Here is a 230686-nt window from a genome sequence, read left to right on the forward strand (position 1 = left end):
CTGCCTTATGCGTTTTTCTGTTATTTGTCGTTACTATTAACGCTGCTCTTTGGCTTTACGGGAGTGACTATTAGTCGTCGTTTGGATTAGGCATGCCATTATTGAATAAAAATCATTCTCTAAATGAAAGTATTTCATTTCTGGCATTTATCTAATCCTAAGACCAAAATAGAAAGCGCCTCCCAACAATCAGTTGGGTGGCGCTTTTTTTATAGGGGTTGAGATGCTGATATCAAAATTTGAAAAATAAACATGAGTCCTAACTACTACACTTGAAAGATAATATTCAATAAAGTGAATAAATTAAGTAGTCTGATTAAAAGGGGAGTAAAGAAGGAGAATAAGAAAACAAAATCTACTTATAGTCGAATCCATATAAATCCGCTACATATTCATTCTCGCTAACCATAATAATATATAGTCAATCCAAGATAAAAGAAGTACAACCCATATCATGAAACAGTTTAGGTAAATTATTCTCCATCCAACCTTGTCGTAGGAACTTCACTTGAGCCCACTTTCTTTCGATGGGATTCAGATCAGGGCTATAGGGTGGTAGAAATAACAAACGGTGACCATGCCTGTTAAGCAATTTTTGAACGCGTTTGTGAAAGCTAGCATTATCCATCACAATCACGCATTTGGTCTTAAGGCTTGGAATAAGGGTATATTTACACCAGTCATAGAATACATCTCCGTTGATGTTTTTCTCAAAGTAATCAAGGGCAAATAGCATTTTTTCATACAGAGCACCGATGACATTGGTACGTTTGTTAGCTTGCCAATTGTAGCTATCGATACAAGGTTTACCTATCGGTGCATAGCCATAAGGACGAATAGTTTCAGCTTCAAAGCCACTCTCATCCATATAGACAATGGGATAGCCTTGTTGCTTAAAATGCTCAAGCTTATTCTGATATATCGCTCTTTTTATTGGACACGCTTTTGGATGTACTAAGGTCTTTTTTTTGGCTGATATTTAATCTTTTTAAGGCATAGCCAATACCTGATTTACTACAGTTTAAACGACGAGCTCGCTCATACAAATAGTCATCTGGGTATTGATTAACGTCTTTTAGAAGGGCTTTATTGGGTATACTGGTTGGCGCTTTGACTCTAGTCGTTTGGATGCTTGGGTCTATAAGCCAGCGCTGTAGTGTACTCTTGCTGATATTGTAAAGAGTACAGGCCTGACGGATGCTCATGTCTTTTTGCTTAATGTTTTTGATAACTTGTGCTCGAAAATCTGCTGAGTAGGTCATCTTTTATATTTCACTTTGCTTGGTTTAAAAGTATTGTACCTTTTCTATTTTGGACTGACTATATAACTTGGACTCGGTTTCCTTGTATCGAAATTATTTGTATTCAAGTGCACATTAAAAACAAAAAATCATGAGATATTGCAATAACAAAACAATTTTATTATGAATACAATTGTTTAGATAGTAATAGTAATAATGATTACCTTTTATATTTGAAATATTACTTATATTAGACTTTCTACAAAAGCAACACTTTAAGGATTTTTGCTAATAGTCATTATAAAGTTTAGCAATTATTGATCTAAGAGAAATATGAAATACATCGTTATCTTTCCATTTATTGAAGTTAGATAATTAAGTAAATCAAAATATTAATTAAGGTAGTATCGGAATACAAAGGTGTAAGGTCTTTTAAATTTTACTTTTCCTACCCAGTGGCAGTTATTTGGTTATGAGTGGTTAGCTGACTGTGATTTTCTTCCTACCATATAGAGTATAATAGAATCTACCAAGTGATATTAGTTTTCTTAATAAATGCAGTATATTATTTGTAATAAGAAACATACTTAGTTATTGATGTTCTATTGTCATGAACATCTCACGATTTTAGTTTTACTTTACTGAACCATAACCGAATGAATAGGGAAGAATATGTCAAATATTAATGAGTCTTTACAAGAGTTGATGAGCCTTGATGGCGCTATGGGTGGCTGTATTGTCGACTATATGTCAGGCATGGTACTGGGTATGACTGGTGGCGGTGTTGATCTGGAGCTTGCAGCAGCAGGTAACTCTCAAGTGGTAAAAGCGAAAGTCGCTACGATGAAGTCACTTGATATCAAAGGTGAGATTGATGACATATTAATTACATTAGAGTCACAACTACACATTATCCGTCCTGCTGCCAAGCACGAAGATTTGTTTATCTATTTGGTACTAGACAAGTCAAAAGCCAACCTTGCACTCGCACGTCGTAAAGTACAATCAGTAGAAAAAAATCTAGAAATATAATTTGGTTGGTGAAATTTAAGCCAAAGAATAGTTTGCTGAAACACTCTTGTTGCTTTTGTTTTATTAAAAGGCATGAGCAACAAGATTATATTCGTTATGTAATCGTCTTACATAACGAATGTGATCTCTATATACAACGATGATTTCACTGGTCTGGATGTCTTATTAAATGGTGGCAAAATGAAATGTATTGCATACGTCAGTAAAGCGCCAGTTCGTGATTATAGTGTTCGTATGCCTACTGGGTTATCAGAGATTATTAGTGCCTCTCGTGAGCATAACCCAAAGTCGCAAATTACTGGTATCATCTCTTATCGTGAAGGTCAGTATTTTCAAGTGTTAGAAGGCCCGCATCTTGAAGTAGACAAACTAATGGCTAAGATAGCTGCCGATCCTAGACACGAAGATATTTGGGTTTTTTTGAACGTACGCGTTGCTCAGCGTAGTTTTCCCAATTGGGGCGTTAACATATTTGACTTCGTTGACCAAGGCTCCCTTTTTGATGTGTTCGTTGAAAAAAATGGCTTTACTTTAAGCAACTTTGATGAATATCAAAGAAGTCGTATTAAGCCTTTTATCGATATCGAAAAATCTGACACAGTTCCTGATACATACTATCAAGGTAAGAACTTGAGATTATTGGCTTGGCCTGATCTGAATAATGAAAGTAATCCTCAAATGATTATGAGTCTGTGTATCAAGTTGACCAAAAAACATTATCCGTTTGATTTGTTGGTGGATAGTGGCGAATTTGGTACACCTCAGCAAGTCACACAAATTGTCAAAGAGTTTGAACGATCAGGCATATTAAGCGTCACAGAAGCACAACCATTGGTAGAGACAATGGTCAGTGAGAAAAAGCCTAATAAATTTTATGGTGCGATCAAAAAATTCTTAGGAATGAGGTAAAAAATTGAACTATCAGAAGCTAGCTATCATTGGTGAAGTGGGCGCCGGAAAAACTCAATTGGTCAAAACACTAAGTGAGATCAGCCCTATCGAGACAGAAGCGAAGTCTAGTATCGATATCGGTAAAGAGTACACCACAGTTGGCATTGATTACGGACGGATCACTCTGTCGGATGACATGGCTTTAGGTATCTATGGCGTGCCAGGACAAGAGCGTTTTTCCTTTTTATGGGAATTCGTCAACCAGTCATTATGGGGATTACTCATTTTGATTCGGTATGGTGAAACCCCTGATTATGCCAATATGGATAAACTGCTCACCTTCTTCGAACCAGAAAAAAACGAGACCACTTGTATTATTGGTATCACCCATTGTGAAGATGCTGATAAAGAGAGTCTGTTGGCACTGGGTCGAGAAATCAGAATCATGTTGATGCAGCATAATGTGGTGGCTCCCGTGATCAATACTGATCCTAGAAGTAGAGAGTCCGCTGTGTCTCTTTTATCATTATTCAATACTCTTAATAACCAAGACTGATGTTAGGTATGACTATGCCAAATGAAAAATCACCAGCTAAACTAGCGCTGTTAAGCCACATTAAGGCTTTGTGTGACGCTAATAGAGAAATTATATTGGTCAGCCTATGTACCACAGATGGCTTTCCTATCAGCTGCTTCTCAGTCAGCGAGCTTAGTAACCAAGCGGATAAGTTTGCAGCGATGAGCAGCACACTATCCTCACTAAGCGATTCGTCTGCAAAGCAAATGAAGCAAGGTCAATGCAATATTGCGATTGTCGAAGCCACTTCTGGCAATATACTGTTTGTCAAAACAGACTATATTGGTAAGCCTTGTGTATTAACAGTGGTTGCTCATAATAAGATGGCATTAGCTGAAGCACGATATAAGACCAAGAAACTGATTGGGGAAATCTCTGCTATTAGAGAGTAGGGTGCTTTGTCCTTGAAGACAGATGCAGTCGCATAGCTATTATAGCTACTCTGGTGTTTATCGAATCCTAATACCAAAATAAAAAGCGCCACTCAACAATCAGTTGGGTGGCGCTTTTTTTATAGCTTTAGACGTTGAGATTGAAAATTATGAATTGCGCTAGCTATTCTTACGTTGCATCAGACTATTGGCGACCCATGCTGGCCCAATTAATAAAAACTGTAAGTCTTTAAAGAATGATGGCTTCTCTCCTTCGATTTTATGACCGATAAACTGGCCAATCCAAGCGACGATGAAGATACCCGCCCACACTTTAAACCCCCACGGTAAGAACGCCATAACAGACAAGCAAATTAAGATAAATATGCCCATTGCTAAAAATAGCGGCGTGGATAAGCGTATGTAGAACAATAATACCAAGGCACTAAGTACCAAGGTAAACCATACAGATAGCGACATTCCGACGCCTAGCAGACTGACAAATATAGTAGGGACACATAACCAATGGATTTTTTTATTGACCAGATTTTGATGACTAATAGAGTACTCGCTGAGCCACTGCTCAAGTGTGCGTTTCGACATTCTCTGCTGCTTAACACGAGCCATACCAACCTCCTTGTTAGTAATTAATAGGATGAATTGATACTGGCCACCAGTTCAGGTGCCAATAACATTCGTAGTATCAGTTTTAGCACTAATTGTGCCAATCTACCATGCTATCCAATAGACGGCACAGTCAGAAATTATGATGCTATAGTCAAATCTACTATAAATTCGATATGGTGTCAGCCTCGCTTAGTCTACTACTTGTAGAACTTTCATTCACCTTCCTTGTATCCAAATCATATTAAACCGACTCTAGTAACATTGTACCCAACACAGCTGACCATATTCTTTTGCTCTTCATCTTAAATGTCTCAGTGTCAATTCAATGCTGAAAACTAACTTTGTTCGCTACGATGCCATTCATAGAGACCGATAAAGGCATTTATTTGATAGATCATAGTTTGGATAGCAAAAATATAGTTACCAGACATTAAATTCACGATGAGCCAGACGAAATTCACGACAATCCATAGCCACCAATTAAATGAATACCGCAAAATCATCGCGGCTTGTGCCGTAATTGACAGTACGAAGGCAATAACATTAATCCAAAAGAAAGAAATAAACCCTAGAAACAGGCTGCTATCATCTTCTACCACTGCATAACCATAGCTCGCCAATAAGTCATTTACTGTAGGGAACAGTGCAAGCCCAACGATGATGAAAGCAGCGGTAATCAACCAAACGGCTTTGTTAGCAGCCTTTGGTATCATGTCACCATCAGGATCAGTATGCTTTGACCAATAAAAAATACCGTAAACATGAGTGAAAAAGTTAAAGAGCGGCGCAAGCATTAAGCCCACTGCGCCAGACGTCGCTTGTACGATCACTTCGCCAGCGGTCGCTGCCATGCCTAAACCATTACCCATGACGTTTTTTCGGAATGACAGCGAGACGACGCAGACCAAACCAACAAAAGACACGCCTAAATAAAACATATCGAGCGAGGTATGGTCTGTAGTGAGCCAAAAGCCTGTGGATAGGGCAATCACGCCACAAATGAACCAAGTGACAATCCATTGCATTGCCCATTTTCCGGTGATGTTATCTAATAGCTGAATACGCATAAGGTTTCTTTCCTAAAATGAGTGTTGGTCGCCGCATAGTGATTGATGTTTTTATTCTCTATTTTACGGATTTTTACCGTAGATGTATTGATCAATAAATAGCACCGCTTGCTGATAGCGGGCATCATAATCTGGCTCATCAATCGTATATGGCTCGATATGATGGCGCGCAAATATATCAACCAGTCGTTGTTCAAACCGCCCTCGTGCTTCAGGCGTGCCTAATGAGCGCATACCATCATCAATCCATGGCGTATTGTTATCCAACATAATTGTGTGGTCTAAACGAAACTCATCGATACAAGCAGCCACAAACGGGTGCGTGCGATTTTCATATTCTTCACAGAATGCCTGTGTGGTGACAAAGTCTGTGTCAACGATGGTGATAGGGGCGGTAGCATTCGCTGTCGCCTCTCGGATAGCTTGAGCATGGTGTAGAGCAATTGGTCCATAGTCCTTATATTGCAGTCCAACTTCGCTACCACCCAAGTCCGTGCCGACATACAGTCGCCCCATTTCTAATGCAAAACTGGCACCATAATAATTAGCAAGCTTATGTATTAAGGTTGTTTTGCCTGAACTTTCACCACCAACGATAGCAACGGTCTTGGTATAATCGCCACGAGCTTGTGGATGAATGGCTGACCAATGCGCTACCGGATCACGAGCAATTGCATAAGAGTCAAACTCACGCTGTAGCGGGGTAGTGACCACTTGTAAAAGCAGCTGGTCTTGTACATCATTTCGCGTGAGTGGATGGTCGTCAGCCATAAACAATACCGTCTCTGCTGATAGTGATAAGGCATCCATTAAACGTTGCAATTTGGTATTGCTAGCAGGCACATTGATAGTGACATCTTCATTAGCATTGTAGAGGTGCTCATGAAGCGGCAGCTCGATCTCGTGAGTCGTATGGATATGAATAAATGGTAAGTCAGCACAGGCCATCTGTAGCCAACGAGCTTTGTCTTGTAAAGTAATTGTGAAATTTGGATGCGGTGATGGGTGTGCCATAATGACGATATGCAACGTCTTTGCCTGTCCTGCCGCATACAATATACTACGCATCTGTCCCAAATGTAGAGGTTCAAAATGTCCAATCATTAAGCCCGTATCGTACATAGTTATCCTTATTTGTGCCTTATTTGTGCCTTATTTTGGCTTTATATTTATTTTATTTTTTTGACTTGTACCGACTGATATAAGTTTGACTATATAAAGGTTTTAGTCGATTTGCAGGTAGGTTATTGTAAACACAAGTTTGATGCAGAAATTTAGATAGATTACTTGTCTTTCTAGAACATAATTAGTGACCAGTTTTATGCTAACCGAGCTAAATTTTACCGGCTTTATTACTACATAAATAATGCTTATCTATTTGATAATATTAAAAAATCCCAAGTAGATGAATTATTGGCGTAAGGTTTTAGCAATAAACCTAGCTTTGAAACATTTTGAAATAATTATTTAAAATCAGGGGTTTAGGTGCTCTTATGACAGATTAGGGCAAGCTTAGGTAGCATAAACTCACAAAGTACTGCTACATCTTCAACAGATAGGAACTGAATAGTTGATATACTTATTCGTAAGTCAAGAGGGCTAAATAGCATTTTGATTGAATACAGCAAACAAGTATAAAAAATATAAGAAAATACAAATAATAGAGAGGTATATGATTTGGCTAAGTTAGCAAAATTACATCGCTCACAGAACAACCGTATGATAGCAGGAGTGATGGGCGGCGTTGCAGAATATGTCGGTTGGTCACCAACTTGGGTGAGAGTGCTGTTCGTGATTATCTCATCGTTGAGTGCAGCAGTACCAGGCATCTTGATCTATATCATTTTATGGATAATAATGCCCAAAGCAACCAGTGAATCATATCAATAAATTATCTTGAAGATTTAAAGCTACACTTTGAAAATCAAAGTTTAACTAAAAAATAAAAAGCCTGATCAATCAGGATACCAAAGACATACTTTTCCTCCTGCCCAGATGCTCGCGCATCTGGGTATTTTTTTATCTATTGCTTTGATGATGCTTATGGCTTCAGTTTGATTATAAATAAGCCGTATAACAGGATTTTTATCGCTGAGATATAAATTTAGTTAAGGTAAATATGGATAAAATAGTCAATTTTTAGTAAGGTGAGCAGACAAATAGAGTCGTTGCCGAATAGGCTGTACGAGTGCTATCAACGTTTTATTTATTAATACTAATTCCATAGTGATTTTATTATGACATCCCAAGCGAAAAACTCTCAACCGATGACTTTTCAAGATTTGATCTTAACCTTGCAAAACTATTGGGCCGACAAAGGCTGCGTTATCTTACAGCCTTATGATATGGAGGTCGGCGCAGGTACTTTCCATACGGCGACATTTTTGCGTTCGTTAGGTCCTGAGCGTTGGAATGCTGCCTATGTGCAGCCTTCTCGTCGTCCGACTGATGGGCGTTATGGTGACAACCCAAACCGCTTACAGCATTATTATCAATTTCAAGTCGTGCTAAAGCCGAATCCACCTAATATCCAAGAGCTATATTTAGACTCGCTAAGAGCCATTGGTATCGATCCGCTAGTGCATGATGTGCGTTTCGTCGAAGACAACTGGGAGTCGCCAACGCTAGGTGCATGGGGACTTGGTTGGGAGATTTGGCTAAACGGTATGGAAGTGACGCAGTTTACCTACTTCCAGCAAGTCGGCGGCATTGAGTGTTTCCCAGTGACTGGCGAAATCACTTATGGTCTTGAGCGCTTGGCGATGTATGTGCAAGGCGTCGATAGCGTTTATGATTTGGTGTGGGCAGATGGTGAATTTGGTCGTGTTACTTATGGCGATGTCTTCCATCAAAACGAAGTGGAGCAGTCTACCTATAACTTTGAGCACGCCGATGTGCCAATGATGGGTCAGATGTTTGATTTTTATGAGCAGCAAGCTGATAAGTTGGTTGTTGAAGGTTTGCCGCTACCAGCCTATGAGATGGTGCTAAAAGCTTCGCATGCCTTTAACTTACTTGATGCTCGTGGCGCCATTTCAGTGACCGAACGTCAGCGCTTTATCTTACGTGTGCGTACGCTTGCTCGTAAGGTTGCCATTGGTTATGTCGAAGCACGTGCCAAGCTTGGTTTCCCATTAGCGGACGAAGCTCATCGTCAGGCAGCGCTCGATAAATATTTGCCAAAAGAAGATGTGGCAACTGAAAACACAAATGACAGTCAAACTGCTAATAACAACCAAACTACTAATAACAATAAATAGGAGCATCCCATGAGTACTATTCTATTTGAACTGGGGTGTGAAGAGCTACCTCCAAAAAGCCTAAAGCCACTACGTGACGCGCTACAAGCAAGCGTTATTGAGCAATTGAACGAAGCAGAAATCAGCTTCGATAGTATCAAAGCCTTTGCCGCGCCGCGCCGTTTGGCGCTTCAAATTCAAGGCATTGGTGACAAGCAGCCGGATCGCAGTGAGCAAAAACGTGGTCCAGCGATTAAAGCTGCCTTTGATGCCGATGGCAATCCAACGCGTGCAGCGATGGGTTTTGCCAAAGGTTTGGGTATTGAGGCCAGTGAGCTGATAACGATTAATACCGATAAAGGTGACTATGTCGGTTATGAGCAAACTATTCAGGGTCAAGCGACCACTGAATTGCTGCCAGCTATTTTTCAAACGGCGCTTGATAAGTTGCCGATTGCCAAGCGTATGCGCTCAGGCGCTAGCCGTAATGAGTTTGTGCGTCCGGTACAGTGGGCCGTATTGATGCAAGACAGCGCTGTCATCGACGCCACTATCCAAGGTCATCAGACGGGTACGCAAACTCGTGGTCATCGCTTCCACAGCCCTGACTACCATAATATTGCTCATGCCAATGACTATGAAGAATTACTAAGTGGTTTAAAAGTAGTTGCTGATTTTGACAAGCGTCAAATGCTGATCAAAAATCAAGTCAAAGCATTGGCTGATGAAGTCAACTCAGATGCCATCGTACCGCAGGCATTGTTAGATGAAGTCACTGCATTGGTTGATTTCCCTATTGCGCTAAGAGCAAGCTTTGAAGCGCGCTTCTTGCAAGTGCCACAAGAAGCACTTATCTCGACCATGCAAGCAGATCAAAAGTATTTTTGCTTAACGGATAAAGAAGGTAAGCTGCAGCCGTACTTTATTTTTATTACCAATATTGAGTCAAAAGACCCGAACCAAATCATTGAAGGTAATGAGAAGGTTGTGCGTCCACGTTTGGCAGATGCAGAGTTTTTCTTCTTACAAGACCAAAAGCAGCCGTTGTTTGCACTGACTGAGAGTCTCAAAAACCGTGTATTCCAAGATAAATTGGGCACGATTTGGGAGAAGTCTGAGCGTATAGCCAAGCTTGCTGCATTTATCGCTGCCTTGATGCAACAGCAAGGTCAGCAGGTTAGTATCGATGAAACGGTACGTGCTGGCATTTTATCTAAAGCAGATTTGGCAAGTTCATTGGTTGGTGAGTATCCAGAGTTACAAGGTATCGCTGGTACTTATTATGCGCGCCTAAATAATGAGCCTGAAGCAGTAGCGGCCAGTTTAGAAGAGCAGTATTTGCCCAAATTCAGTGGTGATGTATTGCCACAGACGCCGATTGGTATTTGCTTAGCATTAGCGGATCGTTTGGACACGCTGGTTGGTATTTTTGCGATTGACCAAGCACCGACTGGTTCAAAAGACCCATTTAGCTTACGTCGCTCAGCCATTGGTATTTTGCGTATTCTCATTGAAAAACAGTTACCGATTAATTTAGTAGCGCTCGTTGAGCAGGCTATTAAGAACTATACGACAGAAGAAGGCAGCAAGATTGCCAAAATGGGTGATACCTTTACCCAAGTCATGACATTCTTGAACTCGCGCTATCGTGCGATGTATACCGAGCAAGGCGTTAGCGTTGATACGATTCAGGCTGTACAAGCAATTAACCCGCATATGCCGCTTGATTTTGATCAGCGTATTCGTGCAGTGCAAGCATTTAGCAAGTTGTCACAAGCGTCAATGTTGGCTGACTCGAACAAACGCGTTGCTAACATTTTGGCCAAATCAGAAGTGAGCGTGGCTGATAATGTCGATGAGACGCTATTGTCTGAGCCTGCTGAGCAGAGTCTATATGCGAGTGTGCAGCAAGCGCAAACAGCGGTGCAACCATTACTCGAGCAGGCTGACTATACGCAAGTATTGCAAACGCTTGCCAGTCTAGACGAGCCGTTGACGCAATTCTTTGACAATGTGATGGTCAATAGTGAGGATGTTGCGCTAAAGAACAATCGCTTAGCATTGCTCAAGCAAGTTCGCGCCTTGTTCTTAACTGTGGCTGATATCAGCGAGTTGCAGTTATAAGTTCTGCCAACACATAATCGTTAATTTTGATGCAAAAACCTGGCCTATCGTGGCCAGGTTTTTCTGTTATAGAACAGCGTCATTAGTTGACAGGATTGTTTAATGAATTTATTCAGAAATTCAGCGTAATCAGTAATTAAACTGCAAAGGCATTGTGTTATCGCTATTATTGACGGTAAAATTTATATTATTAAAACGTGTTGAATAGTCATTAGCTTATTAGCTCTTTTTATTCCTCGCGTGAAACTATACTCGAAGGAGCACTGCCGTGTTTGCCGTTATTATTGTTATCCTCATTATTTGGGCATCGATGTGGGCTTTTTATAGGTTTATGTACCCACGAGCACCCAAAAGCATGATGCCAAAAAAAGGTGACGTCACCACACCGCGCCAGTGTAATTTTTGTGGTAATAGTTTGGCAGAATATCGCGGTGTACTCGAGACCCTTCAGGCTACGCCGAGTTCAACTGATGATAGCGATAGTGTTATCAAAACCAATCAAGACTTATTTTTTTGCAATTATGAGCACCAAGCAGACTTTCATGCCGGCAAGACTTATGGTGCCGATGACTAAGTAGATAAGTTTTGTTTCAAGCATAAAAAAGCGCTTAGCTTGAGTTGGCTAGGCGCTTATCTTTTTAATAGAGTGCTATTTGCTTATATAGTTGAATTCAAATAATTCCGATACAAGGAAGCCGAGTGCAAGCTATACATTAGTATGGTTAGCGAGGATGACGATGTAGCGGATTTATATGGACTTGACTATAGAATAGACTGCGCGTCTTTCATGATCTTATTCAGCAGAGCTTCAGATTGCTTGTCTTGTTGTAAGCGGTCTTCGCTAGTTCTCTGATTGGCATGAATTTTCTCGTATAAGCTCAGGCAACACAGTACCAGTAGGTTCTCTTGACTAAGGCTTGGTGCATCTCTCTTGAGGTCTAGCGCATAGTTGTTGATATAAGAGACTGCTGAATGTAGCTCTTCTTGCTCATGTACAGGGCAGTAGATTGGATAGTTAACGCCAGCAATAGCAATATCAACCTTTTTGATTTGTGGTTCAGCGACTTTCATATTAGGTTGAGCAGCGGTATTCGGTATAATCGAAGCTGCTGTGGCGACATTTTTTGGTTGTAGTGCAGTATTTTGCGTTTGGATATTTGGCAGCTGTTTTTCTATCGGTTTTTTGTGGTCATCGGTCATGATAAATCCTACAGTATTTGGTCAGTAAGGTGAGTAATATCAAATATTACCGTTATGAGCTTGGCTTAATTCATAAGAAGCAATGAGTTGTTGTTATAAAAAATTGTGCTTAGTCATTAGCCTTCTACTTGGTCAATATGGGTTAAGCGTTTTAGTACTACTTGTGTGCGCTCGGCTGCCAATTGATTCTTTTTCTGTAGTTCACTGTTTTGTTGTTTGATATCGCTGTACTGCTGCTTTAATTCATTATTATGCTGTTGTAGCTCGCTGTTTTGTTGTTGTAATTGGTCGATCTGTTTTTGCAGCTTGTCTTGCTCTTCACCAATCATATGATGCGCTTCTGCAAGGCTTTGGTAGCGTTTGTCGAGATCGCCCAGTTGTTTTTTAGTACCGTCACGTTCTGTATAGCTAGTCTTGAGCTTGGTTCTTAGCACCGTAAGCTCTTGCGGATCAGCAACAGGATGTTGTTTAAGGCTGCTAAGTTCAGCACTGACAAGCTGATACTGTTTTTTGATATCGAGTACCATTTTTTCTAATATTCTAAGTTGATCATACATAGTCAGTTTTTATCCTTCACAAGTAAGCGTAAATGAATTTTGTTCTCTGCGTTTAATAATGCCATAGGTGACCGCATAATATCTATATCAACAAAGTAATTACAAGTATTAGGCTTGGTCTTTTTATTTTCTATGGCCCACCGTCGTATCAATGACGTTGCGCGGGGGCTGTTTTTGTATTTTCAGTAATAATCAATCACTAGGACATCTATTATGAATGACAATATCTCTGGCTGGAACACTTGGCTGACCGCTTTTGATGACTGGACTGACGTGTCTATCAGCGAAGTACATGGCCTGATGACTGGACTCATGACTGCTTGTAATGCGCCTGATGAAGCTGTGTGGGCTCAAGTTTTTGAAGAGTTAAGCTTTGGAGCATTACCAGAGCCTGCGTTGACATTATTAGCCGAAGAAGCAGAAGATACCGTGTTTCAGCTAAAGGATAAAGATGATGCTTACTCTTATATGCCGCTGATACCTGATGATGAACATGACTTGTACGAGCGCGTGATGGCGTTGAAACAGTGGGCCAATGGCTTTATGACTGGTTTTGGTATCACGGATTGTAGCATTAGTGCTGACGAAAACGAGATGCTATCGGATTTGGCAAAGATTGGTGGTATTCGTTTAGAGGAAGACGAAATATTCGAAGGTGGCGAAGAGTCTTATCTGTATATCTATGAGTTTGCCCGTATGGTACCAGTCAGTTTTGCGACCCGTAAGCGTAAAGCAGTCAAAGACATCGCCTTGATTTCTGGACTTGCTATCGATGCCAAGACGACCAAAGAGCTACAGGCAGAAGGTAAATTACCAAAGCCGATGCCACCAGTCATTGATATTATGAACCAAAACAACCCTTCATAAGGCGAGTATTGCGTATCACAATAAGGATATTTTATGATGAGAAATAATAGTACTGATAGTGACAGTCAAGCTAACTCTGATATCGCTTATCCTACACAAAGTCTCGATTGGCTAACGCGTCTGATTGGTTTTAATACTGTCAGTCGTCACTCAAATTTGGCACTCATTGAAGACGTGCAAGCGTATTGTGAGCAATTAGGTCTGACAGTCGAGTTGACCTTTAATGATGCTAAAAACAAAGCTAATTTATTTGTGACAGTACCGGCAGGAGAGAATGCTGACCAAGTGAACCATGGTCTCGTGCTCTCTGGTCATACCGATGTTGTCCCAGTCGATGGTCAGGAGTGGACGTCAGATCCATTTACTGCGACGATACGTGGCGATAAGCTTTATGGACGCGGTGCTTGTGACATGAAAGGCTTTATCGGCTGTGTGTTGACGCTCTTACCACAAGCAGTAAAACTGTCTAACGCAGGTCAGCTACGTCGTCCATTACATTTGGCTGTGTCATTCGATGAAGAGGTGGGATGTTTGGGTGCACCGCTTATATTGGCAGATATAAAGGCACGCGGTATCACACCTGATTATTGTATCGTTGGTGAGCCGACCAATATGGCGATGGTCGTCGCGCACAAAGGTATTTCTATTTATCGCTGCCGCGTGCATGGTAAGTCTGCGCATTCGTCATTGACGGCGCAAGGCGTCAACGCCATTAGCTATGCCAGTCGTTTGATTGGTTATGTCGATGAGCTAGCGGAAGAGATAAGTCATCGCGATGATACTCTTAGCGATGGGGACGCGATGTTTGATGTGCCTTATTCAACCATGTCTGTAGGTACCATACAGGGCGGTACCGCAACTAATATCGTTCCCAATCTGTGTGAGTTTACTTTTGATTATCGTAATCTGCCACACATGACGCAGGATGACATCCTGATACCCATTCAGGCAAAGGTCGCGGAGCTAAGTGCTCAAATGCAGGCACGAGCACCAGAGACCGGAATTGAGCTGATACAAGCAGTAGGCGTACCAGCAATGACTGACAGTGATAGTGCTGAGCTGCAATCATTAATCGCTGCGCTGACAGGTGATGATGAACGTCATAAAGTAGCTTATGCAACAGAAGGCGGGCAGTTTACCAATGCTGGCATTCCAACGATTATTTGTGGCCCTGGTAGTATCGAACAGGCGCACAAGGTAGACGAGTATGTTGAGCTTATCGAAATCGAACGCTGTGATACCTTTTTGCAGAAATTGCTAGACAGCTGCACAATTAAATGATGTATTAAAACACTAGACATAAGTATATAATGTGAGTAAGTATAAATAATACCGCCTAAATGGCGGTATTATTTTTTGGTAATGTAGCGACTCGTGTGAGAGCTACTGATATACACATAGTAGGGGTGGGTTGATGTCTTGGCATCTGTTTGCGGTGTTTTTTGCAAGTACGTTTTTTATATCAGCGACCCCTGGGCCGAACATGCTGCTAGCATTCCAGTATGGTATGAACTATGGCGTAAAACGAACGCTGTGGACGCTAGCAGGGTTAAGTCTGGGTCTGTTTATATTACTCCTCTCGACTCTCCTTGGACTCGATGTGATCAGTCGCCAGTCACCTTGGCTACTGACGATTATCAAAGCGGTAGGTGCGGCATACCTAATCTATTTAGGTATCAGCTCTTGGCGCGATGCGGGTGATGGTAGTTTAATGAAAGACGCTCGCGAAATGAGTGAAGACCTCGCAGCTGAATACTCTGCGTTTGACAGTGACAGTGACAGTGACAGTGACAGTGACAGTGACAGCACGGCTAATACACCGCAGCCGCGTTCGCTCTCTAGCGCGGCAGTCAAAGTCTTTCCAAGTAATACGACTTTATTTCGTACGGGTGTCTGGGTATCTTTATCTAATCCAAAGGCTATCTTGTTCTTCGCGGCATTTTTTCCGAAGTTTATCAATTTTAGTGCGCCACTATGGCCGCAATATGTCTTATTGACCATAGGATTGTTTTTGAGCGAGACAATTTGGCAAATTATTTATACCTTAGGTGGTAAAAATCTAGCAAGTTGGCTAGATATCGGTAGTCGCCTAGCTTGGCTCAATCGTGGTTGCGGAGTGATATTTATAATCATTGCTGCAGCTTTATTAGCTGAAGTATTAAATAGCTTTATGGTTTAAAGGTTTTTTAATACTATATTCAAAGTGACATTCTCAAAGTGATGCTTTTAAAGTAACAGGTTTAATGAAATGCAATTTTTATAGTATTCTTTATTTAAATAAAATTAATTATTGACTTTATTTTTTAAATCGTTATTATTACCACATCGATTTATTGGCTTCTATGTAAGTGATAAGTCATTCCAATAAACCTGCTACTATTGTCTACAATAATTAGCCACAACCTATGGAGGAATCATCGTGTCCTATTTAACTATCAAGACGTTTTTAAAGATTGAATGTGTAAACTACCTGACAGCAATGACGACTTCGAACAGGTTTGGCTGAATCTATATATAAGCTATTAAGTGATATCCTATTGAATGGTATCCACGCATAGCCTTCTATATCTACTTGCGCTATCCCTCTTCTAAGCCTACCGTGCCAAAATCGCTCTGCGATTGTGCTAGGCCATATTGCGCTTGCTGTTATCTGTCTACCTAACATTTTACTTTATCGTTATTGCCAATAGAGCGACTCAGGCTATTATTCAGCTAATGCTTTTTTATGCGTATAGCTTTTACGCTGTGGGCAGCGGTTCTGAACCATGTAAGCTTTCTTTAAAACGTCCATCATAAATTAACCATGCATTTTTATTGATTTTTTAATTAATAAAAATACGGTATTTTATTGTCTTTATTTTATAATTTATTAACTTATGTGCTTATTAAATGTATCGTTTAATTGAGATGGGTAAGTAATGTCTAAAAATTATAATAGTTAAAATAAAAATATTTCGTATGGTTATTAAAATAATAAAATGGAAGTAATAAATAATGAGCATTAAATTAATATTAAACGAAAATCGTAAGCACGGCGTACCAGTCAAGATTTATACCTCGGATGTTGAGCAAGGCGCAATGCAGCAACTACGCAATTTAGCTCAGCTAGAGTTTGTGCACTCGCATATTGCGGTGATGCCCGATGTGCACGTTGGTAAAGGTGCGACGGTCGGCAGTGTGATTCCGACCAAGTCCGCCATTATTCCTGCAGCTGTCGGTGTGGATATCGGCTGCGGTATGAACGCGGTGCGTTTGTCACTGACAGCGAGTGATCTGCCTGACAGTTTAAAGTCGTTGCGGTCGATCGTTGAGCAGCAAGTGCCAGTCGGCTTTAATATGCACAAGCAAATCCAAGCCAAGAACTCAACGCTTGATCCATTAGGCAAACGCCTAAAACCAATTACTGATAAGCATCCAGGTTTACTCAAAATGCTCAAAGGCTTTGAGCGTACGTGGGCGAAGCAGTTGGGAACACTCGGCGGTGGCAATCATTTCATTGAGCTGTGCTTGGATGAAAACAATGATGTCTGGGTGATGCTGCATTCTGGCAGCCGCGGCATTGGTAACTGTATCGGCCAGTACTTTATCAATCTTGCCAAAAAAGAACGTCAATCGCGCTTCGGTCATGTGCCAGATCGTGATTTGTCTTACTTTGCCGAAGGGTCTGATAGCTTTGCTGACTATATCGAAGCAGTAGGCTGGGCGCAGGACTACGCGTTAGAGAACCGCCGCGAGATGATGCGTCTCGTCATTAAGTCACTGCAGTCGCCACAAGCAGGATTGCCACGATTTCAGCTGACCAAAGAAGCCATCAATTGCCATCATAACTATGTCAATGAAGAGGTGCATTTTGGTGAGCAAGTCTATTTGACCCGTAAAGGTGCCATTAGTGCTTATGCTGGTGAGCTTGGGATTATCCCGGGCTCTATGGGCGCAAAGTCCTTTATCGTACGTGGTCTGGGCGAGGCTGAATCGTTTTGCTCATGTTCACATGGGGCAGGGCGACAGATGAGTCGAGGTAAAGCCATGCGAGCGTTCACTATCGATGAGCTAAAGGCGCAGACGGATGGCGTCGAGTGTCGCAAAGATAAAGGCGTCATCGATGAGATACCCGGCGCTTATAAAGACATCGATGAAGTAATGGCCAATCAAGCTGACTTGGTCGAGGTGGTGCATACGCTGAAGCAGGTCATGTGTATTAAAGGCTAATGAGTAAAACCATAGCGAGTCACGATGGTGTCAATCGAGCTAAATGTACTAAGTTAAGTATACTATTTGCGCTCGATTTCCTAATCGTGGTCTCACTATGCTGTCACTCGAATATATAAAATAGATTTAGATAGATTAAAAATATAGGTAAAAATATGAGCTTAAAAGAAACTTTAAAAAAGGCCAAACAGATTGAGCGGCAGTTAGAGCAGCAAGCTGAGACAGGTGTGCAACACTCGCTAGGTACAGTCAAGCCGCGCAACTATTTGGCACTGGATCCACTATTAAGAAAAGGTGGTATTCACGGAAAAGAAGATATCGATATTGTCCGAAAAAAACGTCGCCGCGAGACCAAGCAGCAGTTACGGAAGACAGATTGGTTATCAGAATAGTGATGGTTAACATTCACGCATAAAAAAGCCGTTCGCTATTATAGTGAACGGCTTTTTTATTCTTACTCAAACTTATAACTTAACCATTGTTACCTTAACCACTATGCCAATACTTCGATTAGCTCGCCTTTTACCATGTGCGGGCTGACGAAATCAGTAATACGTACGCTTACGAGTTTACCTAACATTTCATCCATTTTCTCAACATCATGGGGGAACATAACGGTACGGGTATTATCCGCCGTGCCGATTAAGCAATCAGGATGACGGTTGGCAACTTGCTCCACCAACACACGTGTCGTGGTGCCGACCATCTCATGCGTTTTCGCAAGCGTTGAGTCAATGATGACTTTTTGGAATTCAGCCAAGCGTTCTTTTTTAGTTTTGAAACTCACATCATCTGGTAATTCTGCCGCTGGCGTGCCTGGACGCTTCGAATAGATAAAGCTGTAAGAGTGATCGAAGTTCAATTCTTTTGCTAGATTCAAAGTATCTTGGAAATCTTGATCCGTCTCACCAGGGAAGCCAATAATAAAGTCACTCGATAAGTGAATATCAGGACGAATGGCTTTTAGCTTATTAATCTGATTGATATACACATCAATTGTGTGATTGCGCTTCATCGCCGCCAAGATAGTATTTGAGCCACTCTGAACCGGTAGATGTAAGTGTGATACCAGCTCTGGCAATTGTGCATAGGCATCAATGATGTCATCAGTGAACTCTAGCGGATGGCTGGTCGTATAACGAATACGCTCGACACCGTCGACATGTGAGACATAATGCAATAGCTCAGCGAAACGGCAAATGCTGCCATCATCTTTTTCACCGCGATAGCCGTTGACGTTTTGACCCAAGAGATTGATTTCACGCACGCCTTGCGCCGCTAAGCTATCAATTTCAGCCAATACGTCATCGAGTGGACGTGACAATTCTTCACCACGGGTATAAGGCACCACACAAAATGAGCAATATTTTGAGCAACCTTCCATAATAGAGACAAAGGCTTTAAACCCTTCTACTCTTGGCTCTGGCAAAAAGTCAAACTTTTCGATGCTCGGGAATGACACATCAATCGTACCGATACGGTTTTTAGGTGCGATTTCACGTTGTTCGTTTGATTGATCATACAGCTCCGGCAGACGGTGTAAGGTTTGCGGGCCAAACACCATGTCGACGTAAGGCGCACGTTTTTGAATGTTATCGCCTTCTTGCGAGGCCACGCAACCACCGACGCCAATGACGAGGTCAGGGCGTTTTTCTTTTAGTTTGCGCCAGCGACCCAATTCTGAAAATACTTTCTCTTGCGCTTTTTCGCGGATAGAGCAGGTATTCATTAACAATACATCGGCTTCGTCGATATCATGCGTGACTTCCATACCGTGGGAATCACCGAGCACGTCGAGCATTTTGCCAGAGTCATAGACATTCATCTGGCAGCCTTGAGTCGTGACAAAGACTTTTTTGGTAGCTGTTTTGTTTACAGGAGATTGGGCTGAACTTGCTTCATTGAGTGCAGTGATAGCAGGCGCGGCAGCAGTTGCTTCAGTAACAGCAGCGTCTTTGATGCGGGGGTTGAATACAGTAACACTCATAAGGATAAGTCCATGATTGACTAAAAATATAGCGGGGTAGACGATTAACAGGTGGCGTATTTTATCACAACCCTCTACCAATGTGAAAAATTAGCGTGGGTGATCATTGGTCAATATTATAAATTATTCATAACGGTATCAATTGTTTACTAGAGTTAGCAGCGCTTTTGATAAAAAATACGACTCGACATCATTTCTATGTTACACCGTACTGTCCTATTTATTAACAAAAGGTAAAGGCTATGGTTGAAAGTGCAACGAGTATAGTATGATGAATAAAACCACCTTAGCGGTACATTATAAATCGCTGTTTAATTATTTGTAGAGACATAATAAAGAGAGTCAATATGACAGAGTTGCGCGTTGCTCATAGCATCAAGGATAGAGAGTTGGCCAGTCAAAAGCGTAGTTCTGAGCGATCTAGAGCAGGTAGGCTGCGGGTGAGTGCGCTGAGTTTGGCGACGGCAGCGAGTGCGTTAGGGCTATCGCAAGTTGCTTGTGCAGAGCTGACATGGGGTGATAGCGAGAGCTACCAGCAAGAGAATAACTATCAGCAAGACAGTGGTATTGACTCATTTATGTCAGCAGCAAGCGCCGCGGACCGAGGTGATGTCAGCGCCCTTTATGGTTATGAGCAAGCGATGAGTGGTGGTTTGTTTGCGATGTATCCAACGTATTGGCGAATGAATCTGGATCTTAATTCACAAAGTGCGGCTGCGGTGTCACAGTTCGTACGTCAGTATCCTGATACTGTGATGGCTGAGAAATTGGTTGCGGATTTTGCTGAGACCAAAGCAGGATCAAATGATTATGCTTCAGTACGTCAAGTCGCGAATTTAATTACTAATGCCGATGCCAGTGAGCGCTGTGCAGTTGCGCTTGGTTTCAATAATGGTGGCGACACGATGCGTGCGATGGCAGCCAAGTCTGATGTCTGGCTGAATACGCAAAAGCAGCCAGCGTTGTGTGATCAGCTAGCGATGGAGATGAATAATAACGCGTTGATTAGCGATCAGGACCGTGTGTCTCGTCTAAAACGTATGCTACGTAAAGGTAAAACCGGTGACATCATGGCATTGTCATCACGCTTAGGTACGCCCATTGCTTATTCAGCATTGAGTGAGATTCAACTGAGTCCGTCTTCATTCTTTACCAGTTTTGGTAGACAGTCTGCCAGTCAGACCAATCAGTATCTCTACTTGTATGCGTTAGGCCGTGTCGCTGACAAGTCTTATCGCGAGGCCGCGCTACAGTTGGATTTCGATATCAAGCAAGACAATCAGCGTCCGGTGAAGCTGTTGAATGATGATACCCGACGCTATGCTTATCGCATCCTCGGGGTACAGCGTATGAACCATAATACAGATGATGGTTTTAATGCTGAGGCAGTTGAATGGTTCCGTAATAGCTTGGATAACGACTTTAATTTTGAAGAAGCCGAAGACTATGCCATGGCAGCCATTCGCTTTAGCCAATGGGATGATGTGGTCGAAGCTATCTCTAGAATGGAGAGCGAAACTCAAAAAAGTAGCCAGTGGCAATATTGGCTAGCACGCGCATATGAGCAATCGAGCGATTCAAACAAACGTAACACTGCTAAAAAAATGTATAAGAATATCGCAAAAAGTAATGAGTATTACGGTTTGATGGCAAAAGATAAAATTGGTCAACGTTTCGATGCTAGCCAGTTCGGTGGTAATAATCTGCCCAACGTGAGTACCTCGGATCGCGCACGTGTTATGCAAGATGGTAACTTTGCTCGTGCTTTTGCCTTGTATAACTCTGACGCTAGTCGTGCTTATGCCAACCGTGAGTGGAACTGGGCGGTGAAGCAGGCACGCGACAAACGTGATGACAACTTAATCATTGCTGCTGCCCGTCAAGCACATGACATGGGCTGGCTCGATCGTGCGATTTACGCGGTTGATAATACGGATAGAGTCGATAGCTTGGCACTATCTCATCCAATGCCGCACCAGGATGCCGTCGTTCGCTACAGCCAATCTGCTGGCATCGATCCAGAGTGGGCTTATGGCATTATGCGTCAAGAGAGTCGCTTTGTGACTTCTGCACGCTCAAACGTTGGGGCAAGTGGACTGATGCAGGTCATGCCTGATACGGCAAAATATATCGCTCGTAATCTAGGTGAAACTTATAGTGCTAGCCGTGCTAATAGTGGTGATACCAATATTCGTTATGGTACGTGGTATATGGGTGATATCTTGAGCAAGTTGAACCGTCAGCCTGTCGTTGCTACAGCAGGCTACAATGCTGGACCTAACAATGCCAAACGCTGGCAGCCAGTATATGGGTCACTTGCAGCAGATCAATATGTTGAGTCTATCGCATTTCCTGAAACGCGCAATTACGTCAAGCACGTAATGGAGAACGCCACTATCTATAGCAGCTTATTGGGTCGTAGTCAGCCTATTAGCCAGCGCATGGGTACCGTGCCTTCTTCTTTTTAGAGCGCTCATTTACGATTCAAATAAGCCACTGACGAGCAATCGTTAGTGGCTTATTTTTATACATTGATTTTAGTCGTCCTAATCTCATGTTTACGTTTCTGCTATAGATTAAAAAAAACGATTTGTTACCATTGCATTAATCATTGTCTTTAATTGATGTTTATAAATCGCTGTTCATATTTTTTAGCTCTATGTTTAGTGGTATGCGTGTTTGTATGTCAAACGCCATAATCTAAGCGATAGCCTATATTTTATCACTGCTAGATGCCTCCAGCCCTTATGATCAAAAAATACTTTACTCTATGTATGTTATCGAAAGTTAGACGTCAGTCATCTATGCAGGTGTACTCGCCATCTAACCTGACGGCGACCCCGAGTCATTCGAATGTTCATTCAGCGATCAAACCAATCAAAATTTTTAATAAAAGTCACGCAAGTCTAATCAACAAGCATTTCATGAGTAAAATAAATACCACGGTGGGGATTGGTGCATTACTAATATTGCAAGGTATGGTTCTAATGCCAGCACATGCTGCCAGTACCGCGAGGAGTGGCCAACGTGTGTTGATGATCGAAATGACACCTGCCTTATGTAGTATGCAGCCAACCCGTGCCCGTATGCGTCAATGTCTAGAAGGCTATTCGCTCACTGTATCGGGTTTAGATATGGGCTATGGTGAGCGTTGCGGTCGTGGTAGTGAGCCACGTTTAACACCGCTTCAGCTAAAAGTCGTCAACCGTATCATGCCTGATACCACAGTACGCAGCCAAACATGGCAACGTTATGGTGCCTGTAGTCCGTTTAGTGCCAGTAGTTACTTTCGCCAGATTACCAATTACGCTGGCGCATTGAAATTGCCGAAGGAGCTAAATACGGGTAATAGCTATACGGTTTCTAAGTCACGATTTATCAGTCAGATGACTCGCCTTAATAAAGGTATGTCATCGGCTAGTGTCGACCTAATTTGCCAAGCGGGCAGCCGAAAGCAGTCTATCTTGACGGATATTCATGTTTGTTATGAAGGTTCTGAATTTGGCAGTTGTCCTAATGTTGTGGACAGTTGTGGTAGTCGCTTTATCATTTCAGGTGGTGAGTAACTTTCCTCAATGCTATTTGAAAGTCATCATTTAGCATCCTTTTTGATACCCTCTTTGACAGTTTTTAGTCCTAAATTATAGCCTTGTCCTTTTATAATAAGCGTTATATCAAGCGTTATATCAAGCGATATAGTGCTAATCCACGTTATCGTCAGCTCCTTTTAGATCTGTCTTAGTGCTTGATTCATAAGCGCTTTACTTGCTTAAAGCCCCTCTCGTATAAAATGTAACAATATAATAGGTCGTAGGCCTCTTATTGTCTCTAGACGATTCGCCGAACGAAGTGCTACACTAACCCTCGGTTTATGGCTGCTGCTATGCAGCAAACAAGTCGATATCTAAAATGATAATCATTCATTAGAGTCATCAATTAGAATCATGAATTATCTAATAATTAATTAGGGAGTATTCAATGTCAATGAAACAGCCTTTACGTGTTGCCGTCACTGGTGCCGCTGGTAATATCAGCTATGCTATGCTATTTCGTATTGCATCTGGCGAGATGTTAGGTAAAGATCAGCCAGTTATTCTACAATTGCTTGAAATCACGCCAGCACTTGACGCCCTAAAGGGTGTGGTCATGGAATTGGAAGATTGTGCATTCCCATTATTGGCTGGCATCGTCCAAACTGATGATGCTAATGTTGCATTCAAAGACATTGATTATGCTTTACTTGTTGGTGCTCGTCCTCGTGGCCCAGGTATGGAACGCAAAGATTTGCTAGAAGCCAATGCTGCGATTTTCTCAGCACAAGGTAAAGCATTGAATGACGTAGCAAGCCGTGACGTAAAAGTATTGGTAGTGGGTAACCCTGCGAACACCAATGCGCTTATCGCTCAACGCAATGCACCAGATCTTGATCCACGTAACTTCACAGCTATGACTCGTTTGGATCACAACCGTGCCATGGCTCAGTTGGCTGGTAAAACTGACAGCACTGTAAATGACGTGAAAAAAATGATCATCTGGGGTAACCACTCATCAACTCAGTATCCAGATCTAACGGCTTGTACTGTAAACGGTAAGCCAGCGCTAGATCTAGTTGATCGTACTTGGTACGAAGGCACTTATATCCCAGAAGTACAACAACGCGGCGCAGCAATTATTAAAGCTCGCGGTGCTTCATCTGCCGCTTCTGCTGCCAATGCTGCCATTGCACATATGCGCACTTGGGCACTTGGTACTGATGAGAACGACTGGGTATCAATGGGCGTTTACTCAAACGGCGAATACGGTATCGCGGAAGGTTTGATCTACTCATTCCCATGCACGTGTACTAACGGCGACTGGTCTATCGTAGACGGCGTTGATGTATCATCTGATTTCTCAAAAGAGAAAATGGCTGCGACTGAGCAAGAGCTTAGCGAAGAGCGTGATGCAGTAGCACACTTACTACCATAAGTAGATATTTTGCTTAAGTGGTAAGAGCAACGGCAGTATAAAAAGGCCCTCTGAAATATGAGGGCTTTTTTGTGTCTTGGAAAAATAAGCAATGGTTTTAGCTAATTCAAGACACTTAGAGGTAAGTAAGGCAAGCAAAGAAAAATAAGCAAGATACCAAAAATAATAGCCTAACGTCGTATTTGATTTATATAAAATTGGACCGCTGCCATTAATACAATTGATAACGTTAGATAAACGTTGGTTAACAGCTATTAAAATAGAGCCTGCTACAATAAAGTGGTAAACATAAATAATAATCACAGCTAAACCTGCATTATCTAGGGAGAAAAATATGTTGAATGAACCTGAATATAATATAAACGAATTATTTGCGCAGCTAGGACTTGATAGCTCAGATGAGGCAATTGATAGCTTTATTGAAACACATAAACTGGCCAAAGAAGAGAAGCTGATAGAGTCGAGTGTTTGGACTGACAATCAGCGTATGTTTTTGCAAGAGGAATGGGAAAAAGATGCGGAATGGGTAGAAGTTATTGATGATTTGAACGTACGTATGCACCCAGATGCCTAGTTGTAAAAGCAAATTTATAAAAAAGCTGTCTCATAAAAAAACCCACGAACATTCATGCTGTGGGTTTTTTTATGATTTATATATCTGTTCTAACGGATTTGTTGTTTTGCTCGCCACTCAATCAACTCTTTTACATCGTTATGAATGCCAGTCTTTAATGCCTCTAAGCCATCGTAACGTCGTTCACCATGCAGATAATGCAAAAATCGAACCTGTAGAGTCAGGCCATATAAATCAGCTTGCAGCTCTGGGAAATGAACTTCTAGACGCCAATTATGCGCTTTGTCTACCGAAGGTCTAGTACCGACATTGGCTGTACCAAACAAGCTATCAGCACGTAATCCTGCTATACCAGTTTGTCCGTTGACCGCATTTACAGTTAGGCCATTAGGAATTATTTGTCCATTATCATCGAGACTGACCACATCGACACCGAAGATGCCATGCAACGCAGGCTTTAAGCGTTTTAGATCAATATTGGCAGTAGGGAAGTCTATCGTGCGGCCAATTTGATCACCACGGACGACCAGTCCTGTAATGGCATAGTCGCGACCTAGTAAGGTATTGGCGGCATCAATATCACCAGCCAACAGCATATCACGCACACGAGTAGAGCTGATACGTGCCGCATTATCACTACTGTCAGTGACAGTATGTAAGTTGGTCACATCCAGACCATAATCACGCAAAAACTGACTGTCACCAGTACGGTCATGACCAAACTTAAAGTCATCGCCTAGTACTAGAGCTTGTACATTCAAACGCTTGGCCAAAATATCTGCAAATGCTTGTGCGGATAGCGACCGGAAATCTGTATCAAATCCCGCCACAATCAAAGTTTCAACACCATACTCTGCTAGCAAGGCTTGTTTTTCAGCGAGATTGGTTAAGCGAGCAGGCGCAGTGGCTGTCGCAAAAAACTCACGAGGCTGTGGCTCAAATATCATGACAGCAGAGCCAAGATTTTGCGCCTGTGCAATTTCTCTGACTTGTGTAAGCATCGCTTGATGCCCCAAATGTACGCCGTCAAAATTGCCTATAGTGAGCACACAGGGCGCTAAATCTACATGGCTAATATTGGCAGGCAGTGTACTTGGTGACGCAATCAGTTGCTCAAGAAAATAGGTGTTCATAAATTTTCAGCTATGATAGATAAGACCAGATAAAAAAAGAAAAACACACCATACCAAAAATCGATGTGTCTAAAATCAGCCATTATAAAGTAAAATGGCTATACTAACATCCTATAGTCTACTCATTATATAAGTAGGGCGCTGTCAGTTCCGCTATTTTAAAAGAACAGAACCACTTCGCTTATCTTCCTTTGACGACTATCGTTAGCAATCAGCTGTATTTAAAAATTCCTGCGAATCATACGACCAACTAACTATGGAGCTCCTATGTCCGATGTTGCCTTGAATGCTGTGCCATCTACCTTACCCCAACACAATCTCAATGACGATTTTATCGTACAGCGCGCAAGTGAGAGAGACCTGCCAGAGATATTAGCGATTTATAACCAAAGCATTGCAGGTAAGCAAGCAACAGCCAACCTTGTTCCAGTGACCTGTGAAGAGCGTGCAGATTGGTTTGATGAGCATTTAAATAGTGCCACGCGACCTATTTATGTTGTTCGCTCAGTGACAGAAACTACCGAAAGTGGTGAGCAAGCAGAGTCATCATCGATAGTGGCATGGGGCAGTTTTAGTGATCTTTATGCGCGTATGGCATACCATATCAGCACCGAGATTAGTATTTATTTGCACGAAGGGCATCAAGGAAAAGGGCTAGGTAGCTTGCTGACACGCTGGATGCTTACTCAAGCATCAAGCTTAGGGATTCAAAACATCATCGCGCTTATCTTCGCGCACAACCAACCAAGCTTAGGGTTGTTCCGTAAACTTGATTTTGAGCAATGGGGTTATATGCCAAAGGTTTGTGATATGGAGGGTTTTATGGCCGATGTCGTCATGCTTGGAAAAGCGGTGAAAGAAGATTAAAGTCAGTTAGATAAAAAAAGAATCAAACAGCATCATGCTTGATAGTGTGATGCTTTAGCCTAAGATTTTCCATTGACCGTCTATTTCTTGTAGCTCATAAGTCAAGGGTGCAGGCTCACTCTGTCCTTTTAACATCAGTTCACCAGTGATGGTGGCACGAGTTTTGTCATCGTTGTATTGAGTGTCAGTAATAGTGACACCCTCCACGGTTTGCTGAAAGGCAGACTGAGTTTTCGCTAGCTCTTCTTCAAAGTTTGCCATATCTACTTCATAGTATCCAGTGGCTTGTTTCACATCACCGTAGTACAGGCTATCCAATGCTTTCTTGACCGTATCTTCTGGTGTGCCAACTTCAGTAGGATTGGTGACTAGACTTTTTTGCTGAGCAGCCTCTTTATTACTATCAGCTACTTTGTCATCATCAGCTACTTTTTCACTGTCAGCTGTTTTTTCATCATCAGTTGCGCTATGAGAATCGGCCACTTCTACTTTGTGTACCGTTTCTTCTGTATCGACATCATTGCTACAACCACTCAGAAGCAATCCAGTACTCAGTAGACCAGTCGCAAATAAGATTGGCAAGCGTGGAAGTATCAGCTGTTTAGTCATCATAAGACCTCAAAATTTATTTATTAATGCATAAGCTATTATGACAAATATTCGTACCGAACACTGTCAGTTCTCAGGCCAAGCTTGTTTTGGTTTCGTAAGTTAAGGCCTTGTTTGGTATGTTTAGCCATGCTTTAGTTGGCGGGGGCGGAAGCCTGTAGCGAGTAATACCACACCATAAACCAAAGCACCCACGGCACACATAATAATAAGAGCAGCAATACGTCGCCACTGAGCATCATCGGCAGGGAAATAGGGCAACATGAAATACAGCACTGCAATCATCGCGGTTGTAGAAATGGCAAACTGGGCAAATAGTTTTTTCCAATGAGGGCCAAAACGGAAAATATCGCGCTTATGCAAGAAATAATACAATAGCCCTGCGTTTACAAATGCCGCACCTGTAGTTGCCAACGCCAAACCACCGTGTAGTGGAATCTCCAAGAAGTAGAAAATACCAATAAAAATAACACTAAAGACCATATTGGCTATGACGGAGATGATGCCGATTTTTACAGGGGTTCGAGTGTCTTGACGTGCAAAAAATGCAGGGGCAAATATCTTAATCAACATGAATCCTAAAATGCCACCAGCCATACTACGCAATGCCAGCGAGCTCATTTGTGCATCACGTAAGGTAAATTCACCACGTAAAAACAGCGCTTGCATTAATACATCTGCAAGTATAAATAGTGCTGCTGATGCCGGAACACCCACCAATATAATTAAGCGTGCCGCCCAATCAATCGTCTTTTTGAAGCTGACGTCATCTTGCTTTGCTTCACTTTTAGACAAACTTGGCAAAATAACTGTACCAATTGCGACGCCAATCAATCCTAGTGGGAGCTCGCTCATACGCTCAGCCGCATAGAGCCAAGAAACCGACCCACCAATCATTAATGATGCAAAGATGGTGTTTAATAGTAAATTAATCTGAGTGACAGAAACACCAAAAATGGCAGGGAGCATAAGTTTTAAAATACGGCGAACGCCTTCATGCTGAAAGTCAATCTTTGGAGCGACCAGCAGTTTTTGTTGCCATAGCTGTGGCAGCTGTAGCAAAAACTGTAGCAAACCTGCGATAGCGACGGCATAGCCAAGTGCCATGATAGGGGTATCGAACATTGGGGCGAAAATCAGTGCACCACCAATCATGCATAAGTTTAATAACACTGGTGCAAACGCTGGTGCAGCAAATCGTCCGTAGCTTTGCAAAATACCACTGGCAAAAGCCGTCATGGAAATGAATAGCAAATACGGAAAGGTTAGGCGTAGTAATTCAGCAGTGATGGCAAATTTATCGGGTTGATCGGCAAAGCCGGGTGCAAACAACGTCACGACCCAAGGCGCGATTAAGATAACCACGACTGTCAGCATGGATAGAACCATTAACAGAGCACCTGAAGTGCGACTGACTAAAATCTGTACTTGCTGTAGGCTGTACTTTTCTTTGTATTCGGATAGAACAGGTACGAACGCTTGGCTAAAAGCGCCTTCTGCAAATAGACGTCGCAAAAAGTTGGGTATCTTAAAGGCGACCAAAAAGGCATCCATCAGACCACCAGCGCCAAAAACACCTAACAATACGACATCGCGTACTAGGCCTAAAATACGAGACAGCATGGTCATACTGCTGACCACCATGGTTGAACGAAATAACCGACTTTTTGCCATGAGAACCTATCTTGCTAAGTTGTATTGGGTTGTGTGCTGATTTTCTGTGTTGAAAAACTGACGAATTATATCACTTTCATAATCGAGATAAATGGATTGAATGTGGAATATGACATGTGGACAAAATAGGGTGTTTTATTTTAATAGAACGGCAACGTTTTCACGCAGTTTTGTCCATTCAAAATAATCACCAGGATCTGTCTTACGTCCTGGCGCGATATCGCTATGACCTGTCAAGTGACGACGAGTTTTAGGATAAGCTTCATAGATAGCACTGACGACCTGTGCGAGCCTGTCATATTGCATGTCAGTGAAAGGCGTAAAATCTGACCCTTCGAGTTCGATACCAATGCTATAATTGTTACATTCAGGTCGTCCCAAATAGCTTGATCGACCGGCATGCCAAGCACGCTCGTTAAAGTTTACAAACTGAGTGATCGACCCATCACGCTCGATAAATAGATGCGCAGAAACTTCGGCCCCTTCTATGGTTTTAAAGTAGGAATGGGCATTCCAATCTATTTGATTGGTAAACAGCGCCTTAACATAGTGAGTGCCATCAGTGTCGCAAGCGCCGAATTCGTTGGGTGGCAAGCTGATATTATGAATGACGATAGTGTCGATATTCATATCTGCTGGTCGCATATTTTTGTTAGGCGATGCGAGCCATGTGGCTGCAGATAATAAGCCATCTTTAATAGTCATTGAGGATGATTTGGACATAATATTCTCTTTTACTAAAATTTATCAAACACGGCCCAGAGATTTAAACAATCTAGGTCGAAAACGGGTTTTGGATTGTTTTATTTAACATTACATTAGGTATTATTAGTCAGCCCCTAATCACGCTATCAGCGTATGAATAATAACGTGCGAGGTTTTATCTCATGGCTACAAAGCCTATGTCTCTATCAGTCGATAGTACCTTAACAATAACTTGCCAACGAGCCTGTTTGCCACTTGCTATCGCTGGGTTACTACTCTCTGGCCAAGCACAGGCTTTTTTGCCAACGCCAGACTCGCTAGTAACCACAGGTGAATTGGCTAGTGAGCCACAAGCGACGATAGATAGTAATACGGCACATACGGTGGCATATAATATGCCACATGATGGCGTTGCAGAAGAAACTAATAGCACGCAAAGTATGCGAGGCGTACAAGACAGTAGTGCTCAATCGTTATTAGCCACGTGGCGCACACAAGCAAAAACAGAAAATCTGGCACAGCATACAACATGGCGACGATTACTGTATTTCTTTGATGATCAAAAAAACTTAATTGGTAAGAAAAAAAACACCAGTATGGTTGATGACGCTGGCTTCTTTTTAAGTGAAAACGGTCGGAGTGATTCAGGTGCAGAGCTTGATGCATTGCTTGTTGCTCTGGCTGACGAAATGCAGGCCGCTACTAATCAGCAGACCGCTAATAAAAATTCTGCCAAAACAAGCGATGGTCATTCTGTCAGTAGTCGTGCTGTTGATAGTAACTCTGTACTATGCCGTTTTCCAGCGCGAGTACAATGGCTGACTGATACGTTGAATATTGACGACACAGCGCTACAAGTTGATTGTCCAGAGCTGGATGAGTGGATGCAAACGATTGCACCTGAGCAGCTGTCTCTCATATTTGCACAGGAATATTTGGACAATCCTCTTTCAGCGTTCGCTCATACTCTGCTGCGTATCGACTCAAAAGAAAGCGTCGCTGATCCTAGCCAAATTCATCACGCTCATGCGCTGAATTATACGGTAGATGGCAATCCTGAGGATAGCTTTCCGATATACTCCGTCAAGTCAATGATTGGTGCTTATGACAGTCTTATTGAGATTGACCCTTATCCTGAAAAGCTCGTTAATTACCTACAGGGAGATGAGCGCGATACGTGGACCTATCAATTGGATTTGACACCAAGCGAAGTGCAGCAAATCATGTTGCATGTCTGGGAAACCAAAGATTTAAAGTTACCATATTACTTCACCACAGATAATTGCGCGTCTGAGGTGTTGCGTCTAATTGACGTAGTGCGCCCGCAGCAGCATTTATTGAGTAGATTGCCTTATGCGGTCATTCCCTCAGATGTCGTGCAGTTACTCAATAGTGAAGGCTTGCTTGCCAGTAGTATTTACACGCCAGCGGATAGTACTTTACGCCAATCCCAATTAAATAAAATGAAACAGCAGCGTGAGCAACTCGGCTACCAGAACAGTGCCACACAGACGATTGATGAGATTAAATCTGCTCAGCTCAATGCTGTTTCGAGCATGTCAGTTGATAAGCAAACATTACTACCGACTAGTATCGTTGTATCAGACAATAACCCGACTGACAGACATCCACTGACATTGGGGAGTATTGGAATAGGGCAGCGCGGTGACAATAACTATATCGATTTGGGCTTGCGGGCAGGATTCCATGATACGCTTGACCGCTCTTCAGGATATCCACAGTTTTTCAATCTAGAAGGTATTGCGGCGACATTACGTCTATATGATACGGATAATGATAAAGACAATCAGCCAAAAAATGTGGTCTTGCAAAATGCCACGTTAATTCGCGGTCGTTCTTTTAATCCTGTTAACTCTGCCAAAAAAGGTAAAACGTGGGGCGCAAGCATCGAAGCGACGCGCGTCAATGACGGCTCGCAGGAAGATGGTACAGACCATTTAGTGGGGAGCGTAGGCTATGAGACAGGGTGGTCTTGGGCATTTGGAACGCCTAATGCAGGAACTGGTGAGATGCCGCCGCAGTTATGCTACACCTTGTTGTCCGGCACGACTCAAGCAGGTCGCGGTATTAATAAAGGCTTTCGTGTTGGTGCAGGCGTGAATGCAGGTTGTCGTTATCAGATTAACAATCAGTTACGCGCGCAGGCTGAATTGCAACTGCCATATTGGTATCATGGCAGCAGCGATGAGTCGAACGTCCGCGGTCACTATTGGCAACCGATATCGACGCTAGGTCTGCAATACGATATTGATAAAAAACAAGCATTACGTATCAATGCTAACTATGATTGGCAAGATCGTGTTGATAGCAATGAAGATGTACAGCTTTCATACAGACGCTATTTTTAATTTGATACCTTTATCAACTTAGCCTCTTCTGAGACAGGGTTTTCTTAGGGATGGCATTTGAGTATGATGGTTGATGATATCTCCGGATATTGGGCTAAATGAAGGATATATGATGAGTAAGCAAAATTTACTGATTATTGGTCAAGGCGATATTGGATTACCAGTGACCAATAAGCTTGCGCAGGATGGCTTGAATGTCACGGGTCTAGCCCGTGGTGAGCGGTATGATTATGCGTTGGATGATAAAGCAACATTTAAACAAGCCGATGCATTAACGCTGACGGTCCAAGCCTTGCAAGGTTTTACGCATATTGCCATTATCGTGACCCCTGATGAGTATTCAGCCAGTGGCTATCAGAATAGTTACTTAGCGATTTGTCAGTATTTGGCAAATCTTGCAGAAAATCTGACCAGCCTTGAGCGCATTGTCTTTATCTCATCAACTGGTGTCTATGGCCAAGACAATGGCGAGTGGATTGACAAAGATACAACGCCGATGACTCCTGTACGCGCCGCATCAAAGGTTATATTGCAGGCGGAACAGTCTTTGCAGCAGAGTTTCAATGATAAAGCCGTCATCATTCGTCCAAGTGGTATCTATGGGCGTACGCGTCTAATGCGCTTACGTAAGGCCCGCGAGCCGCAAAAAGAGCCAGTGGCCGTGAGCCATTGGAGCAATCGAATTATGGATCGCGATTTGGTCAATATTATTGCCAATGTATTGACTATGGAGTCGCCAGAGCCAATATATTTGGCGACTGACTATGCGCCAGTGACAACATTGGAGTTGGGTGTTTGGTTAAGTGAGCAAATAGATGAGACACCTCCTGGCATTGATAAAGAAAAAACCGCAGTTACGGGGAAACGCTTACACAGCAACATTCCATTAGCTTGGTTAGATTATCCTGATTGGCAAGCAGGTTACTGTGATATTTTGCGTCATCAAGCATAATGCTAGGGCATGTCCTCAATCTGAGCATTAAGCCTCAAATGGGCTAAAAATGGTTAAATATTTGCTAAACTGCATCAAGTAGCTTGCTAGTATCTCGACATTATCTGTACTACTTTCCTTGTTTGGCTGCAATTTATCTCATTTTTATCACCATTTTCAAATTGAGAACACGCCCTACATCAAAAAAGTAAGTGTAGTCGTGACTAAACTCATTCAGTGGATAATGTATAGTACTGGCGTTCGTGTTCCTCACTACTCTAATTTTTGTGAATGGTATAAGATGACCGTTCGATCTGATTTACCTTATTCGTTTTATATTTTATAGTCTATGGAGCTCTCATGACCCAGCCTTCTACTTCTGATAACCGCTTATCCAGTGCTGACATAACAGCAGCAGGTGGCAAGCGTACAGAAGGCAGTGCTGAGCAGTCGCCTGTTTTTGCTGATAGTAAACAACCTGCCATCGTGCATCCCAACTTTGACCCAAAGCAGTCTCCACTTGACCCTGCAAGGCCTTTGACTGATATCCCAGAGCCTGCGCGTCGTCTAAATACTCAGCTACGTCGTTTATATGGTAAAGCTGCCCGTTTTTATCAGCCCAACAAAGACAGCCTATCGAAGTGGGCGTTGATTGCTTCAGAAGACTTGGGTGAGTATCTGTCATTTCTGAATGCAGCAGAGCTCGCAGAGTTTCCGGACAGCTTTTATCATAATAATAGCGAGCAACCGTTGTTGTCAGCATTAACGAATATGACGTTGTTAGATATGTCAGACATTCAGCAAGCGATTCAGGCTTATCCAAAACTACAGCGTTATGGTTTCACACTTGCTGATAGTCCGTTAAGCGCTGGTCTGAATGGTGATGCCAGTAATCGTAATGCCCGTAATAGTAGCGTTAGAGATGATTCAGCATCCCTGCGTGCATTGACCAAACGTTATAATCCTGATGAGCTACTCAGTAGCCTTTATGCCGATGATTGGCAAGTGATTTTGCAGCCGCAGCAGTTTGAGACGGGTGAGGGTAGTCTGGCCACTGATATCATGGCGTGTAGTGTTGCCGTCCATGCGTTGCAGCAGTGCAGTACGCGCAAAAGTATCAATCATAGCTATAGCGCGGCGCAAATTTGTCAGCATGTACGCAGTTATTTGCTCAGTCAGATCATTTGCGAGCCATCACAGCGTCATGCATACCGTCAGGTGCGTCTATTTACGGGACATATTATTGTTGCTGCTTATCACTTGGGTTGGGAGATACAAGTGAGTCATGATGGTCAGTGCTATTTCAATCTCTCATCACGCAGTGGTCTATTGACCCGTTATCCCAATATGCAGGATTACGACATCAATGGTTGGTCAAGCTGATCAATAATGCGTACAATAATGCCAATTTTTTGCCCTCATTTTCGTTAATAGGAATGCCTTCATGTCCAATGCTCATGTACCTAATAATTCAGCATCTAATGCTCAAACTACTTTTTCATCGCATCAATTCATTCAATTGGCTTTAGATAACCAAGTGCTTAAGTTCGGTGAGTTTGTCCTCAAGTCTGGTCGTATTAGCCCATACTTTTTTAATGCAGGTTTGCTGGCGACAGGTGAGATGCTATCGTTGTTAGCACGTGGTTATGCTGACGCCTTAGCTGAGCAGATGGCCGCTACCAATAATGGTACCGATGAGCAAGAGCTGGTTATTTTTGGTGCCGCATATAAAGGCATTCCATTCGTTGCTGCCACCGCACAAGCGCTATGGAACCATCATGGTATCAATGCTAAATGGGGTTACAATCGTAAAGAAGCCAAAACCCACGGTGAAGGTGGTAACTTGGTGGGTGCTGATGTCAATGGCAAGGCAGTTTGGGTGCTAGATGATGTTATTACAGCTGGCACAGCCATGCGTGAAGTGGTTGAGATATTAGAGCAAGCGGGCGCAAGCGTTGCCGGTATTATCGTCGCTCTTGATCGTAAAGAAAAAGGTCAAGCTGAGCATTCTGCTATTCAAGAGCTGGCCTCGACCTTAGAAGTACCAGTGCGTGCACTCATAGATATTGATGATTTAATCAGCTATTTAGCAGATGACAATAGCCAATACAAAGATGCGACTCAGCTTGCAAAAATGCAGCATTATCGCACGCAGTACGGCGTATAATTTGTCTTAGATGGCTTTATGAGCGGACATATTTTATTCTGAATAGATTGTATTTACCTATTTAATCGCTTATATCTGCCTATTAATAATACAACGTAAGTGAGTTTTGTTATGAGTCTAGAAAATCAAAAAAAATCGTTAAACATACTCGTTATTATGGATCCTATCGAGCAGGTTAATTATAAAAAAGACACTACCTTAGCTATGATGTGGTCAGCACAAGATCGCGGGCATAGCCTAGGATACTGTCAGATTCATGACCTTTGGTTGAATCGTGGGCAGTTGATGGTCGATACGCAGCCAGTAACGGTAAAGCGTGATCCAGCAGATTTTTATACATTAGGTGACAAAAGCACTGCACCAGTCAGCGATTATGATGTGATTTTGATGCGTAAAGATCCACCGTTTGATATGCGTTTTATCTATACGACCTATATGCTCGATCATGCAAAAGTAGCAGGCGTACTCGTGGTCAACGATCCGCAAGCCATCCGTGATTGTAATGAGAAACTGTTTGCCACTTGGTTCAGCGATTATATGAGCCCAACGATTGTGACCAGTAAACAGGCGCACATTCGCAATTTCATTGCTGAGCAGCAAGACGTTATTGTCAAACCCCTAGATGGCATGGGCGGTACAGGTATCTTCCGTCTGACTGCTGATAGCCCAAACATTGGTGTCACACTAGAAGTATTGACGGAGCTAGAGACGCTGCCAATTATGGCACAGCGTTATTTACCAGAGATTGTCGAGGGCGATAAACGCGTATTAATCGTCGATGGTGTGGTGGTAGATTATAGTTTGGCTCGTATACCAACCAAAGGCGAGACCCGTGGTAATCTAGCCGCAGGTGGTAGTGGTGTTGCTATGCCGTTGACCGATATCGAACGTCAAGTGGCAGAAGTAGTAGCACCTATCGTGAAAGAAAAAGGTCTCATGTTCGTTGGCCTCGATCTAATTGGTGGTCGTATTACTGAGATTAACGTTACCAGTCCGACTTGTGTACGCGAGATTGATGATCAGTGTGGTACAGACATTGCAACGGATTTCATTATCGCTATCGAAAATAAATTCACGATTTAAGCATCGTAGTAATGATAGAGTGATTTATCATTAAGGTATGTGCACAATGATAAAAAAATAGTTGTGCTAAGCTATAGTCATTCCACTATAAAAGTATGACAGCGTTAACCTCGCTTGAAGTATCACATATACCTCTACACTTGATTGCCTTGTACTACTTTTAAATTGAATCAACTACATCTTGTCGAAACGTAATTGAAGATATCGATTCTATCGATGTTAAAGCGTATTTATTAAAGCCAAGCCGAGGTTGTTCACGGCTTGGATTTTTATTATTAACGACGCATAAAATGCTATATATAAGTCAACGATTTACACTATACTATGCGAGATTTTATAGGGTCGTTATTTGTCGATAACTAAAATCCTGATAGGATGATAAGTCCTTCATATAAATAAAAAGATAGGCAGGCGTTCATGAAAAAACCGCATATATTAATGATGGCTGCTGGTACTGGTGGGCATGTATTTCCAGCATTGGCAGTGGCTGAAGAATTGACTCAGCGCGGTGCGATTATTCATTGGTTAGGAACGCCAAATGGCATGGAAAATGGCCTAGTTAAACCAACGGGTTATAGCTTTCATGCCATTGATATGCAAGGGCTGCGTGGTAAGGGAGTAGGGCGCTTGTTAAAGCTACCTGTAACCCTGCTATCAGCGACGATGGCTGCTATAAAAGTCATTCGCAACAATCAGATTGATATTGTTGTAGGCTTCGGTGGTTATGTAACTGCACCGGGCGGCATTGCAGCACGTATGACTAGCACGCCGCTTATTATTCATGAGCAAAATGCTATTGCTGGCATGAGTAATCGCTATCTGTCTAAAATTGCTACCAAGGTATTACAGGCCTTTGAGCACACTTTTGCAAATAGCGAGCTTGATGCAAAGCTAGAGACGGTTGGTAATCCAGTACGTAATGCCATCACTGGTGTCGTGGAGCCGACAGTACGTTACGATTTGAATGATACGTCACCACTTAAGCTACTGGTAGTTGGTGGCTCTCTTGGTGCACAAGTATTAAATGATACTGTGCCAAAAGCACTGGCATTGATGGACCGTCCTTTTGAAGTCCGTCATCAATGCGGGCGAAACAATGAGGCTGCCACGCAAACTGCTTACGATGAGCAAGAATTGAGCATTCATAAATTTGTAGTACAGCCATTTATTGATGATATGGCCGCTGCTTATAATTGGGCGGACATCATTGTTTGCCGAGCAGGAGCGTTGACCGTTACCGAAATTCAAAACGTCGGTATTGCTGCTATTTTTGTACCACTGCCGCATGCAGTGGATGACCATCAGACGGCTAATGCGCGCACGCTAACCTCACATGATGCAGCGATTTTATTACCTCAATCTGAGTTAACGCCACAGCGTTTGAGCAATGAGCTGGCAGCGCTTGATCGAAGTGCTTGCTTAACCATGGCCAAGAAAGGCCATGCACTTGCTAACCGTAGTGCTAGCAAGCAGGTTGCTGATATTATTTGGCAAACCCTGTAGCTTATATTTCTATCAGCTGCTATTTTTATAACTGATTATTCTGATTCACCACATTTTATTCGCCTTTAACCAAGAGAATTGATTATGCCTACCTCTGCGAAAGCGCTACCTAAACGTTTGATTGAAATACCAGAAATGCGCCGTATCCAGCATTTGCATTTTGTGGGTATTGGCGGCTCAGGGATGTGCGGTATCGCAGAGGTAATGAGCAATCAAGGTTATGAGGTAAGTGGTTCTGATATCGCTGAGAGTTTGGTGACTCGACGGTTACAGCAGATTGGTATCGAAATATCGATTGGTCACGATTCGAAAAACATTGCCAATGCAGATGTCATCGTTGTATCGTCAGCGATTGACCGTAGTAATCCTGAGATTAAAGCAGCACTCGAAGCGCGCCTGCCAGTGGTACGCCGTGCAGATATGCTGGGTGAATTGATGCGTTATCGTCATAGTATTGCTGTTGCGGGTGCTCATGGTAAGACCACAACGACTAGCTTGCTCACTACGATGATGGCAGAAGGTCAGCTCGATCCTACATATGTGATTGGCGGTAAGCTTAATGCCTCTGGAAAAAATGCCGCGCTCGGTAGCAGTCGCTTTCTAGTCGCTGAAGCTGATGAGTCTGATGCATCGTTTTTATCTTTGCATCCGATGGCTGCAATTGTGACAAATATCGATCAAGACCATATGGAAACTTATGAGAATAGCTTTGATAAATTAAAAGCAGCTTATATTCAGTTCCTACAAAATATGCCGTTTTATGGTCTGGCTGTGGTGTGCGGTGATGATCCAGAATTGTATGCGATGATTGATGATATTGGTCGCCCTGTACTGACTTTTGGTCTTGAGCCTTTTAATGATGTGCAAGGTGTTGATTTGGTGACTGAAGGCACTAAAACCCACTTTACGGTATTACGCCGTGACCGTGAGCCTTTACGTTTAACGCTCAACATTCCTGGTACTCACAACGTTTATAATGCGCTCGCCGCTATCACGATGGCGACCGATGAAGGTGTGGATGATGAAGCCATTAAGCGCGCCCTGCAAAAATTCGAAGGTGTTGGCCGTCGTTTTGAGCAGCATGCCTCTGTAGATATCGATGATGGTAATGTCCTATTAATTGATGATTATGGTCATCATCCAAAGGAAGTTGATGCAACTATTAAAGCTGCTCGTCAAAGTTTCCCTGATCGCCGTTTAGTCATGCTATTTCAGCCGCATCGTTATAGCCGTACGCGTGACTGCTATGATGATTTTGTCGAAGTACTGTCAAGTGTAGATGAACTATTATTATTAGACGTATATTCGGCAGGTGAAACCCCGATTACAGGTGCTGATACCAAGTCATTGGCGCGTAGTATTCGTTTGCGCGGCGAAGTTGAACCTACGATTGTCGATAAAGATAATCTAGCGCCTGTGATGCAGCGTTTATTAAAAGCCAATGACATGCTGATCACTCAGGGTGCTGGTAATGTGGGGCAAATATCCGTTGATTTGGCTGCAAACAACCTTTACATCAAGTAAGCTAAAAGAATTCTAGGAGTTATCCTCATGACGACGAACAATGATCAAAAACATGCAAGAAATACAGCCACGGATGCCGCTGAGGATAAGACAGCTATTATTAATCCAGAGCCAGCCCTAGCAGCAGTTGCACAAGCAGAGAAAAACAGTATGGAAAATAACCAGTCAGGCCAAAAAGCCTCATCAAATGTGGCTCCTAGCAAAGTAAAAGAAGCGAGTGAGTTTGGTAAGGTTGCTGTCGTCTATGGCGGTAGTAGTAATGAGCGTAGCGTATCTTTAGACAGTGGCGCGGCTGTATTGCAGGCCCTCCAAAACCAAGGCGTTGATGCCACTCATTTCGATCCTAAACATCAAGACATCACTGAGCTACGCGCGTATGATCGCGTGTTCAATGTGTTGCATGGTCGCGGCGGCGAAGATGGCTTGCTACAAGGCGTATTGCAATGGTTTGAGATTCCGCAGACAGGATCAGGAATTTTGGCATCGGCACTGGGCATGGACAAAGTACGCACTAAGCAATTGTGGCAAGGTTGCGGTGTAGCGACAGCCCCATTTTCATTGTTGACAGCGGATACCGACTGGCAGCAAGTAGTCAACATGCTAGGTCTGCCACTTATCATCAAACCTGTCCATGAAGGTTCAAGTATTGGCATGACGAAGGTCAACAATCTTGATGAGCTTCCGGCTGCCTATGCGACAGCGGTACAGTGTGGTGATGCGGTGATGGCGGAGCGTTGGATTACCGGTCGCGAGTTTACGATTGTTATTATCGATGACGAGGCTTATCCGGTCATTCGTCTTGAGCCCGCAGATATTACTAACTTCTATGATTTTGAAGCCAAGTACAATCGTAATGATACCAGCTACTATATCCCGTGTGGCTTGAGCGATGCTGATGAAAAGCATTTACAGGATTTAAGTCTGGCTGCATTCCGTGCTGTTGATGCAAAAGGTTGGGGACGTATCGATGCCATGCAAGATGAAGCAGGCAATTTCTGGTTGCTTGAAATCAATACTGTACCGGGTATGACCAGTCATAGCTTGGTACCGATGGCAGCCAAGGCTCGAGGCATGGACTTTGATACCTTATGCTGGCATATTTTAGCGCAGACAGTGTAGTTAGCTTTAAGTATTGTTGTACCTATTTATTCACGCAGCGTCATTCAGAGAGCGAGCTGCGTAAGTGAATTGAAAATGTTATCAATGACACTAGTCGATTTTTATTTACAATGAATAGTTTTTCCTGAAAATAATCGAGTTAATGTATCACTAGAGATGCTATATCACAACTTCATGTAAACTTGTGTAAATTCGCTGTTGCCAGTAAGGGTTAGGCTATTGTTTGACTATGAAATACGTTAATATTGCATATTGTGGTTATATCTTGATGATGTTTAAGTTTTTATAAGAAAAAACCATAAGTTATCTATGAATTAAGAAAAATGTTACGTTTAAATATGCGTAATAGCATCATATAAATTGTTTTAGCCAAAGACTTTGATAATATATCGACTTAATAGCTCTCTGCATAATGTATGTAGACTGACATCAATAAATAGCATAAGCCGTTTTATGCAAATATAGGGACACAGGTCGTTATGGCTCAAACTGTCAACGAGGTAACTGACTTGATGAGTGATACAGCCCGTCGCCCAAAATCTAAGCTACAAGTACCAAGTTTAGTCAAATATTTATTTATGGCAATGGTATTGGGGTTGCTTGTACTGATATTGATCATGGGTGGCAAGGCTTTGCGTGATGCGCCTCCAGCTGCGATCCATGTCAATCATAAAGGTTTGACAGGCGTTCAATATCAGTCGTTACAACAAGTCATGGATCAGCAGAAAGTAAGTAGTTTTTTTACCTCTGATTTGCAAGCATTAAGAGACATCACGATAGGTCTGGCTTGGGTGGATCAAGTGAGTGTTTCTCGTGATTGGCAGCGTGGCATCGTGGTGACTGCACTACCTAAACAGGCCGTTGCCAATTTTGGGACAGAACGTTTGGTTGATGCAAAAGGTACGGTTTTTGTCCCTGCTGATACTAAAGATTTGACGCAAGAAAAATTTGCTACTCTGCAAGGTGAGATTACCCAAGCACCAGTTATCATGCAACAGATGCAGCAAGTCAACGATTGGTACGCACCACTAGGTATACAAGTTGAAGATATTATTTTGTCACCAAGAATGACATGGTTGATTCGTTTTAATAATGGACTACGCGTCATCGTTGATAATGAAAACACTGCGCAAAAGCTACTGAACTTGAGTCAGCTACTTGGTAATCAACTAAGCGCGCGTCGAGACCAAATACAATCAGTAGATTTGCGTTATAAAAACGGCTTTACCATTTCTGGAGATATGGTACAGCCAGAGAACGATGAAGCACCATAATGATAGATATAAGCGAAAACTGGTTAATATTTTGACTTCTGGTTTGAGCTGTTTTTTTTGAACGGTTTTAATAGTATTTAGCACTGAATACACAACATTATAGTGTATTGATAGCGATTTTTTAATGATCTAATGGAGACGTCATTTGGTCTCCTGTTTAGCGATAATTTGTCTGGTACCATGAAAAATACTGAAAATCTGGTTGTTGTCCATTTAAGTGCCACGGCAGTCTATGTCGTCATTGGCAATGTTGTCTCTGCAAAAGACATTCGCATCTTGGGCGTTGGGCAAGTTAAAAATAGCGATTTTTATCAAGGTCAAATAAAGCATCGTGAGCGTTTGCAAGGTGCTATCAAGCAAGCCATTCAAGAAGCAGAAGATACTGCCAATTGCCGTGTACATAGTGTTTGGTTGACATTGGCAACGCCCGAACTGTCTAGCAAAAATAGTGCAGGTGACGTGCAAGTGGAAGAAGAGGCTGTACGTGCCAAAGATATGGTGCAAGCGCTGTCTAATGCTAAGTCACATGATTTGCCACCAGACTATTATTTGATGCACTGCTGTCAGCAAGGTATTTACGTCAACGATCAAGACTTTATGGTTGATGATGCTATCGAAACCATGGCGCATAATATCACCGTGATGTATCACATGATGATGATGCCAGTGTCTAGCCGCCAAAATATCCAGAAATTACTGCAAAGCTGCGACGTTGGTATTGACCATATTGTCTTCGATGCAGTGACAAGCGCTGAATATAGCTTGATGAGCGATGAGCGTCAACAAGGTGTATGCTTGGTAGATATTGGTGCGAGTACCACCAGTATTTGTGTTTATAAAGAAAACAAACTGATATTTACCCACTGTATCGCAACGGGAAGCCATGAAGTAACGATGGACATCTCAGCTGACTTTGGCATATCAATGATTGAAGCTGAAAAGCTCAAAAAGACTCATGGTACTGTCGATGTTAATAGTGTCGATCCTAGCTCATTCTTTATCTTTAAACCGCAAGGGTCAGGCGATGAGATTAACATTGGCATTTATAATTTAGCCCGCATTATTGAAGCTCGCTATGTCCAGATATTTACAGAAGTGGCTCGTCAATTATATGACGCAGATTTGATTGGTTATATAGACAAAGGTATCGTTCTCACTGGTGGTGGCAGCGTGGTTAAAGGTATGATACCTTTTGCCAAAAAATTGCTCAAAATGCCTGTGGTACTGACCAATATCCATCCTGCTATCAGTGCTTATAATCATTTTGATAATGATGAATCGTTCAAGCAGCTGAATATTCAAGTAAATGACCGTGCCTACCAGACAGCGTTTGGTACGCTACTCTATAGTCAAAGTGAACAGTTCCGTCGTAGTGAAAAGAGTGAGCCTGAAGCGATTCAAAAAAATCGAGTCACTGGTGTTTTTCAGAGTGCAGGGCAACGTTTTGCTAGTGTACTGAAAAAGATATTGTAGGTTTTTTGGTATAATGTAGAAAGTACTAGCACTCTTATAGCGTACACTAAATTATTTAAGCAGAAAACGAAGTAATATAAAAAGTAATACCCTTTGCGATGATGACCTATTGTTATCTATGCTGAAAGATTTAAGCCATAACCCTATTTTATTTAAATACATTTATATATAGTATGTCGATAGTGCGCCATATGAGTGCGTTACCACGTATCAATCATCACGCTATCTGCAACTGGAGAATCCTTTTTATGTCAAAATACACCATGCCAGATGATAACCAGCTTCAAAACAATGGCCAAGCGAGCTTCACTGTATTCGGTGTGGGCGGCGGCGGCGGTAATGCAGTTGAACATATGGTACAACAAGGGATTAGAGGTGTGACATTTGTTTGTGCTAATACAGATAAACAAGCACTTGATCGTCTAACAGCGCCGCATAAACTACAACTGGGTGCAAAGACGAACCGTGGTCTAGGTGCTGGTGCCAATCCAGAAGTCGGACGTGAAGCAGCAGAAAGCGAAGAAGAAGCTATCCGTGCGCTACTTGAACATGCAGATATGGTATTTATTACTGCTGGTATGGGTGGCGGTACAGGTACTGGCGCAGCACCAGTGGTTGCTCGTATTGCTAAAGAAATGGAAGTGTTGACAGTTGCCGTAGTGACCACACCATTTAAGTTTGAAGGTGGCAAACGTATCAAAGCGGCTAAGGCTGGTATTGAGCAGCTAACCAACTTCGTTGATTCTATCATTACTATTCCAAACGATAAGTTGATGAGTGTCTACGGCAATATCTCTATGCAAGATGCCTTTAAAAAAGCAGATGATGTGTTATTGCATGCGGTTCAAGGTATTGCTGAAACTATCGCTAGCGAAGGCATGATCAATATCGATTTCAACGATATCCGTACTGCTATGACTGCTAAAGGTCATGCGATGATGGGTATTGGCCGTGCAAGTGGTGATGATCGTGCACGTCAAGCGACTGAAAAAGCCATCAGATCTCCGTTACTTGATGATTTACGTTTAGAAAATGCTAAAGGTCTACTGGTCAACGTGATTTCTTCTGAGTCACTATCATTAGATGAGATGAGCAAGATCAGTGTTATCGTTGAAGAAATCACTGATATTGATGATGCTCATATTTTCTATGGTTCAGTTATCGATGAAAAAATGGGTGACGACTTGCATGTGACAGTCATCGCAACGGGTCTAACTCTGGATGAAAATGCTGGTCAAGAACCTGAAGTAGTGGAGCAGCCAGTGCCTTCTGTGAACAGCACTCAGCCTGTTGATCCTAATGTACATACCAGTGCTTTGAACAGCCAAAAGCAGTCAAACGCTCAATTGTATCAAGATACCTCTGCTACGGTACGTTCTAATGCGCCTCAAGAGCAGGCTAAAACCAAAACCAACAGTATTCAAGACTATCTAAAACGCCAACAAAACAAATAGTGTTTTGAGATGTTTTTACATAGAGTAAAAAAAGCCAGCATTCAATTGCTGGCTTTTTTATGGCTGTAAATAAAGTATGTCTGTTTGCAAAGGCATTATTTTATGACTTTTTATTGATAGCAGTATTATTTTAGGAGTCGCTAATCATCACTAAATAATAGTTTGGAATATTTTTCGATGATAAAAATAGACTTGAATATGGCTGTTTATATAGAGACGGTTGTGTCAGTAGCGCATAGAAATAGTTTCAGTTTGGTGCGATAAGTGTTATCAATCAAGGAGATAAGGAAAATAGCGAGTTTTAACTGTGGCGAACTAGGGGTTTGTAATGGTACACTATGGCAATTGTAACAAAATATGTGAGAAGACAGTCATGAACCAAAGAACCATAAAAACTGCGATAGCTATTACAGGTACTGGTCTTCATAGTGGTCAGCCTGTTGACTTAGAATTTCATCCGCAACCGATAAATACAGGTATTGTTTTCGAGCGCTCTGATATCGAAGGCAGTCAACCAATTCCAGCCAGCGCCTTTTTAGTACAAGACACCATGATGTCATCAAATCTAGTATTCGGTGGTACACGAGTAGGTACGGTTGAGCATCTATTGAGTGCGATTGCTGGACTTGGTGTAGATAACCTGTTAATCCGTGTCTCTGCTTCAGAGATTCCTATTATGGATGGTAGTGCGGCACCTTTTGTTGCATTGCTACTTGATGCAGGGTTTTGTGAACAAGACGCTTTGAAAAAGTTTATTAAGATCATAAGACCAGTACGTGTAAAAGTCGACGATAAATGGGCAGAGCTGCGCCCGTATGAAGGGTTTGAATTAAATTTCGAAATTGATTTTGATCATCCTGCTATTGATAAGAATTTTCAGCATGCACAACTGCAGTTTTCAACGCAAAATTTCATTGAGCAGTTGAGCTCAGCACGTACTTTTGGATTTTTACGTGATATTGAGGCATTACGCCAGAATAATTTGGCGCTAGGTGGTAGCATGGACAATGCTATAGTTATAGATGAAGCCAATATTCTTAACGAAGAAGGCTTACGTTTTAGTGATGAGTTTGTTCGTCATAAAATTTTGGATGCGCTAGGTGATTTATATCTGATTGGTTATCCAATTTTAGGTCGTTTTAACGCTTATAAGTCTGGTCATGCATTAAATAACTTGTTAGTACGTGAAATACTGTCTGATCATGATAACTTTGAAATTGTAACTTTTGATGACAATGTAACCTGTCCTATCGAGTATCTTCCTCTGAAAGGGATGGCTGTTGAAGGGTGAAGAGAGGGGTATACACGAAGTATCGAAACATTGACGCAATATTACATAGGTCTACGATAATTACATTCCTATAATATTCTATAATTTAAATATAGAGCCATGACTATTTTAATAATTTTTCTTTAGAGTAGAGAATACAAAAGCTGTAGGTAGTTTTCCAATCATCTGTCGGTGATATTCATATTATGAATAGCGCTGGTAGATGATTTTTTTTGTTGGCATCATTACAAAATCTCAGCGTTGTTGGCCAGTTTTTACGTTTTTATTTACATAACTTTACATGTTAGAGTCAGGTTTTTTAAGAATTTATCAGGCGCAAAAGTGCTTTTTTGAGTTTTTCATCAGTGGTGACATGCTCTGCAGCCTGTGATATAGTCCGCTTTATGTTTTGGCTAAGGGCCTGATTTTCATTGGCTTTCTGAGGCTTTGACAAGACTGCAGATGATGTTGATGATTGTTTAGATGAATAATTATTAGCCGATTTGCTAGCCACCACGACATGGATTTGCTTGAGTTGTTTAAATGTAATGGACTGCTCTGTCAGTACCTGCAAATAAGAACTTTGCAAATACCGTATGTGATTAGCAGCAGTCATCGAGCCAACGCTAATAATTAATTGCTCAGAAGTAAAGCCTACGACCCAACAGGTATTGAGGATTTCCTCAGGTAGACAGTCTACCAATAGCTCTTTTACCTCATTGGTCGTTTCTATATATAGTCTCATGTTGTCAGCAAGTGTTTGGGGTAGTGCGCTACCAGCAAAAGCTTGATGATCAATAAGTTGGGCAAGCCGGTTAGGCTGTTTTTTTGACATCGTAATGACTCATCTAATAGGTGACAAAATCGATATTCATAACAGACATGCTAAAGCGATATATGGCAAACGATTTACATGAGAGTTGACTAAATGAATGCTGATAGCAGCATTAGTCACTACAGAAGAAAGAGCAGGCTGTTGTCATAAGGATTTTATCATGTTTGTTTAATGATAATGTCCACTAAATTAATTGATGCTTCGTCAAGGATGACGAGCTGTCTTGCATTAACAATAGGTAGTAAATTTATGAAACAAGCTTTATTAATTTTGTCAGTATTGGGAATGGGTATAGCACAGGCAAGTGGTGCTGTCGAAACAACCTTTCAACCAAATAATACCTTGAGTCATACCACCACAAATATCTCTACTTCTGCGACCTATGGTTCTAGTCGTAATATCTATAGCACGAACAGTGGTGCTCATGTATATAGTAACGATGAGATCAGCCAAGCCATTGATAATCTAAGCGCACATGCTAAGCAAAAAGAATATCAGCTTGCCTCGCTAACCAGCCGCCTATCTTATGAGCAGCGTCAGCAGCAAGCAAAATCAATTCCAGATCGTTTTTCTGCTCCTGCTATTGCAGCAGCAAACGCATCACGCGTCGCTTTGTCTAGAAGCTCTGGCTACTGTGCTCGTTATGTACGTAAAGCTCTACAATCAGCTGGTTACGAATTTACGCCGAACCCTTCAGCTTATCAATATGCCTCTCGTGGCACACTAGCTAAAGCAGGCTTTACTAAAATTAGTAATGATATGCAGCCACAAGTTGGCGATGTCGTGGTTTATAACCGTACTTCAAGTCGTCCACATGGTCACATTCAGATCTTTGATGGCAATGACTGGGTATCTGATTTCCGTCAAAACAGCATCAGCCCATATAGTGGCAACTATAGCTATACCACATGGCGCGATTCGCAGTATGTTGATGATGCATCGGACCGTGGTATCTATCTTGCGATGGCTGATAAGTAATCAGTTAAGTACACGCAATCATCTGCTAAGCAAACCGTTTTCTCTAGACTCAGTAATGTTCTTTATGACATTACTGGGTTTTTTTATATTTTAAACATCAAGTTTAAGTGAGAGTAACGATTAGAGATTGTTCTATTTATAGTGTTATTCAAGTAATGTTCTGCATGTGATATGGCTAAAGCTCAAATCTTGACCAGTACTGGCGATTATGAAAATCAGGTGGCGAGACATGACTGGTTGCGTAGTATAAAGGCGTCTTGTCCAACCATAAGATAACGCATGGATGTATTTGCTCAATGATAGTGCTATTGATAGCATATTTCAGAGGCGAGTCAGACAGCCGAGTTAATGGTATGTTGAAGCTTCGCTCGTAACTATTAGGTTTGAGTTCAGGTTTAATTAGAGTGTTTGGTTGTCCGAGTAAATCCATGTTTGCGGACGTACTTTGCTGCTTTGGCTTGTTAGTCCACTCAATAGAGGCACGCGTGTGTCCATCGTCTTGGTATAAAGGTGTCGGCGGTAATGTCGCAGGGTTGCGGTAACTCTCAAATTGATAGAGTGCGTAACGGCCATCTGGGTTGGCATTAACCTCAACGTAAGACGTTGTATACTCGGTAACAGTATTAGAGTTAATAGTGCTGCCAGTAACAAAGCACTCAAGGCAGGTCTCTTCCCATAAGTAGTCAGAAAAGCCGACCTGCTCAGGTTGCCATGTAGGCAAGTCCAATTTATCTGCCAGCATTTGGTTTGGCAAAGTAATGTGGTAAGTCAGCTGTAAACATACCTTAGGGTATTGAACAATATGAGCACTTACTTGCACACAGATACGCTTGAGATCATCTACAGTTACGCCAAGTTGTTGTGCATCACTTGCTATCGTTTCGTTTGCTATGCAAAGGTCAAAGGTTTGATTCATCATTTTATAAAACTCAAAAATAATATAGTTGATTCAATTTAAAAGAAAGTCAAGGCAACCGAATGCAGAGGTATACGTGATACTTCAATCGAGGGTAACGCTGTCAATTTTTTATAGAGGATTGACTATAATGAGAAAATTATATTGATTGCGTGATTTAGTACTATAAAACAGGCAAATCGATGAGAGTAGACAATATAAAAGCCGCGAGCAAGTTGCATCGCGGCTTTTAGGCTTTATTGTAAGGATTTAGCTGTGATATAAGATCTTACGGCATGACACTTCTTAAACTAAATGTGCCATCACAAATTACTATGCGTGACGTGCTAGGTTAGATAGTTTTGGATTGGCATTTGGATTTTTGCGTAGTAATAATGCCATACGACCAATAGAATGAACCAAAGACGCATTAGCTGCTTTAGCAAGTTCAGCACCAACGATATCACGCTCTTCTTTCGTGCCAGCAGGCAATTTTACTTTAATGAGTTCATGATCTGTTAGAGCACGATTGATTTCTTCAGTGATGGTTGGGGTAATACCTTTATTGCCAATCATGACAATCGGTTTTAGTTCGTGGCCAATGCCTCTTAGGCGTTTGATTGTAGCGTTATCGAGTTCCATAGAATTCCTAAGTGTTGATAAAAATAAATGATAGTGCTATTGAGAGCAGTTGATGACCATTATAGATAATCTGTGGTCAACTTGCATGAGATCAGCAGGATTTTGCACGATTTTACGTGATGAAAATGTTAAACTGAATGTTTAGCCACATTATAAACGCTACTGTCTTATAAAACAGTGTTTTAACCAATAGAATTTGTTCAGTTCAAGACAAGAGAACAAGTTGATGGTCTGATTGAGTCCATCTTTAAAGCATTTTATAAACGTAGTGGCTATTTCATTAGTATGTATTAGGGTTTTGCAAAGCAATAGGAGCAGGTATTTTGGCCACGCGTATCGAAAATAAAAAATTGTCAAAGAGTAGTAGCGCTTGGATGAAAGAGCATATTGACGATCACTATGTGCAAAAGGCTCATAAAGATGGCTATCGTGCCCGCGCTGCCTATAAACTATTAGAAATCAATGAAAAAACCAACCTGATTAAAAAAGGTATGACGGTTGTAGATTTAGGCAGTGCTCCTGGTAGTTGGTCACAAGTGGCTGGTCAGTTGGTGGGCGAGCAAGGCATTTTGATTGCCTCTGATATCTTGGCTATGGATACTTTGCCTGATGTTACCTTTATCCAAGGTGATTTTCGTGAAGCAGAGGTGTTTGATAGCATCATGGCAGAAGTTGGCGATAGGCAGGTCGATGTGGTGTTATCTGATATGGCGCCCAATACTGCAGGTAATAGCGCGATCGATCAGCCGCGTATGATGTACTTATGTGAACTGGCAGTGGATTTTGCTTTGGCAACCTTACCAGAAGGTGGCGCACTTATTATGAAAGTGTTTCAAGGTGAAGGAACACAAGAATTACGCAAGCAGATGCAGCAGGATTTTAGTAAAATCCGTAGTATCAAACCAGGTGCTTCTAGGCCGCGCTCAAAAGAGATGTTTTGGATAGCAATTAAATAGTTTTAACTTCGATGAGTTATTGCCATTGTAAGCTGGATATTGTGTCACCATTAAGTATATCTATTAGAATATTAAAAACGTTACAATCGTTGATTGAATAATAGCGATACCTGCTTGAATTATGCAGGTTAGTACCACATATCATGGTATATTAACTTTGTTTTAGGCAAAGTCGTCTGACAATAAGCGCTTGATAAGCTCATCTACGATAGATTCATATATCATTGATATTTATAACTTGTTAAACCTGTTTTTAAGACATTTGACATGTATAAGCCCCAATCAGAAAATTCTGACATTGATAGGTTTATGAAAATGAGCGATACGTTTATAGACGTCACGTGTTTAATAAACACACCAATAAGTAAGGGATGGGAATAACTAGTGAGCGACATGGTAAAAAATACCTTATTGTGGCTGGTGGTAATCGGCGTTTTAGTGCTGGTGTTTAGCGGCTTCGATCAATCATCTGAGCCGGATAGCCTTAACTACTCTGAGTTTGTGACCGCTGTGTCAGAAAACCAAGTAGCCAGTGTTGAAATTGACGGCGAAGAGATCACCGGCGAGAAGAAAAATGGCTCAGCTTTTGAGACCATTAGACCTGCTGTATCAGATGACGAGCTGATGCCACTGCTACGTGAAAACCAAGTCGAAGTTCAAGGAACTGCACCAAAGCGCCAAAGCGTATTGATGCAATTATTGATTGCCAGCTTCCCAATTCTATTGATTATTGGTCTGTTCTTATTCTTCATGCGTAATATGCAAGGCGGCGCAGGCGGAAAAGGCGGCGGCCCTATGAGCTTTGGTAAATCAAAAGCTAAAATGCTAACCGAAGATCAAATCAACGTCAACTTTGAAGACGTGGCTGGTTGTGAAGAAGCCAAAGAAGAAGTCGTGGAGGTGGTTGAGTTTTTACGTGCTCCAGATAAATTCACGAAGCTAGGCGCGACCATCCCACGTGGTATCTTGATGGTAGGCCCTCCGGGTACTGGTAAGACGCTACTAGCAAGAGCCATTGCTGGTGAAGCTAAAGTACCGTTCTTCTCTATCTCAGGTTCTGATTTCGTTGAGATGTTCGTCGGTGTCGGTGCATCACGTGTACGTGATATGTTCGAACAAGCGAAGAAAAGTGCTCCATGTATTATCTTTATTGATGAGATTGATGCAGTCGGTCGTCATCGTGGCTCCGGTATGGGCGGTGGTAATGATGAACGTGAGCAGACATTGAACCAGCTATTGGTTGAGATGGATGGCTTTGAAGGCAATGAAGGCGTTATCGTTATTGCTGCGACTAACCGTGCTGATGTTCTTGATAAGGCGCTATTGCGTCCAGGTCGTTTTGACCGTCAAGTACAAGTAGGTTTGCCAGATATCAAAGGCCGTGAGCAAATCTTAAAAGTTCATTTGAAGAAATTGCCAAACACGATTAGTGTAGACGCAAGTTCTCTTGCTCGCGGTACACCTGGATTCAGTGGTGCACAGCTTGCTAACCTTGTAAACGAAGCCGCATTATTTGCAGCACGTCGTAACAAGACCAGCGTCGATATGAATGACTTTGAAGATGCGAAAGACAAGTTATATATGGGTCCAGAACGCAAGTCCATGGTGATACGCGAAGAAGAGCGCCGTGCGACTGCCTATCATGAAGCAGGTCATGCGTTAGTAGCTGAACTATTACCGGGTACAGATCCTGTGCATAAAGTCACTATTATGCCTCGTGGTTTTGCCCTTGGTGTGACTTGGCAGTTGCCTGAGCACGATCAGACCAGTATGTATAAATCGAAAATGTTGAGCGACATTGCTATTTTGTTCGGTGGTCGTATCGCCGAAGAAGTGTTTATCAATCAAATGTCGACGGGTGCTTCGAACGACTTTGAACGCGCCACCAAAATGGCACGTGCGATGGTGACGAAGTATGGTATGTCTGATGCACTTGGTATCATGGTGTACGAAGATGATGACAACTCACAAGGATACTTCGGCGGTGGTGGTCGTACGATCTCTGAAGCCACTCAGCAGAAGGTTGATGAAGAAGTACGCCGTATGCTAGAAGAGCAATATGATATCGCTCGTGAATTGATTGAAGCCAATCAAGACAAAATGCATGCCATGGTTGAGGCTCTCATGAACTGGGAAACTATTGATCGTGACCAACTGCAAGATATCCTAGCAGGTGAAGCGCCGCGTCCACCGAGAGTCTATCAGCATAACGAAGTCAATCTGTCAAAGAATGACATTAAAACAACGGGCACAACACCGCCACCATTACCAGCGATGTAGCGTTTGGTTTATAAACTCTCAATAAGAAAGCCCTTTATATAAAGGGCTTTTTTATTGTCATTGTTTTATGAAGGATTTAGGGCCGAGTAAGATTTACTGGTATCATGAGCATAGGCAGTAATAATTAAAATTGTTCTTATGAGAGATAAATAGGTTATGTCATTATTCCAAGCCTTACCTGACTACAAGATATCTAGTCGTGATAAAACTTTAGATTTATCAATACCTCATATTATGGGTATACTTAATGTCACGCCAGACTCGTTCTCCGATGGTGGGCAGTTTAACGGAGTAGATACGGCCGTTGCTCATTGCCAGAAAATGATTAATGAAGGCGCGACTATTATTGATATTGGCGGGGAGTCTACTCGCCCAAATGCAGATGCTGTCGCTACGAGTGATGAGATGCATCGCGTTGTACCTATTGTTCAAGCCATTAGACAATCTTTTGGCAATGATATTTGGCTGTCTATCGATACCAGTAGTCCAGCAGTTATGGAAGCCGCATTTGAAACCGGTGCTGACATATGGAATGACGTACGAGCTCTAAAGCGTGATGGTGCGGCTACAATGGCAGCCAAGCTTGATATACCAGTCATGCTCATGCACATGCGCGGTGAGCCGACGACGATGAATGACTTGGCACAGTATGATAATGTAATAGATGATGTGAGTACCGAGCTGGTCGACCGTATTAATGAAGTAATCAATATCGGCGTCAAACGTGAAAAAATAATTATTGATCCAGGCTTTGGTTTTGCGAAGAACTATGAGCACCACTGTGCACTATTAAGCCAGCTTCAGCGGTTGCAGACACTGGGATTGCCAATGATGTTTGGCATTTCACGTAAGCGATTTTTAGCAGAAGTATTGGCTAAAAGTGGCGTTGAAGCAGTGGCTAAAACTCAAGCAATAGAGCGTGATGCAGCAGGAATGGCAGCAGGTATTTTTGCCTTACAGCAAGGAGCAAGTATTATTCGTACACATAATGTGGTGATGATGCAGCAAGCAGTAGCGCTATGGAGTCAGTTGTCTGAGTATGACCGTCACCAATAGACTTTTATACTCGTTTACGCTGTTGTCCAATACTATAAGTGTTTTATGCTTTATTTAAAGAAATAAAAAACGATTTTAGAAAAATCTAAATATACCATTAAAAACTATTTAAATTGACGAAGGTAGCTTTATGACCACCACACAACCAGAACCAACCAATGAGCAGCGCCGTATTATTTATCAAGCCCGCCGTGGACTCAAAGAGTTAGATTTTTATATTGATCCTTATGTCAAAGAACTATATTTGACCGCGTCACCTGAAGAGCAAAATACATTTGCAGAAATGTTGACTCACGAAGACCCTGATTTATTAGATTATTTCACCAATCAAAATCGTCCAGAAAACGAAGAAATATGGGCGCTAGTGAATAAAATTAAAACATGGCGTCATACCAAAGATTTGGCTTAATGCTTCATATTTACTGTGGCACTCAAATATGACTGTGGCAACTTCATTACGTATTGATACTGCTATTCAGCCTGCTAGCTGTTTACGCGTGTTGTTTTATATGAGTTTGACGAGTGCCATGGTTATACTCGCATGGCTAGCTTCTCTAAACGTATGGCAGTATGTCATTATCTCAATAGTGGCAGCAGCAGTTACTGGGTATTTGATATTATCACGGCTCGTACTATTGCATATGAGCCAACCACCCCTGAGTCAGCGTGTTGATAGAGGTTGGCAGCTAATGATTAGGACGAGTCGCGGTGATGAGCTGTGGCAGGCACAAATGGTCGATGTCCATAATTATCGGTGGGCTATGAGCTTTGAGTTCGATATTGTAGAACCTTACCAACGCTCTTTATCAATAACAATATTTCGTGATCAAATGAGCGCCGAGCAGTGGCGAGAATTGAATATTTTAGCTAATGTGAGCTCTGCTAAGAGGAAGTAAGTGGTTGTTATTTTAACACTTATATTTCAGTACTAGTATTTTAGCCTTTTCAATTTTAGCTTTGCGTTATAAGGTTAGGGTTAATGAGTGATCACAGCTTATAACAAAACAGCTCTCTCGATAATGAAAGCAATTTCTTATCTTGTAAGAGTAACGTGTTTCGTTCAAGAATGCTCTACAGTCGTCATATACTATCTAAATATCAGTATGTTGAGACAGAGTAGAGATTCTTTGATAATAAATAATATGATGAAAAAAAGGAGTAGAGTATGAGCTTGTTAGGGAATTTAGTGAGCCAAGTTGCCCGTAGTGCGATGAATCCAGAAAGTACACAGCGTAGTCCTATCGACCAAAGCGCGAACTCGCGTGGTACTGGTGGTCTGGGTGATATATTAGGTAGTGTATTGGGTGGAAGCAATCAGGCCAGTGCCAATAATCCACAAAATAATCGTCAGGCTGATAATGGTTTTGGTTTGGATGATATTCTAGGTGGTCTGACTGGAAGCACTCAAAGCGGTGGTATGAGCTCAGGTGCTGGTGGCTTAGGAGATATCTTAGGCAGTGTATTGGGTGGCAGTCAAAAGCAAAGTGGCGGCTTTGGTGGAAAAAGCATGCTAATAGCTGCCTTAATGCCAATGGTACTCAGCTGGATCAAGCGTAATGGTGGCTTGAGTGGCGCACTATCAAAAATTACTGCTATGGGTCATGAAAGCAAAGCGCGCTCTTGGATGAGCAGTCAAGAAACTAACGATAACCTTGATCCTAATGATATCAATCGCTTGTTTGATGAAGATGAAATTCAACAAGTAGCTGCGCATACCGGTGCCAATGATGCAGAAGTACGTCAGGGTCTCGCTGAACTACTGCCTGAAGTGATGAATCAGTTAACACCAAATGGTAACTTAGATACTGAAAATGAAGCCAATGAAGAGATTGACCAAATCATTAGCAAATTATCTAACCGTCTTGGTAATTTCAAATAGTCTCTTATAAAATAAATTTCTATTTGCAAAATTAGACATATCAATGAAAGCATAATAAAAAAACAGCCCGTCACTAGACGGGCTGTTTTTTTATAGCTTATACATGAATACCATATTTAGCAGAACAGTTGTCACTAACTTGTTTTTTAATCTAAATAGATATGTTAAAAACAGTAAACAATAATGTAAGAATTCTATAAATCTTATAAAATAGCTAAGATGACAACTTAAGTGATGACGGTAATACCTGTCACACTAAGAGTATTGAATGAAAGGTATATCCATTTGTTCGTTCAATGATTTTATAAGGATTATTATTTATGCCATTTAAGCCTGTTCAAGCGGCTATCGCTATTTTAGTTGGTTTGATAATTTGGTTTGTTATCCCAGTGCCGACGGGTGTCACACCAGAAGCGTGGCATATGCTGGCACTATTCATCGCGACCATTGTTGCTATCATAGGAAAGGCATTACCTATTGGTGCCATTGCTATTATTGCCGTGACTTTAGTTGCATTGACAGGCGTCACAAGTGATAGTCCAAAGCAAGCTATTAGCGATGCCTTATCAAGCTATTCAAGCCCTTTGATTTGGCTAATTGGTATTGCAGTCATGATATCGCGTGGGTTGATAAAGACAGGATTGGGTCGCCGTATCGCTTATTATTTCATCTCTATCTTTGGTAAAAAAACCATTGGCGTGGCTTATTCCTTGGCCGCTGCTGAGCTAATGGTCGCACCCATTACACCGTCTAATACGGCACGTGGTGGTGGTATTATTCATCCCATTATGAAATCCATTGCACAAAGCTTTCATTCGACGCCAGAAGAAGGCACTCAAAATAAAATTGGTCGCTATTTAGCGATGGTGAATTATCACGCCAATCCTATTACCTCTGGTATGTTTATTACTGCGACGGCCCCCAATCCTTTAGTTGTAGAGCTGGTGAATAAAGCGACGGGTGGCGATATTCAGCTGTCGTGGACGACATGGGCAGTGGCGATGTTTATCCCTGGTATGCTTTGTCTGATCGTCATGCCATTAGTTATTTACCTGATTTATCCTCCTGATGTCAAAGCAACACCTGATGCCAAAAACTTCGCAAAAGATAATCTAACAGAAATGGGTCAAGTCAGCACCCACGAAAAAATAATGCTCGGTGTATTTGGCCTTATGTTGGTATTGTGGGCGAACATTCCTGCATTGATTTTGGGTGAGCAGTATAGCGTTGATGCCACCACAACCGCCTTTATTGGCTTGACGACGTTGATATTGACTGGTGTATTGACGTGGGATGACATTCTAAAAGAGAAGTCTGCATGGGACACCATTGTTTGGTTCGGTGCACTGATTATGATGGCCGCTTATTTGAACAAGCTTGGTTTGATTAGCTGGTTCGCGGGCAATATTGAGTCTCTTATTGGAACGACTGGGGTAGGTTGGATAGGTGCAGTGACAATTCTGACCTTAGTCTATTTATATATACACTATTTTTTCGCTAGTACTACCGCCCATATTACCGCACTATTTGCAGCATTCTATGCGGTTGGCCTGACCCTCGGCGCGCCGCCAATGTTATATGCTTTAATCTTAGCTGCAGCAGGTAATATCATGATGACCTTGACCCATTATGCGACTGGTACGGCCCCTGTAATTTTTAATTCTGGCTATGTGACGTTAAAAGAGTGGTGGAGCATTGGTGCGATTATGAGCGTGGTTAACCTAGTCATTTGGATAGGTGCTGGTTTAATTTGGTGGAAAGTGCTTGGTTATTATTAATAAGCCATCTAAATATACACTCGGTTGCCTTGTACTACTTTTAAATTGAATTGACTACATTGTTTTACCTAGGGCGTGTCTTCATTTTAAAAATGGTGATAAAAGTGAGATAAATTGCCGTCAAACAAGAAAAATAGTGCAGATAATATCGGGATATTAACTAGCTATTTGACGTAGTTTGGCAAGATTTAGCCATTTTTAGCCCATTTAGATGAATATCGAGTGAATTGAAGACACGCCTTAGTCAATATATAGGTGAGTGTTGGCTAAAAACGCTCATCTAACGTGTCTAGCGTATAGTTGAGCGCGGCAAAACATATATCAGTATTGAATCCTCTATATTGTAGAAACCGCAACTGTTTGGCTTTGTCTTTTTGCTCAATTGGTATGTCATCGCCGTATTTCTTAGTACGTGCTGTGACAGCCAATTTTAGCCAGTCTACGCCATCGACCAAGTTGTCATCATTGTCGTCTACAAATTCGCTAAATTCCTCTGACTCTGCATTTGCCATATCGATTAGTTCATCGATATTACCGGGCATAGCAATTTTCTTACGATAAAATTCTTGCTTAATACGACCACGTCCACGGCCTTTACGAATATTTTCACGTATTAGCATCAAAGTAGTGCGGTAATCGCTTTGATAGCCTTTCTCCTCAAATTCATCAAGGAGCGCATCAACTTTCTCTGGATCTTGTTCCTTATCGATGAGTTTTTGCTTCAGCTCAGATTTGCCATATTCACGGCGCGACAAATAATAAAATGCCAACCAACGTAAGCGGCTTTCGGCTTTAATCGCATCGATCTCTGCTTGTTTCTGTTCAGGTGTACGCAAATAAGCTTTGAGAGCAGCTGGTATATTATCGTTTTGATTGTCTATGTCGTTATCATCAGGAGTCGAAAGCTCAACTTCATTTTTTGATTTTCTCAAAGACGGATCAGTGCTATGACCAGTATCTGTTGCTAAGCTATTATCTGTTTCACCTCCATGAACGCTGTGCTTAACCTCTTCTAGCATCTCTTTGATACTTTGCCCTTCAGGTGGCAGGTAAGTAGGCACATCACTAGGCTCAGGGCTAAAGTTAGCCGCTGGATGGAAGCGTTTTTCACGTTTCTGACGCTTTTTAGGTTTGGATGTTTTTTGATTGATAGAGGAAGAGAAGAGTGGGTCGCTCGAGTCTATGTCAGCAGTAGAATCACTAATTAACGAGTCATTGGCTATAGCGTTATTTTTATTTGAATAGGTAGGTCGCTTGCCGGATTTACGGGGCTTTTTTGGCTCATCTTTATATGTGTGCTTAGTATATTTTTTTGGTTGGGCATTAGGAGAACTCGCTGAATCGGTGTCCGATTCAGCGAGTATTTCAGCTAAGGTTTTAATTTTCATAATAAATCATGATAATTGATAACAATTATTGAACATTCTATTATTGTACAGCTTCAGCGCCCGATTTTTCATTGGCTTCGTTAGTCTTTTTATCTTTATCTTTATCTTTGGCACTCTTTTTTGATCCAAGTTTTTCGTCGCGAATCTTATCTTCGATTTCTTGAGCAATCACAGGATTCTCTTTTAAGAACAGTACAGAGTTGGCTTTACCTTGACCGATTTTTTCGTCGCCATAGCTGTACCAAGAGCCTGCTTTACCAACGGCTCCAATTTCAACGCCTAAATCAATGACTTCGGCTAAGTGGTTAGTACCTTCACCATAAGTGATTTCGAACTCAGCTTGACGGAAAGGTGGCGCCATTTTATTTTTGATGACTTTGACACGGGTTTGGTTACCGATGATTTCATCACCATTTTTAACTGCACCAATACGGCGAATATCCATACGTACAGAGGCGTAGAACTTCAACGCGTTACCACCAGTTGTGGTCTCAGGGCTACCAAACATAACGCCGATTTTCATACGGATTTGGTTAATAAAGACTACCATACAGTTAGAGCGTTTGGCATTACCTGTAATCTTACGTAGTGCTTGGCTCATCAGACGTGCTTGCAGGCCCATATGTGAGTCACCCATCTCGCCTTCAATCTCAGCACGTGGCGTCAAAGCTGCAACTGAGTCAATAACGATCATGTCGATGGCCCCTGAACGTACCAACATATCGGTGATTTCAAGCGCTTGCTCGCCATTATCAGGCTGAGATAGCAATAGCTCATCCGTGTTTACACCCAGTTTGCGTGCATAGACAGGATCAAGTGCATGCTCAGCATCGATAAAGGCACAAGTACCACCTTGCTTCTGGCACTCTGCAATGGCTTGCAGAGTCATCGTTGTTTTACCTGAGCTCTCTGGCCCGTAGATCTCAACGATACGGCCTTTTGGTAAGCCACCAATCCCAAGGGCAATATCTAGGCCTAATGAGCCTGTTGAGACCACATCGACATCCATGATGGCTGCGTCATCGCCTAAATGCATGATGGTGTTCTTACCAAACTGCTTCTCAATCTGACCGAGTGCTGCTTTAAGTGCTTTGGCTTTATTGTCGTCCATACTAGATTCCTTATTTTCAATCATTAATGTAAAACTATCAATTTTGGTGTTATGCGTAATATATTTGTACGATAGAGAGTAGTGGCTCAATAGAGCGGGTTGCCACTTAGATAGGAAGAAACGTTCAGCATCTACCTAGGATAAATAGGTTGTCATATCGATGATACAGACAGTAATGTTTATTATGTCACCTTACTATACAGTAAAATCAAATCGTGAGATAAGCAAAAATAAGTTCATAATTAGCATCTGTTGGCATCGCTATGAAGCTATGCTGTACCTGCATATCGCGAAATTTTTCTCTTAAGTACTATTGATTGTGTAGAGTGATTATAACAAATTGCAAAGATCATTTAGTGGGTCGAATGACGGTAGACGACATTAACTGTCGCATGATATATAGATGATAGTTCGTCTAAAATAATGAAAATAGGAACTATTATTTTGGACAATATAATGGTACTGTTTGTCAATAGGCTTAAAGGTTGTCCACAGCAGATAAAGCCTAGAAATTCACGTATTGTGAAACATCGCTAACGATAAAATTTTATTTTGAAAATATTAAAAATAATTTCAAGTAGTGGTAATATTAGTCTAAATATATGATTTTTAAGTGTTTTTTAATTGTACAAAAAATGAACGATTTTACCTCACCCTTTAAGTTATCTAGGGAAATCCTTGTCAAGTGGTGACTTATACACAGGGTTATCCACAGCTTATGGGGAGAACTCACCAAACCCTTATAGCATCGATGTTTGCGTAGATTATTGATATAGAATAATGAAGAATTAATACTATTGTCACAATTGTCAAAATATATATTTAGCCATAAACCACATGCTAATGGCTATGTTTCACGTATTAATATTTTATAAGTTTTTTTTATAAAAATAGTGAAAGCTTCTAAAATAAGGCTTACAGCTGATAATTTATCAAGAATCAATCTGCAAATTAGTAAATGGTCAGTTGTAAAGCAAAAAAAGCGGCTAAATATATTAGCCGCTTTTTTAGATCTATCAAAAATATGTTATCAGTATTAATCTTTGATATAGATTAAATCCCATACCCCATGCCCACGTTCTAGGCCGCGACGCTCAAACTTGGTCATTGGACGAAAGTCAGGACGATCCGTAAAGTTACCCGCACCCGCTTGATTGGTTAACCCTGCAAAACCATCTAATACCTCAACCATCCAAAATGCATAATGCTCCCAGTCTGTCGCCGTATGGAACCAGCCACCTTGTTTTAAGCTGCGAGTGACGATGGTCATACGTTCCGCACTGACAAATCGACGCTTGTGATGACGTTTCTTTTGCCATGGATCAGGGAAGTAAAGTTGGATACGGTCGACATGATTTTCTGGTAATTGCTTGAGCAACTGAATCGCATCGCCGTTGATGATTTTGACGTTTTTTAAGCCTTGTGTGCCTGCCATATAAGCACATTTACCAATACCAGGCTCATGCACTTCGACACCGACAAAGTTGCGGGTAGGCTCTGCTGCTGCCATTTCAATAAATGAAACACCCAATCCAAAACCAATCTCTACCGTAAGTGGCGCTTCACTACCATTAGGGCTATCAGCGAATAGTGTGCGTAGATTATTGATACCTTCTAAATCACCATCACCGAAACTGTTATTGACCAAATAATCAGCAAATTCTGGAGCGGTCAGTGCCAGTTCGGCATTTTTATTCATGTGCGTACGTCGTTTCATAAACGTATTGACGATACGAATGTGTTTGCTTTCTTCAGGCGCTATCTCATTACCGATACTGTCATCGATGTCAGTATCAATATTGCTCTCAGTGCTGGTGCTAAGGTTTTTTTGTTCATCAGTAGTACTCGTACTATCGATGTTATCGTTAATATCAGGATGTTGACTCATAGGATTGACAAGACTTAATAAAATGGGTGATGTACGCTTATTATAAGTTAAATCTATACAGCTGTGAACGGACAATGCTTTTTTAATACGCTTATGCTCAATCTACCATGGAAGAGTAAAATCATTAATCTCGTTTGACGTATTGCAGATATATTCGTACTTGGCTGCCTTGTACTTCTTTTACATTGAATCAACTATATTTATCGGTCGTTTACTATTCTGTACAGCGGTTTTGGCGTTATCATATAACATGCGTAATGAATTTAAACTTTTCTTTATAGTAAATAGGGCACCTCACTATGCTATTTATCGAGACAGATTCGCCGCCTCCGTTTTATCAGGATCAGCTGACTGCTGTGAAGCGTAAACAGTTGGATAAATGGTTTATTAGTCATCGTAGCCAGCACTATTATCTCAAGCGCTTTGAGCAGTTTGATGAGCAAGGTTATCTGTCACCAAAATGGCACTGGGCTGCATTTTTTGTGACTTTCCCTTGGCTACTCTATCGCAAGCGCTATATGGATGCCATTGTATACAGTGTGGCAGGATGGTCTTTTATCCAACTCAACGTGGCATTGGTGCTGGTTGCTTTTGAGTTTGTAGCAATGTCCTATATTCCTGATGCTTATCAGATGGCTACGCGTATAGGTATTGCTGCGATAATCTGGCTGTTTTGGTCATCTATGGTTGCACGTTGGACGGACGCGTACTATTACCGTATGGCGCGCCGTGAAATTGCCGATGTTGTGGAGGACTATCAGCGAGATGAGAATGCGCAGAAAGCTCACTTGCAGAGGGAAGGTGGAGTAAGTCTGTTTGGACTAGGCTTGGGGTTTGGGTTGTTTGCATTTGCTCTAATGGTGATTAAGGTGCAGTTTTTACCGATTATTGCCAAGCCAAAAGCAAATGAAGTGGTGTTTGATGCCTATGATACGGTCAAAACGACCCAAAATCGTGTGGCATTACTTTATCAGCAAACAGGACAGTGCCCAACTAATTTGTCCTTGAATACGGCAACAGAGCAAGTAAATATCGACATTGATACCACTGCTGCTGGGGTAGCAGAGACTGACTGTGCAGTGATTGCAACGATTCAGAACATCAAGTTTCCGATACGCTATCTGAATGATCAGACACTGGTTTTTTATCATGTGCCAGACAGCGATAGTTGGAACTGTATGACGTCGCTAAATAAACGGCAAGCGCCGCAAAGTTGCTTGCCTGAATAGAACGCTACGCTATTATTTTTTAGCGTCTGTGACGATATCGTCTTTTTCATCGACTGGCGTCGCTTGGCTCTTTAGCGCTTCATAAAAATCGGTCAAATCCATTTTGCGTGCTTTACCAATGTCTTCATCAAATAAGCTCTCAAGCTCTGCCATTGCTGATTGTGCCGATTCGATCATACTGGCTTCATCATCATAAATGGCTTGCTGACGTTCAATCAAATCATCATCATAATCACGGAAAGTTTGTACCGTTTCACGCGCTTTTTCTGGTGAAATACCGAGCAACTGCAGAGACTCACGCGACATATCCAAAGACGACAAATAAGTCTCACGCCATATATGACGCACACCAACTTCACGTAGGCGATAGTAATGCTGACGATCACGTGCTCGCGCTAGGACAATCACATCTGGATAGTTTTTGCGCAAATATTGAGCGGTCGTGATGGAGCGCTCTAAGTCATCAATAGCGAGAATAAATACACGTGCTTTTTTGATACCGGCGGCGCGTAAGATTTCGGGGTTTTTTGGATCGCCATAGTAAACTTGGTTACCGAATTTTCGGACAAAGTCTACGCGATTTGCAGAGCGCTCGATGGCGGTGAATTCAATATTGTGCATGCGTAACACACGACCGATAATCTGACCAACACGGCCAAATCCGGCGATGATCACCTGGTGCTCATGGTCTGGAATGGAGTCGTATTCACGGCTTGGTTTGCTCTTAGCAAATAAAGGCTCACCTATCTTTTCTAATAGTAAAAAAGCTAATGGCGTGAGTGCCATAGAGATAGTTACAACAAGGTTCAGTGTATTGGCAAGCTCAGGACGCAGGACGTTCTGTGCGGTAGCGACACTAAATAGTACGAAGGCAAATTCACCACCTTGAGCGAGAGTCACACCCAGTCTAAGACTGGTTGGCCAGCGATTTCCTAGTACTTTTGCAATCGCTGTAATGACACCAAATTTGATAAACATCAAGCCCATCGCACAACCGATGATAAAGATAGGCTCGGCTAATATAAGTTTGACGTCGGTTAGCATCCCAACAGACATAAAGAACAAGCCTAACAGCAGCCCTTTAAAAGGCTCAATACTGGCTTCTAGCTCATGGCGATACTCTGAATCCGCTAGCAATACACCAGTTAAGAATGCACCTAAAGCCATCGATAGACCAATTTGCCCCATCAAAATAGACACACCCATTACGATGAATAGTGCGACTGCCGTTAACAGTTCCGACGCGCCACTTGATGCCACGAATTTAAAGAATGGTCGAACAACATAGCGACTGGCAAAAATGAGTCCAGCAAATACGGCAAATACCTTACCAAAATAAATCAAATCATAGCTTTGCTCGCGCACCCCTGATAAAAACGGAATGACGGCTAGTAAAGGAATAACGGCAATATCTTGGAATAATAAGATCGTAAAAGCTTCTCGACCATGGGTACTCGCAAGCTGCTGTTTTTCAGTCAATATCTGTAATACAAATGCAGTAGAAGATAGTGCAAGGCCAAAGCCTACGATAAAAGCAGTATCCAATTGTAAGGAGAAGAAATGATGTAAAAGTAACATCAGTAGCGTGCCGGTCAGGCCGACTTGCAAGCCACCGAGTACAAATATGGAGCGCCGTAATGCCCATAGTCGTGAAGGCTGAAGCTCAAGACCAATGATGAATAGCAGCATCACCACGCCAAACTCAGAAAAGTGTAATAAGCTCTCAGCGTCGCCCGCTACATCTAAGCCGCTAGGGCCTAATATCAGACCTGTGATGAGATAACCTAAAACCGTCGCAATGCCAAATCGTTTACCAAGGGGTACAAAGAGCAGTGCTGCTCCTAAGAAGATTGTAGCTTGTAACATTAAATTTGGTGAGCCGGCGGCGGCAGCAAGCATCTGATATCCTTAAGATATGGTAATAAGACAAACAATATAAAGTGGCTATGGTGAAAATAACATAGCGTCAACGTAGGTTATTTTTTACGGTAAATCTTCCAAATGCCATTATCGGCAAGCGGATTGTTATAAGCGTCATTACGGCGCTTACGTGGAGTCTGTCTGCTATCGACTATTTTGAAGTCGGGTAAAGCATGGACGATGAGTCCAGTACGATAAAAGCGTACCCGTTCGGGTTCTAGCATCTCACCTTTATTATCACGGCAAAATACATAAGCGCGTAGGTCAATAAACTCACGATGTGCAACCAAACGTGCCTCATCATCGTTATCGAATACTGCTGACATACGTGTAATTTCATCAGCACTATAATCACCGCATTTATCCGTCAGCGCACCTACTGAACCAAAGCTTTTGGATTCTTTGGCACGAGTCTTAGTTAAATGTAGACGTTGAACGTGATAGATAAACTGTGGAATCTCAAGGCTGGCTGGTAGCGGTAGATAGTCGGGTGGTAGATTGGCTGCAGGGTAAAATGCCATCGCGCGCTCAAGTATCGTTTGCCAGCGTTGTTGGTAGGCTTGGACTTCTGCCAAGTTGCCTTCATAGATAGGCATGTCACGAATTTGGCGCAAAATATCAGGTGGAAATTGCTCATCACGAAAGCTCGCAATATCTTCTTGCAGCGTTGATAGCAAAACTTTGGCGTGTTTTTTGCCATCTTTTGAAGTGGGATCGTCGATATAGTCAGGGGCGACAAAGGGCGCTGAGCGTCTAGACATAATTGTATATCTTCAATAGATCGTGAATAAGTTTTTTAAGTCTTAAGTATACAGAATTTCTATTAAAAATATGGCAACGAGATTCAATTTTTAATTATTTGTGACATGCCATTACATTGATAGAAACTAGTGTGACATGAATTTGAGGTTTTTGATTTGTTAATATTTACTTATTTTATATTCATTTGCTTGTTATAAATGGATCATAGTCAATGGTTATGTCCAATGTGACTATTATTATCAGTTGCTTGTTCGGAAATATCACAGACCAACGCATCGCTATGTGACTTAGTCTGCGGGTGCGATGAGCTTTCGACTTGGATGGTAGCGTGATGTATGCCAAGTGTGAGCAAGCGTTGTTCTAAATTGGCAATCAATAGGCTTGATTCGTGAATATTCATCTCACCATCGACGACGACATGACAAGATAAGGCATTGAGACCACTGGTAATACTCCAAACATGCAGATCATGGACTTTTTGTACCTGTGGATGGGCAATCAACGTTTGCTCAACGGTTATTAATGCTATCCCTGTTGGCGTACCTTCCATCAAGATATGTACAGAGTCACGGACAACGCGGTAACCACTAAAGAGAATCAGAATAGCAACGATGATTGACGCTGCCGCATCTGCCCATACCCAACCAAAACTCATCATCAATAGCGCTGCAATAATCGCAGCCACTGACCCCATTAAATCACTCAATACGTGTAAGTAAGCACTTTGCATATTAAGATTAACGGGTTCTTTCGTATCAGTTGTATTGTTTATTGCTTTGGTGTCATTCTCCTCGTAGCTATGACCATGTGCCTTTCCACGATTGCTACCTCGGTGCATCAGCCATGCGACCAAAATATTTACAAGCATACCGATAGTTGCGATGATGAGCATGCCCTGAGTAGCGATTTCAGGAGGGGCGTTAAAGCGTTTAATCGCTTCATAAAAAATCATTAACGCAATAATAATGAGCGTAGCACCATTGACGGTAGCGACCAATATCTCAAAACGTTTATAGCCAAAAGTCTTTTGATGAGTGGCTGCTCTTTCGCCAATTTTGAAGGCCATTAAGGTGGCGCCAAGTGCGATTGCATCACTGAGCATGTGACCCGCATCTGATAATAGTGCCAAACTGCCAGTTAGCCAGCCGCCAATGGCCTCAACGAACATGTAGCCAGTGATGATAATAAAGCTAAACAGTAATGTGCGTTGATAGCCTTTGGTATCTTGCGGTGAGGCTGACTGCTCTAAGTGTGTATCATGATCATGAGAGTTTTGCTCATCATGCTGATGTTCGGGAGTATCAGTAGCACTCTGATGCGTATCATGGGTTGCATTAGCCTTTGAATCTTCTGTAGTCATAACAAGCCTCAAATTCTCTGACATTGAATTCGATCGTCAATGTTTGCTCTACATAGTTTGCGATAGGTGCTTAAGGTATTTAGGTTACCAACCAACTGGGTCAATGTCTAAGGTCAGCTTAAGGTACTTCGCATTTGGCAAGGCAAGTACTGGCTCCCACCATTGATTAAGTACATGGTGTAATTGCCGTCTATCCTTGGCTAAGAGCAGTAGTTGCGCATGGTAACGACTATTCTTTTTACTCATTGGTGCATCGATAGGACCAAGCACAGCAAGGTTATGTGCATTCGGTAGAATACTAATGGCATCTTTTAGCGCTTGAGTGGTGGCGGTAAGTGTCTTACCTTCACAGCGTATCAATGCAGCGTGAGTATGAGGCGGCAACCCCATCATTTTGCGCTCTTGTAGTAGTTCGCGCGCAAATGATAAATATCCATCCTTCACGAGCTTTAATAATAGCTCATTATCTGGTTGCAGTGTTTGAATCAGTACTTGCCCAGATTTATCACCTCGTCCAGCGCGCCCAGCCACCTGAATCATGAGCTGTGCAGTGTGCTCAGGTGAGCGAAAATCTGCTGATAAAAAGCCACGATCAGCGTTAGGCAAACAGACCAGTGTGACGTTGGGAAAGTGATGGCCTTTTGCGACCATTTGTGTGCCGACTAATATAGTAGGAGTGCCTTCGTTGATACGCTGGTAGATATTTTCCCAGCTGTCTTTACGTCTTGTGGTATCACGGTCTATCTGAATAATAGGGTACAGCTCTTTACTGGTTTGCGGATTGGCAAAAATAGCATGTAGGTTTTCGCTGAGCCTCGTAGTTCCCATACCCTTGGCATCCAAATTTTGACTACCGCAATCAGGACACACAGTAGGAATATAGGATTGCCAGTCGCAATGGTGACATTTTAAATAAGAGTTGCTGACGTAAGTGTTATGTTGAGACTGACTATTATAATGAACAGTTAAATGAGCATCACAGCGCGGACAGTCGGCCTGCCAACCGCAAGCCTCGCATAATAATACAGGCGCATAGCCACGACGGTTTAAGAATATCAACACCTGATTGCCCGCTTCTAGTGTTTTTCGTATCGCCCCAATTAATGCATCCGTTAAGCCTGTATCGTAGCGCGCGCCATCGTCTTGTGCTTGCTGATGGGTGCTTTGCAGGCGTGCATCGATGAGTTGCATGGTGGCAGGCTTGGCATTGCCAGGACGAGTGAGCAATTGACACTCTACAAGTTTGCCATCATCGACCAATTTTAGATGTTCAAGAGAAGGGGTGGCTGTACCTAGCACCACTGGGATGTTGGCTTGTAGCCCACGATATAGTGCAACGTCAGCGGCATGATAACGTAGTGTGTCTTGTTGTTTGTAGGAACCATCATGTGCCTCATCAACGACAATTAATCCCAAGTTTGCAAAGGGGTATAGTACTGATGAGCGTGTACCAATGATGATTTGTGCATGCCCCGTGCGACAGTCTTGCCACCCTTGTAAACGATGGGTATTGTTCATCCCTGAGTGTAGCAAAACAATATGTGCAGCAAATCGACTGGCGAATCGTTCACGTGTCTGCGGCGTCAATCCAATCTCGGGCACCAAAATCAAGATTTGCTTGCCAGCTTCTAGTACTGCCTGCATCGCTTGTAGATAGACTTCGGTCTTACCGCTACCAGTAATACCGTTTAGCAAAAATCCTGTATAGCAGCCAGATTCATGTGCAGCGATGATGGCTTCAACAGCAAGCTTTTGCTCATCATTGAGATCAAGTGGCATTTTTGCAAGTTTGACAGGCGCAGGTGCTTGCTTTGGCTCAATGTAGCGCTCGATAAGTCCTTTTTCTTCCAACGTTTTCAAGAATGCTCTTTGCATACCCTCTAATAACAGTACATCTTCACTTGCGCCGCGCTCGCCATGCAGCTTGAGCATATCAAATTGCTGCTTCTGCTTTTTTGCATTGGTATGAAAGTCATCGTCAGTGATATTGGGCAGAATTCGCCAGTGCGTAATCAGCAGATCTAACGGCTTACCCTGACGAACAAGGGTTGGTAAGATAACTGCTAGAACGTCACCGAGGGGGTAGTGATAATAACGCGATAGCCAAGAAGCGAGCTTTAGCATTCGCTCGTCTAAAATAGGCTCAGCATCCAAGCAGCGATTGATAGGCTTGAGCTTATTGAGTGGCACGCTACTATTGGCTTCGGAGATATGAGCAACGACGATACCGATTAGAGTCTGGCGACCGAATGATACCTCGACCCGGCTACCAATAGGCGGTATGGGTATGGCAATCGTATTTGGCAAAGCATGCACATTTGCTGGTAGGCTATAGTCAAATACCCGATAAAGGGGCACGGGCAGAGCAACTTGTACCAACATAAAAGGCTTCGCAGTTTGATAAGATTGATGTAAAAAAAGAGCCAGAGACTAATAAGCTTAGCATGATGCTAAGCTTATATTGGTTCAATATACAATATTTTATTTAAGCAGAGTCACCATTAAAATTAGTAACTGTCAAAACTAGTCAATATATAGAATAGACTCAATCTCAACCACGCCACCTTTAGGTAATGCTGCTACCTGAACTGCTGCACGGGCAGGGTATGGTTCGCTTAAATTGGCAACAAATACTTCGTTTAAAACAGCAAAATCACTCAAATCAGTTAACGACACGTTGAACTTAACCACATCATTCAAACTGCCGCCAGCAGCTTCACAGATGGCTTTGATATTTTCAAATACTTGCTCTGCTTGTGCTTTAAAACCTTCTCTTAACTCCATCGTATCAGGATCAAAACCTAATTGACCTGAAATATAAACAGTATTGCCGACTTTTACGGCTTGTGAGTAAGTACCAACAGCGGCAGGGGCTTTATCAGTTTGGATAGTTTGACGAGTCATATTATGTCCTTTTTATGCTTTTTTGGTTTGGTTAATAGTGGCGTTTCATCATCTTGTAGATTTCAGTACAAATGACGATATGCCTTAATTGTAGGTGCTAAGAATCAAGTAAAACAGTTTATCATTATTTGAGAGTTTTCTAAAATTGCTGAATAAAAAATCCAGTGTTTTCTTAAGCAAGCGTTAATGATAAGCCATCGCTCTAATATTCAATTCAATATACTTTAGAAACAACTTAGAGAAGATTGATCTAGAAATAGTAAAGGCTAGCACAGGTACTACGAATAGTAGACTGAGCGAGCCTGATGCTGTATCTGATTTATATCAATTGACTATATTATAGTTGATATAGGCGTATGATATTAGGAAAGCCAAGTAATGAGCGCAGCTCTCGAATACCCTGTGCTAAGTGATTACGACTACGTACAATGATGTGAATGATGGTATCACTGTTACGGACGTCAACGGTTTCGATGCCCATGTTTAATTGACGCAAATGATAAACGACTTCAGTGATTTGCTCATCGCTGAGAGCGACAGAGAGCTTTAAATAAGCAGGGAAGCGAATTTTACCAGTGTTTTTAATATTGTATTCATCTGGATCACCTTGTTTGACCGCTTTATCATTACGCCAACGTAGCTGAATCACTTGATAGGGATTGTCTTTACGGATGTCGTCCAAAGAGAAGCATTTGTGTCGATGCACCACCAGACCATGGCGCGATAAATGGCCAACGATAGGGTCACCATAGATAGGATGACAACAGTTGGCGAAGTCGAGTTCAACCCCAGAGGCGTTTACTATGAGCTGCTGCGGTTGAGTCATGTCATCGTTATGTTCTCGAGCTTGCAGATCGCGAACTTCATCGCTGAATAAGCGGGTCACCACGAGTTGTGGTAATAATGTGCCAGAGCTTATTTGTTCAAATAGTGCCTCTTTCTCTGTCAGCCCACGCCATTCAGTAAGGTTTTTCCAGTCACTTTCGGTCAAGTCATCCAGACTTTTTTGGTAGGTTCTTAGTGCCCTGTCCAATGCTTGCTGACCATGATGCTGCTTGTCTGCAGCGGATAAATCTTTAAACCAACGTAAAATTTCTTCACGGGCTTTGTTGGTGACCACAAACCCAAGCCATTCCGCTTTCGGCTCTGAGTGACTGTTAACCTCAATTTCGACTAGCTGTCCATTTTTTACCACGGTGCCAAGTTTGGCAGCTTTGCCTTCGATATTGGCACCAACGGCCACGTTACCTACCATCGGTCCGACAGCGTAGGCAAAGTCTAGCGCCGTTGCCCCTTGTGGTAGCTCATAGGCACGACCTTTTGGGCTATAGCAGATGATTTTACTGGAGTGCAGATAATCCATCAGCTCATTAATCGTAGCGACTGCTGCTGCAAAATCAGGACTATGTGTATTTAAATTGTCTTCATCGACCAAGTCTTTCATGTTGCGTAGTGATGCTTGAATGACTGATTGACTGACGTCGGAGGCATGTTCTGCACCGATGACCCCAAGTCTGGCAGCATTTTGCATTTGCTTGGTCAAAATAGTCACTTTGACCACATCGTTATCACGCTCATAGATAAGCGTGAGCGATTGATTACCGCCCGGTAGTGGTCGACGAATATTATCAGCGATATGAGTATCGTCAATTTGGTATTTTTTAATCAGGTAATAAGCGAGTTTGTCACAGGCTTCGATATTGTCGAGAATAATCTCAAACGCATAGTGACGTAGTAGCGCATTAATCTCGCCACGGTTTCGGAAAAACTGACGGTATATCACCACGCGATTGTCTAAAACAGTGACCAGTCCATTCAGATCCAAGTTATTGAGTACAATACTCAAATAGCGATGAATGGCTTCTCTCTGAAAGTTACGTCCTAGGCCATGTTGTAGTAACTTATCGGATATCTTGTTATACATATCAGAGTCAAGATTGCGATAACACAGCACCTCGATATAATCAGCAATATCATTGAGACCCATCAACCGCGCAAATGGCACATAAAAATCTAGCGTTTCCTGTGCAGTAGTGCGTTGTTTTTCAGGACGTACTGCGTCAAGTGTAGACATATTGTGTAAGCGGTCGGCAAGCTTAATAATCAACACACGCGGATCAGCAAGCGTGGCGGTCAAAATCTTATGAAAGGTCGCGGCTTTATTTTGTTGCTTATTATGCGAAGAGGATTTTAGCTTGGTCACACCATCAACCAATCTTGCCACCACGATGCCATAGCGCTGCTCAACTTGCTCATAGCTCACATCAGTATCTTCGACCGTATCATGCAAAATGGCGGCAATAACGGTATCTCGGTCCAATCGAAAACCTGCCAGTATCTCAGCAACCGCAATCGGGTGGGTGATATAAGGTTCCCCTGATTTGCGCTTGTCTTTGATGTGCGCAATATCACCGAACTCACAGGCATCAACAATATCACGGCGTTCAGCGGCAGTGAGATAACCTACTGAGCGCAGCAAGTTATATTGAGCGTCATCCACTAGGTGATGACTGAGTTTGGGTAAGGTTTGACTCATAAAGTAACGATCCTATTTTCCATTACCTATTTGCCTGATTGTCTGTCGAGGTAAATGGTGACTGAGTGAATACTATAAAAATCTTGAGAAAAAACATAAGAATGGGTAGCCCATCCTCTAATTAATCGCAAATCACATTCAATGTCAACTGCTAAGCGAGTCGGCGCTGTAAAAAATTAAAAATTATAACTCAATGGTAGGTTTTGACGTATAAATAGGGGTTAAACCAGTCCAGTGGCTATCATTATAGTTTATAATCAAAAAACCACAGCATAAGCTGTGGTTTCTATTATAAGTATATAGTGGCTACATACTTATTTTAGCAATCAGTTACTAAAAACTATGATCGCCTGACAGTGCTAAATCTAGCGAGCTGGTCGCAAAATTATGCTCTGGTTGATTCAGAATATCGCGAGTGATTTTACCAGCGGCAATTTCACGTAATGCCAATACAGTAGGCTTGTCGTTATCGACATCAACCATTGGCTCAGCGAGACCTTTGGCCAATTGACGTGCGCGCTTGCTTGCTACTAAAATTAGTTCAAAGCGATTATCAACATTATCCAAACAATCTTCAATCGTCACTCGTGCCATAAATAGCTACCTCGGTTGTTTTTATTAGTCTCGGACTTTACCGCTACTCAATAAAAATAATATCAAAAATATAAAAGGGGAATAGCTAGACATTATAGCATTTTTTGCCCAGTCGCGTAGTTGCTTTTTGCGTATCTGTTTGTCGCTACTTAATTTATGCGCTACTAGGCAGTTATCAGTGCTTGATTTATACGTCTACGTTGCTGTTGAGCAAGTTACTAATCGTGCGATGATAACGCTGCTGCTGGCGAGCAAGTGTCTGTCTATCTGCCACGATAATCGCCTTTAGCTCAGTCAATGCGACTTCAAAGTTGTCATTAATGATAACAAAGTCGGCGTTCACATACTGCGACATCTCGTTAACTGACCCTGCCAAACGTTGCTCGATAACTTCCACACTATCTTGTGCACGAGTCGACAAGCGCTGACGTAAGGTGGCGAGACTGGGCGGCAAGATAAAAACCATCGTGGCATCAGTAAATATTTTTTTGACTTGCAACGCACCTTGCCAATCAATCTCTAAGATGACATCAACGCCTGCCTCTAACTGCGTACGCACGCTTTGTTCTGACGTCCCATAATAGTTACCAAATACTTCTGCGTGTTCTAAGAACTTGTTTTCATCAATGGCTTTTGTGAAGCTATCCACGTCGGTAAAATGATAATGATGACCATCAATCTCGCCAGGACGCGGGGTGCGAGTTGTGTGTGACACACTGACGGTTAAGTCGTTGGTTGTGGCAAGTAATTGCTTTACCAGTGAAGTTTTGCCAGTACCAGAGGCGGCGGTAATAATAAATAATGAACCTGTCATACAATTTGTCCTAATGGAGTGTGTTCTGATAAACAGTTAAAGACTGGTAAAAATAAAAATCATCATCATACAAGGCGATAGGGGTTACGTTATTATAAACTGTTAATGAATACGTCATTATAAACTGCTTTTGTGGCTTTTATTTTAATTAAAGCCAGTCTTGTCCAGACGCTACTGTTATAACAGTGAGTTGTATCACTCATTGCTATTAGTACATGCTATTTTCAAGAGCAATAAAAGCAAATTATGCTAAAGTAGCAGAATGAATTCATCCCAATATTTGAATTGAAGCTTTTAAAATAAGCTTTAACTATAAATTATCTAATGATAGGCCTTCTTATGCAAATTTATCTTGCCAATCCACGTGGATTTTGTGCTGGTGTGGATCGCGCGATTGCGATTGTGAACGAAGCATTAACACGTTTTGAGCCACCTATTTATGTTCGCCACGAGGTGGTACACAACAAATTTGTAGTTTCTGACTTGGCCAATCGCGGTGCAGTATTCGTTGAAGAGCTTCATGAAGTTCCAGATGGCTCTATCGTTATTTTTTCTGCTCACGGCGTGTCAAAAGCGGTGGAAGATGAAGCGGAGCGTCGTGATTTAACGGTATTTGATGCTACGTGTCCGCTAGTGACCAAGGTACACATTGAGGTCGCCAAGTTTGCACAAGATGGGATGGATGCGGTATTGATTGGTCATGCCGGACACCCTGAAGTGGAAGGCACCATGGGGCGCTTTAACCGTCGCCATGGTGGTCATATTCATTTGGTTGAGGATGAAAGCGATGTCGCAGCCTTGACGGTACAAGACCCTGAGCGTTTAGCATTCGTCACTCAAACCACTTTATCCATGGATGACACGGCACGCGTTATCGATGCGTTACGTGAGAAGTTCCCTAGTATTCAAGGCCCACGTAAAGACGATATCTGCTATGCCACCCAAAACCGCCAAGATGCGGTAAAAGACTTAGCCAGTCGCTGTGAGGTGGTCTTAGTCGTCGGCTCACCAAATTCATCGAATTCTAACCGTCTGCGTGAATTAGCAGAGCGTATGAATTGCCACGCTTATTTGATTGATAATGCCAGTGAAATGGACAGAAGCTGGTTAGAGGGTGTGCAGAGTATAGGTGTGACTGCGGGTGCATCAGCGCCTGAAGTATTGATTCAAGAAGTACTGCAACAGCTCCAAGACTGGGGTGGCGATCTACCTAGCGAGTTATCAGGTATTGAGGAAAACGTGATATTTAGTTTGCCTAAAGCGCTACGTATTCCGATTACCCAAGTCGGCAAGTAGCGTAAAACCAGCTACTATGAAAGTTCACGATTAAAATAACCTACTATGAGCACAGTAGAATGAACAAGCAAAACAATAAATTTGTACTAGCAACTGCCACTCTCGCTGAAGTTAATAAGCAATTAAAAATTAATATGCTGGTGACTGTGGTAGTAGCATTTGTGTTGTTTATGAACATGATGAAGTTCATGTCAGAAAAAACATTTTTTTATGCAGCACTTGTTGTGCTGATGATTTTTTTATTATTTTTCATAAGAAAAGCTCGTAATATCCTCATGCTAAGAAAGCAAGAGCTTACTCAATAGAATAAAAAACAAAAAATATAGGACAGTTATGACCGCTTATTATAAGTTTATCAAACGAGAACAGCAGGATGATGGCGTTAGCGTGGCATATTATCAGCCGACCAAGCATGCACAAGGTGCTTGGAATGAGCATGAGCAACACATGGCACCAGCGACAGGTTTGCTTACTGCTGAGCTAAAAGGTTATGCACCGCAAGCAGGTACACGTATTGCCCGTATTAGTCTCGATATTTTAGGGTTAATACCGCTCGATGACTTTACCATTACCACGCGTTGTATTCGTCCGGGCAAGACCATTGAGCTGGTTGAGGCAGTGATGAGTAGTCATGGTCGCGATGCCATCATTGCACGAGCGTGGCGACTCATGACGCAAGATACCAGTCCTATAGCAGGGCTTGAAGATCAAAAAGCCAAACATAAACCTGAAGATTTACCAGTTTGGGAAGATATGAAAGGCTGGCCGGGTGGTTTTATCGAAAGCGTACGCCTAGTTGCAGAACCTGACCGTCGCCCCGGTAAAGGAATGGTATGGATCACCAATGACATGGAGATGATCGAAGGTGAGCCTACCGATGACATGGTGCACTTGCTAGGTATGGTCGATACTGCCAACGGTGTCGTACCGCGACTTGGTCTTGGGTTGTCAAAGTTAGAATGGATGTTTCCAAACACTGATTTGCAAATTCATATGCATCGTATACCGCAAGGCCGCTGGCTCGGTATCGAAGCCGTACAACAGTATGGCGATGATGGAATAGGACTGACCAGTGCCGTGTTGCATGATGTACATGGACCTTTTGGTCGCAGTGAGCAAATTCTGACTATTCGTCCGATGCCGCGCTAAACGTTTAATGATTTTTATTGTTTTAAAAAACAAAACAAAAATATGTATTTAATATATTTTACATAATCATAGTAATCAGTTGTAATGGTGTCTATCAAGACAATATTACTGCACTGAAGGTTACTATGAAAAAGAACAATCGGTTTTCAAAAAAACTCACTACTATTTTGGATATATTGCTAGAAGCTTATTCAGAATAAGCTGTGCAACTTGAGTTGTTTGCTATTGAAAGAAAGCCTTTATAAGTACTGAGCAACAATAAGTACTATCTGAAAACACCGCTTTAGGAAACTAATGCGGTGTTTTTTATTGAATAACCCATTTACGCTTGAAATTTTCTTCTATGCCCCTATTAGTATAGACAGTTTAACGATATTGCATACGGCAGGTTTTCTAATATTAGTAAGTCAGCTCTCGCAAATTTATCGTTATCTTATAATAGGTCTTTCATAGAATTTAAAGGAGTTTTTATGAGTGAAGCAACTCAAGCTGAAGGTCTGAATCCAGAATTAAAAAAACATACGTTTGAAGCAGAAGTAGCGCAGTTGCTGCATCTAGTGACGCATTCACTGTATTCTAACGCTGATATCTTTGTCCGTGAATTGGTGTCTAATGCCTCTGATGCTTGCGATAAATTGCGTTTTGAAGGCACAAATGATGACAGCCTTTACGAAGATGATGGTGAGTTAAAAATTCGCATCGCTGTTGATAAAGACGCTAAAACTATTACTTTTACCGATAATGGTATTGGTATGAATGAAGCGGATGCTATCGAAAACTTAGGTACGATTGCGAAGTCAGGTACCAAAGCATTTTTAGACAAGCTTTCTGAATCGCAAAAGCAAGAAGGCCAATTAATCGGACAGTTCGGTGTTGGCTTCTATTCAGGTTTTATTGTGGCAGATACGATTAGCGTTGAATCGCGCAAAGCGGGCGAGCATGCAGATACAGGTGTGCGCTGGGTATCAGATGGCACTGGTAGCTTCACGGTTGAGCCTATCACGAAAGCGACACGCGGCACTGCGATCACTTTGCATCTAAAAGAAGAGTACTCTGAAGGCGAAGACAGCTATTTAGATCGTGGTAAAATCAAGCGCTTGGTGAATAAATATTCTGACCATATCAGCTTGCCGATTCAGATGCGTAAAGAGATCTGGCAAGAAGACGTAAAAGAAGATGAGAACGACGACGCACCTACTGGTGGCGAGATGGTATTGACTGACGAATGGGAAACCATTAATAAGGCCAGTGCATTATGGACACGTTCAGCATCTGAGATTGAAGATGATGAGTATGTTGATTTTTATAAAAACATCTCATATGACATGGATGCACCGCTTACGTGGACACATAATCGTGTAGAAGGCCGTGTGCAGTACACTCAGCTTTTGTATATTCCTAAGAAAGCACCTGCAGACTTATATACTAGAGAGCAGCAACATGGCCTCAAGTTATATGTCAAACGTGTCTTTATCATGGATGAAGCAGAGCAGCTGCTACCGATGTATCTGCGCTTTGTCAAAGGTGTTATCGATTCAGCAGATTTGCCACTGAACGTCAGCCGTGAGCTGTTACAAGAGTCTCGTGATGTGAAGTCTATCCGCGATGGTAATGCACGTCGTATCTTGACGACATTGGCAAGTTTGGGCAATAGCGAAGATAGTGATAAGCAAGAAAAGTTTGCGCAGTTCTATGCAGAGTTTGGTGATGTTATCAAAGAAGGTCTTGGCGAAGACATGGGCAATCAAGAACGTATTGCCAAATTGCTTCGTTATGCCACCAGCACGCAAGATGGTCTAAAGACCAGTTTTGAAGACTATAAAGGCCGTATGAAAGAGGGTCAAAAGGCCATTTATTATCTAACGGCTGATAATTTGGCTGCGGCAAAAAATAGTCCGCAACTCGAGCTGTTCAAAAAGAAAGGCATCGAAGTTATTTTGATGACTAGTCGTGTCGATGAGTGGGCGATGAACTTCTTAACCTCATTTGATGAGACACCGCTGCAAAACATCGCAAAAGGCGCAGTAGATTTAGGTGACTTGCAAGATGAAGCCGAAAAAGCTGAAGCGTCAAAAGCAGAAGAAACCTTAAAGCCAGTAGTCGATAAGCTCAAAGCAGCTCTAAGCGAACGTGCTAAAGACGTAAAAGTATCTACTCGTTTGGTTGATAGCCCAGCTTGCTTAGTTGTGGGTGAAGGTGAGCTGTCGCCGCAGATGATTCAAATGCTTAAGCAGATGGGGCAGGATGTACCAGAGAGCAAACCAACGCTTGAAGTAAACCCTGATCATCCATTGATTAAGAAGCTTGAGAGCAGCGAACAGTTTGATGATTTGGCGCAAGTGATTTTTGATCAAGCATTGCTAGCAGATGGCGGTCAATTAGAAGATCCAGCAGCTTATCTAAAACGTGTTAATGAGTTATTAATGAGATAATGACTGGTATTTAATGAAAAAAGAGGTCTTGTACGCAAGGCCTCTTTTTTGTTTGTTTTTTAGTTCAAATATGAGCAAATTTTACAAATCAGCCTTATCCTCTTGACCGACAATCCGTTACAATCGCGATAGATTAGCGAGCTAAACTATTAGGCAGTATTTGATGCCTCTTATAATCATTTCATAGTGAATTAAATATAAAATTGATGTTTATAGGCCATGCAAAAATGTAAGTTAAAGGCACTAAATGGCTAACATATCAAAACATAGTCAAAGTATTGGTAGATTAGTATGGTGGCAATCTTGTGTGTGGTACAGCTGTACTATGTACACTCGGTTGCCTTGTACTAACCCTAAATTACCTCGACTATACTTATCATTGACTCACTTTATTTTCTCGGCTGGCTAGAGGTCTAAGTCTTTGTCACTTGCGTCGTTAAAAACCGTATCTCTTCAGCGCTTTTCGCTCAACTTCGCTGCCAATATTATTGCAACCTTATGGATGCTGGTAGGGTCGACGCGTGCGTTTTCTTGGGTCAAGCCCACTTTTATACAGTTTGCTGTGTTTGCGCTGTTAGCACTCGGTAGCAATGTATTGTTTTCTTGGTTGGCTGCCGAAAGTGGCAGTATCTTTAATGAGCAAGGGTTGGTTAGTTATCTAATTTGGCCAATGATTATTCTATTGAGCGGCATTATTCTGGCACGGCGTGCTGGTAATCAAGCGCTGGTCTTTGTGCCCGTAGTGTTGTGGTTGGTTGCTGATACATTGTCAGCGCTATTACAGAGCTTGGTGCAATACTTGAGTAGCTATGGTTGGTTGCCCAATTGGAGTTATTCATTTTTACCCATCTTATTTTTAGTGCTGTTTTTATGGCAGACGTTAGCGTTGATGTGGATTTTCTTCCATCGCTTGCGTATACCGTGGTGGGAGCGGGTGATCGTACTGGTAGGTGCCGTTGCACTTCTAACGATTTGGCAGCGTAATGTCGCTGACCAACCCATATTCAAGCAAATTCCTGTAGAGCCTGTCTTAGAAGAGGCCGCATTATATGAGCAGCCCCGTTTGTTACAGCAAGCATTAAACAGCATTGATCCAAGTACGCCAGGTAAGACCGACTGGTACTTCATGGGTGTTGCAGGTTTCTCTGATCAAAACGTTTTCCGTTCTGAGATTAATAAGGTACGTGAGCTGTTTGATGTGCGTTTTGGCACCAGTGGGCACTCACTTTCATTGATTAACAACACTTATAGCTGGATGGATGAGCCAATCGCTACCAAGACCAGTATCTTACGTGGCCTAAAAAGAATCGGTCAGCAGATGAATGCTGACGAAGATGTATTGTTCCTCACGTTATCCTCACATGGCGACGAGGACGTCGTGCAACTGGCCAATCCACCGGTTGAGATGGATAATTTAGATGCCGCTTGGCTACGTGAGGCACTAGATGCGTCAGGTATTCGCTGGCGTGTGATTGTGGTATCCGCTTGTTATTCAGGCTCATTTATCGATGATTTAGCATCTCCAACGACCGTGGTAATTACTGCATCAGCCACTGATAAAGCCTCATTTGGTTGTACCAATACAGCAGAGATGACTTACTTTGGGCAAGCATTTTTTGCTGAGAGCTTACGAAGTAATACCAGTTTCGAGACAGCATTTAAGGACGCTAGATTGCGTGTCAGTGAACGCGAAAGCTTGATGGGCTTTGAGCCATCAGAGCCGCAGATGGTCATTGGTAGCCTGATGGAAACAGCATTACCTGCGTTTGAACAGGTGTTGTTCGATAACACACGACCATCCGTCGCTAGTATCACTAACGAGTCTGATACAGCTATTAATATCGTTAATAACAGTGATGGTAATCAGCCAGTTGTTGAGACCGCCAGTACTACAAACTAAACATCGTGTATTTTGCTTTGAACAAAAGGAACATCACTCATGAACTATTCTTATAATCACAGTTTATCCGCCAACTCACCGCTGACAAAGAAAAGCGTGAATCGCTGTTTTGATGGCGAGCAACACTATTATAGTCATCAATCAACGTCTACTAAAACGCCAATGACTTTCAGTATTTATCTGCCTGACGAAGCGCTTGCTGGCCGACTTTGCCCAGCGATTCTTTACTTGTCAGGCCTCACTTGTAATGCTGATAATGTCACGCACAAAGCGCATTTTCAGCAGAAATGTAGTGAGCTTGGCATGATATTGATTGCGCCTGATACTTCTCCTCGCAGTAGTGAAGGCCATGATGTGTCCAATGATGAACGCTATTTTGTGGGACAAGGGGCTAGCTATTATGTCGATGCTACTCAAGCACCTTGGGCAGACAACTTCAATATGCAAAGCTATATCGTCGATGAGCTATATGATTTGCTGCGCTCAGAGTTCCCAATCCATAGCATTGGTATCACGGGGCACTCGATGGGTGGTCACGGTGCGTTGCTTTTAGGATTTAAATTCCCAAGTAAGTTTGTCAGTGTTTCTGCACTGTCGCCAGTATGCGCTGCCAGTGAGTCAGCATGGGGTGAGGCTGCTTACACTGAGTATTTTGGTAAAGATGAGTCACTATGGTCGCAAGCAGATGCCTCAAAAATGATCGAAAAAGTCGGTCAGCAGTACTCAAGTATTTTGGTTGATCAAGGCGCTGCGGATAATTTTTTAGCAGAAGGTCAGTTGCAAACGTCTAAGCTACAACAGGCTTGTGAAAAAGCCAAACAGCCTTTAACATTGCGTTATCAGGCGGGTCACGACCACAGTTATTATTTTATTCAGAGCGTTATCAACGACCATATCGAACATCATTGGCGCATGGCACAACTTAGCTAGGCATTGATATTGAACGCTTTTCACTAAGCCGCTCAACACGCGTTAATGTTTAAAAGGTAAAATTATGGCAAGTTATCAAGATTTAACCGCATCTAATTCCGATGCGAATTCAATACGTGAGACCCATTCAATACGTAACACCCACTCAGAGTCTAAAAGTGCGCCGTCAGCACTTGAGACTATGCAAGCCGAAATGGATGCCGCTCTAAAAAATAAACAACGCACCAGTATTACTGAAAATGGCAACCAAGTCTCTAAAGCTAATTCAGATGAGTTTATCGCAAAAAACATCAATGACGCTGGTGATATAGTGCTTGATGAGATTCAAGTCTCGCGAGTGATAGAGATGGCATGGGAAGACAGGACACCGTTTGGCGCTATCGAGCACAGCTATGGTCTCAATGAAGCGGGAGTTATCAAACTCATGCGCCAAGAGCTCAAGCCGTCGTCTTTTCGATTATGGCGTCAGCGAGTGAGCAACCGCGCTACCAAACATCAAGCGAAACGAGATTTTGGCGTCGGGCGTGCTTATTGTAAAACCCAGTATAAGCAGCGCTAGTCATCTGCACTCAATATCAGTCGCTTGATGACTGCTATAATAGACAAGCCAGTCGTAAGCTTTTTTCTATTTTATTAATACTTTATTTATACATCAATTAGGTAGCTCAATTATGATTAGTCCTTCTAAGCCATATCTTATTGCACCATCGATACTCTCAGCTGATTTTGCACGTTTAGGCGAAGAGGTTGAAAAGGTATTAGAGTCGGGTGCCGATGTAATTCATTTTGATGTGATGGACAATCATTACGTACCCAATTTAACGTTCGGTAGTATGATCTGTAAGGCGCTGCGTGATTATGGCATTGATGCACCTATCGATGTACATCTGATGGTATCCCCTGTTGATAGTATGATTGAGCAGTTTTTGGAAGCGGGTGCGAGTGTGATTACTTTCCATCCAGAGGCCAGTGGACACATTGATCGTTCATTGCAGTTGATTAAAGATGGTGGTGCCGAATGTGGTCTGGTATTGAACCCAGCGACGCCATTACACTATTTAGACTATGTGATGGATAAAGTGGATCAAATTCTACTGATGAGTGTTAATCCTGGCTACGGTGGCCAGTCATTTATCGAGGGTACTCTAGACAAGGTGCACCAAGTTCGTCAGCGCATTATTACCAGTGGCCGAGACATTAGGTTAGAAGTTGATGGTGGTGTCAAAGCCAGTAATATTCGTGCGATAGCTGAGGCAGGTGCTGATATGTTCGTCGCAGGTTCTGCGATATTTAACCAAGAAGACTATAAGGCTGCTATCGACGCCATGCGTGTAGAGCTTGCATTGGCTAATAACTGTTAATAATTGCCAATAGCTGTCAATAACTGCCATATCGTGTGATAGCGAAAATGCCCCAATGCTATTGGAGCAAAAGAGTCTTAAAATATGCTGTATAACTTATAACGATGCCTAAAAGCAAGTTACGTAAAGGTAGGTGAAATATGGACATAAAAAATTCAATCAACTCGTCAGTGTCGCCGGAATCAGAAGTAAGCACAGCGCAGCAACGCAGCTTGGTACCGAAAGGTATAACTATCGGCCTAGCGGTGTTTGCGCTCGTTCTCAGTCTAGCAGGTTATGGTTTTCGTCTAATGGTCGGCGATGATGTCGGAGAAGTATTGCGCCATGCAGCCGTAATCGTGCCCTCATTTGTACTGGGTATTCCCTTGTTATTCTGGGTAGGATCACGTATTTTTAACAAGGTTAAAGGTATGCATATCGAGAGCTGGAATGCTATTAGCTTGGGCTATTTGACGTCTTGTATTTCGATGCTATGGTTGATGGGTACTTATAGTTAAAGGCTTTAGCAGCAAGGACGATGCTACTTAATAAGGTAGCGTTGTCATATTTTTATAAGCTGTTTTCTATACACTTTTTAATCATAAAGTCATGCTATATAAGTATGACTGGGATTTTACATGCGAATTATGCCAGCCAGTATTGCCAACATTATTTACCCAAAAGATTTACCAAACGGTTTGTTTACGAGCTTAATTATAGCGTGTTTGCTATTGGGTTTGGCTTCGTTGCGTAATGGTACGGATTTACAAGGTTGGCTAAATGTCATTGAAAACTGGCTACTCATGCTGTTGATACTGCCTACTGCGACTGCCACCGTTGCATTACCGTTCAAATATCGCGATCGCACGCTTGAGCTAAAGCTTGTTTATTACCTTGGTATGTTTGTGGCCTTCTTATTTACGCTAGGAAAGCTGCGTTACTGGCATTGATCTTATAAGAAATATCTTATTTAAGTGCCCATCTATGTAGAAGACTTATGTGACAGCCCTTGAATTCCAATGTGAAAGCGTCCATTGTATGAGTAAGACAGTTTCCCCGTATTACTGCAAAACAATAATGTGGCTATATGCGATTTTTTGCCAGTATTGGACGGGATAATAAGGAGCAAATTCATGCCATACGATATCGATATCGATAACGATATAGAAGTAGATAACGAGAGTACCGATCAATTTGCAGGATTTGCCAAAGAGACCACACTTGAGCTAGTAGAAGCGGATGATGGTAGGTTGCTATTGCGTGATGCCGAACAAGATGAAGCACCATTGATGACCATTGATTTTTCTGAAAAACTCAAAGAGCTGCTTGGTAGTGATACTCAAGCGATTGGTCAGCACATGATTCATGCAGCGATTCAGGTCATTATGCAAAAGCAGATGAGCCAATGGCATGCACATGTCTATGATAAAGAGCCAACGCACTACAGCTGATAAGTGATTTGATTAGTCGCTAGCGATAATTAATCAAAACGAAAAAAAGGGTTTATCAATTGATAAACCCTTTTTTTTCAGATAAAACCATTGATAAAAATGGTAATTATTTGATTTTAGCTTCTTTGAAGATCACATGCTGGCGTACTTTTGGATCAAACTTTTTGATTTCCATTTTGCCAGGCATAGTGCGCTTGTTTTTAGTAGTGGTGTAGTAATACCCAGTACCAGCTGTTGATACTAACTTAATTTTATCTCTCATGATAGCTTTCCTGTAAATGAGGGGTCTTCAAACGATAGGTACGGATCTAAAATATTAAGTAGCCACATAAGATGTAGCAGAAAAGCAGCTCAATTGCTGAAAATTATCAACATATCGAGCTGCAAGTCTTAACTTAAACTTTTTGACCTTGTGCGCGCATATCTGCTAGCACTTTATCGATACCAAGTTTGTCAATAGTGCGCATACCTTTGGTAGACACACGTAGACGTACAAAACGATTTTCAGACTCTACCCAAAAACGATGGTTATGAAGGTTTGGTAGAAAGCGACGACGGGTTTTGTTGTTTGCGTGCGAAACATTATTACCCACCATAGGGCGCTTTCCAGTCACTTGGCAAACTCGAGACATGGCGAACTCCTAATCTATGAGGTATGAGTTTTTCTCATACCAGTCTGGGCAAGTTGCACGTTTTTGCGGCATGGACACAGCAAGCGGCAGCTTTGCACCAAACAAAACTATATGAATGTTGAGTTGATATTACTGTTATCTAAAGGCAAATAACAAGCATACCAATTCAGAAAATTTTAAAGCCGACATTTATACCATAAAAGAGATGAATACTCAAATATTTTTATGATTATTGTTGGTTTAAAGGGTGGTCATTATACCCTGAAATGAATGGGCTATGTTGTTGATTGTTTAATAGTAAAGATTAATTTTCACTTGAGGTTATTTTGTATCAGTTATTATAAAAAATCATCAACTCAGTCAGCAAAGACTCGCAAAAAAGACTAAAATAGTCAGTTTCCTGTGCTACTAGCATTTGAACCTAGTAGCGAGTTTTATTTTTAATTGGGCTTACTATGTCAGATAATACAAAAACGGTTTCATCATCGAATATACAGTCGAGTACCACTTCTATAAATATAGCCGCTCCAGTTGCTATCGATACCGCGACATTGCTGATTAAATGCAAAGATCAAGCAGGCATCGTACAAGCCGTATCTGAGTTTATACATCGCTATGGCGCCAATATCATTACTCTCGATCAGTATTCAACTGCCCATGAAGGCGGTCAGTATTTTATGCGTTTAGAATTTGCCTTAGCAGGACTGAGCGATATTATTGATAATTTTGAAGCCAGTTTTGGTCATACAGTAGCCAAACGCCACAATATGGAATGGCGACTACACAATAATGCAATTAAAACTAAGGTCGGTATTTTGGTATCGAAGTTTGATCATGCATTATTAGATTTGTTATGGCGTCACCAGCGCGGTCTTCTTGATTGCGAGATTACCTCTGTCGTCAGCAACCATCCTGACCTGCGTCAATCGGTAGAAAACTTTGGTATTACTTTCCATCATGTACCAGTGACTAAGAATAATAAAGCTGAAGCAGAAGAGCAGATTCATGAATTGATGGCAGGCAATGACTTGCTCGTGTTGGCGCGTTATATGCAGATATTATCGTCTGACTTTGTGAAGCGTTGGCCGATGCAAGTTATCAACATTCATCATTCGTTCCTACCGGCCTTTGTGGGTGCAGACCCTTATCGTCAAGCTTATGATAAAGGCGTGAAGCTGATCGGTGCAACGGCGCACTATGTCACTGCTGAACTGGATCAAGGGCCTATCATAGAGCAAGATGTACATCGTGTGACGCATCGTCAAGGTGTGACAGAACTGCGCGCTATTGGCCGTGATATCGAGCGTAATGTACTGGCGCGCGCTGTGAACTGGCATGTGCAGAACCGTGTGATTGTGGCAGGGAACAAGACCGTGGTTTTTAACTAAAAGATCGAGTAGAAGACTCATATAATGTGATGGTGGTCGGCAGTAATAACTATTGCTGTCGACCATGATGCCTTTGCTGATTTTATCTTTTATAACAACATCTCTAAAACAAACTTGCTACCGACAAAACCAATGGCCAGTAGAATAAAGGCGTAAATGGTAATGTTGGCAGCACGCTTACCACGCCACCCTGCCCGCCAACTACCAAATAGTAGTGTGCCAAACAACAACCATGAGAGCAGGCTAAAGACAGTCTTATGGACAATGTGCTGAGCCATCAGGTCTTGCACATAGACAAATCCAATGCCGAGCGCAATACTGAGCAAGACAAAGCCCACCAAAAGCATATCGAATAATAAGCTTTCCATACTTTGTAGTGAGGGGAGTTTGTTGACCCAAAATCGATGAATCGTATGATGCTTAAGCTCGCGTATTTGTAGGCGTAAAAATAGCGCTTGCACCGCTGCCATCAGCAGCACACAATAGGCGGCGAGAGAGAGCAGTATATGAGCCTCAAGTCCGATACTGATATCAGTAATAGGCTGATAAGGTGCACGTCCAACATAACCAATGGTCATGCCCATGAGTGCCGTTGGCGCTGCTAAGATGCCAAGGCTAATGATGGGGCGATAGAGACTAAAGAGCATATAGAAAAACAAGAAAAACAAACTAATCAGGCTAATGGTATTAAACAGGTTGAAATTTAAACCATAAAGGGTTACGACATAAGGATAGAGCAGCACTGCGTGCGCGACCATGCCAGCCGTCAATAGACCCAAACTGATGTCTTTCCGAATAGGTGTGCTTCGAGTCAGCGCCCAACCGATGTAAATGCTGACTAAGATATAAGCTAGGCTAGCAAGTAAGAATGCAAGGTGCACAGACATAAAGCCTCGTCTCATACTGAGTGAAAATAGCCGCTCAGGTGAATGCTAAAGTGGTATTATTGGAATGATTAGAATAATTATCCAATTTATCATAAAATGGCAGCCAATTGAGTACCATCTTGCGTATTCCTTATAAATGTTTAGCCAGAGCAAGTTAAATAGAATAATAGCCCTAAATGATATATTTAGGAACGAACGATTTTGCAAAAACCCTATAAGTTTTGACCCTGCTTGATGCTATAGTATTGATAATACGCTTTTTATAGGGCGTTTTTAGAGGATGTGAGCCAATAGCTAATACCTCATAATGCACCCTAATATTATTTATAAGCCATTCAAATGGTTTAACCGAGAATTATTTTAACTGAGAGTTATTTATGTTTGATACCTTAACAGAACGCTTATCGTCGAGCCTGCGCAATATCGTGGGTACTGGACAGCTGACCGAAGACAACATCAAAGACACTATGCGTGAAGTGCGTATGGCGCTACTGGAAGCCGATGTGGCGCTACCTGTCACTCGCGACTTTGTTAAGCGTGTTAAAGAGCAAGCACTTGGTGCTGAAGTCCTGAAAGAGCTAGCCCCAGGACAAGCTTTTGTCAAAATCGTCCATGACGAGCTGACTGAGATGATGGGCAGTGCCAACCAACAGCTAGAGATGACGGGTAAGCCACCTGTTGTTTATTTGCTTGCAGGTTTGCAAGGTGCGGGTAAAACCACTACTGCTGGTAAGTTGGCCAAGTTTTTACAAGAGCGTCATAAGAAAAAAGTCATGTTGGTTTCAGCTGACGTCTATCGTCCAGCCGCCATCAAGCAGCTTGAGCAAGTCGCAGGTCAGGTAAATGCCAAGTTTGTGAATTCAAGCGCTGACGAAAACCCAATCGATATCGCGCTACGTGCTATCGAAGAAGCAAAAATCCAATATCAAGACATTCTGATTATCGATACTGCTGGTCGTCTACATATTGATGACACGATGATGGATGAAATTAAGGCGCTAACAGCTGCCGTCAATCCATCTGAGACGCTGTTTGTCGTTGATGCGATGACAGGTCAAGATGCTGCCAATACTGCCAAAGCCTTCAATGATGCGCTGCCGTTGACGGGTGTTATTCTGACCAAGACAGATGGTGATGCACGCGGCGGTGCTGCACTTTCTGTACGTGCCATTACAGGCAAGCCAATTAAGTTTTTAGGTCGCGGTGAGAAACTAGATGAGTTAGAGCTGTTCCATCCTGAGCGTATTGCTCAGCGTATTCTTGGTATGGGTGATGTACTGAGTTTGGTGGAAGAAGTCGAGCAAAAAATCGACCGTGATAAAGCCGAAAAAATGGCGAAAAAGATGCAAAAGGGCGGCGAGTTCGACCTTGAGGATCTCTTGACGCAGTTCCAGCAAATGAAAAGCATGGGCGGCATGGCAGGATTTTTAGACAAGATGCCAGGCATGGGCGGCTCTGATATGCAAAAAGCAGTCGAAGATGCCAAGCCAGAAGAAAAAGTGCGCGAAATGGAGGCGTTAATCAATTCTATGACACCATTTGAGCGTAAAAATCCTGATAAGATTAACCCAAGCCGTAAGCGCCGTATTGCTGCGGGCTCTGGTCGTGAGATTCAAGATGTCAATCGCTTGCTCAAACAACATAAGCAAATGGCCAAAATGATGAAAATGATCTCCAAGCCTGAAGGCATCAGTAAAATGATGAAGTCTATGCAAGGACTGATGGGCGGCGGCGGAGCAGGTGGCGGCGGTGGTGGTCCACTATTCGGTGGCGGTGGCCAACAAGGCGGCGCAAAGGATGTGAACCCAGAGCAAATGGCAAAACAGATGGGTCTTGATCCAAATAACATGCCGAGCACTGAAGAGATGCAAAAGCAGATGCAGGAAATGCAGAATCAAGCGCCAAAGAAGTTTAAAACGCGCTTTTAAGCAATAGCTGTCTGTATTGTCTATGACTGTCTGATGGAAACCTCAAAACTGATATGGTTTTGAGGTTTTTTCTTTTCCTTTAATTCAATTCAGCACTCATGGATAAAGTATGGAAAACGCAGAAAGTAATAAAATTCGTCTGCCCTAAATGCTATGATAGGCGCTATTTTACGAAGCTAGCACGCTTTTATAATATTCAGTTATCAAGTTACTTTAAAATGCCCAGACTATAAGCCGAGGTTATAATGTTTTTAGCAATGGATACCGTGTTTGATCAGTGCTCAATCGCAATTTTGGATTCGAATGGTCAGGTGCTATCGAGTCATACCGAGACTGGTAAACGTCAGCAGACTCAGCAGATTCTGCCAATGATTGATGCGGCTTTATCCGAAGCGCAGTTAAAGCTTGCTGATATACAGGCATTAATATTCAATCGAGGTCCTGGTGCATTTAGTGGTATTAGAATCAATACAGCAGTGGTGCAAGCGCTATCTGTGGCACATGACAGCCCTTGCGTAGGCGTATCTAGCTTGCAAGCAATTGCACAGTGTGCGTATCAGCAGTATGGTCTGACGCAAGTATATAGTGCGCTTGATGCCCGTATGCAGCAAGTGTATTTTGGGCAGTATGCAGTAATCGATAGTGAAGCAGCCATTATGCAGCCAGTCTTGGCTAACGATAGTGATAGCACTGAGCAGCTGTTAGATTATGACAGTCAGACTATGCTCGATATAGCCATTGTTGGTAATGGCTCAGGTCTATTAACATTGCACGATAATCAGATTTTTCATGAAGACGTGTCGCCGGATGCAGTAGTTATCGGTCAGCTCGGTATCGCCCAGTTTATAGCGGTAGGTGGGACCGAAGCATCACAAGCTTTACCAAAATACTTACGTAACCAAGCTTGGAAAACCCTTAAAGAGCAAGGTAAAGCGTAGTCAATCCCTATTATTTTCAACGCTATGTAAAATATAACAACACACTAAAAACTGTACGAACCAATAGGTCTGTATCTAGGAAAGCCATCGTGGATATCATTTTATTAATTCAAGCTGTCATCATGGGTATCGTTGAAGGTATCACTGAGTTTTTACCCATCTCTAGCACTGGCTACCTAATTTTATCAGCAGATGTGATGGGCTTCTGGACCAAAGAAAAGGTCGATCTATTTGTCGTCGTTGTGCAGCTAGGTGCTATCTTAGCCGTTATCTATGACTATTGGGGCAGACTATGGCAAGCGCTTATGGGCTTGCTAACTGGTAAAGCAGAAGGCATGACCAATCCAAGACAGCTAGGACTTAGCTTAATTGTCGCCACCATTCCTGTGATGATCGTTGGCTTTACCTTTGCCGATGAAATAAAAGCCTATTTATTCAATCCTATCGTCGTTGCGATTATGCTCATCATCGGTGGTCTGCTAATATTTTATGTAGAAAAATGCCCTAAGACGGTCATTGCAGAAGAGGCAGAAGACGTCAGCATGAAAACAGCATTGATGATTGGTTTGCTTCAATGTTTGGCATTGATACCAGGTACGTCACGCTCGGGGGCGACTATTATTGGTGCGCTATGGCTAGGTGTCTCGCGCAAAGCGTCAGCAGAGTTTTCATTCTTTTTAGGTATCCCAGTTATCGTAGGCGCGGCACTATTAGACTTAATCAAACATGGCGATGTATTGACCAATAGTGAAGACTGGCTAGTATTAGGCGTTGGCACAGTCGTATCATTTATCGTTGCTTTACTCTGTATTCGCTTGCTAGTAGCATGGGTGAGCCGTCGTGACTTTACGATCTTTGCTTGGTTGCGCATTATCACTGGTATCATTGTATTGGTCGCCGCTTGGGGCTTTGGTTATCAAATGGCAGGTTAAGCCATCACGATGATTGATGGCTTTATAAGTAGTAAAAAAGAGGGTAGTCATGAGTAGTTTGCCACACGCTTCTAAACAGGCTAATGCCTTTATACAATGCCAGTTACTCTATGTTAATGAGTCGCAGCAAGACCAACTGAATAGCTTGCAAGTATTGATAGAACAGCACCGATTACCCATCGCATTGAATGCTGAGTTGTCTGTCGATAAGTTAACGCAAAAACGTCGTCAGCAATTAAGCCAAACAGCCATTCAACCTATCTTGTTATTGGATGATAAAAATAAACTATCATGGCTAAGTGATGGGTTAAGTGTCGCACCAGAGTGGGACAAACTGCAACGTCGTGTGGTGAGTGCAGGACGAAAGTCTGAATTGCTATTACAAGCTACCAAGCTCACATCGGATAGCTGCATCATTGATGCGACGGCGGGTTTTGGGCATGATAGCTTGATATTGGGCAGTACAGGTGCCCAAGTCATCATGCTTGAGCAGCAGCCTTTGATGGCATTGCTTCTACTTGTAGAGCAGCAGCGAATGAGCATGTTGCCAAATTGGCAAAAGCTGATGTCGCGTCTACAGATTATAAATACGGATGCGCTTAGTTATTTTGAAAGACTAGAAGCTGATTCAGATACTAGTGAGAGTAACGTTATCGATGTTGTCTATCTGGATCCTATGTTTCCAGAGGATAGCTATCAAGATAGCAAGACAGGCAAGGGTGCTAAAGTTGGTAAGCACATGCAGGCATTGCATCAATTGGCAAGCCCTCCAACATTGGACGAAGAATGCCAGCTGTTAGTATCCGCAAAAGCGGTTGTCAGTAAGTATGAGCAGCAATCTGGGCGCGTTATCGTAAAACGACCTCAGCATGCGCCATTGTTAGCAAGCCAACAACCTAATGAAAGCTGGCATAATGAAGCAGTACGTTTTGATGGTTATTTTGTTTAGAACGCTTTAACTATGGTATTTAGTGATGAGGATGCACCCTAGTTAGCAGGTTTATAATCATTAAGTTTAAAAAAATGGATTTAGGAGCAAGGAATGTCAACGCTAATTATTTGGGCCATGGGTGCGGTGCTATTATTAATCAATATCATTTTGCGTACCCGAATCCTTCGGCTTGAAGCGCGTCTAAAAGAGCTGAGCAATCCACAAGAGCAGTTGGCATTTTTGCGTCAGCAAGCAGCAAAGAAAGATAAGATTCCGGCGATTAAAGCGTTACGCAAACAGTATCCTGAGCTATCACTGGCTGATGCCAGTCGATTATGGAAACAAATTCAGTAGCCAGCAGTCAGTTCATTAAGCAGACATTCTAGTCGCTCTTAGCAAAGTCTATAAGGGCGCATACAACATATTCTATTGATGATAATAAAAAGCCATGACATTTAAAGACAAGTTACAGGCCTATATCCAGCTAACGCGTTTTGATAAGCCAGTGGGTATTGAGTTGCTGCTATGGCCAACATTATGGGGCGTGCTGCTGGCTGCGATGGGTCAAGCACAGCAGCAAGGAGCAACGGCAGCGCTGCCAAGTCTCAAAATATTTATAATATTTGCGCTGGGTGCGATTTTTATGCGGGCAGCTGGTTGTGCGATTAATGACTTCGCTGATCGAAAAGTAGATGGCCATGTGACCCGTACCAAAGGACGCCCATTAGCGGACGGACGTTTATCAGGTAAAGAAGCCGTCGCTGCATTTTTGATGTTGGTGTTATTAAGTGCCAGTCTGTTATTTTTCTTACCTATTGCTGTGTTTTATTGGTCGCTTGGTGCCGTTATATTGGCGTTCATTTATCCGTTTATGAAACGTTATACACATTTGCCGCAAGTATTTTTAGCAGCAGCTTTTGGCTGGGCGATACCGATGGCTTATGTGGCGGTACAAGGTGCTCCTGATATCTGGTGTTGGTTATTGTTTTTAGCTTATATGTGCTGGACGGTAGCTTACGATACGCAGTATGCCATGGCTGACCGCGAGGACGACTTGAAAATTGGAGTAAAATCAACAGCGATACTATTTGGCCGCTATGATGTGATCATTATTTCGCTGCTACAAACCCTCTTTTTGCTCATTATGGGCGTGGTTATATGGCATTATTTTGCGCCGACTACGTTGGGTGTTACGCCAGTATTTGGTTTGGCATTAGTGGCTATGATGTTTGCCAAGCAAAATAGTGCTTGTGCTAGCTACAATGCATTAGCTTGCTTTCAGGCATTTTTGGCTAACATATGGGTAGGACGCTACGTCTTTGCCCTCATTGCCATCGCTTGTATATGGACGACATTTAATGGATAAGTTCAATAAATTGCCAAAGTTCAAAGCAAAAAGACCATCTGAGGCGAATGAGTCAGTCATAGATTATCAGGCAAGGTTGGCTGAGCATGGTCTAACACGCGAGCAAGTCATCGCGACCGAACGTAAACTGGCAAAGTTTGCCAATACAATGGATTCGCTAGTACGGATACCGTTTACCAAACAAGGCATGGGTGCGGATGCGGCGCTTTCAACCATTCCATTGGCGGGCGATTTAGCAGGACTGGCACTGACAAGTTATGCATTTATATTGGGTCGTCAATTGGGTGTGCCAGCGCATAAGATGACACCAGCAGTCAGGCTAGCACTTATTGATATGGTAGTGGGTATCGTGCCTGGTATTGGGACATTGCTCGATATATTTATTCGTCCGAGTCGTAAGACATTGGGTATCGTGCATGAGCATCTACACGATGAGTATGGCATTACCGAAACGATGCATATGGATCGACCATTTTTACATCAATCCCTAGAAGGTAAGCAACAGCAAAGTCGTTTTGGTTTTTTTTGGCGTAAGCCAATCGTCGCTTGGCTATATTTGCATATCCCTGATATTTTAGGGTTAATCGTCATTGTGGTGATTGGTTGGGGATTATGGGCAATGGTAAGTTGGTTGGTCAGCCTGTTTGGGCAAACCACTGGGTTTGGCTAAAATAAAAGAATAAGCAAAAAGGCGGCATACGTTACTATTTAATCGTAACGTATGCCGCCTTTTTTATGACAAATTTTTATAAATGTCGAGGCTTAGATGTTACTCAGTAATGACCTCTGCGTCAGCGCTGATGGCATCAAAGCTCGTGACTTTGTTATTTTGGACGAGATCAACAGTGCCTCCGCCAGCATGGCTGACCAACTGAATACTACCATCGTTTGAACGATACGTAGGGTTATTACCTTGACCTTCTGGTGCACTTAGCGTCAGCTTTGGTTTATTGGGCAAAGTGATGATAGCATTAAGCATGCCTGCTGCCGATGTTTGAAAGACAACGGATAGGGTTTCACCTGCTGCATTTTTATAACGGACATCCGTGATTTGTGCACCTTTAATGGCTTGCTCAGGATTGGGTGCTACAGCAGCACTGTTTGCTGATGTATTAGTAGTATTAAGGTCACCCTCTAACTCACTCAAGTTAATATCACTCTCTGAATCTGTTGGTTGCGCTGTGGTACTGTCGGTATTGCTGTCTAAGCTTTCATCAGCATCAATGCCGTTGATATTGGTCGTGACGGGCGTTGTTTGTACCGCTGTTTCCGTCTGTACTTCATTAGCCGCTTCAGGTTCCGGATCTTTTTGGCAAGCAGTCAGTAGCAATGCACTAAAGAAAACAGCAGGGATTACTTTATAGTAAGACTTGGATTTTAGTGGGTTTAAAGTAAGGTTGTTCATAATAGGGTAATTATCCAATAAGCGTGCTTTAAGCACAGTAAGATGCAAGAGTCAGTGGTGCTGTCAAATATTAACCGTAATAACCAGCTTTCGCTGCTCGCCATATTTTTCGAGATGGTCTCTATGCTCACACAAGTAAATACCTTGCCACGACCCCAATCCTAGCGTTCCATTAATAAGTGGAATGGTCAAACTCACGCCAAACAGCATACTTTTAAAATGGGCTGGCAAGTCATCTGAACCTTCTAGGGTGTGGCGATACTCTGGTTGATCAGCGGGTGCGATTTTGTTGAGCCAGTCTTCGGCATCTAGCCTGACATCTGGATCAGCATTTTCGTTAATGGCTAGGCTAGCAGAGGTATGCTGCAAAAATAGATGTACCAATCCTGCATTGTCAGAGTGAGGTATCAGCTGGTCAATCGCGTCTTCAACTACCGGAGTGATAATATGAATACCACGTGCATAAGCAGGTAACGTAAGAGTGGTTTGGTGATATGACATACGAGACTCACTTTATCTTTAGACTATCGGCTGCCATGCCACTTTCTTTATAGACATCATCCAGATATCGGCGGCTGGCCAGTAACTTATCAACGACCCCATTTTGGCTTTGGGTATTCAGCTTTTGTGAAAAGTCTAAAATTGAATTTAACTGACTTAATACGACGTCATAGCTGGTGTTTTGTTGATTCCTATCAATGATGACTGTTTTTGCATAGTGCTGATCAAGGCTTAGATAGTCAGTAATTAATTCTGGCACACGTGTCGCGATGAGCTTATTAAGGGTGAATAATTGCGATTCAGTGATTTCATAATGATGAGTAGATTCATATTGCTGCCCAATATCATCCATCGTAGCTCGAAAGACCTTAGGAACTTGCTCATCATAGAGCAATTTAATAAAAGGGTGGTGAGCTGAAAAATTAATAACGTCAAGTTTGTTAGTTTGGTTATTCTCTACCTTTTCTATTGAGGCTAGCTCTGCTTGAGACTGGATCGCGATATGATGCGCAGATGCTAGATACTCTTGATGACGTTGTATAGAGTCATTGTGAGTGCGCTTAGATTTTTCTTTCATCACAAAAAATATGGGCACGATAAGAATTAGGCTAAGCAAGATGAGTAAGGCAAAAAAAGACATGTCGGGACTCTGGCATTAAAAAGGCTGTTTATCTTAAAAATAATTTTAGATTACAATATAACACGCTTGTGTTATGTTAAGGCAAAACAGAGGTCGATAAAAGTTGTCCCTCTTTACTGAATATTTGCTTATTTTAATTAAGGACCACGATGAACAATGACACTATTACTAAGAGTCAGCTAGCTGCGTATAAGCCGACAACTGCATATGTCGGGACGTCTTGGGCAGTCATGCTGGTCGGTGTGCTTGCGTATCTACTGGGACTATGGAATGCACAAAGTATGTTATTGAATGAAAAGGGCTATTATCTAGCAGTGCTGGCGCTTGGTCTTTATTCGGCAATCAGTTTGCAAAAAACCTTGCGTGATCGTAGTGAGGGTATTCCAACGACGAATATGTATTACTTAATCAGTTGGGCAGCTTTAGGATTGTCTATTGCACTTATCGTGATGGGTCTAATGAATGCGGGAGGCTTAAGTCTCAGTGAAAAAGGCTTTTATATGATGGCATTTACCATGAGTTTGTTTGCTGCTGTGACCATTCAAAAGAACACGCGTGATGAGGCACAAATTCGAACCTTGACTGCTAGCCCCATGGCTACAGTAAAAAATGATGGCAGCGCTAAAATTGCTCATCAAGGGGCACCTGAATCTGATTCTGGCAAATCCCTCTTCGGTTCGGTTAAATCTAGAATGGAGGGCAATGATTAAAGCTTTCCATTAAAAGAAAAAATTAAGTCAGCGGTGTTTGCAAACGCGTACGATTTGGTGATAGGCGTGCTAGCATCGCGGTTGATAGAGGTGTAAACGAGCCTAGCATCATATCTACTAATGCCTCAGCGCATAGTGGCGCAATAGCATAGCCTTTAGCACCCATCGCACTCATTACCCAAACGCGTTCGCTATCAATCAATTGTCCAACGATGGGGTGGTAGTCAGGTGTTTGGGTACGAACGCCAGCACGTCCTTGCCATAAGCTCATATCTGTTGGAATGACCGAATCCATCTCGGGAATAGCAGTAACTAGTTTATTACGGCTAATCTGATGCTCTTCCTCACGGATGTCCGTGTCCGTATCATTACGTATAAAGCTTGCCCCTAGTAGAAACTGAGGGCTGCACTCTATAACATCGTTTAATTGCCCGTCATCTACTTGGGCAGTGAATGGCGTACAGTAACCACTATATTTGAGCGGTATTTTAGGTAAGCTTGCGAATTGTTCGGCTGTAGGCGTAAACCAAGAAAGCTGCCCACGAATTTTACGACAGTCAAAAATACGCTGATCTAACTGATGGCTCTCAAATGCCGCACAAACCACCACATTATCAGCAGTTATAGATACTAATTCTTGATTTTGATTATCCCCTTCAACACAAACATGACCTTCCATCTCGCTAATATTATTGACGGCTAACTGTTGAAAGTGGATGAGCGGATGGTTCAGAATCGTATCTTTTAAGGCTTGTGGATTGACCAAGCCGGACTGCGGTAGATATAGATTCTCCGATACATCCTGTGTTCTTAACCCGCTGGCATCTTGCGCCTGTAAAAGCGATAACGTGGTTGCCATGTCATCAGGATAGTCTGCAATTTTCTCTGTACCGATATTGGCTTTTATCAGTAAATCAAGGGCGCCTGTTGGCTCTAGTATAGGCGCTATATTTTGCTGTGCAGCTGTTTCATTTAGCACACGATACAGCCTGCTGCTGTAGAGATAACCCATGGTATGTAAATGTTCATCGACATGATGAATAGGCGTCATTTTGGGAGCAAGTAAGGCGCGGGGGTTGCCTGATGCGCCTGCTAAGGGTGCTGATTTGTCTAACAAAGTGACTTGGACGCCACGATTAGCCAACGACCAAGCCGTTAGCAATCCTGAGACACCAGCGCCAATGACGATACTATGATCAGGCTTAAGGTTGCTATGAGTAGGAGTATTATGTGTGCTGTTAGCAGGCTTGCTCTGACTATAATTTTCAGATAAACAAGCAGCCTCAGTCATGACGGCTGTTAGCATTTGGTTTTTTCGCCCAAAGCCTTTTACTTTGCTAATCTCAAAGCCATTCTCTCTTAGCCCACGTTTCACAATACCTGCACTGCTATAGGTCGCAGCGGTAGTGTTTGGGCATGATAAGCGTTGTATCTGAGCAAAGATATTTTCTGCCCATAAAGTGCTATTACAGGAAGGGGCAAAGCCATCTAAAAACCATGCATCAACGTAGGGTGTAGGTTTTATAGAAATGTCTAATGCTAACCTAGCCAAACTCTCAGCAGCATCACCAAACCACATATCAACGGTTAAATTATCATCAAAGAAATTCAGACGATGAGAGCCAGCGATAAGGGGTGGGTAGGCGGCCAAAAGAGGCGCAATCAATTCTGCAAGCTGAGGCGCACGCTGCGCCCACAGTGTAAGGATGTGTGTTAAGTCTGCAAGGGGTATAGGAAATTTTTCGGTGGTAATAAAATGTAGGCGAGCCGTTGCTAATTGTGGGTGATTCTCGCGTAACTGTCGCCATAGCAGCCAAGTGGCTAATAGATTAAGTCCTGTACCAAAGCCTAATTCAGCGATCGTAAAGCATTGTCTTGGGGCAAGGTTTGCCAGTCGCTCTGGCAGTTGGTTGTATGCCAAAAACACATATCGCGACTCTGCTAGACCATCCGCATGTGAAAAATACACATCGCCAAACTCACCTGATACGGGTACTTGATTACCCGTATCGTCTACCTGCCAATTAATCTTGGCAGGAGTGATGATGTTCAGTGCGTTAGTGTTTTTAGATTGCGTAGAAGAATCAGGCGTTTCTTTGGATGCAGACGTGAACATAATAGACATAGACACTCACATAGGACAGAGCAATAAAGAGAGAGTGTGCTACCAGCGCTCGCGGCGTACAAACACTAGCCATGAAATAAAGATACCAACCAATAGACTGATCAAGACTGTAAATGCCCCGTACAAGAAAATCTGACCTTTACTTTCATAAACCAATACATTTGCTTGAGTCTGCAAGTCGTTTACTTGGCGCTGCAGCTGGGCATTACGGCTTAGTAACTCTTGATTGGCATCGGACAGCGCCTGTTTAGACGGTTGCAGTTGCGCTGCTAAAGTGCGATTGATATCCAATGCCGAGTTACTGGTTGGTGGTGTGTTTAGTGCTTCAGGCTCTGTCACCGGTATCGTTGCTAATGGGTCGGTCACATCCATAGTAGTGACTGTTGGTGCAGCTTGTACCGATGCAGCAGCCATAAACATTAGGGTAGCTATGCTGAGTTTATAATGACGTGTATTCAAATAAGAGACACGCTGACTCACGACGCTGCTACTTTGTCTGATGTGCTGTCATCCGGTTTTGGCAGTGCTTGAATGAATGGCTTGATATCTACATGGCTGTACACACCGTCACGCAAGTAAGGCTCTTCGTTTGCCCATGCTTGTGCGGCCTCAAGAGAGTCGAAATCAGCAATGATTAGACTGCCTGACATAGCACTTTGACCATGTTCAATAGGGTTTGGACCTGCAATAATAAGTCGTTGCTCATTGTTCAATGCTTTAAGGCGGTCAAGATGTTCAACACGGGTAATCTGACGCTGCGCACTGCTATTCGCGATGTCATGACCAATAATGGCAAATAAGGACATAAGGCTTCCTCAATAAAATGATGATTGATGTAAAGTGTGTTTAGGGTCTGTTGAATGTCCAACATACCTTAATCAATAAAGCTTAATTTATAGCGATTAATACGGATATTTATAGATAGTATTTATTATAAAATAATAGCCTAAGTCTTACTTAGTGGTTTTGTTTGTCAATTCTGGATTTAAGTAATTTTTCAATACCGCAAACTGGGCCACAACGAATACCAACATAATTGGAATCCAGCCATACGTTTTAAAGTTGATCCATGCTTCATCTGACATCGTAAACGCTGTGATATAATGTAAGACACCCATCATGGCAAAAAACAATGCCCAAGCGATGGTGAGTTTTTTCCAGCCACTCATTGTGAGCGAAAAAACATCTTTCATTGCTAGCTGCATCAGAGGCTTATTAATCGCAGCACTTACTAATAGCGTCAAAGCAAAGATACCGTTGATAATTGGTGATTTCCAACGCAGATAGATGTCATCACGTAAGATTAAGGTACCACCACAAAACAGAATGGTTAATAATAAAACAACCCATTGCTGCTTATCAAACTTGCCTTTTTGGCGAATAAAATGAATCGCATAAACGATAATCGTGGCGATGAGTAAAGCACCGGCCCCTGCCAAAATACCACTGTGACGCGCACCAATGAAAAAGGCAATTAAAGGAATAAAGTCTAATAGGGCTTTCATAACAAATAGGGTGTCCACCAAAAACGTATGGGGTGTAGTTTACACGTCTACTGCACCAAAAAAAAGCAATCAACGCGATAATCGTGCTATATAGCGAACTGGCTTGGTAACACTTTATGATTATGACTCATGAGCAGCGCTGCTACGCAATATAACGATTCGATAATGTCAGTAGTTTTATATATATTAAATACAGTCATTCCGCTATAAAAGTGTCACTGCGTTAACCTCGCTTAAAGTATTAAATATACATCTATATTCGGTTTGCTTGAATGACTTTCATATTGAATAGACTACACAAGGGCTGGCTACCACTGTATTTCTTTTTTTACTCTCTTTAATGCTTGTTATTTTAAAATGCTAAGGCTTATTTATGAAATTCGATCTACATTGTCACAGTACTTGCTCTGATGGTACTTATGGACCAACGGAAGTAATACAACGCGCCCATGCGGCTGGCGTCAATGTATTGGCATTGACTGATCACGATACACTGGCGGGGATTGATGAGGCGAGAGTCGCTGCTAAAGCCTGTGATATGCAACTCATTAATGGTGTTGAGATAAGCTGTGAGCATACGCTCAGCGGTGGTTATGGTAAAAACAAATCGACCAACAAGATTATCCATGTACTCGGGCTTGATTTTACTGACTTAGACAAAATGCATGCAACATTGCAGCAACTGCAAGACAGTCGCGCCACTCGTGGTCAGAAAATTGCTGAAAAGCTCAGTGAATTGCTAGATATCAGTTATGACGAGTTGTGGCAAGCTGTACTTGTGAAAGCAGGTGGTAATCCACAAGCAGTAGGGCGTGCGCATATTGGTCAAGTATTGTTTGAGCGTGGTGAAGTAAAAACCGTACAAAAGGCCTTTGATAAATATCTGGCGGACAATAAACCTGCTTATGTGGCAATCGAGGCGCTAACGATGCAGCATGGTATCGAGCTAATTCATGCTTGTGGTGGCAAGGCTGTACTGGCGCATCCGACTCGCTATCAACTCTCAGCCACTCGTGTGCGTAAACTGATCGAAGAGTTTGCCCAGTTAGGTGGTGATGCTTGTGAGCTGCCCGCTAACAGTGAACCAGTTAGCACCCGCAGAATGGTCGATCGTAGTATCGCTGAGCACGATCTTGTCACCTCAACCGGTAGTGACTTTCATGGTAGTAATATGCCGTGGCGACGTTTGGGCGATGTACCAACGCTGAATCCTGAACAGCAAGGGGTTTGGCAGTCTTTTAAAATATTTGCTTAATCTGTGTTTTGCAACTATTCAAAAAATACCTATAAAATTCACTGAAAAGTGGTTGATTATCGGTTAATCTTGGAGGCTACCTGAGTTAATATATAGATTTAAATAATGTTTAAAACAAAGCGTCAGGTATTGACGTGTGAATCTATCAAATGGATTGATAACTCAGGCATAAATGGCCACACTGAATATGTAGTTTTGGTTTCAGTAGTAATCATGAGTTGTCAGTTATTATTCTGGTTTTAGCTCTATCAATTTTTTTATTTGCGGTAGCCCATTATGGCTGTATCTAAGTTTTATCTAGGCTACAAACAGCTTTCTAAAGCAGTTTTTGAATGGCAAGCAGCTGATAGGACGGCACTACTGGCAGCATTCATGGTAATGGATGTTTTTTCGCATTGGCTGTGGTGCTTATTTGTTTGGTATCGCCGTGATACTTATAGTAATTACATTGATATGAATCTGCTGTATCCAATATGGATTGGTGTGTCCATGGTAGGTGTGTTTTTGCTATGGATGTCCAGTCGTTTTTCACCGGTTAGAAGTGCCAATAGCAATTTGTATACATGGCAAGCGATACTTATTACTATTTATAGTGCCTATATTACCTTTATTGTCGCAGTATTGGGGCATAGTAGTTTGGTAGCAGGGGTCTCGTTAGTAGGTGGTACGATGTTGTGTATGATGCTCATTAGCCGGCGGTATGTATGGCGAGCATTTATAGGGCAAATCATTGCTATTTTGGTGGTAACACTCATTCCTTATGCTGGCATTACGATACCCAATCTACGCCAAATGATTGCCACGACGCTGCCTCCTAATATTCATAGTTATGTGACTTATAGTGAGATGGCTATGATGAAAGACGCTACCGCTGCCACTATTCTGCCAAATGGAAGGTTAAATTGGGATAGTGTCAATTATCTGCGTCAATCTTCCAATCTTTTGTGGCGTTCTACCCATATTTATATGTCGTTACCAAAAGCTATTTTTATCATTTATATGTTCCGTACTTTGTTGGTGATATTAGATGACAGTAGAAAAGAAACCTTACAACATGCCAATCAAGATGAGCTGACACAACTAAAAAATCGTCGTTATGGTCTGATGCAAATGAAGCAAGCATTGGTGACGATAGAGGAGTCTCAAGATATCAGCGTGATCTTATTAGATTTGGATTGGTTTAAGGAAGTTAATGACAATTACGGCCATGATGTGGGTGATCGAGTCTTGATCACAGTGGCACAGACGCTGTCGCAGTCTTTAACGGATGATACGATTGTTAGCCGCTATGGTGGTGAGGAGTTTTTGATTGTACTGCCAAATACAAAGCATGATAGTGCAATGGTCATTGCTGAGCAACTACGGCTAAGCATTGCTGAGCAAACCATCATGGTCGATGATAATATTACCTTTAACGTGACCGCTAGTCTCGGATTGTACACGCTGACTTATAAAGAATGTATGTCTCTTAAGAAAGCGAATCGAGCGGCAGGCAAAACAGAAACGGGATGTCAGCTTGATCATTCGCAGCTAAACAAATCGTATACTGAAAGCACATTTGATAACCAAACTGAACTCACACAGTTGTCTCATGATATTTGTCAGCTTTTGATAGGTACTGCGGACAAGGCTCTATATAAGGCCAAGGGTCGCGGGCGCGATCAAGTTGTGAGTGCTAACGAGATGTTAAAATCAGGCGATAATAAGATAGATTCGCTTTATAGTCATTAGAAAGTAATGAAGCAGCTGAACATTCATAGATAACTGCTGCCATCGATATGAATGTTCTAACCTGTACTGATAACTACTATAGTCGATTCAATTTAAAAGTAGTACAAGGCAACCGAGTGCAGATGTATATCGAATACTTCAAGCGAGACTGACGCAGTAATACCTTTATAGTGAAATGACTATATCTACTTAATTAAAAAATTAACTGCTGTACCAAACTTGCCAATACACTCGTTGCAAAGCTGCCAGTCGTTAGCGTGAAATTCAGTACTAGCGTTTGCGAGTCTTCTTCTGAATCACGCCATTCCCATGTTAATGCTTCGACAGGTAGACGCAGCGCTCTTCGTTGTGATTTTATATCTCGTTGTTCTAATCCTGCTGCTAACTGCGTCAGTAATGGGCTATGTTTTACGGTATCACGTTCAATATCTGCCGCCGCGTCACTTACTTTGTCATTGTCTATGCCCCACAACACAGCGGTTGGATGGATATCACCACTAGCCATTCGTTCACGTAATGTGTCGTCTACCTCTTCACTCGTAAAGATCGATCCTGAGCCATCTAGATTAAACACTTCACCAGATAGACTGGTGTTCCAGCTACCATCGCGTACGCGTGCTGCCAATATCTCATTAAATATCAAGCTACGGGCTGCAGACAGCTCCATCGTGTTTTGCTCACGTGGTGCACGCTTGCTTTTACTCTTTTTAGACGATGGGCGAGGCGCTCGCGGTGGACGGGCAAACAGTGATAAGGCTTCTCTAATATTATTGCCATTACGTCCAAAGCGCTGCGGACCAAAATAATTGGGGACACCACTTTGGCTAATATTCGATAAATACTGCTCGACTGCTTCTTTTGCAGACAATAGCTGCCCAGGTTCTGGGGTCTCAGTATCGATATTTTCAAACTGAATATCACGTAAGGTAATCACGAATTGATTGGCACGATGCGTACCACGATTGAGCTTTTTGTTATGCCAATGCTGAGCGAGAATAGTGACTGACTCTGTCTCTCCGATATCTATCGGTGCAAACTCAGTTGCTGGCAACTGCTTCTTTGGTATTCGTAGGCTAAACCACTGTGTCGTTAGTGCATGACGGTCTTTCAGTCCTGAATACCCAACATCACGTAATGGAATCTCTGCCCATTCTGATAACAGTTTGGCCAAATAAGCAGTGTTCATACCTGATTTTTCGATATGCAACCATAGATGCTCACCTTCATTGGTAAAGTCTAATGGCAATATCTCATTAACGATGAAATCCGTAGTATTGGCTTTATAAGTTGCCTGTTTTAACGGTGGCTGCATCGGCTGTGGCAATTGCTCAGTATCCGCGGCAGCTGAAATATCGATATCGGCCATATCAACGGATGTACACGTAACTGGCTTGCTCTCCAAATACAGTTCAGAAGTAGAGGTCGTAGGCGTTTCGAGATGGTTGTCTGGATAAGTCATAAAGTAATCTTTTATTTTGATTGTAAATTTTAAATGGAAGTCATGGTAATAGAGGGTTTTAGATGAAACGTGAAAATTACGTTTTGCAACGCAGTAAACATACAAAAAAACAGCGTGTGCTATATGGTCTTGCTACTATCGATGAATAGGGTATGAAAAGATCATAGAGTTGTCTTCATACCGTTTTTATTAGAAATCTATTATAACCGTTAAGGAAGACTTATGACCAATGCAACGATTAACACAGTTACTATCAGCAAGGCAGACATTCCAAGTGGCGGCATGAAATCATACAAGCAGGATGATGATAGTATCATTTTAATCACCCGAGACGACGACGAGTTTCATGCGTTTGATGGTAAATGCCCACATGCAGGGGCAGATTTAGGCAACGGGTTACGCTGTGGCAACCGTGTGGTTTGCCCATGGCATCATGCTACTTTTGATAGTCGTGATGGTACATTGTTAGAGCCAATCGCTATCGAAGGCTTGACCCAATATCAACTGACTGATACTGGTGATGAGTTGATTGTGACGACATCAGCCAAAGAAAAGACTGATATACCAAATGATAAATTGACAGACACTCATACTGTGATTGTAGGTGGCGGTGCGGCTGGGTTTATGACGGCACATTACCTGCGAAATACCGGATATGGCGGTGATATCACATTGATTAGTGCTGACAACAAAGCCCCTTATAATCGTCCGTTATTGTCCAAAGCTTTTTTGGCAGGAAATATGCCCGAAGAAAAGCTGCTGCTGGGCGGTAGCGACTGGGCCAAAGACAACAATATTGATTTGCGCTTGAATCAAACGGTGAGCAAGGTATTGCCTAATGAGCGTACTTTAATGGTTGTTAGTGACAGTAGTAACAGCAATAGTAACAGCAACGATGAGAATAGTAGTGATAAAACCATATCTGCCGATTATTTGGTGGTGGCCACAGGGTCGTCACCTACTATACCGCCTATTATGGGAGTAGAGTTAGATGGCGTATATACCTTACGCAGTATGGATGATGCCAAGTTGATTAAGGCGGCCAGTCATGATCAGCGCGTGGTGATTATCGGTACTGGGTTTATTGGTATGGAGGTCGCCTCAGCCTTAGCGCAGGCAGGCACGACAGCTTCAATCACAGTGGTTGGGCAGTCTGACCGTGTAATGGGTAATATTGTCTCAGAAACCGTTAGTAATGCGCTTATCAAGTTGCACGAAGAAAACGGCGTTAACTTTGTATTTGATGCCACGGTCAATGCAATTACTGAGGTTAAGAGGGTTGTCAATCAGTCTGAGAATGAAGAAGAGAACCAAACCTTTTCACAAGTGGGCGGTGTGATACTAGGAAATGGTGAGCAGATTGATGCCGACATTGTGATTTTAGGCACAGGAGTATCTGCCAATACTGCGCTGTTAGAAGAGGTCAATGATCCTGATGGGGTACAGGTCGATAGCAAACTACAATTGCGTGATGGGGTATATGCACTGGGCGATATCGCAAAAGCATCTGGGCAGATGGGACGTATGCGTATTGAGCATTGGCGTGTGGCATTACAGCATGGGCTCGTGGCGGCAACTGCGATATTAAAAGACGACACAGTAGAGACGTTAGATGCCCGTGTGCCGTTTTTTTGGACCATGCAATATGGCAAAAGCCTACGCTATAGCGGCCATGCGCAAACGCCAGATAACAGCATACTGCTTGGTACGCCAGACACGCTCGATTATATCGAGTACTATTTCGATGACGCAGGAGAGGACAGCCGAGCCAGCGCGGCAAGTACGCTTGGTCGTGACAAAGAATTGGTCGCTTTCTCTGAGCTACTTCGCCGTGGTCATGCACCGACGCGTGCGCAGCTCCATGCAGGGTTTGATATTATCAAGCAAGCACAAGCATTATCGCTCTAGCACTACAAAGTAATAAGTATTATTATTTAGACTGGCTTAGGAATCTAAGCCAGTTTTTTTATACATGAATAAAAAAGGATAATTATAATATGAACGAAAATAATATAAATCAAGGCCATACAAAAACAGACCGATTTGATAAAGAGTCTGTATTTCTACGTGAAGCCACATTAGATGATATTAGCGCACTTGAAAAACTATTGAATTGCTGCTATCGCGAGACGGCAGGTTGGACCAACGAGGCCGATTTGATTGGTGGTATTCGAACGACCTCAGCTGAGCTTGCTGCTGTTATCAATGACCCGAATCACTATTACTTTGTTTATCCAAAAACGATAACGGGCAACCGTGATGGAGAAGAAACGGGTGAGATACTTGGCTGTATCGCTGTCGATATTAAAACTGATGCTGACTCAAATAAGAAAGCCTATATCGGCATGTTTGCGGTACATCCTATACTGCAAGGGCAGGGAGTCGGTAATGTGATACTACAAGCGGCTGAGACTTTTGCAGATCGTCACTTACAGTCACAGAATCAGCCGAGCCGTCTGACCATGTCTATTTTAAGTCATCGGCCTGAGCTATTGGCCTACTATGAGCGCCGTGGCTATAAGCTGAATGGTAATAAAATGCCGTTTCCAAATGATGGTAATAATGGCGAGCCAAAGCGTGAAGACTTAGAGCTATTAGAGCTAGAAAAAATGGTTGGCTGATAATGTAGGTCTAGTAAAAAGACACTCAGAACGACACTGTCTAATTTAACCCCAAAAATGCCCAAAAGTCATAAACAGACCCACACTCAATAATAAAAATGCCACGATGATTAAGCGCTTAAACCAGTTAAAGGCTGGCAAGCGTGTGGCATTGTCATCGGACATGAGGTAAGCAAATAAACAAAGCAAGCTCGCTGCCAAGGTCATTATTCCTAAGCCAATCGGTAATATAAAAAGGTACACCTGCCACACAGTCATCTCTCAACGGTCATTATTAATGGCATGATAGCAGCATCGTGATTGCGCTGTCTGTATGACTGTTTGTATCAGGAATTGCTAAGTGGCTTTAACTATTGTGATAAATACTTTTAACGTGGTGGTCGTGGTACGCTTTAATGGCGGTTTCTTTTTCTCTATCATCTTTGGCGATAAGGATATCTATATGAATATTGCTCTTATACCTAGCAAGAGACGTAAACCAATTGCTTTACCGACGGTACTGCTAGTGTCATCACTATTGTCCTATTCAGCCTTAGCGCAAACCTATCAAATCCAAGATTTTTCGGACGATTACTATGCAACTATCGAGACCGCAAATGGTGAAGATGGCACGTTAAGCACTGAAGCAAGTAATGAGACAAATAGTGTCATAAAGATTATAGAGTCAAAGACTAAAAAAGCCCTTATCAGTCAGCCATCTGATATCGATATTGACTATGAGTTAGATAACAGTAAAGAGCATCAATTGGGCGGAAAAATCAGTGCCAATATCGTCAATCTTCCTTATGGTGAACATAGTGTGCTGATTTATGATGACTTTAATTTTGATGGACAAAAAGATGTGGCACTGCGCGATGGCAATTATAGCTGCTATGGTGGGCCGTCTTATCAAGTCTATTTAAAGGAAAGTAATGCCTTTGTGCATAGCGATGCGTTTACTGAGTTGGCACAGAATTATTGCGGATTTTTTGGTTTTGATAAAACCACCAAAACCTTAGATACTATGAGTAAGAGTGGCGCAGGATGGCATCAGTATTCAGAGTATAAAGTGATCGATAATAAGCCAGTGGCCGTACATGTGCTTGTAGAAGAATACCATTCAAAAGGATTTATTTCTATTACCGAGCGCACAAGAGTGAATGGCAAAATGGTAGAAGATAGCTATGAGATGCTACCTGAGTACGATAAAGAAAACTACGATGGTAGATTGCCATTCATTTATAAGTTAGATTTAGAAAACGGTAAAAAAATGGTCTTAAATAAGACTTATAACGAAGAAGGTGAGCAGTTGTATTATGCCTTTGCCGATAAAAATGACAGAATTGAGCTGTATTATGATGGGCCATTTGTCTATGACATGGCTAAAAAGACACTTAGCTTTTTCAATAAGCCTGTGGTTTATCAGATCAATCAGCAAGGCATTACAGTGAAGCAGTCTAACAAGAACGTCTTAATCAAGTCAGTGCAACAAAGCGAGCAGGGAAGTCTGGAAAACCTGACGCAGTTTAACAATGTGAGCGTTAGATAAAAACATTTATTCTAGGACGGGACATTCCAAAGTAAAAGGCCACTCGATTCAGAGTGGCCTTTTACTTTTAGCTAAGATAATAAGTTTAGCGCATTGCCAACTAACGCATCGTCACAAACTCTTCTGAACCCGTCGGGTGAATGGCAACCGTATTGTCAAAGTCCGCTTTAGTTGCGCCCATTTTAATCGCAACGGCAAAGCCTTGAATCATCTCATCGACACCAAAACCAATACCATGAAGGCCAATGACTTTTTCGTCATCACCCAAGCACACTAGCTTCATGGTGCATTTTTGGCGATGTTGAGTAACGGCGCTATACATATCAGTGAACGTTGAGGTATAGCATTTGATGTTTTCTTTATCATGCAGATTGATGGCATCAATCTCAGACAAGCCAATTGTACCGATAGCTGGATGGGTGAAAATTACGGTCGGTATCAGCGTATAGTCTAAATGCTCATTTGGCTTATTGTTAAACAGACGCTCAGATAAGCGGCGACCAGCGGCAATCGCTACAGGCGTTAGGTCTACACTGTTTTCGATAATATCGCCAACTGCATAAATACCATCGACGTTGGTGTTTTGGAATTTATCGACTTTGATTTTGCCCGTCTCAGTCGTGGCAACGCCTGTCACTTGCAGGTTGATGCCGTCTGTCGATGGCGCGCGACCAATCGCCCAGATCAAGCAGTCAACAGTATCGATACAGTCTTCGCCGCCATCATTGGTGGTCAAATCGAGGCTGTCATCAGCATTTTTATTGACTTCATTGATCACCGTGTTGGTGTGTAATTTGATGCCAGCTTGCTCCATCTCTATCAGCAGAGTCTCTACGATAGTATGATCAAACGTACGTAGTGGCGAGTGTTTGCGCACATACAAATGCACCTCTGCACCCAGACTGTTTAACACGCCTGCGATTTCGACAGCGATATAGCCTGCACCCACAATCGCCACGCGTTTTGGCAAATGGTTCAAGGCAAAGAAGCCATCAGAATCAATACCGTGTTCTGCGCCTTTGATGTCTGGTTGAATCGGATGACCGCCTGTGGCAATCAAAATATGGTCAGCGGTGATATGTTCGCCATTGACTTCGACGGTATTGGTATCGACAAATTTGGCAAAGCCTTTGATCACTTCGACGCCATTTTTGGCCAAGTTATTGTCATAAGAGCGGTGAATATTTTCGATGTACTGTTGACGGCTCTGCACCAGTTTTTGGAAATCAAAACCTTTAAATTCAACATCAAAACCATAATCTGGCGCATATTTATGGATGGCTTCGGCAACTTGTGCGCCATACCACATCACTTTTTTGGGAACACAGCCCAAATTCACACAAGTGCCACCCAGTTGGTTGGCTTCGATAATAGCGCATTTTTTGCCATAGCTTGCTGCACGGTTGATTGAGGCGATACCGCCGCTGCCGCCGCCAATGGAGATATAGTCATAATGTTTGGTCATAATCAGGTCTCTTTATTAAATTGTTATTGGTACAGTTTTAAGGTTTATTGTTTTGAATGCTATTGGTTTGGACTTTACTGTAATGGGTCTTATAATCCATCTTACAAGTTTTTTATGGTTAAGGTGTGTTGAGTTGCTTCCATGTTGTCAGTATTTATACAGCTAAGCTTATCTAGACCCACTTAAACAATAGCACGACGTCTATAAAATAACAGCCCAGGAATCGACAAACCCAGTACCAATCCTGAGGTCACAAACAAAGCCTCAAACAAGTACACCATCATTTGACTAAATAACTCGTCTGAAAAACCAAAATAACCAATCTGCACCATACTGACCATCGCCTTATATGCGGCGATACCGGGCATCATACAGATGACACTTGGAGAAATGAGTGCTTTAGGCGGTAGGGTATATTTCTTAGAAAAATACACGCCCAAAAAGCTGGCGAGCATGGCGCCAAAAAAGCTGGCTACTACAAGATGTACTTGCTGATGGACAAGGGCTGTTTTTAGTCCAAACCCAAAAGCAGTCATGAGCAAACACGGTAGAATATATCGCTTAGGTACGGTGAACATTAGCGTCCAACCAAGGGTGATGATGCAAGACAGTACGACGGTTTCTATAAACCACATGTCAAAACCCCCAGTGCTGTATTTGAAGTAAAATGAGTGCCATCACGATGCCAACGCACGCGGATAAGGTCAACATATAGGTAAACACGGCACGTCCAACCCCGATATTGACATAGCCTTTTAGGATATCTGAAAAAGAATTGATGAGCGGAAAGCTTGGCACCAGTAGCAGCACGCTGGATGCGACGGCGATATCGGCATTGTTCCCAATATCAAAATAATACGTGGTTGCGCCAATGAGAGAGGCAATAAATGCCGTCACGATGACCGTTATAAAGGGGTTGAAGTGGTGTTTGGACAGATAAATGCGAGTGAGCATCGCCACCATACCAGCGACAAAAGTCACTGCCGTCATCAACCAACTGGCACTGTTAAGGTAAGCAAATGCGGCACAAGAGATGCCCACAAATATACCGACTAGCCATGTTGGATAAACGGTCTTGTCTAACTCATCAAAGGCAAGCGTAGTCAGGTCTATCAAATCATCATTACCGATGGTATCTTCGGTCTTATTAACGATTTGCTGAATTTGCACCAATAAATTGACGTTGATACTCTGATTGATCGTGTCTCTGGTAGTCGTGATACAGCGCTCATCACAGATAGTGGTCAAGGTAAGGGCATTAAAATTGAGCGAGCATTCTACGCTGTTCATACCCAAAGCAATGCCCAAGCGTTTGGATAAGTCCACCACGATGGCAGACTCAGCACCATACTGCATAAGAAGTAGGCCGCAGCGCACGCATAGTCGGGTAATGCGCTGCTGCTTTACGTAACTGATAGAGGTCATTGTGGAAGTACGCATGTTGGTTATTGATAGCCTATTATAAAGGGTCTGGATGCTGACGCGCAGGCATTATTGGACATTATATTTGATGCTACTACAAAGGATAAGGTTTCTTAGACAAGAAAAGATAGAGACTGGCGCAGTTGTGCAGGTGATGACTGTAGACAGAATGGTTATTTAAGTGGATTTGGGTTGCAGGATGCGCTCTAAGCAGTGACTCAAACTAAAAGAATGACGTTATATATTTCAGATGCATGTTGGGTATGACTTGTGATGGAAAGTAGGCGATAGATTGTAAAATTAATAGACTTTTGTTTTCTATGGTGATAATCTCTCCTCGATAATTTAGACACATTACTTACATTTTGGTTACATTCTCAATTTATAACCTTTATCTAGCTACCTACTTTAATTGTATCTTTTAACTTGGACGTCTAATGACCACTTTTAATAAAATGAAAAATGTTCTATTGCTTACCACCATTACTACGTTGGTGGGCTGTACTACTGTCGCCGATATGGCAGGATACGATACCGCTACCTTAAATAGCGATGCGGCAAAAAGCTACTCTCAAGTGGTTTCCAGTGCCAAGAGTCAAGGCGCAGTAGATAGTACATCTGCCACCGCCATTCGAGTTAAGAAAGTCTTTAATCGTATAAAGCCTTACGCCGTTCAAGCCAATACAACAGGCGTTCCTTTTGATTGGCAGATCACGGTTATACGTTCACCTGAGTTAAATGCTTGGGCAATGCCTGGTGGCAAAATGGCCTTTTACACAGGTATTGTAGAGACGTTGAAGTTAACTGATGCAGAAATTGCTGCAATCATGGGACACGAAATGACCCATGCATTGTCTGAGCACAGTAAAAAGGACGCAGGGCAAAAGGTTCTGACTGGTTTAGCGATGCAGTTAGGTGGTGCACAACTACAGTCAAAAACAGGGTTAAGTGATAATGCATTGGGCCTAATTAATGACCTAGGTATTGATAAGCCGTTTTCTCGTAGTCAAGAATCACAAGCTGATGCGGGTGGTTTACGTTTGATGGCGCAGGCAGGCTATAACCCAGCATCTGCAGTGTCAGTATGGGAAAAAATGGAAGCCGAAAATGGTCGTAGTAGTGCCTTAGTTACTTTGACGTCTACGCATCCAAACTCTCAGCAGCGTATCGCTAAAATCAAAGCACTCTTGCCTGAAGTTACGCCAATTTATCAAGCGGCTGCTAAAGCACCTCAATAGATCGGTACAATTAGATCAGTGCGATACTATTAAAAAAGTATGGCAAATAAAAAAAGTAAGTCGAGAGGCTTACTTTTTTTGCAAAGAAATATCGAAAAATGACTGGTTTAATTTTGAAATTACGTCGCATGCTATACCCAACTTAGGGGCTTTGGTAATACGCCCAACGTCGCGGTTTGTGAGAGCGGCGAGCGTACGGTAGATGTACGGCTGATAAATGTTGAGAGGGAGTTCATTTAGGTGAGCGTTGACTTTCAATCCACTCAGTAATATGAGGCAATTGATTCTCCAAATCTTGTTTTAAGTGAGGCGCACTGTCGTTTGTCCACGTCTCATCACACCAATCACAGCTATTGTATAAATCGCCAAGCCAACAAGGGTAGTAGGCAACGTTATCAGGTAAATCTCTCGGAGCATCCATAAAACCGCAATCAATATTATTAATTACTCTACAGATATCTAGAGGAGTAATTTCATCATTTAAATATCTTTTAATTAAGTTGATTAGATATTTAGCCGCTAAGATTTCTGCACTCAATGATTGCGGTAAAAAACCTGGTTCCGTAGCTACAGTTAGTCTGAAAAAAATGTCTTCAACATGATGTTTTGGCGCATAAAAAATTTCAAACACTTCTTCAGGAATGTGGTCGTTATTTTTAACGAATGTATCAGCCCATTGAATAATTGACTCTATATCTGTTTTGTCATACCAACACTGTACTAATATTTCTTGATGAGATTTCATAGGGTTGCTCAGAATATGATTCACTAATATAAATTATTAACTATAACGACTCCATGTAAATCTGAAATCAATGCGATACCAAATTGAGTATCAGTACTCTTATTCATAGCTCTATCAACATATTCAATACAGCCAAACACACTTTCCTTGAAAACTAGATTTGTATTCTTATCTTTGTAGTAGTAGAACTGACCCTGCGTGCTACAGAGGTCATCTTCCTGCCAATAGGTAAATAACTTTTCACACGTATCTAACAATATATTTCCAAAGGTTATTCTACTATAACTATATTCACTCCATGATTTTTGAGCGTCAACGACTGCATGCTTTGTCATTGGGATTTCTGAATGGTCGATGTTTTGCAATTCATCAATCCAAAAACTAAAATTACCTATTTTTAATAAAGAAGCCGAGTTTTTTAGAATAATAATAAACTCACCAATCAATACTGATTTGTCACTACTGAGAGCGCTAATAACAGCCAATTTATTTCTTTCTAAATGTGTATTGAAATTCATAAGATTATAGACTTACTATTAATGATTTGAATGGAATTGTGACATTTTAAGAGGTTTCATGAGATATGCTACGGTATGTGAGGCATAATTATTGTAAAAATGGAGAATAATTTATGGGTACATCCTTCTGCGGCGTTGTAATCCAAACAGATACGAAAGACTTAGATTTTATGTCGGTCTTGACTAATTTATTCAATAAAGAGTTTATACCTATTGAAAAGCATTGTGATTGTAGAGACGAGGATTGCTTTTTCATCGCTAAGACTGATAAATATTTGATAGTATCTAACTCCAAATTTGTTGATGAAATTCTACAGAATAATAGCTCATATAATATGGATATGATTCAGAAGACTTTTGTTCCTAAATTTGTTTTTGTTTTCGAAGAGTATGATAGTGGAGGTACTTACAGTTATGCAGTTATACTCGATAAGAAGATTGTCAGAAAATTTCGCAGCATTACCTATGGAATTACTGTCGATGAAGGCGAGCTATATGAGATTGAGTCCAAATGGAGAGGTTTGCCTACAAAGTTTATGAATGATGAAGATTATGAACATGAAAAGGTCTATTTTCATCCTGATAGCGAGACTGAGTTTTATACTGAAGAATCACTACCGTAACTAATTTTGCACGAATTGATGAATGATAAAATTGGATTTGATGTTCATACATTAGATGAACATATAATTGATTCAGGTTTTTTTAAATATAAGAATAATGATTTTATAGGCAAAAAATGGTGGCAAGTCTGGAAGTAAGTATTACTATAGTCAAACAAAAAAAGCCACTCCCTAAAGAGTAGCCTTTCATCATCAGTCATCTGAAAATACTAATTATTGCGGACGACCTTAACCTTCAGGTTTTTATACCCTTTTGCACTCATACAGGCCTCTAATTTCCAGCATCAGCTTACCTATCGAAATCAAAACAAGTTGATTAAGCCTATAGTAATACCCAATAAAAAACATATACCAAGAAGTAAAGTCTTATACGTGGACATTTCAAACCCCTGTCCAGAACAACTTGAATAATATCTTTTTTTATCATAGCTTTTGAACAATTTAGCACTACATATTTCTTTTTTAGTAAATAAGCCAACGGCAATTGGGGTTTTATAATATAGTTTATAGTATGTGACTTGAGTACCTACTAGCAATATATCCTTGCCTGTATATTTACACAAGTCGTAGTAGAAAATAGTATCTTCATATGCATCTCGAATATAGGCTTTGTATAAGATACTATCTATATTAGTAATGATGCCATCACTTGTATCAGGACCCATTTCTTCCTCTGAAATTTATATATTGGGCGAAGGTTATAATACCCAATGACTGTATGGTTGATTCAGTTTAAAAAAGAGTTAATGCAACCGAGTGCAGATGTAACTATGATACTTCAAGCGAGGTCAACGCCGTCACTCCTTTATAGAGGATATGACTACATATTAAAACGCTTAATCCATCTTTCATTATGGTCACGACATGACTACACAACGTTTTCAAGAAAATGAAGAAAATAGACTGTCTATTAGTACGCCTAGCAAAGAGGATCCTACGCTAGTTTATTGCCCGAAATGCAGTTCTAAAGCCGTCGTTACACTACATAATGATAAAGCGAGATTAACTTGTCCGAGTTGTGGCTATCATCAAGAAACATTAGCTGAGCAAAGAACATTTTATTGGGGCGTAGATAATCCAACAGATGGTTATTTTGGCGCAAATCTATGGCTACAAATAGAATGTGTTGGCAAGAGTCTATGGGCGTTCAATAAGCGTCATCTAGAATATCTAGAGGGTTTTGTATCAGCTAAACATAGACAACGCAATCCAGATATTGATACTTGGATAAATAGCTCACTAGCCAGTCGTTTGCCAAAGTGGCTGAAAGCAGCTAAGAATCGTGATCAAATCTTAAAAGCGATTGAGCTTTTGAAAAATAAAATATAGCCGCTATGCTTTATTTTATAGTTCTCAAAAAAAGCCACTCACTAAAGAGTGACCTTTTATCAACAATTAACTAAAAAATGCTAATTATTGCGGACGGCCTTGACCTTGGCCTTCAGGTTTTTTATAACCTTTTGCAGTCATACATGCATCTAATTTCTGCATATCACTTTGGCTTGGGCGACTGTCTTTAGACATTTTTACGCCAGTGTTTTTAGCGCAATCATCCATGGCTTGTTTCATGTCAGCTGATATCGCTGGCTTTTGCTGATCGTGACTATGGCTGCTATCTGACGTTCCGCTTGATGCACAGGCGCTAACACCAACAGTAGATGCTAAGATAATGAACAATAATTTTTTCATACGAAATCCTCAATGAGATATTTATATATAGCCGAAGTTCACGAATACCGTTGAACTGCTCAAATAATAATGCAATTGAAGTTGAAATACATTTAACAAAATATTAAGAAAGGTAACGTAATGAGTAAGTACAAATAGAGATACTATAAAAATAGTGGTAAATCCGATACTTAGTGCACTTTAATTCAGTAAGGTTGGCGACATGATGATAGGCAACAAAAAAGGCCACCCTATAAAGAGTGGCCTTTCATTGACGATTCACTGGTTTGAATTAGCTTACTTCTTTCATGCCTTGCTCAAGCATCGGCTTCAAGAATATACCTGTATATGACTCTTTGACTTCCGCCACTTGCTCAGGCGTACCTTCTGCGATGATCATACCGCCACCTTTGCCGCCTTCTGGGCCTAGATCAATCACCCAATCCGCCGTTTTGATGACATCTAAGTTATGCTCGATGACCACGATAGTATTACCTTTATCACGTAGGGCATGCAAGATATTGAGCAGCTTATCGATATCATGGAAATGCAAACCAGTGGTTGGCTCATCCAAGATGTAGAGCGTCTGTCCCGTATCGCGTTTAGCAAGCTCACGAGCCAGTTTGACACGCTGTGCTTCACCACCTGACAGTGTCGGTGCAGACTGACCCAAGCGAATATAGCTCAGACCAACATCCATCAAGGCTTGCAGACGACGATAGATCGCTGGAATGGCTGAGAAGAACTCAGTCGCGTCTTCAACGGTCATATCGAGTACGTCGGCGATGGTTTTGCCTTTATAGTGAATCTCTAAGGTCTCGCGGTTATAGCGCTTGCCTTCACAAGTATCACAAGGTACATACATGTCTGGTAAGAAATGCATCTCAACTTTAATGAGACCATCACCTTGACACATCTCACAGCGTCCGCCTTTTACATTGAAGCTAAAGCGACCAGCTTTATAACCACGAGCACGCGCTTCTTGCGTTTGTGCAAACATCTCACGTACTGGGGTAAACACGCCTGTATAAGTCGCTGGGTTTGAGCGCGGTGTACGACCAATTGGGCTTTGATCAATATCGACCATTTTGTCCAAATGCTCAAGTCCGCTAATGCTTTCAAACTTGTCTGCTATCAGCGTGGAGGCATTATTCAACTGCGTTGCAGCTAGTGGCATCAGCGTACGGTTGATCAGGGTCGATTTACCAGAACCCGAAACCCCAGTGATACAAGTCATGACACCGATTGGTAACGTCAAATCAACATCGTGCAAGTTGTTGCCTGAGGCACCTTTTAGCTCGATCGTCATTGGGACTTGTTTGGGCTTAGCTTTACCTTTGACTTCCACATCCATCATTTTTGGTTGATGACGAATGGTTGGAATTTCGATTTTTTTCTTACCAGACATGTATTGTCCAGTCAGCGATTCTTTATTTGCCATGATGTCATCGACGGTACCTTGAGCGATGATATGACCGCCATGTACGCCTGCGCCGACACCGATATCGATGACGTGATCCGCTTGGCGAATCGCATCTTCATCATGCTCAACGACCAGTACCGTATTACCCAAATCACGCAAGCGCGTCAGAGTTTTGAGCAGGCGATCATTGTCACGTTGATGGAGTCCAATAGAGGGCTCATCGAGTACATACATCACACCCATTAGGCCGGCACCGATTTGGCTGGCAAGACGAATACGCTGCGCTTCACCGCCCGATAGCGTTTCAGCAGAGCGGGCAAGGGATAAGTAGTCCAGTCCGACACTCACTAGGAAGTTCAGACGCTCATTGATCTCTTTAAAGATTTTTTCTGCGACTTCACCTTTATGACCGCCAATCTTTAGCGTTTTATAATACTCTGCAGCATCACCGATAGACAGTTTGACGATTTCAGCGATGGTTTGATCATCAACACGGACATTGCGTGAGATTTCATTCAAACGCGCACCATCACAGACGTTACAAGTAGTATCAGCCAAGTATTTGGCCAGCTCGTCACGTACGAGATTGCTTTGCGTCTTAGCATAACGACGTTCTAGATAAGGAAGCACGCCTTCAAATGGTACGGTCTTATTGGTTTTACGACCGCGCTCATCGGTAAAGTTAAAGGTGAGCTTTTCTTTACCAGAGCCATTCATAATGAGGTCTTGCTGCTCTTTTGGTAGATCTTGCCACGGCGCATCCATATCAATTTTAAAATGATTGCATACAGTCGATAGCAGACCGAAGTAATAAGCATGACGCTTATCCCAACCATTGATGGCTCCTTGATTGAGCGATTTTTCATGATGGGTAATCAGTTTCTCAGCAGAGAAGTATTGACGTTTACCGAGACCGTCACAGCTTGGACAAGCGCCGTACGGATTGTTAAAACTGAACATGCGTGGCTCAAGCTCAGAGACGGCACGATCACAGACAGGGCAAGAATGCTTGGCTGACATGACTTGGTTTTCATCACCGCCTTCTTTTGGATTGCCATCCATGAAATGCAGTGTGACCAGACCTTGACCTAAGCGTAGGGCAGTCTCTAAACTCTCTGCGACGCGGTTACCCAAGTCATCACGAACTTTGAAGCGATCGACCACCACTTCGATGGTATGTTTTTTCTTCTTATCGAGTGTTGGTAGCTCGTCAGTATCATAGACATCGCCGTCGACGCGCACACGCACAAAGCCTTGACCAATGAGCTGCTCAAGCAAGACCGTATGCTCACCTTTACGCTCACGAATGACGGGTGCCAAAATCATGATTTTGGTGTCATCTGGTAAAGCCATGACTTGGTCGACCATTTCGGTGACTGACTGTGCAACCATTGGCTCGCCATGCTCAGGGCAAAACGGCGTACCAATACGTGCATACAGCAGACGCAGATAATCATAAATCTCAGTAATCGTACCGACCGTAGATCGTGGGTTATGGTTGGTCGATTTTTGCTCGATAGCAATCGCAGGGGATAGGCCCTCGATACTATCGACGTCAGGCTTTTCCATCTGTGATAGGAACTGACGTGCATAGGCCGATAAGCTCTCGACATAACGGCGTTGCCCTTCGGCATATAATGTATCGAATGCCAATGATGATTTACCAGAACCTGATAAACCAGTGATGACCACGAATTTATCTCGTGGTATGTCTAAATCGATGTTTTTTAAATTGTGCGTACGTGCGCCGCGTATTGCGATATGGTCATGTGCCATCGGTGATAGGTTTCCTATTTGCTAAAATTGGTATTTAAAAAATGTCTAAACGTTAAAAGCGTAAATGAAGTTGCAGTGGTTTATTAAAATTGTAGATAGTGCTGTCATTCATATCGCTCTATAAAGGCGTGGATAGTTTTATAGAGCGATACAAACGAAACGATGTAAACGACAGTCGGTGTGCCCTTGTTTTAGTTTCTGATTTTAAGTTTTTGTTTTGATAAGTAAATCTAAATCAAATCAGCAGTGAGTAACAGGTAAGGTTTGTTATAGATTTTGCCAAACAATGTCATTTTATGAGAGGTATTCGTTATAGGGTCAATTCTGTATAAGGTATTGTCTAAGCTATATAGTGCTGCTCTGGTAATGTTTGCGCCGTCTTACTTTATTGTCATGATAGTGGCATTATTCAAGGTACGGTTGCTATCAGATGCACTTAGTAACAAAATTAATGACATCATATTTATCGTTAAGCATCAGCATATAAAGCAAAAGTCTCGGCAACCAAATGGCGAATGTCTTATACTAGTGGGCTTGATTTATAGGCTGATGCCTCGATAAAAGCAGCAGTGATAAACCAGCTAATGATCAATCAGTGAGGCAGGTATGAATAGCGTAGAAAAACGGGCAATCCTCGGGGTCGGTGGTATCTTTGCCTTACGGATGGTTGGTTTGTTTATGATTGTCCCAGTATTTTCTGTATACGGTAACAATTATGCGCATGCGACGCCATTTTTGATTGGTTTGGCAGTTGGTATTTATGGGCTTGGGCAGGCTGTTTTTCAGATACCGATGAGCCTTGCCGCTGACAAATTCCCGCGCAAACCTATTATATTTTTAGGTTTAGTCTTGTTTGCTCTCGGCGGTATCATCGCGGCCAATGCGACGGATATCTATGAAGTCATTATCGGTCGCGCGCTGGCGGGTAGTGGCGCTGTCTCTGCCGTACTGATGGCATTACTGGCTGATGTGACTCGCGAAGAGATGCGTACCAAAGCGATGGCTACGATGGGTTTGACCATTGCGACCTCCATTATGCTTGCGTTTGCCTTTGGCCCGTTGTTGGTTGGTTCGCTTGGCATTTCTGGTCTGTTTTGGCTCACAGCAGGCTTTGCTATTTTGGCGATGTTGCTCTTAATGATAGTACCGACGCCGCTAAGGGTGCTTAAGCATAATCTGGACAATAAATCGATCGGTGAGCAATTAGCGACAGTACTCAAAATTGGTGATTTAAACCGCTTGCATATCGGTATTTTTGCGCTACATCTGACCATGACTGCAATATTTGTCATTTTGCCGCATCAGCTTAATGAAGTGATGGGATTATCAGTACGCCAGCAGGGCTTGGTTTATTTACCCCTACTATTTATTGGTTTTGCGGTAGCGATACCTTTTATTATTATCGCTGAAAAGAAACGCAAGATGCGCCAGGTATTTTTGGGTGCATTGGCATTAATAACCGTAGCTTTAGCCATACTCGCACTGGGTAGTCAGGCGGGTATTGGTATTATTTTAGGCTTATTGCTGTACTTTATGGGCTTTAATCTCATTGAGGCGACCATTCCTTCATGGATTTCTAAGCGCGCGCCAGTGGCCAATAAAGCGACAGCCATGGGAATAAGCTCATCTAGCCAGTTTTTTGGTGCGTTTGTGGGTGGGGCAATGGGCGGGCTATTATTGAGTCAGCCTAGCCTCTTGGCATGGGGTATATTGGCAGTCATTATGGGCATCGCGCTGCTGCTTATTATACCTATTGCGCAGCCACCATACCTATCAAGCACGACCGTTAGTATTCCTAAAAATGTCAATATGCAAGACTGGTCACGCCAGATGCTAGCAGTAGATGGTGTCGATGAGCTAGTCGTGATGGCAAAAGAGAAAGTGGCCTATCTCAAATTGGATAAAACCCAGCTGACGGACGATTCAAGGCAGCAACTATCAAGCTTGGCACAGAGCCCGCTAGATATATAATAGGCCATACATAATGCTATTAGGTTGGTCGAAAAGGTCTGGGTAGTCAAAAACAGAGTAGACAACAACTGTATAGACCGCCACTATTATGAGGGGCAATCTAAACCTCTTTACTTAAATCTATCTCTATTTAAAAGGAATTAATATGAGTAAGTTTACGATGCTGTCTAGTAGTACTGTTATTAGCAAAGACATTGTTCGAGTAGCTGAGCCATCTGCCTCTTTGTCTTTGGTGCCTCGATCAATAGCTAAGGTCGTGTTAGGTGCAGGGCTGTCAGCCACTTTATTCATCTCTGGCTGTGCCACCCAAAATATTCAAGCTTATCAAAATACCACGCCAACGCTCAATATGCATGAGTTTTTCTCAGGTCAGATTGATGGTTGGGGAATGTTTCAGGGCCGCAATGGTGAGGTTAAAAAACGTTTTTATGTCGATATCGATGCCACTCACGAGGGTGACGATGTTATCGTTTTGGATGAGAAGTTCTCATGGTCAGATGGGTCAAAATCGCAGCGTATATGGCGACTGACCAAGCAAGTTGATGGTAGTTGGAAAGGGACGGCAGGCGATGTCATCGGTGAGGCGACAGGGAAAGTCGTTGGTAATACGCTCCACTGGAATTATTTATTAGAATTGCCTGTTGAAGACAAGACCTATAAAGTCAACTTCGATGATTGGATGTATCTTATCAATGAAGATGTCATGCTAAATCGATCTGTAATGAAAAAATTCGGCGTAGAGTTGGGTAGTGTCACCTTAAGTATGCACCGCAATCGCGCTGAAGCTAAGTAAAAAGTGGTATGAAAAGGTTATATCGAAAGCTTACGGTGTTAATCCGTTTATGAAAATGGCAAAATAGTCACATTGTTTTTGACTATAATCATAACCACTATACCTAAGTGCCAGAAACTAAGCGCTAGGAACTAAGCATCAGGATCTAAGCGACATGCATTGTCGCTTGTAGTAAGTAGGCTATAGATATTTGAACCAAAATTAGTTAAAGTAAAATCATAATACTAATAGTATTAATCGATACTACTAACGAAAAATTAAAAAGCTTTATCAAATTATTCATAAGTAAAAGGACGGTATCATGCGCGGAGTTAATAAAGTTATCATCATCGGTAACCTTGGAGCAGACCCTGAGGCACGTCAATTCAATAATGGTGGCGGCGTGACCAATATCTCGGTTGCGACATCAGAGCAATGGACAGACAAACAAAGCGGTGAAAAAAGAGAAGCCACTGAATGGCATCGTATTGCACTCTTTAACCGTTTAGGTGAAATTGCGGCACAGTATTTGCGTAAAGGCAGCAAAGTCTATATCGAAGGCAGCTTGCGTACACGTAAATATCAAGACCCCAATGGCCAAGACCGTTATATCACCGAGATTCGTGCTGAGCAAATGCAAATGCTAGACGGTGCAACTGGCGGTGGTCAAGGCGGAGATAGCTTTGGTGGTCAGAACTCAAACAGCTATGGCAATCAAGGTGGCTCAAATCAGGGCTATAGCAACCAAAATGGTCAAAACAACTTTGGTCAGCAAGGTAACAATCAGCCAGCTCAACAAGGTGGCTATAACCAAGCTAGCGGTGGTCAGAACAGCTACAATAACAATCAAGCACCTGCTCAACAAAACCAGTTTAATCAACCAGCTCAAAAGCCTGCTCAATCTAAGCCTACGGCAATGCCAGATGGCCCTGTAGATGACGATATCCCGTTCTAGGATACACTTTAGACTTTAATGTAAAATATATGTTTTAGAAAACCCGCTACTAGCGGGTTTTCCTTTATCTATAGAATAAAAATAGTCTAAAGTGTATGCTTTGAAATCCCGCTAATAGCGGGGTTTTTTATATGCGACGATAAATATAGTCGATCCTCTATAAAATAGTTACAACGTTAACCTCGCTTGAAGTATCACATGTACATCTGCACTCGGTTGCCTTGTACTTCTTTTCAACTGAATTAACTATAATTTAAAAAACGTCATTTTATAGTATTGCTAAAAGCCATGTAAAAACTATGAAGATGGTCTTTATTTATATAGGTACTAATTACCTAAATAAAATAAAACGTTTGTCTGTTTTTGGTTGTAATTAAGGTTTCCAAAACTTCAATTTTCAAAGAATAAAAATTCAGTAATGGGGTGTTGGGTTAATTATAGAAATTAATAATCGAATAGGTATGGGTTAGAATTATTAAGTTTAAAAGATCTACTTCGCTTATTTATTCGTCAATTTTCATGTCGAAAATGATAAAAATTACCTTTCATATCCTATATCAACCGTCTGTTCTATTAAATCTAATTAATACTAACAGTCTATTAGACAGGTTGATATAATTTACTTGAATCAATGATTTATACGATATTAAAGGTTAGACTTTCGTTTAAAGTAATTTTTATTAGCAAATGAAAAGTCAAGGTTTGGCCATTTAATGGTTTAAAACATAAAAACTTACTTGGTCGGTAGCTTAAAATAAGAATGCCTGCCTCTCACTGCTAGTATTGAGTATATACAATGAATTATGGTGATGTGTTTCGAAAAAGTGATTTAGGTAGAGAAGAGATTAAATCTCAAAGTCTAGGTGTATTGCCGCGAGAAGCTAGAACGTTACTTATTATGATTGATGGCAGACGCACGTATCAGAGTTATCTTAATACGCTCGACAGTAGCAAGATGTTTGCTGAATTTGGTGGTATTGCACCGCTGTTTGAGCTGCTTTTAGACCTTGAGTGTATTGAAGTAGCGTCGGCTGGCAGTGCTGAGACCGAAATACCTACGCTTTCACAGACGACAATTACATCTATACCTGTCACGACTCAATCTCAACCAGCAGCACCAGCTTTTGATGAGAAGTCTGAAATAGAATTCAATAATACATTTAATGGTAAAAGCACGACTAAGGTAAAAGAGTCAGAAAAGAAATCACTCAGTAGTATATTCAAAGCCAAGCCATCTAGTGTTAGCGATGAAACGATAAAATCTGATTTAGCCACATTTATTGAAAAAAATGCAGAACCTATAGAGGCTTGGGGTTATTTACTAAGTCTAGAGCAATGCGGCAATAGGACGCAGTTATTGATCTTAGCAAAAGAAATACAGAATACGAGTAGCGGTAGTTTAGCGCGTGGTATGAATGACTTTATCAAAAGAATTGAACGTTAATATTGACGGTATTCATGTAGTAAACAACGGATATGACAAATATTTGGTTATGAAAAATAACGGTGCTGTCATTGTTGAAAAATCTAGCAAACTAATTGGAGTTTCTTGTGGAATCAGCTGAGCTATCGGAATTAAATTGTCTAAAAATGCGTCATGGTGAGCATGTTATTTTACGTTTAACTTATATTAGCCGTTATAACATCGATAATCCTACTGGTGAAGTGACTCGTATTCTTACTCAAGCGCAGCAAAATAACGAGCGCAATGGTATTACGGGTGCGTTGGTGTTCAACCACAATTACTTTTTGCAAAGTATTGAAGGGGCGAGGCCTGTTATCAATGCATTGCTGAGAAAGTTGGTCAAAGACGATCGACATTATGCACTACAAGTTATCGAGTGCCGTGAAGTTGAGCAGCGTCATTGGAGTAAGTGGTCAATGAAATACTTAATCCCAAGTGATGAAAACAAGGGTCTGGCACTCAAGTTTTCGACAGGCAGTCAGTTCAATCCGTATTTGATGAATACCAATCAAATTATGATGCTGATTGATACGTTATCAGATCTTCAAGAGCAAGAAGAAATCAATGCTTCTAAAAAGAAAAAACCTTGGTTTTCTTTGAATTGATTGACGTTTGGAAAACTATCAGACCCTATGACTTTATTATAAGAGATACGATATGACATCAATAATGGAAGATGCGCCCATTTTAATGAGCATGACATACGCGAGCCGTGCTAATCCGGGCGTATCAGCTAAAGATTTCAATGAAATATTAAAACAAGCACAGGTAAATAATGCTGCCAACGGTATCACTGGTATGCTGACATTTAATAAAGATTATTTTTTGCAAACGGTGGAAGGTCCGAGAGCGCAAATCAATCGTCTATTGTATAGCTTGATTGCTGACCAACGTCATTATGATTTACAGATTATTGAGACACGCGAATTAAAGTATAGAACGTGGTCTAAATGGTCTATGAATTATGCCACTCCGACTGAAAAAAACACTGCGATTTATTTAAAATACTCTACCACCGTTGATTTTAATCCGTACTTATTAAGTGCTGAATCAGCCCGTGAATTGATGAATGAGCTTAGTGACCAACGGGATTAATTGACTATACTCAGATATTATAAATAAAAAATAATCTTCAAAACTCAAAATCTATATTGATATATGGATTTATGTTTATTAAGTATGCGGTCTATTAGCTTTGAAGCGCACTTTATAAGTAGGCCTTCAATCAAAAATATAAACAAATATTGATTTATAAACGAGCATTTAAGTTCTGAAAATTTGTTCATTTACCAAATTTTACTATCCGTTGACTTTTGATATATAAGATATGATAGTTTGCGGTTGTGATAGCATTGCTTTTTGTTTATATTGTCTCCGCCCATAGATATGTTGGCTAACCATATTTTTATTACAAAGAATATCTATTCATGACTTTATCTCATAATGAATAAGTCATCTCGGTTCTTAATAGTGAATATTATCTCTATTAAGGTTGTACCTTTTATTTTACAGTTGGATTTACTATGAGCAAAAATAACGCAATCGATTTAGAAAATCTGAACGTCGACGAGCTACGAGCTATTACTGAAAATGCTCAGCAGCTTATTGCTAAAAAACAACATCAGCGCCTGTATGATGCTTATATGCAATTCGAGAAAATTGCAGAAGAAAGCAATGCTTCTATCGAAGAAATTTTGAAAGCTGGTGAAACGTTAGAGAAGAAACGCAGTATTAAATATCGTAATACTGACAACAACGAAGAAACTTGGACTGGTCGTGGTCGCAAGCCTACGTGGTTGGTCGAAGCCTTAGCAGCGGGTCGTGATATTGAAGGTTTTGCTATTTAAGTATGTACTCACTAACAAGTTTGTACGCACTTTAGCAAAGCATTGACATTAACCCGTCAAAGTATGGTGGCAGTGCTATTTTAACTATCAATATGATTGATAAGATTTTTTATTAAATTTGATAGCGATATCCCTGATCACTGAATAAAAGCCAGTATCTTTCTTATCATTATTTGGTAAGAAGCTACTGGCTTTTTTGCATCTTCCGTACGTCATGTTTTTAGTGCCACTAGGGCGTTGATGATTTATTAATTTAACTGAAACCAATAGTAGCAGTGTTCTAAAAGAGAACAGCTATACACTAGCTTGCGTATTCATAACACAGATAAACATAGATCTCATCATATCCAAGTATACTAAAGAATAACTATTCGTTAATGAATATCACTTATGAACAATTGCTGATAAAATGAACGAATAATGATATAAAGGTATAAGGTAGGTCAAATGACAGACAGTATAAAAGCAAAAAAATGGATTTCTTTGGGAATCATTGCGACGGCTCTTTTGCTTGTCCCTCGGCGCAGTAGTCGAAAAACTGATATAAACCCACATAATAATAAAAATACAAAACCTGACAGTAATGTTAGTAGCATTCAAAATGCTAATAACTGTAGGTAAATGAAACAAGGATTAAATTAAAAGTTAAATTCTTTTAATATAAGTTATTCTGATTATTTATACAGTCATTGATAGAATAGCAATCAGTTAAAAAAACCGAACAATAGAGCGCTCAATTAAAAAAGTTAATTTTGGAGTCTATTAATGACCGCTATCGTTTTATCTATAGTCGGTTCAATAGGTTTTGGATATTAGGAAGCCAAGTGAAAGTACTACAAGTCGTAGATTAATCGAGACTGACATCGTATCCAATTTCTAGAGGAGTGACTATATGATATCTAAACAGACATTCCCCAAGACTTATCCTCTCATTGATACCCATACTCATTTTGATGCTCCAGTATTTGATAGCGATAGAGAATTGCTAGTACAGAAGGCTTATGAGAGTGGTATACGTCATCTTGTATTGGTGGGGTACTCATATCAGTACTTTAAGAGGATGTACACTACCGAACAGTTATTGAACAAGCTGGTACCGTTGACTGCTGAAAACACTGATAGTTTAAATCTATCACAAATTAAAGGTCATACCGCAATAGGCTTACATCCCTTTTATATCAAAGAGCACAGTGAAGATCATCTAAAAAGTATGGCTAGCATGATTGCTAAGCAGCGGCCAATAGCAATTGGTGAGATTGGATTGGATACTTTCACGGAATCTATGAAAGAGCCTCAAGTCGTTGCCAAACAAAAACGGTTTTTTAAGGCGCAATTAGACATGGCAGTGGTTCATAAGTTGCCAGTGATGTTGCATATTCGAAAAGCACATGCAGAAGTACTGGCAATACTGAAGGCACACGATTATGATGCTCACAAATTAGGTGGTATTGCTCATAGTTTCAGCGGTGGTGAACAAGAGGCAAAAGCATTTGTGAAGTTAGGATTTAAATTAGGTGTTACTGGTCAGGTTACCAATCCAAATGCCAAAAAACTGCGTCGCGCCATCCGTGCTGCTGTCGATAGCCATGGTATAGAATGTTTGGTGATAGAAACAGATTGCCCAGACATGACGCCCATCCAGTGCCAGGTGTCAGATAATAGTTGGCCTGATAAGCAGTCACATGACCGTAATGTACCTGCTAACCTGCCATGGGTACTATCAAGCTTAAGTGAGTTGCTCAACGTGTCGCCAGACAGACTTGCTGAGCAATTATGGCACAACAGTTGCAGCGCTTTACAAAAGACATGGGATTATCCCTTAGTATAACCACACTAATTTTAGGCCATTATTATTCATTGCTAGCAATTGATATAACCATAAATAACCGCAGCATATATAAACAAGACAATTTAAAAGAGCACTTAATCTGTTATGAATGAAACACAACAACTTGAGCCAATAGAGGCAGAATCAATTACTACTGAACATTCTATAGTAGGAGCAGTGGTAGAAGAGGTGATTGAGGAAGATGATCAATATGAACGTCGTTTTCAAGGAACACGAACACTCTATGGCGCCTCAGCAGTCGACATCTTCGCTGCTTCTCATGTCTATGTTATAGGTGTAGGGGGTGTTGGTTCTTGGGTAGCAGAGGCTCTCGCTCGGACGGCAGTGGGTACTATCACATTAATTGATTTGGATGTATTGGTTGCCTCTAATATCAATCGGCAGTTACCGGCACTAGATAGTACTTTTGGTCAAAGTAAAATTGGGGCAATGGCGGCTCGTGTTTATGAAATTAACCCAAAGGTCACGCTCAATTTAATTGATGATTTTTTGACAGTAGAAAATGTAGCAAATTTATTACCAAGTCGTGAGGATGCAAAAGCGGCTACGGCTCAAGGCAAACCTATCGTTATTTTAGATTGTGTAGATGATATGAGTGCTAAGTTGGCCATTGCGCTACATTGTCGTTTTAACAAACTAAAACTGATCTGTGCAGGCGGTGCAGGTGGCAAGATAGACCCAAGCCAAATTAAAGTGAGTGACTTGAAAGATAGCTATCAAGACCCGTTGCTTGCTAAATTACGTAATAAACTGCGCCATGAAAAAGGCATCAATAGTGCCTTAAAAGAAAAATTCGGTATTAAATGTGTCTATTCAACAGAGCCACCACGGGTAGATAAAAGCTGTCAAACTGGCGGGTTACACTGTGGTGGTTACGGCTCAGCAGTTGTTGTCACATCAGTCGTTGCGATGATTATGGTGAGTGAAGCTTTACAATTATTAATAAAACAGACGGGCACCAATCAAAGCGTCTGATCTTATTTAATGGAGTCTATTTTGTCTATATCTAACGCACCGAAACACAGCTATCCAGTAGCAGCGGATGAAGTAGAACGTATCCATAAGCTCAAAAAGTATAGAGTACTGAATGATAATAATGAGCCTGCATTTGATCGGTTGGTCAATTTGGCCAAGCGGTTTTTTGATGTATCCATCATTACTATTAGCTTTATGGATGAAGAGACACAGTATCTAAAATCTGCCTACGGCCTAGACGATGTATGCCAAGTGACACGTGAAGTCGCTATTTGTAATTATACTGTGATGTCTGATGAAGTTTTTGTGGTGCCAGATCTGATAGCAGACAGCCGCTTTAGCCAAAATCCGTTGGTGACAGAGCCCCCTTGTTTAAAGTTTTATGCTGGTGCACCAATTATTCTCATTGAAGACAATAAAAGTTATCGTTTAGGCTCTTTGTGCTTGATGGATACAGAGCCCAAGCATGATTTTGATGAGGAGCAAGCACAGGTATTGGCACAATTTGCAATGATGGCAGCCGATGCTTTGCAACTCCAGGACAAGCAGCGTGATGCTAAACATGCCAATGAGATGAAGTCGAGTTTTCTGGCCAATATGAGTCATGAGATCCGCACACCGATGAACGGTATTATTGGTATGGTAGAGATGCTAGGGGATACCAAACTTAGCGAAGAACAACAGGATTGTGTCGACAACATCAAAGTTTCCAATGAGCATTTGATGGCCATTATTAATGGAATTTTAGACTTATCGAAAGTTGAATCTGGAAAAATGACGATTGATCATATTCCGGTAAATTTATCTGAATTGTGTAATGAAGTTATCAGCCTCTTCTCTGTCAAAGCACATCAGCGAAGTTTAGCGTTAGAATATAATTATACTGAGTCGTTATCGCCTTATGTGCAAGGAGACCCAGTACGTATTAAACAAATAATTGCGAATCTCGTTAATAATGCGATTAAGTTCACTCGTGAAGGTGGTCAAGTCAGTATTAATGTTAAACACGCACCTAACTGTCAGTGCGATAGTATTGAAAGGCATGGTACAGATGAAGACCACTCTCAAGCAATGCCAAGTTCTCAAGCAATGCCAAGTTCTCAAGCAATGCCAAACAGTACTTTGAATGAAATTACTGTTCACGAGACGGGTATAGACTCTATCTCCTCTGAAGGAATGACAGTATGTATCGAAGTCACAGATACTGGCGTTGGTATTAAAGAAGAGTCATTAGATGCGATATTTAATGCTTATGACCAAGCGAATCAATTCACACATCGTCTCTATGGTGGTACGGGTCTTGGACTATCAGTTTGCAAATCTTTGGTTGATTTGATGGGTGGCCATATTGATGTCAGTAGCGAAGTGGGTGTTGGCACCACTTTTACTGTTTTATTGCCTCTACCTACAATTGGTGAAGAGTACTACCAAAAATGGCAAGCAGAAAATGACTTCACTATGATGAAGCCGACGCAAGAGCGTACTGGTCATATACTGTTGGTTGAAGATGATACCGTCAATGCGATTATCGCCAAAAAAGCGCTAACCAATAGTGGTCATACTGTGACGCATGTCGCTGATGGGCAGCAAGCCATTGAAGCATTCGCGCTGTCACCTGAGCGCTATGATGTTATCTTGATGGATCACCATATGCCTATTTTAGATGGGGTGCAGGCGACCATTAAATTGCATGAAATGTATGATTCACAATCATTGCCGCCTATTATTGCTTTAACGGCCAACGCGATGGATGGTGAACGCGAAAAGTATCTAAAGGTTGGTATGCAAGACTATTGCACCAAGCCATTTAAGCAGGAGCAGTTGAATGCATTGGTACAGTATTGGTTGATACAAAAACAATCAGCAGAATAGTTGTGTGGGAAACAACTACTGAGATTGACACATCATTATTTCTGATTGTCGGCATAAATACAAAAAAAGCTGAATCCCTCGATTAGGGATTCAGTTTTTTTATTACGTGATCAAAATAATATAAATTGCCTATTATTTTTACATGTTATTAGTTAACGCGAGTTTGATAGTCACCAGTACGAGTATCGACACGTACGACTTCACCTTGCTGTACAAATAGAGGTACACGTACGACAGCGCCTGTCTCTAGCTTAGCTGGTTTACCACCACCACCTGATGTATCACCACGCACACCAGGATCCGTTTCAGTGATTTGCAATTCAACGAAGTTAGGCGGTGTTACTGATAGAGGTGCACCGTTGAATAAAGTGATGGTACATGATGCATTGCTGTTTTCTTTTAGCCATTGTATTGAGTCGCCCATCGATGTTTTATCAGCTTGGATCTGCTCAAAACTTTCTGGATCCATAAAATGCCAAAACTCGCCATCGTTATACAGATAGTTCATTTCAGTATCCATCACATCAGCAGCTTCTAAGCTGTCACCTGATTTAAATGTCTGTTCTAACACTTTGCCACTACGAAGATTGCGTAGTTTGACGCGGTTAAAGGCTTGGCCTTTACCTGGTTTAACAAACTCATTCTCAAGAATAGAACAAGGATTGCCATCGAGCATGACTTTTAGACCAGCTTTAAATTCATTAGTAGAAAAATTTGCCACAGGAGACTCCTAGGGGTTGTAAATATGATGATAGATAATGGGGTATGGGGCTTGCTGCATCAAAATCGTTTATTACGCTAAGTGTTTACAAGATTGGTCGTATGCTTTGATAGGCGACGCACTAAGAGCGTATAATATCGGCTTTTGGGCACAGGTAACAGGTTGTCATGATAAACCATTTAATCACACAAAAAAACTGGCAAACGCAATTAACCGAAGCCATTACTTCTATTGATGAGCTATTAAGTCTCTTGCAGCTTGAATCACTACGTACCAGTGTCTATGTGCCTAAGCATTTTGAGCTGCGTGTACCGCGAGGTTTTGTGGCAAAAATGACTGTTGGGGATAGTAATGACCCTTTATTGAAGCAAGTATTGCCAGATCAACAGGAGCAAATCAAAGTAACGGGCTATGTGGCTGACCCCTTACACGAGAATGCTCAAAACCCAGTAAAGGGTATGCTTCATAAATACCAGTCAAGAGTATTACTTACCATTACAGGTGCTTGTGCCATTCATTGCCGTTATTGCTTCCGTCAGCACTTTGACTACAGCGCTAATATGCCAACGGCCGATGCAAAAGAAAATATTATTCGTTATATCACGGAGCATCCGGAAGTTAATGAGGTGATTTTGAGTGGTGGTGATCCATTGAATGTGACAAATAGGCGTTTGTTTGCATGGCTGGATACGCTAGAGTCGCTCCCGCAACTGACCACGATTCGACTGCATACTCGCTTACCCTTGGTCATTCCAGCACGTTTAGATGATGCGTTGCTGGCTAGATTGTCTCAAAGTCGCTGTCACATTGTCATGGTGATTCACTGCAATCATGCCAATGAGATAGATACCTTGACGTCAGAATATTTGCAACGTGCTAGAGCAGCTGGCGTGACTTTACTAAACCAAGCGGTTTTATTAAAAGGTATTAATGATAGTGTTGAGACTCAAACTCAGTTAAGCCAACGTTTGTTCTCATGTGGGGTGCTACCTTATTACCTGCACTTATTAGACAAGGTTGCTGGCGCCGCACATTTTGATAGAGACGAGCGGTCGTCAATCGAGCTTTACTGGTCACTACTGGCCGCATTACCAGGCTACCTCGTGCCAAAACTGGTAAGAGAGCTACCGAACAAACCTTTTAAGGTGCCAATTAACATTTACAATGTAAATTAATATAGGCACTATAGGATATTAGAAATAGTAAACAAAGAGTGTTTTATTTGAAGGTTTACGTGCTGACAAATAGGTGTTGGATACCCTAATGACAGCTAAAACTATACTGTCGATTTTTGAGAGTGGCAGCTACTTTGCATTATTTTATTATTACGGATGGTATGGCTAAGTAGTCGCCTTCTGCTAAGTTACTCAGAGTTACTAGGAAGAATGATGATAACTTTATCGGCATTTCAAGAATATTTATCTTCTGCAGAATCACTACCGCCACTATTGATTCGAGCGGCTAGTGGTCAAGAGAGTTACTTGCTTAAACTATTGGAAAACTTGCCTTCGCAAACGCAAATACAGCAGGTTAATCAGTTAGAGAAGATGCTGACGGTATTACGCGTGGCCAATATAGATGAGCAGCAACGTCTTAAACTGATGATTGCGGTGATAGGTGCTTCAGATAAATTAGTTGCTGCACTGCGGCAGCATTTTATTTATGAGCCAAAAGCACTTAATAGCGTTCAGCTAGGTTATGTGAATCAGATAAAGTCACTGTACTATCTCATTATTATGGCCTATGACAGAGTTACACGTTACAAAATATCACTGTTAAACAGCCAACAGAAATACACGGCAAGTAACGGTTGGCAACGCTATTTTAATGGTGACAAATCTTCATCAACGACACTTGCCATCGCTATTTATCAGACGTTACTGATGTATCAAAGACTCTTGTTTACAGAAGCGCTTTGTTATCAAAAACCATCTTCTTATTTATGGGCCAAAATTAATCAGCTGTATTACCTTGCTTATCAGTATCATGCTGCTGAAGTTGATTTAAGTAAAGTGATAGATACCCAGTATGCTAATAATATACACCGCTTGTACTGTCAAATTTGTTTACACAGCTTATTAAACGTGCGTGCTATGCGTCGTCCTAATATTCTGGTAGTACAACGTTTATTGTCTGGATGGGCTGAGTATATTGTTGCGACAATAGAACCACAAACTGAGACTCGGATATATGTAGATTTACAAAGTAACAAGCCGCCTTCTTATCTCACTGCCAATTCTATAATCAATCCATACGAAGATCGCTATCATTGCTTGTTTATAGAGTTGGATCCGATGCTTGAGTATTTTGACTCACGTAGCCAAGCTTTGATTAGAGAAGACAGTGAAGGGCTAGAGAGTTACTTGCTCCAAAACATAGCAACGACGATTCGTTATCGCTATCTCAAATTGCCTCTCGCAGCAGCACCAAAACGCTATACAGAAAAAGAGGCTGTTTTGATTACTGGTTTTAATAATATTCATTATCGTGTGAGTCATTCACAAAGTTTTGCAATCGTGATTGCTAAAAATGAATTACCAGATGAGCATCAACCTCGTTATGATACTTTTAATAAAAAACAAGATAGTAGCGAGATATTGGCCAGTGAAATATTCGATCGTAAAGGTGGTTTGTCACTATTTCGCACGCTAAGTTTATCGGCCAAAGCAGACAAGTTAGATAAAGAAAACTCAAAAGAAAGTCATAGTAAAGATGCAGTGACTGCTGACGATGATGTCGCTATGACGGCACCACCGCCATTACATGTTATGAGTCTTCTTTTGGTCTGTCGTTCTGACACAACCACACCGCCCGATTGGTCACTTGGTGTCGTGCGTTGGCTGAGTCTTGATATTGAAAACCCAGAGGTTGATTGGCAAATATTGGGACATCAATTAGTGGCCTGTGGTCTGCGTTTAGAAGGCACAGCAACGCGCAGCCAACATTTTATACCAGCATTCATCCTTGGTCGGGAAGCGCATCTGCAAACCACAGGAACTCTAATAGTACCAACATCTTATTTCCAGACAGATGACAGAGTCATTATGCGTATCAACACCAAACAAACTTTGTTACGTTTGGGGAAGCGGCTACTGATTACGGATGAATTTAGCCAGTATGAGGTGGTGCAGTTGTAGACTTTTTAAAGGATTATCAAAGATAGAAAAGTAGTAATATAAATACGGAATTGAATAGACTTTGTTTACTTGACTTCGGTTTCAATAATTAAGGTAGATCAGCACGTTAGATAATGATAAGTTAGTCAGCAATCATTAAAATTATTGTCTATAATGTTCGATATTATTACTATTATTTATACGGTATCATTGGCTAAAAAGTATATTATCTTAATCCTAAAAGCATGCCAGTATCATAAAGACCGCTAAGCCTATTCCCATAGTGCATTCTGTATTAGGTTGATTTCTGGAACAGATGTAGGGTATTAACAGCAATATATAAAAATAAGATCACAAAGTTTAAAAGGCTTATTATGCGTAATCAATCTATCTTAAACCTATTAGTCATCGATGATGATCAGCTCTATGCTGAACGTCTAGTACATTTGCTAGGCTGTTATTATGACAGTGTGAATTTAGGGTTTTTGGATGATAAAGAAGAGCTATTAAAACTGCTGCGGCAACCATGGGATGTTTTGGTATTCGGTAATGCCTACGATATGAATTTTACGGATGTAGTGGGCCTCGTCCAAGAACAAAGTATTGACTTACCTATGATCTGCTTATTAAATGAGGAGATGGCAGCGACAGCCCATAATGATGAGGGATTACCCAACATTATTAGCGGTACAATGGTCAAGGCGCTCAAAGTAGACGAAGAAATGGCCGTTGTGATGTCTATCTGTTTACAGCATGACAACTTACGCAGTCGTCGCGAGCTTAAAACGTTACGGCATGTACTCTCTGAAGCGGAGCAGCGCGCCAATGTATTGATTAAAAACTCTAAAAGTGCAGTGGCTTACATAGATCAAGGCATCCACATCTTCGCCAATGAGCCTTATCTTCAACTTTTTGGGTTTGCATCGATGAATGATGCCATCGGCGTGCCTATAATTGACCTTATTGCAGGTGGTGATAACGTCAAGGGCTTTAAGCAGTTCTTACGTCAGTTTGCGAAAGGAAATCGTCAAGAAGTAGAATTTAAGTTTGAAAGCCTACGGACGGATGGAAGTACTTTTGAAGCAAAGTTACAACTGGCTGCCGCGACTCTAGAGGGTGAGCCGGTTACTCAGGTTATCATCCAACAAGATAACAGTAATAGCGCCGAGGTGGCCAAACGCTTGGCAGCGGCTGAATGTAAAGACAGCCTGACAGGCATTAACAATCGCCGCGGCTTTGAAGAGAAAATGGCAGTAATATATCAGCAAGCCCGCCAAGGAGAGCTGACAGCAGGATTGTTATACGTCCAACTCGACAATATTGGTAAGATCAGAAGCAGTCTAGGCTTGCAAGGAATAGACGCTACTGTCAAACAGGTCGCTTATGCGTTAGATGAACTGGTAGCAGATGGGACTGTGAGCCGTTTTAGTGATACGGCTTTTACCATCATTGTAGAAGATAAAACAACAGCAGAGCTTAAAACGCTGGCTGAGAAAATCGGTTCGCGTATTAATGGTATGCTCATTGAAGTGGACAAACGCACGACTAGTACCACAGTTAGTATCGGTATTGTCAAAATCGAAAAAAATACAGCAGAGCCAAATATATTGCTTGAGCGTGCGATGGACGCCATCAACCAGGTTATGCTGGAGACAGCAAATAACGGGGCTACTTACCATTTGTACGATCCGAGTGAACATGCTAATAGTGATGATCATGCACTGGCTGAATCATTAGTTGATGCCATTACTAATAATCGTTTTGAGCTAACATTCCAACCAATATATGATATTAATAATGATCGCAGTGACTTCTTTGAAGTGTATTTACGCTTGCCATTGTCAGACGCTGATAACACAGTGCTGACACCTGACCAGTTTATGGCCGTTGCCAAAACACATAAGTTGCTCGAAAAGATAGATCGCTGGGTACTGATCAATGCCTGTAGAAAAGTAAACGATGTACGTAAAACATATCCTGAAGCTAAGCTGTTAGTACAGTTGACGAGTGCCTCATTAATAGATAAAAAACTATCTAGCGTGGCTAGCCAGCTAATCAAAGCAGTGGGCGGTGCAGTGGGCGTGCTTACTTTGCAGTTTAATGAAAAAGACATTGCAGATCATTTGACGATCGCGAAAACTCAGTTTGCAGCGCTTGGCCAAGCCGGTTGTCAGATGGGTATTAATAACTTTGGCTCTTCTGCCAAATCCATAGAAATTGCCAGTTTTGTGCAGCCAGATATGGTACGTCTACCGCGTAGCTACGTAGAAAACATCGATTCGGCAGAGAATTTGGAAACGGTCAAATCACTTATCATACGTACCAACGAAGTTAAAGTAGATGTGCTGATGCCTTATATTGAAGATGCAGCGACCATGTCTGTCGCTTGGAGCGTAGGTGCGCGCTACCTGCAAGGCTATTATTTGGAAGCGCCTAGTAAAATAATGAAAGTTGCGACCTAGACACTGCATAATATTTTTCTTCATATCCGTCATTCAAGTATTATTTGTAAGTGTATCTCTCATAAATAGTGCTGTATTTCTATAAGCAGCTATGTATACGTGACAATTAATAGTACTCTGTGTTTCTTAACATGGTCTCATTATATATGTCGTTCATACATGGCTGACACTCTCTACTCAAAGATTGCCAAAATGCCTAACACTCGTAAATATCAAATGAGCAGTCTGCTTGCCGCTATTTTATTACTCAGTGCTTGCGATCGTACGCCACCTGATCACCGTGCTTCTGTGACATTGCCGCTATATACTGACGGTGATGCAGATAATGGTGCCATTATTTATCAAGATGCCTGTGGGCAATGTCATCAGCTCAATGCTGGACTCAATAAAAAAGGTCCACAGCTGATGAATATCTATGGTGCCCATGCTGCTCAGCTAACAGACTACACCTATAGTAAAGGACTGAAGCAATCAGAATGGGTATGGGATGCTGAGACGCTCGATCCTTATATTGCTGACGCGCAAAAAGTCATGACAGACTCAAAGATGCTGTCAAATCCGATGCCAGATGCCAAAGAGCGTGCTGATGTGATTGCCTATTTATCAACACTCCGTGAGTCAGTGCCAGTCGTTGAAAGCGAAGAAAAGTAGCTTCTCATTTATAATAAAAGCCTGTATTCGAGTCCATAAATTGAGACTTATCCAAAGACATGATTTTTGCCTTATACTGACCAAATAATGTCTATTTTAATTCTATGACTAAATGTTCAATATGCCCCATTATTTCCATAAAAATGAGCCGATGATTCACTATGACAATTGTAACCACCGACTACGCCGCTAATCAGCAAAAAATTACGCAGTTAATGATACAGCTGAATCAAATTGTATTGGACAAACCTCAAGTGGTGAATCTGGCACTTAGCGGCATACTGGCAGGTGGGCACTTACTATTGCAAGATTTGCCCGGCATGGGTAAGACTACCTTGGCTCAAGGGCTGGCACAATTATTGGGGCTGAGTTTTAGTCGAGTCCAATTCACTAATGATATGCTACCTGCAGATATCTTAGGTATGAGCATCTATGACCAAAGCAAACTGAAATTTGAATTTCGTCTCGGTCCTATTTTCACTCAGCTTTTGCTCGCTGATGAGATTAATCGTTCCAGTCCTAAAACACAAAGTGCGCTACTCGAAGCCATGGAAGAGCGACAGGTAACGCAGGATGGTCAGACCTATCGTTTGCCTCAGCCATTTTTTGTGATTGCAACCCAAAACCCATTGCAGCAAGCTGGTGTATATCCGCTTCCTGAATCGCAGCTTGATCGATTCTTATTATGTCTATCGTTGGGTTACCCCTCACCAGCTGCTGAGCGTGAGCTGCTAAAAGGTCAGGATCGTCGTGAGTTATTGAAGGGTTTAGATGCGGTACTTGATACCGAGGCTGTCTTATTAGCACAGCAAGGGGTTAAACAGGTTTATGTGGCAGATGTGGTCTTGGATTACATACAAAGACTGGTTGCAAAAACACGAGCAAGCCAAGAATATCATGGGTTATCACCGCGTGGAGTACTGTCGCTACAACGTGCAGCACAGGCTCATGCTTATGTATCAGGGCACATGGAGATGACCCCTGAAGATGTCCAAGCCGTGTTTGCAGCAGTCACTGATCATCGTCTTGGTCAACGCTTTGTACCGGCGCATGTGACGGGTGGTCTAATGACGAAGACTATCGCACAACGTATTTTGGCAGAAGTGCCAGTCGTTATCTAAAAGCCTTTTGAGTAAAAGCCGTTTAAGTAAAAGTTAGTTAATTGATCATAGGTTCTAGTGGTTGAGTTATTTAGCAATGTATCAATCAATGAATCACTGGCTGTTGAAAGCTTATCACTTAACAGAAACTGTGTTCTTTCTAAGTAAATACTCGAGAGGCATCTGTTGTCAAAATTGTCGTCCAATACCGACGATATTATCAATTCTATGGTAAGGATAGGGTAGTCATGAGTCTTTTGCCAAAAGCCTTAACCGTACCAACCAAGTCAAAACTAAGCGGCTGGTTTGCCTCGCGTGCACCCAAAAGTGACAGTGCTACGCTGAATTTGCGCAACGTATATATTTTTTTTAGCCGCGAAGGTATGCTGTTTTCGGTGTTATTAATCATCACCTTTATCGCTGGTATCAATTATGGCAATAATCTGGTGTTGGGGTTATGTTTTTATCTTATCAGCATTTGGCTTATCAGTTTTCATGTGACCTTTGCCCATATTTCAGGGTTGAAAGTGCATTTATTAGAAGTCACCATGGCAGAGGTAGGTGCTCCAGTCTGGGTTACCTTGCAACTACGTAGTGAGAGCCGTCAACCCAGGCGGCAGCTATTATTTGGCTTTGAGGATGTGGATAATAAGGCTAAGAGTAGTGTGGACATTCCAAGCTCTGTCTTGGTCACAAGGTTGCAAGGTGAGAAAATCATTCGGTTACCTGTCCAGACCAATGCCCGTGGACAGTTTGAATTACCACGTCTCAGAATAAAAACAGTTTATCCTTTGGGTATTATGAAAGCATGGTCTTATATCTATTTTGCCCGTACCGCGTGGGTATATCCAAAACCTGAAGCATTTGATTGGGAAACGCAGTATGCCATTGCAAGCTTGGAGGATTTGCCAACAGGTGGGCAGTATCGCCAAGGCCAAGATGACTTTGAACGGCTCGATAACTACATAGAAGGTGAGTCGCTGGCACGTGTCTCTTGGGGGCATGTAGCGCGCGGTCAAGGAATGCTTACCAAACACTTCGCTGATCCTATTGGTCATGAGCAGACGCTAGACTATGCCGATATGCCTGCTGCACAACATGAACAAAAGCTATCACAACTGGCGTATGGTGCGATGACGTTGGGTCAGCTAGGTGTACCATATAATATGTGCTTACCCAATGATGCACCTTTTGTCACAAAGATGGGTGAAGGTGATGAATTTGCGCAAGATTGCTTGCTAAGGTTGGCAAAAGCACCATGACTAATTCTAAACACTTATCTTCGAGTAAAGATGTAGAAGCATCTATCAATGCTATTACAGCAGACTCTATCAAATCTGCAAGCTTTGAGCAGTTGGCGTTGGGTCAAAACATCACTACTCATGTTGCGCTTGGTAGTAATAATAAATGGTATCGCAAGCTACTTGCACTGCCAGCGTATTATTGGATAATAATTGCGCAAGTTATTGTTATTTTGCCGCATGCTGCCCATTTACCACTATGGCTAATGGGCTTTGCTGTGGTGAGTATTATCGCCCAGCTACCCCGTGTAAAGGCTCGATTTCAAAAGACAGCTCATTTAAAGCGTGTCTATCAAGGCATGCAAATGCTAGGCTTCTTATTGGGTCTTTTGGGATTGTGGTTGACCTACAATACGGCATTTGGGCTAGATATGGGCGTGGCATTTTTAGTGCTATGCCTCATTAGTAAGCTCTGGGAATTGTACAAGCGTCGTGACGCCTATGTGGTATTGAATTTATCGTTATTCGTGCTGGCAGCACTGTTTTTGATGGATCAAGGGCTGATTACTACTTTAGAGGTGGTGGTTGGAGCAGTCATTGTATTACTGACGTTTATTGCGTTAAACGATGATGGCAATGATTGGGGTGACGGTCGCTTGCGCACTTTGGGTGTATTAGGCATTGGTGCGCTGCCATTGTTGGTGGTGCTATTTCTATTTTTCCCTAGGCTACCACCGCTATGGTCGGTACAGCTATCAGGTCAGCAAGCGACCACAGGCGTCTCCGACAGCATGTCACCTGGTGACTTTGCTAACTTAGGACAATCAACGGAGTTGGCATTTCGGGTAGAGTTTGAAAATAACCGACCACCACAGCAGCAGCTCTATTGGCGCGGCTTGGTATTTAGCGATTTTGATGGAGTCACGTGGCGTCCTAATTCGCAACAACAACAGTGGCAGCCTTCAGAACAACGTCCTGCTTGGATTGACAATGCGTTTGCTACCATTCCCGAAGAGGCACAAGTTGCACCAAATAACTATCAAATCATCTTAGAGCCTACTCAGCAAAACTGGCTATTTGGTCTCGATTATCCTTTTGCTCAGCGGCGAGATGTCAGCATTACTTCAGATTTTACGTTATTAAAAGACGAGCCTGTCACTCAGCAGCTGCGCTATGACGTATTGCAGTTTTCACCGATGAATATCGATCCTATCCTTACGGATGATTCACGGCGGATGAATCTTGCACTGCCAAATAATGGTAACCCGAAAGCAAGAGCATTGGCTCAGCAGCTTTTTGCGCAGTCAGGCTCAGACCCTACGCGTTATATAGCGGCTATCGAGCACTGGATTAATCAAACAGATTTTCGCTATACGTTATCGCCACCACGTTTGAATAACAATCGTATTGACGAGTTTTTGTTTGAGACCAAGGCGGGGTTCTGTGAGCATTACTCTTCAAGTTTTACTTTTATGATGCGGGCAGCAGGTCTTCCAGCCAGAGTCGTCGCAGGCTATCAAGGTGGTGAGCCGAGCCGTGGTGGTAATGTGTGGGAAGTCCGGCAGATGGATGCGCATGCGTGGACTGAGGTTTGGATTGAGGGGCAAGGTTGGATACGTGTCGATCCAACTGCTTTTGTAGCGCCCGAGCGCGTCGAGCAGGGAATGGACGCGATGACGCAGTCACAAGGTGCTGCGATGTTTGGTGAAGGCGCTGGCGCACAGATTGACTATCAACAATATCAAATGCTACAAACCTTACGTCGTCTCTCAGACCAAGCGAGCTACTATTGGCAAAAAGACGTCGTCGGCTACGATCAAGACAAGCAAGCAGACTCGTTATTCAAATGGTTCAATATCAGATCCATCACGCAACAAATTATTTGGTTAGCCGCGAGTGCTATTACGGTCATGGTTATTTTGGTATTTATCATTTGGCAACGTCGCCGTAAACGCTGGCACCCAGTAGATTTACCACTTGCTCAGTTGTCGAAGCGTATAGGTAAGCAAGATAAGTCACTGGCTCGTACTGATAATGAAGGTCAGTTGGCGTGGCTTGAGCGCTTAGCGATGGCCATTGATTCTAGTGCCTCAAATGACACTGATGCGAGCAATACCAGTCAATTAACAGACAGTGATCACCCTAAAGTTATTCAGGATAAAATCACCCAAATCAAACAAGACTATCGTCATCTACGCTATGGACGCTTAAGCACTGTTGAAATCAGTGATAGTGAGTACCAGAAAGTGCTTAAGCAGCTAAAGAAAAACTTACACGAATTGTTGTAAGTTCATGGGTGACACACCCTAGCCAGTAGCAGTTATTAGCAATAGTGAGCGGATAAATGACAGATAGATTTGGAACAAACAATGCGTAGCACTAAAGATCGTATTCGCCACGCCTTAGCGTTTGAAATCATTGGCCTACTTATTTTCGCACCACTGGCAAGTTGGGTGTTCGGTTTTGAGCTGCACTCAATGGGTGTGATAGCGCTCGCTGGCTCTATTGTCGCGACCGTGTGGAATTATTTTTATAATGTCTTATTTGATAATGCCATGCTTAAACTACGTGGTGAGGTGAAAAAGACCGTTCCCATACGAGTGCTACATGCCACGCTATTTGAAGGTGGCCTGCTAGTGTTATTCTTGCCAGCGATTGCTTGGTATCTGGATATCAGTCTGTGGGAAGCGTTTAAAATGGATATTGCCATGGCGACATTCTATTTGGTATATGCTTTTGTGTATAACTGGATTTACGATAGAGTTTTTCCTATTGCTGAAGCTGGCTAATGGTGGTTTTATCCAAATATGCAGAACGTATTAAGGAGCCAGCTATATGGCAATATATGTAGATTTTATGCAGATAGAATTTAAAGGTTATAAGTGGTGCCACATGCTGGCCGATACGTTGCAAGAGCTGCATGAGTTTGCGGCGTTCATTGAATTAGATGAGCGTTTGTTCCACCGTAACGCCAGTTATCCGCATTATGACGTCACTGTACAAATGCGAGAAACCGCGATTGAGTACGGCGCTATTCCTGCTGATCGCAGAAAAATTATCGAGTGTGCTAAAAAGCTAAAAGTAGAGTTACATGCACAAATAGCACAGTCTGATAATGTTTAATAAATGCATAAGCAAATAAAAAAGGTGGGTTATGCTTTCGCTAACTCACCTTTTTTTGTTTGGATTTTTTGACGATTACTTTGCCACTGCTGCTGTACTGACGCCATTTAGGGCTTTTGAGATGTTATCAATGACGGTGTCACAACCTTTAATATTATGACGGGTTTTTAAGTATTGAGGATCGTTATACGATAGCCATACTTTTTTATCTGCATCTTCACTGATGAGGATTTTTTGTGGCAAATCGATAGCGACGCTTTGCTCGCAATTCATCAATGGTGTACCCGCTTTAGGGTTACCAAACATAATAACTTGTGTTGGTCTTAAGGTTAAATCGACACCTTGTGCATTTTTTTGATGATCGACACGTGCAAATACTTTCATGCCTTTACTTTCGATAATGGCTGCCAGTTTATCAGCAGTCTCTTGGACAGAGTGGTGACTTTGCATGGTTATCAAGCCTTTTTCGGCATTGGTGGCAGTCATCGTTGCTTTCACCGAGGACGTGTCGCTAGGTGAATGTAAAATATTTTCAACACTGGCACAAGAGGCCATGGTCAAAGCTAGAGCGGCGATAGAGACAATTTTAATCATAAATTTACCTATAGGTTATCAGTGATAGTTGGCAACATCGGACATTTATTGTGTCATTACATTGTGCGTAATAAACTGCGCATAGTAAAGAGCCACATTGCAACTTGCCTTAATAAATTACCAAGCCAATTACTAAGCCAAGTGCTCTGCCAAGTAGTCCACCAGTAGCCTGATTTTTGGTGATAACTGACGGTTGTGCGGATAAATGGCCCAAATACTTTCTTCAGGCTCTCTATAGTCATCCAACAAGCTTATCAGCTCCCCAGACGCTAGGTATTTTTGCACATAATAATCTGGCAGCTGGACGATGCCCAAACCTTTTAGGGCAGCATCAACTAGGCTATGACCACTATTATATTGAATGCTCCCAGAGACGCGCAAATTCCTTTCTTTACCTGCGTCACTAGCACGTGGGTCAGTATCTATAAAGTGCCAGTAGTCGCGAGTCCCAAGTAAGCAGTTATGTTGACTCAGCTTGCTCAGAGCATGTGGTGTGCCATATTTATCAAGATAAGAGGGTGCCGCGCAGACAAAGTTGGTGCGATGGCTGAGTTTTTTTGCCATCATCGTGGAGTCGCTTAATTTGCCGATACGAATCGCTAAGTCGTAACCACCTTCAATCAAATCGATCTTTTGATTACTCAAAAAAGCCGTCACTTCGATATCGCTATACTGCATCATAAAGTCATTGACCAACGGCAGCAATTGTTGTTCGCCATAAGTGACAGGGGCAGTCAGTTTGATCCTGCCTTGCGGTTTTGATTGCAAATTACTGACAGCCTGCTCAGCAGCATCCAAGCCATCGAGCACACTACGGCAATGCTGATAGAACACGCGACCTTCTTCTGTTAATGATACTTTGCGTGTCGTACGATAGAGGAGTTTAATATTAAGGCGTTTTTCTAAGGCGCTTATTTGCCGGCTAGCTTGAGCGGTCGAGATGCCTAATTCTTTGGCGGCGCGCGTAAAACTCTCGTATTCTGCGACGTAAACGAACTCGCTAACACCATCCCAGCGCATGATTATTACCAATATGTAAAAGATATTTGCAAATATAGCATATTGTTATCACCCTAGAAATAACTATAATGGTAAGCATCTACTCAAATAGTTGGTTGTAATCTAGCGGACTGCAATCATTTGCGAATGAGTGTCCTAGAAATAGTGGCCTGCTTTTTATAGGCTGTAAATAATAACGAATTAAAAAGAGAAATTCTTATGTCAGATAAATTTATTAAATCAAAAGCCGCCATCGCTTGGGGGCCAAACCAGCCACTATCTATCGAAGAAGTGGATGTCATGCTGCCACGTAAAGGCGAAGTATTGGTAAAAATCGTGGCAAGCGGTGTTTGCCATACCGATGCTTTTACCTTATCTGGTGAAGACCCAGAAGGTGTCTTCCCAGCAATTTTGGGTCATGAAGGTGGCGGTATCGTTGAGCAAATCGGCGAAGGCGTGACCAGCGTTCAGGTCGGCGATCATGTCATCCCGTTATACACGGCAGAATGCGGTGTTTGTAAAATGTGTACGTCAGGCAAAACCAATCTATGCTCGGCAGTGCGCGAAACTCAAGGTAAAGGCTTAATGCCAGATGGCACCACACGTTTTTATAAAGACGGCGAACCAATCTATCATTATATGGGCTGCTCAACTTTCTCTGAGTACACGGTTTTACCAGAAATATCTTTAGCGAAAGTCAATAAAGAAGCTCCATTAGAAGAAGTGTGCTTGCTTGGCTGCGGCGTGACTACCGGTATGGGCGCAGTCATGAATACTGCCAAAGTCGAAGAGGGCGCTACCGTTGCTATCTTTGGTCTGGGCGGTATTGGGCTGTCAGCGGTCATCGGTGCGGCGATGGCAAAAGCCAGTCGTATCATTGCTATCGATATCAACGAAAGTAAGTTTGAACTGGCTAAGAAGTTAGGCGCAACTGACTGCATTAACCCGAAAGACTACGACAAGCCAATTCAAGAAGTGATTGTTGAATTGACCGATGGTGGGGTAGATTACTCATTTGAATGTATCGGTAATGTCGATGTCATGCGTTCGGCGCTTGAATGCTGTCACAAAGGCTGGGGTGAGTCGGTCATTATTGGAGTCGCTGGTGCCGGACAAGAAATCTCTACTCGTCCGTTCCAGTTAGTGACTGGTCGAGTCTGGCGTGGATCAGCGTTTGGTGGAGTAAAAGGTCGTTCAGAATTACCAGGCTACGTTGAGCGTTATCTAGCGGGTGAAATCCCACTACAAGACTTCATTACCCATACTATGCCATTAGAAGATATCAACGAAGCGTTTGACTTGATGCATAAAGGTGAGAGTATTCGTACGGTCATCCATTTCTAAAAAATATTGTGCAAGAGCAATATCTGACAGTAACGTTAGAATGACTGTTCTGAAAATACGGTTTTAAAAATAAAAAGGCCGCTTCGTTTTCGAAGCGGCCTTTTTTAAAGCTTATAACATCATCATTTTATATGTATGGTTACAAAACCATTTACTCAGCCATATTAGCCAATTGCTCTAAAATACTTATGTAGTTTTCGACCCCTTGAGCACCGCTAACAAGATGACGCTCATTAAAAATGATTGCTGGTACACTTTGAATGCCTTGTTGTTGCCAATGCTGCTCTTCTGCTCGTACTTCCTTAGCAAAGAGCTGACCCTCTAATATTGCTAGCGCTTCACTACGATCAAGTCCAGTCTCTGCTGCAATATCAGCAAGCACGTTGATATCTGAAATATCTCTGTTATGGGTAAAATGCGCGGCAAACAATGCTTGTTTTAACTCATGCATACTTTCTTTCTGATCAGCGAAATGCAGAAGCTGATGTAAGTTGAAAGTATTGTGCATGCGCGTGTCATCATTGAAATTAAACTCAAAGCCAACTTCCTGTCCAGCTTCAGTCATTCTGACTCGGCTAGCATCTGACTCTTGCTTGGTCGAGCCGTACTTTTCGATGATGTGCTCACGTAGGTTTTGCCCCTCGCTTGGCATGTTGGGGTTTAGCTCAAACGGATGCCAGTGGATAGTGTGAGCAGTATTAGTTTGCTCAAGTGCTGCTGCCAATTGACGATAGCCGATGACGCACCAAGGGCAGACGACGTCTGAGACGATGTCTATTCGGAGTGGTTTTTCTGATGTGCTCATATTTCCTCGCAGGGATTGTTATTTGTATTTTATTTAAGGCTTCTAATTGCTCATATATCTCATCTAAATGTGTCTGCTTAGAGATAGTCGTCGACCAAGAAGCCTCAGTAATAATCATGCCTTAAACATCAAGCGTTAATGAACATTCAAAGCATAATCAGGTGAATACAATGCGCTCTGAGTGACTCATTTTGCTCACTGGATTGCTATTATTCATAGCTGCTTTTTTGCGATAAGGCAGTCAAAAATCAACCTCTGATAACAAAACGTATGAATATTTAACCAATCTGTCATGGCCATGAAATGGGATTTTCTTTACAGTAGCTTTGCCGACATTGGTAGTCGTGACTTATAACCTATGCTAACACCAAGTATTTAGCAAATAATAAAAACTTAATATTCGATACAGGATACACAAATGAAAAACATTACTGAAGCAATGAACTGGCGCTACAGCACCAAAGAATTTGATACCAATAAGAAAATCTCAGCAGAAGATTTCCAAAGTCTAAAGGATATTTTACGTCTCAGTCCTTCGAGCACCAATATCCAACCTTGGCATTTTGTGATTGCTGATGATGAGGCTGGTAAAGCTCGTATCGCTAAAGGCACAGATGGCATGTATGAATTCAATACGGCAAAAGTAAAAGATGCCTCACATGTCATCGTATTCTGTAGTCGTGTCTATGCTGATGATGAGTTCTTGAATGAAATACTAGACAAAGAGGAAGCTGATGGTCGTTTTGCGGAACCAAAATTTAAAGAGCAGATGCACCAAGTGCGTAAGATGTTTTTGGACATTCGCCGTTATGAGCAAAAAGATGAACCGCACTGGTTGATAGAGCAGCTATATCTTAATATGGGCGCTTTGCTACTAGGAGCTGCGACCTTGGGTATTGATGCTGTGCCGATGGAAGGGGCGGATTTGAAAGCACTTGATGAAGAGTTTGATTTACGTAGCAAGGGCTATACGGCTGTTGCGGTCGTATCGCTTGGCTATCGTAGTGAAGATGACTTTAACGCTGAGCTGCCAAAATCACGCTTTGATGAAGAGACAATCATCACGAAAGCCTAGCCAGTGTTCATCTAAGCGAAGAACGTATTCAAGATATATAGCTAACAAGTTCTATATAAAAAGTCTATTTAAGAGCCTCATAAACTGACCGTTTATGGGGCTTTTTTATCAAGATTCCCTTTGAAGTAACGTTAGAAACTGAGGATAAACAGCATATCACCTATTAGCAGTGCTAACATTTCGACATTCTCGCAGATTAGAAACTACACTGGAATCCCTACAAAGTTAAAACAAAATATCCCCTTTTGATAAGACATAATAAATTGATTAACGCTGTATTTACGAGGCGTTTTTCACCATCCTATTATGTCCATCTGCCAGCGAGAAGCCAGCATGTCTACTTTGACGTTAACAATCAATAAGCAGGATTATCAGCTCGAGAATCTTGACGCACGTACGACACTGCTCGATGTCTGTCGTCAGCATTTACAAATCACCGGACCCAAAAAAGGCTGCGACCATGGTCAATGCGGGGCTTGTACCATGCTCATCAATGGACGACGGGTTAATTCTTGTCTGACACTCGCCGTTATGCATGATGGTGATGACATTACAACAATTGAAGGCATTGGGATGCCAGAGTCATTATCGGCATTGCAGCAAGCATTTAAAGACAATGACGCTTTTCAGTGTGGGTATTGTACGCCTGGTCAGATTTGCTCAGCAACAGCGTTGATAGAGGAAGTAAAGCAAAACTGGCCAAGCCATGTCAGCACAGACTTAAAAAATCCTGATGGTCGCCTTGTACAAGAAATCGCTGAGCGCATGAGCGGTAACATCTGTCGCTGCTCTGCTTATCCCAATATTATTAAAGCCATTTCACAAGTGCTTGAAAGTCAGGTTTCAGAAGGTCAAGTATCCGCGTCTACTATTCAACCAACAGACAACGCAGTGCAAAATTCAAGCGTGACAGGTATCTGGTCACCACCACCGAGCGAGGCGCAACTTGGTAAGACCTCAGCGAATAATAAGACAGCAAATGCTACAACAGGAGGCCGCTCATGAAACGCTTTGAATATAGTCGTGCTGATGTACCAGAGCAAGCGGCAATATCCGCCAGTACCAAAGATGCGTCATTTATCGCAGGCGGTACCAACTTATTAGACTTAATGAAGCTAGAGATTGAGACGCCAATTAAATTGGTCGATATTACCCGTTTAGAGTTAGAAAAGGTCGAAACCACTGCCGACGGAGGTTTGCGTATCGGCACGCTTGTGACCAATAGTGACTTGGCAGCACATCCTGAGGTTATTGCCAATTACCCAGTATTATCCCGAGCGATTTTGGCAGGAGCGACTGGTCAGTTGCGTAATAAAGCAACGACTGGCGGCAATTTCTTACAGCGTACTCGTTGTTATTACTTCTATCAAACAGACAGCGCCTGCAATAAGCGTGAACCGGGAACAGGTTGTCCAGCTATCAATGGCGAGAACCGTACGCTAGCTATTTTAGGCACGAGCGATGCCTGTATTGCTCAGCATCCATCTGACATGGCAGTGGCGATGCGCTTGCTGGATGCCACTATCGAGACAGTTAAAGCTGACGGATCGACTCGTTCTATCAATGTGAAAGACTTTTATTGCTTACCAAAAGATACGCCGCATATCGAAAACGTATTAGAGGCAGGCGAGTTAATTACTCACGTTGTATTACCTGCGCCTATCAAGGGTATGCACACCTATGACAAAGTTCGCGATCGCGCCTCTTATGCCTTTGCGCTTGTGTCCTGTGCCGCAGTGATAGACGCTGGGGATAGCGGCAATCTGAAAACGGTACGATTGGCATTTGGTGGTATTGGTACTGAGCCGTGGCGTAACGAAGCGGTTGAATCACTGTTAACGGGTACCGATGGCAATAATGACGTTATTGCGCAAGCCGCCGATCTGCTATTGAATGATGCTAAAGGTAATGGTCAAAACGACTTTAAGATACCGTTGACGCGTCGCCTACTAAAACAAGTCATTCAGCGCGCACTAGCGGGCGAGGGAGCATAATCATGTCATTACTTGAATCAATCACTCAGTCAGAACCGACCAAAAAAGTGACCATGGATGAGCCTGTTGAGTCTTTGTTTAGCACAACAGCGAGCAAACTAGTCGGTAAGCCAATTAACCGTGTTGACGGCTCGCTAAAGGTTAGTGGGCAAGCGCCTTATAGTGCTGAAATCCATTTAGATAATAAAGCGTACGGTGTCTTGGTCGGTGCAACCATTGCCAAAGGACAAGTCCAGAATATCGATAGTAGTTCTTTAGACGGCATTCCTAATATTATCAAGGTCGTGACAGACCCTAAGCACTTTTTGCGTAACTCTCAGCAAGGCGGATTGAAAAAAGCCCCGAAGCAGGGAGCGACTGAGATTTTTTATCATGGTCAGCCTATTGCGGTGGTCATCGCTGAAACCTTCGAAGCAGCAACAGAAGGGGCAAATGCGCTTAAAGTCACTTATAAAGATGAGACTGACCAAGCGGCATTGAATTTTACTAAAGAGTTGTCTAACGCCCATGCAGTCGATGAGAAAAAAGGCTCTGACAAAAACTATGTCCAAGGTGATCCAGAGCAAGGTCTAGCTGATGCCGAGGTGACGCTTGATCGCTTTTATCATACGCCAAGTCAAAACAGCTCTGCTATGGAGCCACATGCGACATTGGCCCATTGGGAAGACGACAAGCTTATTCTTTATACGGCAAATCAAATGCTGGCGTCTTGTAAGCAGCAAGTTATGGACGCGCTAGACTTAAATAAAGACCAAGTTCAGCTGATCGCGCACTATGTCGGTGGCGGGTTTGGTAGCAAGCTCGGTATTGCCCCTGAATCTATTGCCGCTGCCATTGCGTCAAAAGAGCTTGGTCGTCCAGTATTAATTACCATGACGCGTCCACAAGTGATGGAAGCAACGGTCAGACGCTCAAATACTCGTCAGCGCATTGCAATTGGCTGCGATAAAGATGGCGTTATCGATACGTTGATTCACGATACCATTTCTAGTAATTTGCCAGACGAGGCATTCTTTGAGCCAACTGCCTTGTCTACGCACTATCTATACAGTGGTAAAAATCGCCGTGTAAATTATGAATTGGTCGACATGAACCAAGTGCTATCAGGATCGATGCGGGCACCTGGTGAAGCGGTCGGTATGATTGCGGTTGAGTGTGCGATGGATGAATTGGCTTCACAATTAGATATTGATCCTATAGAACTGCGCCGCCGCAATGAACCCGAGAAAGATCCTAGCAAAGATATTCCGTTTTCGTCACGTCAGCTGATCGCTTGTATGGAACAAGGTGCTGAGCAGTTTGGTTGGAGTCAGCGCAACGCGAAGCCTGCTAGTCAATTGGAAGGTGACTGGTGGATAGGCACGGGCATGGCTGCCGCCGCACGTGGTAATCAGTTACAGTCTTCTGAAGCACGCGCCACCTTGCAAGTAGACAAGTCAAAAGAACTCGGTGTCAAAGCTGTTATCGAGACAGATATGACGGATATTGGCACAGGGTCTTATACCGTATTTTCTCAGGTAGCTGCAGATTTATTGGGTCTGCCCATTGACCATATAGAGATGAAACTGGGTGATAGTGCCTTACCACCTGCATCAGGTTCTGGTGGTAGTTGGGGTGCGGCGAGTGCAGGTAGCGGTGTCTACCTCGCTTGTGAGCAGTTGCGTGAAATGCTAGCAGAAAAAGTTGGCCTGTATCCTGATACGATTCAGCTAGACAACGGTCAAATTAAGCAAGTAGGCAAGCACGATTTAACAGCGGTAGAGGCAGCTAAAGAGAATGGTCAAGCGTTCGCTGATAGCACGATTGATAAAATATCAGAAACCACAGGAGTCTCATTTTCAGAGAATGTATTAGAAAAACAGTCAGAATCAGAAAAATATGATTTTGACAATACAGAATCATATGCGCTTGCTGACGTGATCGCAGGCTATGAGGAGCAAAAAGTCAGTGCCAAAGGACAGATAAAGCCAGGTAAAAATGGCAAGAAATATCGTCAGTCTTCGTTTGGTGCAAACTTCGCTGAAGTAGCTGTGCATAAAGTCACTGGTGAGATTCGAGTGAAACGCATGACAGGTGCATTTGCCGCAGGTCGTATTCTTAATCATAAAACAGCGACTTCGCAATGCTATGGCGGCATGGTATTTGGTATTGGTTCAGCGTTGATGGAAGAGGTCATCCACGATAAACGTGATGGTCGCCTGTGTAACCATGACCTCGCTGAGTACCATGTGCCAGTTAATGCTGATGTGCCGCAGTTGGATGTGATATTGGTCGAAGAGGATGATCCTTATACCAACCCAATGCATATCAAGGGTATTGGTGAGACGGCTATTGCCGGTGCTGCTGCTGCGATTGCTAATGCTGTCTATAATGCAGTTGGTGTACGTGTTTATGATTTTCCGATTACGCTCGATAAGCTGCTTTACGAGATGCCAGAGTAATTTTTTCAAGCCATATGTACGACAGGAACCCGCTTAATGAGCGGGTTTTTATAACTCAATCAGCAGTATTGTTAAGTAGCAAATAAGAGGTGTTATGAATCAGATAGCTGACATTCTTAAGCTGGCAGGTAAGGCTCAGCAGCAAGGCATTGATGCTGTACTGGCAACAGTCGTACGTACCGAGGGCTCAGCATATCGCCGCGCTGGCGCGATGATGCTTATCTGTGAGGATGGTCGCTCAGTTGGGATGATTAGTGGTGGCTGCTTGGAGCCGCACATTATCAAACGTGCCTTTTGGCTTACTCGTGACGGTTCCAATGTGCAGGTTTATCAGACGGGAGATGACATTGAATATGCTGACAATGGCCAAGCGAAAGCGGGCGTGAAGCAAACTGAGTCTGATATATATGATGAGCCAGATAGTGATTTAAATGACACGGACTTTGATGAGCTGAATTTTGGATTGGGCTGTAATGGACGAGTGCATGTATTATTTGAGCGACTGGCGACGGCTGAGCCATTGTTAGATATCATCAGTAACGTTCGACGTACTCAGCAGCCGATCACAGTGGCGACTTTGATTCGTGCTAACGACTATCAGCATCAAGATTCTATATCGCAAAAAAGTGATAACTTGCGAATTGGGATGCGTATTAATTTAGATGAACATCTAAGTTTGGGAGGTACCTCAGAACAAGATAAAATAAACCCTTCAAGTATAATTGCCGATACTGTAGAAAAGTTAGCACAATATAATCTGTCTGATAAAAATGCCGAATATGTGATAGTGGAAAACGGTAAGGCAACAACAGAATGGCTTGTGCAACGATTGCAACCACAAGTGCGTTTATTGATTTGCGGGGCGGGTAACGATGTGATGCCACTGGTGACCATGGCCAAGCTACAGGACTGGCATGTGACGGTCATCGATAGTCGCGTACAATATGCGACGCGCATGCGTTTTCTTCAAGCGGATGTTGTAATGTCGCTACATCTAGATGACAGCGAGACTTTGCTTAAGCTAAGCAATAATGCAGCAGTTGCTTTGATGTCACATAGTTTGAGTCAGGATCGCGCTCGCCTAGCGATACTGCTCGAGCATTCAGACAATTATAAATACTTAGGACAATTGGGGCCACGCTATCGTACCGAACGCTTAATTAGTGAGATTAGCATGAATATTAGCAATCCTGCTATGTTAGAAGCTGGTATCCATAAGTTGCATTATCCGATTGGTTATAAGCTAGGTGGAGATGGCCCTGAAGCACTGGCGCTTGGCATTATGGCAGAGATAAATGCCGTCATGCACAATCAAACCGTTTCAGTAGATGGATCGCATAACAATCTCTTAGATATAGTAGCGGAGAATAGTGATACAGATCCTGCTATCGTACAGAGTGTCGTATGAGCAAGAGTGCATTTACAGAAAGTACTGAACGACAGCGCCAAAACCATGCGGTCATCATCTTGGCAAGCGGACTAAGTCAGCGTCTTGGTCACCCTAAGCAGCTGCTCGTTAAGAATGGCGAGCCGTTGATTACTTATATGACTCGACTGGCAACAACTACCAATCCGCAAGCCATCGTCGTTGTCATTCCTGATAGTCATTGTTTGATTGCTAGTGCGATTATAGAGTTGGCTAATCAATACCCAACGGTTCAAATAGTGGTGAACTTACAAGCTGAAACGGGTATGGCACATAGTTTACGTTTGGGTATTGAGACAGTTGCTGCTTTTGAATCGAATTCAATCGATCAAGTGCTCATCATGGGAGTGGATCAAGTATTATTAGATGAGCCACATTTAACATCATTGCTAGCGGGCAAGCAGACGGTAGTGACCAGTCGTTATCACAGTTGGCAAGGTTTAGAGAGACATCGAAAACGGGATGAAACGGTATCTGATATCATTGGTCTGCCTCTAGCTATCAATTATAAATTGCTCAAACAATGGCAGTCAGAATTGATAGGAGATAAGGGACTTCGTCACCTAATTAGAGGACTGCCCGCTGAAAAAATAGGTAGGGTTGATAATGACCAACTTAGCTACGATATTGACACACCGGAGCAGCTAGCATTTGCCAAAAAACAAGGGTGGCTTGATAGCTAGCCTGATTGTCCTAATTTATTTTGAACAGTATTAATTTTGAACAACGAAATGCGAGAAAATCAAATTATAAATACGATAGAAACAGAACGCTTATATCTTAGACAGTGGCGAGCAAGTGATTTTGCAATATTCGCTGAAATGAATGCTGATCTTGACGTAATGAAGTATTTCCCTAAGCCGTTATCACCAAAAGTGAGCGAGGCGATAGCCAATAAATGCTCGCAGCTTATTGAAGATAAAGGTTGGGGTTTTTGGGCGGTCAGTCTAAAAGAGACATATACCTTTATTGGTATGGTTGGCTTAAATGAAGCGCATGCTGATATGCCATTTGCACCTACTGTTGAGATTGCTTGGCGATTACACAAAGATTATTGGGGACAAGGTTATGCAACGGAGGCAGCACGGGCGTCATTGAAGTTTGCATTTGAGGTATTAGAACTTGAGGAGGTCGTTGCCTTTACGGCTGTTATTAACAAGCACTCGCAACTGATTATGCAGCGCATTGGGATGAGTGATATACAAGAAAACTTTTACCATCCAATGCTTGAGTCTAATCATCGACTTGCTGAGCACGTTTTGTATAAGATTACTCCGGAGCAAAGATCGTAAGCTTATTCTCAGTATGTTTTTTTCACACGAGAATTAGTAAATAATAGACCCATAATAAAAGTGGAAAAAATAAGTAGTGTAGGATGCGCTAAATATGAGGACGCGCCCTAGTTAAGAAACCTCAATCCAGAGGTTTTGAGTGCCCATACTAGCTCTACAAAGGCGCGACTATTCGTCAAAGGCTCACCATCAATTATGAGCACATAGCCTGAGCTATCAATCCATAAGAATACAAAACTGGTCTCAGGGATGAGCAGGTCGACCTGCTGAAAGAATGAGATCGCTTGGCTTTCTACGGCCCATCCGCGTTGCTTTTGTCGTAGCATAAATCCTGAAAAATCAGCCGCCGCGACACTAAGCATATCTGCTTCTTCTTGGCTGTAGCCAATACGTGCCAAGCAAAACCCTTCATCAGAGCCAATGGCAGCGCGGCGTTTGCCCGATAAGCTGGCAACCACATAAGGCAAAAACTGATCTAGTGGCAGATTGGGCGCTGGTAACAGGAGAGACAGTTTCTCAATCCAACCTTGTTCTATGAAATTTTGCAGCCATTCATCAGAGTAACGTTCGAGCCAGTCGGCAGCGAGTAACGTCTGCGCATAGGATAACAAGTCTTGTAGTGATAGCTGCTCCTCAGTGGGTTCGCCTTGTGAAAATGCCTCAAAAATACCGGCTGGGGTTAGAGTCAGATACGTTTTATCAGCATTTAAATAAGAAGACATAGCAGCTACCATTATGATGAAGGTTATAGAGTGGCGATAAATTAGGTTTTCATATAGTTGAATTCAAATAATTTTGATACAAGGAAACCGAGTCCAAGTTATACATTAGTATGCTTAGCGAGGAAGACGATGTAGCGAATTTATATGGATTTGACTATAGTTTGATCAAGGCGCTGTTGACAGTTATTCCAACGCGCATCGAATTGCCAGTCACTTTTACCCAAGCGAAACCACACTAAGGAAAAGGCAAGTCGATCATTGCGAGCGATACAGTGTGCAAAGAACTCGTTTTCGACTTGCTCAATCGTACCCCAATCCTCATTAGTACGTGCTTGCATCAGCTCGGCTGTAATTTCTTTGGAGATTTCCTTGGCATCATCGCTACTGATACGTAGTCGTTGTTTTTTCTCATTGAGAGACGGTGATATCAATACACTCCAACGGGTCGCGAGCATACTATTGCGTTGAATATATCTTTTTTTGTCAATACAGTCGCGGAACCCTTGTTGAATATGAGGATACAGGCGATCTTTGACACGAATGAACAGGTTATTCACATCATAAGGAATGTCATACCAGCAGCCATAAAAGAAGTCTGCAACAGCGCCTTGCAGCGGCTCTCTCTCGGTCAATAGTAGCGCCGCATTGATGCGTTGTTCATGAAAATGACGGTTGTTGGGTGCCAAAAACACTTTACGCGAGTATAAGCGGAATACTCGCCGCGCTTCCATCTCGTTTTCTTTAATAAGATCTGAATCAGACATAACAATATCCTTTGAGTCACGGTCGCTACATAGTCAAATTCATATAAATCCGCTACATCGTCATCCTCGCTAAGCGTACTAATGTATCACTTGGACTCGGTTTCCTTGTATCGAAATTATTTGAATTCAACTACATTCAGTTCCATATAAATCAGATAGATTGTCAGGCCCGTTCAGTCTACTGTTTATAGTGCTCTTACTTGTAGTGCTCTTACCTGTCCTCTCTTGCGTATGTAGCCCAGTAATTAGTCCAGCAACGTCTGCATCAAATCTATCATAAATTCGGCATCTTCTTCAGTCATCGCTTCAAACCCTTGAGGCATACCAAGTTCGGCTAAGGCTTCTTTACCATCATCATCATTGTGCAGATTGAGAATGGCTTCTATAAAGATTTTCGCATCAAGGAAGTCGTCTTTAATAAGTAGCACGTGGCTGATGTCAGCCAAGTCACTTTCGATAAGTACGGAGAGCTGAGTCTTGGTCAACCGCGAAAGGCTATGAAAAATCTCTGCCAAGAAGAAAGCAGCTTGGGCATCCCCTTTAATGACTTTACGGGCAGCTGCCTGATAGGTTTCAGTGACATCCCATGTCAGATCAGATTCTTCGATATCAACGGCTTCTAGTAATCGTAAGCCAATCAGTTTGACATCTCGGTTGTCTGCCATGGCGACTGTAGCGCCAGCTTTAATGTCTTCTAAGTGGTTAATGTCGCTATTTGCAGCAGCGGCAATGACCATCTCATCAGACTTTCCGATAGGGCGGGCGATGGCACGGTAGCCTTGCTCACGGATTAGGGTGGCTGCATCAAAAGGGTTGGCGTAAATGACCTGAATGTCACCAGCATGAATGACTTGCTCTTGTTCAGCATGTGATGCGGGGATATTCAAGTGCATATTTAAGTTGGCACGTTTTTGAATCAACGTATTGAACATGTGCCAGCCTGCAAAACGCTCAGGCGAAAAATCTGGGGCGATTAACATATTGTGTGTCGTCATGATTTAGCCTTCCTCATTTTGTTTCATTTGGGCATATTGCACCATTGCCGCTTCGATTTTGCTGCGTGATGGCTTGCGTCGTACGGAGGTATAGCCTACGGTTTCGCCATGACGAACGTTAGGTACGACGGTTGCATAGACCCAATAATGACTACCATCTTTGCATAAGTTTTTGACGTAGCCATGCCATTTTTGTCCTGCTGTGGCAGTGTCCCACAGATCTTTATAAGCCGCTTTTGGCATGTCAGGATGGCGCAAAATATAATGCTGCTGGCCAATCAATTCATCGACATGGTAACCGCTAATCTCAACAAAAGCATCGTTGACGTGTGTCAGTATGCCATCCAAATCGGTACGCGATACAATCAATTTGCCATCTGGATAAGGGCGTTCGATACCAGTGTCATAGACAGTACGCGACGTGCCATCGTGGTAAGTTAAGGTAAGCTGTTCGGCAGGCATATCAGGCTTGTGTGCATCAGGGATTGGAGAACCCATGGTCATCTCCTTCATTGGTCGTTATGTAGTTAATTCTTTATAAATTGAATACGGTATCAGCCTTGCTTAGTCTACTACTTGTAGTACTGTCACCCGGCTTCCTTGTATCCAAATTATATTGAACCGACTATGTTTATAGTAATTAAAAGGCTAATAAATTCAATAAGCAGTCGCCGATCAAATGAGCTTTGCAAGGGCTTCCGAGGCACGTTTGATATCTAAGAATATCAAACCAAGCTTGGCATTTGGTTTTGCCATAATAGTGAGTACCGCCTCATCTCCTGATGACGTCATAATAACGTAGCCTTTTTCACCCTGAATCATAATACGATCGATACTACCACGTGCCAACTCACGGCCTGCACGGTCACCTAACGATAATAATGCCGCTGACATAGCACCCACACGGTCTTCATCAACGCCAGCTGGTAGAGCTGAAGCAATCATCAGACCATCGTTAGAGATTAGGGCAGATGCTTCAACATCTGCTGATGAGCTGTTTAAGTCTTCCAATATCTGTTGAAATGAGTCTGTACGCATATCGCTTTCTCTATGATAAGTGGTGGGTTGTTTAAGTAAAAAAACTGGTTAACTATATCCTTGCTTTAAGAAAGGTATTCTAACTCCTTACTAATGATATTGATATACATTTGCTCAATAAAAAATGACATTTTTATAATTTTTTGCCGTTTAGCATCGAATATCTGCCTTTTATCCTTGGTTTCTAAAGGAATTTGATAGTAATCCATTACCTTCAGTAAGGAAATGATGAAAGAGTTGGCCTAATTATTTATATTTTTGATCAGAAACACTATCTGAATAACCATCAATCGGTGTCTAGAGTTTCTATCAAACAGTGCAGCCTAGATTTAGCTAACGAAAATTGCTTATATGTTTCTATGATGGAGGTATTTACTAGACTTATGTATATTAAGGATGATATATAGTTATAAGACGAAAAATATTGACACTTATCAATTCGATATAGATATACAAATCCAGTCAGCTTTTTTAATCCCATCTGTCTCTACAGACGCTAACGTGTTGTAGGGATGATTTCAGTTTTACATCAGTGTTCGCAATCTCATTATCCGTTGTGACATCACGCGACGTTGACGTAAGTAAATATGATCCCCAGTTTTATCCTAAGGAAGAGATGTATGAGTATCAGTCAGGCCATCGAAAAAATCGAAGCACGTTATGCGCATCAGCCAGAGTTTATTCAAGCAGTAAAAGAGGTGGCGATTACGATTCAACCTTTATATGATGCTCATCCTGAATATAGTGCATTGAAAGTATTTGAGCGTTTGGTGGAGCCTGATCGGGTATTTGGTTTTCGTGTCAACTGGGAAGATGATAAAGGCGACGTGCAAGTCAATCGTGGCTGGCGTGTGCAGTTCTGCAATGCTTTAGGCCCTTATAAAGGCGGTCTTAGATTCCATCCTACCGTCAATCAGTCGGTATTAAAGTTCTTAGGCTTTGAGCAAATCTTTAAAAATGCCCTAACTGGACTGCCTATTGGTGGCGGTAAAGGTGGGTCAGATTTCGACCCTAAAGGTAAAACGGACAGTGAAATTCGCCGTTTTTGCTACGCCTTTATGCGTGAGCTGCATCATTATGTGAGCAAAGATATGGATGTGCCTGCCGGTGATATCGGCGTCGGTGGTCGAGAAGTCAGCTACATGTTTGCGATGTATAAAAATTTAACACGCGAATCAACAGGTGTTATCACTGGTAAAGGCGTTGGCTTCGGCGGCAGCTTGATGCGTACAGAAGCGACTGGCTATGGTGCGGTATATTTCTTAGAAAATATGCTTCTCGCTCAAAATGACACGCTCAAGGGCAAAAAGGTTCTGATATCAGGGGCAGGTAATGTCTCATTGCACGCTGCCGAAAAAGTGAATGCACTTGGTGGTATGGCAATAACGGTCTCTGATTCACAAGGGACGTTGCATGATAAAAAAGGTTTCAATCAAGAAAAAATCGATTGGCTCAAAAAACAAAAACAGCAGAACAAACCATTGGCAGAGTATGTTGAAGTCTATGGTGGAGAGTGGCTTGCTAAACAAAAACCGTGGCAGTTTAAGGCTGATATTGCGATTCCATGTGCTACTCAAAATGAAGTCAATGAATCTGATGCCAAACTGTTCGTCGAAAATGGTGTGAAGTACGTGGTTGAAGGCGCTAATATGCCGCTCACTGCTGAAGCGATTGATCATATCCGTTTGCACCGTGTCCATTATGCACCTGGTAAAGCCGCTAACGCTGGCGGGGTAGCAGTATCTGCGCTTGAAATGTCGCAAAACTCTGTCCGTCAGTATCAAACCTTTGAGCAAGTCGATGAGCGTCTAAAAGGTATTATGAAAGATATCCACGACAGTGCTGCGAATGCTTCAGAACAATATGGTCAAACTGATAATGGTTATGTCGACTATATGGCTGGTGCCAATATGGTTGGTTTCAAACGTGTGGCTGATGCGTTGGTCGCTTTTGGTATTTTGAACTAAGGCTCTACTATATAACTCATAGCCTCATCTGATCATTGCAATAACCAATACTGCGTTTATCCTCTTGAGACAAACGCAGTATTTTTTTTGAAAAAATAGCAATGACTACTCGAAAGTAAACGTTTCTATAGGTGATGTATTTAGATTGATTGTCCAAACAAAGTAATTACACTTTGATACTTTTTCATCCTACAGCGAGTAGAAAACCTCGCTAACATGTACCTACGAATAACGAAGCCAACGTCTATTGATAATGAAAAGTAAGCACTTGGCTAAAAAAGTAAGTCATCAGTGAAGGAGATAAGATAATGGAAAAACTGTCTAAAAAGATGCAGTTGACCACTTTAGGTGCAGGCCTAGCAGTCGCACTAACCGCAGGTGTCATGAGCACGACTGTCATAGCCGCTCAAACAAATCTATCTACCGAAGTGAAAGCAGCAAAAGGTAATAAGGTTGGCTTAAAGCAAGCGATCACTATCGCAACCGAACATGTATCAGGTATGCTCATCAGCGCTGATTATGATGAGGACGACGATGATACAGAAAACGGTGTATACGAAATAGAATTTAGCACGGCTAGCGATAGCTATGAAGTGATCGTTGATGCTATTACGGGGAAAGTTGTCAGCACTGATACTGAACGGTTAGATCGTGATGATATCAACGATTACAATGTACAGCGCCTTGTGAAAGTAAACGTCATGAGTGCGATAGGTATCGCTGAGAAAAAAATAGGCGGTATGACATTAGAAGTCGAGTTTGAAGCAGATCGTGATTACAGTGATCATCCTTTATATTACAAAGTGGACTTATTAAAAGGTAATGAGATCGTCAGTATTAACATCGACGCCAATACAGGCGAGACGTTTGCCAACAAATATAAGCGCTAGTAGCAATGTTAATAACAACGTGAATAGCAACGTTCAAACAGACCAAACCAAAGCCATTAGCTGAACATATCAGCTAGTGGCTTTTTTAATAGCGATAAATAAAGGTAGGTTGATTACATTGTCTCGCGCCATTTACCTTGAACCATAATGCCTTGGATAGGATTCAGCCCCATCTGATAGGCCAAGTCAGCAGGACGGGCGATATCCCATAGTGCTAAATCAGCATCACAGCCCATTTCTATTTTACCCTTATTAGATAGTCCTAAAGCCTGTGCCGCATAGACGGTCGAGCCTGCCAATACTTCTTCGGGCGTCAGGTAAAACAACGTACAGCCCATATTCATCGTCAGTAAAAGGGATGTTAACGGTGAGGTACCAGGATTACAGTCGGTTGAAATCGCTATAGGGACTTGGTGCTTACGTAATGCTTCAATGGGTGGCAGCTTGGTATCACGTAACGTATAAAATGCCCCTGGCAATATCACGGCAACCGTATTGCTCGCGGCCATTTTTTTGATGTCTTCTTCTGATAAATGCTCTAGATGGTCGCTAGATAAGCCTTTATATTCAGCGACCAAAGCACTTCCGCCGATATCAGACAGTTGCTCAGAGTGTAGTTTCACTGGTAGACTTAATGAGCGAGCTACCTCAAAAACACGCCTAATTTGCTCTGTGCTAAAGGCGATGTTTTCACAAAAGCCATCAACCGCATCGACCAAACCTTCTGAATGCAATATCGGTAGCCACTCGCAAACTTGCTCGATATAGTCGTCCGCACGGTCCTGCATGTGAGACTTGTATTCAGGTGGTAGGGCATGCGCCGCTAGGTAAGTGGTGCTCACATGAATGTCGTATTTTTCTCCTAGCTGACGGGCGACCGTGAGCATTTTTCGCTCAGTGTCTAAGTCCAAGCCATAGCCAGACTTGATTTCGATACTGGTGACACCTTCTTTCATAAGTGCGATTAAACGTTTTTCACTTTGTGTAAATAGCGATTCAATACTGGCAGCACGGGTAGCACTGACCGTCGCGACAATACCGCCGCCTTGTGCAGCTATATCTTGATAACTAACGCCTTGCAAACGCGCTTCAAATTCATTGCTACGGTTGCCACCATAAACGATATGCGTATGACAATCGATAAGCCCTGGGGTTATCCATCGACCATCCACATCTGTGATTTGGCTAGCTTGATATTTAGACAAATGAGCAGTGATTTGATCGTGCGTGCCAACCCAAGCGATTTTACCGTCTTTAATACCGATAGCCGCCTTTTCTAACTGACCGTATGGGATGCTATCAGCATGCTCATTTTCATCATTACTTGTCTCAATACCAAAACCATGCCGCGCTGAAAAGGTGGCGATATTGGCGTTAATAATGACATGGTCAAATGATGTCATAGTAGATTCGTCGAGCGTCTGTTCTGTAGGGTTTTTCAATACGGAGTTCTTTGATTCATTCATAATATGCTCCTGATTTTTGTGAGGTCAGTGATCTTTGTTGGCAAGATCTAAGCGCTAAGTAAGTGCTGCTCTACAATAGTGGCTAGTAAGCGAGCAGCAACTTTGCAGCTACGACTATCAATGTCAAAAGTAGGATTAATCTCAGCAATGTCTGCCATTTTTACTTTGCCAGTAGCCATGATGGTTTTAACCATACGCTCAACGAAACCCAGCTCAATGCCAAAGGCGGCAGGTGCACTCACACCTGGGACGACACTAGATGGTAAGCAGTCCATATCGATGGTTAGATATATTATATCGACCTGATCTACAAAGCTTTTGACCCGCTCAGCAAGTGTGTCCCAAGGCTGATAATGACAGTCTTCATCACTGATAACCTGTACGCCCAATTGCTCAGCACGATCGAAAAGCGCTGCCGTATTAGAGAACCGACTGACGCCGATACAACAATAGTGAAAAGGCTGATTATGTGCGTCAAGATGTTCGGCAATTTGGCGAAATGGTGTCCCAGAGGTCGCTACATCAGACTGACGAATATCAAGATGGGCATCAAAATTAATAATTCCGATAGTAGGCACTGTGTTCGTGCTGATATTTGCTTCGCTTGTATTTTCTAATGCCTGCCATAATCCCAAAAAGCTACCATAAGCAATGGCATGACCACCGCCAAGCCCGATGGGTAGACCACCCTGTTTGATAACATTGCTCACTGCATCGGCATATTTGATCTGAGCTTGCTCAAGGATGCTCTCGGCAAAGCCATCATTATCATCACAATGAATGTCGCCAGCATCACCCAATAAGGTTGATAATTGACCATCAAAACGTTGTTGTAAATTAGCAATGACTGGCAGCGTAGCAAAAGCTCGACGAATCAATGGCGGAGCAGCTCTAGCACCCACGCGGCCTTGATTACGTCTGACGCCTTGATCACAGGCAAAACCAATTAGCCCAATATGCTGATCCTCGTAAGGCTGAGCAAGCTGATACCAATAGCGGGCGCGTGCCGTCTCAAAAGGCTCTGCACGGCCTGTCCACTTGGTCATATTAGCAGGTGTATGGCTAATGTGAGTGGCAGTCGTTGCTGTTGCTCTCGCTATTGTCATCGCTGCTCTCTGCACATTAATATTTATTTAGACTCGTACCAATCGCTGCGTAGTGACTGCCAATGTTCAGCAAGCGTACCGTCTAATACCAACTGTTTAGCTGCTTCAATATCAGGGGCAAGGTAGCGATCTTTATCATAGAAAGTCACTTGCTCACGTAGTTTCTGATGTGCGACTGTCAACGGCTCTGAGGTGTCTAATCCGCGATGGAAATCGATACCTTGACCAGCAGCTAATAGTTCAATACCGATAATGGTGGCAGTGTTTTGTGCCATCTCGTATAGGCGGCGTGCGCAATAGGTGGCCATTGACACATGGTCTTCTTGATTGGCAGAAGTCGGGATACTATCGACGCTACCGGGATGAGCGATAGATTTGTTTTCTGAAGCCAGTGCTGCGGCGGTCACATGGGCAATCATAAAGCCTGAGTTTACCCCAGCGTTATCTACTAAGAATGGTGGCAGACCACCTGATAGAGTCGCATCGATAAGCAAAGCCACACGGCGCTCAGACATAGAGCCAATCTCGGCGATTGCCAAGGCTAAAATATCAGCGGCAAAGGCGACAGGCTCAGCATGGAAGTTACCACCTGATATGGCGACAGGACCATCTTCGTTGTTGAAAATAAGTGGGTTGTCTGTCACCGCATTAGATTCAATTAATAGCGTTTTACCTGCTTGGTTGATGATATCAAGACAGGCACCCATGACTTGCGGCTGGCAGCGTAAACAGTAAGGGTCTTGAACTCGATCATCCTGCTCGCCATCATGTGAGGCACGAATGGCACTGCCTTTGATTAGCTGACGATGTGCCTTAGCGATTTCAATTTGACCATGATGACCACGTACTTCATGAATACGCGCATCAAATGGTGAATCCGAGCCTTTTGCAGCATCAATTGATAGTGAGCCTACAATGGTCGCAGTCTCAAGTAAATCACGTGCTAAAAAATAACCACGTAACGCTAGCGCAGTTGAGACTTGCGTACCGTTGATAAGCGCAAGGCCTTCTTTGGCTGCAAGAGTAATAGGCTTAAGTCCATGTTGCGCTAGGGCATCAGCAGCTGGCACTTTTTTACCAGCGACAAAGACATCACCTTCGCCCATCATCGCAAGTGTCATGTGTGACAACGGTGCTAAGTCACCAGATGCACCAACTGATCCTTTGGCTGGGATATTTGGCGTGATTTGATTGTTGATTAAGGCCAGTAAACTATCTACTACCTCGCGACGTACGCCAGAGACACCTTGCGCCAGACTGGCAACTTTCATCACCATAATCAGTCGTACCACGCCATCTGGTAATGCTTCACCAGTGCCCACAGAGTGAGAAACAATTAGGTTGCGCTGAAGTAGCTCAAGTTGGTCATCACTGATACGCGTCTTTGCCAATAGGCCAAAACCCGTATTAATACCGTAAGCGCTTTTATCTCGTGCAATGATGGTTCGTACATCTTCGTGCGAAGCATCTATTGCCTTATAAGCATTCTCAGGTAGTGTCAATATGACAGGCTGCTCGTAGATATCACGTAGCATCTTAAAGCTAAGCTGGCGAGGGTGTAGGGTTAGTTGTTTGATGTCGTTCATAGGGGTAATCCTAGTTGCATAGTCATATAATTGTTTGTTTTTATAATATTAAGGTAGTTCAAACTACTTAATCATTTTAATCATTGGCAAATTCAATCCATAATCTTTCGCTGTTTTGATTGCTAACTCATAACCTGCATCGGCGTGACGCATAACCCCTGAGCCGCAGTCATTGACTAATACACGCGATAAGCGTTTGGCTGCGGCGTCAGTACCATCCGCGACGATGACCATGCCTGAGTGCTGTGAGTAGCCCATGCCAACGCCGCCACCATGATGTAGTGATACCCAAGTGGCACCACCTGCCACATTGAGCATGCCGTTTAATAATGCCCAGTCAGATACTGCGTCTGAACCATCTTTCATGCTTTCGGTTTCGCGGTTTGGACTGGCAACAGAGCCTGTGTCTAAATGGTCGCGACCAATGACGATAGGGCCTTTTAGCTCACCGTTTTTTACCATTTCATTAAATGCCAAACCTGCTTTATCACGCTCACCAAGCCCTAACCAGCAGATACGGGCAGGCAAGCCTTGGAACTGAATGCGCTCTTTTGCCATATCTAACCAGCGATGGATATGTTGGTTTTCTGGGAATAGCTCTTTGATTTTTTGATCGGTCTTATAGATATCTTCTGGATCACCTGATAATGCTACCCAGCGGAATGGGCCTTTACCTTGACAGAACAATGGACGAATATAAGCGGGGACAAAACCTGGGAAGTTAAAGGCATCTTTAACCCCTTCATCAAAAGCAACCTGACGGATATTATTACCGTAATCGGTCGCTGGAATATCCATCGCCTGTAGGTCTAAAATCGCTTGTACGTGTACGGCACAAGATTTAGCTGCTGCTTTGGTGAGTGCTGCATGTTGCTCTGAATCTTCTTGTGCGGCTTTCCATTCTTCTACGGTCCAGCCGCTTGGTAGATAGCCATTAATCAGGTCATGTGCTGAGGTTTGATCGGTGACCAAATCCGGCTTCATGCCACCAGCGTGCGCACGCTTGACCATCTCAGGCAATATATCTGCGGCATTACCAAGTAAGGCGATAGAGACAGCTTCACCCGCATCAGTATGTTGTTTGATTAGCTCATAAGCGTGGTCAAGATTGTCTGCTTGCTTGTCGACATAACCAGTGCGCAAGCGGAAATCGATACTAGACTGCTGACACTCAATGTTCAATGAGGTTGCACCCGCGAAAGTTGCGGCTAGTGGCTGTGCGCCGCCCATACCACCAAGACCAGCGGTCAAAATCCAACGACCTGCCCAGCTGCCATCATAATGCTGACGACCTGCTTCGACAAAAGTCTCATACGTACCTTGGACGATGCCTTGCGTACCGATATAAATCCAGCTGCCGGCGGTCATTTGACCGTACATCATTAGGTCTTTGCGATCTAACTCGTTGAAGTGCTCCCACGTGGCCCAGCGAGGCACAAGGTTGGAGTTAGCAATCAATACACGCGGTGCGTTTTCATGTGTTTGAAACACGCCTACTGGTTTGCCAGACTGTACTAGCAACGTCTCATCATCTTCTAATTCTTTTAGTGACTCTAAGATTTGATCGTAGCTTTCCCAGTTGCGGGCTGCGCGTCCGATACCACCATAAACAACTAGGCTTTTTGGGTTTTCTGCCACATCAGGATGCAGGTTGTTTTGCAGCATGCGATAAGGGGCTTCGGTCAGCCAGCTTTTGCAATGTAAGGTACTGCCAGTGGGCGCGGCGATTTCGCGGCTTTCATCACGGCGAGTAGGTTTGTTGCTGTTGCTATCAGTAGTCATGGTCAAATCCTTGTGAAATCTTTTAAGTCGATTGGGCAATTAAAGTGAATGGTTTACGATCAGTCTAAGAGTGCACTTAACTGCTTGCTAAATTGGCTAGATTATCGATACTGCCGTAAAGTTGTATATACAAATTATCAAAGATATTTTTTTCATGCAAGTATTTTTTATGGATAGCCGCATTATTTTTGTTATTAACTCGATCAAGACTAAACGCTTAGACATATTGACTAAGGCCTGCATGGCGGTCTCGTGATATTATGAGGCTATTATTTTTAGTAAAGCTGACGGTTAAAAACGGATATGACAAAGACAGTTCCGGCGTATCAACGAATAAAAAATGCCATATTGGACAATATTCACTCTGGTAAATGGCAAGCAGGTAACGCGATTTCGACAGAAATGGCACTTGCTGAAGAGTTCGGTGTGTCACGAATGACGGTGAATCGCGCCCTAAAAGAGTTGAGCGAGGAGCGGGTATTAGAGCGTCGACAAGGGTCGGGAACGTTTGTCGCGCAGCAGCAGTTCAACCATACGTTTGTTGAAGTGCGCAATATCGCACAGGACTTGAAGTCGGCCAATCGTGACTACCGAGCAGAGGTTGTGAGTAAGCGTGCTATTACGGCCGACATGCTCGATGATGAACTACGGCGTGATTTTGGTATTAATAAGGTTGAGAGCAGTCTTGGCACGGATAGTAGTGAAGCCTCTGTGCTATATGAAGTAAAAATCATTCATTTTGCGGATGGTCAGCCTATTCAGTTTGAAGAGCGTTGGGTCGATGCGGCAAAAGTGCCAGCGTTCATTGAGCAAGATTTTAGTGTGGTCAATACCAGTGATTATTTAATCGCTAAAAGCCCACTGGAGCGGGGTAGTTATACCATCCGAGCGCTGGCCGCACCTGATGAGATTGCTAACTTTCTACAAGTCTTACCGCAGTCACCAACGCTTGTATTGTGTCGCCAAACCTATTCGGCTGGTCAAGTCGTCACCTTTGTCAAAATGTGGCATGCTGGCGATCGCTACCAGTTTTCGGGTGATTTGTAGGTGTTACCTTTCGCATGCTCACGGATTTTGTACGTTTTTTATGTCTAAATTGAGATACTATGTTTGTAAGCTGCTATTTAATGAGCAGCAATTTTCATTGACTGAATGCGCTATAATAATTGAACAGTCGTTAAAAATTCAAAAATAAACCAGAAACAGTATTGAAAAATAGGCTAAACAACCTCAAATTGAGCAGCCAAAGCCGAATATTGCAGGGCAGTCATTGTACTGGTCTCTTATATCGGCTTTTCCCTATTGATTGGTTTTATGTGTTTTCACTTTATTCATTCACTCTTATAAGGACGTCTTATGAAACGTCGTACTCTTTTAGCCCTTGCCGCCAGCACTATGTTCCTTGCCGCTTGTAATCAGTCTACTACCAATGATGCCGATACTACTGCGACTGACAGCACTGCGACTGGTGGTTCTGATTTGCTACAGCGTATCAATAATGGCGGCACCATCAATGTCGGTACAGAGGGTACTTATCCTCCGTTCACGTATCACGATGAGAGTGGCAAACTGACAGGTTATGATGTTGAAGTGACACGTGCCGTTGCGGACAAACTAGGCGTAGACGTTGAATTCAAAGAAACCCAATGGGATGCGATGTTGGCAGGTTTGGATTCAGGACGTTTCGATATGGTTGCCAACCAAGTCAGTTTGACCACGCCTGAACGCCTTGCTAAGTATGACAAAGCCAGTCCTTATAGCTGGTCAGGTGCAGTAGTATTGGCACCGACTAACGAAACTCGTTATAGCTCATGGGATAACTTAAAGGGTTTGCGTACCGCACAATCACTCAGCAGTAACTATGGTGAGCTAGCAGAACGTTATGAGGCAGAAATCGTTCCTGTCGATGGTATGGCGCAAGCGATTCAATTGGTTAAGCAAGACCGTGCTGACTTTACGATGAATGACAACTTGGCCGTATTGGACTATCTGAAAAAATTCCCAGATGCAGATCTTGAGATCAAACTGACGGCTCCTGCTAGCGAGATGCGTGGTTCAGGTTTAGTATTGATTAAAGGTGATGATGCAGTCGTAGCAAAACTAAATGATGCGATGGCAGAATTGACCGCAGATGGCACGCTCACCAAGCTTAGCGAAGAGTTCTTTGGTGCTGATATAAGTCAACAAAAATAATGTCAGGTTTTATCATGCCAGCTTCTGTAATGTCAGCATCATGGTTCGCGGACTTATTGGCAGTATTGCCATTCATGAGTCCTGATCGAGCGCAGATTGTCATCTCATCATTTTGGCCGATGCTCAAAGGCGGTATCTATTACTCGATACCGCTAGCATTGATCTCATTTGCGATTGGTATGGCCATTGCGTTGACAGTAGCATTGATTCGTATCGTACCGCGTGCCAGTTGGTTCCATGAGGTAATCTATCGACTTGCGCGCGTGTATGTGTCGGCGATTCGTGGTACACCGATGCTTGTGCAGCTATTTATTATTTTCTATGGTTTGCCAAGTATTGGTATAAAGCTCGATCCCTTTCCTTCAGCGATTATTGCGTTTTCGCTCAATATTGGCGCTTATGCATCGGAAACGGTGCGTGCTTCTATTTTGTCGATTCCAAAAGGGCAGTGGGAAGCAGGCTCGACGGTTGGCTTGACGTATCTACAGACTTTCCGCCATGTCATTTTGCCGCAAGCGCTTCGGGTGTCAGTACCACCACTATCCAATACGTTTATTAGTTTGGTAAAAGACACCTCTTTGGCCTCACTTGTATTGGTGACTGAGCTATTCAAACAAGCTCAGATTATCACAGCACGTAACTATGAGTTTATGCTGGTTTATACTGAGGCGGCGATTATTTATTGGGGTATTTGTCTGTTCTTGACCTTTATTCAAGGCAAGCTTGAAACTAGGCTAGATCGTTACGTGGCAAAATAAGTGATGGTTGAATAGTTCTTAGCTACACGACCATTAGCTACATAGCCATTAGTAATACGGGCACTTAAGAATAAACAGTCGCAAATAGAGACCAGTACAACAGGAATTTTTATGATCAAAGTCACTAATATTCATAAAGCCTTTGGTGGCAATCAGGTGCTCAAAGGCATCGACTTGACTATCAATAAAGGTAAAGTGGTGGTGATATTAGGGCCATCAGGGTCAGGTAAGACGACGTTTTTGCGTTGTCTCAATGCGCTAGAAATTCCTGATCAAGGTGTCATTGCTTTTGATGATGGTAGTCTGACAGTAGACTTTGCTACTAAGCCTAAAAAGAAAACGTTGCTCGCACTACAGCGTAAGTCTGGCATGGTGTTTCAGTCTTATAACTTGTTTCCACATAAGACCGCTATTGAAAACTTAATGCTTGGGCCTACAGTAGTACAGGGTCAGACCAAAGCGCAAGCCCGTACGCAGGCATTGGCACTACTGGAGAAGGTTGGTCTATCAGATAAAGCAGATTTGTATCCGTTTCAGCTATCTGGTGGTCAGCAGCAGCGTATCGGTATTGCTCGTGCGCTTGCTATCGAGCCATCATTGCTGTTGTTCGATGAGCCGACCTCTGCGCTTGATCCAGAACTGGTTCAAGATGTCTTAGGCACTATGAAGCAACTGGCCTCTGAAGGTTGGACGATGGTTGTTGTGACCCACGAAATCAATTTTGCTCGTGATGTCGCAGATCATGTGGTACTAATCGAAGATGGTCACGTGGTCGAAGAAGGCAGCCCTGAGCAGATGTTTGAATTATCAGTGCATCCTCGTACGCAGGCGTTTTTACAGCGTATCGAAAAGTCATAGCGTTATGACAATCAACTGACGTTCTAAGCGAAAAAAGTCCCAATCATGATGTCATGGTTGGGGCTTTTTTTTATAACCGTAGATAGTAGGCGATGTTAAATAATGAGACAGAGCGCTTAAACTTTTTGTCGTTTCTTTAACCTTAACCAACTTGGTACGCGAATAGCAGTACCATTTAGCACAGCATTGAACAAAGCTGCTAGTAAAATAAGCACCACACCCACATACTGAATCAAAGATAGTGATTGATGTAGTAATAGTATGGCAAGGGCAATGGCTGTCAGAGGCTCAAAAATCGTAAACACTGAAGCGCGACTGGCAGGGAGCTTCTCTAACGCTTTCATGTACAACCCAAAAGGTACGACGGTTCCGAGTAAAGACAGCCCTAAGACATAACCCCAAGTCAGCAGAGGCAGACTAAATAGTTGCTCATAAGTATTATAGGTCTCTGGTAATAGCAGCAGCACGCCTGCACTGATGATGATAGACGTGAAAAATACCAATGGAGCAGGGTGAGCATAATGCATAGCACGCTTGCCGAGTACGCCATATAAGGAGTAGCACACGCCTGCTGACAAGCCCAATAAAATACCCCAGTTGACTTGTGCTTGCTCGCCTAGCATCGTCAAACCGACACCAAATACCGCCATGAGTGCCAATAATGCTGATTGGCGAGTGATAGATTCATTGAGCAAAAATGCTGAGAACAGTAAGCTAAAAACTGGCGCAGTATAGAGCAAAGCGACAGCTGGTCCAGCACCGACGTAGATCACCGCAAAGAAATAGCAGACAGACATACCAAGCACGCCTATCAAAGACTGGAGCGCCAGTCCGAGCCATTGCTTGGGTTTGAGCTTAATCAGATGCGGCCATAATTTTGGTAGCATAACTAGAATTAGAAAAGCGGCGGTCACGATACGCAAAATCGTAATCTGCCAACCGCTAAAGCCCATTTGGTTGATGTAGGTTGAGAATATACCTAAGGTACCCCAACAGACCGCTGCCGTAATAATTTGAATGGTACCTATCCATGACTGCCGCGCCGACATTGCGCTATCAGTGTTTGCCATATCGTTCTCTTTTTTATTTGAGTGTCGCAATGTTTATAATTTGTAGGCTGTTCAAGCCTCTTGGGTAACTAAAATCTGATCATTATAAAACTGCTACGGCAGCAACTTCGTTAACCATACCAATGTATAGTTAATAAGATTTTCTTATATCGATATTGCGGGCTGATGATATACCAAAATCGAAAATTACAGTTAACTGTGTTAATTTATTCAGGCACTACTATATTCAGGCATTACCAAAAGTAGCGCTTGAACTCGTTTTCTTTACTGCTCAAATTTTGTGAATGGTCTGACGTAATACAATACTGAAATAAGAAAAGACAACCCGATTGAGGGCTGTCTTTTGTTTGTTTTTTGAGTCTATCACGAAAATATTATGGAGTCGCTTAGAAATGTCATCGATATAAATATAATCGCCCTAATATGACCGGTTTATACCTGCATCAAAAAGTTACTGAGCAAGCGCTTGGCACCTTCGGTAGCAAAAGACTCCGGATGAAACTGTACGCCTTGAATCGGATAGTCTTTATGCTGAAGACCCATAATTTCATCACCTAACAATGATGACTCTGCCAAGCTATGCTCAACATGTGCATCATTAGTCACAACGGCGGTGACGGTTAAGCAGTTTGGTAAGGTATCTGCTTTGACCATTAGTGAGTGATAGCGCATGATTTCTATCTCTTGCGGCAGGCTTTGATAGACACCTGCACCATCGTGGCTAATTGATGACACCTTACCATGCATCGGTACATTGGCACGTATCACGTCACCACCAAATACATGAGCGATGCCTTGCATACCTAAGCAAACACCCAATAGCGGTGTCGTCTTACCCATTACTTCGATGACCTCAGCACAAATACCGAAGTAGGCAGGATCATCAGGTGCACCAGGGCCTGGTGAGATAATGATGCGATCAAGATTCATCGCTTGCACATCAGCCAGCGTAATTTCATTGTTGCGTTTAACGATGACGTTTGCTTCTTCATCGCCATCCATGGTTTGTAAAATCTCACCAATATATTGATAAAGATTGAAGGTAAACGAGTCGTAGTTATCGATAATTAAAACATTCATGGGTCATAAACTCTTTTGTAAAAATATAGCTAGGTAAAATGTGGTCAATTTACGAATTATGGCTGGTACAAGTTACAGCTACATAAAGCTGTCTAGTACTACTTTCATCGCAGACAGTTTGCGCTGAATTTCCAAGTATTCATCGGCAGGATTGGAGTCGTAAACGTTGCCACCACAGGTTTGTGCATAGGCAGATTCGCCACTGATAAAGAGACTGCGAATAGGAATAGCAAAGATACAGTCGCCATTGAAGTTGAATGACCCAAGCGCCCCACCATAGGCACCGCGACCATCAGGCTCTAGCTCATTGATGACTTTGATGGCTTCAACTTTTGGTGCGCCAGACAGCGTACCAGCAGGGAAGTTGCTGGCAAGGGCGCTAAACATGTCTTCGTTAGGATGTAGGATGCCGACGATTTCAGAGGAGATATGCTGCACGTGTGAGAAGCGTTTGATATCCATGAGGCTACGTACTTTTACCGTACCAAATCGTGCCACACGGCCAATATCGTTACGATGTAGATCAACCAACATATTATGTTCGGCAATCTCTTTGTCATCGTTGAGCAATGCACGGGCCAGCTTACGGTCTTCGATCACATCGACGCCGCGCTTGGCTGTCCCTGCCAGTGGATACGTTTCCATCTCACCCTGACGTAAGCGAAATAGCAGCTCAGGTGAGGCACCGATGATGCACTGCTGAGCAAATTTCATAAAGTACATGTGCGGTGAAGGATTAACAGCGCGCAGTTTTTCATAAATCGGCATCTTATCACCAGCGATACGATACTTAGACTTAAACCCTACCTCACACTGAAAGATGCGCCCAGAGATGATATCTTCTTTGACCTTCATTACTACTTTGGCATGTTCCTCTTGACTCATGCCATCGCCCAAAAACTCAACCGTAGGCTTCTCATAGTCTGGAATAGCAATATCAAATAAGGCTTTGATTTGCTCGATACGATTTTCTTGCTGCGCGGTTGGGTAGTAGAAGTAAAAAATTTCACCCGTCATCTTATCGAGCGTCAAGCCATCTAGATATACGCCAAACTTAAATGGCTCAAAGTCGTCGCTAGACTTGGCATTGAGGCTGGGCTCAAAGAAATTCACACTGTCATAGCCTAGATAACCGACCAAACCACCACTTTGATCACGAGCGATGACATGCTGAGGAGTAATCTTACGTAGTAGCTGATACGGGTTTTCAGTTTGGTAATGGCTAGTTTCAGCCGTCTTGTTGTCCGTAATCGCAAGGGTAGTACGGTCTAATGCTGCGATGGTCATAACTGGATCAAAACCAATGGCATGATGACGTGAGATATGGCTATCTTCACCCAAGGATTCGAGCAAGTAGCAGGTGTCAAAAGTGCTTTCGATGCGTTTAAATAGCGCAAAAAAATCAATATCTTGAGTGAGCTTAATACGCTGTGGTTTGCTAGGGATATCAATCGCCGCAGGTTGGCTATGCTGTAATGTAGGAGAGGTCATAACAAAGTCCAAAATAGTTCAAATATGTGTCAGTTAAAAATAGAAGGAATTCAAATAATATAGTGTAAGGTATAGTAGATTGACTCTATCAAGAGTCCTGTCTGTGAGTCGCTAATAGGGCGCTAACATCATGACTTTGCATGACTTTAGCACCGCGCGAGACAGTAGCGATACCGACGCCTAGCTTCTCAGAGATTTCACGTTGGGTGATATTGTGTTCTAACAAATCAAAGATACGGATACGATTGGCAATTTCGCGTTGTTCCTTGTCGGTCAATAGCGCACTGAACAGCACTTCGATATCAGCGCTGTCATGACAAGCCGCTAGATGCTTTAATAAACTGCGATAAGGGTCAGTACTCATAATGTTCAATCTTAATAAAAGGGTAGATGGCTGTCTTGCTAATGTCAGCCTTAATCTTGTTTCAGTATTCTAGTACAGTAGTACGTAAAATACAAGTAGAGTCGTAAAATGCTGTCTTACTTTCACTAAACCTTTCTATAATATTCAATTCGTCCAAAGTAAAAAACCAGCTAATGGTGACTAGCTGGCCTGTCTATTATTTGTTATTAATACCGATCAAACCTACTTTGAGGCAAGCTCAATTTGCACCTGCCAACCGTCTATATCTAGCTCATAGCAATTTTTGCCTTCACCATTGATACGGTCAATCACTAAGAAGTCAGAGTCATGACCCAGTGCGAGTAGGGGATGATGCCAAACATTGGCGTCATATTGCACCCCTTGATGAGATTTGGCATAAAACACCGTCAAATCATCAGCAGATTGAGGTGGCGTACCTGCAGGAGCAACGACAACGACATAGTCCTGAGCATTCATTGAAAAGAACGCCTGCGTGCCAAACGGATGGTATTCCATCACCGATAAGCAGATAGGGAAATCACGTTTTTTGGCACGGAAGATACTCATGCCCACATTACCACCATCGAGCTTAGCCTCGGCGATGGCATGATGGCGACATGCGTAGCCTTTATTGATATGGTAGCTGTTTTCAGGCGTTTGCTCATCCTTGTCATAGGGTTCGATAACGGTGCCGTAGGGCGCAAAATCAGCTTTGGTTAAAGGTTTTGCAACGATCGTAGTCTTCATAAGAGTACTCATGACTTGCCTTACTTTTGGTGATTACTGTTTATAATCACTGTTTATACTTATTATGAGCTAATTTATCATAAACCAGTACGCGACTTAAATCACCACTTGAGAATAAATGACATACTCAAATAAACGATGATGCGTCTATATTGTTTATTACTCTAGATGGTTTATCGCTCTGGACGAATAAATGGCATATGTCTATTCACGTCTTTATAGAGCAAGTATCTAAATGGACCCGGTCCACCGGCATAACAAGATTGTGGGCAAAATGCGCGCAGCCACATAAAATCACCGGCCTCCACTTCGACCCATTCACCGTTTAAGTGATAGACGGCTTTACCCTCTAGTACATACAACCCATGTTCCATCACATGTGTTTCGTCAAATGGAATCACGCCACCTGGCTGGAAAGTAACGATATTCACATGCATGTCATGACGCATATCAGACTGCTCTGTAAACCGAGTGGTTGCCCACACGCCATCTGTGCCCGGCATTTCAATAGCGTCAACTTCATGATCGCTTGTGACAAAAGCTTCGGGCGCATCAATACCCTCTACAAACTGATACGCTTTGCGGATCCAATGAAATTTAACGTGCTTATCACTGTTATTTTTCACCGTCCATTTACATTCTGGTGGTAAGAAAGTATAGCCGCCCGCTTCTAAATGATGCGCTTCGCCCTCAATGGTAATATCCATTTCACCTTCAACGACAAACAATACCGCTTCAGCTTTAGCATCCAGTTCAGGCTTTTGTGAGCCTCCGTTTGGCGCTACTTCCACGATGTATTGAGAGAAGGTCTCTGAAAAACCAGTTAAAGGGCGTGCAATTACCCACATCCGCATGCCTTCCCAAAATGGTAGGTAGCTAATAACAATGTCGGTTAGTACACGTTTGGGAATAATTGCATAAGCTTCGGTGAAGATAGCGCGATCGGATAGTAGCTGTGTTTGTGGAGGTAAGCCGCCAGTTGGTGCGTAATAGGTGCTTTTTTTTGACATTATTAATGTTCCTTAATGACTTTGTGCGGTGATAATGATGGTGTGCCGCGATAAATTGGTGTCTAAACGTAGGGTTACAGCCAGTTTGCCGTGTTGTCTGCAGTGGCTGGATGGTTTTTATACCAATGTTTGGCAATGTCATCGCGGCGGCATACCCACACGTCAGGTTTGCTAGTGATGTATTGCAAAAACTTTTTGAGGGCGGTAATGCGACCAGCACGGCCAATGATGCGGCAATGCAAACCAATGGTTAGCATTTTAGGTGTATGTTCGCCTTCTTCATATAAGGTGTCGAAGCTGTCTTTTAAATACTGATAAAAAGGTTCAGCATTGGTAAACCCGGGACTAGACGCAAAGCGCATGTCATTGGTTTCTAGCGTATAAGGAATGACGAGATGCGGTTTACGTGCGATTTTGTTACCGTCTTCTACCTTAACATTGAGCCAGTATGGCAGCTCGTCCGCGTAAGAGTCAGAGTCATAAATGTAGCCACCTTGTTCAGCGACCAGCTCACGAGTGTTTGGGCTATCACGGCCAGTGTACCAACCAAGCGGCTGACCACCAATCATGCTCTCGAATATCTCAGTAGCGCGGCGTACGTGTTCGCGTTCGGTTTCGCGGTACATATTTTGATAAGTAATCCAGCGTAGACCATGACTGGCGATTTCGTGTCCATCTTCTAATACACGCTCGATAATGTGAGGTGTTTTTTCGGCAGCGGCAGCACAAGTAAAGGTGGTAATAGGCAAACCATATTCTTTAAAGGTATCCAATACTCGCCACACACCGACACGACTACCGTACTCGAATGCTGACTCAATCGATTGGTGGCGATTGTCAAACTCTGGTGTACCCAAGACGTCCGATAAAAAACGCTCTGACTGACCATCACCATGAATGACGCTATTTTCTGCGCCTTCTTCGATATTTAGGACGAACTGAACAGCGATTTTGCCGCCGCCTGGCCAGTTGGCTTTTGGCGGGTTGTCACCGTAGCCTTTCAAGTCACGAGGGTAGGCATCTTGATTGAAATCACTGGTTATGCTTTTGCTCATATTTGATCTTCCTTTATTACAGTTGAGATTTTTTATTAACTAAAAGTTTTATACTTAATTAGGTTGTACGGCGTAGGGACGCATAAATAGCCAGTAAACGAGACCACCTAATGCAGCTCCTAATAAGAAACCATAACCTTCAAGCTTCGTTAGTGCAGGCACTAATACGGTTGCAACAGAAAAGATAGCACCAATAACAAAAGCAATTAAGCCACGGATATTCCAGCCTTTATAGTAGTAATAAGCCCCGTCTGGTTGATCAGAAAATAAATCATTGATGCTGATATGTTGACGTTTGATTAAATAATAGTCGACAACTAATATACCAAAAAACGGTGCAATGATTGCGCCAACAGCATTTACGAAGCCAACGATGCCGATTTTACTGATAAATGATAACCAGAGTGCGCCGACGAAAAAGGCGATAATTGCTGTAATTAAGCCACCTTTACGAAAGCTAATATGTTTGGGAAATAAGTTCGCCAAATCATAAGCTGGTGGTATAAAGTTTGCGACCATATTAATACCTACTGTTGCAGCAAAGAACGTTAGGGCAGCGACGATAGTTAGTGGTAGTGAGTTCACTCGATCAACGATATCTGATGGATTTGTTAAGGCCTCACCAAATAAAACTAAAGTACCTGCAGTGATGACTAGAGCGATAAAGGAGAAAAAAACCATATTAATCGGTAAACCGAGTAAATTCCCCAGTCTCATATCACGCTCGCTACGCAAGAACCGCGAAAAGTCACCGAAGTTGATGACCACTGCGGCAAAGTAAGCAACCATCGTACCAACAATAGCTGTAAAGGCTTGGAACGAGCTACCTGTATAGTCGCTGCCATTGGTAAAAATGGAGTTAATAGCCGGTAATAACTCTGAGCCGGACTGATACCAGACCACGCCCATCAAGATAACCATCACCACATAAACGAGCGGACCTGCCCAGTTTAAAAAATGCTTGATAGGTTCAACCCCTGCCCAAAAAAGCATAATCTGAAATATCCAAACGATGACGAAAGCGAGCCAAGCAGTGCCATTTAAGCCTAAAAAATTTTCATCCGAGCTCCCCATTATTAGTGTTAACAATATGGTGACTGCAGTGGAGGCAAAGTAGGTCTGCACGCCGTACCAAAATATACCGATAATGGCGCGTAATATAGCCGGAAGATTAGCACCATTGATTCCCATACTTGCTCGTATAAGTACTGGAAAAGGAATGCCATATTTGACGCTCGGCTTACCTGTCAAGTTGACCATCAGCATGACGATGAGGCCTGAGCAGATAATCGCCGCCATGACCCACCAACCATTTAGTCCATAACTCAAAAATAAGGAGGCGGCTAAGGTATAGCCGAATAAGCTCTGAATGTCGTTGGACCAAACATTAAATATTGCAAACCATCCCCAATTACGTTGTTCAGGCTGTAATGGGGCAAGATCTTCATTATATAATCTCGAGTTTTTGCGCTCTGGATTGAAAGTATTGCAATTATAGAGCGAGTTATTAGATTGGTTACCGAGCTGACTTCCTTGCTCATTCGCAGCGGACATCCTTTTCTCCTTTCAGATTGGAATCAATCAAAAATAATATTGTTAACACTTTAAAACGTTTATTGTTAACACTTTAAGGATGTATAGGTTATTGGTCAAGGTAATTGTTTGATTAGTGTTTACTCAGCTGTGTTGAGAATGCTCATTTATAATCCTGACGCATAAGCAACCATCTGCTGACGTTCTTCATCCGTCAGTTGAGTGAGATTGCCTAATGGCATATAGCCCGTTTGTACGGCAGTAATGATTTTAGCTTTGTGGATTTTCATGTCTGTTGGTGTCTGTAATATAATCCCTGCTGGTGGTGCGGCAAATCCTTGCTGAGTAGGCTGTGCTGCATGGCAAGTGCTACAGCGAGTGTGCACGACATTCATCATGGCATCGTCAGCAGAAGCAGTTACTGGTACGACATCGGCAGTGACACTTTCATTGGAGACAGCTTCATCAGAAACGGCATCAGTACTCACAGCAGAACTGGCGACTGCACTCTCAATAGTTGGTGGCACGCTGTCAGGTGTTACTGTTTCAGCTGCGACTGCAGCAGTAGTAACAGGCAATGGTTCAATTGGCTCAGGACGCATCCAAATAATTAACAAAACCGTTAATACCGCAGGGAAGACCAAATAGCGCGGCTTATGATTGTTTAAATGCTTTTGATTAAAGTAATGACGTACTATTGCAGTGATGATACACACAAAGACTAACACCAACCAACCGTGCGCATGAGCGTACATCATCGGATAGTGATTGCTAATCATGATAAAAATAAGCGGTAGGGTGAAGTAGTTATTCATCAATGAGCGGTTTTTGGCTTGTAGTGCCAAATCGGCTACTTCCTTGCCCGGTTTCTCTCCGCGCCTCACGCAATCGACTAGCGCTCGTTGGGCGGGCATGATACCAAAGAAGACGTTACCTGCCATGACCGTACCTAAAATGGCACCAATATGGATGAATGATGCTCGGTCACTAAATAACTGGTACGAACCCCAGCAAGCGATAATCAATAGGATAAAAATAATGCTACTAAAGATGAGTGAGTTTTTGCCCAAGTGACTACGGACAATCACTTCATAGATAAAGTAGCTACCGAATAAGAACAACAAGCTGGTCGAGATAGCACCAACACTGCTACCAAAGGCAACTTTGCTTGGGTCAATCAGATACGCCGTAGCATTGGCATAGTAGACGATAGACAGCATGGCCATACCCGTCAGCCAAGTGGTATAAGCCTCCCATTTGAACCAATGTAGCGTTTTGGGCATCTGTTCAGGTTCGAGCTTATATTTGGCAATTTCATAAAAGCCACCGCCATGTACCGCCCATAGGTCACCGGAAATACCTTTGTCCGTTTTCCACTGTGGTGGTTTACGTAGACTGAGATCTAACCAAACAAAATAAAATGAAGCCCCAATCCATGCTACGCCAGCGATGACGTGGAACCAGCGGAAAAATAAATTTAACCAGTCGAGATAATAAGCGCCCATGTGGCAAATGTCCTTTTTTACGATATTCTGTCGTCAGCGTTTTTTTGTTCGATATGCTTTGGTATTTAATATACCGTTGTACTGCGATGTGCTCTTGCACCATCATTTCGTCGTCATGACATCAAATCAAATGCCATTAAATACAGTCACGAGCCACGATAAGTGCTATAGCCATGTGCGCTAAGCAATAACGGTATGTGGTAATGATTGGCATCACGCACCATAAAATCGATGATGACTTGCGGATAAAATGCGGTGAGCTGCTGCGTATCAAAGTAAGACTGCGTATCAAAAGTCAGCGTATAACGGCCATGACTCAAATCAGATTCGCTACTATTAATTTCTGAGCCAAACTGCCAGCTATCAGGAGCCACGCGGCCATCTGCATTGGTAATACCGTTTGCTAATAGAACAGCCTCGCCGCTATCGGTAATACGATGTAGGGTCACGGCGACATCAGCCGCTGGTTTGCCAAGGTGAGTGTCTAAAATATGTGATGAGAGAGTGGCTGACATAATAACTCCATTTATATATGTGGGGCAGATGAGGTTTACTCGGCGCTCAGCAGTTTCTGTAACCGTAAACGCGTGATTTTATTTTGCTCGGTAGCGGCATTGACGAGTTCAGTATCGCGATCATTTGGTAGACGCGCTAACAGTAGATCTAGCATTTGCTGAGCGCTCTTACCGGTGGCAAATACAATAAAGATAAAACCAAATTTATCGAGATAATCTTGATTGCCTTGTGCCAATGCTGCAATGACATCGTCTTCAGCGTCATTGGCACCTGATTGCTCGTGTGCTGCACTGTCTTGCGTGTTGCGATATTTTGCTTTTAACGAATCGACATTGCCAATTTGTGGATGCCCATCAAACGCTTCTAATAGATTCTGCTCATCCGTTTGAGATTGCATCCAAGCGTCATCACTATGGGCGAGCACGGCGTGCATGTCGATGAAAGGACGTTTATTTACTAATGTCTGCGCCCAATGAGTGCTGGTACAACAGGTCAATAGATGTGAGGTTGCGTCAGCTAGCGAGAGTTCGTTAAATTGCTGTAAAGATAATTTCACAGTAATCTCCTTTTCATTTAACAGTGATGGATTAGAATGGGCGAGCATTGGGTTTATGGTGATACGCTCATACTGCTAGATACAAAATCACATACTGAAATAGTATTTATCGAATAATAATTGGTTTAATATTACTATTCTGCTCAAACCTGACCATTTGGTCAACTACTTTATCAGGATATTTTATTTAAGTGGCTTATATTTCATAAAAATTAGAAATTAAATAGAGATACTTATTCGAATCCTGCTATTTATTCATCATAATAACGACAGGTATAACTCACATGGCCCAAGAGACCGATATAAACATACAAGAGACGTTTGAGGCGGCGACACCGCATAACCAGCAAGGCATTCGTGCACACAATCAGGCTGTTATTCTAGCGGCAGCTGAAGAGGAGTTTGTGCTGCAAGGATTTGGTGGTGCGACGATGCAAAGTATCGCTGATAGAGCCAAGCTGCCAAAGGCCAATATTCATTACTATTTTAAAAATAAAAAGAATCTGTATCAGATGGTGTTGCACTCTATTATTCAAGAGTGGAACGATGGTCTAGTGACCATGACAGTTGATAGTGATCCTAAAGTGGTCATCGAAAAATTTGTTCGTACCAAACTACATCAAGCCTTTGCTAATCCAAACCGACATAAACTGTTTGCGCTGGAAGTCATCGGCGGTGCACCACATTTGAATAATTTTATGTCGACGACGATGAAAGAGTGGGCGATTGATAAGGCAAAGGTCATGAAAGTCTGGCATGAGCAAGGCAAAATTGGCATTGCTGACCCATTACAGTTATTGATTTTGATTTGGGCAACAACGCAACGCTATGCTGAATTTGAAACAGAAATCGTTGGCTTGATGGAAAAGACTGATTATGACCAGCAGGACGAAACACGTGCCGCTGATTTCTTGGTGCCGTTTATCTTACGCGGCTGTGGTCTTGAATAACGATTGTTTATTATCATTTCATAAAAACGAATTATAAAAACAAATAACGCTAGTGCATTATCAATGCGCTAGCGTTATTTTCATTAGGAAAGGTTAAATTTTTTGTCTAAGCGGCTTTAGACCGTCATCCAAATGCTGTTCTGCTGTATCAAATTCGACACCGTAGTTCTTGGGTAAAATCATATCAAGTGCAATGGCAACGATACCCGACATGGTCACCGCTGAACCAAAGATATTACGGAATAGCTGCGGCGCTTGTGCGAATACATCAGGTACAAAAGCCACACCCATTGATAGACCTAGAGAGGTTGCGATAATCAAGATATTGCGATGGGTGAAGTTCACTGTTGATAGGATGCGAATACCAGCAGTCGCTACCGTTGCAAACATCAGCAATGTCACACCGCCAACGACTGGCTTGGGTAACTGAGTAAAGATAGCGCCAAGGATAGGGAACATGCCCATGGTGAATAAGATAGCACCAACATAAAAACCAATATAGCGGCTGGCAATCCCCGTCATCTGAATAACACCATTGTTCTGGCTAAAAGTCGTCACTGGGAAGGTGTTGAATACCGCTGCAATCAATGAGTTGACACCGTCACCTAGTACGCCGCCTTTGATACGTTTCTCGTATACTGGGCCTTTGATTGGCTCACCTGAGATCATCGAAGTTGCCGTCAAATCACCTGACGTCTCAATACTGGTGATGACATACATAAAGGCGATAGGGATAAAAGCCTGCCAGTCAAAACCAAAACCGAATTTAAAAGGTACAGGCATTGTAAATAGGGGGGCTTCAGAGACTAGAGAAAAATCAATACGTCCCATAAAGACAGCAGCTATCAAACCAAGCATCAACCCAATAAATATCGCACTTGAGCGAATGACTTTATTGTTGACGATACTAATCAGTACCACACTGACCAATACACCACCGCCTAGTAGTAAGTTTTGCATACTCCCAAAATCTTCTGCACCGACACCGCCTGCCAAATCTGTCAAGCCAACCTTAGTTAGTGATAGACCGATAGTTACGATCACACAACCTGTCACGATTGGACTCATCAATGATTTGAGTTTGGTGATGAACTGACTCAAGAAAATTTCGACAAAGGCACCAAGAAATGACACCCCAAAGATGACAGAGAGAATTTCCTCTGGACTACCGCCCCTGTTTTTTACCACAAAGCCTGCTGCTAGTACGGCGGCTAAGAAGCCAAAACTGGTGCCTTGTAACGCCATTAAACCTGAACCCACTGGCCCAACTTTACGTGTTTGGATAAAGGTTGCAATACCTGAAACCATCAATGACATGCTGATGAGATAGGGGATATGTTCTCCCAAACCCAAGACCCCGCCTATGATTAATGATGGAGTAATGATACCAACGAAGCTGGCAAGTACGTGTTGTACTGCCCCTAAAAATGCTTTTGCAGGAGCAGGACGGTCATGCAGTCCATACAATAAATCGGGGTTCCCTTGAGTGTGCTCACTCATCTTGGCTTCCTCCTAAGGTGACTTTCAGTCCCAGCTCTATGGAGATTATTAAGCAATGCGATGATACATAGTGTCAATGCACTATAAATGCGTTACAGCGTCAGCCTCACTTGAAGTATTCAATATACCTCTACACTCGGTTGCCCTGTCATACTTTCCAACTGAATTGATTCTAGTTTAGAGAAGCAGTCGTATTGTTTAGCCATCTCACAAAGAGTCGCACTTATTTTTATGTGAATACATAAAAGTAGGTAGCTATTAGTTATTTGTGAGTCTAGCAAATAGCCATGATTACGAACCTGACTAATTGGTCAACTACCTAAGGGTATAGGGAAAGGGTTAGTTATTGCAACATTTTTCTAACATTAGCATGTTTATTTCTAAAATAATGGTTATTTATTATAGGAATGTGGATATGGATTTTACGTTGGAGGCGCTGTTATATAAGGCTTTGATTAATAAGTAATTAGAATATTTTGATGAAGGGTTAAGTTTTCAAATCTGCCTAAATATGAAATTAATCATAGTAATTATTGCTAAATTGTTAATATTTAGTTAGGATACCTGTCTTCGATAAATGCTAACAATTATCATTAGTATTTTTATTCATGAGACAGATTTGGCATTGTGAAAATGGCCATTTATCTGAATGCCTATCATGCAAAAAGCAGTTATTAATCATTAATAGAAGCGGTTATTCAAAACGATCAACGTTTAAGTAAATCGTCTTAAAACTTCTAATTCCTAACAGTAAATAAAGTGAGTAAGTTCGTTATGCGTGAAGTAAAATCATCAAAGCTCTCTAGCCCATTAACGGTATTATCTATGGGTGTTGCTGCGGTATTGTGGTCGCAAGCGGCTAATGCAGCTCCTGTAGAAGAGGTGCCAAACGTCACGTTACAGACCATCACAGTGACAGCCAATAGCTCTGTACGTGATGGAGTACAGTCGGATTCTGTTTATATAGATGACTATGTACCTGCTGCACAAGCGAGTCTTTTGAGTGACTTTTTAGATGGCGTACCAGGCGCTTCGGTAGGCGGTACAACGGCAATCAATCAACGTGTGCGCATTCGTGGCTTTGATGATACGAATCTAAAAGTGACCGTTGATGGTGCTCGTCAAGAAGGCTATGCGTTCCACCACGCTGGAGATTTGGTCATTGATCCAGACTTGTTGAAGCGCTCGGAAGTTTCAGTTGGTAATAACTCAGTCACTCTAGGTAATGATGCGATTGGTGGTGCGGTTGCTTTTGAGACAGTTGATGCTGTGGACTTGCTCGATGTCGATCAAAAGATTGGTGCAAAAGTCTATACCGGCTACGCCAGCAATAATAACGAGCTGTTAACATCAACGACCGTATTTGCTGCACCGACAGAAAATGTTGATTTATTGGCTTATTATGGCAAACGCACCTCCGAAGCAGGTGAAGATGGCGATGGTCGCGACATTCAAACGTCAGACGGTGACACCGAAAGCATTTTGTTAAAGGCTGGTACTTACTTAGGTGATAATCATCACGTCAGTGGTAGCTTTAGCCGTACAGAAAATGAAGGCATGTATGCAAACCGAGCAGATTTTCCACTAACTGATGAGAATGGTTGGAACCCTGCTGTACCTTGGAAACAAAGCCGTGATACCTATACATTAGAGTATGGCTACCAACCAGCCAATGACCTAATTGATATCAAAGCCAACATTTATCAGTCTGAAACAGAGCTTGATAAAGACAATGGATCTATTGCAGTTGATTTGATCACCAAAGGCGGCAAGATCGAAAATACCAGTCGCATAGCAAGTCAGTTAGGATCGCATAAGCTGATTACTGGTGTTGAGTATTATACAAAAGAATCTGAGGTATCTCGTCTAGGTATCATTGGAGGAAGTGATGAGGCAAAAAACACGTCTGTATATTTAGAAGACCAGTGGCAAATCGGTAAGTTAACGCTAACACCTGGCGTCCGTTATGATCATTACGAAGCACCAGAAGAAGTGGCAAATGGTGAAACATACGACAATGTAGTAGGCGCTTTTGCCGCTAGCTATCAAGTGTTGCCAAGTACCAATGTATTTGCAAGTTATACCCAGTTGTTCAATGGCCCTGACTTACAGGAAGCCATCCGTAATACAGATGGTAAAGATAAATATATTTCTTCTGATTTAGAGCCTGAAACTGGTAGCAATGCTGAAGTTGGCGTATCAACTATTTTCCGTGGCTTAACCACTGAAGATGATTCGTTACGCCTCTCTGGTAAGTACTTTGTGACAGATTTGGAAAACTGGATTTCTTACGAAAGCGGCCTTGATTGCACCACAGGACTTGCCTCTGATACGGGCACATGCGCAGGCTCATTTAATGCAGATGAAGATTATGAAATTAAAGGGGTAGAGCTCTCAGCTGATTACCGTACCAATAACTTCAATATGGGATTGAGCTATGCACGCGCGCGTAGCGAAGGCAAAGAATCTGGCTATAGTCTGTCACAAGGCACTGGAGATGAAAACGATTCTGGTGATAAGTATATGGTTAACTTGGGATATGCCCCAACTGACACACTTGATTTAGGCTGGCGCAGTACGTACGTGACCTCTATCAACCCTAATACAGATGATGATACAGATACCGAAAAAGAAGGCTATGACGTACATGATATATTCATGACCTACACGCCTCAGCAGTTAGCGGGCGTGAAAGCGACGCTAGGCGTCTACAATATGTTTGATGAAACGTATGCAAATCATTCATCACGCTACTCAGACGATTCGGACTATACGGATTATGCGATCGGAAGAAATGTGAAAGCCTCTCTAACCTATCAATTTTAATAGATAAAATTAATATCTAGACTTGATAGCTAGACAACTGGCATTTGATAATTCATGTTTAACACGTCAATTTGACAGCTAATAGAAGCCAGTTACCTTTTTGAGGTGGCTGGCTTTTTAATGTTTATATGAGATTGACTGTTCTATTTTTACCCCTGTTAAAGAACTATTGATTGAGTTGTTATCAGACACTAAACGTTAGAGATAACTTTATAGAAAAAGGATGCAAAAATGGCCAAACCAACGCCTAGAATTTTAGAGGTTAAAAGTATTGTCGATATCACGCCCAACATGCGCCGTATTACGTTAGGCGGAGAGGCATTTGACGGCTTTCCCGCCGATCAGGAAAGCGGTTATATCAAGCTGATGTTTCCACAGGGTGAAGGGCGTAAACCGATTATGCGCACTTACACCATTGTCCAACAGCGTGACAGTGAGATCGATGTCGATTTTGTATTACATGGTCTCAATCATCAAGGTACCGAAGGACTGGCATCGCACTGGGCAAAAACAACTGCCATAGGAGATGAGATTTTGATTGGCGGCCCTGGTGAAAAAAAGCTGATCAATCATCAGGCAGACTGGTTTTTGTTGGTAGGCGATATGACGGCACTGCCAGCTATCACGGTGAATTTAGCACAGCTACCTGATGACGCAGTAGGTTATGCCGTCATAGAAGTGCTAAGCGACGCTGATATTCAGTCTGTTAAAAAACCGCAAAACCTAGAGGTTCATTGGGTTATCAATCCAGCGGCAAGTGATAGCCACTATCCTTTACTAGAGCAAGTCAAAGCACTGACTTGGTTAGAGGGCGAGGCTGCCGTATGGACAGCGTGTGAGTTCAATAGTATGCGAGCACTACGTCAGTACTTCAAACATGATCGAAATGTGGCTAAAACCCATTTGTATATTTCGAGCTATTGGAAACTGGACAATAGCGAAGATGAGCATAAAGTGATTAAGCGTCAAGATGCAGAATCTGATTCATAGCGTTTATAACGGTGTAAGTTATCACTGAAGGTTTTGTAGGTTCTGATAGAACTTGAAGGTACTGATAAAGTTTGGCGTTTCTTAGCTTATACAGACGGCATTATGAGGCGTTTCTATAGGTATATTGAGCACTGATTTCGCATTTAAAACAGCTATTAGGTGGTGTGTGCAAACATTAATGAGAATAAGTATCATTAATGTTTGCATTATCTTTTCTATCTTGCTAAAGTGTGTTCCGCTCATTACAGAATAGTTAAAGATTCTTTGCTGTACCTATTCTAGAGAACTTATCGTGATTCATATTTTAAGCAGTTGGTCTATGCCAGTTGTCGCGTTACCAAACTTTTAACCCTACTCAGTACCTACCTTTACTAATTTGCCTTACATCGATATTTAAGCCACTTGGCCATGCTTTAGTCACACTTTGCATACGCATACTTCATGACATGTTTGTTACGAAGTGGCTAAAAATGTTCGCTGTCGGTGCAATTGAAAGATACTAATGAGCCTAAGTGCTTCAAGGAACGTTATTTATGTTAAACCAATCAGGTCGCTCTGATCATTCATACCTCACTTCTCCAAAGAACGCTCAACGCTTAGTAACGGGCAAAGTTTTGCTCAGTATCGCTGTGGCTTCTATTCTTAGTAGCACGGCTGTTGCAGCAGAAAGCGATGAGATGGTAACGCAAGCAGCGACTGAGCAGGAAGCAGTGCCTACAGCCACACTAGACACGATTGTGGTGCGAGCGGCGAGAGAGGAGTTAGAGCAGGCGGCAGGGTTGTCTATCATTAGCGAAGAGGCCATCGAAAAAGCCTCGCTTTCTAATGATATCTCAGAGATTGTACGTAAAATGCCGGGTGTGAATCTATCGGGTTCATCGACTTCGGGTCAACGTGGTAATCAGCGTCAAATTGATTTGCGTGGCATGGGTCCAAACAACACGCTTATCTTAATCGACGGTCGTCCTGTGACCTCTCGTAACTCTGTACGTCCTAGCCGTGGTAGTGAGCAAGACACGCGCGGTGACTCACAATGGGTGCCACCAAGCGCTATTGAGAGTATCGAAGTACTGCGTGGCCCAGCAGCAGCCCGTTATGGCTCTGGTAGTATGGGCGGTGTGGTAAACATCATTACCAAGCGCCCAACAGAAACGGAGTTTTCTGTCAGTGGACATTACGAAGCACCAGAAAGTGATCTAGAAGGCAGTAGCTGGCGTACCAACGTCAATATGTCTGGCGCATTGACCGACAAGCTGTCCTCGCGTATCACTCTTGGTTACCACGATAGTGAGGCGGACGATCCTTCTATTAATGCAGCAGAAGCGCAAGACGATTCTATTGCAGCAGGCACTGAAGGTGTCGAAAATATCGATGTGCGTCAGCTGTTCGAATATGCAATGGATGCGATGAATACCGTCGGTTTTGAAGTGAACTATAGCCGCCAAGAGAATCGCTGGGCAGGTGATTCATTGTTCCAAACCGTGAACCAAGATTTATTAGATCAGTTAGAAGGTGAAACAACGAGTAAAATGCAGCGCTATGGCGCGGCAATCACGCATCGCGGTGAGTATGATGACGCTAGTAGTAACAGCTTTATCGAGTATAGTCGGACGGTGAATGAAAGTCTGGCTGTAGGCAGTGCTGGTGGTGGCGAAGGTCAAATTCAGATACCTGATGACGGAGAGGCGTTTGAGTGGACAGAAGCCACTTACGACACGCTCAATGCCAAATCAGAGTGGGATATCTATTTTGACCGTCATACTTTAACAGCCGGTGCTGAGTTCCGTGGTGAAAAGCTAGATAACCCTGTGGTATCTGATTTGGCATTTGCAGATGGTTTTGATTTTGGTGATGTAGAGACCGACCCTGAAAAGCGCGACCCAACCTCTGATGCCTACCTCATCGGTGCTTATTTAGAAGACAATTATGAGATTACACCTGACTGGTATATCACTCCAGGTCTACGCTTTGACTACCATAGCGAGGCTGGCAGTAACTGGTCGCCTAGTATCAACAGCACTTGGCACTTTAGTCCTGATTGGTCAGTGAAAGGCGGTGTCAGCCGTGCCTTCAAGGCGCCCTCGTTATATCAATTTGATCCAAATTACATCTACTACACGGGTGGTAATGGCTGTCCATCTTGGGTACCTGCTGACGAAAGAGGATGTCATGTATTGGGTAATCCCGACCTAGAAAATGAAACCTCTTGGAATAAAGAGCTGACCTTTACTTATGATGATGGTACTGGGCTAAATGCTGGCTTGACTTACTATCATAACGCTTATGACAACCGAATCGGCGCTGGTGTCGACCGTGTGGCATTAGATACGGCGACAGGCCGCTCGATCTTCGTATGGGAAAACCAAGGCGAGGCTGTTATCGAAGGTTTAGAAGGGTTTGTAAAAGTGCCTGTTACCGATACGGTGTCATGGTCTTCTAACATAACAGGTATTCTGCGCTCAGAGCGAAAAGACAATGGCGAGCCGCTATCATTGATTCCTAAGTTCACTGTGAACACGGGTGTCGATTGGGACATTACGCCGCGTTGGAATGCTAACGTTGATGTGAGCTACTATGGCACGATTGAGGCCCCCAAGCGTTCAGTGACCACAGATGATGAACTCGATACATTGTTGCTTGACCGTGATCCGTACGCCATTGCTAATGTGAGTACTCGCTATGATCTGACAAAAGCGATTACTGTTGGTGCGGGTGTCAAAAACTTGTTTGATACGGGGGTTTATCGCGAAGGTACTAGTACCAATGCTGGTGCACGTACATTCAATGAGCCGGGTCGTACTTATGTGTTTGACGTTAGCGTTGACTTTTAAGAGGTAGATACAGGGTTTGTTCGATTAAAAAAGGTCTGAGCTATTGGTTCAGACCTTTTGTGCTGTCAGTAACTTTTTTTAATGAGCATCTTTAAGTAATGCTCTTTAAATGAGTTTTTTAAACAAACTTCTTTTAATAACTATCACAATATAACAGCAGATTTATTTATGTCATTCAATCTTCGCCTCAGCTGCCTCTGGATTCACCGTTATACGGGGCTTGCCATGGCAGCATTTTTAATTATCGCCAGTATTACTGGAACGTTGTTAGCATTTCATGACGAACTGGACGATATGTTCAATCATAAACTGGCCCAGGTTGATGTCCAAGACACGCCGCATCTTCCTATTGCGGTGCTGCATGATAGGGTTCTTAGTGCCTATCCAGAACATAATTTTTCTAGTATGCCAACGTCGATAGTGACAGACAGGTCGGCAGTATTTTCGGTAGATAGAGTCCGAGGCAAGGCCGCCCAAAATCAACCGAAAGCATCGTTTCAAGAAGTTTATGTGAACCCCTATGACGGTAATATTATTGGAACTCGTGATAAAGACCAATGGGCATTGCACAATACCATGTGGAAAGTTTTCTGGTTGCACCGCGATTTATTGCTTGGCGATATCGGGAAATGGGTATTAGGTATCGTGTCTGTCGTTTGGACGATTAACTGCTTTATCGGCTTTTACTTAACGTTTCCGAGAGCAGTTAAAAAGAAAAATGCACAGAAAAAACCTTCTTCTAAAAAACGTGCGTCCTTTATTAGGCGTTGGTTGCCAGCGTGGAAAATTCGTACCAAGAGTAATCTGTTTAAACTTAATTATGACTTGCACCATGCCTTTGGATTGTGGCTTTGGGGCATGTTGTTTGTCATCGCTTGGTCGAGCGTTGGTTTTAATTTACAGCAAATCTATCGCCCTGTCATGCAGGCAGTAGTAGGGCTCGAAGGCAGAGGCGAAAAACAAGAAAAATCGAAAAAACCACGTGAAAAAGTTGGGCAGGCTGCTAATGCAGATCGGGGTGCGAGAATTAGCGCTGCAAAGAGTGAGGCTTTGAGTAACGAGGCTAGTAATGTCGATACTGTTGATATCGTCAACAAAGCCAATAGCATTGTTTATCTTAGTGAGCATGCGGATATCGCTGCCAAAAGTAAGGGCATGACAGTACAGCAGCTATTGGGCGTACGCTGGGTAGAGGATGAAGGTCAATGGCAGCTGCGCTTTAAAACGGATAGAGATATCGGTAAAAAAGGCGGCGCTTCGTCCATTACTGTCAATGCAAGGACGGGTAGCATCGAGCGCGTCAACTTTGGCTATCAAAGTTCATCATTCGGTAGCAAAACTGATCAATGGCTATCGACCTTACACATGGGGCATATCAGTCAAGGTATTGGCCATGTACTGTATCAAATATTTTTAGCACTGATAGGTTTGGCCGTGACCGTCTTATCCATTACTGGCATTTATCTGTGGTGGAAAGGGCGTCAACAGCGATTAAAAGCATTGCAAAAGGGCAGGTGATATAGCCAGATTTCTAAGGTAGGCTTTTAATTCAGTAAATAGCTATGTACTGAATTAAAGGCATGCCCTAGCTATAATTTTAATTGCAAAAATATGCTGTAGGCTATCGAGACTGTAAAAATACAGGAAGAAAAAGTCTCACCTAGCATGACCCATTTATGCCAACTATTATTTTCATCGTAGTTCTTTGTGTAATCTACTGAAGAAATGTTTTGAGTAAAATCCATAGGAATAACCACTACTCTTAGAGCATATAAAGTTATTCCTAACCAAAAAAAGGTATCTGATATCTCTTTATTTAAAGCATTAAAAATGAATAAGCAAAAGCTAATTACTAAAATTAATATAGATAGATTTTTATAGTTTATCCATCGATTATTTAATAAAGCTTTATGCATCGACAATTCCTTTTTTCGTTTGCAAAATTCTGTACTTAAACCGCATCAACAATCACTGGACGACCTTGATGGTTTAGCACGGTCACATCGACATTGTATAACTGTTTCATCGTTTCTTGTGTGATCACATCGACTGGCTGACCAACAGCCATCACTTGGCCTTCTTTCATCGTGACCACGGTATCAGCGAATTGTGCGGCTTGATTGATATCATGTAAGACGATGACGACGGTCTTCTGCTGACTGTGGCTCAGATCTCGTAGCTCACGCATCAGGCGACCAGCGTGATACATGTCCAAATTATTCAGCGGCTCATCAAGCAACAAGTACGGCGTATCTTGGCAAACAATCATAGCAATCAGTACGCGCTGGCGTTGACCACCGGACAATGTCGATAAGAAGCGGTCGGCCAATAGCTCCAGCTCAAATCGCTCGATAATCTCTTGTACCTTCTGTTGATCGTAAGTAGTCGGTTGTCCCTGGTGATAGGGATAGCGTCCAAACATAAGTAGCTCATGCACACGCAGTCGCCCTTGCACTTGGTTGTCTTGGCCAAGCATGGCCACTGTCTTGGACAACGTCCGAGCATGACAACTGACAATATCATGCTCACCAAAACACACTTGCCCTGACTGTAGCGGCTGCAAGCGTGCCATAACGGAAAATAGGGTGGACTTACCGGCACCATTAGGACCAATCAAAGCAACGACTTGTTCGCTTGGCAGGGACAGCGTAATGTCATGTAGGATTTGCTGTTTGCCAATATGGTATGAGATATTATTTAGTTTAATCATAGTGCTTCTTGTCTTTATCTACGTTGTGTCGTAAAGATTAATAATAAGAATACCAAGCCGCCCGCCAGTTCAATCACGACCGATAACACACCTGCCATACCCAGTAATTGCTCAAAGATGGTCTGACCGAGTACCAAGCAAATCATAGCGACCAGACTGACCAATATCAGTCGCTCGCTGTGGTACATATGACGGGCGATACGATTGGTCAATGCACATACTAATAAGCCAAAGAAAGTCACAGGACCGACTAGAGCAGTGGCAGTGGCGACCAATATGGCGATAACGGTCAACAGGCCAAATGCGAGACGTTGATAATGGATACCAAGGTTGATGGCTTGTGATTTACCGAGCATCAATACATCGCACTGATAGCGCCAACGCCAGATAAATATGGCACTAATGAGGCAAATAACTAGGCTGATGCCAAGCAGTTGTGGATTGACCGTATTGAACTGCGCATAACTGCTAGATTGTACGATGACAAAATCATCAGGATTAATTAGCCTAGCAATCAAGGTTGATAAGCTACGAAACAGCACGCCAAAAATAACACCGACCAATATTAGCCGCGTCAAATCTTGACTGCTTTTTGAAAATAGTAGCTTAAATAATAATAATGACGCGCCAAACATCAAGACAATTTCAAGTGTAAATTTGGCAAGGGGATCGATACTGGTAAAGCTAATCGCACCCAAAAAGAACACCAGTAGGCTTTGCAGTAAGATATATAGTGAATCAAAGCCCAACAAGGAAGGTGTGAGAATAGGGTTGTGCGTTAAAGTCTGAAACAGTAGTGTCGACACTCCGATAGCATAGCCGACCACCATTAATGCCAGTAGTTTTTTACCGCGTAATGGTAGGGCAAAGTCCCAATGTCCATTAACGTTGAGTGTCAAAAACAATAGCATCGAGATGACCAAGATAGCGGTGGCAATCGACTTTGGATGATTTACAATCCATGCCCAAAGTTGCGCTAGACGACTTTGCCAAGCTGTGGCAGTAGCACTGTTTTCTAAAGTATTGTTTCCTAAAAAACCGCTTTCTATCGAGCTGTCTTTTGTTGTATTGGTTTTAGCCATGGTCGTTTTTTCAGAGCGAGGCGTAGACGGTGAAAACATGCGGGAATCCTGTAGTGTCAAGCTTATCGATCAGCCGGAGCGCGCAATAGTAGCCATAAAAACAGCACCGTACCGACCACGCCAAATATCGTCGCGACGGGCACTTCAAATGGATAGCGGATAGAGCGACCAATGATATCGCAGAGTAGGACAGCGGATGCACCGAGCAATGCGACTGCTGGCAAGCTACGACGTAACTTATCTCCCATCAGTCGGCTGACAATATTGGGCACGACTAAGCCGATAAAAGGAATCATCCCAACAGTGACCACGACGACAGCGCTCATCATTGCGACCATGCCGACACCAAGCCAGGTGACCTGCCGTTTACTAATACCCAAGTTCAGTGCGATATTATCGCCCAATCCTACGATGGTGAGCTTATCAGCGATGATGTAAGCCAATATACACAGACCTCCGGTCAGCCATAGCAACTCATATCGACCTGCTAGCACACCAGAAAAATCACCAAACTGCCAAACGCTGAGCATCTGCAATGACTCAGTTTGATAAGCGATAAAGGTTGTCACTGCTTCGAGAATGCCACCAAAGACAATGCCGATTAGTGGAATCATCAAAAAATCAGTCGGTGGAATCCGATGAATAAGCAGCATAAACAGCATCATGCCAAATACTGCTGCGACGGTCGCCACACCCATTTTGATAATGAGTGCGCTGGCTGGAAATAGTAGACTGACTACCAATAATCCAAGCGCTGCACTCTGAGTGGCACCAACCATTGAAGGTTCAACAAAGCGGTTTTTTAGCACTACTTGGATAATCATCCCTGCAACTGCCATCGAGATACCGGTCAAGATAATCGCAATAGTGCGGGGTAGTCGGCTGACTAAAAATAGCGAGCTATCAGAGTTGGCGCTATGATTGATAAGGCTGCGTAGAAAACCGGACCACGAAAAATCTGCGACACCAATAGATAAGCTCAATAACACCAAAAGCCCCATAATAATGAGGCTTCCCGTGTTGATTAACCATGGTGGCATGGTGGCACGGTAATGTTTAGAATTGAGACTGTTGCCAGTGCTTCTTTTCCAACTCGCTGATGCGGCTGGCGAAGAAGTACTGGTTTTAACGCTGGGCTGTGCACGATGTGAAAATAACGACATAACGGCTACTGGCATACAGATGAGGTATAAAAACGGTCATTAAAAACGGCCATCAACAGTTAATTAAGCAACGACAGCGTTTACTTAGCGTTAGTAAAGGCATTTTTGATGGTCGTCAAATCTTGTATCCACTGATAATAGCCGCCAAATGCAAGGTAAGAATCTGGGCTTAGATAAACCACTTGGTCTTTTTTCCATGCGGTGGTTTGCGCCACTAATGGATTGTCTAATACTGCTTTTGCACCGACACTGTCTTCGCCGATAGCCGCACTACGATCAATCACAAATAACCAGTCTGGATTTGTTTTTTGCAGATACTCAAAAGAGATTGGCTGACCATGACGCCCTTCTTTGATTTGATCATCAGCGATGGGGACGTTTACGACGTTATGAATAAAGCCGTAGCGTGATTCAGCGCCATATGTCGATATTTTATTGCCATTGACCATGACCACTAGGCCAGTGCCGCTGTCTTTGGTGACGGCTTTGGTTTCTTCAATCAAACCATCAATGTCTTGTTGTAATTTAGCGGCTTGTTCGCTTTTGCCAAACAATGCGCCTAAATCGGCCAAGCGGCGTTTGCTTGACTCATAAATATTGGCCGTATCGATAGACATGTCTAGTGTTGGTGCAATGCTAGAGAGCTCGTCATATTTTTCAGCCATACGTGAGCCAACTAAGATAGCTTGCGGCTGCATAGCATTCAATGCCTCAAGATCTGGCTCAAATACCGTACCGACGCCTGCAGGTGCTGGTTGGTTTTTGGCTTGTAAGTTATTTAGAGGTGTTGTGGCTGGTGCGCCATCAATAGCAACATCAAGCGCTGCCAAATCCTGCATCAATGTCATGTCATACACCACGATTGGCGATGGGTTTACCGCTAACTCGACGTCTCCTTTTACGGTATCCACTGTGATAGTACTAGCAGCGCTGTTATCAGCAGTTTGATTTTCAGTCGTGGTATCTGTTGGCTCAGAGTCCGTTGATTCTGGTGAGCTACAGCCTGCCACACTGATACTAGCAACGAGTGCGGTCGTCATAGCAGTCAGTAATGGGCGTTTAAAAAAGGCGCTAGGAGAGCGGTTAGACAATAAAGCGATAGACATAAATAACTCGGTATATTAGCAGTTTGGGTAGATTGTTAAAAAAATGATTACCCATATAAAAATGAAATGAGTTTGTCCAATGTGATGTATATACCAGACAATGCTCGGCGGTATTTATTTAACTGTTATAGTTTTTATGAGGTGGTTGTGCACTTATAACTTAAATTGTTTAATTATCTTATGGTGTAAAATAAGAGATAGGGTTCGATAAGTAATTTTTTATAAGTGCTATAAGCTGTTAGAGAACCGCAATGATAAGGCAATTGAGATTCATTATCAATATAAATGATAATGATTTTTATTAACAAGGTGGATTTGGTTTGTTATAATTGTATTAATAAAAGAGCAATTATCTCAGTTTATTATTGATAATAATTATCGTTTGCATTATTATCTACGCCATTCTATCTCAGTTAATTAATATTAGGGTGTTATGAGTTCAACGAATTTAGACGCGCCATCACCTAAGTTGACGCTTGCGACTATTGCGGTAGTTGTGGGATTGCATGTGCTGACGGCAGTAGCATTAGCGGCGGTCAAAACGCCTGAGATGAAAGTAGAACCAGAAAAAGTGACGCCACCTATTGAAATAGAGCTGATTACGTTTCCACCGCCTCCGCCACCTGTGGAGATTGAAGAAATAAAGGTTGAAGAAAAGCCGAAACCAGTTGAAAAGCTGGATACTAAGCTTAAGGCGAAGCCTGTTACTGCACCTGTTGTAAAAAAGTCAACAAAACCAGTCAAAGATCCAAGTATAAATAAACCAGCAGCAGCATCACCTAGCAATAACAATCCACCAGATGAGCTTCCACCTGAGAGTACAGATAATACGACGGATAATAATGACCAAACAGATTTGGGAGGAGTTGTAGATAATAGTACAACTACTGTTGTCCAAGTAGAGACTAATCTAGGCAAGAAACCTACAATTGACACTAGTACAAACAATAACAAAGGTAGCAATAGTCCAATTAGTACCGGAGCTGGTAAAAAAAATACTGGAGGTAGTAATGAAGGTGTTAACCAAAAAGAAACAACACCACCTGTAGATACAGGTCCAGTAAGTCTCGGTGCTGGTGAAGCCAGCTGGCGAAGCGGACGTGAGCCTAGACTTGGCTTTCTAGCGAAAGAAAGCAGCCTTAGAGATAAAGGAAGTATCTCAGTAACAGCAGCAATAACAGTGGATGAAAAAGGTAATATTACGAACGTATCTATTTCTCCAGGAACCGATATCAGAAGCGTAGATAATAAAATTAAAAGAGCTATAAAGAAAGCTAAATTGAAACCATTTATACGTAATGGGGTAGCGGTGAGAGGTACGGTGTCTTTGCCGGTTCGTTACGATCTACCTTGAATATATTAATTATTTGAATTTAAATTTGTAAAAAACGATGATCGATATCTTAAGCCATAACACAAAAGACGAAGGAGTCTGACATGGACTTTATGCAATACTGGCAATATAGTGACATGGTGACCAAAACCTTGTTCTTTGTACTATTCGCTTTATCCCTTATCTCTTGGGTGACGGGTATCATTCGTGTACTACAAAGCCGTAAGTTGGCGGCGACGGTTGCCGATGATTTAACTCATCAAGTCCAAGCCAAACAGACTGGGTTGTTAGAGCAGGATGCACCCACTCGTCGATTGGTGATAGAGCAAGCATTACTCAAGCATATTGGACGCTATCGCTTTTCTAGTGAACGTGGCCTGCCTATCCTTGGTACGACGGCAGCGATTGCACCGTTTATTGGTTTGTTTGGTACCGTATGGGGCATTTTTCATGCGCTGCACAATATCGGTACGAGCGGACAAGCAGGATTGGGTCAAGTAGCAGGGCCAGTCGGCGAGGCTCTTATCATGACAGGCTTGGGTATTGCAGTGGCTATTCCAGCCGTGGTTTTTTATAACCTCGCTGTACGTATCAATCGCCGTGTAATGTATCAGGCAAATGACAGAGCGCATGACTTACTGGCTGATTCTGCGAATATAAAAGCAGTAGCAAACACGCAGCCTACCGAGCAAGTAACTTCAGTGAAAAGCTCAGCTGACACCCAACAAAGCAATACTAATAAACAGTATCGTAATGTGTCTACTTCGCAGTTATAGACAGCATCGTGAGATAGCGATGGTTATCTTTAACGGGTAACAGCGATTTCTATCGTTGTATAAGTAACGATGAAACAAACAGTGAAGACAAGTACTGACTAAGCACACATAGCAAGCATATATTGAGAGTAATTATGGCATTTCAGTTAGGTGATGATGACGTCCAAGGCATGAATGAGATGAACCTCATTCCGCTTATCGATGTCATGCTAGTTTTGATGATTATCTTTTTGTTGACTGCGACCGTTCTTAATCCGACTGTTCCGCTTAACCTACCGGAGACGAGTGCACAAGTCAATGAGCCGCCACCAGGAGCCATTCAGATCAGTATCGATCAGGATGCGGGCGTGTTTTGGGACAGTGATCCGATCACGATAGAGGAGCTGGATAAGCGTCTACAGCAGGAAAGCGCGCAAGGCAAAAACCCTTCTATTCAACTGCGTGCAGATAAAGAAAGCAAGTATGACACTGTCGCGCAAGTACTGGCATCTGCTAGCGAAGCAGGGCTGACCAAGATAGCTTTTGTCAATGAGTAAGGTGGGTATATAAAAGGTGGGGTGAGATTGTCATATGACGATTGCTGGATAGCCAACCATTAGATAGGTAGAAAGATAGGTAGCTAGTATAATAATAAAATAAAAATAATAAACTTTTCTCCAACCTCACTGAGTACTTAAACCTCAAATTAAGTACTCAGTGAGGTTTTCTTTTTTACTAGCGATGCTTTATTTTTATCGATAATGCCTTATTTTTACCAGCGATGGCCCAGTGGGCGATATCTGCGATCAAAGGGACCATATCCGAAAGGATAAGGTGAGCGTAAATAGTCCAAATCTTGCTGGCGGATATAGTAGTAGCGCCCTTGTGAGTAGGCTTCTTCTAGCTTATCGATACCTTCTAGTGGACAGACCGCTTGCCACTCATAACCTTCGCGGCCGAGTTTGTAAGCCGTGAGCTCGGTGCAGTAATTTTTGAGCCCTTGCTGACGTCCCTGTTCCCACAGTATCCGATTGGGCGTGGCACCGCCTATACTTGCACAGCTACCTGCATAGTGGCCGAAATAAGCGCCTGAGCGGCCACGGCTACCATCGGTATAGCCGACTTCTTGCCAGTTGCTGGCTTGGCATTGCTGCAGTGTGAGGCTTTGAGTGGTTGCACAACCTGACAAGGTCAGTAATGCCGCGCTGATCAGTGATATGGAGATACCGGGTTTGCTCATGACTTTATTGACCAAATTGTTAGAAATATCGGTAGTCGATGAGTTTCGCTTAATAAGATAATTCATAATAAACCTGCGCGCGTTTAAAATTATGGTTTATCATAGCACTTTTTACGGCTGACTACTTTTTCTATCTTATTATCAGGCTAGCTTTTAGTGCCGCTAAGTATTTGATATATCAATATATATAGCGATTGTATGGTGGTCTAAATGAGTCGTTGTTGAATGGCTGCCAGTTCATGGCGCTTGATTTTTCGTGGTTCGTGCTCATTATAAGCATCTATATAGTATTACTTTAATTTAGTCAAAAGGTCAGACCATCATGGGCATATTTATTGGCGTTATCATTGTACTATTTGTATTAGGGAGTATGATGGCGCTCAAACCGAATGGTATCGATCAGCGCTTGGACAAACTGCGCATGACGGCGCGACGGTTACAGCTCAATCCAAAGCTGGTGGCTTGTCCTGATTGGATTAAAGGTAAAGATAACGAGTATGGCCGTGGCATGATGGGTCAATATTGCTTAGTGCTAGACGACACGCAATTACCGCATACGCGTTATCAAGTGATTGATGGTCAGTGGCGTCCAGATAGTAGTTTTGTCGATACGACAAGAGATACGACCAAACTCAGTATCCCAAGTGCCATTCGTTCCAATTATGGTCATGCGGATACCACGGTCAAAAAAACCAATTTTAGCTTGGATAAAGTACCGCTCGATTTACCAGTCAGTATTGAGCCGTTTATAAAAGGCTTATGGACCAAAGCCAATAGCATTATTATTTATTGGGAAGATATCGCTTATGTGCGTCCATTGAGTAACCCTGCTTATCATCACTCACTGATAGAAAAAGACCTGTTAGCGTTGAAAGAAAATTTGGAAAAATGGGCAATAGAAGTACAGAAAACCTAAGCAAGGTAGTAAATAATTTTTTAATCTCCATTAATAACCAATATGCAAGCACTTTTGATAGACTCCCAGTCATTTTCAGTTGACAGTTTAGCGCTTAGCAGTGTAACGTCTTTATAACTATATCTTTATATTATGGTTATTGTTTGTTTTATAACTGTTTTTATGAGCAACTATCAGCGCCATGGTCGAATGTTTAATGCGCCTCAATACAATAATTCGCTGAGCTATTATAACCAATTATTATAAATTGCCATGTCGTTGAATTTATTCTTACTTTTAATTTACTTATATTATGGTGTCGTAAAATATGGCAAAAACCGCAGCCAAAAAAAGTACAGCAACTACTGCTGACAGCCCAAAGGGTAAGTCTTTGGTGATCGTAGAATCACCAGCCAAGGCAAAAACCATTAATAAATACCTTGGTGATGACTTTATTGTACGCTCAAGTATTGGTCACGTTCGTGATTTGCCAGTTGGTGCGAGCAAGAGCGCCAAAAAAGCAGCAACGACCAAAAAAGATGAGAGCCTAAGCAAAGAAGAAAAAACTCAGCAAGCCTTAGTAAGGCGCATGGGTGTAGACCCAGAGCACGATTGGGCAGCAGTCTATGAAGTACTGCCAAACAAAACCAAAGTCATAAAAGAGCTAAAAGCGCTAGCCAAAGATGCTGACAAAATCTATCTCGCAACGGATATGGATAGAGAAGGGGAAGCAATCGCTTGGCATCTAAAAGAAGTCATTGGCGGTGCTGATAGCAAGTATGAGCGTGTGGTCTTCAATGAGATTACCAAATCTGCTATCCAAAATGCCTTCAAACAGCCATCCAAACTCGATATTGACCGAGTCAATGCCCAACAAGCACGTCGCTTTTTGGATCGTGTCGTTGGTTTTATGGTATCACCACTATTGTGGCAAAAGATTGCGCGAGGTCTGTCAGCAGGTCGTGTACAGTCAGTCGCCATGCGTTTGGTGGTTGAGCGTGAGCATGAGATTCGCGCCTTTATTCCAGAAGAATACTGGCAGATTCATGCAGACACCCATATTGCTAATAGCAATGCCCAAAAAACTTCAGACGCTGAGCAAATTGGTATACGCCTAGAAGCGACCAAGCAAGGTGGCAAAACGCTTAAGCTGGTGAATAAAGAGCAGACTGATAAAGTACTAGCCATCCTTAATGCAAATGACTTTATCGTCAAAGAACGTGAAGAAAAACCAACACAGTCACGGCCTAGTGCACCATTTATCACCTCAACATTGCAACAAGCGGCCAGTACTCGCTTAGGATTCTCGGTTAAGAAAACCATGATTTTGGCGCAGCGTTTATATGAAGCTGGTCATATCACCTATATGCGTACCGATTCGACATTCTTGTCTGGTGATGCCCTGACGGCGGTACGTGGTTATATCGAAGATAGCTATGGCACAAAATATGTGCCAGAAAAGCCAAACTTTTATGGTAATAAACAAGGCGCACAAGAAGCGCATGAGGCCGTTCGTCCTTCCAACGTCAATATGAAGTCAACCCAGCTTAAAGGGGTTGAGCGTGATGCGATACGGCTATATGAGCTGATTTGGCGTCAGTTTGTGGCGTGTCAGATGCTACCAGCAAAATACCTGTCAGTGAATTTGTTTGTTGGCGCTGATGATGTCGAGCTAAAGGCCCGTGGTCGTACCATGGTGTTTGATGGTTTTACGCGAGTTATGCCACCAGCCAAGACTGACGACACGCTATTACCTGATGTTAAAAAAGGCGATAAGCTAACGCTAGATAAGCTAGATCCGAGTCAGCACTTTACCAAGCCTGCACCTCGCTTCACCGAAGCCAGTCTCGTCAAAGAGCTTGAGAAAAAAGGTATCGGTCGTCCATCGACGTATGCTTCTATCATCTCGACCATTCAAGATCGCGGTTATGTGAAGCTTGAGAATAAGCGTTTATTTGCCGAAAAAATGGGCGATATCGTTACTGACAGATTGACAGCAAGTTTTCCAGATTTAATGGATTATACGTTCACTGCCGCATTAGAAGACAAGCTGGATCACGTGGCAGAGGGCGAGCAAGACTGGAAAGACGTACTTGATAATTTCTACGGCGAGTTCAAAACGACTCTAGATCGTGCTAAAGAAAAAGATGGCATGCGTCCAAATGATCCGACCGACGTGCCAGACGTCCATTGCGATCTTTGTGACCGTCCGATGCAGCTGCGTACGGGATCGACAGGTGTGTTCTTAGGTTGTACTGGTTATAACTTACCACCGAAAGAGCGCTGCAAAGGCACTAAAAATTTAATGCCAGTCGAAGCTTTTGCCAATCTCGATGATGCCGAAGGTGAAGAAGACGAAGCGGCCGAAGTCAAAGATTTGATGGAGAAAAAACGCTGTCCAAAATGTGGTACAGCGATGAACGGCTATATCGTGGATGGTGGTCTGAAGCTACACATCTGCGGTAACAACCCTGATTGCGACGGCTATATCCTAGAAGAAGGTAAGTTCGAAGTGCCAGGCTCAGATGCTCCTACCATCGACTGTAATAAGTGTGATGGGCAAATGGAGCTAAAAACTGGACGTTTCGGTCCTTACTTCGCTTGTCAAAAATGTGACAACACTCGCAAAGTACTAAAAACAGGCGAAGCAGCACCACCGCGCATGGATCCTATTCACTTGCCAGAGCTAAAATCGGTCAAGCATGAAGACTATTTCATCTTGCGTGAAGGCGCAGCTGGAATGTTCTTGGCAGCATCTAAGTTCCCGAAAGTAAGAGAGACACGTGCACCTAAGCTCGCTGAGCTAAGAAAAATCAAAGATAAAATGGAAGATAAGTTTCAATATCTCTTTGAAGGTCCAGACGAAGATCCTGAGGGTAATGCAACGATTTTGCGTTGGTCACGTAAGAAAAAAGAGCAGTATATCGGCTCTGAGAAAAATGGCAAAGCCACGCGTTGGGGTGTGTACTGGCGTAAAGGTGAGTGGGTAGAAGAGTAGTAGCCAATATTAAATCAACTATCGTGCTATTACAACGTCAGATTTATTTCATGTAATAGCACTATATTTGCTTCAATATCTATCATCAATAAAAAGCCCCTCTTGGATTATCCAAGAGGGGCTTTCTTATGCTGCTAATAAATCTTTATCAAATGTTATTACATCGTTTCTATGATACCGCAAGCGACGCGATCACCGGCATTACCCGCTGGCTGACTGGTATAGTCATCCGTACCACCATGTACGATAAATGCTAAACGGTTCACGCTATATTTACCTGCTTCAGCCGCAGATATTTTCTTGTTTACAAAGTTGATAGTCGCTACGCCATTGTCATTGGCCGTTAGATTAGGTAGGTCACCAGCATGACCATTCATGTCGTCTGGGTTAGAGTGTGGTTTATTATCTGGATTGAAGTGACCACCTGCCGCTTTACCCATATCGGCACAGTTACCTGTTTCATGGATATGCAATGATACAGTCTGACCTGGCTGTAGGTTCATTAGCTTACCGTATACTTGTACGCCCTCATCAACTGGACGTAAGAATACTTGGCCAACTTCTTTTTTATCACCACTTACAGTATGTATGGTTGATTTTAAGGTAGGTTGGCTCAAAGGATTGCCTGTTTGCATTTGACCTTCTACGGTTTGGCAACCAGTCATCGCTAAAGCTGAACCACATAATAGAGCACTTGCAAGCATTGTCTTATTCATTATTTTCTCCAATTGTTTTAGTCATTATTTTTAGTCGTCATTAAATTTCGAATATATATGATTATTGTTCTATTAAGACTTGTATCAATATCCGTTAACATCGGAGTTAGTATAGCCAAGCTAACCCTATAGTTATTCATCAAATGCGCAACAATCGGTTAATAAATGTAAGTATCGTATGGGTTTGAAAAACAGACTTAACTAAAAGCCTTGTGGGAGTAAACTAATCTGGGTGTGTGAGAAATGCATATTGAATAGTGTATGAACGTTCAAACATGAGCAGTTAACATGCATAAAAAAGCCGCCCATCATATGATGAGCGGCTTTTTATTTCTCAAGAACTGGCTAATGGCTAGTCAATTAGCTGTGCAATGCTTTACCTTTAGTTTTATCAACTGTCACCTTAGTAGGCTTGATTGGAATTGGCATACTGACCAACGCAACTTTCAATATCTCTTCAATCGTGGCGACTGGTTGAATGGTTAAGCCTTCTTTCACGTTATCAGGGATATCGGCCAAATCACGCTCATTGGTCGCTGGAATCAAGACATGCTTGATACCACCGCGATGCGCTGCGAGTAGCTTCTCTTTAAGACCACCAATGCGTAGGATCTTTCCTCGTAAAGTGATTTCACCTGTCATCGCAATATCTGGGCGAATGGCAATACCCGTCAACGCAGAGACTAGCGCTGTCGTCAGTGCACCACCAGCTGATGGGCCGTCTTTTGGCGTAGCGCCTTCAGGCATATGCACATGGACGTCAGTGGTTTTAAACGTCTCATAGTCGATTCCTAAGCTTTCACCGCGAGCACGAACCACGCTCATAGCTGCGCGAATTGACTCTTTCATGACATCACCGAGCGAACCTGTAAAGCTAAGCTCGCCTTTACCTTTCATGGCGACTGCTTCGATAGTGAGTAGCTCACCACCGACTTGCGTCCACGCCAGACCAGTAATACGACCAATCTCAGGCTCTTCTTCAGCCAGACCATAGTCATATTGATGGACACCGAGATAGTCATCGATGTTCTTGTCATCGACTGTCACTAGCTCACGTTCTGCTTTTTTCGGAGCACGTGCGCCATGTGTTTCGACTGAACCACGAACGACTTTACGGCAGATTTTATTCACTTCACGTTCAAGGTTACGGACACCAGCTTCACGGGTATAGCTACGAACGATGCTGTGCAATGCTGCTTCAACAATCTCAATTTCACCTTCTTTGAGACCATTTTGCTTAATCGCTTTTGGCACTAGGTATTTCTGTGCGATATTGACCTTTTCTTCTTCGGTATAACCCGGTAAGCGGATAACTTCCATCCGATCAAGCAGCGCCGCTGGAATATCCATGCTGTTAGCCGTACAGATAAACATCACTTGCGATAAGTCTAGGTCCATATCTAAATAATGGTCGTTAAACGTATCGTTCTGTGAGGGATCTAACACTTCAAGCAATGCTGATGCTGGATCACCGCGGAAATCTTGCGCCATCTTATCGATTTCATCCAATAAGAATAGCGGGTTTTTGACTTCGACTTTAGCCAGTGATTGGACGATTTTACCCGGCATCGCACCGATGTAGGTACGGCGATGACCACGAATTTCCGCTTCATCACGCACGCCGCCAAGCGCCATACGCACGAATTTACGACCAGTGGCACGTGCAATCGACTCACCCAATGAGGTTTTACCAACACCAGGAGGACCGACGAGACATAGAATCGGGCCACGAAGTTTTTTCACACGTGATTGCACGGCGAGGTATTCTAAGATGCGATCTTTTACATCTTGTAATCCGTAATGGTCTTCGTCTAATACTGTTTTAGCTTTGTCTAAATTGATAGAAACCTTGGTCGTCGCATTCCACGGCGTGTCCAAAATCCATTCAATATAGTTGCGTACGACTGACGATTCACTCGATGCAGGTGGCATCATCTTAAGTTTCTTAAACTCTTGCTCTGCTTTTTTGCGGACATCTTCTGGCAAGTCAGCATCTTCTAAGCGCTGCTCAAGCTCGGCGACATCATCATCACCATCGAACGCACCGTCATTCATATCTGACAGCTCGTTTTTGATGGCTTTCATTTTTTCGTTTAAGAAGTACTCGCGCTGATTCTCTTCCATTTGCTGACGGACAGCTTCTTGGATATCTTGTTCGATATTTTGCTCAGCACTTTGTTTGACCAAGTATTCAGTCAAGGTATTGATATGCGTTTTGATATCGTCTTTTTCTAAGAACGATTGCTTGATATCAAGATCCATCGACACACGAGTTGAGATAAAGTACACCAACTCAAGTAGGTCATCGATGCGTTTCGCCACACGAGTTAGCTCACGGGCGTTACGTAGACGTGCATCAGCATAGCTTTCAAACAGTGTAGTCAGCGCTTGAATGGTGTTCTTTTGCTGACTCTCATCCATACTGACATCGAGGTCAGCACGCTCAAATCTCGCCATCAATAGCGTGTCGTGGTCTTCTATATTGTCAACGCGTGCACGATACTGACCTTCGATTAATACCTTGATGCAGTTTTCATCGCTATCGTGTGGCATGGTGCTGACGATGCGGCACACCGTACCGTATTGATACAAGTTGTCTTGATCAATATCTTCGGTCAGCGAGTCTTTTTGTGCCACCACCAGTACTTTATTACCGTACTCAGCCTGTGCCAGCTCAACGGCTTTGACCGATGGCGCACGGCCTACGAACAAGGCAATTTGCATATGTGGATAGACGACCACATCTCTCAATGCCAATAACGGTAAGTAGGTGTCGTCTTCAACGCTGTCTTTAGCATCGTCGTCTTCACTAGTACTGTCTTCGCTATCGTTGTCTTTGGCAGTATCTTCGTCTTTTGTAATATCTTCGATACTGTCAGACGCGGTATCTAATTCGCTTTCTGACGCATGACTAGACAAGGTGTCTGACTGGTTATCATCAGCAACAGTAGATGAAACGTCGACATCTATGTCGATATTGTCTTGGGCTATTTTATGTTCACTCATATATTTTTCCTCGTTCACCAGACTTGTAAAGTCAAGTTCGTGGTTCATGTTTAGATAAATGGTGCTCGCAGATAAAATTGCAAGGCTTGTACTCATACTCACCTGCTTAACTTTGCAAAATATTTATATCTAACTGAATACAGAGCGTCATACGGTTATAAATTTTATGCGTCACTGATGAGAATTAGTATATCGGAAATAGCCATAAAAAAAATGGCATAAAGCAGTTATAACGACTGTTTATAGACTACTTATAAATAGCAGCTATCAAATATCTATTGGGTTCTACACATAGGTTTTATAGGCAAAATAAGGTAAACTGTCGCGCGTCTTAAACGGTGTGTTTTAGAGTAGAACGCTTTAGAGATACATTCGAGAAAAAGCATTTTTGAGACGATGGCGATATCCATACATTATGAGATATCAATAAGTTTAAATTGAACCAAAGCAAATAGAATACGAGGCAACACATGGCAATCAATGCGGTACTGCTGGCAGTCATCATCATGTTGGGGTTGTCACTTGCGCGAGTGCACGTGGTGCTCAGTTTATTAATTGGTGCGCTGGCTGGTGGACTAATAGCCGGTCTCGGTATCACTGAGACTTTAGAGGCGTTTCAAGAAGGTATCCGCAATGGTGCAGAGATTGCACTGTCATATGCGTTACTAGGGGCGTTTGCGGTCGCCATTGCTCATTCGGGATTGCCGCAATCACTGGCAGGATCCGTCATCAAGCGCATTGATGCAGGCGGCACCAGTGGCATGATTAAGTACATGCTGTTTGCAGGCCTCATTACCATGAGCTGCTTTAGCCAAAACTTAATCCCTATTCATATCGCCTTTATTCCTTTATTGGTACCGCCACTGTTACTAGCATTCAATCGCATGCACATTGACAGACGTTTGATTGCTTGTTTGATTACCTTCGGTCTGGTCACGACCTATATGTTCATCCCATATGGTTTTGGTGATATCTACCTCAATCAAATCATGCTCAAAAACGTTGGTGAGGCGGGCATTGATATTAGTGATATCTCTGTCACTAAAGCGATGGCGATACCAGCTCTAGGCATGTTTATTGGTTTGCTGATTGCTGTCTTTATCAGTTATCGCAAGCCTCGCGCGTATCAACAAGTTGCCATAGATAAAGAGGCACATGATGCGGTCGTAGAGGGTGATGCCTTGAGCAAGACGGCAGCCTATGCACAGTCACAAAGCAAGCTAAAAACGTTGGTTGCACTGGCAGCGATTGTGACTGCTTTTGTCGTACAGCTTTATACCGATTCGCTATTACTAGGTTCGATGTTTGGTTTCGGTGTCTTTATGGCCACTGGTGTGGTCAAGTGGCGTGAAGCCGATTCGGTCTTTAATGATGGTATCAAATTGATGGCGATGATTGGCTTTATTATGATTACGGCACAAGGGTTTGCGGAAGTCATGAAAGTAACTGAGCAAATTCAGCCGCTGGTCGATGGTGCGGCGTCATTGTTTGCAGGTAATAAAGCGATCGCTGCGTTCATTATGCTATTGGTTGGCCTGATTGTGACCATGGGTATTGGCTCGTCGTTCTCGACGATTCCGATTCTGGCCGCGATTTACGTACCACTATGTATCTCGTTAGGATTCTCTCCATTGGCGACTGTGGCGATTATCGGTACGGCTGGCGCGCTTGGGGATGCGGGTTCGCCTGCGTCAGATTCGACATTGGGGCCAACCTCTGGTCTAAACATCGATGGACAGCATGACCATATCAAAGACAGTGTGGTGCCGACCTTTATTCACTATAATATTCCATTATTGATATTTGGTTGGATAGCGGCAATGGTGCTGTAGGTTGCTTTAGCTAAAACATAGTTCTATAAAAAGCCATCGTATAGATGGCTTTTTTGTTTTAAGGTGGGGATAGTAAATAGCGCATCAAAAAGGATGAAATAATGAAAGTTAAAGAGCACATGAGTGCAACTCAGCTTAAAAAAATATTAAACGAAAGAAAATATTTAAATCCCAAGAAATTAGAGACACTTCTAAGGATTCTTGAAGAGAAAGCACAAGATGTTACTCCACCTGAAATATTTGAAGAGGCCTACTATATCTTTAATACAGAAGAGGCTATTTTCTATGGAATACAAGGGCCGATATCTTCCTTAAGTTACGTATTTTTGAATAAAAATTTTGTTGTAAATGTAGACATAAGAGGTAATCGTTCCTACTCCGTAACATTAAGTTTTCATGACAACATTAACAAACCAACCGATGAAGATAAAAAGGAAGTCGTTAACCAGTTATTTGACATTGTCGAAAATGCAGACATTTTTTTACTTGAATGTATGACTAGAGACAACACAATCATTGAATTTGTAGGGGTATAACATGAATATTGACAATGTAGGTATCTCAGACTGAGTGTAATTAAAATCTAGCGAACCAAAAAAAATTGATGATAGTTATTGGTGCACTGGGCGCACCCTACTCAAATCAGAGACCATCTTCATCGAAATCTTTAATCTCACCACTCAAACTACTCAAAAACTCATCGCTTTGTGTCAGCAGTTGTAGGGTAACTTGTATTTTTAATTAGGTATGAAATTTCCTATATTCATTGTTACGTTCTACGGAATACACAACGTAAGAAGAATGAGCAAGCCTGACAAAAGCAAATAACTAAAAACAGTAAAAATGATAAGAAAGTCCAAAAAATCATACAGCCTAGTGACGGTGGTGCATGCATTGCCACCATACCGAAGCAAAGCAAAAATAACGTGGTAATAATCAGCATGGTAAAAAACTTCCACCGGCTACGCATGTATACATCGATAGTAACGAGAAAGCTTAAATGAAAAAGCATCGCCACCACCAATATGACGATGAGCTCTATATCATATGAATGCGGCTCAGGAGCATCAAGCATCTGTAGCTCATGAGGGTTTGGCTCAAAGCCTGAAGTAATAATAAGACCGACAAACAAAGCCCATAAAATAGCGAAAAATATTCGTAGTTTCTGAGCTTTAAAGTAGCTAGCGACTGTCCTCATAGAAATTTTTTTTGTGCTCATGTGTCATACCTAATCATCAAAATCTCTCAACTCACCGCTTAAACTACTCAAAAACTCATCACTTTGCGCCAGCAGTTTATTTAGACGCTCTTCATTGACTAGCCGTGTCATCTCCTCAGAGCTAAAAGGCTGCTCTTGACTGTAGTAATGCAGCTCTCTAGCGTCCTCATTGCCTAATGTTTGCAAATACTCATCCACATGTTCAGCGCTAGAGTCTTTTTCAAACTGTTTATCGTCTTTCATTAAAACCACCTTATGCCGCTTGGCGTAATTAAGCCATCTAATGGCACATCCCACGGTTGGCGCTCTAATTGCTCAACCACTTGAAAGTCATAACACCAGCCTATTTTTAATGGTTTTTTCGCACCTGAGCGATAGCTGTTACCAAGCGTCGTATCATAGAACCCACCACCCATGCCCATACGATTGCCGTTTAGGTCGACTGCCACCAGTGGGCAAATAATGACATCCAATTCTCGCGCCCAAAGTAGACGACGATGATGGTTTTGCTTCATGCCTAATCGATGTATACGTGTCGGTATGTTGAGTAGCTTTGAGTGATAAACAGGTACAAAGCGTAGATGTTTATCATCGCTGCCATTGCTAGCACGACCAAGTGAGCCGACGACTGGTAAATAAGGTAAATAGCCTAAGCGTTGACACCAGTCTAATATTGGCTGAGTGGGTAGCTCACCAAAGCCATCGTAATATAAGCCAATACGCGCATGTGCTGGTAATCGCTGCTGTAACTTCGTCAAATGTACACTCGCTGCTTGTCCCATATTCCTACGCGCGCCATCACTTAACTGGCGGCGCTGGCGAGTAAAGTGCCGTCTGGGCGGATTGCTAACTGCCGATTCCTCTGACGCTACGTTTTTTGGTTCAGGATGCATATTTATACTATCCAATAATGTATTAAGTTGATGGTTACTGGTGCTTTTAGACGTCAGCAATGGCTATTTGTGAATATTCAACACGCCCTAGTCATGCTATCATAACGCCACTTTACATCGTATTCTCCTTTATGTGCAGCAGCTGTTGCACTTTTTACGAAGCAGTCATAAAACAACAAACCATCAAAGAGGGTAGTTATGTCGACACAGAATCAGGCAACTCGTACCGAAAAAGACACCATGGGCAACGTGGAAGTCCCAGCTGACGCTTATTGGGGTGCGCAAACCCAGCGTAGCCGTGAGAACTTTAAAATCGGTGGCGAGACTTTGCCACGTCCGATGATTGAAGCAATGGCATTGGTCAAAAAAGCCGCTGCAATCACCAACGCTAGCCTTGAGCGTATCGAAGATGACAAGCGCGATTTAATCGTGCAAGCTGCTGACGAAATTATCAACGGTGGTCTAACGGATCAGTTCCCATTGGTTGTATGGCAGACGGGTTCTGGTACGCAGTCAAACATGAACATGAACGAAGTATTGGCTAATCGTGCCAACGAAATCGCTGGTTCTGAGCGTGGTAGCTACACGCCAATTCACCCAAATGACCATGTAAACCATGCACAGTCTACCAACGACAGCTTCCCAACGGCGATTCGTGTGGCGGCTGCTCGTCAAATCAATAGCTTGTTAATTCCAGCGGTAAATGCACTACGCGACACATTAGCGGCTAAAGCCAAAGAATTTGATAGCATCGTAAAAATCGGTCGTACGCATTTACAAGACGCCACGCCTTTGACGTTGGGTCAAGAGTTCAGCGGCTATGTTAGCCAACTTGATTACTCATTGGTACGTATTGATAACGCGCTACAAGGTCTATATGAGTTGCCATTAGGTGGTACTGCGGTTGGTACTGGTCTAAACGCGCATCCTGATTACGCAGTAACCGCTGCTGAACAGTTAGCGACATTGACTGGCTTGCCATTCGTCACCTCACCAAACAAGTTTGAAGCACTAGCGGCTCGTGATGCTGAAGTATTTGCGTCAGGCGCACTAAAAACGCTAGCAGCTAGCTTAAACAAAATCGCTAACGACGTACGTTGGTTGGCATCAGGTCCTCGTTGTGGTCTAGGCGAATTGACGATTCCAGAGAACGAGCCAGGCTCTTCTATCATGCCGGGTAAAGTAAACCCAACTCAGTCAGAAGCATTGACGATGGTGGTCGCTCAAGTCATGGGTAACGATGTGACGATCAGCATGGCTGGTGCATCAGGTAACTTTGAGCTAAACGTGTATAAGCCAGTTATCGCGTTTAACTTGTTGCAATCTATCAAACTATTGGGCGATGGCTGCAATAGCTTCAATGAAAACTGTGCCGTTGGTATCGAGCCAGTAAAAGACAAAATCGATGATTTCTTGCACAACTCATTGATGCTAGTCACTGCATTGAACCGTCATGTTGGTTATGAGAATGCTGCGAAAATCGCTAAAACTGCTTATAAAGAAAACAAAACGTTGAAGCAAGTGGCGGTTGAGCTAGAGCTATTAACTGAAGCTCAGTTTGATGAGTGGGTTATTCCTGCTGATATGGTAAATCCTAAGTAAGCAGCAGACCAAGCAGTAGATCAAGTAGTGACCTGCTACGGCGTCAGACTCGCTTAATGTACGAGCAGTACAAGTTGCACTCGTATTTCTAGTAGCAGCATCATATTTGTTCCACTGAAAATTTAGTAAAAAAAGACCTTGTCACTTCTTATACGAGAATGTGGCAAGGTCTTTTTTTGGTTTATATTTTTAAAGCTAGCTCTATATTTTATATAGTGAATGTAATCTCAAAGATTGCTTATGGACTACTATAACTATTATCATATACATGCAGAATTTTGGAAAAAAAGACAATAACCTAAATCGGAGTAAACAATGATTACCCATGTACCTGATATGACTTTTAAAACTCGTGTTCGTGATGACTCTATTGGAGGAGACAACCCGTTTACATGGTATGATCTAACCACAGATGAATTATTTGCCAATAAAAAAGTGGTTGTGTTTTCTCTACCAGGTGCCTTTACGCCAACTTGTTCGACCAGCCATCTCCCTCGTTATGAAGCGCTTTATAATGAGTTTAAAGCATTAGGCATAGATGAAATAGTTTGCATTTCTGTCAATGATGCGTTCGTCATGTATCAATGGGGTCTAAAGCAAAACCGTGAAAACGTTTTCTTACTTCCTGATGGTAATGGTGAGTTCACTCGTAAAATGGGCATGCTTGTTGACAAGAGTAATGTTGGCTTTGGTATGCGCTCATGGCGTTATTCGATGGTAGTCGACAATAAAGAAGTTAAAAAAGTGTTTAAGGAAGCTGATTTTGGCGACAACTGCCCAATAGACCCATTTGAAGTATCAGATGCAGACACTATGTTAGCGTATTTAAAAAGTAATGCTTAGATTCCACTGAGAATTTAGAAATAAAAAGACCTTGTCATGCAATATGGCAAGGTCTTTTTGTATTCTTATAGCAGTTTTTCTACTACCAAACGTTCCTATTTTGCTATATTGTTCAACGAACTAGAGTATATCAAATATATGTCCTCTTATTAACCAGATAAGCATAGAAGAGTTAAAATGGATAAAACATTAATAGAATTAGATTTTGGTGCAATATCAATAGACAACTCAACCTTTAAAAGCGATGGATATAGATTTGATGAGGGTATTTTAGCTCAATTAGTCCAGTTTAAAGATAGTCCAGTAAAATTGGTTCAGACAGATATTGTCCATAATGAAGCCATCAAACACATTGGCCAGGAGTTAGAGCAAGCGCGTAGCTCAATATTTAAAGCTATAAGGTCTGCTGATAAGCAGCTAAAAATTGCTGAAAAAATAATTGAGCAAGCAAGTAATTTGCTCTCAATTGAAGGTTCTGAATTTGAGATAGCTGAGAGCCGCTTGAACAAATTTTATGAATCAACAGGTTGTTTAAAGTTAGAAGCTAAAAACCATGTTGATATAGAAGAGTTGATGCAAACTTACTTTTCTACTGAAGCTCCTTTTGAAAAAAGTGCGAATAAGAAAAATGAATTTCCTGATGCAATAGCTTTACTTACATTAGAAAATTGGGCGGAGGAAAACGATATTAATATTATTGCTGTTAGCCAAGACAAAGGATGGTCTAACTATGCTAAATCTTCTAATAGAATAACTATTATTAACTCTCTTGCACAAGCTTTTGAAAAATTCCAGCCACATAATAAAGTTAGTGTAATTATCAAGAAAATTAGAGAGGATGCACTTTTACAGAGTAATAATCACGTACTGGACTCAATTCAGGATTCAATTTGTAATAGCCTATATGATGAAATGATTGATGTAGAAGCCAATAGTGCATTTCATTATGACTGGGATGATTTGTTAGTTAGCTATATCAGTCATGAGCTAGAGTTAAACCGTGATGGCTTAGTTGATGTTCATGTTGTAAGTATTGATACGGAATGTATTCTTCTCAGTGTTAAAGCTAGCGTTGAAATTCAAATAGAAGCAAGTTTTAATTTTTATGTTAAGGACTCTATAGATAAAGACTATATTGGTCTGAGTAGTAATTATTGCATCACTTCAGATGAGTATGAAACGGATATACTCGTTACTCTTGCTGGTAACTTTTCAGAAGACTTTGAGGGTTTAGAGGTATGTAATGTTGAAGTTCTAGATTCTATAGGAAGAGTGGATTTTGGGTTCATTGAGCCAGATTGGGGTAATGAGTATGACGAGTAGTAGTTTATATCTGTAGATTGTAATTTGTTATTAATCTTTGTGAGACTCTGAAAAAGCATAATAATCATACTCCCAGTAAATGACAGTTAATAGATATCAAAAAGGTAACGTGAATAAGTTAAATACTGTTAATTACCAAAATAGAATACGTAGGAAACCTTTTAATTTAATGATATAAAAAAGACCTTACCACATCACGCGGCAAGGTCTTTTTGTTATCAAAAATCCAAGCTTAATTAAAACTTATAAAGCAAACCAAGCGTCGTCGCCGCTTCAGTACGTGAGTCAACCATTGGACTATCGTATTGCTCATTTGGGACATAGCTCACGCTTTGATTGGCAAATCCTGCCCAACGGTCATTGAAGTCATAGTTGGCACTAATATTAATATATGGGTTCACACTCGAATTAGATTTATAAGCGTCAACGCCTGTTTCCGCTGATTCTTCATCACTGACGCCATAGTAATATTCATTGTAATCAGCATCATGATACTCAAAACCAATGCTTGGATAGACCGTCAGCTTGCCTTTAGTGATTCTGGCAAGATACGTCAAGCGAGCCGTGTTGCCGCCACTACGATCTAACACATCAGTCCCTATCTGAGCACGGATGCCGCCAACAGATGTACGACGCTGATAGCTCAGACCTGCTTCTGCTGATGATTTGCGTTTATCAAGACCTTGAAGCGCACCATTGGCATCATCAGGATCAAACTCAGAACCAGCGAGTTTGGCATAGGCAGACAACTGATTGACACCATCATTGATCGCGTAGACACCCGCTTGCGCGCCGCGTACATAAAATCTGTTATTGTCATAAAATGCACCTGGCAACACATTGACCTCGGTATCGTCTTCCAGATCATAAGCTGATTTGACCGCCATGACGTTGACGCCGACGCTGAGTACGGCATCTTTGTCAGTCGGTAAGTTGTCATTAAAAATCGCAGCGTTAGACAGGCTAGCCACACTGAATAGCGCAGTAGCGGTTAACGCATTGAACATAGTACGCGTAGAGATATGAGGTAGCGCTGCAAGTGTAAACATAAGAGAATCTCGTAAAGGAGTGGTCGTCATAAGGTAAAACAGTTAGGTAGCAATAAGCGAGTAGGGAAAACCAAACTAAGAAGCCGTTGAGCCATGATAGATAAGTATGGGCGTTTACTCAATAGCTTTTAATATTTGTAGTATCTGATAGTGAATATCTTGCCACCACCAGACGAAGCCAATGCTGATCAATAACATCGCTAGCCATGGCAATAACTGCCAGATAAAGGAGGGTTTGATAGGTGTTTTTGCTGTGATGCTGTTGGCATGAACAGTGTTGATATCTGACCCTGCATCCGTTCCAGTATTACTTTGAGTATAAGCATCATCGCTACGTGAATCGGTTATATCTAAATCAGTAGCCTGACGAGCTGAGTAACTATCGATGCTAGGCGGTTGATTGATGTAGGTCGTTTGATAACGGTGTGAAGTTTGGTTTTGATAGATAGCTGCATTTTGTAGCGCGACAGCCAAACGCTGACGGTAAGCAACCGCGAAAGCCAGTGCAATCACCAGTCCGGTCATAGCGCCACCAATATGACCCGCATTATCAATTCCCGGTACAGCAAAACCATAAACCAAGTTAATGCCCATGATGAATATCAGGCTTTTTAGATTCAGCACCATGCCATTTACTGATATCTTAAACAGGGCAGTGATTAATAATGCTGCACCAATACCCATAATACCACCAGAAGCACCAGCCGACAGCCCAGGTTGTCCCGTACCATCTAAAAGACTTTGCCATGTCACATAACTATTGAGTAAATTACCACCGATTGCAGACAATAAAAACAATGCCAAAAACTTGGCTGAGCCAAACATCGGCTCGGCAACTTGCCCAAAGAAATACATAGCAAAGCCATTAAACAACAAATGCATCAAACCAATGTGCAAAAACGCACTACTGACTAGCCGCCATGGTTGGTCTTGCATAGTGTAAGGCAACGCATTCGCGCCCCAGTTGAGCAAAGCCTCCGTCGATGGATTGTTGGCATCAACGCCTGTCAGCACTTGCATAATAAATAAGCCAATAAAGCTGACTAACAATAACGTGGTGACGGGCGCTGTTTTGAATAACTGTTGAATGGTCATAAAAGCTAACTACTAATGAAAGGTTATGAGTAGAGTATAAAGGGTATGGTCAGATAATGTTATGCATCAACCTGCCAGTATGTTTTAAAGCTTGGCAAGTGAATGATTGACAGCTTTAGTGATAAACATGGTGTTTCTAATAATTAGGAATTTTGAGGTTTTCATAAGTGCCTTTTACCAAGATATCATCTGTGACGTTATTGATATCGGTATGACCACAGAACGCCATCGATATATCACATTCGTTATAGATGAGCTCAAGTGCGCGGCGTACGCCATCCTCACCATAAGCACCAAGCCCGTATAAAAATGCTCGGCCAATCATCGTGCCTTTCGCACCCAGTGATATAGCCTTTAATACATCTTGACCAGAGCGAATACCACTGTCTAACCAGACCTCGATATCGCTATTTTCGGCATGGACAGCTTGCACGATATCAGACAGCGCAGAGATGGAAGACAGCGCACCATCCAATTGACGGCCTCCATGATTGGAGACGACCAGTGCATCAGCGCCACTACGAGCGGCCATGATGGCATCTTCAGGTTCCATGATACCTTTGATGATGAGCTTGCCACCCCATGCATCTTTGATACGAGCGACATCGTCCCAGCTCAGCCGCGGATCAAACTGCTCTGCGGTCCATGAGCTTAATGAGGACAGATCCTCAACGCCTTTTGCATGACCAACGATATTACCAAAATTGTGGCGTTTGGTGCCCAGCATGTTCATGCACCATTGCGGCTTGGTCATTAGGTTAATGATATTGGCGAGCGTGGGTTTCGGCGGTGCAGATAAGCCATTTTTTATGTCTTTATGGCGTTGTCCCATGACTTGCAAGTCGGCAGTTAATATCAGTGCCGAGCAATTGGCATCTTTTGCCCGTTGAATCAGATTGGCCATAAAATCCTGATCACGCATGACATACAGCTGAAACCAAAACGGCGCACTGGTGTTTTCAGCGACATCCTCGATAGAGCAGATGCTCATGGTCGAGAGTGAGAAGGGCACACCGAATTTTTCGGCCGCCTGAGCAGCTTTAATTTCGCCATCCGCCCACATCATGCCGGTAAATCCTGTTGGGGCGATGGCTACTGGCATCTTGACGGACTCGCCAATCATCTGTGTCGCCAGACTGCGATTGTCCATATCGACCAAGACCCGCTGGCGCAATTTGATACGGTCAAAGTCAGTTTCATTACTGCGATACGTGGTTTCGGTCCATGAGCCTGAATCGACATAATCATAAAACATACGCGGCACTTTGCGTTCGGCGATTCGGCGCAAGTCTTCGATTTCAGTAATCTTTTTTAAAATAGGCGTTAAGTCTCTCATGGCGTTCCCACTATCTGATTTTTATGACTGTTTTAATATTATTGACTGAGCAGTTGCTGTAAGTCCAGTACCGAAAATGGATAATTTAATCGCTTTGACGGTGTCAAGATAACGGGAATCGTGGTGGCAAACTCCATCATCAGAGATTCATCAAAATCAGCGATATCGACATTGTGATAATCTATGGGCTGTACTGCTTGAAACTGTGCCAGCAGTTGCGCGGCGATATCACATAGATGACAGCCAGACGTGCCTAGCAACCACCATTTATCTTGATAGGCATTAAGGCTAGGGGATTTTTCAATGATCCGTGCTCGTAGTTCTTTTATATTATTATCATCGTACATAGTTGTTCTCTTGTTTTAATACTTGTCACAAAAAGCTTTTCTTAGAATTTTAATCAAAAATTAACATAGTGTTTCACCGTTATGACATGATAAAGAAGTAGGGTAAATAATGACAGCGATTGTGAGATTAGGTAAGATGACCTGCTGCTTTTCATTACTGACTTATTACTTCATCTTATTACCTTTTTTAACATTTGGATATCGCGCATGGCAAGTTTTGGCAAATTTCTCAAACGACTATTATTGGTATTGATACTGTTAGTCGTGGCATTTCACGTGCTAGTCGCTGGACTGCTGTTAATTTGGAAAACGCAGCCGATCAATAACAGTATGTTTATGTTGTCGCATCGCCTAACGGGTGGAACGGTCACGCAGACGTGGGCCGATTATGATGCCATTGCAAAATCTGCCAAACAAGCGGCGATAGTGAGTGAGGATTCGACCTTCAGCCAACATAGTGGTTTTGATTTCAAAGGTATTAAAGCTGCACGTAAGAAAAACGAAGAGACAGGTAAGGCGTCTGCTGGCGGCTCAACGATTACTCAGCAGCTCGCAAAAAACTTATTTTTGACCTCGCATCGTTCGTACGCTCGTAAAGGCGAAGAAGCGGTGATTACCGTGATGATTGAAACGCTATGGGACAAGCAGCGTATCTTGACTGCGTATCTCAACGTGGCAGAGTTTGGCGATGGTATTTATGGTATCGATGCGGCGGCGCATCATTATTTTGATAAGTCGGCTGCCAATCTCAACCGTGATGAGTCAGCTTTGCTTATTTCCATGCTGACCAACCCAAAATATTACGAAGACAATCAAGGTGACAGACGATTACGTAACAAACAGAGTGTCGTTAAAAAGCGTATGAAAAACGCAGTGTTACCATAGTCGCGCTAGTTTCATTAACCTACAAAAGATGATGGCGTATCGATAAAGTAAAAGGAATAATGACGTGTTAGATATGAATAAAGAGCAAAGTAGTGATAGCAATGTAAATGACATTGTGGCTGTTGATAATAAAGCTTATATAGAGGGCAATAATAAGAGTTTGACCACAGTGGCATGGCAGCGCTCAGAAGACGGTAGCTACTCGCCGAGCAGCTATATCAATCGTGACCTATCTTTATTGCAGTTTCATCTACGTGTACTAGCGCAGGCGGCCAGCCCTCGTCATCCGCTACTTGAGCGCCTGTTTTTCTTAATTATTTTCTCTTCAAACATCGATGAGTTTTTTGAGATTCGGGTTGCAGGCCTGATGCAAAAGCTCAATATTGGTGATGTCTCGACCAGCATCCATGGTATGCGTCCTAGTGAGGTGCTGAACGAGATATCCACAGTGATGCACGATGCTATCGATGAGCAGTATCGTATCCTTAATGAAGTTGTCTTGCCAGCGCTTGCCAAGGAAGACATTCGTTATCTAAAGCGCGATGAGCTGAATGCTGAGCAGTCGGCTTGGATGAAACGCTATTTCACTGAGCAAGTATCGCCAGTGTTGACGCCGATTAGTATTGATCCTGCGCATCCGTTCCCACGTTTGGTCAATAAAAGCTTAAACTTCATCGCTACGTTAGAAGGCAAAGATGCGTTTGGTCGTGATATCAATCTTGCGATTGTGCCAGCGCCGCGCAGCCTGCCACGTGTGATTCGTCTACCTGATGAATTGACAGGTGGCAAAGAGCATCATGTCATGCTATCTGCCATCATTCATGAGCATATCGGCGAGCTATTTCCTGGTATGAGTGTGACAGGGTGTCATCAGTTCAGGTTGACTCGTAATGCTGATTTAGATTTGGCTGATGATGTCGAAGATATTGCCAAAGCGCTAGAGGGTGAACTAGAGAATCGCCGGTTTGGTGATAAAGTGCGCTTAGAAGTTACAATGGACTGTCCGACACATATCAGTGACTATCTGCTCAATGAGTTTGAGCTGCATGACAATCAGCTATACCGCGTCAATGGTCCGGTCAACTTAACACGATTGCTGTTTGATTTTAATATTCCAGCGCTGCGTTATGAGCCATTTACGCATGTGATACCGAAAGAGTTCCGCCGTGAGATGGACAAGCTGGACAAAGCGACCAGTATGTTTGCGGCTATGCGCAAAAGAGATGTGCTCGTACATCATCCTTTTCATGCGTTTTCGCCAATTATCAATTTATTGTGGCAAGCGGCTAGTGATCCAAAAGTGCTAGCGATTAAGCAAACGCTGTATCGTTCAGGCACCAATTCAGAAATCGTCAAAGCACTTGCCGCTGCTGCTCGTAATGGTAAAGAGGTGACTGCCGTCATCGAGCTGCGCGCGCGTTTCGATGAAGCCTCTAATATTGCTGTTGCCAACTATTTGCAAGAAGCGGGCGCGGTCGTGGTCTATGGTATCGTCGGTTATAAGACCCATGCCAAGCTTATGCTTATCGTACGCCGTGAGGATGACCGTATCCGCCGTTATGTGCATTTAGGTACAGGTAACTATCACGCTGCCAACGCAAAAGTCTATACCGACTATGGTTTGTTTAGCGCAGATCCCGACATCTCTGAAGACGTTCATAAAATATTCCAAGAGCTGACAGGGATGGGTAAACCCGCCAATCTTAAAAAGCTACTGCATGCCCCATTTACGTTACATGATAAATTAATACGCTTTATCGATGATGAGATTGCACATGCAAAAGCAGGTAAACGCGCTCATATTATTGTGAAAGTTAACGCTCTGACTGAGCGTCGACTGATTGCTAAGTTATACGATGCCTCGCAAGTAGGGGTCAAAATCGAGCTGATTTTGCGTTCTATGTGTTGTCTACGTCCACAAGTAAAAGGTCTGTCTGAAAATATTACAGTACGCTCTGTGATCGGCCGGTTTTTAGAGCATACGCGTATTTATTATTTTTATAACAATGGTGATGAGCGCTTATATTGTGGCAGTGCCGATTGGATGGATCGTAATTTGTTTCATCGCGTAGAAGTGGCATTTCCCATTGAAGACAAAAAACTGTTTAAGCAAGTCTATCAAGATGGGTTACTCAGTTATCTAAAAGACAATACTCAAGCTTGGACACTGGATGGTAATGGTGTGTGGACTCATCTGCAACCAGTAGCGGGTGAAACACCGTATGTTGCCCAAGAACACCTATTAAAGGTTATTAATGGGGTAGGAGATTCAGTCTAGCGTATTTTGTGAATGACATCTTTGATGGCATTAAAAGTGGCAAATGAATGAACAAAACCAAGCGCTGGTAGATACTGGCGCTTGGTTTTTATTTGGGCAAATGATCTGTATAAGTTACAAACTGTCTTGTAACCTCACATTTATTCACATATTGATACGGCAGTACACTGGTGAGGTGCGCAACGTTCTACTTATAATCAATATCAGTCCTAATAGATAGGCAGCTACATAAAAGAGCAAGTAAAACCAATGAATTATAAAAATAGGGAAATCATTATGAGTACGACAAACAACGACAGCTCAGATATCAAACAAGCAGCAGAAAATGCTGACAGCAAACAAATTGCACAAAATCTCAAGAGTGATAAAAAAGTAGATGCGCCTGAATCGTTGAGTGAAGAAGAGAAAACCCCTTTCATTGAAGATGAACTACGCACTGACAAATAGTCACGTTAAGAAATGCTTTGATTTAATTGTTAACATATCAACGAGAGGGACATGCTATGACAATTGATAGTCAGTCAAACAATGAAGAAAAAGTAGTAGTCAATGATTTGGCAGCATCACATCCAAATAATGCGCAGGACAGTTACGAAGGCCGTAAACATGAGCCGGACATTGATGGTCCACAGCAAGACTCACAAGAAACAGATGAAATCTACGCTGATCCACGCAAAGAAGAAGACTTACCAGCGGGTGGCAAAAATGTTGCGGACTTAAATGTCCACGACTTGAGCCAAAAAGGTAACGAGTAAAGATTGGCTGATGTCGGATGAATTTGATAAACAGCTTTTAATGATAAATAACTTCTAACGATAATTGACATAGTCGTTAAAAAGAGACGAATAAAAATAATAAGGATATGACCATGGAAAACAAAAAATCAGCATTATCAGATGACCAGATAGAAGAGAATATCATTGAGAACAAAGGAACGGACACGTTTGAAGAAGGGGTTGTTCGTTCAGAACACGTAAATGACAATGATAATCCTGCCCGTCAGCCTGATCGCCGTGACCAAGAAGGCAATGCTTTTGATGACGGTATTAATGAGCATACAGTTGGCAGCGAGCCTTCTAAAAGTGAAGGTATCAATAATCTAAACCGTTATGCAAACGCTGATAATGCGCAATCACGTGTGTTGAACCCTGATGAAAAAGACAGATAGTATTTACTCAGTAATTTATATGTAGATAAAACAACAATAATAGCGACGAGAGTGAGGTGTCATTATGAGCATGCCAGATGATAAGGCAGTGAGTGAGAGTCATAAATTAAAAGATGCAGATGATAACAATGGCATTGTCGCTGATGATGCCTTACAGAAAGCTAATCCTGCTGCTGCAGAAAGAGCCACGGACGATCACGACCCACATAATATTGCCAAAAACCATAAACAGTATGACAGTCCATTAATGAAAGACGACAAATAGTGATTTATTGTGACGGTTCTGGATTTAACAAAAATGTCATAAGCAAAAACGTCAATAGACAGATCTAATCAGAATCAGAAAAGGTTATACTAGGGTTCAAGCTAAATATCTTGAACCCTAGTATAACCTTTTTTTATTTGTCTAAACGATTACCAGTATCTAAACAACTATCAACAATATCTAAGCAGGTGTACCGCTATGAAAGCGTAATTCAGTATCTGGACTGGATATCAGCTCTGATTCCACTTCTTTAAAGAAAGCCACTCTTTCATCGATATTATCTTCTGACAGTGATTGAGCCAAGGCCAAGTAATCCTCAAAATGACGACTTTCTGATTTGAGTAAGTAGCGGTAGTACTTTGCCAAGCGCTCATCATCGATAACCTCAGCCAACGACGCAAATCGTTCGCAAGAGCGTGCTTCAATGAATGCTCCAATGATTAGCACATCAACCATCGCTGCTGGCTCGTAAGTGCGCTTGTGTTTCAACATGCCTTTAGCATAGCGTCCCGCACTGAGGTATTTCCACTCCAGACCACGTTCGTTCATGATGCCTAGTACCTGCTCGTAATGTAGCATTTCTTCACGTATCAACTGCGCTAACTTACACTGCAAATCATAGGAAAACTCATAGCGGAATATGAGATTCATGGCTGTGCCTGCTGCTTTCTTTTCACAATTGGCGTGGTCCTGAATGATTAACGGCAAGTTATTAATGGCAGCATCAACCCATGCTTGAGTGGTTTGAGTACCCAAGAAATTATAGACAGGGGAGAGGTCTACCTTTATAGGCGTCCGTAGTTGAGTGATATCAGCACTGTCTTTTTCTATTTCTATGCCGTCTTTTGCCATATCGTTGTCGTTCATAAGTTCATCGTTTAAGGCGTTATCACTGCTATTAATAGGTTTCATATTTTCTTTGTTCATAGTCTCTGTCATGGTTTAGTATTTGGTACGTATTGGCTAAACATAAAAATGGGATAGATAACTAATAATTATAAGTCAATACAGTAATGATTACTTACTGTTTATCTGGGCCTAATTGTCTGTGCATATAAAAGTACTGAGAATAGGCCTTAGGCTCGACAGCTTATAGGTCATCATTATTGTACAACCCCAACATTTACTTGGTGAATGATGTTTTCTTGTTTATTTCTGTATTTGATAGTAGGATAAGATTTTGCTAAAGCAGAATCTTTCTTACTATTGATATATCAGTCATCGCTTGGCAATGGATGGTAGACATTATAGCCCATGCTGATGCGACATAAAGCAACCGATGAATAGGTGTAGCCTTTTACGTTAAATGGCTGTATCTATGATTTATATTGTTTTTTACTAATGTTTTCACAAGCGTGCTTCAATGCCGCAAAAAATGTATGCTAGTAGCATAGCACAAATGTTTAAATCGCTATTCATGACAAGTTTATGTGATAGAACAACAGTTTTGATTCGTACTGCATCTAAACTTGGAATAGATGTCTAAGACCGACAATGTCCAATTATTGCGGTAGCAACTTCGTATTTACACTCTCACGAACAGATAAGGATAACAACATGAGCCAGTCTTCTAACGCCAATCGTATTCAAAAAGGCATCCTTGCCATCGACCAGCAATTGTATGACTTTATTGAAAACGAAGTGCTACCGAAAGTCGGTGTTGACTCAGACAGTTATTGGTCAGGTTTCGAAAAAATCATCAAAGAATTTACCCCGCGCAACAAGGCACTGCTGGCGACTCGTGACAAAATTCAAGCACAGATTGATCAGTGGCATCTAGACAACCCTGCCAAAGATGGCGAAATCGATTACCCCGCTTATAAATCATTTTTACAAGAGATTGGGTATCTATTACCAGAAGGCGATGATTTTAAAGTTAGCACACAAAACGTTGATGATGAGATTGCTCATATCGCAGGGCCACAGCTGGTTGTACCCGTGCGCAATGCTCGCTATGCACTGAACGCAACCAATGCACGTTGGGGTAGCTTGTACGATGCCTTATATGGTACCGATGTCATCAGTGATGATAATGGTCAAGAAGCAACAGGCGGCTATAACCCAACTCGCGGTGCTGCGGTCGTCGCTTATGCAAAAGCATTCTTAGATGAACATTTTGCGCTAGCATCAGGATCATACAATGATGCGACAGGCTTTGCAGTAGTTGATGGCATGCTTTCAGTTGTTCAAGGTGATAGCAGCACTTCGCTAAAAGACCCTGAAAAATTTGTCGGTTTTGTGGGTGATGCCGCAGCACCAACAGGTATTTTATTAAAGAACAACAATCTGCATGCCGAAATCCAAATCGATGCTAGCCATCCAGTCGGTAAAGATGATCCTGCAAATATTAAGGATGTCTTACTTGAGTCAGCGATTACAGCCATTCAAGATTGTGAAGACTCAGTCGCTGCGGTTGATGCGGAAGAAAAAGTTGAAGTCTATCGCAACTGGCTTGGTTTGATGAATGCTGACCTGCAAGAAACCTTCGAAAAAGGTGGCAAGACACGTACTCGTAAACAAAACCCAGACCGCGAATACACCACGCCAGATGGTGGCAAGCTTATCCTACCTGGTCGTTCGTTACTACTCATTCGTAACGTCGGCCACTTGATGCAAAACCCAGCAATCTTAGTAGATTTGGGTAATGGTCAAGAACAAATCTTTGAAGGATTGATGGATGGCTTAATCACACCATTATTGTCTTTAAATGATTTAAAAGGTAAAAACCCACTATCGAATTCACGCAAAGGCTCAATGTATATCGTTAAGCCAAAAATGCATGGCCCTGAAGAAGTCAAAATGGCCAATGATTTGTTTAATGCTTCAGAAGACTTGCTAGGGCTTGAGCGCAACAGCCTTAAAATCGGCATTATGGATGAAGAGCGTCGCATGACGGTCAATTTAAAAGAAGCCATTCGCCAAGCCAAAGAGCGTGTGATCTTTATCAATACTGGTTTCCTCGACCGTACAGGCGATGAGATGCATACCAGTATGAATGCAGGCCCATTTGTACCAAAAGGCGAGATGAAGTCACAAGCGTGGCAGCCAGCCTATGAGCAGTGGAACGTAGATGTTGGCCTTGAGACAGGTCTACAGGGTGTTGCTCAGATTGGTAAAGGCATGTGGGCGAAGCCTGATGAGATGAAAGAGATGATGGACACCAAGGCCGCGCATCCTAAGTCTGGTGCTAGTACGGCATGGGTACCGTCACCAACAGGGGCAACCTTGCACAGCATGCACTATCATCAAGTGAATGTGACAGAAGTACAAGACAGCTTGAAATCGCGTGAGCGTGCAAGCTTGGATGATATCTTGACCATTCCATTAGCGAAAGACATCAACTGGTCTAAAGAAGAAAAACAGCAAGAATTGGAGAACAATGCACAGGGTATCTTAGGCTACGTCGTACGTTGGGTAAACCAAGGCGTTGGTTGCTCTAAAGTACCTGATATCGATGATGTTGGTCTTATGGAGGATCGTGCCACGCTACGTATTTCAAGCCAGCATATTGCTAACTGGTTGCATCATAATGTGATCACTGAGGAGCAAGTGCTTGAGACCATGAAGCGTATGGCAAAAGTTGTTGATGAGCAAAATGCTGGTGACAGTGATTATCAGCCAATGGCCAGTGACTTCGAAAACTCTTATGCGTTCAAGGCCGCATGTGATTTAGTGTTTAAAGGACGTGAGCAGCCTAGTGGCTACACTGAACCATTGTTGCATCAGGCACGTCTTGATCTAAAAGCAAACACCTAACTTTGTAACTAGCACTAGGTACACTAGTTTGTTTTAAAGGCTACTACTAGCAGCTTTTTTTAGTGATTTGGTTTGATAACTGAATCACTATATTTCTTCCTGCAATTTAGCTTTGTAACTGAGCTTAATCATTTTTATGAGCGATACTTGTGTAAGCAAGTATCGCTTTATTTTTGGTTATCACACTACATTCATTACAAAAGTTTCAATTTCTTAGTAATTATATTAATCAATATTTTCTATATCTCATTGAGTCGATAGAAGTTTTTTAGTGATTGCTCAAATAATACCAAATACTTTTTACTCGATAATGAATGTATCGAAAAACTAAAGAAATATGTTGCAAATTATGTCAAAGTTGATATGCTTGTACTCGAAGTATGAGTTTGGTAACGGATGTTACGCAATGGAGTGATAAAGACGAAAGGTTACATGGCAGTTACGCTTTAGATCCCAGTCATGTAAATCATGTTTTTTTCATCTTACTGTAATAGAAATTCGCCACACTTGTTTCTGACTAATCTCGGTAGCCAGTTACACATTATATCTTTGAGGATTTGTGACGATACCATTATGAGCACCAGCTAATAATAGCTAGCTTATTACTAAAATTGTAAAGTGGAGATACCCCATGAAAAAACTACTTTTAGCTACAGCAGTTGCTGCCCTATCTGTTTCTGCAGCCAACGCAGCTCCAACTGTTTATGGTAAAGCATTCGTTGGTATGGACTATGTCGATATAGATGATGAATGGAGCAATAAAAATGAAGATTCAGTGCAAATCAACTCATACTCGTCACGCCTAGGTTTCAAAGGTTCTGAGGCGATCACTGCTAATACTGATGTGATCTATCAATATGAAGTAGGTATCAATATTGATGGTAATGAAGGTGACGATAATAATATCGCATTTAAAAGCCGCGATACTTTCCTAGGTTTCAAAAATGATAGCTACGGTGAACTCCGTTTTGGTCGCAACACATCAGTTGTTGATTATGTAAATAATGTTGTAACTTCTGGTAGTGGTTTTTGGGACAACCTAGGCTCGAATCAGCTTGATGAAAACGAGAACGGTTATAACATGACTGATAGTGGTCGCCGTGATAACTCAGTCATTTGGATGGCACCTAAATACAACAACTTACCATTAGATGTTGCACTTATGTATAAGGCAAATGAGTCACTAGATGACTCTACTGTCGA

210 protein-coding genes (1 of these 210 cut by a window edge) are annotated in these 230686 nt (G+C 42.5%); 123 read left to right on the top strand and 87 right to left on the bottom strand.

Features of this window, described 5'->3' with window-relative positions; translation table 11 throughout:
• Positions 1-421: 421 nt before the first annotated feature.
• Positions 422-979, bottom strand: a complete 558-nt coding sequence (locus IPZ60_RS09800) for an IS630 family transposase (protein ID WP_194197840.1) — start codon at positions 977-979, stop codon at positions 422-424.
• Positions 909-1262 carry an IS630 transposase-related protein gene (locus tag IPZ60_RS09805; RefSeq protein WP_194197625.1) on the bottom strand — a complete coding sequence of 118 codons (354 nt, stop codon included), beginning with the start codon at positions 1260-1262 and terminating at the stop codon, positions 909-911. The genes IPZ60_RS09800 and IPZ60_RS09805 overlap by 71 nt, the downstream gene beginning before the upstream one ends.
• A gap of 651 nt (positions 1263-1913) precedes the next feature.
• Between IPZ60_RS09805 and IPZ60_RS09810 the strand changes: the two genes are divergently transcribed.
• From IPZ60_RS09810 to IPZ60_RS09825, 4 genes are all read left to right on the top strand, one after another.
• Positions 1914-2273 carry a hypothetical protein gene (locus tag IPZ60_RS09810; protein ID WP_194197626.1) on the top strand — a complete coding sequence of 120 codons (360 nt, stop codon included), beginning with the start codon at positions 1914-1916 and terminating at the stop codon, positions 2271-2273.
• Positions 2274-2453: 180 nt separating this feature from the next.
• Entirely contained in the window at positions 2454-3182 is a 729-nt protein-coding gene (locus IPZ60_RS09815) for a BLUF domain-containing protein (RefSeq protein WP_194197627.1), read from the top strand.
• A 4-nt stretch (positions 3183-3186) separates the two neighbouring features.
• On the top strand, positions 3187-3720 hold the full coding sequence (locus IPZ60_RS09820; RefSeq protein ID WP_194197628.1) for an ATP/GTP-binding protein: 534 nt from the start codon (positions 3187-3189) through the stop codon (positions 3718-3720).
• A gap of 14 nt (positions 3721-3734) precedes the next feature.
• Positions 3735-4133: a hypothetical protein gene (locus IPZ60_RS09825; RefSeq protein WP_194197629.1), complete on the top strand. Its 399-nt coding sequence runs from the start codon at positions 3735-3737 to the stop codon at positions 4131-4133.
• A gap of 159 nt (positions 4134-4292) precedes the next feature.
• Here IPZ60_RS09825 and IPZ60_RS09830 read toward each other — a convergent pair whose 3' ends face one another.
• The 3 genes from IPZ60_RS09830 to nadR form a co-directional block, all read right to left on the bottom strand.
• A complete protein-coding gene (locus tag IPZ60_RS09830; protein ID WP_110923326.1) occupies positions 4293-4739 on the bottom strand; it encodes a DUF962 domain-containing protein in 447 nt (148 codons plus the stop codon).
• Between the two features lie 335 nt (positions 4740-5074).
• Complete coding sequence (gene pnuC, locus IPZ60_RS09835; RefSeq protein ID WP_194197630.1) at positions 5075-5806, bottom strand: nicotinamide riboside transporter PnuC; 732 nt, start codon at positions 5804-5806, stop codon at positions 5075-5077.
• Positions 5807-5869: 63 nt separating this feature from the next.
• On the bottom strand, positions 5870-6928 hold the full coding sequence (gene nadR / locus IPZ60_RS09840; protein ID WP_194197631.1) for a multifunctional transcriptional regulator/nicotinamide-nucleotide adenylyltransferase/ribosylnicotinamide kinase NadR: 1059 nt from the start codon (positions 6926-6928) through the stop codon (positions 5870-5872).
• Positions 6929-7483: 555 nt separating this feature from the next.
• On the opposite strand from nadR, the gene IPZ60_RS09845 reads away from it, so the two are divergent.
• From IPZ60_RS09845 to IPZ60_RS09860, 4 genes are all read left to right on the top strand, one after another.
• Positions 7484-7696, top strand: a complete 213-nt coding sequence (locus IPZ60_RS09845) for a PspC domain-containing protein (RefSeq protein ID WP_110923323.1) — start codon at positions 7484-7486, stop codon at positions 7694-7696.
• Positions 7697-8073: 377 nt separating this feature from the next.
• Entirely contained in the window at positions 8074-9066 is a 993-nt protein-coding gene (glyQ, locus tag IPZ60_RS09850; protein ID WP_194197841.1) for a glycine--tRNA ligase subunit alpha, read from the top strand.
• A gap of 9 nt (positions 9067-9075) precedes the next feature.
• Positions 9076-11169, top strand: a complete 2094-nt coding sequence (gene glyS, locus IPZ60_RS09855) for a glycine--tRNA ligase subunit beta (protein ID WP_194197632.1) — start codon at positions 9076-9078, stop codon at positions 11167-11169.
• 268 nt (positions 11170-11437) lie between these two features.
• A complete protein-coding gene (locus IPZ60_RS09860; RefSeq protein WP_320108731.1) occupies positions 11438-11743 on the top strand; it encodes a hypothetical protein in 306 nt (101 codons plus the stop codon).
• A 188-nt stretch (positions 11744-11931) separates the two neighbouring features.
• Here the strand turns inward: IPZ60_RS09860 and IPZ60_RS09865 are convergent, their stop codons facing one another.
• On the bottom strand, positions 11932-12369 hold the full coding sequence (locus IPZ60_RS09865; protein WP_194197633.1) for a cell division protein ZapA: 438 nt from the start codon (positions 12367-12369) through the stop codon (positions 11932-11934).
• A 116-nt stretch (positions 12370-12485) separates the two neighbouring features.
• Complete coding sequence (locus IPZ60_RS09870) at positions 12486-12926, bottom strand: hypothetical protein (RefSeq protein WP_194197634.1); 441 nt, start codon at positions 12924-12926, stop codon at positions 12486-12488.
• Between the two features lie 213 nt (positions 12927-13139).
• Between IPZ60_RS09870 and IPZ60_RS09875 the strand changes: the two genes are divergently transcribed.
• The 5 genes from IPZ60_RS09875 (at position 13140) to IPZ60_RS09895 (ending at position 18394) form a co-directional block, all read left to right on the top strand.
• Positions 13140-13793, top strand: a complete 654-nt coding sequence (locus IPZ60_RS09875) for a UPF0149 family protein (protein ID WP_194197635.1) — start codon at positions 13140-13142, stop codon at positions 13791-13793.
• A 33-nt stretch (positions 13794-13826) separates the two neighbouring features.
• On the top strand, positions 13827-15074 hold the full coding sequence (gene argE, locus IPZ60_RS09880) for an acetylornithine deacetylase (RefSeq protein WP_194197636.1): 1248 nt from the start codon (positions 13827-13829) through the stop codon (positions 15072-15074).
• 133 nt (positions 15075-15207) lie between these two features.
• The gene (locus tag IPZ60_RS09885; RefSeq protein ID WP_194197637.1) at positions 15208-15972 is read left to right on the top strand and encodes a LysE family translocator; all 765 of its coding nucleotides are present in this window, start codon (positions 15208-15210) and stop codon (positions 15970-15972) included.
• Positions 15973-16787: 815 nt separating this feature from the next.
• Positions 16788-18002, top strand: a complete 1215-nt coding sequence (locus tag IPZ60_RS09890; RefSeq protein ID WP_194197638.1) for an RtcB family protein — start codon at positions 16788-16790, stop codon at positions 18000-18002.
• Positions 18003-18157: 155 nt separating this feature from the next.
• The gene (locus IPZ60_RS09895) at positions 18158-18394 is read left to right on the top strand and encodes a hypothetical protein (RefSeq protein WP_194197859.1); all 237 of its coding nucleotides are present in this window, start codon (positions 18158-18160) and stop codon (positions 18392-18394) included.
• Between the two features lie 101 nt (positions 18395-18495).
• Here the strand turns inward: IPZ60_RS09895 and miaB are convergent, their stop codons facing one another.
• Positions 18496-19989: a tRNA (N6-isopentenyl adenosine(37)-C2)-methylthiotransferase MiaB gene (miaB, locus tag IPZ60_RS09900; protein WP_194197639.1), complete on the bottom strand. Its 1494-nt coding sequence runs from the start codon at positions 19987-19989 to the stop codon at positions 18496-18498.
• 347 nt (positions 19990-20336) lie between these two features.
• Between miaB and IPZ60_RS09905 the strand changes: the two genes are divergently transcribed.
• The 4 genes from IPZ60_RS09905 (at position 20337) to IPZ60_RS09920 (ending at position 25531) form a co-directional block, all read left to right on the top strand.
• A complete protein-coding gene (locus IPZ60_RS09905; RefSeq protein WP_194197640.1) occupies positions 20337-22457 on the top strand; it encodes a lytic transglycosylase domain-containing protein in 2121 nt (706 codons plus the stop codon).
• Positions 22458-22913: 456 nt separating this feature from the next.
• Entirely contained in the window at positions 22914-23555 is a 642-nt protein-coding gene (locus tag IPZ60_RS09910) for a hypothetical protein (protein ID WP_194197641.1), read from the top strand.
• A 418-nt stretch (positions 23556-23973) separates the two neighbouring features.
• Entirely contained in the window at positions 23974-24957 is a 984-nt protein-coding gene (locus IPZ60_RS09915; protein WP_240215757.1) for a malate dehydrogenase, read from the top strand.
• A gap of 334 nt (positions 24958-25291) precedes the next feature.
• Complete coding sequence (locus IPZ60_RS09920; RefSeq protein ID WP_194197642.1) at positions 25292-25531, top strand: DUF2789 domain-containing protein; 240 nt, start codon at positions 25292-25294, stop codon at positions 25529-25531.
• A gap of 89 nt (positions 25532-25620) precedes the next feature.
• Here IPZ60_RS09920 and ribF read toward each other — a convergent pair whose 3' ends face one another.
• On the bottom strand, positions 25621-26664 hold the full coding sequence (gene ribF, locus IPZ60_RS09925; RefSeq protein ID WP_194197643.1) for a bifunctional riboflavin kinase/FAD synthetase: 1044 nt from the start codon (positions 26662-26664) through the stop codon (positions 25621-25623).
• A gap of 267 nt (positions 26665-26931) precedes the next feature.
• Between ribF and IPZ60_RS09930 the strand changes: the two genes are divergently transcribed.
• Positions 26932-27531 (top strand): GNAT family N-acetyltransferase, encoded by a 600-nt coding sequence (locus tag IPZ60_RS09930; protein WP_194197644.1) that lies wholly within the window; start codon positions 26932-26934, stop codon positions 27529-27531.
• Positions 27532-27585: 54 nt separating this feature from the next.
• Here IPZ60_RS09930 and IPZ60_RS09935 read toward each other — a convergent pair whose 3' ends face one another.
• The 3 genes from IPZ60_RS09935 to ampD all read right to left on the bottom strand — a co-directional run bounded on the left by IPZ60_RS09935 (position 27586) and on the right by ampD (position 30537).
• Positions 27586-28143 (bottom strand): hypothetical protein, encoded by a 558-nt coding sequence (locus tag IPZ60_RS09935; RefSeq protein WP_194197645.1) that lies wholly within the window; start codon positions 28141-28143, stop codon positions 27586-27588.
• A gap of 120 nt (positions 28144-28263) precedes the next feature.
• Positions 28264-29814, bottom strand: a complete 1551-nt coding sequence (gene murJ, locus IPZ60_RS09940) for a murein biosynthesis integral membrane protein MurJ (protein ID WP_194197646.1) — start codon at positions 29812-29814, stop codon at positions 28264-28266.
• A 135-nt stretch (positions 29815-29949) separates the two neighbouring features.
• On the bottom strand, positions 29950-30537 hold the full coding sequence (ampD, locus tag IPZ60_RS09945) for a 1,6-anhydro-N-acetylmuramyl-L-alanine amidase AmpD (protein ID WP_194197647.1): 588 nt from the start codon (positions 30535-30537) through the stop codon (positions 29950-29952).
• Positions 30538-30701: 164 nt separating this feature from the next.
• Here ampD and IPZ60_RS09950 point away from each other — a divergent pair, with 164 nt between their 5' ends.
• The 12 genes from IPZ60_RS09950 to lpxC all read left to right on the top strand — a co-directional run bounded on the left by IPZ60_RS09950 (position 30702) and on the right by lpxC (position 46707).
• Positions 30702-32888 (top strand): DUF4105 domain-containing protein, encoded by a 2187-nt coding sequence (locus IPZ60_RS09950; protein WP_194197648.1) that lies wholly within the window; start codon positions 30702-30704, stop codon positions 32886-32888.
• A 112-nt stretch (positions 32889-33000) separates the two neighbouring features.
• Positions 33001-33840 carry an SDR family oxidoreductase gene (locus IPZ60_RS09955; RefSeq protein ID WP_194197649.1) on the top strand — a complete coding sequence of 280 codons (840 nt, stop codon included), beginning with the start codon at positions 33001-33003 and terminating at the stop codon, positions 33838-33840.
• Between the two features lie 339 nt (positions 33841-34179).
• Positions 34180-35202, top strand: coding sequence for a hypothetical protein (locus tag IPZ60_RS09960; RefSeq protein WP_194197650.1), 1023 nt, complete (start codon positions 34180-34182; stop codon positions 35200-35202).
• 61 nt (positions 35203-35263) lie between these two features.
• Positions 35264-35986, top strand: coding sequence for an orotate phosphoribosyltransferase (gene pyrE / locus IPZ60_RS09965; protein ID WP_194197651.1), 723 nt, complete (start codon positions 35264-35266; stop codon positions 35984-35986).
• A gap of 111 nt (positions 35987-36097) precedes the next feature.
• Complete coding sequence (gshB, locus tag IPZ60_RS09970) at positions 36098-37069, top strand: glutathione synthase (RefSeq protein WP_194197652.1); 972 nt, start codon at positions 36098-36100, stop codon at positions 37067-37069.
• Between the two features lie 417 nt (positions 37070-37486).
• Positions 37487-38572, top strand: coding sequence for an undecaprenyldiphospho-muramoylpentapeptide beta-N-acetylglucosaminyltransferase (gene murG / locus IPZ60_RS09975; protein WP_194197653.1), 1086 nt, complete (start codon positions 37487-37489; stop codon positions 38570-38572).
• Positions 38573-38656: 84 nt separating this feature from the next.
• Positions 38657-40096 carry a UDP-N-acetylmuramate--L-alanine ligase gene (gene murC, locus IPZ60_RS09980; protein ID WP_110923300.1) on the top strand — a complete coding sequence of 480 codons (1440 nt, stop codon included), beginning with the start codon at positions 38657-38659 and terminating at the stop codon, positions 40094-40096.
• 150 nt (positions 40097-40246) lie between these two features.
• Complete coding sequence (locus IPZ60_RS09985) at positions 40247-41215, top strand: D-alanine--D-alanine ligase (protein ID WP_194197843.1); 969 nt, start codon at positions 40247-40249, stop codon at positions 41213-41215.
• A gap of 479 nt (positions 41216-41694) precedes the next feature.
• The gene (locus tag IPZ60_RS09990; protein ID WP_194197654.1) at positions 41695-42489 is read left to right on the top strand and encodes a cell division protein FtsQ/DivIB; all 795 of its coding nucleotides are present in this window, start codon (positions 41695-41697) and stop codon (positions 42487-42489) included.
• Between the two features lie 180 nt (positions 42490-42669).
• Complete coding sequence (gene ftsA / locus IPZ60_RS09995; protein WP_227669326.1) at positions 42670-43962, top strand: cell division protein FtsA; 1293 nt, start codon at positions 42670-42672, stop codon at positions 43960-43962.
• Positions 43963-44210: 248 nt separating this feature from the next.
• A complete protein-coding gene (ftsZ, locus tag IPZ60_RS10000) occupies positions 44211-45416 on the top strand; it encodes a cell division protein FtsZ (protein ID WP_194197656.1) in 1206 nt (401 codons plus the stop codon).
• A gap of 373 nt (positions 45417-45789) precedes the next feature.
• Complete coding sequence (lpxC, locus tag IPZ60_RS10005; RefSeq protein WP_194197657.1) at positions 45790-46707, top strand: UDP-3-O-acyl-N-acetylglucosamine deacetylase; 918 nt, start codon at positions 45790-45792, stop codon at positions 46705-46707.
• Positions 46708-47005: 298 nt separating this feature from the next.
• Here lpxC and IPZ60_RS10010 read toward each other — a convergent pair whose 3' ends face one another.
• On the bottom strand, positions 47006-47521 hold the full coding sequence (locus IPZ60_RS10010; protein ID WP_194197658.1) for a hypothetical protein: 516 nt from the start codon (positions 47519-47521) through the stop codon (positions 47006-47008).
• Positions 47522-47770: 249 nt separating this feature from the next.
• Here IPZ60_RS10010 and IPZ60_RS10015 point away from each other — a divergent pair, with 249 nt between their 5' ends.
• A complete protein-coding gene (locus IPZ60_RS10015; protein WP_194197659.1) occupies positions 47771-48499 on the top strand; it encodes a CHAP domain-containing protein in 729 nt (242 codons plus the stop codon).
• Positions 48500-48674: 175 nt separating this feature from the next.
• On the opposite strand, the gene IPZ60_RS10020 is transcribed toward IPZ60_RS10015, so the two are convergent.
• Both IPZ60_RS10020 and IPZ60_RS10025 read right to left on the bottom strand, forming a co-directional pair.
• Positions 48675-49418 carry a hypothetical protein gene (locus tag IPZ60_RS10020; protein ID WP_227669327.1) on the bottom strand — a complete coding sequence of 248 codons (744 nt, stop codon included), beginning with the start codon at positions 49416-49418 and terminating at the stop codon, positions 48675-48677.
• Positions 49419-49727: 309 nt separating this feature from the next.
• Positions 49728-50036 carry a YhbY family RNA-binding protein gene (locus IPZ60_RS10025; RefSeq protein ID WP_194197660.1) on the bottom strand — a complete coding sequence of 103 codons (309 nt, stop codon included), beginning with the start codon at positions 50034-50036 and terminating at the stop codon, positions 49728-49730.
• Between the two features lie 323 nt (positions 50037-50359).
• On the opposite strand from IPZ60_RS10025, the gene IPZ60_RS10030 reads away from it, so the two are divergent.
• The 7 genes from IPZ60_RS10030 to IPZ60_RS10060 all read left to right on the top strand — a co-directional run bounded on the left by IPZ60_RS10030 (position 50360) and on the right by IPZ60_RS10060 (position 57985).
• Positions 50360-50992, top strand: coding sequence for an RlmE family RNA methyltransferase (locus tag IPZ60_RS10030; protein ID WP_194197661.1), 633 nt, complete (start codon positions 50360-50362; stop codon positions 50990-50992).
• 384 nt (positions 50993-51376) lie between these two features.
• On the top strand, positions 51377-53272 hold the full coding sequence (ftsH, locus tag IPZ60_RS10035; protein ID WP_197101570.1) for an ATP-dependent zinc metalloprotease FtsH: 1896 nt from the start codon (positions 51377-51379) through the stop codon (positions 53270-53272).
• A gap of 156 nt (positions 53273-53428) precedes the next feature.
• Positions 53429-54328 (top strand): dihydropteroate synthase, encoded by a 900-nt coding sequence (folP, locus tag IPZ60_RS10040; RefSeq protein ID WP_194197662.1) that lies wholly within the window; start codon positions 53429-53431, stop codon positions 54326-54328.
• 130 nt (positions 54329-54458) lie between these two features.
• A complete protein-coding gene (locus tag IPZ60_RS10045; protein WP_194197663.1) occupies positions 54459-54737 on the top strand; it encodes a succinate dehydrogenase assembly factor 2 in 279 nt (92 codons plus the stop codon).
• Between the two features lie 28 nt (positions 54738-54765).
• Positions 54766-55224, top strand: coding sequence for a hypothetical protein (locus IPZ60_RS10050; RefSeq protein ID WP_194197664.1), 459 nt, complete (start codon positions 54766-54768; stop codon positions 55222-55224).
• Positions 55225-55493: 269 nt separating this feature from the next.
• Positions 55494-56207 (top strand): YidB family protein, encoded by a 714-nt coding sequence (locus IPZ60_RS10055; RefSeq protein ID WP_194197665.1) that lies wholly within the window; start codon positions 55494-55496, stop codon positions 56205-56207.
• A gap of 320 nt (positions 56208-56527) precedes the next feature.
• A complete protein-coding gene (locus IPZ60_RS10060; RefSeq protein WP_194197666.1) occupies positions 56528-57985 on the top strand; it encodes an anion permease in 1458 nt (485 codons plus the stop codon).
• A gap of 266 nt (positions 57986-58251) precedes the next feature.
• Here IPZ60_RS10060 and IPZ60_RS10065 read toward each other — a convergent pair whose 3' ends face one another.
• From IPZ60_RS10065 to trmB, 3 genes are all read right to left on the bottom strand, one after another.
• Positions 58252-59373, bottom strand: coding sequence for a regulatory protein RecX (locus tag IPZ60_RS10065; RefSeq protein WP_194197667.1), 1122 nt, complete (start codon positions 59371-59373; stop codon positions 58252-58254).
• A 40-nt stretch (positions 59374-59413) separates the two neighbouring features.
• Positions 59414-60484 (bottom strand): recombinase RecA, encoded by a 1071-nt coding sequence (gene recA, locus IPZ60_RS10070; protein ID WP_194197668.1) that lies wholly within the window; start codon positions 60482-60484, stop codon positions 59414-59416.
• Positions 60485-61520: 1036 nt separating this feature from the next.
• On the bottom strand, positions 61521-62372 hold the full coding sequence (gene trmB / locus IPZ60_RS10075) for a tRNA (guanosine(46)-N7)-methyltransferase TrmB (protein WP_194197669.1): 852 nt from the start codon (positions 62370-62372) through the stop codon (positions 61521-61523).
• Between the two features lie 299 nt (positions 62373-62671).
• Here trmB and IPZ60_RS10080 point away from each other — a divergent pair, with 299 nt between their 5' ends.
• The gene (locus tag IPZ60_RS10080; protein WP_194197670.1) at positions 62672-63601 is read left to right on the top strand and encodes a DUF2628 domain-containing protein; all 930 of its coding nucleotides are present in this window, start codon (positions 62672-62674) and stop codon (positions 63599-63601) included.
• Between the two features lie 12 nt (positions 63602-63613).
• Here the strand turns inward: IPZ60_RS10080 and IPZ60_RS10085 are convergent, their stop codons facing one another.
• The 8 genes from IPZ60_RS10085 to gmk all read right to left on the bottom strand — a co-directional run bounded on the left by IPZ60_RS10085 (position 63614) and on the right by gmk (position 74491).
• Positions 63614-65500 (bottom strand): monovalent cation:proton antiporter-2 (CPA2) family protein, encoded by a 1887-nt coding sequence (locus IPZ60_RS10085; protein WP_194197671.1) that lies wholly within the window; start codon positions 65498-65500, stop codon positions 63614-63616.
• Positions 65501-65577: 77 nt separating this feature from the next.
• Positions 65578-66282, bottom strand: a complete 705-nt coding sequence (locus IPZ60_RS10090; protein WP_194197672.1) for a hypothetical protein — start codon at positions 66280-66282, stop codon at positions 65578-65580.
• Positions 66283-66491: 209 nt separating this feature from the next.
• Positions 66492-67643, bottom strand: a complete 1152-nt coding sequence (locus tag IPZ60_RS10095; RefSeq protein ID WP_194197673.1) for a cation diffusion facilitator family transporter — start codon at positions 67641-67643, stop codon at positions 66492-66494.
• 84 nt (positions 67644-67727) lie between these two features.
• Positions 67728-70025 carry a primosomal protein N' gene (locus IPZ60_RS10100; protein ID WP_194197674.1) on the bottom strand — a complete coding sequence of 766 codons (2298 nt, stop codon included), beginning with the start codon at positions 70023-70025 and terminating at the stop codon, positions 67728-67730.
• A gap of 141 nt (positions 70026-70166) precedes the next feature.
• Entirely contained in the window at positions 70167-70547 is a 381-nt protein-coding gene (locus tag IPZ60_RS10105; protein WP_110923276.1) for a RidA family protein, read from the bottom strand.
• 337 nt (positions 70548-70884) lie between these two features.
• A complete protein-coding gene (locus IPZ60_RS10110) occupies positions 70885-73083 on the bottom strand; it encodes a bifunctional (p)ppGpp synthetase/guanosine-3',5'-bis(diphosphate) 3'-pyrophosphohydrolase (RefSeq protein WP_194197675.1) in 2199 nt (732 codons plus the stop codon).
• Positions 73084-73416: 333 nt separating this feature from the next.
• Positions 73417-73677: a DNA-directed RNA polymerase subunit omega gene (gene rpoZ / locus IPZ60_RS10115; RefSeq protein WP_110923274.1), complete on the bottom strand. Its 261-nt coding sequence runs from the start codon at positions 73675-73677 to the stop codon at positions 73417-73419.
• Between the two features lie 187 nt (positions 73678-73864).
• Positions 73865-74491 carry a guanylate kinase gene (gmk, locus tag IPZ60_RS10120; protein WP_194197676.1) on the bottom strand — a complete coding sequence of 209 codons (627 nt, stop codon included), beginning with the start codon at positions 74489-74491 and terminating at the stop codon, positions 73865-73867.
• Between the two features lie 339 nt (positions 74492-74830).
• Between gmk and ispH the strand changes: the two genes are divergently transcribed.
• The 11 genes from ispH (at position 74831) to IPZ60_RS10175 (ending at position 84989) form a co-directional block, all read left to right on the top strand.
• The gene (gene ispH, locus IPZ60_RS10125; RefSeq protein WP_110923272.1) at positions 74831-75787 is read left to right on the top strand and encodes a 4-hydroxy-3-methylbut-2-enyl diphosphate reductase; all 957 of its coding nucleotides are present in this window, start codon (positions 74831-74833) and stop codon (positions 75785-75787) included.
• Positions 75788-75846: 59 nt separating this feature from the next.
• Positions 75847-76092 carry a hypothetical protein gene (locus IPZ60_RS10130; protein WP_110923271.1) on the top strand — a complete coding sequence of 82 codons (246 nt, stop codon included), beginning with the start codon at positions 75847-75849 and terminating at the stop codon, positions 76090-76092.
• Positions 76093-76120: 28 nt separating this feature from the next.
• Positions 76121-76936 carry a thioesterase family protein gene (locus IPZ60_RS10135; protein ID WP_194197677.1) on the top strand — a complete coding sequence of 272 codons (816 nt, stop codon included), beginning with the start codon at positions 76121-76123 and terminating at the stop codon, positions 76934-76936.
• Between the two features lie 470 nt (positions 76937-77406).
• Complete coding sequence (gene htpG, locus IPZ60_RS10140) at positions 77407-79368, top strand: molecular chaperone HtpG (RefSeq protein WP_194197678.1); 1962 nt, start codon at positions 77407-77409, stop codon at positions 79366-79368.
• A gap of 421 nt (positions 79369-79789) precedes the next feature.
• A complete protein-coding gene (locus IPZ60_RS10145; protein WP_194197679.1) occupies positions 79790-81268 on the top strand; it encodes a C13 family peptidase in 1479 nt (492 codons plus the stop codon).
• 39 nt (positions 81269-81307) lie between these two features.
• Positions 81308-82198 (top strand): S-formylglutathione hydrolase, encoded by an 891-nt coding sequence (fghA, locus tag IPZ60_RS10150; protein ID WP_194197680.1) that lies wholly within the window; start codon positions 81308-81310, stop codon positions 82196-82198.
• Positions 82199-82505: 307 nt separating this feature from the next.
• Entirely contained in the window at positions 82506-82757 is a 252-nt protein-coding gene (locus tag IPZ60_RS14325; RefSeq protein ID WP_320108735.1) for a TIGR03643 family protein, read from the top strand.
• 112 nt (positions 82758-82869) lie between these two features.
• Complete coding sequence (rpe, locus tag IPZ60_RS10160; RefSeq protein WP_194197682.1) at positions 82870-83559, top strand: ribulose-phosphate 3-epimerase; 690 nt, start codon at positions 82870-82872, stop codon at positions 83557-83559.
• 140 nt (positions 83560-83699) lie between these two features.
• Positions 83700-84056, top strand: a complete 357-nt coding sequence (locus IPZ60_RS10165) for a hypothetical protein (RefSeq protein WP_194197683.1) — start codon at positions 83700-83702, stop codon at positions 84054-84056.
• Positions 84057-84176: 120 nt separating this feature from the next.
• On the top strand, positions 84177-84488 hold the full coding sequence (locus tag IPZ60_RS10170) for a hypothetical protein (RefSeq protein WP_194197684.1): 312 nt from the start codon (positions 84177-84179) through the stop codon (positions 84486-84488).
• A 183-nt stretch (positions 84489-84671) separates the two neighbouring features.
• On the top strand, positions 84672-84989 hold the full coding sequence (locus tag IPZ60_RS10175; protein ID WP_194197685.1) for a hypothetical protein: 318 nt from the start codon (positions 84672-84674) through the stop codon (positions 84987-84989).
• A 106-nt stretch (positions 84990-85095) separates the two neighbouring features.
• Here IPZ60_RS10175 and rpmG read toward each other — a convergent pair whose 3' ends face one another.
• Together rpmG and rpmB are read right to left on the bottom strand one after the other, a co-directional pair.
• Positions 85096-85251: a 50S ribosomal protein L33 gene (rpmG, locus tag IPZ60_RS10180; protein ID WP_010201403.1), complete on the bottom strand. Its 156-nt coding sequence runs from the start codon at positions 85249-85251 to the stop codon at positions 85096-85098.
• Positions 85252-85384: 133 nt separating this feature from the next.
• On the bottom strand, positions 85385-85621 hold the full coding sequence (rpmB, locus tag IPZ60_RS10185) for a 50S ribosomal protein L28 (protein WP_010201401.1): 237 nt from the start codon (positions 85619-85621) through the stop codon (positions 85385-85387).
• Between the two features lie 455 nt (positions 85622-86076).
• Between rpmB and purU the strand changes: the two genes are divergently transcribed.
• Entirely contained in the window at positions 86077-87009 is a 933-nt protein-coding gene (gene purU / locus IPZ60_RS10190) for a formyltetrahydrofolate deformylase (RefSeq protein ID WP_227669328.1), read from the top strand.
• An 89-nt stretch (positions 87010-87098) separates the two neighbouring features.
• Here the strand turns inward: purU and IPZ60_RS10195 are convergent, their stop codons facing one another.
• Positions 87099-87890: an inner membrane protein YpjD gene (locus tag IPZ60_RS10195; RefSeq protein WP_370463031.1), complete on the bottom strand. Its 792-nt coding sequence runs from the start codon at positions 87888-87890 to the stop codon at positions 87099-87101.
• A gap of 383 nt (positions 87891-88273) precedes the next feature.
• Here IPZ60_RS10195 and ffh point away from each other — a divergent pair, with 383 nt between their 5' ends.
• From ffh to IPZ60_RS10230, 7 genes are all read left to right on the top strand, one after another.
• On the top strand, positions 88274-89824 hold the full coding sequence (ffh, locus tag IPZ60_RS10200) for a signal recognition particle protein (RefSeq protein ID WP_194197687.1): 1551 nt from the start codon (positions 88274-88276) through the stop codon (positions 89822-89824).
• 245 nt (positions 89825-90069) lie between these two features.
• Positions 90070-90762: a tRNA (adenosine(37)-N6)-threonylcarbamoyltransferase complex dimerization subunit type 1 TsaB gene (gene tsaB / locus IPZ60_RS10205; RefSeq protein WP_194197688.1), complete on the top strand. Its 693-nt coding sequence runs from the start codon at positions 90070-90072 to the stop codon at positions 90760-90762.
• An 89-nt stretch (positions 90763-90851) separates the two neighbouring features.
• Entirely contained in the window at positions 90852-91694 is an 843-nt protein-coding gene (locus IPZ60_RS10210; protein ID WP_194197689.1) for an undecaprenyl-diphosphate phosphatase, read from the top strand.
• 49 nt (positions 91695-91743) lie between these two features.
• The gene (locus tag IPZ60_RS10215; protein ID WP_194197690.1) at positions 91744-92643 is read left to right on the top strand and encodes a class I SAM-dependent methyltransferase; all 900 of its coding nucleotides are present in this window, start codon (positions 91744-91746) and stop codon (positions 92641-92643) included.
• 93 nt (positions 92644-92736) lie between these two features.
• Positions 92737-92979, top strand: a complete 243-nt coding sequence (locus IPZ60_RS10220; RefSeq protein WP_194197691.1) for a hypothetical protein — start codon at positions 92737-92739, stop codon at positions 92977-92979.
• Between the two features lie 94 nt (positions 92980-93073).
• Positions 93074-93991, top strand: coding sequence for a 4-hydroxybenzoate octaprenyltransferase (ubiA, locus tag IPZ60_RS10225; RefSeq protein ID WP_194197692.1), 918 nt, complete (start codon positions 93074-93076; stop codon positions 93989-93991).
• A complete protein-coding gene (locus IPZ60_RS10230; RefSeq protein ID WP_194197693.1) occupies positions 93984-94661 on the top strand; it encodes a DUF4112 domain-containing protein in 678 nt (225 codons plus the stop codon). Before ubiA ends, IPZ60_RS10230 begins: the two co-directional genes overlap by 8 nt.
• A gap of 99 nt (positions 94662-94760) precedes the next feature.
• Here the strand turns inward: IPZ60_RS10230 and IPZ60_RS10235 are convergent, their stop codons facing one another.
• The 3 genes from IPZ60_RS10235 to IPZ60_RS10245 form a co-directional block, all read right to left on the bottom strand.
• On the bottom strand, positions 94761-95396 hold the full coding sequence (locus IPZ60_RS10235) for a hypothetical protein (RefSeq protein ID WP_194197694.1): 636 nt from the start codon (positions 95394-95396) through the stop codon (positions 94761-94763).
• A 63-nt stretch (positions 95397-95459) separates the two neighbouring features.
• A complete protein-coding gene (locus tag IPZ60_RS10240) occupies positions 95460-95897 on the bottom strand; it encodes a secondary thiamine-phosphate synthase enzyme YjbQ (RefSeq protein ID WP_194197695.1) in 438 nt (145 codons plus the stop codon).
• A gap of 7 nt (positions 95898-95904) precedes the next feature.
• Entirely contained in the window at positions 95905-96537 is a 633-nt protein-coding gene (locus tag IPZ60_RS10245) for a hypothetical protein (RefSeq protein ID WP_194197696.1), read from the bottom strand.
• Positions 96538-96686: 149 nt separating this feature from the next.
• Here IPZ60_RS10245 and yiaA point away from each other — a divergent pair, with 149 nt between their 5' ends.
• Positions 96687-97247 (top strand): inner membrane protein YiaA, encoded by a 561-nt coding sequence (gene yiaA / locus IPZ60_RS10250; RefSeq protein WP_194197697.1) that lies wholly within the window; start codon positions 96687-96689, stop codon positions 97245-97247.
• A 22-nt stretch (positions 97248-97269) separates the two neighbouring features.
• On the opposite strand, the gene mnmC is transcribed toward yiaA, so the two are convergent.
• From mnmC to ispZ, 4 genes are all read right to left on the bottom strand, one after another.
• Complete coding sequence (mnmC, locus tag IPZ60_RS10255; protein WP_227669329.1) at positions 97270-99372, bottom strand: FAD-dependent 5-carboxymethylaminomethyl-2-thiouridine(34) oxidoreductase MnmC; 2103 nt, start codon at positions 99370-99372, stop codon at positions 97270-97272.
• Between the two features lie 39 nt (positions 99373-99411).
• The gene (locus tag IPZ60_RS10260) at positions 99412-99852 is read right to left on the bottom strand and encodes a hypothetical protein (protein ID WP_320108732.1); all 441 of its coding nucleotides are present in this window, start codon (positions 99850-99852) and stop codon (positions 99412-99414) included.
• On the bottom strand, positions 99849-100178 hold the full coding sequence (locus IPZ60_RS10265) for a YciI family protein (RefSeq protein WP_194197698.1): 330 nt from the start codon (positions 100176-100178) through the stop codon (positions 99849-99851). The genes IPZ60_RS10260 and IPZ60_RS10265 overlap by 4 nt, the downstream gene beginning before the upstream one ends.
• A gap of 147 nt (positions 100179-100325) precedes the next feature.
• Positions 100326-100877: a septation protein IspZ gene (ispZ, locus tag IPZ60_RS10270; RefSeq protein ID WP_194197699.1), complete on the bottom strand. Its 552-nt coding sequence runs from the start codon at positions 100875-100877 to the stop codon at positions 100326-100328.
• Positions 100878-101250: 373 nt separating this feature from the next.
• Here ispZ and IPZ60_RS10275 point away from each other — a divergent pair, with 373 nt between their 5' ends.
• A complete protein-coding gene (locus tag IPZ60_RS10275; protein WP_194197700.1) occupies positions 101251-102132 on the top strand; it encodes a PHP domain-containing protein in 882 nt (293 codons plus the stop codon).
• A 276-nt stretch (positions 102133-102408) separates the two neighbouring features.
• Positions 102409-103863, top strand: a complete 1455-nt coding sequence (locus tag IPZ60_RS10280) for a GGDEF domain-containing protein (RefSeq protein WP_194197701.1) — start codon at positions 102409-102411, stop codon at positions 103861-103863.
• Positions 103864-104056: 193 nt separating this feature from the next.
• Here the strand turns inward: IPZ60_RS10280 and truD are convergent, their stop codons facing one another.
• On the bottom strand, positions 104057-105229 hold the full coding sequence (gene truD, locus IPZ60_RS10285; RefSeq protein ID WP_227669338.1) for a tRNA pseudouridine(13) synthase TruD: 1173 nt from the start codon (positions 105227-105229) through the stop codon (positions 104057-104059).
• Positions 105230-105544: 315 nt separating this feature from the next.
• Here truD and IPZ60_RS10290 point away from each other — a divergent pair, with 315 nt between their 5' ends.
• Both IPZ60_RS10290 and IPZ60_RS10295 read left to right on the top strand, forming a co-directional pair.
• Positions 105545-107230, top strand: a complete 1686-nt coding sequence (locus tag IPZ60_RS10290; protein WP_194197703.1) for an FAD-dependent oxidoreductase — start codon at positions 105545-105547, stop codon at positions 107228-107230.
• Between the two features lie 89 nt (positions 107231-107319).
• Entirely contained in the window at positions 107320-107943 is a 624-nt protein-coding gene (locus IPZ60_RS10295) for a GNAT family N-acetyltransferase (RefSeq protein ID WP_194197704.1), read from the top strand.
• 45 nt (positions 107944-107988) lie between these two features.
• Here IPZ60_RS10295 and IPZ60_RS10300 read toward each other — a convergent pair whose 3' ends face one another.
• Positions 107989-108201 (bottom strand): hypothetical protein, encoded by a 213-nt coding sequence (locus IPZ60_RS10300; RefSeq protein WP_194197705.1) that lies wholly within the window; start codon positions 108199-108201, stop codon positions 107989-107991.
• 82 nt (positions 108202-108283) lie between these two features.
• On the opposite strand from IPZ60_RS10300, the gene IPZ60_RS10305 reads away from it, so the two are divergent.
• Entirely contained in the window at positions 108284-109471 is a 1188-nt protein-coding gene (locus IPZ60_RS10305) for a hypothetical protein (RefSeq protein ID WP_194197706.1), read from the top strand.
• A gap of 100 nt (positions 109472-109571) precedes the next feature.
• Here the strand turns inward: IPZ60_RS10305 and gorA are convergent, their stop codons facing one another.
• The 3 genes from gorA to IPZ60_RS10320 form a co-directional block, all read right to left on the bottom strand.
• Positions 109572-110936 (bottom strand): glutathione-disulfide reductase, encoded by a 1365-nt coding sequence (gene gorA, locus IPZ60_RS10310; RefSeq protein ID WP_194197707.1) that lies wholly within the window; start codon positions 110934-110936, stop codon positions 109572-109574.
• Between the two features lie 182 nt (positions 110937-111118).
• Positions 111119-111571, bottom strand: coding sequence for a threonine/serine exporter family protein (locus IPZ60_RS10315; RefSeq protein ID WP_110923241.1), 453 nt, complete (start codon positions 111569-111571; stop codon positions 111119-111121).
• 1 nt (position 111572) lies between these two features.
• The gene (locus IPZ60_RS10320) at positions 111573-112361 is read right to left on the bottom strand and encodes a threonine/serine exporter ThrE family protein (RefSeq protein ID WP_194197849.1); all 789 of its coding nucleotides are present in this window, start codon (positions 112359-112361) and stop codon (positions 111573-111575) included.
• Positions 112362-112813: 452 nt separating this feature from the next.
• On the opposite strand from IPZ60_RS10320, the gene IPZ60_RS10325 reads away from it, so the two are divergent.
• A complete protein-coding gene (locus tag IPZ60_RS10325; protein WP_265087462.1) occupies positions 112814-113596 on the top strand; it encodes a M48 family metallopeptidase in 783 nt (260 codons plus the stop codon).
• Positions 113597-113828: 232 nt separating this feature from the next.
• On the opposite strand, the gene IPZ60_RS10330 is transcribed toward IPZ60_RS10325, so the two are convergent.
• Together IPZ60_RS10330 and IPZ60_RS10335 are read right to left on the bottom strand one after the other, a co-directional pair.
• The gene (locus tag IPZ60_RS10330; protein WP_194197709.1) at positions 113829-114341 is read right to left on the bottom strand and encodes a hypothetical protein; all 513 of its coding nucleotides are present in this window, start codon (positions 114339-114341) and stop codon (positions 113829-113831) included.
• Between the two features lie 23 nt (positions 114342-114364).
• Positions 114365-114859 (bottom strand): hypothetical protein, encoded by a 495-nt coding sequence (locus IPZ60_RS10335; RefSeq protein ID WP_194197710.1) that lies wholly within the window; start codon positions 114857-114859, stop codon positions 114365-114367.
• Positions 114860-114972: 113 nt separating this feature from the next.
• Here IPZ60_RS10335 and IPZ60_RS10340 point away from each other — a divergent pair, with 113 nt between their 5' ends.
• Positions 114973-115482 (top strand): hypothetical protein, encoded by a 510-nt coding sequence (locus IPZ60_RS10340; protein WP_194197711.1) that lies wholly within the window; start codon positions 114973-114975, stop codon positions 115480-115482.
• A 302-nt stretch (positions 115483-115784) separates the two neighbouring features.
• Here the strand turns inward: IPZ60_RS10340 and IPZ60_RS10345 are convergent, their stop codons facing one another.
• Positions 115785-116147 carry a hypothetical protein gene (locus IPZ60_RS10345; protein WP_194197712.1) on the bottom strand — a complete coding sequence of 121 codons (363 nt, stop codon included), beginning with the start codon at positions 116145-116147 and terminating at the stop codon, positions 115785-115787.
• A 199-nt stretch (positions 116148-116346) separates the two neighbouring features.
• On the opposite strand from IPZ60_RS10345, the gene IPZ60_RS10350 reads away from it, so the two are divergent.
• Entirely contained in the window at positions 116347-116811 is a 465-nt protein-coding gene (locus tag IPZ60_RS10350) for a TFIIB-type zinc ribbon-containing protein (protein ID WP_194197713.1), read from the top strand.
• An 84-nt stretch (positions 116812-116895) separates the two neighbouring features.
• Here IPZ60_RS10350 and IPZ60_RS10355 read toward each other — a convergent pair whose 3' ends face one another.
• Entirely contained in the window at positions 116896-117171 is a 276-nt protein-coding gene (locus IPZ60_RS10355) for a hypothetical protein (RefSeq protein ID WP_194197714.1), read from the bottom strand.
• 271 nt (positions 117172-117442) lie between these two features.
• Positions 117443-120349 carry an excinuclease ABC subunit UvrA gene (gene uvrA / locus IPZ60_RS10360; protein WP_194197715.1) on the bottom strand — a complete coding sequence of 969 codons (2907 nt, stop codon included), beginning with the start codon at positions 120347-120349 and terminating at the stop codon, positions 117443-117445.
• Positions 120350-120955: 606 nt separating this feature from the next.
• Between uvrA and IPZ60_RS10365 the strand changes: the two genes are divergently transcribed.
• From IPZ60_RS10365 to IPZ60_RS10410, 10 genes are all read left to right on the top strand, one after another.
• Positions 120956-122320, top strand: coding sequence for an MFS transporter (locus IPZ60_RS10365; protein ID WP_194197716.1), 1365 nt, complete (start codon positions 120956-120958; stop codon positions 122318-122320).
• A 145-nt stretch (positions 122321-122465) separates the two neighbouring features.
• Positions 122466-123113, top strand: coding sequence for a DUF3833 domain-containing protein (locus IPZ60_RS10370; RefSeq protein WP_227669330.1), 648 nt, complete (start codon positions 122466-122468; stop codon positions 123111-123113).
• A gap of 301 nt (positions 123114-123414) precedes the next feature.
• Positions 123415-124047: a single-stranded DNA-binding protein gene (ssb, locus tag IPZ60_RS10375; RefSeq protein WP_194197717.1), complete on the top strand. Its 633-nt coding sequence runs from the start codon at positions 123415-123417 to the stop codon at positions 124045-124047.
• Positions 124048-124843: 796 nt separating this feature from the next.
• A complete protein-coding gene (locus tag IPZ60_RS10380) occupies positions 124844-125491 on the top strand; it encodes a hypothetical protein (RefSeq protein WP_194197718.1) in 648 nt (215 codons plus the stop codon).
• 107 nt (positions 125492-125598) lie between these two features.
• Entirely contained in the window at positions 125599-126117 is a 519-nt protein-coding gene (locus IPZ60_RS10385) for a BLUF domain-containing protein (RefSeq protein ID WP_320108733.1), read from the top strand.
• Positions 126118-126169: 52 nt separating this feature from the next.
• Positions 126170-126607 carry a BLUF domain-containing protein gene (locus tag IPZ60_RS10390; RefSeq protein ID WP_194197719.1) on the top strand — a complete coding sequence of 146 codons (438 nt, stop codon included), beginning with the start codon at positions 126170-126172 and terminating at the stop codon, positions 126605-126607.
• A gap of 428 nt (positions 126608-127035) precedes the next feature.
• Positions 127036-127359 carry an H-NS family nucleoid-associated regulatory protein gene (locus IPZ60_RS10395; protein WP_194197720.1) on the top strand — a complete coding sequence of 108 codons (324 nt, stop codon included), beginning with the start codon at positions 127036-127038 and terminating at the stop codon, positions 127357-127359.
• An 892-nt stretch (positions 127360-128251) separates the two neighbouring features.
• Positions 128252-129187: a TatD family hydrolase gene (locus IPZ60_RS10400; RefSeq protein WP_194197721.1), complete on the top strand. Its 936-nt coding sequence runs from the start codon at positions 128252-128254 to the stop codon at positions 129185-129187.
• A gap of 105 nt (positions 129188-129292) precedes the next feature.
• The gene (locus tag IPZ60_RS10405; RefSeq protein ID WP_194197722.1) at positions 129293-130183 is read left to right on the top strand and encodes a ThiF family adenylyltransferase; all 891 of its coding nucleotides are present in this window, start codon (positions 129293-129295) and stop codon (positions 130181-130183) included.
• Positions 130184-130204: 21 nt separating this feature from the next.
• A complete protein-coding gene (locus IPZ60_RS10410; RefSeq protein ID WP_227669331.1) occupies positions 130205-132055 on the top strand; it encodes a GAF domain-containing hybrid sensor histidine kinase/response regulator in 1851 nt (616 codons plus the stop codon).
• Positions 132056-132203: 148 nt separating this feature from the next.
• Here IPZ60_RS10410 and efp read toward each other — a convergent pair whose 3' ends face one another.
• Positions 132204-132776: an elongation factor P gene (gene efp, locus IPZ60_RS10415; protein WP_194197724.1), complete on the bottom strand. Its 573-nt coding sequence runs from the start codon at positions 132774-132776 to the stop codon at positions 132204-132206.
• 167 nt (positions 132777-132943) lie between these two features.
• Between efp and epmB the strand changes: the two genes are divergently transcribed.
• The 9 genes from epmB (at position 132944) to IPZ60_RS10460 (ending at position 144469) form a co-directional block, all read left to right on the top strand.
• Positions 132944-133951 carry an EF-P beta-lysylation protein EpmB gene (gene epmB / locus IPZ60_RS10420; protein ID WP_194197725.1) on the top strand — a complete coding sequence of 336 codons (1008 nt, stop codon included), beginning with the start codon at positions 132944-132946 and terminating at the stop codon, positions 133949-133951.
• Positions 133952-134164: 213 nt separating this feature from the next.
• A complete protein-coding gene (locus IPZ60_RS10425; protein ID WP_194197726.1) occupies positions 134165-135913 on the top strand; it encodes a hypothetical protein in 1749 nt (582 codons plus the stop codon).
• A 353-nt stretch (positions 135914-136266) separates the two neighbouring features.
• Positions 136267-138354: an EAL domain-containing protein gene (locus IPZ60_RS10430; RefSeq protein ID WP_194197727.1), complete on the top strand. Its 2088-nt coding sequence runs from the start codon at positions 136267-136269 to the stop codon at positions 138352-138354.
• A 159-nt stretch (positions 138355-138513) separates the two neighbouring features.
• Positions 138514-139005, top strand: a complete 492-nt coding sequence (locus IPZ60_RS10435; RefSeq protein WP_227669332.1) for a cytochrome c family protein — start codon at positions 138514-138516, stop codon at positions 139003-139005.
• A 161-nt stretch (positions 139006-139166) separates the two neighbouring features.
• On the top strand, positions 139167-140126 hold the full coding sequence (locus IPZ60_RS10440) for a MoxR family ATPase (RefSeq protein ID WP_194197728.1): 960 nt from the start codon (positions 139167-139169) through the stop codon (positions 140124-140126).
• A gap of 227 nt (positions 140127-140353) precedes the next feature.
• Positions 140354-141367, top strand: coding sequence for a hypothetical protein (locus IPZ60_RS10445; protein ID WP_194197729.1), 1014 nt, complete (start codon positions 140354-140356; stop codon positions 141365-141367).
• Complete coding sequence (locus IPZ60_RS10450; RefSeq protein ID WP_194197730.1) at positions 141364-143634, top strand: DUF3488 and transglutaminase-like domain-containing protein; 2271 nt, start codon at positions 141364-141366, stop codon at positions 143632-143634. The genes IPZ60_RS10445 and IPZ60_RS10450 overlap by 4 nt, the downstream gene beginning before the upstream one ends.
• 81 nt (positions 143635-143715) lie before the next feature.
• Entirely contained in the window at positions 143716-144135 is a 420-nt protein-coding gene (locus IPZ60_RS10455) for a PACE efflux transporter (RefSeq protein ID WP_194197731.1), read from the top strand.
• Positions 144136-144181: 46 nt separating this feature from the next.
• Positions 144182-144469, top strand: coding sequence for a DUF4031 domain-containing protein (locus IPZ60_RS10460; RefSeq protein WP_194197732.1), 288 nt, complete (start codon positions 144182-144184; stop codon positions 144467-144469).
• Positions 144470-144544: 75 nt separating this feature from the next.
• Here the strand turns inward: IPZ60_RS10460 and IPZ60_RS10465 are convergent, their stop codons facing one another.
• Together IPZ60_RS10465 and IPZ60_RS10470 are read right to left on the bottom strand one after the other, a co-directional pair.
• Complete coding sequence (locus IPZ60_RS10465) at positions 144545-145063, bottom strand: DUF302 domain-containing protein (protein WP_194197733.1); 519 nt, start codon at positions 145061-145063, stop codon at positions 144545-144547.
• 132 nt (positions 145064-145195) lie between these two features.
• Positions 145196-146083 (bottom strand): LysR family transcriptional regulator, encoded by an 888-nt coding sequence (locus tag IPZ60_RS10470; protein WP_194197734.1) that lies wholly within the window; start codon positions 146081-146083, stop codon positions 145196-145198.
• A 198-nt stretch (positions 146084-146281) separates the two neighbouring features.
• Here IPZ60_RS10470 and IPZ60_RS10475 point away from each other — a divergent pair, with 198 nt between their 5' ends.
• Positions 146282-147406, top strand: coding sequence for an S-(hydroxymethyl)glutathione dehydrogenase/class III alcohol dehydrogenase (locus IPZ60_RS10475; protein ID WP_201591715.1), 1125 nt, complete (start codon positions 146282-146284; stop codon positions 147404-147406).
• A 151-nt stretch (positions 147407-147557) separates the two neighbouring features.
• Here IPZ60_RS10475 and IPZ60_RS10480 read toward each other — a convergent pair whose 3' ends face one another.
• On the bottom strand, positions 147558-148211 hold the full coding sequence (locus IPZ60_RS10480; protein ID WP_194197735.1) for a DsbA family oxidoreductase: 654 nt from the start codon (positions 148209-148211) through the stop codon (positions 147558-147560).
• Positions 148212-148629: 418 nt separating this feature from the next.
• Between IPZ60_RS10480 and nfsB the strand changes: the two genes are divergently transcribed.
• The 7 genes from nfsB (at position 148630) to IPZ60_RS10515 (ending at position 156439) form a co-directional block, all read left to right on the top strand.
• A complete protein-coding gene (nfsB, locus tag IPZ60_RS10485; RefSeq protein WP_194197736.1) occupies positions 148630-149286 on the top strand; it encodes an oxygen-insensitive NAD(P)H nitroreductase in 657 nt (218 codons plus the stop codon).
• A gap of 333 nt (positions 149287-149619) precedes the next feature.
• A complete protein-coding gene (locus tag IPZ60_RS10490; RefSeq protein ID WP_194197737.1) occupies positions 149620-150291 on the top strand; it encodes a 2Fe-2S iron-sulfur cluster-binding protein in 672 nt (223 codons plus the stop codon).
• Positions 150288-151280, top strand: coding sequence for a xanthine dehydrogenase family protein subunit M (locus IPZ60_RS10495; protein ID WP_194197738.1), 993 nt, complete (start codon positions 150288-150290; stop codon positions 151278-151280). Before IPZ60_RS10490 ends, IPZ60_RS10495 begins: the two co-directional genes overlap by 4 nt.
• Positions 151281-151282: 2 nt before the next feature.
• The gene (locus IPZ60_RS10500) at positions 151283-153721 is read left to right on the top strand and encodes a xanthine dehydrogenase family protein molybdopterin-binding subunit (protein ID WP_194197739.1); all 2439 of its coding nucleotides are present in this window, start codon (positions 151283-151285) and stop codon (positions 153719-153721) included.
• Between the two features lie 94 nt (positions 153722-153815).
• Positions 153816-155129 (top strand): XdhC family protein, encoded by a 1314-nt coding sequence (locus IPZ60_RS10505; protein ID WP_194197740.1) that lies wholly within the window; start codon positions 153816-153818, stop codon positions 155127-155129.
• Positions 155126-155830: a nucleotidyltransferase family protein gene (locus tag IPZ60_RS10510; protein ID WP_194197741.1), complete on the top strand. Its 705-nt coding sequence runs from the start codon at positions 155126-155128 to the stop codon at positions 155828-155830. Before IPZ60_RS10505 ends, IPZ60_RS10510 begins: the two co-directional genes overlap by 4 nt.
• 48 nt (positions 155831-155878) lie before the next feature.
• The gene (locus tag IPZ60_RS10515; protein ID WP_194197742.1) at positions 155879-156439 is read left to right on the top strand and encodes a GNAT family N-acetyltransferase; all 561 of its coding nucleotides are present in this window, start codon (positions 155879-155881) and stop codon (positions 156437-156439) included.
• A gap of 107 nt (positions 156440-156546) precedes the next feature.
• Here IPZ60_RS10515 and IPZ60_RS10520 read toward each other — a convergent pair whose 3' ends face one another.
• The 5 genes from IPZ60_RS10520 to IPZ60_RS10540 all read right to left on the bottom strand — a co-directional run bounded on the left by IPZ60_RS10520 (position 156547) and on the right by IPZ60_RS10540 (position 159958).
• Positions 156547-157161: a hypothetical protein gene (locus IPZ60_RS10520; protein ID WP_194197743.1), complete on the bottom strand. Its 615-nt coding sequence runs from the start codon at positions 157159-157161 to the stop codon at positions 156547-156549.
• 140 nt (positions 157162-157301) lie between these two features.
• Positions 157302-157925, bottom strand: a complete 624-nt coding sequence (locus tag IPZ60_RS10525; protein ID WP_194197744.1) for a hypothetical protein — start codon at positions 157923-157925, stop codon at positions 157302-157304.
• A gap of 245 nt (positions 157926-158170) precedes the next feature.
• Positions 158171-158920, bottom strand: coding sequence for a PhnD/SsuA/transferrin family substrate-binding protein (locus IPZ60_RS10530; protein WP_194197745.1), 750 nt, complete (start codon positions 158918-158920; stop codon positions 158171-158173).
• A 3-nt stretch (positions 158921-158923) separates the two neighbouring features.
• On the bottom strand, positions 158924-159418 hold the full coding sequence (locus IPZ60_RS10535; protein WP_194197746.1) for a PAS domain-containing protein: 495 nt from the start codon (positions 159416-159418) through the stop codon (positions 158924-158926).
• A 177-nt stretch (positions 159419-159595) separates the two neighbouring features.
• Complete coding sequence (locus IPZ60_RS10540; RefSeq protein ID WP_194197747.1) at positions 159596-159958, bottom strand: roadblock/LC7 domain-containing protein; 363 nt, start codon at positions 159956-159958, stop codon at positions 159596-159598.
• Between the two features lie 620 nt (positions 159959-160578).
• Between IPZ60_RS10540 and gdhA the strand changes: the two genes are divergently transcribed.
• Together gdhA and IPZ60_RS10550 are read left to right on the top strand one after the other, a co-directional pair.
• Positions 160579-161925 carry an NADP-specific glutamate dehydrogenase gene (gene gdhA, locus IPZ60_RS10545; RefSeq protein WP_194197748.1) on the top strand — a complete coding sequence of 449 codons (1347 nt, stop codon included), beginning with the start codon at positions 160579-160581 and terminating at the stop codon, positions 161923-161925.
• 308 nt (positions 161926-162233) lie between these two features.
• Positions 162234-162815 (top strand): PepSY domain-containing protein, encoded by a 582-nt coding sequence (locus IPZ60_RS10550; protein WP_194197749.1) that lies wholly within the window; start codon positions 162234-162236, stop codon positions 162813-162815.
• Positions 162816-162928: 113 nt separating this feature from the next.
• Here the strand turns inward: IPZ60_RS10550 and hutI are convergent, their stop codons facing one another.
• From hutI to hutU, 4 genes are all read right to left on the bottom strand, one after another.
• Positions 162929-164218 (bottom strand): imidazolonepropionase, encoded by a 1290-nt coding sequence (gene hutI, locus IPZ60_RS10555; protein ID WP_370463032.1) that lies wholly within the window; start codon positions 164216-164218, stop codon positions 162929-162931.
• A gap of 110 nt (positions 164219-164328) precedes the next feature.
• Entirely contained in the window at positions 164329-165387 is a 1059-nt protein-coding gene (hutG, locus tag IPZ60_RS10560; protein WP_194197751.1) for a formimidoylglutamase, read from the bottom strand.
• Positions 165388-165410: 23 nt separating this feature from the next.
• A complete protein-coding gene (hutH, locus tag IPZ60_RS10565) occupies positions 165411-166973 on the bottom strand; it encodes a histidine ammonia-lyase (RefSeq protein WP_194197752.1) in 1563 nt (520 codons plus the stop codon).
• Between the two features lie 63 nt (positions 166974-167036).
• Positions 167037-168755 carry a urocanate hydratase gene (gene hutU / locus IPZ60_RS10570; protein WP_194197753.1) on the bottom strand — a complete coding sequence of 573 codons (1719 nt, stop codon included), beginning with the start codon at positions 168753-168755 and terminating at the stop codon, positions 167037-167039.
• Positions 168756-169058: 303 nt separating this feature from the next.
• Here hutU and IPZ60_RS10575 point away from each other — a divergent pair, with 303 nt between their 5' ends.
• From IPZ60_RS10575 to IPZ60_RS10590, 4 genes are all read left to right on the top strand, one after another.
• Positions 169059-169802 carry a UTRA domain-containing protein gene (locus IPZ60_RS10575; protein ID WP_194197754.1) on the top strand — a complete coding sequence of 248 codons (744 nt, stop codon included), beginning with the start codon at positions 169059-169061 and terminating at the stop codon, positions 169800-169802.
• Between the two features lie 309 nt (positions 169803-170111).
• Positions 170112-170948, top strand: a complete 837-nt coding sequence (locus tag IPZ60_RS10580; RefSeq protein WP_194197755.1) for an amino acid ABC transporter substrate-binding protein — start codon at positions 170112-170114, stop codon at positions 170946-170948.
• 74 nt (positions 170949-171022) lie between these two features.
• A complete protein-coding gene (locus IPZ60_RS10585; RefSeq protein ID WP_181416279.1) occupies positions 171023-171706 on the top strand; it encodes an amino acid ABC transporter permease in 684 nt (227 codons plus the stop codon).
• A gap of 111 nt (positions 171707-171817) precedes the next feature.
• A complete protein-coding gene (locus IPZ60_RS10590; RefSeq protein WP_110923194.1) occupies positions 171818-172564 on the top strand; it encodes an amino acid ABC transporter ATP-binding protein in 747 nt (248 codons plus the stop codon).
• Between the two features lie 116 nt (positions 172565-172680).
• Here IPZ60_RS10590 and IPZ60_RS10595 read toward each other — a convergent pair whose 3' ends face one another.
• The 11 genes from IPZ60_RS10595 to uraD all read right to left on the bottom strand — a co-directional run bounded on the left by IPZ60_RS10595 (position 172681) and on the right by uraD (position 183491).
• The gene (locus IPZ60_RS10595; protein ID WP_194197756.1) at positions 172681-173634 is read right to left on the bottom strand and encodes a DMT family transporter; all 954 of its coding nucleotides are present in this window, start codon (positions 173632-173634) and stop codon (positions 172681-172683) included.
• 432 nt (positions 173635-174066) lie between these two features.
• A complete protein-coding gene (locus IPZ60_RS10600) occupies positions 174067-174714 on the bottom strand; it encodes an aminodeoxychorismate/anthranilate synthase component II (protein ID WP_194197757.1) in 648 nt (215 codons plus the stop codon).
• Positions 174715-174792: 78 nt separating this feature from the next.
• The gene (locus tag IPZ60_RS10605) at positions 174793-176205 is read right to left on the bottom strand and encodes an anthranilate synthase component I family protein (RefSeq protein ID WP_194197758.1); all 1413 of its coding nucleotides are present in this window, start codon (positions 176203-176205) and stop codon (positions 174793-174795) included.
• A gap of 88 nt (positions 176206-176293) precedes the next feature.
• A complete protein-coding gene (locus IPZ60_RS10610; protein ID WP_194197759.1) occupies positions 176294-176569 on the bottom strand; it encodes a Trp family transcriptional regulator in 276 nt (91 codons plus the stop codon).
• A 222-nt stretch (positions 176570-176791) separates the two neighbouring features.
• Positions 176792-177328 (bottom strand): ureidoglycolate lyase, encoded by a 537-nt coding sequence (locus IPZ60_RS10615; RefSeq protein WP_227669333.1) that lies wholly within the window; start codon positions 177326-177328, stop codon positions 176792-176794.
• Positions 177329-177489: 161 nt separating this feature from the next.
• On the bottom strand, positions 177490-178326 hold the full coding sequence (locus IPZ60_RS10620) for a bifunctional allantoicase/(S)-ureidoglycine aminohydrolase (protein ID WP_194197760.1): 837 nt from the start codon (positions 178324-178326) through the stop codon (positions 177490-177492).
• Between the two features lie 74 nt (positions 178327-178400).
• The gene (gene puuE / locus IPZ60_RS10625) at positions 178401-179381 is read right to left on the bottom strand and encodes an allantoinase PuuE (RefSeq protein WP_194197761.1); all 981 of its coding nucleotides are present in this window, start codon (positions 179379-179381) and stop codon (positions 178401-178403) included.
• A 54-nt stretch (positions 179382-179435) separates the two neighbouring features.
• Positions 179436-180935, bottom strand: a complete 1500-nt coding sequence (locus IPZ60_RS10630) for an NCS1 family nucleobase:cation symporter-1 (RefSeq protein WP_194197762.1) — start codon at positions 180933-180935, stop codon at positions 179436-179438.
• 146 nt (positions 180936-181081) lie between these two features.
• Positions 181082-182419, bottom strand: coding sequence for a urate hydroxylase PuuD (locus tag IPZ60_RS10635; RefSeq protein WP_194197763.1), 1338 nt, complete (start codon positions 182417-182419; stop codon positions 181082-181084).
• A gap of 146 nt (positions 182420-182565) precedes the next feature.
• Complete coding sequence (gene uraH / locus IPZ60_RS10640; protein WP_194197764.1) at positions 182566-182934, bottom strand: hydroxyisourate hydrolase; 369 nt, start codon at positions 182932-182934, stop codon at positions 182566-182568.
• Between the two features lie 35 nt (positions 182935-182969).
• The gene (gene uraD / locus IPZ60_RS10645; RefSeq protein WP_320108734.1) at positions 182970-183491 is read right to left on the bottom strand and encodes a 2-oxo-4-hydroxy-4-carboxy-5-ureidoimidazoline decarboxylase; all 522 of its coding nucleotides are present in this window, start codon (positions 183489-183491) and stop codon (positions 182970-182972) included.
• A 284-nt stretch (positions 183492-183775) separates the two neighbouring features.
• Between uraD and IPZ60_RS10650 the strand changes: the two genes are divergently transcribed.
• Positions 183776-184441, top strand: a complete 666-nt coding sequence (locus IPZ60_RS10650; protein ID WP_194197766.1) for a TetR/AcrR family transcriptional regulator — start codon at positions 183776-183778, stop codon at positions 184439-184441.
• A gap of 93 nt (positions 184442-184534) precedes the next feature.
• Here IPZ60_RS10650 and IPZ60_RS10655 read toward each other — a convergent pair whose 3' ends face one another.
• Complete coding sequence (locus tag IPZ60_RS10655) at positions 184535-185941, bottom strand: uracil-xanthine permease family protein (RefSeq protein ID WP_194197767.1); 1407 nt, start codon at positions 185939-185941, stop codon at positions 184535-184537.
• 774 nt (positions 185942-186715) lie between these two features.
• On the opposite strand from IPZ60_RS10655, the gene IPZ60_RS10660 reads away from it, so the two are divergent.
• The 4 genes from IPZ60_RS10660 (at position 186716) to IPZ60_RS10675 (ending at position 194106) form a co-directional block, all read left to right on the top strand.
• On the top strand, positions 186716-188767 hold the full coding sequence (locus tag IPZ60_RS10660) for a TonB-dependent receptor domain-containing protein (protein ID WP_194197768.1): 2052 nt from the start codon (positions 186716-186718) through the stop codon (positions 188765-188767).
• 231 nt (positions 188768-188998) lie between these two features.
• Positions 188999-189757, top strand: coding sequence for a siderophore-interacting protein (locus tag IPZ60_RS10665; protein ID WP_194197769.1), 759 nt, complete (start codon positions 188999-189001; stop codon positions 189755-189757).
• 533 nt (positions 189758-190290) lie between these two features.
• The gene (locus tag IPZ60_RS10670; protein WP_194197770.1) at positions 190291-192588 is read left to right on the top strand and encodes a FepA family TonB-dependent siderophore receptor; all 2298 of its coding nucleotides are present in this window, start codon (positions 190291-190293) and stop codon (positions 192586-192588) included.
• A gap of 225 nt (positions 192589-192813) precedes the next feature.
• Complete coding sequence (locus IPZ60_RS10675) at positions 192814-194106, top strand: PepSY-associated TM helix domain-containing protein (protein WP_370463030.1); 1293 nt, start codon at positions 192814-192816, stop codon at positions 194104-194106.
• A gap of 71 nt (positions 194107-194177) precedes the next feature.
• Here the strand turns inward: IPZ60_RS10675 and IPZ60_RS10680 are convergent, their stop codons facing one another.
• The 5 genes from IPZ60_RS10680 to IPZ60_RS10700 form a co-directional block, all read right to left on the bottom strand.
• Positions 194178-194504, bottom strand: a complete 327-nt coding sequence (locus IPZ60_RS10680) for a hypothetical protein (protein WP_194197772.1) — start codon at positions 194502-194504, stop codon at positions 194178-194180.
• 35 nt (positions 194505-194539) lie between these two features.
• Positions 194540-195298: an ATP-binding cassette domain-containing protein gene (locus IPZ60_RS10685; protein WP_194197773.1), complete on the bottom strand. Its 759-nt coding sequence runs from the start codon at positions 195296-195298 to the stop codon at positions 194540-194542.
• Between the two features lie 14 nt (positions 195299-195312).
• Positions 195313-196419 carry an iron chelate uptake ABC transporter family permease subunit gene (locus IPZ60_RS10690; protein WP_227669334.1) on the bottom strand — a complete coding sequence of 369 codons (1107 nt, stop codon included), beginning with the start codon at positions 196417-196419 and terminating at the stop codon, positions 195313-195315.
• A gap of 23 nt (positions 196420-196442) precedes the next feature.
• The gene (locus IPZ60_RS10695) at positions 196443-197420 is read right to left on the bottom strand and encodes an iron chelate uptake ABC transporter family permease subunit (protein ID WP_227669341.1); all 978 of its coding nucleotides are present in this window, start codon (positions 197418-197420) and stop codon (positions 196443-196445) included.
• Positions 197421-197623: 203 nt separating this feature from the next.
• Positions 197624-198649 (bottom strand): siderophore ABC transporter substrate-binding protein, encoded by a 1026-nt coding sequence (locus IPZ60_RS10700; protein ID WP_194197775.1) that lies wholly within the window; start codon positions 198647-198649, stop codon positions 197624-197626.
• 433 nt (positions 198650-199082) lie between these two features.
• Between IPZ60_RS10700 and IPZ60_RS10705 the strand changes: the two genes are divergently transcribed.
• From IPZ60_RS10705 to IPZ60_RS10715, 3 genes are all read left to right on the top strand, one after another.
• Positions 199083-200003, top strand: coding sequence for a TonB family protein (locus IPZ60_RS10705; protein ID WP_194197776.1), 921 nt, complete (start codon positions 199083-199085; stop codon positions 200001-200003).
• 83 nt (positions 200004-200086) lie between these two features.
• On the top strand, positions 200087-200758 hold the full coding sequence (locus tag IPZ60_RS10710) for a MotA/TolQ/ExbB proton channel family protein (protein ID WP_194197777.1): 672 nt from the start codon (positions 200087-200089) through the stop codon (positions 200756-200758).
• 134 nt (positions 200759-200892) lie between these two features.
• Entirely contained in the window at positions 200893-201294 is a 402-nt protein-coding gene (locus IPZ60_RS10715) for a biopolymer transporter ExbD (protein WP_194197778.1), read from the top strand.
• A 215-nt stretch (positions 201295-201509) separates the two neighbouring features.
• Here IPZ60_RS10715 and IPZ60_RS10720 read toward each other — a convergent pair whose 3' ends face one another.
• Complete coding sequence (locus IPZ60_RS10720; protein ID WP_227669335.1) at positions 201510-202043, bottom strand: DUF2799 domain-containing protein; 534 nt, start codon at positions 202041-202043, stop codon at positions 201510-201512.
• 256 nt (positions 202044-202299) lie between these two features.
• On the opposite strand from IPZ60_RS10720, the gene IPZ60_RS10725 reads away from it, so the two are divergent.
• Positions 202300-202893: a hypothetical protein gene (locus IPZ60_RS10725; RefSeq protein ID WP_194197779.1), complete on the top strand. Its 594-nt coding sequence runs from the start codon at positions 202300-202302 to the stop codon at positions 202891-202893.
• 307 nt (positions 202894-203200) lie between these two features.
• Positions 203201-205870, top strand: coding sequence for a type I DNA topoisomerase (topA, locus tag IPZ60_RS10730; protein ID WP_194197780.1), 2670 nt, complete (start codon positions 203201-203203; stop codon positions 205868-205870).
• 158 nt (positions 205871-206028) lie between these two features.
• Here the strand turns inward: topA and IPZ60_RS10735 are convergent, their stop codons facing one another.
• Entirely contained in the window at positions 206029-206586 is a 558-nt protein-coding gene (locus IPZ60_RS10735; RefSeq protein WP_194197781.1) for a superoxide dismutase family protein, read from the bottom strand.
• Between the two features lie 360 nt (positions 206587-206946).
• Positions 206947-209592, bottom strand: coding sequence for an endopeptidase La (lon, locus tag IPZ60_RS10740; protein WP_194197782.1), 2646 nt, complete (start codon positions 209590-209592; stop codon positions 206947-206949).
• A 470-nt stretch (positions 209593-210062) separates the two neighbouring features.
• On the opposite strand from lon, the gene IPZ60_RS10745 reads away from it, so the two are divergent.
• Positions 210063-211424 carry a Na+/H+ antiporter family protein gene (locus tag IPZ60_RS10745; RefSeq protein ID WP_194197783.1) on the top strand — a complete coding sequence of 454 codons (1362 nt, stop codon included), beginning with the start codon at positions 210063-210065 and terminating at the stop codon, positions 211422-211424.
• A gap of 101 nt (positions 211425-211525) precedes the next feature.
• Positions 211526-211960, top strand: a complete 435-nt coding sequence (locus tag IPZ60_RS10750; protein WP_194197784.1) for a hypothetical protein — start codon at positions 211526-211528, stop codon at positions 211958-211960.
• A gap of 233 nt (positions 211961-212193) precedes the next feature.
• On the opposite strand, the gene IPZ60_RS10755 is transcribed toward IPZ60_RS10750, so the two are convergent.
• The 3 genes from IPZ60_RS10755 to IPZ60_RS10765 are packed head-to-tail and all read right to left on the bottom strand — an operon-like array spanning position 212194 to position 213536.
• Entirely contained in the window at positions 212194-212643 is a 450-nt protein-coding gene (locus IPZ60_RS10755) for a hypothetical protein (RefSeq protein ID WP_194197785.1), read from the bottom strand.
• A 9-nt stretch (positions 212644-212652) separates the two neighbouring features.
• Positions 212653-212886 (bottom strand): hypothetical protein, encoded by a 234-nt coding sequence (locus tag IPZ60_RS10760; RefSeq protein WP_194197786.1) that lies wholly within the window; start codon positions 212884-212886, stop codon positions 212653-212655.
• On the bottom strand, positions 212886-213536 hold the full coding sequence (locus IPZ60_RS10765; protein WP_194197787.1) for a 5-formyltetrahydrofolate cyclo-ligase: 651 nt from the start codon (positions 213534-213536) through the stop codon (positions 212886-212888). The genes IPZ60_RS10760 and IPZ60_RS10765 overlap by 1 nt, the downstream gene beginning before the upstream one ends.
• A gap of 198 nt (positions 213537-213734) precedes the next feature.
• Here IPZ60_RS10765 and fumC point away from each other — a divergent pair, with 198 nt between their 5' ends.
• The 3 genes from fumC (at position 213735) to IPZ60_RS10780 (ending at position 217304) form a co-directional block, all read left to right on the top strand.
• Entirely contained in the window at positions 213735-215138 is a 1404-nt protein-coding gene (gene fumC, locus IPZ60_RS10770) for a class II fumarate hydratase (RefSeq protein WP_194197788.1), read from the top strand.
• Between the two features lie 315 nt (positions 215139-215453).
• On the top strand, positions 215454-215981 hold the full coding sequence (locus IPZ60_RS10775; RefSeq protein ID WP_020444073.1) for a peroxiredoxin: 528 nt from the start codon (positions 215454-215456) through the stop codon (positions 215979-215981).
• Between the two features lie 177 nt (positions 215982-216158).
• Positions 216159-217304, top strand: a complete 1146-nt coding sequence (locus IPZ60_RS10780; RefSeq protein ID WP_194197789.1) for a PIN domain-containing protein — start codon at positions 216159-216161, stop codon at positions 217302-217304.
• Positions 217305-217540: 236 nt separating this feature from the next.
• Here IPZ60_RS10780 and IPZ60_RS10785 read toward each other — a convergent pair whose 3' ends face one another.
• The 4 genes from IPZ60_RS10785 to IPZ60_RS10800 form a co-directional block, all read right to left on the bottom strand.
• Positions 217541-218353 (bottom strand): MipA/OmpV family protein, encoded by an 813-nt coding sequence (locus IPZ60_RS10785; protein WP_194197790.1) that lies wholly within the window; start codon positions 218351-218353, stop codon positions 217541-217543.
• A gap of 114 nt (positions 218354-218467) precedes the next feature.
• Complete coding sequence (locus IPZ60_RS10790; protein WP_194197791.1) at positions 218468-219448, bottom strand: rhomboid family intramembrane serine protease; 981 nt, start codon at positions 219446-219448, stop codon at positions 218468-218470.
• Positions 219449-219584: 136 nt separating this feature from the next.
• Positions 219585-220784: an alpha-hydroxy acid oxidase gene (locus IPZ60_RS10795; RefSeq protein WP_194197792.1), complete on the bottom strand. Its 1200-nt coding sequence runs from the start codon at positions 220782-220784 to the stop codon at positions 219585-219587.
• Positions 220785-220822: 38 nt separating this feature from the next.
• A complete protein-coding gene (locus IPZ60_RS10800) occupies positions 220823-221131 on the bottom strand; it encodes a glutaredoxin family protein (protein ID WP_194197793.1) in 309 nt (102 codons plus the stop codon).
• A 207-nt stretch (positions 221132-221338) separates the two neighbouring features.
• On the opposite strand from IPZ60_RS10800, the gene mtgA reads away from it, so the two are divergent.
• The 6 genes from mtgA (at position 221339) to IPZ60_RS10830 (ending at position 225727) form a co-directional block, all read left to right on the top strand.
• A complete protein-coding gene (gene mtgA / locus IPZ60_RS10805; protein ID WP_194197794.1) occupies positions 221339-222016 on the top strand; it encodes a monofunctional biosynthetic peptidoglycan transglycosylase in 678 nt (225 codons plus the stop codon).
• A 73-nt stretch (positions 222017-222089) separates the two neighbouring features.
• A complete protein-coding gene (ppk1, locus tag IPZ60_RS10810; protein WP_194197856.1) occupies positions 222090-224294 on the top strand; it encodes a polyphosphate kinase 1 in 2205 nt (734 codons plus the stop codon).
• A gap of 276 nt (positions 224295-224570) precedes the next feature.
• Entirely contained in the window at positions 224571-224741 is a 171-nt protein-coding gene (locus tag IPZ60_RS10815) for a hypothetical protein (protein ID WP_194197795.1), read from the top strand.
• Positions 224742-224797: 56 nt separating this feature from the next.
• Complete coding sequence (locus IPZ60_RS10820; RefSeq protein WP_194197796.1) at positions 224798-225049, top strand: hypothetical protein; 252 nt, start codon at positions 224798-224800, stop codon at positions 225047-225049.
• A gap of 113 nt (positions 225050-225162) precedes the next feature.
• The gene (locus IPZ60_RS10825; protein WP_227669336.1) at positions 225163-225462 is read left to right on the top strand and encodes a hypothetical protein; all 300 of its coding nucleotides are present in this window, start codon (positions 225163-225165) and stop codon (positions 225460-225462) included.
• A 64-nt stretch (positions 225463-225526) separates the two neighbouring features.
• Positions 225527-225727 (top strand): hypothetical protein, encoded by a 201-nt coding sequence (locus IPZ60_RS10830; protein WP_194197798.1) that lies wholly within the window; start codon positions 225527-225529, stop codon positions 225725-225727.
• 180 nt (positions 225728-225907) lie between these two features.
• Here the strand turns inward: IPZ60_RS10830 and IPZ60_RS10835 are convergent, their stop codons facing one another.
• Positions 225908-226654, bottom strand: a complete 747-nt coding sequence (locus tag IPZ60_RS10835) for a tRNA-(ms[2]io[6]A)-hydroxylase (RefSeq protein ID WP_194197799.1) — start codon at positions 226652-226654, stop codon at positions 225908-225910.
• A 630-nt stretch (positions 226655-227284) separates the two neighbouring features.
• Between IPZ60_RS10835 and IPZ60_RS10840 the strand changes: the two genes are divergently transcribed.
• Positions 227285-229483: a malate synthase G gene (locus tag IPZ60_RS10840; protein WP_194197800.1), complete on the top strand. Its 2199-nt coding sequence runs from the start codon at positions 227285-227287 to the stop codon at positions 229481-229483.
• A 631-nt stretch (positions 229484-230114) separates the two neighbouring features.
• On the top strand, positions 230115-230686 hold the 5' portion of the coding sequence (locus IPZ60_RS10845; protein WP_194197801.1) for a porin. Its footprint extends 481 nt past the window's final position; 572 of the gene's 1053 nt are visible here — the first part of the coding sequence; the start codon lies at positions 230115-230117; the stop codon falls past the right edge of the window.

This window comes from Psychrobacter sp. NG25, assembly GCF_015234355.1.
In the GTDB taxonomy this organism is placed as follows: domain Bacteria; phylum Pseudomonadota; class Gammaproteobacteria; order Pseudomonadales; family Moraxellaceae; genus Psychrobacter.

Bases quoted from the DNA above. Each gene is read 5' to 3' on its own strand.
- IPZ60_RS10065 (WP_194197667.1), bottom strand. From the start codon at position 59,373: ATGAAAATTAAAACCTTAGCTGAAATACTCGCTGAATCGGACACCGAT.
- IPZ60_RS09895 (WP_194197859.1), top strand. From the start codon at position 18,158: ATGAGCTTAAAAGAAACTTTAAAAAAGGCCAAACAGATTGAGCGGCAG.
- IPZ60_RS10495 (WP_194197738.1), top strand. From the start codon at position 150,288: ATGAAACGCTTTGAATATAGTCGTGCTGATGTACCAGAGCAAGCGGCA.
- IPZ60_RS10340 (WP_194197711.1), top strand. From the start codon at position 114,973: ATGGGTACATCCTTCTGCGGCGTTGTAATCCAAACAGATACGAAAGAC.
- IPZ60_RS10325 (WP_265087462.1), top strand. From the start codon at position 112,814: ATGAAAAATGTTCTATTGCTTACCACCATTACTACGTTGGTGGGCTGT.
- gmk (WP_194197676.1), bottom strand. From the start codon at position 74,491: ATGACAGGTTCATTATTTATTATTACCGCCGCCTCTGGTACTGGCAAA.
- IPZ60_RS09910 (WP_194197641.1), top strand. From the start codon at position 22,914: ATGAGTAAAATAAATACCACGGTGGGGATTGGTGCATTACTAATATTG.
- IPZ60_RS10655 (WP_194197767.1), bottom strand. From the start codon at position 185,941: ATGAGTGAGCACACTCAAGGGAACCCCGATTTATTGTATGGACTGCAT.
- IPZ60_RS10760 (WP_194197786.1), bottom strand. From the start codon at position 212,886: ATGAAAGACGATAAACAGTTTGAAAAAGACTCTAGCGCTGAACATGTG.
- glyS (WP_194197632.1), top strand. From the start codon at position 9,076: ATGAGTACTATTCTATTTGAACTGGGGTGTGAAGAGCTACCTCCAAAA.
- IPZ60_RS09935 (WP_194197645.1), bottom strand. From the start codon at position 28,143: ATGATGACTAAACAGCTGATACTTCCACGCTTGCCAATCTTATTTGCG.
- recA (WP_194197668.1), bottom strand. From the start codon at position 60,484: ATGGACGACAATAAAGCCAAAGCACTTAAAGCAGCACTCGGTCAGATT.
- IPZ60_RS10605 (WP_194197758.1), bottom strand. From the start codon at position 176,205: ATGACCTCTCCTACATTACAGCATAGCCAACCTGCGGCGATTGATATC.
- IPZ60_RS10015 (WP_194197659.1), top strand. From the start codon at position 47,771: ATGAAACAAGCTTTATTAATTTTGTCAGTATTGGGAATGGGTATAGCA.
- IPZ60_RS09810 (WP_194197626.1), top strand. From the start codon at position 1,914: ATGTCAAATATTAATGAGTCTTTACAAGAGTTGATGAGCCTTGATGGC.
- gdhA (WP_194197748.1), top strand. From the start codon at position 160,579: ATGAGTATCAGTCAGGCCATCGAAAAAATCGAAGCACGTTATGCGCAT.
- IPZ60_RS10685 (WP_194197773.1), bottom strand. From the start codon at position 195,298: ATGATTAAACTAAATAATATCTCATACCATATTGGCAAACAGCAAATC.
- IPZ60_RS10060 (WP_194197666.1), top strand. From the start codon at position 56,528: ATGCCATTTAAGCCTGTTCAAGCGGCTATCGCTATTTTAGTTGGTTTG.
- IPZ60_RS10165 (WP_194197683.1), top strand. From the start codon at position 83,700: ATGGACATAAAAAATTCAATCAACTCGTCAGTGTCGCCGGAATCAGAA.
- IPZ60_RS10600 (WP_194197757.1), bottom strand. From the start codon at position 174,714: ATGAATGTTTTAATTATCGATAACTACGACTCGTTTACCTTCAATCTT.
- IPZ60_RS10085 (WP_194197671.1), bottom strand. From the start codon at position 65,500: ATGCTTGCTGCCGCCGCCGGCTCACCAAATTTAATGTTACAAGCTACA.
- IPZ60_RS10665 (WP_194197769.1), top strand. From the start codon at position 188,999: ATGGCCAAACCAACGCCTAGAATTTTAGAGGTTAAAAGTATTGTCGAT.
- IPZ60_RS10515 (WP_194197742.1), top strand. From the start codon at position 155,879: ATGCGAGAAAATCAAATTATAAATACGATAGAAACAGAACGCTTATAT.
- IPZ60_RS10690 (WP_227669334.1), bottom strand. From the start codon at position 196,419: ATGTTTTCACCGTCTACGCCTCGCTCTGAAAAAACGACCATGGCTAAA.
- IPZ60_RS09990 (WP_194197654.1), top strand. From the start codon at position 41,695: ATGGCTCAAACTGTCAACGAGGTAACTGACTTGATGAGTGATACAGCC.
- rpoZ (WP_110923274.1), bottom strand. From the start codon at position 73,677: ATGGCACGAGTGACGATTGAAGATTGTTTGGATAATGTTGATAATCGC.
- pyrE (WP_194197651.1), top strand. From the start codon at position 35,264: ATGTCCAATGCTCATGTACCTAATAATTCAGCATCTAATGCTCAAACT.
- IPZ60_RS10705 (WP_194197776.1), top strand. From the start codon at position 199,083: ATGAGTTCAACGAATTTAGACGCGCCATCACCTAAGTTGACGCTTGCG.
- IPZ60_RS09870 (WP_194197634.1), bottom strand. From the start codon at position 12,926: ATGTATGATCAACTTAGAATATTAGAAAAAATGGTACTCGATATCAAA.
- puuE (WP_194197761.1), bottom strand. From the start codon at position 179,381: ATGAGCAAAAGCATAACCAGTGATTTCAATCAAGATGCCTACCCTCGT.
- IPZ60_RS10510 (WP_194197741.1), top strand. From the start codon at position 155,126: ATGAGCAAGAGTGCATTTACAGAAAGTACTGAACGACAGCGCCAAAAC.
- IPZ60_RS10400 (WP_194197721.1), top strand. From the start codon at position 128,252: ATGATATCTAAACAGACATTCCCCAAGACTTATCCTCTCATTGATACC.
- IPZ60_RS09815 (WP_194197627.1), top strand. From the start codon at position 2,454: ATGAAATGTATTGCATACGTCAGTAAAGCGCCAGTTCGTGATTATAGT.
- IPZ60_RS10820 (WP_194197796.1), top strand. From the start codon at position 224,798: ATGACAATTGATAGTCAGTCAAACAATGAAGAAAAAGTAGTAGTCAAT.
- uvrA (WP_194197715.1), bottom strand. From the start codon at position 120,349: ATGGCACATGACCATATCGCAATACGCGGCGCACGTACGCACAATTTA.
- IPZ60_RS09865 (WP_194197633.1), bottom strand. From the start codon at position 12,369: ATGACCGATGACCACAAAAAACCGATAGAAAAACAGCTGCCAAATATC.
- IPZ60_RS10575 (WP_194197754.1), top strand. From the start codon at position 169,059: ATGACAAAGACAGTTCCGGCGTATCAACGAATAAAAAATGCCATATTG.
- mtgA (WP_194197794.1), top strand. From the start codon at position 221,339: ATGGCAAGTTTTGGCAAATTTCTCAAACGACTATTATTGGTATTGATA.
- IPZ60_RS10220 (WP_194197691.1), top strand. From the start codon at position 92,737: ATGTCAACGCTAATTATTTGGGCCATGGGTGCGGTGCTATTATTAATC.
- argE (WP_194197636.1), top strand. From the start codon at position 13,827: ATGATGAGAAATAATAGTACTGATAGTGACAGTCAAGCTAACTCTGAT.
- IPZ60_RS10720 (WP_227669335.1), bottom strand. From the start codon at position 202,043: ATGAATTATCTTATTAAGCGAAACTCATCGACTACCGATATTTCTAAC.
- folP (WP_194197662.1), top strand. From the start codon at position 53,429: ATGTCATTATTCCAAGCCTTACCTGACTACAAGATATCTAGTCGTGAT.
- mnmC (WP_227669329.1), bottom strand. From the start codon at position 99,372: ATGTCTATTATGTTCACGTCTGCATCCAAAGAAACGCCTGATTCTTCT.
- fghA (WP_194197680.1), top strand. From the start codon at position 81,308: ATGAACTATTCTTATAATCACAGTTTATCCGCCAACTCACCGCTGACA.
- IPZ60_RS09915 (WP_240215757.1), top strand. From the start codon at position 23,974: ATGAAACAGCCTTTACGTGTTGCCGTCACTGGTGCCGCTGGTAATATC.
- IPZ60_RS10615 (WP_227669333.1), bottom strand. From the start codon at position 177,328: ATGAGTACTCTTATGAAGACTACGATCGTTGCAAAACCTTTAACCAAA.
- IPZ60_RS10710 (WP_194197777.1), top strand. From the start codon at position 200,087: ATGGACTTTATGCAATACTGGCAATATAGTGACATGGTGACCAAAACC.
- nfsB (WP_194197736.1), top strand. From the start codon at position 148,630: ATGAAAAACATTACTGAAGCAATGAACTGGCGCTACAGCACCAAAGAA.
- uraH (WP_194197764.1), bottom strand. From the start codon at position 182,934: ATGTCAGCCACTCTCTCATCACATATTTTAGACACTCACCTTGGCAAA.
- ftsA (WP_227669326.1), top strand. From the start codon at position 42,670: ATGAAAAATACTGAAAATCTGGTTGTTGTCCATTTAAGTGCCACGGCA.
- IPZ60_RS10830 (WP_194197798.1), top strand. From the start codon at position 225,527: ATGAGCATGCCAGATGATAAGGCAGTGAGTGAGAGTCATAAATTAAAA.
- purU (WP_227669328.1), top strand. From the start codon at position 86,077: ATGTCAGATAATACAAAAACGGTTTCATCATCGAATATACAGTCGAGT.
- IPZ60_RS10765 (WP_194197787.1), bottom strand. From the start codon at position 213,536: ATGCATCCTGAACCAAAAAACGTAGCGTCAGAGGAATCGGCAGTTAGC.
- IPZ60_RS10635 (WP_194197763.1), bottom strand. From the start codon at position 182,419: ATGGGCGCTTATTATCTCGACTGGTTAAATTTATTTTTCCGCTGGTTC.
- IPZ60_RS10755 (WP_194197785.1), bottom strand. From the start codon at position 212,643: ATGAGCACAAAAAAAATTTCTATGAGGACAGTCGCTAGCTACTTTAAA.
- nadR (WP_194197631.1), bottom strand. From the start codon at position 6,928: ATGTACGATACGGGCTTAATGATTGGACATTTTGAACCTCTACATTTG.
- IPZ60_RS10355 (WP_194197714.1), bottom strand. From the start codon at position 117,171: ATGAAAAAATTATTGTTCATTATCTTAGCATCTACTGTTGGTGTTAGC.
- IPZ60_RS09950 (WP_194197648.1), top strand. From the start codon at position 30,702: ATGGCTACAAAGCCTATGTCTCTATCAGTCGATAGTACCTTAACAATA.
- IPZ60_RS10650 (WP_194197766.1), top strand. From the start codon at position 183,776: ATGGCCCAAGAGACCGATATAAACATACAAGAGACGTTTGAGGCGGCG.
- IPZ60_RS10020 (WP_227669327.1), bottom strand. From the start codon at position 49,418: ATGATGAATCAAACCTTTGACCTTTGCATAGCAAACGAAACGATAGCA.
- IPZ60_RS10465 (WP_194197733.1), bottom strand. From the start codon at position 145,063: ATGATTAAAATTGTCTCTATCGCCGCTCTAGCTTTGACCATGGCCTCT.
- IPZ60_RS10390 (WP_194197719.1), top strand. From the start codon at position 126,170: ATGACATCAATAATGGAAGATGCGCCCATTTTAATGAGCATGACATAC.
- IPZ60_RS10050 (WP_194197664.1), top strand. From the start codon at position 54,766: ATGACTGTGGCAACTTCATTACGTATTGATACTGCTATTCAGCCTGCT.
- murG (WP_194197653.1), top strand. From the start codon at position 37,487: ATGAAAAAACCGCATATATTAATGATGGCTGCTGGTACTGGTGGGCAT.
- IPZ60_RS10130 (WP_110923271.1), top strand. From the start codon at position 75,847: ATGAACAAGCAAAACAATAAATTTGTACTAGCAACTGCCACTCTCGCT.
- IPZ60_RS10175 (WP_194197685.1), top strand. From the start codon at position 84,672: ATGCCATACGATATCGATATCGATAACGATATAGAAGTAGATAACGAG.
- IPZ60_RS10025 (WP_194197660.1), bottom strand. From the start codon at position 50,036: ATGGAACTCGATAACGCTACAATCAAACGCCTAAGAGGCATTGGCCAC.
- IPZ60_RS10500 (WP_194197739.1), top strand. From the start codon at position 151,283: ATGTCATTACTTGAATCAATCACTCAGTCAGAACCGACCAAAAAAGTG.
- IPZ60_RS10105 (WP_110923276.1), bottom strand. From the start codon at position 70,547: ATGACTCGTCAAACTATCCAAACTGATAAAGCCCCTGCCGCTGTTGGT.
- IPZ60_RS10795 (WP_194197792.1), bottom strand. From the start codon at position 220,784: ATGAGAGACTTAACGCCTATTTTAAAAAAGATTACTGAAATCGAAGAC.
- IPZ60_RS10320 (WP_194197849.1), bottom strand. From the start codon at position 112,361: ATGACCTCTATCAGTTACGTAAAGCAGCAGCGCATTACCCGACTATGC.
- IPZ60_RS10350 (WP_194197713.1), top strand. From the start codon at position 116,347: ATGACTACACAACGTTTTCAAGAAAATGAAGAAAATAGACTGTCTATT.
- IPZ60_RS10840 (WP_194197800.1), top strand. From the start codon at position 227,285: ATGAGCCAGTCTTCTAACGCCAATCGTATTCAAAAAGGCATCCTTGCC.
- IPZ60_RS09985 (WP_194197843.1), top strand. From the start codon at position 40,247: ATGGAAAATAACCAGTCAGGCCAAAAAGCCTCATCAAATGTGGCTCCT.
- ubiA (WP_194197692.1), top strand. From the start codon at position 93,074: ATGACATTTAAAGACAAGTTACAGGCCTATATCCAGCTAACGCGTTTT.
- IPZ60_RS10455 (WP_194197731.1), top strand. From the start codon at position 143,716: ATGCGTAGCACTAAAGATCGTATTCGCCACGCCTTAGCGTTTGAAATC.
- IPZ60_RS10345 (WP_194197712.1), bottom strand. From the start codon at position 116,147: ATGGGTCCTGATACAAGTGATGGCATCATTACTAATATAGATAGTATC.
- IPZ60_RS10590 (WP_110923194.1), top strand. From the start codon at position 171,818: ATGATCAAAGTCACTAATATTCATAAAGCCTTTGGTGGCAATCAGGTG.
- IPZ60_RS10395 (WP_194197720.1), top strand. From the start codon at position 127,036: ATGAGCAAAAATAACGCAATCGATTTAGAAAATCTGAACGTCGACGAG.
- IPZ60_RS10405 (WP_194197722.1), top strand. From the start codon at position 129,293: ATGAATGAAACACAACAACTTGAGCCAATAGAGGCAGAATCAATTACT.
- IPZ60_RS10750 (WP_194197784.1), top strand. From the start codon at position 211,526: ATGAAAGTTAAAGAGCACATGAGTGCAACTCAGCTTAAAAAAATATTA.
- IPZ60_RS10445 (WP_194197729.1), top strand. From the start codon at position 140,354: ATGAGTCTTTTGCCAAAAGCCTTAACCGTACCAACCAAGTCAAAACTA.
- hutU (WP_194197753.1), bottom strand. From the start codon at position 168,755: ATGACTACTGATAGCAACAGCAACAAACCTACTCGCCGTGATGAAAGC.
- epmB (WP_194197725.1), top strand. From the start codon at position 132,944: ATGATAAACCATTTAATCACACAAAAAAACTGGCAAACGCAATTAACC.
- IPZ60_RS10440 (WP_194197728.1), top strand. From the start codon at position 139,167: ATGACAATTGTAACCACCGACTACGCCGCTAATCAGCAAAAAATTACG.
- IPZ60_RS10725 (WP_194197779.1), top strand. From the start codon at position 202,300: ATGGGCATATTTATTGGCGTTATCATTGTACTATTTGTATTAGGGAGT.
- IPZ60_RS09960 (WP_194197650.1), top strand. From the start codon at position 34,180: ATGACCCAGCCTTCTACTTCTGATAACCGCTTATCCAGTGCTGACATA.
- IPZ60_RS10435 (WP_227669332.1), top strand. From the start codon at position 138,514: ATGGCTGACACTCTCTACTCAAAGATTGCCAAAATGCCTAACACTCGT.
- IPZ60_RS10080 (WP_194197670.1), top strand. From the start codon at position 62,672: ATGCTATTTATCGAGACAGATTCGCCGCCTCCGTTTTATCAGGATCAG.
- hutI (WP_370463032.1), bottom strand. From the start codon at position 164,218: ATGACATCATTTGACCATGTCATTATTAACGCCAATATCGCCACCTTT.
- lpxC (WP_194197657.1), top strand. From the start codon at position 45,790: ATGAACCAAAGAACCATAAAAACTGCGATAGCTATTACAGGTACTGGT.
- IPZ60_RS10585 (WP_181416279.1), top strand. From the start codon at position 171,023: ATGAGTCCTGATCGAGCGCAGATTGTCATCTCATCATTTTGGCCGATG.
- IPZ60_RS10490 (WP_194197737.1), top strand. From the start codon at position 149,620: ATGTCTACTTTGACGTTAACAATCAATAAGCAGGATTATCAGCTCGAG.
- lon (WP_194197782.1), bottom strand. From the start codon at position 209,592: ATGAGTGAACATAAAATAGCCCAAGACAATATCGACATAGATGTCGAC.
- yiaA (WP_194197697.1), top strand. From the start codon at position 96,687: ATGAACAATGACACTATTACTAAGAGTCAGCTAGCTGCGTATAAGCCG.
- IPZ60_RS10715 (WP_194197778.1), top strand. From the start codon at position 200,893: ATGGCATTTCAGTTAGGTGATGATGACGTCCAAGGCATGAATGAGATG.
- IPZ60_RS10265 (WP_194197698.1), bottom strand. From the start codon at position 100,178: ATGTCCTTATTTGCCATTATTGGTCATGACATCGCGAATAGCAGTGCG.
- topA (WP_194197780.1), top strand. From the start codon at position 203,201: ATGGCAAAAACCGCAGCCAAAAAAAGTACAGCAACTACTGCTGACAGC.
- IPZ60_RS10550 (WP_194197749.1), top strand. From the start codon at position 162,234: ATGGAAAAACTGTCTAAAAAGATGCAGTTGACCACTTTAGGTGCAGGC.
- IPZ60_RS10235 (WP_194197694.1), bottom strand. From the start codon at position 95,396: ATGAACAACCTTACTTTAAACCCACTAAAATCCAAGTCTTACTATAAA.
- IPZ60_RS10430 (WP_194197727.1), top strand. From the start codon at position 136,267: ATGCGTAATCAATCTATCTTAAACCTATTAGTCATCGATGATGATCAG.
- ffh (WP_194197687.1), top strand. From the start codon at position 88,274: ATGTTTGATACCTTAACAGAACGCTTATCGTCGAGCCTGCGCAATATC.
- IPZ60_RS09885 (WP_194197637.1), top strand. From the start codon at position 15,208: ATGTCTTGGCATCTGTTTGCGGTGTTTTTTGCAAGTACGTTTTTTATA.
- IPZ60_RS10595 (WP_194197756.1), bottom strand. From the start codon at position 173,634: ATGGCAAACACTGATAGCGCAATGTCGGCGCGGCAGTCATGGATAGGT.
- IPZ60_RS10380 (WP_194197718.1), top strand. From the start codon at position 124,844: ATGAATTATGGTGATGTGTTTCGAAAAAGTGATTTAGGTAGAGAAGAG.
- IPZ60_RS10520 (WP_194197743.1), bottom strand. From the start codon at position 157,161: ATGTCTTCTTATTTAAATGCTGATAAAACGTATCTGACTCTAACCCCA.
- IPZ60_RS10240 (WP_194197695.1), bottom strand. From the start codon at position 95,897: ATGTCATATCACCAAACCACTCTTACGTTACCTGCTTATGCACGTGGT.
- IPZ60_RS10215 (WP_194197690.1), top strand. From the start codon at position 91,744: ATGAGTAGTTTGCCACACGCTTCTAAACAGGCTAATGCCTTTATACAA.
- IPZ60_RS10530 (WP_194197745.1), bottom strand. From the start codon at position 158,920: ATGACGACACACAATATGTTAATCGCCCCAGATTTTTCGCCTGAGCGT.
- IPZ60_RS10170 (WP_194197684.1), top strand. From the start codon at position 84,177: ATGCGAATTATGCCAGCCAGTATTGCCAACATTATTTACCCAAAAGAT.
- murJ (WP_194197646.1), bottom strand. From the start codon at position 29,814: ATGGCAAAAAGTCGGTTATTTCGTTCAACCATGGTGGTCAGCAGTATG.
- ispZ (WP_194197699.1), bottom strand. From the start codon at position 100,877: ATGAAAGCCCTATTAGACTTTATTCCTTTAATTGCCTTTTTCATTGGT.
- IPZ60_RS09830 (WP_110923326.1), bottom strand. From the start codon at position 4,739: ATGGCTCGTGTTAAGCAGCAGAGAATGTCGAAACGCACACTTGAGCAG.
- IPZ60_RS09825 (WP_194197629.1), top strand. From the start codon at position 3,735: ATGCCAAATGAAAAATCACCAGCTAAACTAGCGCTGTTAAGCCACATT.
- IPZ60_RS10815 (WP_194197795.1), top strand. From the start codon at position 224,571: ATGAGTACGACAAACAACGACAGCTCAGATATCAAACAAGCAGCAGAA.
- IPZ60_RS10100 (WP_194197674.1), bottom strand. From the start codon at position 70,025: ATGTTGGTACAAGTTGCTCTGCCCGTGCCCCTTTATCGGGTATTTGAC.
- rpe (WP_194197682.1), top strand. From the start codon at position 82,870: ATGATTAGTCCTTCTAAGCCATATCTTATTGCACCATCGATACTCTCA.
- ftsZ (WP_194197656.1), top strand. From the start codon at position 44,211: ATGTCAAAATACACCATGCCAGATGATAACCAGCTTCAAAACAATGGC.
- IPZ60_RS10800 (WP_194197793.1), bottom strand. From the start codon at position 221,131: ATGTACGATGATAATAATATAAAAGAACTACGAGCACGGATCATTGAA.
- IPZ60_RS10620 (WP_194197760.1), bottom strand. From the start codon at position 178,326: ATGTCAAAAAAAAGCACCTATTACGCACCAACTGGCGGCTTACCTCCA.
- IPZ60_RS10660 (WP_194197768.1), top strand. From the start codon at position 186,716: ATGCGTGAAGTAAAATCATCAAAGCTCTCTAGCCCATTAACGGTATTA.
- IPZ60_RS10610 (WP_194197759.1), bottom strand. From the start codon at position 176,569: ATGAGTACTGACCCTTATCGCAGTTTATTAAAGCATCTAGCGGCTTGT.
- IPZ60_RS10470 (WP_194197734.1), bottom strand. From the start codon at position 146,083: ATGCGCTGGGATGGTGTTAGCGAGTTCGTTTACGTCGCAGAATACGAG.
- IPZ60_RS10780 (WP_194197789.1), top strand. From the start codon at position 216,159: ATGGATAAAACATTAATAGAATTAGATTTTGGTGCAATATCAATAGAC.
- tsaB (WP_194197688.1), top strand. From the start codon at position 90,070: ATGTTTTTAGCAATGGATACCGTGTTTGATCAGTGCTCAATCGCAATT.
- rpmB (WP_010201401.1), bottom strand. From the start codon at position 85,621: ATGTCTCGAGTTTGCCAAGTGACTGGAAAGCGCCCTATGGTGGGTAAT.
- IPZ60_RS10245 (WP_194197696.1), bottom strand. From the start codon at position 96,537: ATGTCTTTTTTTGCCTTACTCATCTTGCTTAGCCTAATTCTTATCGTG.
- hutG (WP_194197751.1), bottom strand. From the start codon at position 165,387: ATGACAATAGCGAGAGCAACAGCAACGACTGCCACTCACATTAGCCAT.
- IPZ60_RS09920 (WP_194197642.1), top strand. From the start codon at position 25,292: ATGTTGAATGAACCTGAATATAATATAAACGAATTATTTGCGCAGCTA.
- pnuC (WP_194197630.1), bottom strand. From the start codon at position 5,806: ATGCGTATTCAGCTATTAGATAACATCACCGGAAAATGGGCAATGCAA.
- rpmG (WP_010201403.1), bottom strand. From the start codon at position 85,251: ATGAGAGATAAAATTAAGTTAGTATCAACAGCTGGTACTGGGTATTAC.
- IPZ60_RS10680 (WP_194197772.1), bottom strand. From the start codon at position 194,504: ATGCATAAAGCTTTATTAAATAATCGATGGATAAACTATAAAAATCTA.
- IPZ60_RS10370 (WP_227669330.1), top strand. From the start codon at position 122,466: ATGAGTAAGTTTACGATGCTGTCTAGTAGTACTGTTATTAGCAAAGAC.
- IPZ60_RS10505 (WP_194197740.1), top strand. From the start codon at position 153,816: ATGAATCAGATAGCTGACATTCTTAAGCTGGCAGGTAAGGCTCAGCAG.
- IPZ60_RS10670 (WP_194197770.1), top strand. From the start codon at position 190,291: ATGTTAAACCAATCAGGTCGCTCTGATCATTCATACCTCACTTCTCCA.
- IPZ60_RS10775 (WP_020444073.1), top strand. From the start codon at position 215,454: ATGATTACCCATGTACCTGATATGACTTTTAAAACTCGTGTTCGTGAT.
- ribF (WP_194197643.1), bottom strand. From the start codon at position 26,664: ATGAACACCTATTTTCTTGAGCAACTGATTGCGTCACCAAGTACACTG.
- IPZ60_RS09875 (WP_194197635.1), top strand. From the start codon at position 13,140: ATGAATGACAATATCTCTGGCTGGAACACTTGGCTGACCGCTTTTGAT.
- IPZ60_RS10825 (WP_227669336.1), top strand. From the start codon at position 225,163: ATGGAAAACAAAAAATCAGCATTATCAGATGACCAGATAGAAGAGAAT.
- IPZ60_RS10475 (WP_201591715.1), top strand. From the start codon at position 146,282: ATGTCAGATAAATTTATTAAATCAAAAGCCGCCATCGCTTGGGGGCCA.
- IPZ60_RS10045 (WP_194197663.1), top strand. From the start codon at position 54,459: ATGACCACCACACAACCAGAACCAACCAATGAGCAGCGCCGTATTATT.
- IPZ60_RS10230 (WP_194197693.1), top strand. From the start codon at position 93,984: ATGGATAAGTTCAATAAATTGCCAAAGTTCAAAGCAAAAAGACCATCT.
- IPZ60_RS10630 (WP_194197762.1), bottom strand. From the start codon at position 180,935: ATGTCCGCTGCGAATGAGCAAGGAAGTCAGCTCGGTAACCAATCTAAT.
- IPZ60_RS10300 (WP_194197705.1), bottom strand. From the start codon at position 108,201: ATGACTGTGTGGCAGGTGTACCTTTTTATATTACCGATTGGCTTAGGA.
- IPZ60_RS10095 (WP_194197673.1), bottom strand. From the start codon at position 67,643: ATGACTACAGAAGATTCAAAGGCTAATGCAACCCATGATACGCATCAG.
- IPZ60_RS10315 (WP_110923241.1), bottom strand. From the start codon at position 111,571: ATGTGGTTTATAGAAACCGTCGTACTGTCTTGCATCATCACCCTTGGT.
- IPZ60_RS10290 (WP_194197703.1), top strand. From the start codon at position 105,545: ATGACCAATGCAACGATTAACACAGTTACTATCAGCAAGGCAGACATT.
- trmB (WP_194197669.1), bottom strand. From the start codon at position 62,372: ATGAGTCAACATCCTGATATTAACGATAACATCGATAGTACGAGTACT.
- IPZ60_RS10055 (WP_194197665.1), top strand. From the start codon at position 55,494: ATGAGCTTGTTAGGGAATTTAGTGAGCCAAGTTGCCCGTAGTGCGATG.
- IPZ60_RS10480 (WP_194197735.1), bottom strand. From the start codon at position 148,211: ATGAGCACATCAGAAAAACCACTCCGAATAGACATCGTCTCAGACGTC.
- IPZ60_RS10295 (WP_194197704.1), top strand. From the start codon at position 107,320: ATGAACGAAAATAATATAAATCAAGGCCATACAAAAACAGACCGATTT.
- ispH (WP_110923272.1), top strand. From the start codon at position 74,831: ATGCAAATTTATCTTGCCAATCCACGTGGATTTTGTGCTGGTGTGGAT.
- IPZ60_RS10535 (WP_194197746.1), bottom strand. From the start codon at position 159,418: ATGGGTTCTCCAATCCCTGATGCACACAAGCCTGATATGCCTGCCGAA.
- IPZ60_RS09905 (WP_194197640.1), top strand. From the start codon at position 20,337: ATGACAGAGTTGCGCGTTGCTCATAGCATCAAGGATAGAGAGTTGGCC.
- IPZ60_RS10110 (WP_194197675.1), bottom strand. From the start codon at position 73,083: ATGAGTCAAACCTTACCCAAACTCAGTCATCACCTAGTGGATGACGCT.
- IPZ60_RS10835 (WP_194197799.1), bottom strand. From the start codon at position 226,654: ATGAACAAAGAAAATATGAAACCTATTAATAGCAGTGATAACGCCTTA.
- IPZ60_RS10280 (WP_194197701.1), top strand. From the start codon at position 102,409: ATGGCTGTATCTAAGTTTTATCTAGGCTACAAACAGCTTTCTAAAGCA.
- IPZ60_RS10525 (WP_194197744.1), bottom strand. From the start codon at position 157,925: ATGTCTGATTCAGATCTTATTAAAGAAAACGAGATGGAAGCGCGGCGA.
- ssb (WP_194197717.1), top strand. From the start codon at position 123,415: ATGCGCGGAGTTAATAAAGTTATCATCATCGGTAACCTTGGAGCAGAC.
- glyQ (WP_194197841.1), top strand. From the start codon at position 8,074: ATGACTTTTCAAGATTTGATCTTAACCTTGCAAAACTATTGGGCCGAC.
- htpG (WP_194197678.1), top strand. From the start codon at position 77,407: ATGAGTGAAGCAACTCAAGCTGAAGGTCTGAATCCAGAATTAAAAAAA.
- truD (WP_227669338.1), bottom strand. From the start codon at position 105,229: ATGGCCGATATCGATATTTCAGCTGCCGCGGATACTGAGCAATTGCCA.
- ppk1 (WP_194197856.1), top strand. From the start codon at position 222,090: ATGAATAAAGAGCAAAGTAGTGATAGCAATGTAAATGACATTGTGGCT.
- IPZ60_RS10425 (WP_194197726.1), top strand. From the start codon at position 134,165: ATGATAACTTTATCGGCATTTCAAGAATATTTATCTTCTGCAGAATCA.
- ampD (WP_194197647.1), bottom strand. From the start codon at position 30,537: ATGTCCAAATCATCCTCAATGACTATTAAAGATGGCTTATTATCTGCA.
- IPZ60_RS10090 (WP_194197672.1), bottom strand. From the start codon at position 66,282: ATGTCTAGACGCTCAGCGCCCTTTGTCGCCCCTGACTATATCGACGAT.
- IPZ60_RS10790 (WP_194197791.1), bottom strand. From the start codon at position 219,448: ATGACCATTCAACAGTTATTCAAAACAGCGCCCGTCACCACGTTATTG.
- IPZ60_RS09890 (WP_194197638.1), top strand. From the start codon at position 16,788: ATGAGCATTAAATTAATATTAAACGAAAATCGTAAGCACGGCGTACCA.
- IPZ60_RS10010 (WP_194197658.1), bottom strand. From the start codon at position 47,521: ATGTCAAAAAAACAGCCTAACCGGCTTGCCCAACTTATTGATCATCAA.
- IPZ60_RS10785 (WP_194197790.1), bottom strand. From the start codon at position 218,353: ATGTTTACACTTGCAGCGCTACCTCATATCTCTACGCGTACTATGTTC.
- murC (WP_110923300.1), top strand. From the start codon at position 38,657: ATGCCTACCTCTGCGAAAGCGCTACCTAAACGTTTGATTGAAATACCA.
- IPZ60_RS10735 (WP_194197781.1), bottom strand. From the start codon at position 206,586: ATGAATAAGACAATGCTTGCAAGTGCTCTATTATGTGGTTCAGCTTTA.
- IPZ60_RS10675 (WP_370463030.1), top strand. From the start codon at position 192,814: ATGGCAGCATTTTTAATTATCGCCAGTATTACTGGAACGTTGTTAGCA.
- IPZ60_RS10700 (WP_194197775.1), bottom strand. From the start codon at position 198,649: ATGTCTATCGCTTTATTGTCTAACCGCTCTCCTAGCGCCTTTTTTAAA.
- IPZ60_RS10695 (WP_227669341.1), bottom strand. From the start codon at position 197,420: ATGCCACCATGGTTAATCAACACGGGAAGCCTCATTATTATGGGGCTT.
- IPZ60_RS10365 (WP_194197716.1), top strand. From the start codon at position 120,956: ATGAATAGCGTAGAAAAACGGGCAATCCTCGGGGTCGGTGGTATCTTT.
- IPZ60_RS10460 (WP_194197732.1), top strand. From the start codon at position 144,182: ATGGCAATATATGTAGATTTTATGCAGATAGAATTTAAAGGTTATAAG.
- IPZ60_RS10330 (WP_194197709.1), bottom strand. From the start codon at position 114,341: ATGAAATCTCATCAAGAAATATTAGTACAGTGTTGGTATGACAAAACA.
- IPZ60_RS10135 (WP_194197677.1), top strand. From the start codon at position 76,121: ATGACCGCTTATTATAAGTTTATCAAACGAGAACAGCAGGATGATGGC.
- hutH (WP_194197752.1), bottom strand. From the start codon at position 166,973: ATGAACGACATCAAACAACTAACCCTACACCCTCGCCAGCTTAGCTTT.
- IPZ60_RS10450 (WP_194197730.1), top strand. From the start codon at position 141,364: ATGACTAATTCTAAACACTTATCTTCGAGTAAAGATGTAGAAGCATCT.
- IPZ60_RS10335 (WP_194197710.1), bottom strand. From the start codon at position 114,859: ATGAATTTCAATACACATTTAGAAAGAAATAAATTGGCTGTTATTAGC.
- IPZ60_RS10745 (WP_194197783.1), top strand. From the start codon at position 210,063: ATGGCAATCAATGCGGTACTGCTGGCAGTCATCATCATGTTGGGGTTG.
- miaB (WP_194197639.1), bottom strand. From the start codon at position 19,989: ATGAGTGTTACTGTATTCAACCCCCGCATCAAAGACGCTGCTGTTACT.
- IPZ60_RS10540 (WP_194197747.1), bottom strand. From the start codon at position 159,958: ATGCGTACAGACTCATTTCAACAGATATTGGAAGACTTAAACAGCTCA.
- IPZ60_RS09955 (WP_194197649.1), top strand. From the start codon at position 33,001: ATGAGTAAGCAAAATTTACTGATTATTGGTCAAGGCGATATTGGATTA.
- IPZ60_RS10275 (WP_194197700.1), top strand. From the start codon at position 101,251: ATGAAATTCGATCTACATTGTCACAGTACTTGCTCTGATGGTACTTAT.
- IPZ60_RS09930 (WP_194197644.1), top strand. From the start codon at position 26,932: ATGTCCGATGTTGCCTTGAATGCTGTGCCATCTACCTTACCCCAACAC.
- gshB (WP_194197652.1), top strand. From the start codon at position 36,098: ATGAGTCTAGAAAATCAAAAAAAATCGTTAAACATACTCGTTATTATG.
- gorA (WP_194197707.1), bottom strand. From the start codon at position 110,936: ATGACCAAACATTATGACTATATCTCCATTGGCGGCGGCAGCGGCGGT.
- IPZ60_RS09805 (WP_194197625.1), bottom strand. From the start codon at position 1,262: ATGACCTACTCAGCAGATTTTCGAGCACAAGTTATCAAAAACATTAAG.
- fumC (WP_194197788.1), top strand. From the start codon at position 213,735: ATGTCGACACAGAATCAGGCAACTCGTACCGAAAAAGACACCATGGGC.
- IPZ60_RS10580 (WP_194197755.1), top strand. From the start codon at position 170,112: ATGAAACGTCGTACTCTTTTAGCCCTTGCCGCCAGCACTATGTTCCTT.